At 70.9% G+C, this 222481-nt stretch carries 235 protein-coding genes and 1 pseudogene (2 of these 236 cut by a window edge); 71 read left to right on the top strand and 165 right to left on the bottom strand.

Annotated elements, in window-relative coordinates; genetic code table 11:
• From HQQ88_RS19825 to glmS, 10 genes are all read right to left on the bottom strand, one after another.
• Positions 1-261, bottom strand: the 5' end (the start) of a protein-coding gene (locus HQQ88_RS19825) for a DUF4190 domain-containing protein (protein ID WP_173168922.1). Its footprint begins 510 nt before the window's first position; 261 of the gene's 771 nt are visible here — the first part of the coding sequence; it begins with the start codon at positions 259-261; its stop codon lies beyond the left edge, outside the window.
• A gap of 141 nt (positions 262-402) precedes the next feature.
• Positions 403-1458 carry a tRNA (adenosine(37)-N6)-threonylcarbamoyltransferase complex transferase subunit TsaD gene (gene tsaD, locus HQQ88_RS05860; protein WP_111083431.1) on the bottom strand — a complete coding sequence of 352 codons (1056 nt, stop codon included), beginning with the start codon at positions 1456-1458 and terminating at the stop codon, positions 403-405.
• On the bottom strand, positions 1445-2002 hold the full coding sequence (gene rimI / locus HQQ88_RS05865; RefSeq protein WP_243837089.1) for a ribosomal protein S18-alanine N-acetyltransferase: 558 nt from the start codon (positions 2000-2002) through the stop codon (positions 1445-1447). The genes tsaD and rimI overlap by 14 nt, the downstream gene beginning before the upstream one ends.
• Positions 1999-2634, bottom strand: a complete 636-nt coding sequence (gene tsaB, locus HQQ88_RS05870) for a tRNA (adenosine(37)-N6)-threonylcarbamoyltransferase complex dimerization subunit type 1 TsaB (protein ID WP_111083432.1) — start codon at positions 2632-2634, stop codon at positions 1999-2001. Before tsaB ends, rimI begins: the two co-directional genes overlap by 4 nt.
• A 135-nt stretch (positions 2635-2769) precedes the next feature.
• Positions 2770-3366, bottom strand: a complete 597-nt coding sequence (locus tag HQQ88_RS05875) for an NAD(P)H-dependent oxidoreductase (RefSeq protein ID WP_173168923.1) — start codon at positions 3364-3366, stop codon at positions 2770-2772.
• A gap of 51 nt (positions 3367-3417) precedes the next feature.
• Positions 3418-3930, bottom strand: a complete 513-nt coding sequence (gene tsaE, locus HQQ88_RS05880) for a tRNA (adenosine(37)-N6)-threonylcarbamoyltransferase complex ATPase subunit type 1 TsaE (protein ID WP_367916984.1) — start codon at positions 3928-3930, stop codon at positions 3418-3420.
• Positions 3927-5093, bottom strand: a complete 1167-nt coding sequence (gene alr, locus HQQ88_RS05885) for an alanine racemase (protein ID WP_173168924.1) — start codon at positions 5091-5093, stop codon at positions 3927-3929. Before alr (HQQ88_RS05885) ends, tsaE begins: the two co-directional genes overlap by 4 nt.
• Positions 5090-6193, bottom strand: a complete 1104-nt coding sequence (alr, locus tag HQQ88_RS05890; protein WP_173168925.1) for an alanine racemase — start codon at positions 6191-6193, stop codon at positions 5090-5092. The genes alr (HQQ88_RS05885) and alr (HQQ88_RS05890) overlap by 4 nt, the downstream gene beginning before the upstream one ends.
• Positions 6190-6564: a holo-ACP synthase gene (locus HQQ88_RS05895; RefSeq protein WP_123293157.1), complete on the bottom strand. Its 375-nt coding sequence runs from the start codon at positions 6562-6564 to the stop codon at positions 6190-6192. Before HQQ88_RS05895 ends, alr (HQQ88_RS05890) begins: the two co-directional genes overlap by 4 nt.
• A 7-nt stretch (positions 6565-6571) precedes the next feature.
• Positions 6572-8419 (bottom strand): glutamine--fructose-6-phosphate transaminase (isomerizing), encoded by a 1848-nt coding sequence (gene glmS, locus HQQ88_RS05900; RefSeq protein ID WP_173168926.1) that lies wholly within the window; start codon positions 8417-8419, stop codon positions 6572-6574.
• A 70-nt stretch (positions 8420-8489) separates the two neighbouring features.
• Here glmS and HQQ88_RS05905 point away from each other — a divergent pair, with 70 nt between their 5' ends.
• Positions 8490-8975: a glutathione peroxidase gene (locus tag HQQ88_RS05905; protein WP_111083439.1), complete on the top strand. Its 486-nt coding sequence runs from the start codon at positions 8490-8492 to the stop codon at positions 8973-8975.
• A gap of 27 nt (positions 8976-9002) precedes the next feature.
• Complete coding sequence (coaA, locus tag HQQ88_RS05910; RefSeq protein WP_173168927.1) at positions 9003-9947, top strand: type I pantothenate kinase; 945 nt, start codon at positions 9003-9005, stop codon at positions 9945-9947.
• Between the two features lie 85 nt (positions 9948-10032).
• Here the strand turns inward: coaA and glmM are convergent, their stop codons facing one another.
• The 5 genes from glmM to truA all read right to left on the bottom strand — a co-directional run bounded on the left by glmM (position 10033) and on the right by truA (position 16797).
• Positions 10033-11406: a phosphoglucosamine mutase gene (gene glmM, locus HQQ88_RS05915; protein WP_173168928.1), complete on the bottom strand. Its 1374-nt coding sequence runs from the start codon at positions 11404-11406 to the stop codon at positions 10033-10035.
• A 22-nt stretch (positions 11407-11428) separates the two neighbouring features.
• On the bottom strand, positions 11429-11914 hold the full coding sequence (gene rpsI / locus HQQ88_RS05920) for a 30S ribosomal protein S9 (RefSeq protein ID WP_111083442.1): 486 nt from the start codon (positions 11912-11914) through the stop codon (positions 11429-11431).
• Positions 11915-11951: 37 nt separating this feature from the next.
• Complete coding sequence (gene rplM, locus HQQ88_RS05925) at positions 11952-12398, bottom strand: 50S ribosomal protein L13 (protein ID WP_071259898.1); 447 nt, start codon at positions 12396-12398, stop codon at positions 11952-11954.
• Positions 12399-12729: 331 nt separating this feature from the next.
• Positions 12730-15828, bottom strand: coding sequence for an ExeM/NucH family extracellular endonuclease (locus tag HQQ88_RS05930; RefSeq protein WP_216834248.1), 3099 nt, complete (start codon positions 15826-15828; stop codon positions 12730-12732).
• Between the two features lie 81 nt (positions 15829-15909).
• Entirely contained in the window at positions 15910-16797 is an 888-nt protein-coding gene (gene truA, locus HQQ88_RS05935; RefSeq protein WP_235035853.1) for a tRNA pseudouridine(38-40) synthase TruA, read from the bottom strand.
• A gap of 175 nt (positions 16798-16972) precedes the next feature.
• Here truA and HQQ88_RS05940 point away from each other — a divergent pair, with 175 nt between their 5' ends.
• Together HQQ88_RS05940 and HQQ88_RS05945 are read left to right on the top strand one after the other, a co-directional pair.
• Positions 16973-17986: an ATP-binding cassette domain-containing protein gene (locus tag HQQ88_RS05940; RefSeq protein ID WP_123293153.1), complete on the top strand. Its 1014-nt coding sequence runs from the start codon at positions 16973-16975 to the stop codon at positions 17984-17986.
• A complete protein-coding gene (locus HQQ88_RS05945; RefSeq protein ID WP_173168929.1) occupies positions 17983-18816 on the top strand; it encodes an ABC transporter permease in 834 nt (277 codons plus the stop codon). The genes HQQ88_RS05940 and HQQ88_RS05945 overlap by 4 nt, the downstream gene beginning before the upstream one ends.
• A 10-nt stretch (positions 18817-18826) precedes the next feature.
• Here the strand turns inward: HQQ88_RS05945 and HQQ88_RS05950 are convergent, their stop codons facing one another.
• The 8 genes from HQQ88_RS05950 to infA all read right to left on the bottom strand — a co-directional run bounded on the left by HQQ88_RS05950 (position 18827) and on the right by infA (position 26547).
• Positions 18827-22033, bottom strand: a complete 3207-nt coding sequence (locus tag HQQ88_RS05950) for a BTAD domain-containing putative transcriptional regulator (protein WP_173168930.1) — start codon at positions 22031-22033, stop codon at positions 18827-18829.
• A gap of 41 nt (positions 22034-22074) precedes the next feature.
• Complete coding sequence (locus tag HQQ88_RS05955) at positions 22075-23193, bottom strand: aromatic acid exporter family protein (RefSeq protein WP_173168931.1); 1119 nt, start codon at positions 23191-23193, stop codon at positions 22075-22077.
• Positions 23194-23350: 157 nt separating this feature from the next.
• The gene (gene rplQ / locus HQQ88_RS05960; RefSeq protein WP_123293149.1) at positions 23351-23920 is read right to left on the bottom strand and encodes a 50S ribosomal protein L17; all 570 of its coding nucleotides are present in this window, start codon (positions 23918-23920) and stop codon (positions 23351-23353) included.
• 63 nt (positions 23921-23983) lie between these two features.
• Positions 23984-24979 carry a DNA-directed RNA polymerase subunit alpha gene (locus HQQ88_RS05965; RefSeq protein WP_071259847.1) on the bottom strand — a complete coding sequence of 332 codons (996 nt, stop codon included), beginning with the start codon at positions 24977-24979 and terminating at the stop codon, positions 23984-23986.
• A gap of 190 nt (positions 24980-25169) precedes the next feature.
• A complete protein-coding gene (gene rpsK, locus HQQ88_RS05970; RefSeq protein WP_017885507.1) occupies positions 25170-25568 on the bottom strand; it encodes a 30S ribosomal protein S11 in 399 nt (132 codons plus the stop codon).
• A 9-nt stretch (positions 25569-25577) separates the two neighbouring features.
• On the bottom strand, positions 25578-25952 hold the full coding sequence (gene rpsM / locus HQQ88_RS05975; RefSeq protein WP_058728274.1) for a 30S ribosomal protein S13: 375 nt from the start codon (positions 25950-25952) through the stop codon (positions 25578-25580).
• A 186-nt stretch (positions 25953-26138) separates the two neighbouring features.
• Complete coding sequence (gene rpmJ, locus HQQ88_RS05980) at positions 26139-26255, bottom strand: 50S ribosomal protein L36 (RefSeq protein WP_071276701.1); 117 nt, start codon at positions 26253-26255, stop codon at positions 26139-26141.
• A gap of 70 nt (positions 26256-26325) precedes the next feature.
• Positions 26326-26547 carry a translation initiation factor IF-1 gene (infA, locus tag HQQ88_RS05985; RefSeq protein WP_017885509.1) on the bottom strand — a complete coding sequence of 74 codons (222 nt, stop codon included), beginning with the start codon at positions 26545-26547 and terminating at the stop codon, positions 26326-26328.
• Between the two features lie 294 nt (positions 26548-26841).
• Here infA and HQQ88_RS19830 point away from each other — a divergent pair, with 294 nt between their 5' ends.
• Positions 26842-28128: an LCP family protein gene (locus HQQ88_RS19830; RefSeq protein ID WP_173168932.1), complete on the top strand. Its 1287-nt coding sequence runs from the start codon at positions 26842-26844 to the stop codon at positions 28126-28128.
• 129 nt (positions 28129-28257) lie between these two features.
• On the opposite strand, the gene map is transcribed toward HQQ88_RS19830, so the two are convergent.
• From map to HQQ88_RS06210, 44 genes are all read right to left on the bottom strand, one after another.
• On the bottom strand, positions 28258-29091 hold the full coding sequence (gene map / locus HQQ88_RS05995) for a type I methionyl aminopeptidase (protein ID WP_173168933.1): 834 nt from the start codon (positions 29089-29091) through the stop codon (positions 28258-28260).
• Between the two features lie 6 nt (positions 29092-29097).
• On the bottom strand, positions 29098-29688 hold the full coding sequence (locus HQQ88_RS06000) for an adenylate kinase (protein ID WP_123293144.1): 591 nt from the start codon (positions 29686-29688) through the stop codon (positions 29098-29100).
• Positions 29685-31007 (bottom strand): preprotein translocase subunit SecY, encoded by a 1323-nt coding sequence (secY, locus tag HQQ88_RS06005; protein WP_111083457.1) that lies wholly within the window; start codon positions 31005-31007, stop codon positions 29685-29687. Before secY ends, HQQ88_RS06000 begins: the two co-directional genes overlap by 4 nt.
• A gap of 147 nt (positions 31008-31154) precedes the next feature.
• The gene (gene rplO, locus HQQ88_RS06010) at positions 31155-31619 is read right to left on the bottom strand and encodes a 50S ribosomal protein L15 (protein WP_027466723.1); all 465 of its coding nucleotides are present in this window, start codon (positions 31617-31619) and stop codon (positions 31155-31157) included.
• Entirely contained in the window at positions 31616-31801 is a 186-nt protein-coding gene (gene rpmD, locus HQQ88_RS06015; RefSeq protein WP_173168934.1) for a 50S ribosomal protein L30, read from the bottom strand. Before rpmD ends, rplO begins: the two co-directional genes overlap by 4 nt.
• Positions 31801-32655 carry a 30S ribosomal protein S5 gene (gene rpsE / locus HQQ88_RS19185; RefSeq protein WP_173168935.1) on the bottom strand — a complete coding sequence of 285 codons (855 nt, stop codon included), beginning with the start codon at positions 32653-32655 and terminating at the stop codon, positions 31801-31803. The genes rpmD and rpsE overlap by 1 nt, the downstream gene beginning before the upstream one ends.
• The gene (gene rplR, locus HQQ88_RS06025) at positions 32652-33026 is read right to left on the bottom strand and encodes a 50S ribosomal protein L18 (RefSeq protein WP_031259041.1); all 375 of its coding nucleotides are present in this window, start codon (positions 33024-33026) and stop codon (positions 32652-32654) included. Before rplR ends, rpsE begins: the two co-directional genes overlap by 4 nt.
• A 2-nt stretch (positions 33027-33028) precedes the next feature.
• Positions 33029-33565, bottom strand: coding sequence for a 50S ribosomal protein L6 (gene rplF, locus HQQ88_RS06030; RefSeq protein ID WP_111083459.1), 537 nt, complete (start codon positions 33563-33565; stop codon positions 33029-33031).
• Between the two features lie 6 nt (positions 33566-33571).
• Positions 33572-33970 (bottom strand): 30S ribosomal protein S8, encoded by a 399-nt coding sequence (gene rpsH / locus HQQ88_RS06035; RefSeq protein WP_017885519.1) that lies wholly within the window; start codon positions 33968-33970, stop codon positions 33572-33574.
• 153 nt (positions 33971-34123) lie between these two features.
• Entirely contained in the window at positions 34124-34717 is a 594-nt protein-coding gene (gene rplE, locus HQQ88_RS06040) for a 50S ribosomal protein L5 (RefSeq protein WP_111083460.1), read from the bottom strand.
• Entirely contained in the window at positions 34717-35076 is a 360-nt protein-coding gene (gene rplX, locus HQQ88_RS06045; protein WP_111083461.1) for a 50S ribosomal protein L24, read from the bottom strand. The genes rplE and rplX overlap by 1 nt, the downstream gene beginning before the upstream one ends.
• 3 nt (positions 35077-35079) lie before the next feature.
• Complete coding sequence (gene rplN, locus HQQ88_RS06050; RefSeq protein ID WP_111083462.1) at positions 35080-35448, bottom strand: 50S ribosomal protein L14; 369 nt, start codon at positions 35446-35448, stop codon at positions 35080-35082.
• A 31-nt stretch (positions 35449-35479) separates the two neighbouring features.
• Positions 35480-35764, bottom strand: coding sequence for a 30S ribosomal protein S17 (gene rpsQ, locus HQQ88_RS06055; RefSeq protein WP_111083463.1), 285 nt, complete (start codon positions 35762-35764; stop codon positions 35480-35482).
• Entirely contained in the window at positions 35764-36084 is a 321-nt protein-coding gene (gene rpmC / locus HQQ88_RS19835) for a 50S ribosomal protein L29 (protein ID WP_111083464.1), read from the bottom strand. Before rpmC ends, rpsQ begins: the two co-directional genes overlap by 1 nt.
• Positions 36084-36503: a 50S ribosomal protein L16 gene (gene rplP / locus HQQ88_RS06065; RefSeq protein ID WP_111083465.1), complete on the bottom strand. Its 420-nt coding sequence runs from the start codon at positions 36501-36503 to the stop codon at positions 36084-36086. Before rplP ends, rpmC begins: the two co-directional genes overlap by 1 nt.
• A 2-nt stretch (positions 36504-36505) precedes the next feature.
• The gene (gene rpsC, locus HQQ88_RS06070; protein ID WP_017885527.1) at positions 36506-37318 is read right to left on the bottom strand and encodes a 30S ribosomal protein S3; all 813 of its coding nucleotides are present in this window, start codon (positions 37316-37318) and stop codon (positions 36506-36508) included.
• Entirely contained in the window at positions 37318-37710 is a 393-nt protein-coding gene (gene rplV, locus HQQ88_RS06075; RefSeq protein ID WP_111083466.1) for a 50S ribosomal protein L22, read from the bottom strand. The genes rpsC and rplV overlap by 1 nt, the downstream gene beginning before the upstream one ends.
• Positions 37711-37735: 25 nt before the next feature.
• A complete protein-coding gene (gene rpsS / locus HQQ88_RS06080; protein WP_017885529.1) occupies positions 37736-38017 on the bottom strand; it encodes a 30S ribosomal protein S19 in 282 nt (93 codons plus the stop codon).
• Between the two features lie 11 nt (positions 38018-38028).
• Positions 38029-38868: a 50S ribosomal protein L2 gene (rplB, locus tag HQQ88_RS06085; protein WP_111083467.1), complete on the bottom strand. Its 840-nt coding sequence runs from the start codon at positions 38866-38868 to the stop codon at positions 38029-38031.
• An 18-nt stretch (positions 38869-38886) separates the two neighbouring features.
• Positions 38887-39186 carry a 50S ribosomal protein L23 gene (rplW, locus tag HQQ88_RS06090; protein ID WP_111083468.1) on the bottom strand — a complete coding sequence of 100 codons (300 nt, stop codon included), beginning with the start codon at positions 39184-39186 and terminating at the stop codon, positions 38887-38889.
• Positions 39183-39842: a 50S ribosomal protein L4 gene (rplD, locus tag HQQ88_RS06095; protein WP_111083469.1), complete on the bottom strand. Its 660-nt coding sequence runs from the start codon at positions 39840-39842 to the stop codon at positions 39183-39185. The genes rplW and rplD overlap by 4 nt, the downstream gene beginning before the upstream one ends.
• Before the next feature lie 2 nt (positions 39843-39844).
• The gene (rplC, locus tag HQQ88_RS06100) at positions 39845-40501 is read right to left on the bottom strand and encodes a 50S ribosomal protein L3 (protein ID WP_027466731.1); all 657 of its coding nucleotides are present in this window, start codon (positions 40499-40501) and stop codon (positions 39845-39847) included.
• A 12-nt stretch (positions 40502-40513) separates the two neighbouring features.
• Positions 40514-40822: a 30S ribosomal protein S10 gene (gene rpsJ / locus HQQ88_RS06105; protein WP_017885534.1), complete on the bottom strand. Its 309-nt coding sequence runs from the start codon at positions 40820-40822 to the stop codon at positions 40514-40516.
• Positions 40823-41332: 510 nt separating this feature from the next.
• Entirely contained in the window at positions 41333-42160 is an 828-nt protein-coding gene (locus HQQ88_RS19430) for a DarT ssDNA thymidine ADP-ribosyltransferase family protein (RefSeq protein WP_123293140.1), read from the bottom strand.
• A gap of 79 nt (positions 42161-42239) precedes the next feature.
• Positions 42240-43217: a DNA topoisomerase IB gene (locus HQQ88_RS06115; protein WP_173168936.1), complete on the bottom strand. Its 978-nt coding sequence runs from the start codon at positions 43215-43217 to the stop codon at positions 42240-42242.
• A gap of 205 nt (positions 43218-43422) precedes the next feature.
• Positions 43423-44610, bottom strand: coding sequence for an elongation factor Tu (gene tuf / locus HQQ88_RS06120; RefSeq protein ID WP_123293136.1), 1188 nt, complete (start codon positions 44608-44610; stop codon positions 43423-43425).
• 147 nt (positions 44611-44757) lie between these two features.
• Complete coding sequence (gene fusA, locus HQQ88_RS06125) at positions 44758-46875, bottom strand: elongation factor G (protein ID WP_111083473.1); 2118 nt, start codon at positions 46873-46875, stop codon at positions 44758-44760.
• An 87-nt stretch (positions 46876-46962) separates the two neighbouring features.
• Positions 46963-47433 carry a 30S ribosomal protein S7 gene (gene rpsG, locus HQQ88_RS06130; RefSeq protein ID WP_055950927.1) on the bottom strand — a complete coding sequence of 157 codons (471 nt, stop codon included), beginning with the start codon at positions 47431-47433 and terminating at the stop codon, positions 46963-46965.
• A gap of 5 nt (positions 47434-47438) precedes the next feature.
• Positions 47439-47807 (bottom strand): 30S ribosomal protein S12, encoded by a 369-nt coding sequence (gene rpsL, locus HQQ88_RS06135; protein ID WP_017885540.1) that lies wholly within the window; start codon positions 47805-47807, stop codon positions 47439-47441.
• 229 nt (positions 47808-48036) lie between these two features.
• Positions 48037-49248, bottom strand: coding sequence for a hypothetical protein (locus HQQ88_RS06140; RefSeq protein WP_173168937.1), 1212 nt, complete (start codon positions 49246-49248; stop codon positions 48037-48039).
• A gap of 36 nt (positions 49249-49284) precedes the next feature.
• Complete coding sequence (locus HQQ88_RS06145) at positions 49285-49770, bottom strand: DUF6121 family protein (protein ID WP_123293132.1); 486 nt, start codon at positions 49768-49770, stop codon at positions 49285-49287.
• Positions 49771-49797: 27 nt separating this feature from the next.
• A complete protein-coding gene (locus HQQ88_RS06150; RefSeq protein WP_123293130.1) occupies positions 49798-50331 on the bottom strand; it encodes a hypothetical protein in 534 nt (177 codons plus the stop codon).
• A gap of 209 nt (positions 50332-50540) precedes the next feature.
• Entirely contained in the window at positions 50541-51272 is a 732-nt protein-coding gene (locus HQQ88_RS06155) for a hypothetical protein (protein ID WP_173168938.1), read from the bottom strand.
• Positions 51273-51274: 2 nt separating this feature from the next.
• Positions 51275-52039, bottom strand: a complete 765-nt coding sequence (locus HQQ88_RS06160; RefSeq protein WP_173168939.1) for a hypothetical protein — start codon at positions 52037-52039, stop codon at positions 51275-51277.
• Positions 52036-53088 (bottom strand): type IV pilus assembly protein PilM, encoded by a 1053-nt coding sequence (gene pilM, locus HQQ88_RS06165; protein WP_173168940.1) that lies wholly within the window; start codon positions 53086-53088, stop codon positions 52036-52038. Before pilM ends, HQQ88_RS06160 begins: the two co-directional genes overlap by 4 nt.
• A gap of 51 nt (positions 53089-53139) precedes the next feature.
• Entirely contained in the window at positions 53140-53982 is an 843-nt protein-coding gene (locus HQQ88_RS06170) for an A24 family peptidase (RefSeq protein WP_367916985.1), read from the bottom strand.
• A complete protein-coding gene (locus HQQ88_RS06175) occupies positions 53979-55820 on the bottom strand; it encodes a hypothetical protein (protein ID WP_173168941.1) in 1842 nt (613 codons plus the stop codon). Before HQQ88_RS06175 ends, HQQ88_RS06170 begins: the two co-directional genes overlap by 4 nt.
• Complete coding sequence (locus HQQ88_RS06180; protein ID WP_173168942.1) at positions 55817-56527, bottom strand: type II secretion system protein; 711 nt, start codon at positions 56525-56527, stop codon at positions 55817-55819. The genes HQQ88_RS06175 and HQQ88_RS06180 overlap by 4 nt, the downstream gene beginning before the upstream one ends.
• On the bottom strand, positions 56524-57900 hold the full coding sequence (locus HQQ88_RS06185; RefSeq protein WP_173168943.1) for a prepilin-type N-terminal cleavage/methylation domain-containing protein: 1377 nt from the start codon (positions 57898-57900) through the stop codon (positions 56524-56526). The genes HQQ88_RS06180 and HQQ88_RS06185 overlap by 4 nt, the downstream gene beginning before the upstream one ends.
• 74 nt (positions 57901-57974) lie before the next feature.
• On the bottom strand, positions 57975-58424 hold the full coding sequence (locus tag HQQ88_RS19840; protein ID WP_301952675.1) for a type II secretion system protein: 450 nt from the start codon (positions 58422-58424) through the stop codon (positions 57975-57977).
• A gap of 196 nt (positions 58425-58620) precedes the next feature.
• Positions 58621-59844: a type II secretion system F family protein gene (locus HQQ88_RS06195; protein ID WP_173168944.1), complete on the bottom strand. Its 1224-nt coding sequence runs from the start codon at positions 59842-59844 to the stop codon at positions 58621-58623.
• The gene (locus HQQ88_RS06200) at positions 59844-61367 is read right to left on the bottom strand and encodes a type IV pilus twitching motility protein PilT (RefSeq protein WP_173168945.1); all 1524 of its coding nucleotides are present in this window, start codon (positions 61365-61367) and stop codon (positions 59844-59846) included. Before HQQ88_RS06200 ends, HQQ88_RS06195 begins: the two co-directional genes overlap by 1 nt.
• Positions 61368-61386: 19 nt before the next feature.
• On the bottom strand, positions 61387-63054 hold the full coding sequence (locus tag HQQ88_RS06205; protein WP_111083486.1) for a GspE/PulE family protein: 1668 nt from the start codon (positions 63052-63054) through the stop codon (positions 61387-61389).
• A gap of 178 nt (positions 63055-63232) precedes the next feature.
• The gene (locus HQQ88_RS06210) at positions 63233-64261 is read right to left on the bottom strand and encodes a GNAT family N-acetyltransferase (protein WP_173168946.1); all 1029 of its coding nucleotides are present in this window, start codon (positions 64259-64261) and stop codon (positions 63233-63235) included.
• An 85-nt stretch (positions 64262-64346) separates the two neighbouring features.
• Between HQQ88_RS06210 and HQQ88_RS06215 the strand changes: the two genes are divergently transcribed.
• A complete protein-coding gene (locus tag HQQ88_RS06215; RefSeq protein ID WP_123671416.1) occupies positions 64347-64742 on the top strand; it encodes a VOC family protein in 396 nt (131 codons plus the stop codon).
• Between the two features lie 129 nt (positions 64743-64871).
• Here HQQ88_RS06215 and rpoC read toward each other — a convergent pair whose 3' ends face one another.
• From rpoC to HQQ88_RS06245, 6 genes are all read right to left on the bottom strand, one after another.
• The gene (gene rpoC, locus HQQ88_RS06220) at positions 64872-68753 is read right to left on the bottom strand and encodes a DNA-directed RNA polymerase subunit beta' (protein ID WP_111083489.1); all 3882 of its coding nucleotides are present in this window, start codon (positions 68751-68753) and stop codon (positions 64872-64874) included.
• Between the two features lie 45 nt (positions 68754-68798).
• On the bottom strand, positions 68799-72287 hold the full coding sequence (gene rpoB, locus HQQ88_RS06225) for a DNA-directed RNA polymerase subunit beta (protein ID WP_111083490.1): 3489 nt from the start codon (positions 72285-72287) through the stop codon (positions 68799-68801).
• Between the two features lie 460 nt (positions 72288-72747).
• Complete coding sequence (locus HQQ88_RS06230) at positions 72748-73359, bottom strand: hypothetical protein (protein ID WP_173168947.1); 612 nt, start codon at positions 73357-73359, stop codon at positions 72748-72750.
• Positions 73360-73664: 305 nt separating this feature from the next.
• A complete protein-coding gene (locus HQQ88_RS20095; protein WP_131877677.1) occupies positions 73665-74315 on the bottom strand; it encodes a response regulator transcription factor in 651 nt (216 codons plus the stop codon).
• Positions 74312-75679 carry a histidine kinase gene (locus tag HQQ88_RS06240; RefSeq protein WP_173168948.1) on the bottom strand — a complete coding sequence of 456 codons (1368 nt, stop codon included), beginning with the start codon at positions 75677-75679 and terminating at the stop codon, positions 74312-74314. Before HQQ88_RS06240 ends, HQQ88_RS20095 begins: the two co-directional genes overlap by 4 nt.
• Complete coding sequence (locus HQQ88_RS06245; protein ID WP_123293102.1) at positions 75676-76218, bottom strand: hypothetical protein; 543 nt, start codon at positions 76216-76218, stop codon at positions 75676-75678. The genes HQQ88_RS06240 and HQQ88_RS06245 overlap by 4 nt, the downstream gene beginning before the upstream one ends.
• Before the next feature lie 142 nt (positions 76219-76360).
• On the opposite strand from HQQ88_RS06245, the gene HQQ88_RS06250 reads away from it, so the two are divergent.
• From HQQ88_RS06250 to HQQ88_RS06275, 6 genes are all read left to right on the top strand, one after another.
• Complete coding sequence (locus HQQ88_RS06250) at positions 76361-77203, top strand: spermidine synthase (RefSeq protein WP_173168949.1); 843 nt, start codon at positions 76361-76363, stop codon at positions 77201-77203.
• A gap of 115 nt (positions 77204-77318) precedes the next feature.
• Positions 77319-78005: a hypothetical protein gene (locus tag HQQ88_RS06255; protein WP_173168801.1), complete on the top strand. Its 687-nt coding sequence runs from the start codon at positions 77319-77321 to the stop codon at positions 78003-78005.
• A 125-nt stretch (positions 78006-78130) separates the two neighbouring features.
• The gene (locus tag HQQ88_RS06260; protein ID WP_111083497.1) at positions 78131-78961 is read left to right on the top strand and encodes a hypothetical protein; all 831 of its coding nucleotides are present in this window, start codon (positions 78131-78133) and stop codon (positions 78959-78961) included.
• The gene (locus tag HQQ88_RS06265) at positions 78958-79449 is read left to right on the top strand and encodes a SprT-like domain-containing protein (protein WP_131877685.1); all 492 of its coding nucleotides are present in this window, start codon (positions 78958-78960) and stop codon (positions 79447-79449) included. Before HQQ88_RS06260 ends, HQQ88_RS06265 begins: the two co-directional genes overlap by 4 nt.
• Before the next feature lie 47 nt (positions 79450-79496).
• Positions 79497-80192: a CGNR zinc finger domain-containing protein gene (locus HQQ88_RS06270; RefSeq protein WP_111083499.1), complete on the top strand. Its 696-nt coding sequence runs from the start codon at positions 79497-79499 to the stop codon at positions 80190-80192.
• Positions 80193-80267: 75 nt separating this feature from the next.
• Positions 80268-81527 (top strand): Nramp family divalent metal transporter, encoded by a 1260-nt coding sequence (locus HQQ88_RS06275; RefSeq protein ID WP_173168950.1) that lies wholly within the window; start codon positions 80268-80270, stop codon positions 81525-81527.
• An 18-nt stretch (positions 81528-81545) separates the two neighbouring features.
• Here HQQ88_RS06275 and HQQ88_RS06280 read toward each other — a convergent pair whose 3' ends face one another.
• The gene (locus HQQ88_RS06280) at positions 81546-81848 is read right to left on the bottom strand and encodes a DUF427 domain-containing protein (protein WP_111083501.1); all 303 of its coding nucleotides are present in this window, start codon (positions 81846-81848) and stop codon (positions 81546-81548) included.
• 67 nt (positions 81849-81915) lie between these two features.
• Positions 81916-82521, bottom strand: a complete 606-nt coding sequence (locus HQQ88_RS06285) for a hypothetical protein (protein ID WP_216834250.1) — start codon at positions 82519-82521, stop codon at positions 81916-81918.
• A gap of 97 nt (positions 82522-82618) precedes the next feature.
• Between HQQ88_RS06285 and HQQ88_RS06290 the strand changes: the two genes are divergently transcribed.
• Entirely contained in the window at positions 82619-83251 is a 633-nt protein-coding gene (locus tag HQQ88_RS06290) for a GNAT family N-acetyltransferase (protein WP_123339447.1), read from the top strand.
• A 3-nt stretch (positions 83252-83254) separates the two neighbouring features.
• Here the strand turns inward: HQQ88_RS06290 and HQQ88_RS06295 are convergent, their stop codons facing one another.
• Positions 83255-84022: a carbonic anhydrase family protein gene (locus HQQ88_RS06295; protein WP_173168951.1), complete on the bottom strand. Its 768-nt coding sequence runs from the start codon at positions 84020-84022 to the stop codon at positions 83255-83257.
• A gap of 74 nt (positions 84023-84096) precedes the next feature.
• On the opposite strand from HQQ88_RS06295, the gene HQQ88_RS06300 reads away from it, so the two are divergent.
• The 3 genes from HQQ88_RS06300 (at position 84097) to HQQ88_RS06310 (ending at position 85653) form a co-directional block, all read left to right on the top strand.
• Positions 84097-84579, top strand: coding sequence for a hypothetical protein (locus tag HQQ88_RS06300; protein WP_173168952.1), 483 nt, complete (start codon positions 84097-84099; stop codon positions 84577-84579).
• A 131-nt stretch (positions 84580-84710) separates the two neighbouring features.
• Positions 84711-85283, top strand: a complete 573-nt coding sequence (locus HQQ88_RS06305; RefSeq protein ID WP_123293403.1) for a DUF1684 domain-containing protein — start codon at positions 84711-84713, stop codon at positions 85281-85283.
• A 10-nt stretch (positions 85284-85293) separates the two neighbouring features.
• Entirely contained in the window at positions 85294-85653 is a 360-nt protein-coding gene (locus tag HQQ88_RS06310) for a GntR family transcriptional regulator (protein ID WP_165901018.1), read from the top strand.
• A gap of 111 nt (positions 85654-85764) precedes the next feature.
• Here the strand turns inward: HQQ88_RS06310 and HQQ88_RS06315 are convergent, their stop codons facing one another.
• Entirely contained in the window at positions 85765-86598 is an 834-nt protein-coding gene (locus HQQ88_RS06315; protein ID WP_123293090.1) for an endo alpha-1,4 polygalactosaminidase, read from the bottom strand.
• 288 nt (positions 86599-86886) lie between these two features.
• Between HQQ88_RS06315 and HQQ88_RS06320 the strand changes: the two genes are divergently transcribed.
• Both HQQ88_RS06320 and HQQ88_RS06325 read left to right on the top strand, forming a co-directional pair.
• Positions 86887-88494, top strand: a complete 1608-nt coding sequence (locus tag HQQ88_RS06320; RefSeq protein ID WP_131845925.1) for a DEAD/DEAH box helicase — start codon at positions 86887-86889, stop codon at positions 88492-88494.
• 143 nt (positions 88495-88637) lie between these two features.
• The gene (locus tag HQQ88_RS06325; RefSeq protein ID WP_111083508.1) at positions 88638-88847 is read left to right on the top strand and encodes a CsbD family protein; all 210 of its coding nucleotides are present in this window, start codon (positions 88638-88640) and stop codon (positions 88845-88847) included.
• 106 nt (positions 88848-88953) lie between these two features.
• Here HQQ88_RS06325 and HQQ88_RS06330 read toward each other — a convergent pair whose 3' ends face one another.
• The gene (locus tag HQQ88_RS06330) at positions 88954-89496 is read right to left on the bottom strand and encodes an NUDIX hydrolase family protein (protein WP_111083509.1); all 543 of its coding nucleotides are present in this window, start codon (positions 89494-89496) and stop codon (positions 88954-88956) included.
• Between the two features lie 73 nt (positions 89497-89569).
• Here HQQ88_RS06330 and HQQ88_RS06335 point away from each other — a divergent pair, with 73 nt between their 5' ends.
• Complete coding sequence (locus HQQ88_RS06335; protein ID WP_123293086.1) at positions 89570-90187, top strand: alpha/beta hydrolase; 618 nt, start codon at positions 89570-89572, stop codon at positions 90185-90187.
• Positions 90188-90360: 173 nt separating this feature from the next.
• Here the strand turns inward: HQQ88_RS06335 and HQQ88_RS06340 are convergent, their stop codons facing one another.
• On the bottom strand, positions 90361-91008 hold the full coding sequence (locus HQQ88_RS06340; RefSeq protein ID WP_235035855.1) for a PadR family transcriptional regulator: 648 nt from the start codon (positions 91006-91008) through the stop codon (positions 90361-90363).
• A 170-nt stretch (positions 91009-91178) separates the two neighbouring features.
• Between HQQ88_RS06340 and HQQ88_RS06345 the strand changes: the two genes are divergently transcribed.
• Both HQQ88_RS06345 and HQQ88_RS06350 read left to right on the top strand, forming a co-directional pair.
• A complete protein-coding gene (locus tag HQQ88_RS06345) occupies positions 91179-95963 on the top strand; it encodes a DEAD/DEAH box helicase (protein ID WP_173168953.1) in 4785 nt (1594 codons plus the stop codon).
• A complete protein-coding gene (locus tag HQQ88_RS06350) occupies positions 95956-96735 on the top strand; it encodes an Fpg/Nei family DNA glycosylase (RefSeq protein ID WP_123936990.1) in 780 nt (259 codons plus the stop codon). The genes HQQ88_RS06345 and HQQ88_RS06350 overlap by 8 nt, the downstream gene beginning before the upstream one ends.
• Before the next feature lie 37 nt (positions 96736-96772).
• On the opposite strand, the gene HQQ88_RS06355 is transcribed toward HQQ88_RS06350, so the two are convergent.
• Positions 96773-97699, bottom strand: coding sequence for a LysR family transcriptional regulator ArgP (locus HQQ88_RS06355; protein WP_173168954.1), 927 nt, complete (start codon positions 97697-97699; stop codon positions 96773-96775).
• Between the two features lie 70 nt (positions 97700-97769).
• Here HQQ88_RS06355 and HQQ88_RS06360 point away from each other — a divergent pair, with 70 nt between their 5' ends.
• Positions 97770-98531, top strand: a complete 762-nt coding sequence (locus HQQ88_RS06360) for a LysE/ArgO family amino acid transporter (RefSeq protein ID WP_367916986.1) — start codon at positions 97770-97772, stop codon at positions 98529-98531.
• Positions 98532-98545: 14 nt separating this feature from the next.
• Here HQQ88_RS06360 and HQQ88_RS06365 read toward each other — a convergent pair whose 3' ends face one another.
• From HQQ88_RS06365 to HQQ88_RS06395, 7 genes are all read right to left on the bottom strand, one after another.
• Entirely contained in the window at positions 98546-100021 is a 1476-nt protein-coding gene (locus HQQ88_RS06365) for an amino acid permease (RefSeq protein ID WP_123293079.1), read from the bottom strand.
• A 191-nt stretch (positions 100022-100212) separates the two neighbouring features.
• Positions 100213-101085: a hypothetical protein gene (locus tag HQQ88_RS06370; protein ID WP_131845918.1), complete on the bottom strand. Its 873-nt coding sequence runs from the start codon at positions 101083-101085 to the stop codon at positions 100213-100215.
• Positions 101086-101153: 68 nt separating this feature from the next.
• Complete coding sequence (locus tag HQQ88_RS06375) at positions 101154-101975, bottom strand: alpha/beta fold hydrolase (RefSeq protein ID WP_173168956.1); 822 nt, start codon at positions 101973-101975, stop codon at positions 101154-101156.
• Positions 101976-102127: 152 nt separating this feature from the next.
• The gene (locus HQQ88_RS06380) at positions 102128-102388 is read right to left on the bottom strand and encodes a type II toxin-antitoxin system RelE/ParE family toxin (RefSeq protein WP_123293075.1); all 261 of its coding nucleotides are present in this window, start codon (positions 102386-102388) and stop codon (positions 102128-102130) included.
• A complete protein-coding gene (locus tag HQQ88_RS06385; protein WP_123293073.1) occupies positions 102385-102645 on the bottom strand; it encodes a type II toxin-antitoxin system Phd/YefM family antitoxin in 261 nt (86 codons plus the stop codon). Before HQQ88_RS06385 ends, HQQ88_RS06380 begins: the two co-directional genes overlap by 4 nt.
• 28 nt (positions 102646-102673) lie before the next feature.
• Entirely contained in the window at positions 102674-103186 is a 513-nt protein-coding gene (locus HQQ88_RS06390; RefSeq protein WP_111083519.1) for a methylated-DNA--[protein]-cysteine S-methyltransferase, read from the bottom strand.
• Complete coding sequence (locus tag HQQ88_RS06395; protein ID WP_367916987.1) at positions 103183-104781, bottom strand: AlkA N-terminal domain-containing protein; 1599 nt, start codon at positions 104779-104781, stop codon at positions 103183-103185. Before HQQ88_RS06395 ends, HQQ88_RS06390 begins: the two co-directional genes overlap by 4 nt.
• Positions 104782-105099: 318 nt before the next feature.
• Here HQQ88_RS06395 and HQQ88_RS06400 point away from each other — a divergent pair, with 318 nt between their 5' ends.
• A complete protein-coding gene (locus tag HQQ88_RS06400; RefSeq protein ID WP_173169124.1) occupies positions 105100-105636 on the top strand; it encodes a molybdenum cofactor biosysynthesis protein in 537 nt (178 codons plus the stop codon).
• Positions 105637-105667: 31 nt separating this feature from the next.
• On the opposite strand, the gene HQQ88_RS06405 is transcribed toward HQQ88_RS06400, so the two are convergent.
• The 5 genes from HQQ88_RS06405 to folE form a co-directional block, all read right to left on the bottom strand.
• Positions 105668-106210: a type 1 glutamine amidotransferase domain-containing protein gene (locus tag HQQ88_RS06405; protein WP_111083520.1), complete on the bottom strand. Its 543-nt coding sequence runs from the start codon at positions 106208-106210 to the stop codon at positions 105668-105670.
• Between the two features lie 115 nt (positions 106211-106325).
• Positions 106326-106979 carry an HAD-IA family hydrolase gene (locus HQQ88_RS06410; RefSeq protein WP_173168957.1) on the bottom strand — a complete coding sequence of 218 codons (654 nt, stop codon included), beginning with the start codon at positions 106977-106979 and terminating at the stop codon, positions 106326-106328.
• A gap of 48 nt (positions 106980-107027) precedes the next feature.
• Positions 107028-107798, bottom strand: a complete 771-nt coding sequence (locus tag HQQ88_RS06415; RefSeq protein ID WP_173168958.1) for a pyrimidine reductase family protein — start codon at positions 107796-107798, stop codon at positions 107028-107030.
• Positions 107795-108733, bottom strand: coding sequence for a dihydropteroate synthase (gene folP / locus HQQ88_RS06420; RefSeq protein ID WP_131877710.1), 939 nt, complete (start codon positions 108731-108733; stop codon positions 107795-107797). The genes HQQ88_RS06415 and folP overlap by 4 nt, the downstream gene beginning before the upstream one ends.
• A complete protein-coding gene (gene folE / locus HQQ88_RS06425) occupies positions 108730-109323 on the bottom strand; it encodes a GTP cyclohydrolase I (protein ID WP_123293064.1) in 594 nt (197 codons plus the stop codon). The genes folP and folE overlap by 4 nt, the downstream gene beginning before the upstream one ends.
• Positions 109324-109499: 176 nt before the next feature.
• Between folE and HQQ88_RS06430 the strand changes: the two genes are divergently transcribed.
• Positions 109500-110972, top strand: coding sequence for an NCS2 family permease (locus HQQ88_RS06430; RefSeq protein WP_173168959.1), 1473 nt, complete (start codon positions 109500-109502; stop codon positions 110970-110972).
• A gap of 148 nt (positions 110973-111120) precedes the next feature.
• On the opposite strand, the gene HQQ88_RS06435 is transcribed toward HQQ88_RS06430, so the two are convergent.
• Together HQQ88_RS06435 and HQQ88_RS06440 are read right to left on the bottom strand one after the other, a co-directional pair.
• Positions 111121-111573 (bottom strand): hypothetical protein, encoded by a 453-nt coding sequence (locus HQQ88_RS06435; RefSeq protein WP_173168960.1) that lies wholly within the window; start codon positions 111571-111573, stop codon positions 111121-111123.
• Between the two features lie 388 nt (positions 111574-111961).
• Positions 111962-112537, bottom strand: coding sequence for a prevent-host-death protein (locus HQQ88_RS06440; RefSeq protein WP_173168961.1), 576 nt, complete (start codon positions 112535-112537; stop codon positions 111962-111964).
• Between HQQ88_RS06440 and HQQ88_RS06445 the strand changes: the two genes are divergently transcribed.
• Positions 112527-112790 (top strand): hypothetical protein, encoded by a 264-nt coding sequence (locus HQQ88_RS06445; protein WP_111083527.1) that lies wholly within the window; start codon positions 112527-112529, stop codon positions 112788-112790. The genes HQQ88_RS06440 and HQQ88_RS06445 overlap by 11 nt on opposite strands.
• A gap of 19 nt (positions 112791-112809) precedes the next feature.
• Here the strand turns inward: HQQ88_RS06445 and HQQ88_RS06450 are convergent, their stop codons facing one another.
• Positions 112810-114069: an MFS transporter gene (locus HQQ88_RS06450; protein ID WP_367916988.1), complete on the bottom strand. Its 1260-nt coding sequence runs from the start codon at positions 114067-114069 to the stop codon at positions 112810-112812.
• The gene (locus HQQ88_RS06455) at positions 114066-114638 is read right to left on the bottom strand and encodes a helix-turn-helix domain-containing protein (RefSeq protein ID WP_173168963.1); all 573 of its coding nucleotides are present in this window, start codon (positions 114636-114638) and stop codon (positions 114066-114068) included. The genes HQQ88_RS06450 and HQQ88_RS06455 overlap by 4 nt, the downstream gene beginning before the upstream one ends.
• Before the next feature lie 91 nt (positions 114639-114729).
• Here HQQ88_RS06455 and HQQ88_RS06460 point away from each other — a divergent pair, with 91 nt between their 5' ends.
• Positions 114730-115245, top strand: a complete 516-nt coding sequence (locus HQQ88_RS06460; RefSeq protein ID WP_173168964.1) for a DUF1697 domain-containing protein — start codon at positions 114730-114732, stop codon at positions 115243-115245.
• Positions 115242-115628, top strand: coding sequence for a VOC family protein (locus HQQ88_RS06465; RefSeq protein ID WP_173168965.1), 387 nt, complete (start codon positions 115242-115244; stop codon positions 115626-115628). Before HQQ88_RS06460 ends, HQQ88_RS06465 begins: the two co-directional genes overlap by 4 nt.
• A 40-nt stretch (positions 115629-115668) precedes the next feature.
• On the opposite strand, the gene HQQ88_RS06470 is transcribed toward HQQ88_RS06465, so the two are convergent.
• The 6 genes from HQQ88_RS06470 to hxlB form a co-directional block, all read right to left on the bottom strand.
• Positions 115669-118179 carry a glycoside hydrolase family 65 protein gene (locus HQQ88_RS06470; protein ID WP_123293055.1) on the bottom strand — a complete coding sequence of 837 codons (2511 nt, stop codon included), beginning with the start codon at positions 118177-118179 and terminating at the stop codon, positions 115669-115671.
• 76 nt (positions 118180-118255) lie between these two features.
• Positions 118256-119023, bottom strand: coding sequence for an HAD family phosphatase (locus HQQ88_RS06475; protein ID WP_111083533.1), 768 nt, complete (start codon positions 119021-119023; stop codon positions 118256-118258).
• Between the two features lie 85 nt (positions 119024-119108).
• The gene (locus HQQ88_RS06480; protein ID WP_173168966.1) at positions 119109-119849 is read right to left on the bottom strand and encodes an alpha/beta hydrolase; all 741 of its coding nucleotides are present in this window, start codon (positions 119847-119849) and stop codon (positions 119109-119111) included.
• Positions 119846-120340 (bottom strand): GNAT family N-acetyltransferase, encoded by a 495-nt coding sequence (locus tag HQQ88_RS06485; RefSeq protein ID WP_173168967.1) that lies wholly within the window; start codon positions 120338-120340, stop codon positions 119846-119848. Before HQQ88_RS06485 ends, HQQ88_RS06480 begins: the two co-directional genes overlap by 4 nt.
• Positions 120341-120454: 114 nt before the next feature.
• On the bottom strand, positions 120455-121081 hold the full coding sequence (gene hxlA / locus HQQ88_RS06490; RefSeq protein WP_111083537.1) for a 3-hexulose-6-phosphate synthase: 627 nt from the start codon (positions 121079-121081) through the stop codon (positions 120455-120457).
• An 11-nt stretch (positions 121082-121092) separates the two neighbouring features.
• Entirely contained in the window at positions 121093-121656 is a 564-nt protein-coding gene (gene hxlB, locus HQQ88_RS06495; protein WP_173168968.1) for a 6-phospho-3-hexuloisomerase, read from the bottom strand.
• Between the two features lie 111 nt (positions 121657-121767).
• On the opposite strand from hxlB, the gene HQQ88_RS06500 reads away from it, so the two are divergent.
• Positions 121768-122613 carry a LuxR C-terminal-related transcriptional regulator gene (locus HQQ88_RS06500; protein WP_111083538.1) on the top strand — a complete coding sequence of 282 codons (846 nt, stop codon included), beginning with the start codon at positions 121768-121770 and terminating at the stop codon, positions 122611-122613.
• Here the strand turns inward: HQQ88_RS06500 and HQQ88_RS06505 are convergent.
• The 3 genes from HQQ88_RS06505 to HQQ88_RS06515 form a co-directional block, all read right to left on the bottom strand.
• Positions 122597-123091, bottom strand: coding sequence for a helix-turn-helix transcriptional regulator (locus HQQ88_RS06505; protein ID WP_173168969.1), 495 nt, complete (start codon positions 123089-123091; stop codon positions 122597-122599). The two genes, HQQ88_RS06500 and HQQ88_RS06505, sit on opposite strands and share 17 nt — an antisense overlap.
• A gap of 103 nt (positions 123092-123194) precedes the next feature.
• Positions 123195-123884: a response regulator gene (locus HQQ88_RS06510; protein WP_111083540.1), complete on the bottom strand. Its 690-nt coding sequence runs from the start codon at positions 123882-123884 to the stop codon at positions 123195-123197.
• Positions 123881-126373 (bottom strand): ATP-binding protein, encoded by a 2493-nt coding sequence (locus HQQ88_RS06515; protein ID WP_123293050.1) that lies wholly within the window; start codon positions 126371-126373, stop codon positions 123881-123883. The genes HQQ88_RS06510 and HQQ88_RS06515 overlap by 4 nt, the downstream gene beginning before the upstream one ends.
• A gap of 235 nt (positions 126374-126608) precedes the next feature.
• Here HQQ88_RS06515 and HQQ88_RS06520 point away from each other — a divergent pair, with 235 nt between their 5' ends.
• A complete protein-coding gene (locus HQQ88_RS06520; protein ID WP_173168970.1) occupies positions 126609-127373 on the top strand; it encodes an Abi family protein in 765 nt (254 codons plus the stop codon).
• Between the two features lie 7 nt (positions 127374-127380).
• On the opposite strand, the gene kdpC is transcribed toward HQQ88_RS06520, so the two are convergent.
• From kdpC to HQQ88_RS06550, 6 genes are all read right to left on the bottom strand, one after another.
• A complete protein-coding gene (gene kdpC, locus HQQ88_RS06525; RefSeq protein ID WP_173168971.1) occupies positions 127381-127983 on the bottom strand; it encodes a potassium-transporting ATPase subunit KdpC in 603 nt (200 codons plus the stop codon).
• Positions 127984-127985: 2 nt separating this feature from the next.
• Positions 127986-130079 carry a potassium-transporting ATPase subunit KdpB gene (gene kdpB, locus HQQ88_RS06530; RefSeq protein ID WP_173168972.1) on the bottom strand — a complete coding sequence of 698 codons (2094 nt, stop codon included), beginning with the start codon at positions 130077-130079 and terminating at the stop codon, positions 127986-127988.
• On the bottom strand, positions 130076-131767 hold the full coding sequence (kdpA, locus tag HQQ88_RS06535; protein WP_173168973.1) for a potassium-transporting ATPase subunit KdpA: 1692 nt from the start codon (positions 131765-131767) through the stop codon (positions 130076-130078). The genes kdpB and kdpA overlap by 4 nt, the downstream gene beginning before the upstream one ends.
• 8 nt (positions 131768-131775) lie before the next feature.
• Positions 131776-131865, bottom strand: a complete 90-nt coding sequence (locus HQQ88_RS19855; RefSeq protein ID WP_017887940.1) for a potassium-transporting ATPase subunit F — start codon at positions 131863-131865, stop codon at positions 131776-131778.
• Positions 131862-131999 (bottom strand): hypothetical protein, encoded by a 138-nt coding sequence (locus HQQ88_RS06545; RefSeq protein WP_173168974.1) that lies wholly within the window; start codon positions 131997-131999, stop codon positions 131862-131864. The genes HQQ88_RS19855 and HQQ88_RS06545 overlap by 4 nt, the downstream gene beginning before the upstream one ends.
• Positions 132000-132093: 94 nt before the next feature.
• Entirely contained in the window at positions 132094-133050 is a 957-nt protein-coding gene (locus HQQ88_RS06550) for a WYL domain-containing protein (RefSeq protein WP_173168975.1), read from the bottom strand.
• Between the two features lie 62 nt (positions 133051-133112).
• Here HQQ88_RS06550 and HQQ88_RS06555 point away from each other — a divergent pair, with 62 nt between their 5' ends.
• Positions 133113-133532, top strand: coding sequence for a VOC family protein (locus HQQ88_RS06555; RefSeq protein WP_173168976.1), 420 nt, complete (start codon positions 133113-133115; stop codon positions 133530-133532).
• Positions 133533-133551: 19 nt separating this feature from the next.
• Here the strand turns inward: HQQ88_RS06555 and HQQ88_RS06560 are convergent, their stop codons facing one another.
• Positions 133552-134364: a putative RNA methyltransferase gene (locus HQQ88_RS06560; RefSeq protein ID WP_173168977.1), complete on the bottom strand. Its 813-nt coding sequence runs from the start codon at positions 134362-134364 to the stop codon at positions 133552-133554.
• A gap of 35 nt (positions 134365-134399) precedes the next feature.
• On the opposite strand from HQQ88_RS06560, the gene HQQ88_RS06565 reads away from it, so the two are divergent.
• The 5 genes from HQQ88_RS06565 (at position 134400) to HQQ88_RS06585 (ending at position 138016) form a co-directional block, all read left to right on the top strand.
• Positions 134400-135155, top strand: a complete 756-nt coding sequence (locus HQQ88_RS06565; protein WP_131845898.1) for an SDR family NAD(P)-dependent oxidoreductase — start codon at positions 134400-134402, stop codon at positions 135153-135155.
• 49 nt (positions 135156-135204) lie between these two features.
• Complete coding sequence (locus tag HQQ88_RS06570) at positions 135205-135825, top strand: hypothetical protein (protein WP_173168978.1); 621 nt, start codon at positions 135205-135207, stop codon at positions 135823-135825.
• 51 nt (positions 135826-135876) lie between these two features.
• Positions 135877-136815 carry an aldo/keto reductase gene (locus HQQ88_RS06575; RefSeq protein ID WP_173168979.1) on the top strand — a complete coding sequence of 313 codons (939 nt, stop codon included), beginning with the start codon at positions 135877-135879 and terminating at the stop codon, positions 136813-136815.
• Positions 136816-136837: 22 nt separating this feature from the next.
• Entirely contained in the window at positions 136838-137374 is a 537-nt protein-coding gene (locus tag HQQ88_RS06580) for a GNAT family N-acetyltransferase (protein ID WP_173168980.1), read from the top strand.
• 117 nt (positions 137375-137491) lie between these two features.
• Positions 137492-138016: a hypothetical protein gene (locus HQQ88_RS06585; RefSeq protein ID WP_173168981.1), complete on the top strand. Its 525-nt coding sequence runs from the start codon at positions 137492-137494 to the stop codon at positions 138014-138016.
• A gap of 118 nt (positions 138017-138134) precedes the next feature.
• On the opposite strand, the gene HQQ88_RS06590 is transcribed toward HQQ88_RS06585, so the two are convergent.
• The 13 genes from HQQ88_RS06590 to HQQ88_RS06650 form a co-directional block, all read right to left on the bottom strand.
• Complete coding sequence (locus HQQ88_RS06590) at positions 138135-138353, bottom strand: hypothetical protein (protein ID WP_173168982.1); 219 nt, start codon at positions 138351-138353, stop codon at positions 138135-138137.
• A 60-nt stretch (positions 138354-138413) separates the two neighbouring features.
• Entirely contained in the window at positions 138414-141581 is a 3168-nt protein-coding gene (locus tag HQQ88_RS06595; protein WP_367916989.1) for a GH92 family glycosyl hydrolase, read from the bottom strand.
• 47 nt (positions 141582-141628) lie between these two features.
• Positions 141629-143266 carry a serine/threonine-protein kinase gene (locus HQQ88_RS06600; protein ID WP_173168983.1) on the bottom strand — a complete coding sequence of 546 codons (1638 nt, stop codon included), beginning with the start codon at positions 143264-143266 and terminating at the stop codon, positions 141629-141631.
• A gap of 108 nt (positions 143267-143374) precedes the next feature.
• Positions 143375-144193: a phosphatase PAP2 family protein gene (locus HQQ88_RS06605; RefSeq protein WP_173168984.1), complete on the bottom strand. Its 819-nt coding sequence runs from the start codon at positions 144191-144193 to the stop codon at positions 143375-143377.
• A 44-nt stretch (positions 144194-144237) separates the two neighbouring features.
• Positions 144238-144489 (bottom strand): hypothetical protein, encoded by a 252-nt coding sequence (locus HQQ88_RS06610; RefSeq protein WP_173168985.1) that lies wholly within the window; start codon positions 144487-144489, stop codon positions 144238-144240.
• Between the two features lie 23 nt (positions 144490-144512).
• The gene (locus HQQ88_RS06615) at positions 144513-146198 is read right to left on the bottom strand and encodes a bifunctional 3'-5' exonuclease/DNA polymerase (RefSeq protein ID WP_173168986.1); all 1686 of its coding nucleotides are present in this window, start codon (positions 146196-146198) and stop codon (positions 144513-144515) included.
• A gap of 48 nt (positions 146199-146246) precedes the next feature.
• Positions 146247-146453 carry a hypothetical protein gene (locus HQQ88_RS06620; protein ID WP_111083557.1) on the bottom strand — a complete coding sequence of 69 codons (207 nt, stop codon included), beginning with the start codon at positions 146451-146453 and terminating at the stop codon, positions 146247-146249.
• 34 nt (positions 146454-146487) lie between these two features.
• The gene (locus HQQ88_RS06625) at positions 146488-147261 is read right to left on the bottom strand and encodes a hypothetical protein (RefSeq protein ID WP_173168987.1); all 774 of its coding nucleotides are present in this window, start codon (positions 147259-147261) and stop codon (positions 146488-146490) included.
• Positions 147258-148118, bottom strand: a complete 861-nt coding sequence (locus tag HQQ88_RS06630) for a carbohydrate ABC transporter permease (RefSeq protein ID WP_165901014.1) — start codon at positions 148116-148118, stop codon at positions 147258-147260. The genes HQQ88_RS06625 and HQQ88_RS06630 overlap by 4 nt, the downstream gene beginning before the upstream one ends.
• Entirely contained in the window at positions 148115-149092 is a 978-nt protein-coding gene (locus HQQ88_RS06635) for a carbohydrate ABC transporter permease (RefSeq protein WP_111083559.1), read from the bottom strand. Before HQQ88_RS06635 ends, HQQ88_RS06630 begins: the two co-directional genes overlap by 4 nt.
• Before the next feature lie 11 nt (positions 149093-149103).
• The gene (locus tag HQQ88_RS06640; RefSeq protein WP_123339407.1) at positions 149104-150429 is read right to left on the bottom strand and encodes a sugar ABC transporter substrate-binding protein; all 1326 of its coding nucleotides are present in this window, start codon (positions 150427-150429) and stop codon (positions 149104-149106) included.
• Between the two features lie 23 nt (positions 150430-150452).
• A complete protein-coding gene (locus HQQ88_RS06645; RefSeq protein WP_123293031.1) occupies positions 150453-151703 on the bottom strand; it encodes a Gfo/Idh/MocA family protein in 1251 nt (416 codons plus the stop codon).
• Between the two features lie 148 nt (positions 151704-151851).
• Positions 151852-152640 (bottom strand): DeoR/GlpR family DNA-binding transcription regulator, encoded by a 789-nt coding sequence (locus tag HQQ88_RS06650; protein ID WP_165901013.1) that lies wholly within the window; start codon positions 152638-152640, stop codon positions 151852-151854.
• A gap of 132 nt (positions 152641-152772) precedes the next feature.
• On the opposite strand from HQQ88_RS06650, the gene HQQ88_RS06655 reads away from it, so the two are divergent.
• The 5 genes from HQQ88_RS06655 to HQQ88_RS06675 are packed head-to-tail and all read left to right on the top strand — an operon-like array spanning position 152773 to position 157463.
• The gene (locus HQQ88_RS06655; protein ID WP_123293030.1) at positions 152773-153651 is read left to right on the top strand and encodes an SIS domain-containing protein; all 879 of its coding nucleotides are present in this window, start codon (positions 152773-152775) and stop codon (positions 153649-153651) included.
• Positions 153651-154556 (top strand): ROK family protein, encoded by a 906-nt coding sequence (locus HQQ88_RS06660; RefSeq protein WP_173168988.1) that lies wholly within the window; start codon positions 153651-153653, stop codon positions 154554-154556. The genes HQQ88_RS06655 and HQQ88_RS06660 overlap by 1 nt, the downstream gene beginning before the upstream one ends.
• Positions 154553-155674 (top strand): N-acetylglucosamine-6-phosphate deacetylase, encoded by a 1122-nt coding sequence (nagA, locus tag HQQ88_RS06665; RefSeq protein ID WP_131845886.1) that lies wholly within the window; start codon positions 154553-154555, stop codon positions 155672-155674. The genes HQQ88_RS06660 and nagA overlap by 4 nt, the downstream gene beginning before the upstream one ends.
• On the top strand, positions 155671-156630 hold the full coding sequence (locus HQQ88_RS06670; RefSeq protein WP_131845885.1) for a 1-phosphofructokinase family hexose kinase: 960 nt from the start codon (positions 155671-155673) through the stop codon (positions 156628-156630). Before nagA ends, HQQ88_RS06670 begins: the two co-directional genes overlap by 4 nt.
• A complete protein-coding gene (locus tag HQQ88_RS06675; RefSeq protein WP_173168989.1) occupies positions 156627-157463 on the top strand; it encodes a class II fructose-bisphosphate aldolase in 837 nt (278 codons plus the stop codon). Before HQQ88_RS06670 ends, HQQ88_RS06675 begins: the two co-directional genes overlap by 4 nt.
• Before the next feature lie 28 nt (positions 157464-157491).
• Here the strand turns inward: HQQ88_RS06675 and HQQ88_RS06680 are convergent, their stop codons facing one another.
• From HQQ88_RS06680 to HQQ88_RS06690, 3 genes are all read right to left on the bottom strand, one after another.
• A complete protein-coding gene (locus HQQ88_RS06680) occupies positions 157492-158901 on the bottom strand; it encodes an L-serine ammonia-lyase (RefSeq protein ID WP_173168990.1) in 1410 nt (469 codons plus the stop codon).
• A gap of 153 nt (positions 158902-159054) precedes the next feature.
• Positions 159055-159249, bottom strand: coding sequence for a PspC domain-containing protein (locus tag HQQ88_RS06685; RefSeq protein WP_111083567.1), 195 nt, complete (start codon positions 159247-159249; stop codon positions 159055-159057).
• Positions 159250-159349: 100 nt separating this feature from the next.
• Positions 159350-160288 carry an NADP-dependent oxidoreductase gene (locus HQQ88_RS06690; RefSeq protein WP_254066936.1) on the bottom strand — a complete coding sequence of 313 codons (939 nt, stop codon included), beginning with the start codon at positions 160286-160288 and terminating at the stop codon, positions 159350-159352.
• 78 nt (positions 160289-160366) lie between these two features.
• Here HQQ88_RS06690 and HQQ88_RS06695 point away from each other — a divergent pair, with 78 nt between their 5' ends.
• Positions 160367-161185 carry a shikimate 5-dehydrogenase gene (locus tag HQQ88_RS06695; RefSeq protein WP_173168991.1) on the top strand — a complete coding sequence of 273 codons (819 nt, stop codon included), beginning with the start codon at positions 160367-160369 and terminating at the stop codon, positions 161183-161185.
• A 77-nt stretch (positions 161186-161262) separates the two neighbouring features.
• On the opposite strand, the gene HQQ88_RS06700 is transcribed toward HQQ88_RS06695, so the two are convergent.
• The 4 genes from HQQ88_RS06700 to HQQ88_RS06715 form a co-directional block, all read right to left on the bottom strand.
• On the bottom strand, positions 161263-161706 hold the full coding sequence (locus tag HQQ88_RS06700) for an SRPBCC family protein (protein WP_173168992.1): 444 nt from the start codon (positions 161704-161706) through the stop codon (positions 161263-161265).
• 5 nt (positions 161707-161711) lie between these two features.
• A complete protein-coding gene (locus HQQ88_RS06705) occupies positions 161712-163157 on the bottom strand; it encodes an NAD(P)/FAD-dependent oxidoreductase (protein WP_173168993.1) in 1446 nt (481 codons plus the stop codon).
• Positions 163158-163196: 39 nt separating this feature from the next.
• On the bottom strand, positions 163197-163889 hold the full coding sequence (locus tag HQQ88_RS06710) for a hypothetical protein (protein ID WP_134194457.1): 693 nt from the start codon (positions 163887-163889) through the stop codon (positions 163197-163199).
• Between the two features lie 121 nt (positions 163890-164010).
• On the bottom strand, positions 164011-164679 hold the full coding sequence (locus HQQ88_RS06715) for a hypothetical protein (protein ID WP_111083572.1): 669 nt from the start codon (positions 164677-164679) through the stop codon (positions 164011-164013).
• Between the two features lie 102 nt (positions 164680-164781).
• Between HQQ88_RS06715 and HQQ88_RS06720 the strand changes: the two genes are divergently transcribed.
• A complete protein-coding gene (locus HQQ88_RS06720; RefSeq protein WP_123671362.1) occupies positions 164782-165057 on the top strand; it encodes a hypothetical protein in 276 nt (91 codons plus the stop codon).
• A 44-nt stretch (positions 165058-165101) separates the two neighbouring features.
• Here HQQ88_RS06720 and HQQ88_RS06725 read toward each other — a convergent pair whose 3' ends face one another.
• The 3 genes from HQQ88_RS06725 to HQQ88_RS06735 are packed head-to-tail and all read right to left on the bottom strand — an operon-like array spanning position 165102 to position 167676.
• Positions 165102-165629, bottom strand: a complete 528-nt coding sequence (locus HQQ88_RS06725) for a GNAT family N-acetyltransferase (RefSeq protein WP_123293021.1) — start codon at positions 165627-165629, stop codon at positions 165102-165104.
• Positions 165630-165655: 26 nt separating this feature from the next.
• A complete protein-coding gene (locus HQQ88_RS06730; protein ID WP_173168994.1) occupies positions 165656-166933 on the bottom strand; it encodes an ABC transporter permease in 1278 nt (425 codons plus the stop codon).
• Positions 166930-167676 carry an ABC transporter ATP-binding protein gene (locus HQQ88_RS06735; RefSeq protein WP_111083576.1) on the bottom strand — a complete coding sequence of 249 codons (747 nt, stop codon included), beginning with the start codon at positions 167674-167676 and terminating at the stop codon, positions 166930-166932. The genes HQQ88_RS06730 and HQQ88_RS06735 overlap by 4 nt, the downstream gene beginning before the upstream one ends.
• 80 nt (positions 167677-167756) lie before the next feature.
• On the opposite strand from HQQ88_RS06735, the gene HQQ88_RS06740 reads away from it, so the two are divergent.
• Positions 167757-168386, top strand: coding sequence for a TetR/AcrR family transcriptional regulator (locus HQQ88_RS06740; protein ID WP_173168995.1), 630 nt, complete (start codon positions 167757-167759; stop codon positions 168384-168386).
• Between the two features lie 81 nt (positions 168387-168467).
• On the opposite strand, the gene HQQ88_RS06745 is transcribed toward HQQ88_RS06740, so the two are convergent.
• From HQQ88_RS06745 to HQQ88_RS06780, 8 genes are all read right to left on the bottom strand, one after another.
• Positions 168468-169478 carry a glycine betaine ABC transporter substrate-binding protein gene (locus tag HQQ88_RS06745; RefSeq protein ID WP_173168996.1) on the bottom strand — a complete coding sequence of 337 codons (1011 nt, stop codon included), beginning with the start codon at positions 169476-169478 and terminating at the stop codon, positions 168468-168470.
• Positions 169475-170236, bottom strand: coding sequence for an ABC transporter permease (locus HQQ88_RS06750; protein ID WP_173168997.1), 762 nt, complete (start codon positions 170234-170236; stop codon positions 169475-169477). The genes HQQ88_RS06745 and HQQ88_RS06750 overlap by 4 nt, the downstream gene beginning before the upstream one ends.
• On the bottom strand, positions 170233-171510 hold the full coding sequence (locus HQQ88_RS06755) for an ABC transporter ATP-binding protein (RefSeq protein ID WP_123339391.1): 1278 nt from the start codon (positions 171508-171510) through the stop codon (positions 170233-170235). The genes HQQ88_RS06750 and HQQ88_RS06755 overlap by 4 nt, the downstream gene beginning before the upstream one ends.
• The gene (locus tag HQQ88_RS06760; RefSeq protein ID WP_111083581.1) at positions 171497-172144 is read right to left on the bottom strand and encodes an ABC transporter permease; all 648 of its coding nucleotides are present in this window, start codon (positions 172142-172144) and stop codon (positions 171497-171499) included. Before HQQ88_RS06760 ends, HQQ88_RS06755 begins: the two co-directional genes overlap by 14 nt.
• A 208-nt stretch (positions 172145-172352) precedes the next feature.
• Positions 172353-173057: a DinB family protein gene (locus tag HQQ88_RS06765; protein WP_173168998.1), complete on the bottom strand. Its 705-nt coding sequence runs from the start codon at positions 173055-173057 to the stop codon at positions 172353-172355.
• Complete coding sequence (locus HQQ88_RS06770) at positions 173054-173665, bottom strand: hypothetical protein (RefSeq protein WP_132099178.1); 612 nt, start codon at positions 173663-173665, stop codon at positions 173054-173056. Before HQQ88_RS06770 ends, HQQ88_RS06765 begins: the two co-directional genes overlap by 4 nt.
• 58 nt (positions 173666-173723) lie before the next feature.
• The gene (locus tag HQQ88_RS06775) at positions 173724-174602 is read right to left on the bottom strand and encodes an aminoglycoside phosphotransferase family protein (protein WP_173168999.1); all 879 of its coding nucleotides are present in this window, start codon (positions 174600-174602) and stop codon (positions 173724-173726) included.
• Positions 174603-174719: 117 nt separating this feature from the next.
• A complete protein-coding gene (locus HQQ88_RS06780; protein ID WP_165901374.1) occupies positions 174720-175370 on the bottom strand; it encodes a ScbR family autoregulator-binding transcription factor in 651 nt (216 codons plus the stop codon).
• A 74-nt stretch (positions 175371-175444) separates the two neighbouring features.
• On the opposite strand from HQQ88_RS06780, the gene HQQ88_RS06785 reads away from it, so the two are divergent.
• Positions 175445-175888, top strand: coding sequence for a hypothetical protein (locus HQQ88_RS06785; protein ID WP_173169000.1), 444 nt, complete (start codon positions 175445-175447; stop codon positions 175886-175888).
• A gap of 66 nt (positions 175889-175954) precedes the next feature.
• On the opposite strand, the gene HQQ88_RS06790 is transcribed toward HQQ88_RS06785, so the two are convergent.
• Complete coding sequence (locus HQQ88_RS06790) at positions 175955-177109, bottom strand: GAF domain-containing protein (protein WP_173169001.1); 1155 nt, start codon at positions 177107-177109, stop codon at positions 175955-175957.
• The gene (locus HQQ88_RS06795) at positions 177106-177882 is read right to left on the bottom strand and encodes a ThuA domain-containing protein (protein ID WP_235035887.1); all 777 of its coding nucleotides are present in this window, start codon (positions 177880-177882) and stop codon (positions 177106-177108) included. Before HQQ88_RS06795 ends, HQQ88_RS06790 begins: the two co-directional genes overlap by 4 nt.
• Before the next feature lie 89 nt (positions 177883-177971).
• Here HQQ88_RS06795 and HQQ88_RS06800 point away from each other — a divergent pair, with 89 nt between their 5' ends.
• Positions 177972-178424 (top strand): DUF3817 domain-containing protein, encoded by a 453-nt coding sequence (locus HQQ88_RS06800; protein ID WP_131877800.1) that lies wholly within the window; start codon positions 177972-177974, stop codon positions 178422-178424.
• A gap of 132 nt (positions 178425-178556) precedes the next feature.
• On the opposite strand, the gene HQQ88_RS06805 is transcribed toward HQQ88_RS06800, so the two are convergent.
• Positions 178557-180767, bottom strand: coding sequence for an NADP-dependent isocitrate dehydrogenase (locus HQQ88_RS06805; RefSeq protein ID WP_173169002.1), 2211 nt, complete (start codon positions 180765-180767; stop codon positions 178557-178559).
• A 193-nt stretch (positions 180768-180960) separates the two neighbouring features.
• On the opposite strand from HQQ88_RS06805, the gene HQQ88_RS06810 reads away from it, so the two are divergent.
• Both HQQ88_RS06810 and HQQ88_RS06815 read left to right on the top strand, forming a co-directional pair.
• Positions 180961-181326 (top strand): hypothetical protein, encoded by a 366-nt coding sequence (locus HQQ88_RS06810; protein ID WP_173169003.1) that lies wholly within the window; start codon positions 180961-180963, stop codon positions 181324-181326.
• A 27-nt stretch (positions 181327-181353) separates the two neighbouring features.
• Positions 181354-183045, top strand: a complete 1692-nt coding sequence (locus tag HQQ88_RS06815) for a cation:proton antiporter (protein ID WP_173169004.1) — start codon at positions 181354-181356, stop codon at positions 183043-183045.
• A 15-nt stretch (positions 183046-183060) separates the two neighbouring features.
• Here HQQ88_RS06815 and HQQ88_RS06820 read toward each other — a convergent pair whose 3' ends face one another.
• The gene (locus HQQ88_RS06820) at positions 183061-183555 is read right to left on the bottom strand and encodes a hypothetical protein (protein ID WP_111083592.1); all 495 of its coding nucleotides are present in this window, start codon (positions 183553-183555) and stop codon (positions 183061-183063) included.
• A 161-nt stretch (positions 183556-183716) separates the two neighbouring features.
• Between HQQ88_RS06820 and HQQ88_RS06825 the strand changes: the two genes are divergently transcribed.
• The 7 genes from HQQ88_RS06825 to pucL all read left to right on the top strand — a co-directional run bounded on the left by HQQ88_RS06825 (position 183717) and on the right by pucL (position 190566).
• Complete coding sequence (locus HQQ88_RS06825) at positions 183717-184724, top strand: M23 family metallopeptidase (RefSeq protein WP_173169005.1); 1008 nt, start codon at positions 183717-183719, stop codon at positions 184722-184724.
• A 153-nt stretch (positions 184725-184877) separates the two neighbouring features.
• Positions 184878-186137, top strand: coding sequence for a hemolysin family protein (locus HQQ88_RS06830; protein WP_173169006.1), 1260 nt, complete (start codon positions 184878-184880; stop codon positions 186135-186137).
• A 114-nt stretch (positions 186138-186251) separates the two neighbouring features.
• Positions 186252-187163, top strand: a complete 912-nt coding sequence (locus tag HQQ88_RS06835; protein ID WP_111083595.1) for a helix-turn-helix transcriptional regulator — start codon at positions 186252-186254, stop codon at positions 187161-187163.
• A gap of 40 nt (positions 187164-187203) precedes the next feature.
• Positions 187204-187986 carry a class I SAM-dependent methyltransferase gene (locus HQQ88_RS06840; protein WP_131845157.1) on the top strand — a complete coding sequence of 261 codons (783 nt, stop codon included), beginning with the start codon at positions 187204-187206 and terminating at the stop codon, positions 187984-187986.
• A 182-nt stretch (positions 187987-188168) separates the two neighbouring features.
• Positions 188169-188651: an FBP domain-containing protein gene (locus HQQ88_RS06845; RefSeq protein WP_123339376.1), complete on the top strand. Its 483-nt coding sequence runs from the start codon at positions 188169-188171 to the stop codon at positions 188649-188651.
• Positions 188652-188836: 185 nt separating this feature from the next.
• Complete coding sequence (uraD, locus tag HQQ88_RS20100) at positions 188837-189643, top strand: 2-oxo-4-hydroxy-4-carboxy-5-ureidoimidazoline decarboxylase (protein WP_216834253.1); 807 nt, start codon at positions 188837-188839, stop codon at positions 189641-189643.
• A 5-nt stretch (positions 189644-189648) separates the two neighbouring features.
• A complete protein-coding gene (gene pucL, locus HQQ88_RS06860; RefSeq protein ID WP_173169007.1) occupies positions 189649-190566 on the top strand; it encodes a factor-independent urate hydroxylase in 918 nt (305 codons plus the stop codon).
• On the opposite strand, the gene HQQ88_RS06865 is transcribed toward pucL, so the two are convergent.
• Both HQQ88_RS06865 and HQQ88_RS06870 read right to left on the bottom strand, forming a co-directional pair.
• Positions 190563-191969 carry a nucleobase:cation symporter-2 family protein gene (locus HQQ88_RS06865; RefSeq protein ID WP_254066937.1) on the bottom strand — a complete coding sequence of 469 codons (1407 nt, stop codon included), beginning with the start codon at positions 191967-191969 and terminating at the stop codon, positions 190563-190565. The two genes, pucL and HQQ88_RS06865, sit on opposite strands and share 4 nt — an antisense overlap.
• A gap of 178 nt (positions 191970-192147) precedes the next feature.
• Entirely contained in the window at positions 192148-193134 is a 987-nt protein-coding gene (locus HQQ88_RS06870; RefSeq protein ID WP_173169008.1) for an aldo/keto reductase, read from the bottom strand.
• A 128-nt stretch (positions 193135-193262) separates the two neighbouring features.
• Between HQQ88_RS06870 and HQQ88_RS06875 the strand changes: the two genes are divergently transcribed.
• The 8 genes from HQQ88_RS06875 to HQQ88_RS06910 all read left to right on the top strand — a co-directional run bounded on the left by HQQ88_RS06875 (position 193263) and on the right by HQQ88_RS06910 (position 201598).
• Positions 193263-193802 (top strand): acyl-CoA thioesterase, encoded by a 540-nt coding sequence (locus HQQ88_RS06875; protein ID WP_173169009.1) that lies wholly within the window; start codon positions 193263-193265, stop codon positions 193800-193802.
• A gap of 59 nt (positions 193803-193861) precedes the next feature.
• Positions 193862-194098, top strand: a complete 237-nt coding sequence (locus HQQ88_RS06880) for a hypothetical protein (RefSeq protein WP_173169010.1) — start codon at positions 193862-193864, stop codon at positions 194096-194098.
• Positions 194095-195645 carry an FAD-binding protein gene (locus HQQ88_RS06885; protein WP_173169011.1) on the top strand — a complete coding sequence of 517 codons (1551 nt, stop codon included), beginning with the start codon at positions 194095-194097 and terminating at the stop codon, positions 195643-195645. Before HQQ88_RS06880 ends, HQQ88_RS06885 begins: the two co-directional genes overlap by 4 nt.
• A gap of 139 nt (positions 195646-195784) precedes the next feature.
• Positions 195785-196417: a YdeI/OmpD-associated family protein gene (locus tag HQQ88_RS06890; protein WP_173169012.1), complete on the top strand. Its 633-nt coding sequence runs from the start codon at positions 195785-195787 to the stop codon at positions 196415-196417.
• A 9-nt stretch (positions 196418-196426) separates the two neighbouring features.
• A complete protein-coding gene (locus tag HQQ88_RS06895) occupies positions 196427-197308 on the top strand; it encodes an aldo/keto reductase (protein WP_123292994.1) in 882 nt (293 codons plus the stop codon).
• 164 nt (positions 197309-197472) lie between these two features.
• Positions 197473-198057, top strand: a complete 585-nt coding sequence (locus HQQ88_RS06900; RefSeq protein WP_243692331.1) for a PadR family transcriptional regulator — start codon at positions 197473-197475, stop codon at positions 198055-198057.
• The gene (locus HQQ88_RS06905) at positions 198054-198782 is read left to right on the top strand and encodes an ABC transporter ATP-binding protein (RefSeq protein ID WP_173169013.1); all 729 of its coding nucleotides are present in this window, start codon (positions 198054-198056) and stop codon (positions 198780-198782) included. The genes HQQ88_RS06900 and HQQ88_RS06905 overlap by 4 nt, the downstream gene beginning before the upstream one ends.
• The gene (locus HQQ88_RS06910; RefSeq protein WP_173169014.1) at positions 198779-201598 is read left to right on the top strand and encodes an ABC transporter permease; all 2820 of its coding nucleotides are present in this window, start codon (positions 198779-198781) and stop codon (positions 201596-201598) included. The genes HQQ88_RS06905 and HQQ88_RS06910 overlap by 4 nt, the downstream gene beginning before the upstream one ends.
• A gap of 45 nt (positions 201599-201643) precedes the next feature.
• Here the strand turns inward: HQQ88_RS06910 and HQQ88_RS06915 are convergent, their stop codons facing one another.
• A complete protein-coding gene (locus HQQ88_RS06915) occupies positions 201644-202081 on the bottom strand; it encodes a hypothetical protein (RefSeq protein ID WP_132099194.1) in 438 nt (145 codons plus the stop codon).
• An 86-nt stretch (positions 202082-202167) separates the two neighbouring features.
• On the bottom strand, positions 202168-202491 hold the full coding sequence (locus HQQ88_RS06920; protein WP_132099195.1) for a DUF952 domain-containing protein: 324 nt from the start codon (positions 202489-202491) through the stop codon (positions 202168-202170).
• A 53-nt stretch (positions 202492-202544) separates the two neighbouring features.
• Between HQQ88_RS06920 and HQQ88_RS06925 the strand changes: the two genes are divergently transcribed.
• Complete coding sequence (locus HQQ88_RS06925; RefSeq protein ID WP_132099196.1) at positions 202545-203087, top strand: TetR/AcrR family transcriptional regulator; 543 nt, start codon at positions 202545-202547, stop codon at positions 203085-203087.
• Between the two features lie 157 nt (positions 203088-203244).
• On the opposite strand, the gene HQQ88_RS06930 is transcribed toward HQQ88_RS06925, so the two are convergent.
• Positions 203245-203916 (bottom strand): SDR family oxidoreductase, encoded by a 672-nt coding sequence (locus HQQ88_RS06930; RefSeq protein WP_131877833.1) that lies wholly within the window; start codon positions 203914-203916, stop codon positions 203245-203247.
• Entirely contained in the window at positions 203913-204311 is a 399-nt protein-coding gene (locus HQQ88_RS06935; RefSeq protein WP_131920885.1) for a cupin domain-containing protein, read from the bottom strand. Before HQQ88_RS06935 ends, HQQ88_RS06930 begins: the two co-directional genes overlap by 4 nt.
• A gap of 109 nt (positions 204312-204420) precedes the next feature.
• Here HQQ88_RS06935 and HQQ88_RS06940 point away from each other — a divergent pair, with 109 nt between their 5' ends.
• Both HQQ88_RS06940 and HQQ88_RS06945 read left to right on the top strand, forming a co-directional pair.
• Positions 204421-205596: a sorbosone dehydrogenase family protein gene (locus HQQ88_RS06940; protein ID WP_367916990.1), complete on the top strand. Its 1176-nt coding sequence runs from the start codon at positions 204421-204423 to the stop codon at positions 205594-205596.
• Positions 205597-205669: 73 nt separating this feature from the next.
• Positions 205670-206557, top strand: a complete 888-nt coding sequence (locus tag HQQ88_RS06945; protein WP_123937069.1) for a helix-turn-helix transcriptional regulator — start codon at positions 205670-205672, stop codon at positions 206555-206557.
• A gap of 18 nt (positions 206558-206575) precedes the next feature.
• On the opposite strand, the gene HQQ88_RS06950 is transcribed toward HQQ88_RS06945, so the two are convergent.
• The 4 genes from HQQ88_RS06950 to HQQ88_RS06965 are packed head-to-tail and all read right to left on the bottom strand — an operon-like array spanning position 206576 to position 210570.
• On the bottom strand, positions 206576-207550 hold the full coding sequence (locus tag HQQ88_RS06950; protein WP_131877841.1) for a S1C family serine protease: 975 nt from the start codon (positions 207548-207550) through the stop codon (positions 206576-206578).
• A gap of 16 nt (positions 207551-207566) precedes the next feature.
• Positions 207567-208562: a VWA domain-containing protein gene (locus HQQ88_RS06955; RefSeq protein ID WP_131877843.1), complete on the bottom strand. Its 996-nt coding sequence runs from the start codon at positions 208560-208562 to the stop codon at positions 207567-207569.
• A complete protein-coding gene (locus HQQ88_RS06960; RefSeq protein WP_133938153.1) occupies positions 208559-209473 on the bottom strand; it encodes a DUF58 domain-containing protein in 915 nt (304 codons plus the stop codon). Before HQQ88_RS06960 ends, HQQ88_RS06955 begins: the two co-directional genes overlap by 4 nt.
• On the bottom strand, positions 209470-210570 hold the full coding sequence (locus HQQ88_RS06965; protein WP_123937073.1) for a MoxR family ATPase: 1101 nt from the start codon (positions 210568-210570) through the stop codon (positions 209470-209472). The genes HQQ88_RS06960 and HQQ88_RS06965 overlap by 4 nt, the downstream gene beginning before the upstream one ends.
• A gap of 138 nt (positions 210571-210708) precedes the next feature.
• Here HQQ88_RS06965 and HQQ88_RS06970 point away from each other — a divergent pair.
• Both HQQ88_RS06970 and HQQ88_RS06975 read left to right on the top strand, forming a co-directional pair.
• Positions 210709-211389, top strand: a pseudogene (locus HQQ88_RS06970) (response regulator transcription factor); the annotation flags it as partial.
• 101 nt (positions 211390-211490) lie between these two features.
• On the top strand, positions 211491-212756 hold the full coding sequence (locus tag HQQ88_RS06975) for a cell wall metabolism sensor histidine kinase WalK (RefSeq protein ID WP_208320978.1): 1266 nt from the start codon (positions 211491-211493) through the stop codon (positions 212754-212756).
• Positions 212757-212828: 72 nt separating this feature from the next.
• On the opposite strand, the gene HQQ88_RS06980 is transcribed toward HQQ88_RS06975, so the two are convergent.
• Positions 212829-213713 carry an aldo/keto reductase gene (locus tag HQQ88_RS06980; protein WP_133938147.1) on the bottom strand — a complete coding sequence of 295 codons (885 nt, stop codon included), beginning with the start codon at positions 213711-213713 and terminating at the stop codon, positions 212829-212831.
• A gap of 86 nt (positions 213714-213799) precedes the next feature.
• Here HQQ88_RS06980 and HQQ88_RS06985 point away from each other — a divergent pair, with 86 nt between their 5' ends.
• Together HQQ88_RS06985 and HQQ88_RS06990 are read left to right on the top strand one after the other, a co-directional pair.
• Positions 213800-214672, top strand: coding sequence for a helix-turn-helix transcriptional regulator (locus HQQ88_RS06985; RefSeq protein ID WP_173169016.1), 873 nt, complete (start codon positions 213800-213802; stop codon positions 214670-214672).
• Positions 214669-214872: a hypothetical protein gene (locus HQQ88_RS06990; RefSeq protein WP_123292982.1), complete on the top strand. Its 204-nt coding sequence runs from the start codon at positions 214669-214671 to the stop codon at positions 214870-214872. The genes HQQ88_RS06985 and HQQ88_RS06990 overlap by 4 nt, the downstream gene beginning before the upstream one ends.
• Before the next feature lie 136 nt (positions 214873-215008).
• Here HQQ88_RS06990 and HQQ88_RS06995 read toward each other — a convergent pair whose 3' ends face one another.
• Positions 215009-215758, bottom strand: a complete 750-nt coding sequence (locus HQQ88_RS06995; RefSeq protein ID WP_216834256.1) for an SDR family oxidoreductase — start codon at positions 215756-215758, stop codon at positions 215009-215011.
• Positions 215755-216771: an aldo/keto reductase gene (locus HQQ88_RS07000; protein WP_173169130.1), complete on the bottom strand. Its 1017-nt coding sequence runs from the start codon at positions 216769-216771 to the stop codon at positions 215755-215757. The genes HQQ88_RS06995 and HQQ88_RS07000 overlap by 4 nt, the downstream gene beginning before the upstream one ends.
• A 123-nt stretch (positions 216772-216894) precedes the next feature.
• Between HQQ88_RS07000 and HQQ88_RS07005 the strand changes: the two genes are divergently transcribed.
• The gene (locus HQQ88_RS07005) at positions 216895-217593 is read left to right on the top strand and encodes a carboxymuconolactone decarboxylase family protein (protein WP_173169017.1); all 699 of its coding nucleotides are present in this window, start codon (positions 216895-216897) and stop codon (positions 217591-217593) included.
• Between the two features lie 16 nt (positions 217594-217609).
• Here the strand turns inward: HQQ88_RS07005 and HQQ88_RS07010 are convergent, their stop codons facing one another.
• Together HQQ88_RS07010 and HQQ88_RS07015 are read right to left on the bottom strand one after the other, a co-directional pair.
• Entirely contained in the window at positions 217610-218581 is a 972-nt protein-coding gene (locus tag HQQ88_RS07010) for an NAD(P)-dependent oxidoreductase (protein WP_173169018.1), read from the bottom strand.
• Entirely contained in the window at positions 218581-219069 is a 489-nt protein-coding gene (locus HQQ88_RS07015) for a DUF4126 family protein (RefSeq protein ID WP_123671330.1), read from the bottom strand. The genes HQQ88_RS07010 and HQQ88_RS07015 overlap by 1 nt, the downstream gene beginning before the upstream one ends.
• Before the next feature lie 107 nt (positions 219070-219176).
• Here HQQ88_RS07015 and HQQ88_RS07020 point away from each other — a divergent pair, with 107 nt between their 5' ends.
• Complete coding sequence (locus HQQ88_RS07020) at positions 219177-219827, top strand: SDR family oxidoreductase (RefSeq protein WP_123292977.1); 651 nt, start codon at positions 219177-219179, stop codon at positions 219825-219827.
• 46 nt (positions 219828-219873) lie between these two features.
• On the opposite strand, the gene HQQ88_RS07025 is transcribed toward HQQ88_RS07020, so the two are convergent.
• The 3 genes from HQQ88_RS07025 to HQQ88_RS07035 all read right to left on the bottom strand — a co-directional run.
• Positions 219874-220899, bottom strand: coding sequence for a matrixin family metalloprotease (locus HQQ88_RS07025; protein WP_173169019.1), 1026 nt, complete (start codon positions 220897-220899; stop codon positions 219874-219876).
• Positions 220900-221023: 124 nt separating this feature from the next.
• Positions 221024-222115 carry an acyl-CoA desaturase gene (locus HQQ88_RS07030; RefSeq protein ID WP_123937079.1) on the bottom strand — a complete coding sequence of 364 codons (1092 nt, stop codon included), beginning with the start codon at positions 222113-222115 and terminating at the stop codon, positions 221024-221026.
• A 96-nt stretch (positions 222116-222211) separates the two neighbouring features.
• Positions 222212-222481 carry the final stretch of a GAF and ANTAR domain-containing protein gene (locus HQQ88_RS07035; RefSeq protein ID WP_123339354.1) on the bottom strand. The gene runs 447 nt beyond the window's last position, so 270 of the gene's 717 nt are visible here — the last part of the coding sequence; its start codon lies off the right edge, out of view; its stop codon occupies positions 222212-222214.

A 222481-nucleotide genomic window follows, 5' to 3' on the forward strand; every position in this document is an offset into this window, starting at 1 on the left:
GTTCGACGGCTGCGGCTGGCCGTACGGGTTGGACTGCTGCGGCTGACCGTACGGGTTCGGCTGCTGCGGAGCCGCGTACGGGTTCGACGGCTGCTGCTGCCCGTACGGGTTGGACTGCTGCGGCTGCTCGGGAGCCGACGGGGCCTGGGGTGCGTCGGGGGCCTGCGGTGCATCCGGAGCGGGCGTCCCCTCGGGCTGCCTGCCGGTCGTGCCGCCCGGCGTCGTCTCGCCCGGCTTCGGCCACTCGTTCTGATCGGACACCGTCAACCCCTCTCGGCGCCCGGTCTCTCCGACGCCACGTGAATCCTCCCACAGGCACCCGAGGGCCGACCGGTCGGAGCGCGGACGGTTCAGACCGGGTCGGTGCCCGGACGGTTCAGACCTGGACGGTGCCCGGACGGTTCAGACCTGGACGGTCGTCACCGGCAACGTCGAGTCGGCCGCGATCCCGAGGTCGCTCGGCGCGTGCCCCTCGGCGACCAGCCGTGCGCCGACGGCCGCGATCATGGCGCCGTTGTCCGTGCACAGGTCGAACGGCGGGATCCGCAGCTGCACACCCGCGGCGGCGCACCGCTCCTCGGCGACCTGCCGCAGCCGAGCGTTCGCGACCACACCGCCACCGAGCAGGAGCCGGTCCACGCCGGTGTCGCGGCACGCGTTCAGGGCCTTGGTCAGCAGGACGTCGACGACGGCTTCGCGGAAGCTCGCGGCGACGTCGGCCACGGGCACCTCGCGGCCTTCGTCGCGGCAGCGCTCGACCCAGCGGGCGACGGCGGTCTTCAGCCCGGAGAACGAGAAGTCGTACCGGTGCGCGGCCAGGTCCTTCGGCAACGTCAGGCCGCGGGGGAACCGGATGGCCTTCGGGTCGCCGTCCGCCGCGGCGCGGTCGATCTGCGGCCCGCCGGGGTACGGCAGGCCGAGCAGCCGTGCGACCTTGTCGAACGCTTCACCCGCGGCGTCGTCGATGGTCTCGCCGAGCAGTTCGACGTCGCCGACCAGGTCCTTCACGAGCAGCAGCGAGGTGTGCCCGCCGGACACCAGCAGCGCGATCGTCGGCAGCTCGATGTCGCTGCCGTCCGTGCGCAGGACGTCGGCGCCGACGTGCCCGACCAGGTGGTTCACGCCGTACAGGGGCTTGCCGGTGGCGACGGCGAGCGCCTTCGCGGCACCGACCCCGACCATGAGCGCGCCCGCCAGCCCCGGCCCGGCGGTGACCGCGACGGCATCGAGTTCGTCGAGGGTGACCCCGGCCCGCTCGAGTGCCTCGTGCAGCGTCGGGGTCATCGCCTCGAGGTGGGCCCGCGCGGCGACCTCGGGCACGACGCCGCCGTACCGGGCGTGCTCGTCCATGCTCGACGCGATGACGTTCGCGAGCAGGGTGCTCCCCCGCACGATCCCGACACCCGTCTCGTCGCAGCTCGTCTCGATGCCGAGCACCAGTGGTTCAGCCACGCTCATCGAGCGCCTCCTGTCCGATCGGGCCGACGGTCGACGCCGTCGGCGTCGGCGCCGCGTCTGCTGCGACCGGCAGCTCCGCCCGCATCACCCACGCGTCGACGCCGTCCGGCTGGTAGTACCGCGGCCGCGTCGCGATGTGCTCGAACCCGAACGCCGTGTACATCGACTGCGCGACGGGGTTGTCGGCGCGGACCTCGAGGAACACCTCGCGCACACCGCGGCGACGGGCCTCGTCGAGCAGGTCCGTGAAGAGCACCCGCCCGAGTCCCTTGCCGCGCTGCTCGGCTGCGACCGCGATGGTCTGCACGTCGGCGACCGGGTTGCCCGCCAACGAGGACAGTCCGGCGTACCCGACGACCGACGGCGCGGCCGAGTCGTCGACGGTCTCGATGACGACGTAGTACCCGTGCGGCGAGTACAGCTCGCCCGACATCTGCGACGCCGACCAGGCGTCCGTCGGGAACGAGACGTGCTCGAGCCACATGATGTCGTCGAGGTCCTGCGGGTGCGCCCGCCGCAGGCGGAGCCCGTCCGGCACCGTCACTGCTTCACCCGCTTCGGCGCACCCGGCACCGTGACGTCGGGTTCCCGCAGGTAGAGGGGGGTGTCCTGGTCGAACCCCGCGCCGGACCGCAGGCGGTCCGCGGCGAGTGATCCGAGCCTCCAGGCAGGGATGGACAGGGCCGTCACGCGGTCCCAGCCCACCGCTTCGGGCCGGGAGGCACGGATCGCCTCGTCGAGATCGGCGGGCCTGGCGAGACCCGGACCCGCAACGCGCGTGCCGGTCTGGTCGTACGCGCTCCAGTAGACCTCGCGCCGGCGGGCGTCCGTCAGGACGACGAACGGTCCGTCCCGTCGGCCGTCGCGCTCGTCGGCCGCGACCGCGTCGTGGCTGACGAGCGGCAGGACGGGAACGCCGACCGCGGCGGCGAAGGTGCGGGCGGCGGCGATGCCGACGCGCAGACCGGTGAACGGGCCGGGGCCCATGCCGGCGACGACGCCGGTGACGTCCGCGCCGGTGATGCCCGCTTCGGCCAGCGCCTCGGCCAGGAACGGGCCGATCACCTCGGCGTGCCGGCGGCTGTCCTCGGTGTCGCGGGTCGCGAGGGGCGTGCCGGTGGCCGGGTCGACGACGGCCACGGAGGTTCCGGCGGAGGTGTCGATGGCGAGGAGCACCCGTCCATCGTAGGCGGGGTGCGGCGAGGGGTCAGTCCTCGTCGAGGCTGCCAGCGACCGCGTCTTCTCGGCGCATCCCGTCATCATAAGCAAAACGGGCTTTGAGTTGTAAGTTCCGACGGAACTTGCAGATGGTCACGCGTTGTCCGTCGTGATTGCACGGCGAACGGTGTCGATGGCGCTGGCGACCGCGCGCTCACGGACCTCGGTGTCGTCGTGTTCGGACTCGTGGACGAATGCGGTGACGCCGCGACGGGCACCGCAGTAGTCGACGATGCCGTGCTCGACCTGCGTCCGGAAGGCCTCGCCGTACCCGTGGCGTTCGTAGACGCCTGCGTCGTCCCCGGCGATCGGCACCAGGTGCACCCGCAACCGGCCGAGGTTCCGTCGCATGCCGCCATCTGGGTCGACGTCGAAGGCCCACCCGTTGACGAACACGCGGTCGATCCAGCCCTTGAGCAGCGCGGGCATCGACCACCACCAGACCGGGAACACCAGGACGAGGTCGGTTGCCTGGTCGATGCGACGCTGCTCGGCGACGATGTCGCCCGGGGTGTCGTCACCGGTGCGGTAGGTGTGACGGTCGGCGAGCGTGAAGCGCGGGTCGAAGTCCTCGGCGGCCAGATCGGCGATCTCGACGGAACCCGCGGGCAACGCGTCGCGGAGACGCTGCGCGAGGTGGCTCGTCAGCGAATCGGGGTCCGGGTGGGCGGTGACGATGAGCGTGGGCACGGTCCATCTTCACCGTGGAGGCTGCCCGATGCCTGGATCGTCGGCGCTGGATCAGAGCGAGACGTCGGCCCAGCGCGGCCCGGTCGCGGTGACGACGACGCGGCGGGGTTCGTCGGGGACGTCGTCGGGGTCGTCGGCCTCGGTGGTGCCGGAGACGTCGGCACCGGTGGCACGGGTGATCTCGACGTCGAGCACGCTGTCGCTGATCCCGTCGACCATGCCGCGGCCCCACTCGACCACGACGATCGACGCATCCCAGTCGAGGTCGAGGTCGTCGAGCTCGACGGGGTCGGACAGCCGGTACGCGTCGACGTGCACCAGGTCCGGTCCGGCGCTGGTGGGGTGCGTCCGGGCGAGGACGAAGGTCGGGCTCGACACCTGGCCACGCGCGCCGAGGGCGGCACCGAGGCCACGGGTCAGCGTCGTCTTGCCGGCGCCGAGCGGACCGGTCAGCACGACCAGGTCCCCGGCACGCAGGACCGCGGCCAACCGCGCCCCGAGCTGGCCCATCGCATCGGTGCCGTCGACGGCGGTGTCCAGCAGGACCCGAGCGGCGCCGGTCACGACTGGTCGCCCCGCAGGTACTCCCCGACGCGTCCCTCGATGTCGTGGCCCTCGTAGAACCGTGGCACGCGGGTCCCGATGCGGCAGACGATCTCCTCGCCGATGGTGCCGAGCGAACGGCCCCAGTCGAGGACGGTCATCTCGTCGTGCTCGCCGGTGCCGAACAGGGTCACGGTGTCGCCGGTGCGGACGTCGTCGTCGCCGACGTCGACCAGGAACTGGTCCATGGCCACACGGCCGGCGATCGGGTAGCGCTTGCCGCCGATCGCCACCTCGATGCGGCCCTGCGCCAGTCGGGGAACGCCGTCCGCGTACCCGACGGGCACGAGCGCGAGGGTGGTCTCCGAGGCGGTGCGGTACGTGTAGTCGTACGAGACGCCGGTGTCGACGGGCACCCGCTTGGTCTTCGCGACCGACGCCGTCAAGGTCATCACGGGTTCGAGCCCGAGGTCGGCCGCCGACACACCGTCCGCGCCGGGGATGCCGAACAGGTTGGCGCCCATCCGGACCATGTCCTTGCGGAACTCCTTGCGCTCCAACCCGGCGAGCGAGGCGGCGACGTGCTCCATCGGGAGGTCGAGCCCGAGGTCGTCGGCCTGCTCCACGGCGGCGTCGAAGAGCGCCACGGCGTCGGCGTCGTCCTGGTCCGAGGACTCCGCCAGGTGCGTGTACGCCGCGACGACCTCGATGCGGCCGGCGCGCTGGGCGTCCAGCGCGAGCGACACGAGCGCCGGCCAGGCCGCCGGGGTCGCTCCGTCGCGGTGCAGCCCGGAGTCGAAGCCGAGGTGCACGCGCGCGGGTCGCTGGTCGACGGCGTCGATGACGCGCCGCAGCTCCGGCACGTTCGAGACACCGAGGTCGACGGCGGAGTCGATGGCGTCGCGGAAGTCCAGGGCGGGGTCGTGCTGCCAGGTGAAGAGGTGGACGTCCTCACCGACGCCGATCGACCGCAGACGCAGGGCCGCGGGGACCGTGAGCACCCCGATCCACCGGATGCCGGCGTCCACCGCGGCGAGCGCGATCGGCTCCAGACCGTGGCCGTAGGCGTCGGCCTTCATGATCGCCATGACCGCGACGGGGTCCATCCACTCGCGGACCAGGTCGAGGTTCGCGCGGTAGGCGTCCAGGTCGATCCGTGCCTGGCGCAGGGGTGCGGAGCTCACGTCGTCCTCCGGTGCACGCTGTGGCCGACCCGGGCGACCACCTCGTAGTTGATGGTGCCGATCGCGGCGGCCCAGTCCTCGACCGCGGGGTCGCCGTTCGCCGGGTCACCCCAGAGCACGGCTTCGTCGCCGATGCTGACGTCGGCGTCGCCGATGTCCACGTGCATGGCGTTCATCGCGACCCGGCCGACCACCGGGAACGTGCGGTCGCCGATGCGGACCGAGACCCGGTTGCCGAAGTCGCGGTCGAAGCCGTCGGCGTACCCGAGGCCGATGACAGCGAGGCGGGTGTCGGTCGACGCCCGCCAGGTGTAGCCGTAGGACACGCCCTCGCCGGCGGAGACGTCGACGGTGCGGAGCACGGCAGCGGTCACACGCATCGCGGGGCGGAGGCCGAGGTCGGCCGACGTGCGGTCGGTGAACGGGCTCAGGCCGTACAGGGCAAGCCCGACGCGGGACAGGTCGCGGCGCGTCTCCGGCACGGCGATGCTCGCGGCACTCGCGGCGAGGTGCACCAGGTCGGGCACGATCCCGCTGGCGGCCAGGCCGTCGAGTGCGCGCTGCAGTGCGGCGTCCTGGTCGAGGTCGTCCGTGCGCGACGCGTTCGACAGGTGCGACATCAGCCCCTCGACACGGGTGCGGTTGCCACCGCGGGCGAGGGCCCCGGCGGTCGCGAAGAGTTCGGTCCACTCGGACTCGACCGCACCGTTGCGGCTCAGGCCGGTGTCGACGCAGATGTGCACGGCGCCGACTTCGGAGTCGGCAGCGGCGGACAACTGCTCGACGCTCGACACCGCCGGGGTGATGTCGTACTGCGCTGCCCGGCGGAAGTCCTCGTCGGGGGCGTGCAACCACGCGAGGATCCGGACGTCCTCGTCGATGCCGCCCTGCCGGAGCGCGACGGCTTCGTCGATGTCCGCGACGCCGAGCCACTCGGCACCGGCGTCCACGAAGGCCCGTGCGGCGTCGAGCGCGCCGTGGCCGTAGGCATTCGCCTTGACGACCGCGATGACGCCGGCCGGTGCGACCTGCTCGGCGATCGTCGCGTAGTTCTCGATCAGCGCTTCACGATCGACCGTGATGCCGGTGAACGCACTCACTTCGTTGTTCCCTCCAGGACCACGAACGCGGTCGCGATGCCTCCATCATGCGAGAGCGACAGGTGCACGCTCGTCACGCCACGCGCATCCGCCACCTGTCGCGCCTGTTGGTGCAGCGTCAGCGACGGGTTTCGCTGGTCGTCCGACACGACCTCGAGGTCCTGCCAGCTGAGCCCGGCACTGGAGCCGAACGCCTTGATCAGGGCTTCCTTGGCCGCGAACCGCGCAGCGAGCGACGCGATCGGCCGTTGTTCGCCGTCGCGGACCTGCTCGGCCGGGGTGAACAACCGTGCACGCATCGCCGGCGTGCGCGACAGCACCCGTTCGAACCGCTCCAGGTCCACCACGTCGACCCCGATGCCGATGATCATCGTGCGATTACTCGACGGTGACCGACTTCGCGAGGTTGCGCGGCTGGTCGACGTCGAGGCCCTTGGCCGCGGCGAGCTCCATGCCGAACATGTGCAGCGGCGCCACGGCGAGCAGCGGCTCGAACAGCGGGGTCGCGAGCGGGATGCGCAGGACCTCGTCGGCGAAGGGCAGCACGGCGGCGTCGCCCTCTTCCGCGATGGCGATCACGCGAGCACCACGGGCGCGGATCTCCTGGATGTTCGAAACGACCTTCGGGTGCAGCGACCGCGGGTCACGCGGCGACGGCACGATGACGAAGACGATCTGTCCGGGCTCGATGAGCGCGATCGGGCCGTGCTTGAGTTCACCCGCAGCGAAGCCCTCGGCGTGGATGTACGCGAGCTCCTTGAGCTTGAGCGCGCCCTCGAGCGCGATCGGGTAGCCGACGTGGCGACCGAGGAACAGCACGCTGCGGGTGTCCGCCATCCAGCGCGCCAGGTCCTTGATGCCAGCGGCGTCCTCGATGGTCTGCTGCAGCTTCGGGGCCAGGCCCTCGAGCTCGGCGACCTGCTCGGCGATCTGCTCCGCCGTCATGGTGCCGCGAAGGGTGGCCAGGTGCAGCCCCAGGAGGTACAGCGCAACGCCCTGGGCGATGAAGGCCTTCGTCGACGCGACGGCGACCTCGGGCCCGGCGTGCGTGTAGATCACGGCGTCGGACTCGCGCGGGATCGTCGCGCCCTGGGTGTTGCAGATCGACAGCACCTGCGCGCCCTGCTCGCGGGCGTACTTGACGGCCATGAGCGTGTCCATCGTCTCGCCGGACTGGCTGATCGAGACGACGAGCGTGCGGTCGTTCAGCACCGGGTCGCGGTAGCGGAACTCGTGGGCGAGCTCGACCTCGACCGGGATCCGGGCCCACTGCTCGATGGCGTACTTGCCGAGGATGCCGGCGTACGCAGCGGTGCCGCAGGCGATCACGATGACGCGGTCGACCGTGGCCAGACGCTCGGCGATCGGGTCGAGGTCGGTCAGGGTGACGGCACCGTCGTGCACGCGGCCGAGGATCGTCTTGGCGACGGCCTCGGGCTCCTCGCTGATCTCCTTCGCCATGAACGAGGACCAGCCGCCCTTGTCGGCCGCGGAGGCGTCCCAGTTCACCTCGAACTCGCTCGGGGTGGCCGGGGTGCCGTCGAAGTGGATGACGTCGACGCTGTCGGGGCGGATCGTGGCGATCTCGTCCTGCCCGATCGCGAGCGCGCGCTGTGTGTAGGCGACGAACGCGGCGACGTCCGAGCCCATGAAGTTCTCGCCGTCGCCCAGGCCCACCACGAGCGGGGAGTTGCGACGGGCGCCGACGACGACGCCGGGCTGGTCGGCGTGCACGACGAGGAGCGTGAACGCCCCGTCCAGTCGCTGCACGGCCTGCTGCATGGCGGCGGTCAGGTCACCGGTCTCGCGGAACGCCCGACCGACCAGGTGCGCGGCGACCTCGGAGTCGGTCTCGCTGCGGAACTCGATGCCCTCGGCCTGCAGCTCGGCGCGCAGCTCGGAGAAGTTCTCGATGATGCCGTTGTGGATGAGGGCGAGCTTGTCGCCGTCGGCCAGGTGCGGGTGGGCGTTGCCGTCCGTCGGGCCGCCGTGGGTCGCCCAGCGGGTGTGCCCGATGCCCGTGGTGCCGTCCGGGATCGGCGACGACTCGAGCTCGTCGACGAGAGCCTGGAGCTTGCCCGCCTTCTTGGCGGAGACGAGGTCCCCCGCAGGGTCGACCACGGCGATGCCCGCCGAGTCGTAGCCGCGGTACTCGAGGCGACGGAGGCCACCGAGGAGGACGTCCTGGCTGCTGTTGCTGCCGACGTAGCCGACGATTCCACACATGGAAGCGATCCTACGGTCTGCCTGAGCGCGGACCCTGCGAAGCAGCAGGGCTGGGGATAACGTTTCGGCCATGGGACGCTTCGACGACATCGCCATCACCACGCTGCACGGCGAGGACACCACGTTCGGCTCGTTCGCGGACAAGGCGGTGCTGGTCGTGAACGTGGCGTCGCGGTGCGGTCTCGCTCCGCAGTACGAGCAGCTCGAGGCCCTCCAGAAGCAGTACGGCCCGCGCGGCTTCACGGTCCTCGGGTTCCCGAGCAACCAGTTCCTGCAGGAGCTCGGCTCGTCCGAGGCCATCGACGAGTACTGCTCCACCACGTGGGGCGTCACCTTCCCGATGTCCGAGAAGGTCAAGGTGAACGGCAAGAGCGCGCACCCGCTCTACCAGGCGCTCAAGGAGACCCCGGACGCCGACGGCAAGGCCGGACGGGTCAGCTGGAACTTCGAGAAGTTCCTCGTCGCCCCCGACGGCACCGTCTCGCGCTTCCGTCCGACCACGAAGCCGGACGCCCCCGAGGTGATCGCGGCCATCGAGGCCGCCCTGCCCGCCTGACGGTCACCCGTCTGTACGCTCGTCCCCATGCCGATCCCGGAGACCGCCGTCGCGCACCCGACCCCGTTCGTGGAGATCCCGCGGCACGAGTGGTCGCAGCTCGCACCCAAGGAGCACCTGTCGCTCACCGAGACCGAGATCGTGCAGCTGCGCGGGCTCGGCGACCGGTTGGACATGCGGGAGGTGCAGGAGGTCTACCTCCCGCTGTCACGGCTGCTGACGCTCTACGCGGCCGGCGCCCGCAACCTGCACGCGTCGACATCGGCGTTCCTGGGTGACCGCGCCGGACGCACGCCGTTCGTCATCGGCGTCGCGGGCTCCGTCGCCGTCGGCAAGTCGACCGTCGCCCGACTGCTCCGCGAGCTGACGAAGCGCTGGCCGGACACCCCGCGGGTCGAGCTGGTGACCACCGACGGCTTCCTGTACCCGAACACCGAGCTCGAGCGTCGCGGGATCATGGACCGGAAGGGCTTCCCGGAGTCCTACGACCGTCGCTCCCTGCTGCGGTTCGTCAGCCAGGTGAAGAGCGGCGCGACCGAGGTCCGGGCGCCGTACTACTCGCACCTGGTCTACGACATCGTGCCGGACGCCGAGATCGTCGTCCGCCAGCCGGACATCCTCATCGTCGAGGGCCTGAACGTGCTCGCCCCGCCGGTGCACGGGCGGCTCGCGCTGTCCGATCTGTTCGACTTCACGATCTACGTCGACGCCAAGACCAAGGACATCGAGGCCTGGTACGTCGACCGGTTCCTGGCCCTGCAGGAAGAGGCGTTCTCGAGCCCGGACTCGTTCTTCCACCGGTTCGCCTCGCTGTCGCGCGACGACGCGGTCCGGACGGCGACCGAGGTCTGGCGGGCGATCAACGAACCGAACCTGCTCGAGAACGTCCTACCGACCCGGTCCCGCGCGACCCTGGTGCTCAAGAAGGCCGCCGACCACAAGGTGAACTCGGTCCTGCTCCGCAAGATCTAGTCGGCCGTCGGAAACCAGGTTCCGGACACCACACCACGGAAGAACCCAGTGCTGTGTCCGGAACCTGGTTCCGCGAGGCTCCGGCCTACGCGGCGTCGAGCGCCAGGCGCTCCTGCACGACGGCGGCGAGCTCCTCGGCGATGCGCTGGGCATCGTCCTGCGAGGCGGCCTCGACCATCACGCGCACGACCGGCTCGGTGCCCGACGGACGGAGCAGGACGCGACCGGTGTCACCGAGCGCTGCTGAAGCCGCGGCGACCGCGTCCTGCACGCCCTGGTCGGCGAGACCGTGCCGGTCGACCCCGCGCACGTTGAGCAGCACCTGCGGGAACACCGTCATGCACGAAGCGAGCTCCTGCAGCGACTTCCCGGTGCGCGCCATCTCGGCGACCAGGTGCAGCCCAGTCAGGATGCCGTCACCCGTGGTGGCGTACTCGTTGAAGATGATGTGGCCGGACTGCTCGCCACCGATGGAGTAGTCGCCCTCGTTCATCTTCTCGAGCACGTAGCGGTCGCCGACGCCGGCCTCGATCACGGTGATGCCCGCGTCGGCCATGGCGCGCTTGAGCCCGAGGTTGGACATGACCGTCGCGACGAGGGTGTCGTCCTTCAGCCGGCCGCGCTCCTGCAACGACAGCGCCAGGATCGCCATGATCTGGTCACCGTCGATGGCGTTGCCCGCGGCGTCCACCGCCAGGCAGCGGTCGGCGTCGCCGTCGTGCGCGATGCCGATGTCTGCGCCGGCAGCCAGGACGGCGCGGGACAGGTTGTCGATGTGGGTGGAGCCGACGCCGTCGTTGATGTTCCAGCCGTCGGGCTCGGCGCCGATGAGCGTCACGCGGGCCCCGGCGTTCACGAACACCTCGGGCGAGACGCCGGCGGCAGCACCGTTGGCGCAGTCGAGCACGACGTGGAGCCCAGAGAGCCGGTGCGGCAGCGTGCCGAGCAGGTGGACGACGTAGCGGTCCTCGGCGTCGGCGAACCGGGTGATCCGGCCGACGTCGATGCCGGTGGGGGTCGGCGCGGAGTGGTCGTGCATGGCCGCTTCGATGCGGTCCTCGACCTCGTCCGGCAGCTTGCGACCACCCGTGGCGAAGAACTTGATCCCGTTGTCCGGGGCGGGGTTGTGCGACGCGGAGATCATCACGCCGAAGTCGGCGTCGATGTCCGCGACGAGGAACGCCGCAGCGGGGGTGGGGATGACCCCGGCGTCGAGCACGTCGACGCCGGCGGAAGCGAGCCCGGCCGCGACGGCGGCACCGAGGAACTCGCCGGAGACGCGCGGGTCACGCGCGAGGACCGCGCGCGGGCGCGGTCGACCGGACGCCCGGCGGGCGTCGGCATGGTGTCCGTGTGTGAGGACGGCCGCGCTCGCCTGGGCAAGACCCAGTGCGAGCGCGGCCGTCAGCTCGCCGTTGGCGAGACCACGAACCCCGTCGGTACCGAACAGACGCGGCATTGCGATCTTCAGCCGGTGACGACTAGCGCTTCGAGAACTGCGAAGCCTTGCGGGCCTTCTTGAGACCGGCCTTCTTGCGCTCGATGACGCGGGCGTCACGGGTGAGGAAGCCGGCCTTCTTGAGGGTCGCGCGGTTGTTCTCGCGGTCGATCTCGTTCAGCGTGCGGGCGATGGCGAGGCGGAGTGCGCCGGCCTGACCCGAGGGGCCGCCACCGGTGATGCGGGCGACGACGTCGTACGAGCCGAGGAGCTCGAGGACCTTGAACGGGTCGTTGATGAGCTGCTGGTGCAGCTTGTTCGGGAAGTAGTCCTCGAGCGAGCGACCGTTCACGACGAACGTGCCGGAGCCCGGAACGAGGCGAACGCGCGCGATGGCCTCCTTGCGGCGCCCGACGGCACCGCCGGAGACGTTGAGGATCTGACGGGGAGCAGCCTCGGCAGCGGCGGGTGCGCTCTCCGTGGTGAAGCTCTCCGGGGTCTGGTCGAGGGAATCAGCGATCTGAGCCATGAGTTTCTCTATGTCCTTGAAGTCGTCGTGGCCGGAACTACTGTGCGACCTGGTCGAAGATGTACGCCTTGGGCTGCTGCGCGGAGTGCGGGTGCTCCGCGCCGGCGTAGACCTTCAGCTTCTTGAGCTGCTCGCGACCGAGGGTGTTCTTCGGCAGCATGCCGCGGATCGCCTTCTCGACGGCGCGGGTGGGGTGCTTCTCGAGCATCTCCGGGTAGGAGGTCGCCGTCAGGCCGCCCGGGTACCCGGAGTGGCGGTAGTAGACCTTCTTCGCGAGCTTCGAACCGGTCAGGGCGACCTTGTCGGCGTTCACGATGATGACGTAGTCACCCATGTCCATGTGCTGGGCGAAGGTGGCCTTGTGCTTGCCGCGCAGGAGCGCCGCGGCGTGGGTGGCGAGACGGCCGAGGACGACGTCGGTCGCGTCGATGACGATCCAGTCGTGCTGGACGTCTGCCGGCTTCGGTGAGAACGTGCGAGTCACAGGAGTGCTGCTTTCGTGTCGAGGTGAGGAGTCCGTGAATCCCACTCCGGTCGGGGTTCCCCGCGGCAGAAGCCGGCGGAACGCCCGGATGGAGGGCTCATCTGACTGTCCGGCGCGCGTGGCGCACAGACCAAGGTGAGAGCCTAGCCGACGCGGGTCGCGTCGGTCAAACGCAGCTACTGCCGGACGGGAGGCACGTGGCGGCCTGGCCACGGGCCTCCCGTCCGCACTGGGGTCGCGCCCACCCCCGCATGGTGAGCAGCAATGGTCGGGTCGCGCACGGCGAACCCGACCATTCCTGCTCACGAAGTACCCCAGTGGGGCGCGGGGACTACTCCGCAGCGGCCGCCTTGCGACGGCGGACGATCAGGACGCCCGCACCCGCGGCGAGCAGCAGGAACGCGATGAGCGCACCGACACCGAGGCCCTCGGCACCCGTGAACGCGAGCTGCCCGTCAGCGGTGATCGTGATCGGGGTCCAGCCGATCAGGCTCCCGTCCGCGGCCGTCACCGCGAGGCGGTGTGCACCAGCGGGGGTGTCCGACGGGATCGTGACGCGCACCGTGCCGTCAGCGCCGACCGTCACGGTGCCGAGCAGCGTCGGGGTCGAGTACAGCCACACGTTCACGACGTCACCCGCGTACTGCGAGCCGACCGTCACCGTGATGGTCTCCCCCGCACGAGCCGACGACGGCGCCGAGACGCTCCCGCGGTTCGCGTCGGTCAGACCGGTCTCCGACGGGGCCACCGGCGGCACCGCGCTCGGCGCGGACGGGGTCGGAGCAGGGGTCGGCTTCGACGTGGGCGTCGGGGTCGGGGTCGGGGTCGAGCCGCCGTCACCCGGCGTCGGGGTCGGGGTCGGCACCGGAGTCGGGTCGGTCCCGGGGTCCGTGCCGGCAGCGTCGAGGTCGAACCCGACCAGGATCGGGTCGTGGTCGCTCGCGCGGAACACGTCGTCGGTGTACAGGTCCGACGCGTTGTAGTTGTAGCGGCTGTACTCCAGACCCACCGACTCGACCGAGTTGATGTTCCAGATGTCCACCCCCGTGACCGTCTCGGTGGCGGCCGGGGACGCGAACACGTGGTCGAGCGACCCGCTCAGGCCGGAGAACACGTACGAGTACTCGGTGGCGTCGAGCGCCGGGCCGAGGTCGGTGTAACCGGCGTCGTCGAGGACGACCACCGGGTCCTCCTTGCTGTAGGCGTTGAAGTCGCCGAGCATGAACACCTTGTCGGTGCCGTACTGCGCCTGCATGTCGGTGGAGAAGGTCACGAGGGCCTTGGCCTGCCGCACCCGGTCGGCGTTCGAGGCGCCCTGGCCGTCACCCTGGTCGGCGTTCTCGCCGGTGCCGGAGCCCTTCGACTTGAAGTGGTTCGCGATCACCAGGAAGTCGTCGTCCGCGGTGCCGCCGACGGGGCGGAACGCGTCCGCGACGGGCTGCCGGGCGTTCGTGAAGGCGTCGTCGAGCAGGATCGTCGACTCGCCGACGGGTTCGACGCGGTCCTGCTTGTAGATGAGCGCGAGGCGGATGACGTCCTCGCTCGCCGGGACGGTCGCGGGTGACTTCGCGTAGGCCCAGGTGTCCTCGCCGGTGGCGGCGTTCAGGGCGTCGACGAGCGTGGCGACCGCGGCGTCGCGGTCCTGGCCGAAGCGCGCCGAGTTCTCGATCTCCTCGAGCGAGACGACGTCGGCACCGAGGCCGTTGATCGCCTTGACGATCTTGACCTGCTGGCGCAGGAAGTCCTCTTCCTCGGCAGCACCGCGGGCGTCGCAGCCGGAGTTCACCGTGACGGGGTCGCCCGCACGGTCGGTGTAGTACGAGCACCCGGTGAGCTGGTCGCCCGTGGTCGGGAAGTAGTTCAGCACGTTGAACCCGGCGAGCTTGAGGTCGCCGCCGACGTCCTGCGGCTTCGCCTGCCGCACGTTCGAGAACGACGCGGGCAGGTCCGCCGCCGGGGTCGCACCGGTGATCGGCGCGGTCGGCTGGAACTTCCACCCGCTGTTGCGGTAGTCGAGGACGACCGGACCCTCGAACGTGGCGGTCGCACCGACGGTGACCGGGCCCTGGGTGAGCCACGACACCGGGATGCCCTGGTTCGCCTTCGTCAGGAAGTTGGTGCTGGCACCGTCGTCGAGCGTGACCTTGCGCGCAGCGTTGGACGCCGCGGCAGCCGTCGCCTCGGCGCTGCCGGGGCGACCGACCTCGGTCGGCTGGACGAGCCGGCCGGCGCCGCTGGCGAGCACGACCTCGCCGTACTGGTTCGTCGTGTAGTTGTCGGCGACGGTGTAGGAGCCCTGCGGGGCGATGAGCATGCTCTCGAGCGACTCGCGCTGCGCGTCCGACGACGGGAACGCGACCGCCGCGGGCTGGGGCGCCGCGACGGTGCCGCTGAGCTTCTCGAGGGAGGATGCCCCCGACACCGTCAGTTCGGTCAGGCCGAAGTACTCGGAGACCGCACCGGTGACCCGCACGTGGTCGCCCTCGGCCACGAGCCCGGCGGTCGCGGACGAGTAGACGAACACGGCGTCGGACGCGGTGTGGGTGCCGAAGTCGATCGCGCCGCCGGTCCCCGGGGTCTGGATCGTGTAGCCGTTGAAGCCGCCGGACGCGTAGACCGCGGTGACGACACCGTCGGTGGTGACGTTCTTGCCGGTGTAGGGCGAGGTGTCCGTGGTGCCCTGCAGCTGCGCGATGGTCACGGCCTCGGCGGGGGCGCCGGGGTCCGTCGGCTCCGTCGGGTCCGTGGGCTCGGTCGGGTCGGTCGGCGCAGCCGTCTCACCCGCGGCGTTCCGCGGGGTCAGGGTCGTCGTCACCGAGAAGTCGGCGCCGTTGTCGTCGGTGTCCGTCGTGCCCTGGCGGGCCAGACCGTTCGGCACGGCGTTCGCACCCTCGACGGTGCGCACGGTGCCCTCGAAGGTGTTCGAGGCCCCGTAGCCGAGCAGGTCGACGACGCCCGCGGTGCCGGTCGTCACCGGTCCCGCGGCGAGCGCCACCGGCGTGGCGGCGTCGGACAGCACGAGCGTGCCCGTGGTGCCGGACGGGTTCAGCGAGGCGGTGTCGTCCGCCGTCGGCAGGTCCGCACCCGCTGCGGTTGCCCCGCCGTTGCCGGCCATCGACACCAGGAACGTGCCCTCGGCCGGCACCGTCCCCTCGAGCGCGCTCGTCGAGAAGGCGCCGGTGCTCGTCGCCGAGCGGTACTGCAGTGACCAGCCGTCGAGCGACACCGGGGCGTCGGTCGGGTTGCCGATCTCGATGAACTTCTGGTTGTAGAAGGCGCCGTTGCTGCCCGCCTTCAGGTAGGCCTCCTCGATGACGAGGCCACTCCCCTCGGGGTTCGCGGTCGCTGCGGTGACGGTGACGAGCGGGGCCGCGAGGAGTGTCGCGGCAGCCGTGGCGCACAGCAGAGTGCGGCCGAGGGAGTTGGGCATGCCCGCACGCTACCGACCTGCGGAGTCCCTCAGGTTTCGCGCAGGTGAATGATTGCGTTCGGCAACATCAGCACCGGGCGTTCACTCCCGCCGCGCCCGCGTCTGCTCCGCCCGCCCCGCGAGCTCCTCGTCGGCCGGGTACCCCACCTCGGTCAGCGTCAGCCCCTTCGCCGGAGCGGTCTTGAACGCGCTCGTCCGCGTCTCGGCGACGCGGAGCTCCTCGAGCCGTTCCGGCCCGAACCGTCCCTCGCCGACGGCGATGGTCGCCCCCACCATCGCGCGCACCATGGAGTGGCAGAACGCATCGGCCTGGAGGCGCGCCACCAGCACGCCGTCCGGCTCGCGGTCCCAGCGGAACTCCTGCAACGTCCGGATGGTCGTCGCGCCCTCGCGCGGCTTGCAGAACGTCGCGAAGTCGTGCAGCCCCAACAACGTCAGCGCACCGCGCTCCATCGCTGCCGGGTCGAGGCTCGCCCCGTGCCAGACCGTGTGCCCGCGCCGACGTGGATCGCGCGGGGCGTCGGCGTCCGCGATCCGGTACTCGTACCGTCGCCAGAGCGGCGAGAACCGGGCGTCGAACCCGTCCGGCGCGACCGACGCCCGGGTGACGACGACGTCGCCCTCGGGTGCCGCGATGCCGTTCACGCGTTTGACGAGCCCGTCCAGCGGCGAGCGCCCCGTGCCGCGCTTGGCGCTGAGTGCGTCCCACTGCTCGGCGGACAGGTCGAGGTGGGCGACCTGCCCGGTGGCGTGCACGCCGGCGTCGGTGCGTCCGGCGACGGTGAGCAGTGGCGGCTCGCCCCACCGGGTGAAGACGGTGGCGAGGGCGGCCTCGAGCGCGCCCTGCACGGTCCGCAGCCCGGGCTGCCTGGCCCACCCGGAGAACGCGGCCCCGTCGTACGCGATGTCCAGCCGCAGCCGGATCCCGGCAACCTCGCCGCCGCTCTGCGGGCCCGCCGTCTCGTCCACGCGACCACCGTACCGGGGCTGCGCCGCGCCTCCCGGCAGTCGGCGGACACCCGTCTGCGCAACCGAAGGCCGCTGCGCCGCTGACGCGCGCTGTCCACCGGTGTCAGCGCCACGTCAGTGCCGCGTGAGCGCCCCGCGGCACCATCGTCCTCGACATCGACGAAAGGACATTTCGATGACCACGACACCGCTCGCGGTGGAGGCCTCCGGCCTCGTGAAGACCTTCGGGACGAACCGCGCAGTGGACGGTGTCGACCTCCGTGTGGAGGCCGGCACGGTCTACGGCGTGCTCGGTCCCAACGGCGCCGGCAAGACCACCACCATCTCCATGCTCGCGACCCTGCTCAAGGCGGACGGCGGCGAGGCCCGGATCTTCGGGCACGACGTCCGGCGCGAGGCGCAGACGGTCCGCACCCTGATCGGGGTGACCGGTCAGTACGCCAGCGTCGACGAGACGCTCAGCGCGACCGAGAACCTGGTGATCTTCGCGCGCCTGCTCGGGTTGTCCCGCGCGGACGCGAAGCGGAAGGCCGTCGAGCTGCTCGAACGCTTCGGGCTGACCGAGGCCGCGTCACGCCCGCTCAAGGGCTTCTCCGGTGGCATGCGTCGCCGGCTCGACCTGGCTGCGAGCCTCATCGCGCAGCCGCCGCTGATCTTCCTCGACGAGCCGACCACGGGGCTCGACCCCCGGACCCGTGCGCAGATGTGGGACACCATCCGCGAGCTCGTGGCGACGGGTTCGACGGTGCTGCTGACGACGCAGTACCTGGACGAGGCGGACCAGCTCGCCGACCGCATCGCGGTCATCGACCACGGCAAGGTCGTCGCCGAGGGCACGAGCGACGAGCTGAAGGCCTCGATCGGCAGTTCGTCACTGCAGCTCCGCCTGACCGATGCGCTCCGGCTCGACGCCGCGCGCACGATCGTGCGGAACACCCTCGGTGTAGACGCGGTGGCCAGCCCCGAGGGCTCGCGTCTCACCGCACCGATGTCGGACCCCGACCGCGTGACGGACCTGTTGGTGTCGTTCCGCGAGGCCGGTATCACCCTCGCCGAGATGAGCGTGCAGAAGCCCACCCTCGACGAGGTCTTCCTGACGATCACCGGCGCACCGGCGACCACCGACGACGACGGCACCGACGACGACAACGACAGCACCGACCGCGAACTCGCAGGGAGCATCGCATGACCACCATCACCACCACCACGGGCACCGCGGCGCCCCGGATCACCCCGCGCCCCGGCGTCGGTGCGACCGGCCTCGGCGCCACCGTCCGGCAGTCGCTCACGATGGCGTACCGCGGCCTGATCAAGGTCCGGCGCACCCCCGAGCAGCTGTTCGACGTCACCCTGATGCCGATCATCTTCACCGTGATGTTCACGTACATCTTCGGTGGTGCGATCGCGGGCGACGTCGCGAGCTACCTGCCGATCATCATCCCCGGCATCCTGGTGCAGACGAACATCACGTCGTCGATCGTCACGGGCGTGCAGCTCCGCGAGGACATGGACAAGGGCGTCTTCGACCGCTTCAAGTCCCTGCCCATCGCCCGGATCGCCCCGCTCGCGGGTGCGCTGCTCGCCGACACCGTCCGGTACGCGATCGCCACCACGATCACCTTCACGGTCGGCATCATCATGGGTCTGCGTCCCGCCGGCGGGTTCGGTGCGGTCGTCCTGGCCGGGTTGCTGGTCATCGTCGTCGCGTGGGCGATCAGCTGGATCTTCGCCTACTTCGGCGTCGTCGCGCGGACGGCGTCGAGCGTCTCCGGCATCTCCAACATGGTGCTGTTCCCGCTGACGTTCCTGTCGAACGCGTTCGTGCCGGCGGACACCCTGCCGGACTGGCTGCGCTGGTTCTCCGAGGTGAACCCGATCTCGCACCTCATCACGGCGGTCCGCGAGCTCGTGAACCACGGCACGGTGGGCGCCGACCTCTGGATCAGCCTGCTCGGCGCAGCGGTCGTGGTCGCGGTGTTCGCGCCGCTGACGGTCCGCGCGTACATGCGGAAGGCCTGACGGGCGCGGATCAGCGCGCGCGGAACCGCAGCTCCTCGAGCAGGAGCCGCGCCTCCGAGACGGCCTCGGTCCGGTTCGATCCGGCCGAGGCCGTCTCGGCGTCCGCCAGCACCGCGTCGCCGAGGGCGTCGGCCAGCACCGACCGCATCCGTGGGTGCGCGAGCACGCCGAAGTCCTGCCGCGAACCGAGTCGGGTCGCCAGCCCCCAGCAGCGAGCGGCGTGCTCCGGCTGTCCGTCACGGGCGGCGGCGAGCGCCAGGCCGAGCAGGGCGGTCCCGATCACGGGCAGGTCCAGCCACCACGGGTGGACGCGCAGCATCACGAGCGCACCGACGCGCAGGCGTCTCGCGACCGCCACGTCGTCGACCGGGAGGCCCGGCGCGGCTCCGTCGGACCGGTGCACCGCCGCCTCGTCCCGCGCCGCGATCCGCGCCGAGCCCGCCATGAGCGTCCAGTGCGGCGTCTGCTTCCGCAGGGGCAGCACGGAGTCCCAGGCGCGGGCGTACTCCGCCGCAGCGTCGTCGAGGGCTCCTTCCCAGCGCGAGCACTCCGCACCGATGGCCATCGCGAGCACGCCGATCTGCACCCGGTCCTCGTCGAACCCGCCGCGGGCCTCGACCGGCCGGTGCTGCAGGTCGTCGGCGACCTGCCGGGCACGCACGACGTCGCCGGTACTCGCAGCGCAGAGCCCGACGGTCCAGCCGATCTCGTACAGGTCGTCGTCGGCCCCGAACCGTTCGAGCTGCTCGCGGGCGACCTCGGCGGACCGCAGGGCGTCTGCGTGCCGGCCGGTCTGCGCGAGGAGCTGGGTCATGGTGACGGCGATCGACCCGGTGGTCCAGGCGTCGTCGCTCGACCGCGAGAGCGTCTCGGCGCGGGTCGCGTACCGCAGGGCGACGGCGGACTCCCCGTCGTTCTCGGCGAGCGGCGCGCTGAGCATGTTCGCCAGGCAGGCGACCCCGGGCTCCGGGTCGTCGCGGTAGCGGGCGAGCAGGGCGTACCCGTCGGCCGGTCGCCCCAGGGTGAGGAGCAGCGCTGCCTGGGCGTCGAGCACCGCGAACCCGCTGGTGCCGTCGCGCATCACGCGGCGCAGGGTCGACACGGCCAGGGCTGCGGTGCGCTTGTCGCTGAACGCGGAGGACCCGCCGGTGACGACGAGTCCGAGCACGGTCGCGGCACGGTCCTCGGTCGCCGGTCCGGTACGGCGCAGGACCGGGACGACCTCGGGGCCGAGTGCGACGACCTCACCGTGGGCACCGCGCAGCGACCAGTAGCCGCCGAGGGCCGCGAACAGGTGCGCGACCGCCGCGGTGTCGTCGGCCGCCAGGCTCCAGCGGAGCAGCGTGACGAGGTTGTCGGATTCGCGGGCGACCTCGCGGAACCGCTCGAGCTGGGCGGAACCCGTGATCGTGAGGAGGTTGCGCTCGGCCGCGAACCCACGGCCCCAGCCGATCATGGCCGCACGGACGGCCTCGGTGGCGCCGCGGTCCCCCAGCCGGGCCGCACCGAACTCCCGCACCGTCTCGAGCAGCCGGTACCGCACGGGCTCGCCCTCGTGCTCGACGAGCTGCACGAGCGACTGCTCCACGAGCTCGGCGAGGTCGTCGAGCGCGTCGGCCCGGCGGTCCGGGGCGGCGACGGCCTCGACGGCGTCGACCGCGAGTCCGTCCGGGAAGAGCGCCAGCCGGGTCAACAGGTCCTGGGCCCCGTCGTCGAGCAGGCGCCAGCTCCACTCGATCACGGCGAGCAGGGTGCGGTGCCGCTCCGGGGCGCTCCGGTCGCCGCCGCGCAGCAGCGTGAACCGGTCGTCCAGCCGGCGCTCGATCTCGTCGGCGCTCATCCCCCGGATGCGTGCAGCCGCGAGCTCGATGGCCAGCGGTGACCCGTCGAGCCGCGTGCAGATCCGGCGCACCGCGTCCACCGGCAGCACGGCTCCGGGTCGTGCGGCCCGCGCCCGCTCGGTGAACAGCCGGACGGCCGCCCCGTCGGCCTCGACGGGCAGGGGCGCGAGGGGAGCCACGACCTCGCCGGCGATGGCGAGCGGCGCGCGTGACGTCGTCAGGATCCGCAGCTCGGGCACGGTCGCGAGCAGGTCCGCGGCGAAGGCGGCGACCTCGGCCACCAGGTGTTCGCAGTTGTCCAGGACGAGCACGGTCGGCCCGTCGGCGAGTGCCCGCACGACGCGGGTGCGCAGGTCGGCCGCGACGGCGTCCCGGAGCGACCTGGTGGAGCGGAACTCGGCGATCCCGAGCAGCGCGCCGAGGGCCGGCACGATGTCGTCGGCCGTGGCGAGCGGCGCGAGCTCGAACACGACGACGCCCTGTGTCGGCGGCAGGCCGGCGGCGACCGCCTGCGCGAGGCGGGTCTTCCCCAGCCCACCCGCACCGAGGATCGTGACCAGCCGTCCGGCGGACAGCAGGTCCGAGACGGCGGCGAGGTCGGCCTCCCTCCCGACCAACGTGTTCGGCGCAGCACGCAGGCCGACGCGGCGGACGCTGCCCGTGGCGGGGCCGGACCGACGCAGCAACTCGGCGTTGAGGCGGACGAGGTCGGCCGAGGGGTCGGCGCCGAGTTCGTCGGCGAGGCGGTCACGGTGCGCCGCGAAGGCGGCCAGGGCCTCGCTCGTGCGGCCGGCCGCGGCGAGGGCACGCATCGAACCGGCGACCGCGACCTCGTCGTAGGGGTTGGCGACGGCCTCCGCCGCCCAGAGTGCGGCGGCCTCGTCGGCGTCGCCCTCGTCGAGCAGTGCGCCGCCGAGCGCGCGCCGGAGTGTCCGCCGGAGCGCTGCCGCTCGGTCCGCGAGTGCGGCGCCCAGGTCGCCGTCGACGTCGGCGCCCGGTTCACCACGCCAGAGGTCGAGGGCCGCACGGACCGCTGCCGGCTCCGCCTCGCCCACCGCACGCTCGGCACGGGCGAGGTCGACGTCCTCGGGGCCGCCGCCCAACGCGTACCCGGTGCTCGTCGACACCACGAGGCCGTCCGCCACGCTCCGGCGCAGTCGGGACACGAGCGTCTGCAGCGCTGCACGGGCACCCCGCGGCTGCGCGTCCGGCCAGAGGTCGTCGATCAGGGACTCGGTGGTCAGGGCGTGACCGCGCGCGAGCACCAGCGCCGCCAGGAACGCCCGAGCGAGCGCACCGGGCACCGGCGACTGCCGGCCGTCCGCACCCGTCACCGTGACCGGTCCGAGGACGTTGATTCGGGGCGGGACGGTCACGGTGCGAGTCTACGGAGCGCCGGTGTCACGGGGTCCTCGCGTCAGCCGCGCGGACGGTGGAACGCCGACGGCCCCGTGCGGGTGTCGAGGTTGTCCGTCGCACGGCGCTCGGACTCCACGATGCCGCGGAGCGCCACGAGCGCGGACGCCGTCACCGCGACGTGCGAGGGGTTCTCGCGCGAAGCGTCGAGCGCCTGCTCGAGTCGCTCGATCGCCTTGTCGCCGTCGTCCTCGGGGCACTCCCCGCGGATCACACAGGCGAGTTGCCGGATCGCCTCGGTGAGCGGTTCGGTGAACGCGGGGTCGGGACGGCCGAGGTTCGCGGACACCGGGCCCGACCGAGCGACGAGTTCGGTGAGGTCGGTCGTGTACCAGGCGACCCGTTCGAGCGCCCGGAAGCGCGCCCCGTCCTGCTGGAGCCGGGCCCGTGACCCGCGGAGCGCTCCGCGGGGGTTGATCTTCCGGCTCTCGTGGGCGACGGACACCCGCGCGCGCACGTCGGCGATCGCACGGTCGAGCTTGTCCTGCTGCCGGTTCCAGGCGTCCTCGTCGCGCTTGCCGCTCTCCAGCACGTGTGCGAGCCCCTCGAGGTGATCGGCCAACACGGCGTTCACCTCGTCGATCCGGCGTTCGGCGTCCCAGAAGTGCAGCGGCGGGAACACCAGGAAGTTCACGAGCAGGCCGACGACGACGCCGACGCCCATCTGCACCAGGTACCCGAACGAGTAGCCCTCGGCGTTCGCCCCGCCGACGAGCAGCACGAACAACGCCGCCGTCGAGACCCAGGTGCTGCCCTCGCCGAGCACCCGGAACCCGCCGACGAGCACGCCGATGCCGACCGCCAGGGCCACGGCGAGGATCCCCGGGTCGCCCACGATCATCGTGAAGCCCGCGACGGCGATGCCGAGCAGGATGCCGACGAGCGTCTGGATGCCGTTGCGCAGCCCCGCGTAGACCGTCGTCTGCATCGCGACGATCGCCCCGAGCGGTGCGTAGTACGGGTAGTCGGACGCGACCCCGGGCACGTGCCTGGCGATGAACCAGGCCAGTGCCGCGGCGCCAGCGGCCTTGGCTGCGTGCAGCAGTCGCGGCTGTGTGCCGGACGTACGGCTCCACCGCCACGCGCGGCGACCGACGCCCGCGATGTGTTGGAACTCCATGTGGTGACTCTCCCTGTCGGGCGGACACGCTACGGGGCGCCCACTGGGAAGGCGACGGTCCTGCGTTCTCCGGACGTCGGGGAGCAGGGGTAGCGCTCCCGAACGCGACGAAGCCCCCGCGACCTGGGTCGCGGGGGCTTCGTGGTGACGCGGGGTCCTACTTGGTGTCGTCGCTCTTCTCGGCGGCGTCGGCCTCGACCTCGGCGGCAGCCTCGGTCTCGGTCTCCGACTCGACCGGCGCGGACTCCTCGGTGGTCTCGGTCGCCTCGACCGGGGCCTCCTCGGTGGTCTCGTCGGCAGCCGGCTCCTCGACCGGAGCGGCGGCGGCCGGAGCCGCGGTGCGCTTCACCGGGGCGGGCGTGCCCGACACCGGCTCGAGGACGAGCTCGATCGACGCCAGCGGGGCGTTGTCGCCCTTGCGGAAGCCGAGCTTCGTGATGCGGGTGTAACCGCCCTGACGGTCCTCGACCTGCGGGGCGATCTCCGTGAACAGCGTGTGCACGACGGACTTGTCGCGCAGGGTCGCGATGACCCGACGACGAGCGTGCAGGTCGCCGCGCTTCGCGAACGTGATGAGCCGCTCGGCGACCGGACGGAGGCGCTTGGCCTTCGTCTCGGTGGTCGTGATGCGGCCGTGCGTGAAGAGGGCGTTGGCGAGGTTGCTCAGGAGCAGGCGCTCGTGAGCGGGACCGCCACCGAGGCGGGGGCCCTTGGTGGGCTTCGGCATGTCAGTTCTCCAGTGGTGAAAGTGGTGCGCGCGGTGTCAGCGCGCTTGCGCGTGAGCGCGAGATCAGTTGTTGGACTCGTCCTCGTCGTACCCGCTGTAGAAGTGGGCGCCGTCGAATCCGGGGACGGTGTCCTTGAGGGACAGGCCGAGCTCGGTGAGCTTGTCCTTGACCTCGTCCACCGACTTCTGACCGAAGTTGCGGATGTTCATGAGCTGCGTCTCCGACAGGGCGACGAGCTCGGACACCGTGTTGATGCCCTCGCGCTTCAGGCAGTTGTAGCTGCGGACCGACAGGTCGAGGTCCTCGATCGGGGTCTGCAGCTCGTTCGACAGGACAGCGTCGACCGGCGCGGGGCCGATCTCGATGCCCTCTGCGGCCGTGTTGAGCTCGCGAGCGAGCCCGAACAGCTCGACCAGCGTGCGACCGGCCGACGCGATGGCGTCGCGCGGCGTGATCGCCGGCTTCGACTCGACGTCGACGACCAGGCGGTCGAAGTCCGTGCGCTCACCGGCACGCGTCGCCTCGACGCGGTAGGTGACCTTGAGGACCGGCGAGTAGATCGAGTCGATCGGGATCTGACCGGCCTCGGAGAACTCGGAACGGTTCTGCGTGGCCGAGACGTAGCCGCGGCCGCGCTCGATCGTGAGCTCGAGCTCGAACCGCGCGGTGTCGTTCAGGGTCGCGATGACGAGTTCCGGGTTGTGGATCTCGACGCCGGCCGGAGCGGAGATGTCCGCTGCGGTGACCTGACCGGCACCCTGCTTGCGCAGGTACGCGGTGATCGGCTCGTCGTGCTCGCTGGAGACGACGAGGCTCTTGATGTTGAGGATGATCTCGGTGACGTCTTCCTTCACACCGGGAACGGTGCTGAATTCGTGGAGGACACCGTCGATGCGGATGCTGGTGACAGCCGCGCCGGGGATCGAGGAGAGGAGCGTGCGGCGCAGCGAGTTGCCGAGGGTGTAACCGAAGCCCGGCTCGAGCGGCTCGATGACGAAGCGCGAGCGGTGCTCGGAGATCGACTCCTCGGTCAGGGTGGGGCGCTGTGCAATGAGCACTGTGGGATTCCTTTCGGCGAAGTGTCCGCTATATGACACTTGGCGGTACGACGGGGCCGCGTGGGCCCCGACGGGTCTGTTGAGTTGTGATCACGCGCACCGATGTGCGCGATCGAACGACCAGGAATGGCCGCGGGCCCTGCCCGACCCCGTCAGGGGACGAGCAGGGCGCGGCCGGTTGCTCCTCGCGTCAGACGCGACGACGCTTCGGCGGGCGGCAACCGTTGTGCGCCTGCGGAGTGACGTCGTTGATCGAACCGACCTCGAGGCCAGCGGCCTGGAGCGAACGGATCGCGGTCTCGCGGCCCGAACCCGGACCCTTCACGAAGACGTCGACCTTCTTGACGCCGTGCTCCTGCGCCTGACGCGCAGCGGACTCGGCGGCGAGCTGCGCCGCGAACGGCGTCGACTTGCGCGAACCCTTGAAGCCCACGGCACCCGAGGACGCCCAGCTGAGGACGGCACCCGACGGGTCGGTGATGCTGACGATCGTGTTGTTGAACGTGCTCTTGATGTGGGCCTGGCCCACTGCGACGTTCTTCTTCTCCTTGCGGCGCGGCTTGCGCGCGGCAGTCTTGGGGGTAGCCATCGGGGTCTCCTATCGAGCCTTCTTCTTGCCTGCCACGGTGCGCTTCGGTCCCTTGCGGGTACGCGCGTTGGTCTTGGTGCGCTGACCGCGCACCGGGAGACCACGACGGTGGCGAAGACCCTCGTAGCTACCGATCTCGACCTTGCGACGGATGTCGGCTGCCACCTCGCGGCGGAGGTCACCCTCCACCTTGAAGTTGCCCTCGATGAAGTCACGGAGGGCGACGAGCTGGTCGTCGGTCAGGTCCTTGACGCGGATGTCACCGGAGATACCGGTCTCGGCGAGTGCCTGGACCGCGCGGGTACGGCCGACGCCGTAGATGTACGTGAGTGCGATCTCCACGCGCTTCTCGCGCGGGATGTCGACGCCTGCTAGACGTGCCATGTGATGGCTGCTCCTGTTGTCGATGGAGGTGTGGAGCAGTACCGGTGCCCGGGCCTCCGACCCGAGGTGTCCCCCGGTCGTCGTGCGACCGGGTTCTGGTACTGCGTTGTCGATCTTCAGTTGTGGGTCGTGCTCGAGCAGCCTGCTGTCCGAGGGACAGCGTCGGCGCCGGTCACGCGCCCGGGACTAGCCCTGGCGCTGCTTGTGACGCGGGTTGCTCTTGCAGATCACCATGACGCGGCCCTTGCGGCGGATCACTCGGCAGTGCTCGCACATGGGCTTGACGCTGGGGTTGACCTTCATTGTTCTTTCCTCGTGCTCGCTGGCTTCGTGCGCGGCAGGATTGCCGAGCCGTTCCTTTCCAGCTCGCGGATCACTTGTAGCGGTAGACGATCCGGCCGCGGGTCAGGTCGTACGGGCTCAGCTCCACGATCACGCGGTCCTCGGGGAGGATGCGGATGTAGTGCTGGCGCATCTTCCCGGAGATGTGCGCGAGGACCTTGTGTCCGTTCGTCAGCTCAACGCGGAACATCGCGTTGGGCAGAGCTTCGAGCACCGAGCCTTCGATCTCGATGACGCCGTCTTTCTTGGCCATAGCCTCACTGTCGCTTGGTTGTGGAACAGGTGTGATCCCCGAACCGGTCTGCGGGTCGGTCGCCACACCCGAGAGGGCATGACACACCAAAGATCGATCTTATGTGGTAAACCCGCAATTGCCAAGTGCGGGTGCGGCACGCCCCCTCACCTGGGGCTTCCGGTGGCATGCCTGAGTGTTCCACAGTGGTTTGACGGCGTGCTCCGGGCCGACACTTGCGCCCGGACCGTAGCGTTGCTCCGCAGCCACGTCCGCCGCCTTCGTACCCTGCGCGGACCACCGAACGGAGACCACGTGCCCGACGCCACACGACGCCCCTTCGCCGCACACGGCAAGCAGGCCCGCCGTCGCGGCTGGACCACGCTCGTGACCGTCGTGGCCTCGGCACTCGCCGTCGTGCTCGTGAGCGGGACGAGCGTCGCCGCCATCGCCGGCGCCCAGCTGGCGACCGCACCGCAGACCGTGCAGCTCAGCACCGACGACCAGAGCACCGCGAAGACCGCCGACATCACGGCGATCAAGGGCGGCGCGAACATCCTGCTCATCGGCAGTGACACCCGCGTCGGACAGTTCGACTCCGACGACGACGTCGAAGGCGCCCGCAACGACGTCACGATGCTCATCCACATCTCCGAGGACCACCAGCAGCTCACCGCGGTCAGCTTCCCCCGCGACCTGATGGTCCCGATCCCGGCCTGCACCAACCCCGCGAGCGGGACGACCTACCCGGCCTCGACCTCCGCCATGTTCAACACGGCGCTCGGCAACGGTGGCGTCTCGTGCGTCGTCGACACCGTCGAGAACCTCACCGGCCTGAGCATCCCCTACGCCGGGCTCATCACCTTCGACGGCGTGATCGAGATGTCGAACGCCCTGGGCGGCGTCGACGTCTGCGTCGCGGAGCCCATCGACGACACCTTCACCGGTCTGCACCTCACCGCCGGCTCGCACAACCTCGAGGGCTCCGACGCCCTCGCGTTCCTGCGCACCCGCCACGGCGTCGGCGACGGCAGCGACCTGGCCCGGATCAGCTCGCAACAGGTGTTCCTGTCGGCGCTGCTCCGCAAGGTCACCTCCGACGGCACCCTGTCGAACCCCATCACGCTCTACAAGCTCGCCGGCGCGGCCCTGTCGAACATGACGCTGTCCGACGGCCTGGCCCAGACCCGCACCCTCGTCGGCCTCGCCTCCGCACTGCGCGGCATGAGCACCGCCAACATGCTCTTCGTGCAGTACCCCGTCGCCGACGACCCCGACGACAGCGCGCGGGTGATCGTCGACCAGGAGACCGCCCACACGCTCAACGTGGCGCTGCAGAACGACGTGAAGTCCTCGCTGAGCGACTCGAGCACCGGGCGCGCGTCCGAGGAGTCGCCGACCGCCGGGGGCACCGCGACGACCGCACCGTCGACCGGCACCACGCCGTCCGACACGGCGTCGGCGCCCGCGTCGAGCGGCGCATCGTCGGGGACGTCGTCCGCACCGAGCTCGTCGGCCACGAGCACGGCGACGTCGACACCGCTGCCCTCGTCGATCACCGGCCAGAGCGCCTCCGAGCAGACCTGCTCCGTCGGCAACTGACTGCCGGACAGGGCTGACGGCGCGGCGCCCTCCGGGCACTGGGCAGACGCGTCTGCGCGCGGCGGGCGACGAGGCGGGGACGACCCGCGCCTCCTGGCCGTCGCGACCGAGGCAGCCTGGAGGCCCGTCCTACGGGATCGGGACGGGCGTCACGCCCAGCGGGGCCAGGCCCGCAGCGCCGCCGTCTGCGGCCGTCAGGACCCACACGCCGTCGGCGTGCACCGCGACGCTGTGTTCCCAGTGCGCGGCGTCCCCGCCGTCCATCGTGCGGACGGTCCAGTCGTCGTCGTCCGTCGAGCTGTCGATCGTGCCCGCGGTGACCATCGGCTCGATGGCCACCACCAGGCCGGGCTTCACCGCCGGACCGGCACCGCGGACGCGGTAGTTGAAGACCGGCGGGTCCTCGTGCATGGAGCGACCGATGCCGTGCCCCGTGTAGTCCTCGACGATGCCCCAGGCGCCGGTCTCGTCGATCGCGTCCTCGACCGCGGAACCGACCTCGTGCAGGTTCTTCGCGTGGGCGAGCGCCGCGATGCCGTGCCAGAGCGATCGCTCCGTGGTGTCGCAGAGCGTCTGGCGCGCTGCGGACACCTCGGCGTCACCACCGGGGACGACCGTGGTGAACGCGCTGTCGCCGTTCCAGCCGTCGACCTCGGCACCGGCGTCCACCGACACGATGTCACCGGGCGCGAGCACGCGGTCACCGGGGATGCCGTGCACGATCTCGTCGTTCACGGACACGCACAGCGTGTGCCGGTAGCCCGGCACGAGCTGGAAGTTCGGGATCCCGCCGCCGTCGCGGATCGTCCGCTCGGCGATCGCGTCGAGCTCACCGGTCGTGATGCCGGGACGGATCGCCGCACGCACGGCGTCGAGCGCCTCGGCGGTCAGCAGCCCGGGGCGCACCATGGCGCGGAGCTCGTCCGGCGTCTTGTAGATCGAGGGCTTGCGGAAGCGGACCACGCCGGGTCAGACGCCCGCGGTGAGCCCGCGAGCCGACAGCGCGGCCTGGATGCGGTCGCCGACCTCGTCGATCGCGCCGAGGCCGTCGACGTCGAGCACGAGACCGCGGTCGCCGTAGGCGCCGACGATCGGGGCCGTCTGCTCGGTGTAGACCTGCTGGCGACGACGGATCGTCTCCTCGTTGTCGTCACTGCGGCCCTGCTGCTCGGCACGCTTGAGCAACCGGCCGACGAGCTCGTCCTGGTCGGCGACGAGCTGCACGACCGCGTCGATCCCGGTGCCCTGCTCGGCGAGCAGCGCGTCGAGGTACTCGACCTGCCCGACCGTGCGGGGGTACCCGTCGAGCAGGAACCCCTCGGCTGCGTCGGCCTCGTTCAGGCGCGACTTCACGAGCTCGTTCGTCAAGGAGTCCGGCACGTAGTCGCCGGCGTCCATGATCGCCTTGGCCTGCACACCGAGCGGCGTGCCCTCTGCGACGTTCTTGCGGAAGATGTCGCCCGTCGAGACCGCCGGGATCCCGAAGGACTCGGCGATCCGTCCGGCCTGGGTGCCCTTCCCCGCTCCGGGGGGTCCGACGATGATGAGACGTGCGCTCAACGGAGAAGCCCTTCGTAGTGACGCTGCTGAAGCTGCGAGTCGATCTGCTTCACGGTCTCGAGACCGACACCCACGATGATCAGGATGCTCGCGCCACCGAACGGGAAGTTCTGGTTCGCGCCGAACAGCGCCAGTGCTGCCAGCGGGATGAGCGCGATGAAACCGAGGTAGAGCGAGCCGGGCAGCGTCACCCGGGTGAGGACGTAGTCGAGGTACTCGGCGGTCGGACGACCGGCACGGATGCCGGGGATGAACCCGCCGTACTTCTTCATGTTGTCGGCGACCTCTTCGGGGTTGAAGGTGATCGCCACGTAGAAGTACGTGAACCCGACGATGAGCAGGAAGTACAGCACCATGTAGAACAGGTTGTCGCCGGAGACGAGGTTGTTCTCGATCCAGGTGACCCACGCCGCGGGCTCGGAGCCGTCCGAGGGCTTGTTGAACTGCGCGACCAGGGCCGGCAGGTACAGCAGCGACGACGCGAAGATGACGGGCACGACGCCGGCCATGTTCACCTTGATCGGGATGTACGTGTTGTTGCCGCCGTACGTGCGTCGGCCGACCATGCGCTTGGCGTACTGCACCGGGATCCGCCGCTGCGACTGCTCGACGAACACGACGGCCATCATGATGACCAGTCCGACCAGGATGACGAACAGGAAGAGCTCGAACGACTGCGACTGCTCGATGGCCCACAGCGCCGACGGGAACTGCGCCGCGATCGACGTGAAGATGAGGAGCGACATGCCGTTGCCGATGCCGCGCTCGGTGACGAGCTCGCCCATCCACATGATGAGGCCGGTACCGGCGGTCAGCGTGACGACCATGAGCATGATCGCGTACCAGCTGTCGTTCGAGATGATCGACGAGCAGGAGGACGACGCGTTCGTGCCGAAGAGGGCACCCGAGCGGGCGACCGTGATCAGGGTGGTGGACTGCAGCACGCCCAGCGCGATCGTGAGGTAGCGCGTGTACTGCGTCAGCTTCGCCTGACCGGACTGACCCTCCTTGTAGAGGGAGTCGAAGTGCGGGATGACCACGCGCAGGAGCTGCACGATGATCGACGACGTGATGTACGGCATGATGCCGAGCGCGAAGACCGAGAGCTTCAGCAGCGCGCCGCCGGAGAACAGGTTGATCAGGTCGTAGAGACCGCCGGACGACGAGGCGCTGGCGAGACAGCTCTGCACGGCCGCGTAGTCGACGAACGGTGCCGGGATGTACGACCCGAGGCGGAACAGCGCGATGATCGCGAGGGTGAAGCCGATCTTCTTGCGAAGATCAGGGGTGCGCATGATGCGCGCGACCGCTCTGAACACGAGGACTCCGAACTTCTGGGACCGGGGCCGTCGATCGCGGCCGTTCCGGTGTCGGTCGGCATGGCCGACCAGGCTGGCGGATGCCGGCCACTGTCAAGGAAACCGTAACGGCGGCCCGTGCGCAAACGCACGGGCCGCCGACGGGGGTTACTGGGAGACGGTGCCGCCAGCAGCCACGATCTTCTCGGCGGCGGACGCCGAGACCTTGTCGACCGTGACCGTGATCTTCACGGTGATGTCACCCTGACCGAGAACCTTGACCTTCTCGTTCTTGCGGACGGCGCCCTTGGCGACCAGGCCCGCAACGGTGACGTCGCCACCATCGGGGTAGAGCTCCGAGATCTTGTCCAGGTTCACGACCTGGTACTCGACCCGGAACGGGTTCTTGAACCCGCGGAGCTTCGGGGTGCGCATGTGCAGCGGCATCTGCCCACCCTCGAAGCCGACCCGGACCTGGTAACGGGCCTTCGTGCCCTTGGTACCACGCCCAGCGGTCTTGCCCTTCGAGCCCTCACCGCGACCCACACGGGTGCGGTCCTTCTTGGCGCCCTCTGCGGGGCGGAGGTGGTGCAGCTTCAGCACCTGCACGCGCTCGTTCTTCTCGTCGCTCATGCGTCGACCTCCTCGACCTTCACGAGGTGCGCCACCGTTGCGATGTACCCGCGGTTCTGGGCGTTGTCCTCACGCTCGACCGTACGGCCGATGCGCTTGAGACCCAGGCTGCGGAGCGTGTCGCGCTGGTACTGCTTCTCGCTGATAACGGACTTGATCTGCGTGATCTTCAGCGTCGCCATCACGCACCTGCCTTCTCGGTCGCGGCACGCAGTGCTGCGGCCTCGGCCTGGAGCAGACGAGCCGGGACGACCCGCTCGACGTCGAGGCCACGACGGCTCGCGACGGCGCGGGGCTCCTCGAGCTGCTTCAGAGCCTCGACGGTCGCGTGCACGATGTTGATGGTGTTCGACGAACCGAGCGACTTGCTCAGGACGTCGTGGATGCCGGCGCACTCGAGCACGGCGCGGACGGGACCACCGGCGATGACACCGGTACCCGGGCCGGCCGGACGCAGGAGGACGACGCCAGCAGCGGCTTCACCCTGCACGGGGTGCGGGATGGTGTTGCCGACGCGGGGGACGCGGAAGAAGTTCTTCTTCGCCTCTTCGACACCCTTGGAGATCGCCGTGGGGACCTCCTTGGCCTTGCCGTAGCCGACGCCCACGAGGCCGTTGCCGTCACCCACGACGACGAGCGCCGTGAAGCTGAAGCGACGACCACCCTTGACGACCTTCGACACGCGGTTGATGGTCACCACGCGCTCGAGGAACTGGCTGTCGCCACCGCGGTTGTTGCGGTCGCGGCCCTGCTGACGGTCACGACCGCCACCACGACGGCCACGGTTGTCGGCCGAGTCGCGGTTGTTCGATGCGGAACCCGCAGCGGTCTCGACGGGACGCTCGGCGACGGCAGGTGCCTCCGCCTCCTTGCCCTTCGCGGCGGTGTCGGTGCCCTCAGCGGCTGCCTCGGCGCCCTCAGCGGTCGCTTCGGTGGCCTCGGGGGCCTCCGTGCTCGCCTCGGTGGTCTCGACGACGTCCGTGGCCTCGACGGCCTCGGTCTTGGCGTCTTCGTTGGTGTTCGCGTTGTCGCTCACAGGTTCAGCCCTCCTTCACGGGCACCATCGGCGATCGCGGCGACGCGACCGGCGTACTTGCTGCCACCGCGGTCGAAGACCACGGCCTCGACGCCAGCCGACTTCGCGCGCTCGGCGAGGAGCTCACCGACGCGACGGGCCTTGGCGGTCTTGTCGCCGTCGAACGAGCGGAGGTCTGCCTCCATCGTCGAGGCGCTTGCGAGGGTGTGACCCTTCGCGTCGTCGATGACCTGCACGAACACGTGACGCGACGAGCGGGTGACGGCGAGACGGGGACGAGCCTCGGTGCCGGTGATCTTCTTGCGGAGACGGTTGTGACGACGCGCCTTGGCGGCCGCCTTGCTCTTGCCTCGTGTCTTGAGGAGTCCCATGATCACTTACCTGACTTTCCGGCCTTGCGGCGCACGTTCTCGCCGGCGTAACGGACACCCTTGCCCTTGTACGGCTCGGGCTTCCGGAGCTTCCGGATGTTCGCCGCCACTTCGCCGACTGCCTGCTTGTCGATGCCGGCGACCGTGACCTTGTTGTTGCCCTCGACCGCGAAGCTGATGCCCGCGGGCGGCTCGACCGTGATCGAGTGGGAGTACCCGAGCGCGAACTCGAGGTTCGAGCCCTTCGCCTGCACGCGGTAACCGGTGCCGACGACCTCGAGGCCCTTGGTGTAGCCCTGGGTCACGCCGATGATGTTGTTGGCGATGAGGGTACGGGTCAGGCCGTGGAGCGAACGCGACTCGCGCTCGTCGTCCGGACGGGTGACGAGAACCTGGTTCTCCTCGACCTTGGCCTGGATGGGCTCCGCGATGACGAGCGCGAGCTCGCCCTTCGGGCCCTTGACCGCCACGCTCTGACCGTCAACGGAGACGGTCACGCCGGCGGGGATGTCGATGGGAAGACGTCCGATTCGTGACATTGTCGATCACCACACGTAGGCGAGGACTTCCCCACCCACGCCCTTCTGCTCGGCTTCGCGGTCGGTCAGCAGGCCGGACGAGGTCGAGAGGATCGCCACGCCGAGGCCACCGAGGACCTGGGGGATCTCCGTCGACTTCGCGTAGACCCGGAGGCCCGGCTTCGACACGCGCTTGATGCCGGCGATCGAACGCTCGCGCTCGGGGCCGTACTTCAGGTCGATGGTGAGGGTCTGCCCGACTCGGGCGTCCTCCACCTTCCACTCGCTGATGTAGCCCTCACGCTTGAGGATGTCGGCGATGTTCTTCTTGAGCTTGGAGCTCGGGAGCGCGACGGCGTCGTGGTGCGCGGAGTTCGCGTTCCGCAATCTGGTCAGCATGTCTGCGACCGGATCGGTCATCGTCATGATGTTCGTCCATTTCTCGCCTGGTTTCGACACCCGTTCCACGAATGCCGACCTGAGCGATCGAGTGATCCCGGGGCGGTTCCCCAGGATCGGTGTGTTCGTGCGTGCGGGCCGGAGGACGTGAATCCTCCGGCCCGCACCGCCCGAAGTAGTTTAGACCGTCTGCTCGTTGGAGCGGAACGGGAAGCCGAGCTGACGGAGCAGCGCGCGTCCCTCGTCGTCCGTCTTCGCGGTGGTGACGACAGTGATGTCGAAGCCGCGGACACGGTCGATGCGGTCCTGGTCGATCTCGTGGAACACGGACTGCTCCGAGAGACCGAACGTGTAGTTGCCGTTCCCGTCGAACTGCTTGTCGCTGAGACCGCGGAAGTCGCGGATGCGGGGCAGTGCGAGGGAGATCAGGCGGTCGAGGAACTCCCAGGCGCGGTCACCACGGAGGGTGACGTGCGCACCGATCGCCTGACCCTCGCGCAGCTTGAACTGCGCGATGGACTTGCGAGCGATGTTGACCTGGGGCTTCTGACCCGTGATCGCCGTGAGGTCCTTGATGGCCCCCTCGATGATCTTCGAGTCGCGAGCGGCCTCGCCGACACCGGTGTTCACGACGACCTTGACCAGGCCGGGGACCTGGTTGACGTTCGCGTAGCCGAACTGCTCGGTGAGCGTGGCCTTGATCTCGTCCTTGTACTTCTGCTTGAGGCGCGGCTGGGCCTTGGGGGCCTCAGTCGTTGCAGTCGTGTCAGTCATCAGAGCGTTTCACCTGACTTCTTGGCGTAGCGGACACGGACGGTCTTCTTGACCCCGCCCTTCTCCACCTCTTCGGTACGGAAGCCGACGCGGGTCGGCTTCTTCGTCTTCGGGTCGACGAGCGCGACGTTGGACACGTGGATCGAGGCTTCGTGCTTCTCGATGCCACCCGTCTTCGAGCCGCGCTGCGTCTGGCCGACGCGGACGTGCTTCGTGACGAAGTTCACGCCCTCGACGACGACGCGCTGCTTGTCCTTGAGGACCTCGATGACCTTGCCCTGCTTGCCACGGTCGCCGCCACGCTCCTGCGTCGCGCCCGTGATGACCTGGACGAGGTCACCCTTCTTGATGTTCGCCATGGCTTACAGCACCTCCGGCGCGAGCGAGATGATCTTCATGAACTTCTTGTCACGGAGCTCGCGACCGACCGGACCGAAGATGCGCGTGCCGCGCGGGTCGCCGTCGGCCTTGAGGATCACTGCCGCGTTCTCGTCGAACTTGATGTAGGAGCCGTCCTGACGACGGGTCTCCTTCTTGGTGCGAACGATGACCGCCTTCACGACGTCACCCTTCTTCACGTTGCCGCCGGGGATGGCGTCCTTCACCGTGGCGACGATGACGTCACCGAGACCGGCGTAGCGACGACCCGAACCACCGAGCACGCGGATGGTCAAGATCTCCTTGGCACCCGTGTTGTCGGCGATCTTCAGGCGGGATTCCTGCTGAATCACTGCTGTCTCCTATTCCGAAGCAGGCCGAGGCCTACTTGGCCTTCTCGAGGATCTCGACCAGGCGCCAGCGCTTGGAAGCGCTGAGGGGACGGGTCTCGCTGATCACGACGAGGTCGCCGACACCAGCGGTGCCGAGTTCGTCGTGGGCCTTCACCTTGGACGTGCGACGGATGATCTTGCCGTAGAGCGCGTGCTTCACGCGGTCCTCGACCTCGACCACGATGGTCTTGTCCATCTTGTCGCTGGTCACGTAGCCGCGACGCGTCTTGCGGTAGCCGCGAGTGAGGGCGGCGGAGGTCTTCTCTTCGTTCGCCATTACTTCTCCTCGGCGGTCTCGGCCTCGGTCGACTCAGCCGGCTTGTCAGCCTTCTTCGTCGTCTTCTTGGCCTTGGTGGCGGTCTCGACGGGCGCGGGAGTGGCACGGATGCCGAGCTCGCGCTCGCGGAGGACGGTGTAGATGCGAGCGATGTCGCGCTTGACGGCACGGAGACGACCGTGGCTCTCCAGCTGGCCGGTGGCCGACTGGAAGCGGAGGTTGAAGAGTTCCTCCTTGGCCTTCTTCAGCTCGTCAGCGAGACGCTCGTTCTCGAACGTGTCGAGCTCCGTCGGACGGAGCTCCTTGGAACCGATCGCCATTATGCGTCGCCCTCCTCGCGCTTGATGATGCGTGCCTTGAGGGGCAGCTTGTGGATTGCACGGGTCAGCGCCTCACGGGCGATGTCCTCGGTGACGCCGGAGAGCTCGAAGAGCACACGACCCGGCTTGACGTTGGCGACCCACCACTCGGGCGAGCCCTTACCGGAACCCATGCGGGTCTCAGCCGGCTTCTTCGTGAGCGGGCGGTCCGGGTAGATGTTGATCCAGACCTTGCCGCCACGCTTGATGTGACGCGTCATGGCGATACGAGCGGACTCGATCTGACGGTTGGTCACGTACGCCGGGGTGAGGGCCTGGATGCCGTAGTCGCCGAAGCTGACCTTGGTACCACCGGTTGCCTGACCCGAACGCTTCGGGTGGTGCTGCTTACGGTGCTTGACTCGACGGGGAATAAGCATGGTTACGCCTCAACTCCTGCGCCGGCCGGCGCGTCCTGCGGGGCCTGCTGCGGGCGGCGGTCACCGCGGTCGCCGCCACGACGGTCGCCGCCACGGTCGCCACGCTCACCGCGCGGGCCGCCACGACGCTCGGGGCGCGACGAACGCTGGTTCGCCTGCTCGCGAGCGAGCTCCTTGTTCGTGATGTCGCCCTTGTAGATCCAGACCTTCACGCCGATGCGGCCGAACGTGGTCCGGGCCTCGTAGAAGCCGTAGTCGATGTTCGCGCGGAGGGTGTGCAGCGGCACACGGCCTTCGCGGTAGAACTCCGAACGGGACATCTCGGCGCCGCCGAGACGGCCCGACACCTGGATGCGGACACCCTTGGCGCCGGCGCGCTGTGCACCCTGCAGGCCCTTGCGCATGGCGCGACGGAACGCGACACGAGCGGAGAGCTGCTCGGCGATGCCCTGCGCGACGAGCTGGGCCTCGGTCTCGGGGTTCTTGACCTCGAGGATGTTCAGCTGGATCTGCTTCTTGGTGAGCTTCTCGAGCTCACCGCGAACGCGCTCCGCCTCGGCGCCGCGGCGGCCGATGACGATGCCCGGACGCGCCGTGTGGATGTCCACGCGGACACGGTCACGGGTGCGCTCGAGCTCGATGCGAGCAACACCGGCGCGGTCGAGGGTCTTCTTCAGGTACTCGCGCACCTTGATGTCCTCGGCCACGTAGTCGGCGTAGCGCTGACCGGCCTTCTTGCTGTCGGTGAACCAGTGCGAGACGTGGTCCGTCGTGATCCCGAGACGGAAGCCGTACGGGTTGACCTTCTGGCCCATTAGTTGCTCGCCTTCTTGCTCGTCGCGGCAGCCTCGGCCTCTTCCGGCGTCGCGAGGACGACCGTGATGTGGCTGGTGCGCTTGTTGATGCGGAAGGCCCGGCCCTGGGCGCGCGGCTGGAACCGCTTCAGGGTCGTTCCCTCGTCGACGAAGACGCGGCTCACGTAGAGGTCGCGCTCGTCGAGGAAGCTGTTCGTCGAGTCAGCCTTCACCCGGGCGTTCGCGATCGCCGAGGCGACCAGCTTGTACACGGGCTCCGAAGCGCCCTGGGGGGCGAACTTCAGGATGGCGAGCGCCTCGTGGGCCTGCTTGCCGCGGATCAGCTCGATGACGCGACGGGCCTTCTGAGGCGTGACGCGGATGTGTCGCACGCGTGCGATCGACTCCACCATTTCGTTCCTCCTCTGCGTCCCCGCGTTAGCGGCGACGGCCCTTCTTGTCGTCCTTCACGTGACCACGGAAGGTGCGGGTCGGCGCGAACTCGCCGAGCTTGTGACCGACCATCGACTCGGTGACGAACACCGGGATGTGCTTGCGGCCGTCGTGCACCGCGATGGTGTGACCGAGCATGTTCGGGACGATCATCGACCGTCGCGACCAGGTACGGATCACGTTCTTGGTGTTGGCCTCGTTCTGCGTGACGACCTTGCGGAGCAGGTGCTCGTCGACGAAGGGGCCCTTCTTCAGACTGCGTGGCATCTTCTGAACTCCTACTTGCGCTTCTTGCCGGCGTTACGGCGACGGACGATGAGCTTGTCGCTCGGCTTGTTCGGCTTGCGCGTGCGACCCTCGGCCTGGCCCCAGGGGCTGACCGGGTGACGACCACCGGAGGTCTTGCCCTCGCCACCACCGTGGGGGTGGTCGACCGGGTTCATCGCGACACCACGCACGGTCGGGCGGACGCCCTTCCAGCGCATGCGGCCGGCCTTGCCCCAGTTGATGTTCGACTGCTCGGCGTTGCCAACCTCGCCGATCGTGGCGCGGCAGCGTGCGTCGACGTTGCGGACCTCGCCCGACGGCAGACGGAGCTGCGCGTAGGGGCCGTCCTTGGCGACGAGACGCACCGAGGCGCCGGCCGAGCGGGCCATCTTCGCGCCGCCACCGGGGCGGAGCTCGATGGCGTGCACGACGGTACCCACGGGGATGTTGCGCAGCGGCAGGTTGTTGCCGGGCTTGATGTCGGCGCCGGGGCCCTGCTCGATGACGTCGCCCTGCTTGAGCTTGTTCGGCGCGATGATGTACCGCTTCGTGCCGTCCACGTAGTGCAGGAGCGCGATGCGCGCAGTGCGGTTGGGGTCGTACTCGATGTGAGCGACCTTGGCGTCCACGCCGTCCTTGTCGGAGCGACGGAAGTCGATCACGCGGTACTGGCGCTTGTGGCCACCACCGATGTGACGCGTGGTGATGCGGCCGGAGCTGTTGCGACCACCGGTCTTCGGCAGCGGACGAAGCAGGGACTTCTCCGGAGTCGAACGGGTGATCTCAGCGAAGTCGGCGACCGACGAGCCGCGACGACCGGGGGTCGTCGGCTTGTAGTTACGAATAGCCATGATTTATCCCTCTGGTCCTCAGCCGACAGCCGTGAAGATGTCGATCGAACCGGACTTGAGCGTCACGATGGCGCGCTTGGTGTCCTTGCGCTTGCCGAGACCGAACTTGGTGCGACGGGTCTTGCCCGGGCGGTTCAGCGTGTTGATGCTCGCGACCTTGACCTCGAAGATCTTCTCGATGGCGAGCTTGATCTCGGTCTTGTTCGAACGGGGGTCCACGATGAACGTGTACTTGCCCTGGTCGATGAGCGCGTAGCTCTTCTCCGAGACGACCGGCGAGATGATGACGTCGCGCGGGTCCTTGTTGAAGCCGCTCATGCGGTGATCTCCTTCGCGGTCTTCGACGCGATGAAGGCGTCGAGGGCGCTCTTGCTGAAGACGACGGCGTCCGACTTGAGGACGTCGTAGGCGTTCAGCTGGCCGTACGAGAGCGCGTGGACGTTCGGCAGGTTGCGGATCGACTTGAGCGTCAGCTCGTCGTTCGACTCGAGCACGATCAGCACGTGCTTGACGGGCGCGACCTTCTCGAGGAGCGTGCGAGCGACCTTGGTCGACGGCACGTCGGCCTCGACGAAGCCGTCGACAGCCGAGATGCGGCCACCGCGGGCGCGGTCCGAGAGCGAGCCGAGCAGCGCTGCGGCGATCATCTTCTTGGGGGTGCGCTGCGAGTAGTCGCGGGGGGTCGGTCCGTGGACGACGCCACCACCGGTGTGCTCGGGAGCACGGACGGAACCCTGACGGGCGCGGCCGGTGCCCTTCTGCTTGAACGGCTTGCGACCGGCACCGCGGACTTCGCCGCGGTTCTTGGTCTTGTGGGTGCCCTGACGCGCGGCTGCGAGCTGCGCGGTGACGACCTGGTGGATCAGCGGGACGTTGGTCTCGACGTCGAAGAGAGCTGCGGGCAGCTCGACGGTGCCGGACTTGACACCCGATGCGTCGAGGACGTCGATCGTGGTTGCGGTCGTGGTGGCCATGATCACTTACCCTTCACGGCGGTGCGGACGAAGACGGAGCGGCCACGAGCACCGGGGACGGCGCCCTTGACGAGCAGCAGACCCTTCTCGGCGTCGACGGCGTGCACCGTGAGGTTGAGGACGGTCACGCGGTCGCCACCCATACGACCGGCCATGCGCATGCCCTTGAAGACACGCGACGGGGTCGAGGAAGCACCGATCGAGCCGGGCTTGCGGTGGTTGCGGTGTGCACCGTGCGAGGCGCCGACGCCGTGGAAGCCGTGGCGCTTCATGACACCGGCGAAGCCCTTGCCCTTGGAGGTACCGACGACGTCGACCTTCTGGCCCGCCGTGAACGTGCCGTCCACGGTGAGCTCCTGGCCGAGCGTGTACTCAGCGGAGTCGTTGGTCCGGATCTCGGTGAGGGTGCGACGCGGGGTCACGCCAGCGGCCTCGAAGTGGCCAGCGGCCGGCTTGTTGACCTTGCGCGGGTCGATGGCACCGGCGGCGATCTGGATCGCCTCGTAGCCGTCGCGCTCAGCGTTGCGGATCTGGGTGACCACGTTCGGGCCGACCTCGATCACGGTGACGGGGATGAACTTGTTGTTCTCGTCCCACACCTGGGTCATCCCGAGCTTCTTGCCGAGGAGGCCCTTGACGGTCTTGGTTGAGTTCGCCATTGGTCAGCCCCCTTACAGCTTGATCTCGATGTTGACGTCTGCCGGCAGGTCGAGTCGCATGAGCGAGTCAACGGCCTTCGGCGTCGGGTCGACGATGTCGATGACCCGCTTGTGCGTGCGCTTCTCGAAGTGCTCGCGCGAGTCCTTGTACTTGTGAGGGGAACGGATCACTGCGATCACGTTCTTCTCGGTGGGGAGTGGCACCGGGCCGACCACGGTTGCACCGGCACGGGTCACCGTGTCGACGATCTTCCGGGCCGACGTGTCGATGACCTCGTGGTCATACGACTTGAGCCGGATGCGGATCTTCTGTCCCGCCATGTGTCTCTTGTCCTCTCTCTGCGCCGCGCACCCGCAGGCCGCCTGACGCCGCTCGGCTCCGCATTGCTGCAGACCGTGCTGTTTTCCTGAACCAACCGGCCGCATCCGCTGGGGATGACCGCTGTTCACCTGTCAACCGCGCGGGCGACCTTGGCCGTCCAGCGTGGGCAATCGACTTCCTCGCACTCCGGGCGCAACAGTGTCGCGTCCGTCATGACCTCGGGGAGTCGTGTTCTGCTGCCTGCGGCCCAACCCAGCCCTGCTGAACAGGGGGGTTGTGCACTGCCAGAGCAGTGATCCTGCGGACTCGCACCCGCGGGGAATTCGGAACCGGACAAGTCTCGCATGTCCCGAGCCCACGTGCAACCCGGGCGTGTCGCGATGTGCCGGGCGTGTCGACACCGGCTCGCTTCCCCGGATCCACGCGGATCGGACGGCCTGGAGGCACGGGTCGCCGCCGCAACGCGGAGCGCCCTCCGGACATGGTCCGGAGGGCGCTCGTGGAGACGGTTACTCGGCCGTCACCGGAGGGACGAACCACGGCGGGAAGACCGCCACGCGCGGCGCGTGGCCGCCGTGGTCGGCGAGCACCGCACGGACCGTCTGACGGGCCTTGTCGTTCGGGACACCGATCACCGCAACGGACGAGAACGGCACGCTCGGCCCCGCGAGGAGCTCGAGTCCGAGCATCTCGGGGTCGGAGAAGTCGGTGCGGCGGATCAGGTTCGTCCCGGCGTCGGGGCCGACGGCGAACCGGACGTCGTCGGCGTCGGCGTCCTGGTCGGCGACGACCACCGAGTCACCGAACGCCGAGACCGGGACGACGAGCACGACGTAGTCCACCGCGCGCGTGCGTCGGGCGGCGTCGGACCACCGCTCCCCGACGGCGCCGGTGCGGAGTTCGTCCCACCGGACGGCATCCGGCGACAGGGTGAACGGCACGTGGCTCGCGATGGTGCTGCCGTCGGGCGCTTCGGCCTCGGCGCGTGCGGCCCGGGTCTCGGGGCTGCTGACGTCGACGGCGGGCTCCGCCTGGTCGGCCGCCAGGATGGCGCCGGACCCGACGATGCCGTCGAGGTTGTCGATGTGGGTCACGTGGTGCGCACGCAGCGACGCGAACACCCGAGCCTCGGGCAGGTCGGCCGACGACGACCGGAGCGACGTCGGTGAGCGCAGCGACGTCCCGGGGCCGGAGGCCGGCGGGTCGACGCGCAGGTTGGTGGTGATGCGGGTCCGCCGTGGCGCCGGAGCGGCTGGGATCGCCGACTCCTCACGCTGCCGGGGCGCGCAGATGTCGCAGAGCTCGGTGGGGAAACCGTGGATGCACTCGTCAGTCACGACTGTTGTGGGTCCTTCCGTGCCGTGTGGGGTGGTCCGGCACGTCGACCAACGCTACGTCATCCGGACGCTCCCGGGGTCATTGTCGGTAGAGCAGTGCCCGGACCTCGGACTCGGCGGCGTGGATCCGGGCCGGATCGATGGTCTCGCCGTGCTCGTAGGCGTCGAGCAGCCGCGGGTCGATGTAGCTCTGCCGGCACACCGTCGGGGTGTTGCCGAGCTCGTCGCTCGCGGCCTTCACGGCATGGGACACCGCACGCTTCCGCTTCGCCTGCGACGACAGCGGACCGGTCTGGGCAAGGTCGACGGCCGCAGCCACCGTGCCGTGCAGGGTGCGGAAGTCCTTCGCCGTGAAGTCGTCACCAGCACGCTCCTTGACGTAGGCGTTGATGTCCTCGGCGGACAACGGCTCCCACTCGTCACCGCGGCGTTCGCGGAACGACAGCAGTCGGGCGTTCGACCCACGGCGCTTCATGCCGGCGATCACCGTCGCGAGGTCGGCGTCGTGGATCGACGACGACCACTCCTGCCCGCTCTTGCCGGGGAAGTCGAGCTCGATGTCGTCACCGGAGACGTGGGCGTGCGCGCACAGCAGGGTCGACAGTCCGCGGCTGCCGTGCTCGCTGGCGTACCGCTCCGATCCGACCCGCAGCGAGCCCTGGTCGAGCATCCGGAACGCTGCGGCCAGCGCTCGGCGGCGATCGGGTTCCGGTCGTCGGAGGTCCTGCGTGACCCCGCGCCGTGCGACCGGCAGCGACTCCGCGAGGGCGAGCGCCCGGTCGTACTTGATCCGGTCCATCCGTTCGCGCCACGACGGGTGGTACATGTACTGGCGGCGTCCGGCTCCGTCGATGCCGGTCGCGAGGACGTGCCCGTTCTCGTACGGCGAGATCCAGACGTCGTCCCAGGCCGGCGGAATGACGAGGTCCTCGAGCCGCTGACGCACCGAGGCATCGGTGACGGTCGCACCGTCGGGGTCACGGTACGAGAAGCCGCGGCCGCTCCGGACACGGTGGTAGCCACGACCGGAGGTCGTGGAACGGCGCAGACGAGTCACCCGGCCGAGCCAACTCCCCGCTGCCTGGGACGCCGTACGGGGCGGACGGACGCCGTCGTGGCGGGCGTACCCCGGGCCTCCCGTCCGCCGCCCGCCAGGGCCGTGAGCGGCCGACAGTGGCTCCGAGCGCTGCCACGTCGACCGGGGCAACGACACAGCGGGGCCGAGCCCGAAGGCTCGACCCCGCTGCGGCAGGTAACCGGAGTTACTTGAGGATCTTCTCGACCGTACCGGCGCCGACCGTACGACCACCCTCACGGATGGCGAAACGGAGGCCCTCTTCCATGGCGATCGGCTGGATCAGCTCGACGGTCATGGCGACGGTGTCACCGGGCATGACCATCTCGGTGCCCTCGGGCAGCGTGATGACGCCGGTGACGTCCGTGGTGCGGAAGTAGAACTGCGGACGGTAGTTCGCGTAGAACGGGTTGTGACGCCCGCCCTCTTCCTTGGTCAGGATGTAGGAGTTCGCCTGGAACTCGGTGTGCGGCGTGACCGAACCCGGCTTCACGACGACCTGGCCGCGCTCCACGTCCTCGCGCTTGAGGCCACGGATGAGCAGACCGGTGTTGTCACCGGCGACCGCCTGGTCGAGCAGCTTGCGGAACATCTCGATGCCCGTGACCGTGGTCTTCTGCGTCGCGCGGATGCCGACGATCTCGACCTCGGCGTTCAGGTTGAGCGTTCCACGCTCGACGCGACCGGTGACGACCGTGCCACGACCGGTGATCGTGAAGACGTCCTCGATCGGCATCAGGAACGGCTGGTCGGTGGCGCGCACCGGGTCCGGCACGTGCTCGTCGACCTGGGCCATGAGCTCCTGGACCGACTTGACCCACTTCTCGTCGCCCTCGAGCGCCTTGAGCGCCGAGACCTGCACGACGGGGGCGTCCTCGTCGAACTGCTGCGAGCCGAGGAGCTCGCGGACCTCGAGCTCGACGAGCTCCAGGATCTCCTCGTCGTCCACCATGTCGGACTTGTTCAGCGCGACGACGATGTAGGGGACGCCGACCTGGCGGGCGAGCAGCACGTGCTCACGCGTCTGGGGCATCGGGCCGTCGGTGGCGGCGACCACGAGGATCGCGCCGTCCATCTGCGCCGCACCCGTGATCATGTTCTTCACGTAGTCGGCGTGACCGGGGGCGTCGACGTGCGCGTAGTGACGCTTCTCGGTCTGGTACTCGACGTGCGAGATGTTGATCGTGATGCCGCGCTGGCGCTCCTCGGGAGCGTTGTCGATCTGCGCGAAGTCACGGGCCTCGTTGAGGTCCGGGTACTGGTCGTGCAGAACCTTGGTGATCGCCGCCGTGAGCGTGGTCTTGCCGTGGTCGACGTGACCGATGGTTCCGATGTTGACGTGCGGCTTGGTGCGCTCGAACTTGGCCTTGGCCACTGTGGGTCCTCCTCAGGACTCGGAAGCGTCATCCCCGGCCGGCCCTGGATGGGCTCGCGACCGTTGATGCGCGGTGTGTGTCTGTACTTTACTTGGTGGCGAGGGACCCGTCGCCGGGCACCCCCGCCTGTGGAGAAGCGCTGAGCGCTACTCCCCCGCGTTCTTCGCGATGATCTCCTCGGCGACCTTGGCCGGGACCTGGCTGTAGGTCTCGAAGGTCATCGAGTAGACCGCACGACCAGAGGTCTTCGACCGCAGGTCGCCGACGTAGCCGAACATCTCGGACAGCGGCACGCTCGCGCGGACCACCTTGACGCCCGAGGCGTCCTCCATCGAGGCGATCTGGCCACGACGGGAGTTCAGGTCACCGATGACGTCGCCCATGTACTCCTCAGGAGTACGGACCTCGACGGCCATGATCGGCTCGAGGATCGCGGGACCGGCCTTGCGGGCCGCTTCCTTGTAGGCGATGGAACCGGCGATCTTGAACGCCATCTCGGACGAGTCGACGTCGTGCGCCGCGCCGTCCTTGAGGATGGCCTTCACGCCGACGGTCGGGTAGCCCGCGAGGATGCCGACCTGCATGGCGTCCTGGATACCGGCGTCGACCGAGGGGATGTACTCGCGCGGGACACGGCCACCGGAGGTCGCGTTGACGAACTCGTAGACCTTCTCGCTCGTGACCTCCATCGGCTCGAGCGCGATCTGCACCTTCGCGAACTGACCGGAACCACCGGTCTGCTTCTTGTGGGTGTAGTCGTAGCGCTCGACGATCTTGGTGAGCGTCTCGCGGTAGGCCACCTGGGGCTTGCCGACGCTCGCCTCGACGTGGAACTCGCGCTTCATGCGGTCGACGAGGATGTCGAGGTGGAGCTCGCCCATGCCCTTGATCGTCGTCTGACCGGTCTCGGCGTTGAGCTCGACGCGGAACGTCGGGTCCTCTTCGGCGAGCTTCTGGATGGCCGTGGAGAGCTTCTCCTGGTCAGCCTTCGTGTTCGGCTCGATCGCGACCTCGATGACCGGCTCCGGGAACGTCATCGACTCGAGGACGACCTGGTTGGTCGGGTCGCACAGGGTGTCACCGGTGGTGGTGTCCTTGAGGCCGATGACCGCGTAGATGTGGCCAGCGGTCACGTTGGCGACCGGGTTCTCCTTGTTGGAGTGCATCTGGAAGATCTTCCCGATGCGCTCCTTCTTGCCCTTGGTCGAGTTGATGACCTGTGCGCCGGACTCGATCGAGCCGGAGTACACGCGGACGTAGGTGAGGCGACCGAAGAAGGGGTGCACCGCGACCTTGAACGCGAGAGCCGAGAACGGCTCCGACGCGTCGGGCTTGCGGATGATCTCCTTCTCCTCGTCCTTGACGTCGTGGCCGATCATCGGCGGCACGTCGAGCGGGGACGGGAGGTAGTCGATGACGGCGTCGAGCATCGGCTGGACACCGCGGTTCTTGAACGCGGAACCGCACAGCACCGGGTAGAGCGTGCTGCTCACGGTGAGGGCGCGGATCGCGGCCTTGATCTCGTCGACCGAGAAGTCGGTGTCGCCCTCGAGGTAACGCTCCATGAGGACGTCGTCCGCCTCGGCCACGCGCTCGATGAGCTTCTCGCGGTACTCGGCGGCGCGGTCCTGCAGGTCGGCCGGGATCTCTTCGATCTCGTACTTCGCACCCATCGCGACGTCACCCTTGGCGTCGCCGCGCCAGGTGAGTGCACGCATCTGGACGAGGTCGACGACGCCTTCGAACGAGCTCTCCGAACCGATCGGCAGCTGGAGCACGAGGGGCTCCGCACCGAGGCGGTTGATGATCGTGTCGACGGTGTAGTAGAAGTCCGCGCCGAGCTTGTCCATCTTGTTGACGAAGCAGATGCGCGGGACGTTGTACTTGTCAGCCTGACGCCACACGGTCTCGGACTGGGGCTCGACGCCCTCCTTGCCGTCGAAGACGGCAACCGCACCGTCGAGGACGCGGAGCGAACGCTCCACCTCGACCGTGAAGTCCACGTGACCGGGGGTGTCGATGATGTTGATCTGGTTGTTGTCCCAGAAGCAGGTCGTCGCGGCCGACGTGATCGTGATGCCGCGCTCCTGCTCCTGCGCCATCCAGTCCATCGTGGCAGCGCCGTCGTGGACCTCACCGATCTTGTGCGTGATGCCCGTGTAGAACAGGATGCGCTCGGTCGTCGTGGTCTTGCCGGCATCGATGTGCGCCATGATGCCGATGTTGCGGACCTTGTTCAGGTCGGTGAGCACGTCCTGTGCCACAGGGTTCCTCCGGAAGAGTTGTAGGAGAGGTTGGCGGCCGTCCGGGCGCCGGGGTTCTTGACCACCGGTGCCCGGACGGTGCCGGGACTACCAGCGGTAGTGGGCGAAGGCCTTGTTCGACTCGGCCATCTTGTGCGTGTCCTCGCGGCGCTTGACCGCGGCACCGAGACCGTTCGACGCGTCGAGGATCTCGTTCATGAGACGCTCGGTCATCGTCTTCTCGCGACGGGCCTTGGCGTACGAGGTCAGCCAGCGGAGCGCGAGGGTGTTCGCGCGGTGCGGCTTGACTTCGACCGGGACCTGGTAGGTCGAGCCACCGACGCGGCGGCTGCGGACCTCGAGGGTCGGACGGACGTTGTCGAGTGCCTTCTTGAGCGTGACGACAGCATCCTGCTGGTTCTTGGCAGTGACGCCCTCGAGTGCACCGTAGACGATGCGCTCGGCGAGGCCCTTCTTGCCGTCGAGCAGGATCTTGTTGACGAGCTGGCTGACGATCGGCGCACCGTAGACCGGGTCGGCGACGACGGGGCGCTTGGGGGCGGGACCCTTACGAGGCATCTAACTCAACCCTTCTTCGCGCCGTAGCGGCTACGAGCCTGCTTACGGTTCTTCACGGCCTGGGTGTCCAGGGCGCCACGGATGATCTTGTACCGCACACCGGGGAGGTCCTTCACACGACCGCCACGGACGAGCACCATCGAGTGCTCCTGGAGGTTGTGGCCCTCACCGGGGATGTACGCCGTGACCTCGGTGCCGTTCGAGAGCTTCACACGAGCGACCTTGCGCAGTGCGGAGTTCGGCTTCTTCGGGGTGGTGGTGTAGACGCGGGTGCACACACCACGCTGCTGGGGGTTCGCCTTCAGGGCGGGCGCCTTGGTCTTGGTGACCTTCGGCGTACGACCCTTGCGAACCAGCTGCTGAATAGTAGGCAACTGTTCTCCTGGTTCTTCGCTCGTGCTCTCTGGCCGGCGCGATCCGCCGGCTTCCTCGTCCCACGCTGATGACCGCCTGACGGCGGAGGAACCTGCGGGGGGACGGAGTGGTCCGACTGGGCGATCTCGCTCGCCGGACTTTTCGGGCGCGCCCGAGGGCGCACACCCAGAAGAGACTACCCGCGTAACGGGACGAAATCAATCCGGGCCGGCACCACGCCGGACACCGTCATAAGCCGGTGTCCGAGGACCCGTTGCCGACCGCCGACCGGAACGTCGCACCCGAGCTCGAGAACCCCGTGATGTACCCGCTCGCGTTGACGTTGAGCGGTCCGGCCGTGGCCGTCCCGGTACCGCCCGCGCCGGCGATGTCCGCCGTGAAGGTGGCCCGGCCGAAGGTGGTGGTGGAGACGAGCCAGCCGTTCGTCGTCCAGCTGCCGACGGCGACGGTCGGCCGCGACTCGAGCGTCCACTTCTCGTTCGTGTAGGTGTACGCGGGGTTCTCGCCGTACGCGTAGAAGCTGCACCCGGCCGGCGCTGCGTCGTTCGAGGCGATGCAGCCGTCCACCCAGGCGTCCACGGCCCGCTTCGCCGCCTGGTCGCCCGCGTTCGTGAGCGTCGCGGTCATCTGCACGGGCGTTGAGGTGCTGCCACCGAACCCGCCCACGACGGCGCTGCCTCCAGCGGCCTTGGTCCACTTGCCGCCGTCGTACGTGACCGCGTAGGTGCCGGGGAGGGCGCGGAGACCGACCGTGCCGTCCTTCGGGGTCTTCGTCGACGTGCCCGCGACCTGCACCGAAGCGCCGAACGGGCCCCGGACGCTGACGTCGACGCTGCCGAGCTCCGGCGCCTGCAACTCCCACACGGGGAACACGCCCCAGTCGGTGCCGGTCTTGTCGAGCGTGAAGGTCGCCGCGACGTCACGGCCGGCCTGGCGCAGGTAGGCGCGAACGGTGGCGGTGTCGCCGTCCGTGCGCGTCGCGGCCACCCGGTATCCGGTGACCTTCGCGGTCGCCTTCGCGTACGCGGCGTCGGTGAGGAGCACGTCCGACTTCGTCCGGTCGATGCCCGCTGCATCGAGGGCGTCGGTGACCTTCCCCGCGGTCAGGTCGTCGAGGAACGCCCGCACGGGGCGGTCGGCCGAGTGGGTGGCCGAGCCGACCGAGAACCCGACGACACCGGCGACGAGCAACAGCACGACGGCGGTGCTGCCGGCGATGATCCCGACCAGCTGGCCGCGGCGGAGCTTCCGGCGCGGAGCGCGCGACGCGGTCGGAGCGTACTGCGCGCTCTGCATGGACTGCGTGGCCTGCCCGGCTTGCGCGTTCTGCGCGTTCTGCGCGGCCGCGGGCGTCTCTTGCGTCCCGCGGATCGACGCCACCGACGGCACGGCTCCCCAACCGTCCTGCTGGTCCGGATCCGGCGTGTTCTCGTCGCTCATCGTTCCCCCGTTGCGTGTGCGTCGTGCCCGGGCAGACTACCGCCCGACGGTGTCGTCACCCGCGACGGTCGGCTCCTGCCGCTGCCCTGCCGTGGATGTCGAGCCCGTCGTCCGGGCCTGGTGCCGGGCCATGGAGATCCCGCCGATCACCGACAGGAGCGCCACCACGACGGAGCCGACGACGAACGGCCCGAGTGCGTAGCCGGCCGGGAAGACGAGGAGCTCGGTCACGTCGCGGCGGATCGCCGCGTACCCGACGGCGCCGACGCCGAGCATCACCAGGTAGGCGGTCGCGGCGGCGACCAGGCCGGTGACACCGGGGTTGCCCTCTCGCGCGCCGACCGCGGTCGCGAGGAACACCACCACGGCGGCGCCGATCACCATGGCCGGGCCGAGGTACGGGGTCGCGTCCGGCTGCGCGATCGCCTCGACGTCGGCGAGGAGCGCTTCGAACCCCGCGACGGCGACGACGAGCGCGATGAAGAGGACGGACGTCATCGTCGCGATCAACCACCGGGACATGAGGTGATCGTATCGCCGACGGGACGGTCAGCGGGTGGCTTCGGTCCGCTCCGCGTGGTCGGCACCTTCGGTGGCGCCTGCGCTGTCCGCGCCGTCCGCACGCTCCACGTGCCCCTGGGCTGCGGCGACCAGGGCCAGTGCGATCGTCGCGGTGATGATCGGGACGGTCTCGGTCATCGGAGCGACCTGCGTCGTGCTGGTGGTCGGTGCGGCCTGGAGGCCCGGGGCTGCGTCCGCCCCGGAGGGCTCATCCGGCTCGTGGTCACGCAGGGCCGGGCCGATGATCGGCAGGACGCCGGTGGTGGACGCCGGCTCGGCGTGCAGGACGGTCGCCTCGGAGGCCGCCGGCTCGCCGCGCTTCGCCGCACGACGGGCGCGTCCCATCTTCACCAGGACGACCACGGCCACGATCGCCCAGATGCCGTTGACGATGGTCGACGGCACCGCGTGGTGCGCGGCCACGTTGACGGCGACGGCCAGCCCGCCGACGAGGTTGAAGAGCTGGTAGACCGGCCCGTTCGGGAGCTTCCCCGTGGAGAAGAGAATGTAACCAGCCAGCACGGTTACAGCGCCGAACCAACCAAGGAATTCCACGATTCCGACCAACACGCGCGACTCCGGGCACGACGGGAACGGCCGGTTCGAGCCGACCGTTCGAGAGGGAGATGAGCAGCCGCGATCGCGGCGTCGTGAGCATCGTACGCACAGCGACGGGTGTCGCGGAAGAGGGGTCGGCGTGGCGCGTCACACCCCAGTGGGAGGGGGTCGGATCAGCCCTTCGCGGAGGCCGCGGCTGCGGTGTCAGCACCCGCGTCAGGGGACCGGTCGAGCACGTAGATCGATCCACCGAAGGTCCATGAGCTGCTGCTGCTTGCAGTGCCGTCGTCCCCGCTCTTCTCTGCAGACGAGACGGTCGTGATCAGGAACAGTCGATCGCCACCCTGGACTCCCTTGACGAACTGCAGCGCCTGGTCGAACGAGCCGTCGACCGCGACGGTGACGGGGATCACCGAGAAGTTCTCGCCGGTGACCGCCGCGTCCGTGACGAGGCTCGGCGCCTGCGGGGCGGACGGCGCCGCTCCGGCCGTCGCGGACGGCGATGCCGACGGCGTTGCAGCGCCCTGCCCCGCAGCCGCGGGCTCCGCCGCGACCGCTGGCGAGTACGCCGTCGCGTCGCTCGCCGTGAACGACGACACCTGCATCCCGGAAGCCGCGGCGATGGTGTTGAGCTCGTCGATGAACGCCGACAGCCGAGCGGTGTCCGGCACCGAGGCCGCACGGGTCGACAGCTCGCGCTTCATGGCTGGCAGGTCCGCCGCCTGCTCGCGCAGGCGTGCGAGCTCGCTCCGGCTGGTGTCGTTCGTCTGCTCGACGGACGCCGTCTGGGTGTGCGCCGCAGCCGTCTGGGCGAGCTGCGGCTGGACCGCGAGGAAGAACCCGCCGACGGCGACGACAGCCATCGCGAGGACGGCGAGCAAGAGGCTCAAGCGATTGTGAGACATGATCAGTCCTTCTTCGCGTCGTCGGCGGCGTACCGGCCGTCGAACGACTTCTCGTCGAGGTGGATGGTCATGTTGACCGCGTACCCGCCGCCGTCCTGCGACCGCGCGACCGAGTTGGCGTTCGCATCGACGAACCCGGCGACCCCGCCGACTGCGGTCAGCCAGTCCGGGATCGAGGGCAGGGCGTCGCTGGTGGCGTCGAAGGTGAGTGTCGCGATGCGTTGCCCCTGCAGCGGGTCGTCCGACTGCGCGTAGGCTTCCTCGGCTCCGGCGGAGTCGATCGTCAGTCCGGTGATCTGCACCCCGGCCGGCAGTCTCGAACGCACCGACGCGAGCGTCGTCGCCCAGTCGATCTCCGTCGACCCGCCGACCGTCTGCGCGCTCTGCAGCAACGCGCTCTCGGACTCGGTCGCACGGACGTCCCGGTACTGGCCCTGTTGCTTGGCGAGCGTCGCCGTCTCGCTCTGGGCCGCGGCAAGGTCCTGCTCGGCAGACATGCGGTCCGTCATCGCCCACGCCGTCGCCAGTCCGACCGCGATCGCGACGACCAGCACGCCCGCCCACGCGCGCCGGACCGTTGCGCGCTGCCGCCGCCTGACGTGGACCTCGACGGGGAGCAGGTCCACACGCGGCGGTCCTCCGACCACCAGGACACGCGACTTCGCGCCGGCTCTCGCCGTGTGGGGAGCGGCGTCTGCACTGCGGCCGGGAGTCGCCCGGAAGGGGCGCCGTCGGTCGGTCGAGGTGGTGTCGATCATCTTGGTCATGCTGCTCGGCCTCCGACCGCGAGGCTCCAGGCGACCGAGATGGAAGCCGACCGCTCCCGGAGGAGCTCCGGGGTGATGCCCCGTGCCGTCCGAGCGGACACGAAGGGGTCCCCGACGGCGACCGGCAGGCCGGAGACGTCGCCGAGGCTCTCCCGGAAGCCGGGGAGTGCCGCACCGCCGCCGACGAGCACGATTCCCCGCACGACATCGGCAGGCCGGGTGTTGGCGTAGTAGGTCACCGTGTTCCGCACACTGGCGAGCAGTTCGCCGACGGTCTCACGCGTGACGGCCACGGCACGGGCATCGTCCGGCGTCTGCGCTCGACCGACCAAACCGAAGTGCCGCTTGATCGCCTCGGCTTCGGCGAGGGTGACCTCGAGCCGGGTGGCGATCGTCTTGGTCACGTGGTCGCCACCCGTCGGGATGATGCGCACGAACGTGGGCACCCCGTCGTTGGCGATCACGACCGACGTCGTGTTGCCGCCGCAGTCGACGATCGCGACCGTTCCGGCGCCGTCGACCCGGGGCGCCAGGACCCGTGACAGGGCGAACGGGATCAGGTCGACACCCACCGGGCGCAGTCCGGCCAGCTCCGCAGCGCGGACGTTCGCGAGGACCGCGTCCTTGATCGCGGCGACGAGCAAGCCGTGCACGACCGGTCCGGACTCGCCGACACCCTCGGACACCGGGTAGAAGTCGAGGATCGCGTCGACGACCGGGACGGGGAGCATGTCCTGGACCTGGAATGGGAGCGACTCGCGGATCTGCGCGAGCGGCGCCTTCGGCACGGTGAGGTCACGTGAGAGGACGCGCTGGTTCCCCATGCCCAGGACGACGTCCTTGGTCCGGAAGCGGCCGATCGACCAGAGTTCGCGGAACGCCGCCGCGACCGTGTTCGCCTCGAGGACCTCGCCCTGCTTCGTCGCGTCCTTCGGGACTGGCACCTCGGCGACACGGACGATCGTCGGGTTCGCCTTCGCGGCGTCGGCGACCTCCACCGCGCGGATCGACTCGGCACCGATGTCGATGCCGACGATGTTCTTGGTCATGTCGTGTTCCTTCTGGTCGAGCCGGGCTCGGTGGGGTGTCAGCCCGGCTCGTCAGGCGAGACCGAGGAGTCGGAGGTAGGCGTTCCAGATCGGGGCCCCGAAGAACGCGCCCACCCACGCGCCGAGGAGCATCCACGGGCCGAACGGGATCCCCGTCGAGCGACCCGCACGCCTGGTCAGGAGGAGGACGATCCCGAAGGTACCGCCGAGGAGGAACGCTCCGAAAGCACCCACAGCGAGGGGTCCCCATCCGAGGTACGCCAGCAGGAGCCCCAGGGCACCGGCGAGCTTCACGTCCCCGAATCCCATCCCCCGCGGTGCCGCGATCGCGAGGACCAGGTACACGCCACCGAGGATCACGAGACCGAGCAGCCCGCGGAGCATCGCAGCCCAATCGCCGGTCAGGACGCTCGAAGCGGCGAGCAGCACGACCAGCACCGGGTACATCGGCAGGACGATCCGGTTCGGCAACGTGTGCGTGTCGATGTCGATGAGCGCCAACGCGACGCTCACCGCCATGACGAAGAGCAGGGTGCCGAGCAGGACCGTCTGGCCTGCGATGACCGCACCGGGCGCACCGGCCTGCGGCAGGAATCGGACGACCACCGCGACGAACAGCACCGCCGTCGATGCTTCGACGACCGGGTAGCGGACCGAGATGGGTTCAGCGCAGTCACGGCACCGGCCACGGAGCACCAGCCAGGACACCAGTGGAACGTTGTCGAACCCCCGGATCGAGCGCCCGCACTTCGGGCACGCGGACGCGGGCGCGACGACGGACATGCCGGCCGGGACCCGGTGGACCACGACGTTGAGGAACGAACCGACCGCGAGCCCGAAGACCGCTCCGAACGCAGCGACGAACGCTGCGAGGGCCGGGACTGCGCTGATCACGAGATCGGCGCTCCGTTCGAGTCGTACGCCGTCTTCGACTCGACCTGGGTGGCGACGCGGTACGTCGTCACGGTCGGCTGCGGGAACTTCGGAGGCGTGTAGGTCGCCAGGCTCGAGTCGAACGTGTACGCCTTCGTGTAGCCCTGCCCGCTCGCCAGACCGACCGCGCCGCGGAAGTTCTGCGCGATCGATCCCTTGACCGTGAGGGTCCCCCGGCCGTTCGACGAACCCCGTGTCCAGTTCTGCACGACGAACGTGCCGGTGTTCGAGAGGATCGCTGCGTCGATCTCGCGATCGTTCGACAGGATGGCCGCGTTGTTCGTGTTGACCGGGTTCCACACCCAGACCGCACGCTGGCCGATCAGCCCGAGGACGGTGGAAGCCGACCGGGTCGTCGGATACCGGATGTCACCGGTGACGTAGAGGTAGTTCTCGGCAGCGATGGTGACCGCCTTGTCGACCGTGCCCTGCACGAACGCGTCGCCGCGATCGCAGCCGTACGGCGCCGTCACGGACGTGCCGCCGCCAGCGGTGGGGTCGGTCTCGGAGTTGCTCGCCGACGATCCGACGAACGGGAAACCGACGCCGTTCGGCTTCAGGGTGGTCGCGGTGCTCGCGGCCGAGGTCGCATCACACGCCGTCGCGACGTTCTTGAGGGTGGCGTTGCCCTTCCAGTAGTTCGGGTCAGGCGTGGTCCCGGCCGCACGTGCACTCGGCTCGTTCTGCACGAAGATCAGGTTGTTCTTCGGGATCGTGACCCGAGCCCCGCTGGCGCTCCGGAGGTCGGTGGGAGCACCGCACTTGGCCGCGGCTGCCGACGTGTCATTGTTCACACCGGTGATCTGCGCCCCCGGTGTCGCGGTCGCTCCGGTGACCTGCGTCGCGATCGTCATCGGCGAGCGCACCGTCATGGTGCCGTCACCGTTGAACGTGATCTTCGTCGGCCCGGTGTAGATGCAGCCGGCTCCCTCGACGGTGCTGGTGGTGCTGGCCAGGTCGGAACGCGTGTAGTCGCGCAGGTCACCGATCGTGGCCGGCGGGGTCAAGGTCGACGACGTCGTCGGGTTCGAGGCGTACCGGCCGAGCGTGCACCCGCTGCTGCTCACGCCGTAGACGCTCTGGACCGTGCTCTTGAACTGCGCGCCGCACACCTTGAGCTGGTCGTTCGAGCGCACCGGCCCCTCGAGCACGTCGCCGCCGCCGAACTGGATCTGGTCGCAGGTCGACGACGTCGCAACCGGTCGGTACACCGAGGTGCACGGCAGCGTGCCGACGCCCTTCTCGTTCGTGACGGTCGGGTCGCCGGACTCGAAGTTGGTGAAGTAGAGGTAGTTCGAGAACCCGTCCGGCCGAACGTTGGCGACGACAGTCCTGGTCGTCGTGCCGGAGCGTCCGGTCGACTGCACCCGGATCACACCCTGCGAGGAGAGCTTGCTGTTGTCGACGGCATACCGGAACGACGAGTCGCCGGCGGAGCCGTCTCCGGTGGGAACGGACACCCACTGCTGACCGGACTGGTAGTTGAATGCCGCGTTGCCGCCGGTGCCCTTGCTGAAGGTACTGCTCGACGCGGCGCTGAACGGTGCGCTCGACTGCCCGTAGTTGCCGTACGTGTTGTCGGCGTTGAGCCGCGACTGGTAGTCGGCGACGCCGGCGTACGCGGCTGCGATGGCCCGGTTCCACGACCGGTCCGTCGAGGTGACCCTCGCGCCGGACGTCGCGATCGCGACCATCGTCGCGACCAGGATCATCACGACCATGCCGATCCCCACGACGGCGACGAGGGCGACACCCCGCTCGTCGTCCCGGGAACGGATCACGTGGAGGAGTCGGATCACGAGGAGGCTCCCATCACGATGTTCGGCATGCTGGCCCTGTTGGTCAGGGTCACGGCGTTCGGGTCCGTCGTACTCGACCCGACCGTCAGCGTCACGCTCACCGAACGGATGTTCGGCAGGTCCGTCACCGCGACCGGCGACGCCAGCGTTCCGAGCACGTTGTTCGACGCGTCGGTGAACGAGAAAGCGACGCTGTTCACTGCTGAGGACACCAGCGTGCGTTTCGACGTCGGAGACGACGGCAGTGTCGCTCCGAGGGCGAGGGGGAACGAGAAGTACGAGGAGTTCCCGGACACCGCGGTGCCCTTCCACGTCGTCTCGGTGATCCGCTTCGTCGCCGGGTCGAGCGTCAACTGGACCTGGACTGGCTGGGAGAGCGTCGAGTCGAGGTTCACGTACGCGAAGAACCGGATCGACGTCGCGCTCGCGTACTGGAAGGCGAACTGCGAGTCGTCGCCGGTCGGCACCGGATTGTCGGTCGCAGCGCGGAGCACGCGGCCCATCTCGTTCATCGCCGTCGAGGCCGCTCGGGTGTTCTGACTGATCGAGCTCGCCGTCACGGAGGCCTTCTGGGACGCGACGAGGAACGAGCCCGCGATCGTCAGCACGAGGAGCGAGAGACTCATGCCCACGATGAGCTCGACGAGCGTGATACCCCGTTGGTCGGTGCGGGCGCGGTCGAGGACTCGGCGGATCCTGCCGATCACGAGGTCGGTACCGTTCGCGGGTCGAGCGTCACGACGTTGCCGCTCGAGGAGACCTTGAGGTTCGACACGTTCGGGTTCGAGGCGATGGTCTGCGTGTTGCTGCTCAACACGCCACCGAGCACGGTCGTCCCGCGCAGCGTCCAGGTTCCGAACGGCAGCGCGATCGTCGTCGCGACGGACGGGCTCATACCGGTGAACGTGTACGTCGTCGACGGCGCACACCCAGGATCGCCGTTGGTCACCGCCGCCGTGTTCTTGACCGTCGCGACGAGGACGGTGTCCACGCCGCCCATCTTCACGTCGAACACCCCCATGGGAGCGCGCGCGGTCGCGGTGAGCGCGGTCGTCGGGTTGTACCCGGGCGTAGAGCCGTCGGCCCCGTTGAAGATGTTCGGCGACGTCGTCAGGTTGCTCGCCGTGGGCCACGCCGTCGGGTCGACGTCCTTGCACGTCGAGGTGTAGGCGCCAGCGATCGCGGTCCACTGGTACGGGAAGAGCACGGTGGACGTGGTGGTGAACGTCTTCACCGTGTCGTCGTAGCGGTAGGTCATCGGGAGCGACGTCGGCAGCTTCGCTGTGACGCCGTCCTTGAGGTTCAGCGGCGCACCGGCCGTGACGGTGATCGCCTGGTCGTAGAGGAAGGTCGCGTTGCCGACGCCACCGGCGGTGGTCGCCACCGACGACGACGGAGCGGTGGCGCCGTCCTTGTCGATGTTCCCGGCCTTCGCGATCGTCACCTTGTAGGTTCCCGGAGTGACCCCGACCGCGTAGCTGCACCCGTTCGTATCGGTCACCGCTGGCGGGTTCGACAAGCCGGTCGCACCGCCGGACACGGGCGTGATCGTCACGGCGACGCCGGAGTTCGGTCCGCCCGTCGCGGTCTGGACCCCGACCACGATCGTGGACGCGCTCGCGCTCGACACCGCGGCGGAAGGGGAGATCAGGGTGTCGAGCACGACGTTCTTCTGGCGCGGCGACGTCCCACTCGTCCAGGAGACGGTGATCGACACGCGCTTGTAGGCGAGGACCCCTGAGCCCGCGCCGCACGAGTTGTCGGAGCCGTCCGAGTTGATCCAGTTGGTGGTCTGCTTGATCGTGTAGGCCTGGTTGCCGACCGACTGCAGCGTCGTGTCGTCGTCGAGCGTGAAGACGTCCTTCGTGCTGCGTGCCGCGTCCAGCGCCTGGTTCGCCAGGTTGAGCGCCGCTTCGCGCGAACGGTTGTCCTGAGTGAGGTAGAGCGTGGAGACGATGCCCGCTGCGACACCCGCGGCGATCATCGCGAAGACGGTCATCGCGACCATCACCTCGATGATCGAGAAGCCCTCTTCGGACTCACGAGCCGCCCGGAGGCGGTCGACTATGCGCAGCAACACGTTCTGCCTCTCTGTCGGATCGATGGCTGTGACAACGGGCCGCGACGGTCGTCACGGCCCGTTGTCGGGGAGGGTCAGCAGGCGTCGCCGGTGACGACACCCGAGCTGTCGGAAGCGCAGAACTTGCCGGTGGTGGAGCTGACACCGACCACCTTGAAGGTCGGGGCCGCGGCGGAGCCACCGGTCGTGTAGACAATCGAGGTCGTGTTCCCGCTGAGGCTGGCACCGTTGGACTTCAGAGCATCGGTCAGCGCGGCCGAGGCGCTGTACGTACCAGCGGCAGGAAGGGAACCCGTCGACGACTGGATCGCCACCACAGCGGTCTTGAAGTTCGACACATCCGACTTTGCGCTGGAGTCCTTCGCGTTGTTCTGCACGCCCAGGTACACCGGGATGGCGATCGCAGCGAGGATACCGATGATGATCACGACGACGAGGAGCTCGATGAGCGTGAAGCCCTTCTCGTTCTCTTCGAGGAGACCCTTGCGGCGGGCGTTCAGCTTGCCCATGAGAGCGAAGTACATGGTGTTTCCATTCTTTCGGGAATGTGATGGGGAAAGTGTCCGGCTCTTGCTCGGCCGCCGGTGACGAGCGTATTCACACGAGGTTCGGTGCAGAATCCCGAGAACGGGGGTGATCGGGGGTGCGAAATACCCCCAGTACCGGGGGTGGAACAACACGGGCCACCCCCGTCGGAGGGTGGCCCGTGTTGTTGGATCACTACTTGACGAGCGACGATATCTCGAAGATCGGCAGGTACAGGGCGACGATCATGCCGCCGACCACCACCCCGAGGAACCCGATGAGCAGCGGTTCGATCAACGAGGTCAGCGCTTCGGTCGATGCCTCGACCTCGTTGTCGTAGAAGACCGCGATCCGCTCGAGCATCAATTCCATCGAACCGGCGTCCTCGCCGACGGCGATCATCTGCGTCACCATCGTCGGGAACACTGATTCCCGCTCGAGCGGGGCGGCGATTGATTCCCCTTTCCGAACCGCTTCGGAAACGCGCCCCAACGCCTGCTCGACGACGAAGTTGTTCGACACCTGTCCGGCGATCTGCAATGCCTCGAGAATGGGGACGCCAGCTCCGATCATGTTCGACAAGTTGCGCGCGAACCGGGCCATCACGATCTTGCGGTTGAGTTGCCCGAACACCGGAAGGCGCATCCGGAGCGGATCGATCACCCGACGCACACGGTCGGTGTTCTTGTTCGCGCGCCACCAGAACCAGCCGACGACCACGGCGACCGCGAGGACCGGCCCGACGTACACCATCGCGTGCGACAGGTAGACGAGCATCAGCGTCGGCAACGGGAGCTGCCCGCCGAGCGACTCGAACATGCCCTGGAAGATCGGCACGATGAACACGAGCATGATGACGACCGCGGCCAGCGACATGCACAGCACGACCACCGGGTAGGTCATCGCCGACTTGATGGTCGAGCGGAGCTTGTGCTCCTTCTCGAAGTTCGTGGCGATGGAGTCCATGGCCTGGTCGAGGAACCCGCCGGTCTCCCCCGCACGGATCATGTTGATCATGATCGGCGGGAAGTCGACCGGGAACTTCGCCACCGCGTCGGAGAACGAGACACCGCGTTCGACGTCGTCGCGGACCTTGCCGAGGATGTCCTTGAGCTTCTTGTTCTCGGTCTGGTCGGCGAGGATCGACAGCGCGCGCAGCAGCGAGAGGCCCGAGGTGAGCATCGTCGAGGCCTGCCGCGACATGATCGCGAGGTCCTTGAGCCCGACGCCCTTCTCGAAACCGGGGATCTTGATCTCGGTCTGCAGGCCGGTGCCGGCCTTGGACTCCGTGATCGCGATCGGCGAGACACCCATGCCCCGGAGCCGCTGGACGGCCGCTCCTTCGGACGAGGCGTCGAGACGGCCCTTGACGAGCTTGCCGGCACCGTCGCGCCCGCGGTAGTCGAATGCGAGGGACATCAGTAGCCTCCGGAGAACTTGTCGCCGAAGTCGATCCCGCTGGCGGCGATCGCGGCGGCCGAGGAGTCGGACGGGGACTCGACACGCTGCACCAGCCGGTCGAAGCCCTCTTCGTCGTGCACCTTGTCCATCGCGGCCTTGCGCGAGATCGTGCCGACGTTGACCAGTTCGGCGAGGTCCTGGTCCATGGTGTGCATGCCGAGATCACGCCCGGCCTGCATGGCCGAGGTGATCTGGTAGGTCTTGCCTTCGCGGATCAGGTTGCCGATGGCGGGGGTGATCGTCATGATCTCGGTGGCGACGACCCGGCCGACACCGTTGGCCTTCGGCACCAGGGTCTGACAGACGACGCCCTGCAGGGTCGCCGCGAGCTGCGTGCGGATCTGGCCCTGCTGGTGCGGCGGGAAGACGTCGATGACACGGTCGATCGTGCCGGGGGCGCTCTGCGTGTGCAGGGTGGCGAACACCAGGTGACCGGTCTCCGCCGCCGTGAGCGCGACCGAGATGGTCTCGAGGTCGCGGAGTTCGCCGATCAGGATGACGTCGGGGTCCTGACGCAGCACGTGCTTCAGTGCGGCGGCGAAGGAGTGCGTGTCGGCACCGACCTCGCGCTGGTTGATGATCGCCTTCTTGTGCTCGTGCATGAACTCGATCGGGTCCTCGACCGTCACGATGTGGTCGGCACGGCTCTCGTTCACCAGGTCGATCAGGGCGGCGAGGGTCGTCGACTTGCCGGAACCGGTCGGGCCGGTGACCAGGACGAGTCCGCGGGGCAGGCCGGCGAAGTCGCCGACGTGCTCGGGGATGCCGAGCTGCTTGAGCGTCTTGATCTTGGTGGGGATGATGCGGAAGGCCGCGCCCCAGTTGCCGCGCTGCTGGTAGAAGTTCACGCGGAAGCGGTACTCCGGCGACAGCGAGTACGCGAAGTCGAGTTCCTGCTCCTGGTCGAACTGGCCGGCCTGCTCGACCGACAGCATCGTCTTGAGTGCGGCGATGACCTTGCCGCGCGACCACGCACCCCCGGGGACCGCGGGACGGAGCGAGCCGTCGACGCGGACGGTGGGCGGGGCGTCGGCGGTGACGTGCAGGTCGGACGCGCCTTGGTACACGACCTGGGCGAGCGCGGTGATCAGGTCGGGGTCGGCGACCTCGCGCGCGTGGCGCGAGAACTCGATGTCGCCGCCGATCGTGGCGGTCGGTGCCGGGGCGCCAGCCGTGGGGAGCTGCTGCGTCGGCGCCTCGGCGTAGCCGTAGGTCGCGATCGACGACGGCACCCCGGCGGGCGGCGTCGCCGGAGCGGCGAGCGGCTGCGCGACGGGCACGGCGACGGGCGACCCGGACGGTGCCGGCCATCCGGCGGTGTCGTCCCCGAGGTCGTACACCTGCTCCGGAGGGGCCGACGCTGCGGCGGCAGCCAGACGTGCTGCACGGCGGGAGCCCACCTCGGTGCCGGAGTTGCCCGGGTGCCAGCCGGCGACGGGTTCGTCGCCGGGGTGCGTGATGTCGTACACGGAGTCGGTCATCTGCTGCGCTCTCTCGTGACTACGCGACCACGCGCAGGATCTCGTCGACGCTCGTGAGACCGAGCTTGACCTTCTCGAAGCCGTCCTGGCGGAGCGTCAGCATCCCCTGCGCCTGGGCGACGCGGCTGATCTCGGCGCTCGAGGCGCGCGAGACGGCGAGGCGTTCGATCTCCTCGGTGACGGTCATGACCTCGTGCAGGGCGATGCGGCCGCGGTACCCGGTGTTCGAGCACACCGCGCAGCCGATGGGGGCGAAGAACGCCGGGACCTCGTCGCCGGGGCGCAGGAACCCGAGGGTACGGAGCTGTTCGGCCTCGTACACGGCGGGGGCCTTGCACCGGTCGCACAACCGTCGCGCCAGACGCTGGGCCACGACGGAGTCCAGCGCGGAGCCGACCAGGAAGGGCTCGATGTCCATCTCGGTGAGTCGGGTCACGGCGGAGGGGGCGTCGTTCGTGTGCAGGGTGGACAGCACCAGGTGGCCGGTGAGAGATGCCTCGATGGCGATCTGGGCGGTCTCGTGGTCGCGGATCTCACCGAGCAGGACGACGTCGGGGTCGGAGCGCAGGATCGAGCGCAGCGCCGAGGCGAAGGTCAGCCCGGCCTTCGGGTTGACCTGCACCTGGTTGATGCCGGCCATCCGGTACTCGACCGGGTCCTCGACCGTGATGACGTTGATCTCGGGCTTCGCGACCGCGTTCAGGGTCGTGTACAGCGTCGTGGACTTGCCGGAGCCGGTGGGCCCGGTGACCAGGATCATGCCGTACGGCTTCGAGTACGACCGCTGGTACGCCTGGAAGTTCTGCTCGAGGAGATTGAGGTCCTTGAGGGTCAGCGACGTGTTCGTGTTGTCGAGGATCCGCATGACCACCTTCTCGCCCCACACGGTGGGGAGCGTCGCCACGCGGAGGTCGATCTGGCGGCCACCGTGGCGGACCGACATGCGGCCGTCCTGCGGCTTGCGCCGCTCGGCGATGTCGATGTCGCTCATGATCTTCAGGCGGCTGATGACGCCGTTCTGGATGTTCTTCGGCGCCGGGGCCATCTCGTGCAGCACACCGTCGATGCGGTAGCGGATCCGGACCTCGTGCTCACCGGGCTCGATGTGGATGTCCGAGGCGTGGTCCTGGATCGCCTGCGAGACGAGCAGGTTCACGAAGCGGACGATCGGGACGTCGTCGAGGGCACCGTCGGCCAGGTCCACCTGGGCCGAGGAGCTGACCGAGGCTTCTTCTTCGAGCGACGAGGTCAGGTCGTTGAGCTCGTCGTCGGCACGCAGGTAGCGGTCGAGCGCGGTGAGCAGGTCGCGCTCGTCGACCTGGAGCGGCTTGATCGGCCGGCCGGACGCAGCGCGGGCGTCGTCGATCGCGAGCACGTTGGTCGGGTTGACCATCGCGAGGATGAGCAGCTCGCCCTCGAACCCGACACCGAGGACACCGTGGCGCCGGCAGAGCGCAGCGGGGAGGATCGAGACCGCGGTGCCGTCGACCGGGTAGTCGGTCAACGGGACGGTGCGGGAGTTGTTCGACGCCGCGCGGGCGGTGATGAACTGCGCCTCGCTCACGACGCCCTGGTCGACCAGGCCGCGGATCGCGCGCTCGTCCAGGTCCTCGTCGCCCGTCATCGAGTCGAGGTGCTCGATCGGCAGAGCGCCGTTCAGGATGAGGATCTCGGACAGGGTCGCCATGAGTCCTGTGCCTCCTTGGACTCGCGCGCGGCGAGACGTGGTCGGGATGCGCACCACCAGGGATGTGGCGCTCGACCACGCTACTTCTGCGACAGTCGTCGGCCGCAGTCCCAGAAGGAGGGGGCGGAGGGGGTCTGGATGCACCCAGAACTGGGGTCCAGGAGCCCCGCCACTGCGGTCAGAGCGACGTCGACGCGGTGACGTGGACCTCGCCGGCGACGAAGCCGAGACGTTCGTAGATGCGACCGGCTCCGCTCGGGTTCTCGGCGTCGACGTGGAGCACCGCCGCGGACAGGCCGTCGGCGCGGATCGCCTGCAGGGTCGCGTCGAGGACGATCGGCGCGAGCCCCGTCCCCCGTGCGGCACGGACGACGCCGACCCAGTGCACGTACCCGTACGAGCGGCCCCGCGCGGCGAACCCGTCGGGCTCGACCTCGACGATCGTGAACGCCAGGACGGTGCCGTCAGCGCCCACGACGACCCGCGACAGGTCCAGCCGGCTCTTGTCCGAGGTGAGGAAGCCCCGCCAGTCCGAAGCGACCATCGGCTGGGAACCCCAGTGGTCGCGGAAGGCGTCGTTCTTGGCCGTCCGGAGCGGTTCGATGTCGTCCGCGGTGACGGGCCGCAGGACGAACCCGTCCGCCAGCACGGGCACCCCGTCGGTGTCCGGACCGCGGTCGTCGAACACGACCTGCATGTCGAGCCAGGTGCGCACCGGCGCGAAGCCGTGGTGCGCCGCCAGCCGGAGCGCCGAGGACCCCTGGCGCCCACCGACGTCGAGCGTCGCCGGCAGATCGACGTCGAGCGTCGCCAGGCGTTGCCGTGCCCGGCCGACCTGCCATGCGAGCACCCGCCGTCCGATCCTCTGCCCGCGCAGGGAAGGGTGGACCGCCCCGTCGAGCACGGCGCGCGCAGCGGTGACGCGGGAGGGGACGTCGATGACGATGCCGTAGGCCTGCACATGCCCTCCAGCATCGACGCCCACCACGGTGTCCCTGGTGACGTCCAGCCCCTCGGTGGACAACGACCGTTCGAGGTCGGCTGTGGAGGGACGAGCGAGCGGGTCGTCGACCGCGGCCGACGCGACCGCGACGGCGTGCATCGCCCCGACGTCGTCGTGCGCGCCCGCGCGGAACGTCAGCCCGCCGATCGGCGTGGGGAACGAGAGGTGTGCCGGGGCCGTGATCCGTTCGCGCAGGGTCGCCATCCCTCCAGCCTGCCAGTTCCGCCGCGCGGCGAGACGCCACCGAAAGCCCCTCGACGAGCAGGCCCGACCGGGACCATGATGAGTCATGGACATCACGAGCGTGACCGTGGGGCTGCCCGTCACCGACATCGAGGCGTCCTGCCTCTGGTACGGCGCCGTCTTCGAGCGCACCGAACCGGACCTCGAACCCGAGGACGGTGTCGCCGAGTACGAGGTCGGCGGGATCTGGATCCAGCTCTACGAGGACGACTCCGCCGAGGAGAACCCCGTGAGCGTCCGGTTCGGCGTCGACGACGTCGGAGCCCAGCACGCGCGCATCGGCTCGCTCGGCATCGACATCGGACCGGTCGAGTGCGTCGACGGAGCCGTGAACTGGTTCGACGTCCGCGACCCCGACGGCAACGTCCTCAGCCTGTTCTCGCTCGTGGACGAGACCGGTCGCGGATCGGGACGCGACAACGGCGCGGACCGCGCGCTCTAGACGCACCCGGTCGCAGGCCGGGAGGCCCGTGGCGGCCTGGCACCGGGCCTCCTGTCCGCCACGTGGTGACGACACGACGAAGGCCCCGCCTCCTTGCGGAGACGGGGCCTTCGTGGGATCACATCAGACTCAGTTGTACGTGCCCGGCGTGAAGTCGTCCGACGAGAAGCTGTCGAAGTCGACGAAGCTCAGGTCGGCGTCCGAGAACGACGAGTCGTCCGCGAAGATGCGGTTGGGGTACCGCTCTGCCTTCGCTTCTTCCGTCGCGTTCACGTCCACGTCGCGGTACCGGCTGAGGCCCGTCCCGGCGGGGATGAGCTTACCGATGATGACGTTCTCCTTGAGGCCGACGAGGTGGTCCTGCTTGCCCTCCATGGCCGCCTGCGTGAGCACGCGGGTGGTCTCCTGGAAGGAAGCGGCGGACAGCCACGACTCGGTCGCGAGGGACGCCTTCGTGATGCCCATGACCTCCTGGCGAGCCGAGGCGGTCTTGCGACCCTCCTGCAGCGCCGCACGGTTCAGCATGTTGTAGCGCGACCGGTCGACGAGCTCGCCCGGCAGCAGGTCGGTGTCGCCGTGGTCGACGACGGTGACCTTGCGGAGCATCTGACGGACGATGACCTCGATGTGCTTGTCGTGGATCGGCACACCCTGCGAGCCGTAGACGTCCTGCACACCGTTGACCAGGTGCTTCTGGACCTCTCGGACACCCTTGACCCGGAGGACTTCCTTCGGGTCGACGGTGCCGGCGATGAACTGCTCGCCGAGCTCGACGTGCTGGTTGTCCTCGATGAGGAGCGTCGCACGCTTGAGCACCGGGTAGATGAACGGCTCGTCACCGTTGTCCGGCGTGAGGATGATCCGACGACCCTTGTCCGTGTCCTCGACGACGACGCGGCCGGGGGCCTCGGCGATCGGGGACGCGCCCTTGGGCGTACGGGCCTCGAAGAGCTCCGTGACACGCGGCAGACCCTGGGTGATGTCGTCGGCCGAGGCCGAACCACCCGTGTGGAAGGTACGCATCGTCAGCTGGGTACCGGGCTCACCGATGGACTGCGCGGCGATGATGCCGACTGCCTCACCGATGTCGACCAGGTTGCCGGTGGCGAGCGAACGGCCGTAGCACTTCGCGCAGACACCGACGGCCGACTCGCAGGTCAGGACCGAGCGCACCTTGATGCTCTCGACACCGGCTGCCAGCAGCTTCTCGAGGAGCACGTCACCGACGTCCTCACGAGCCTCAGCGACGACCGTGCCCTTGGCGTCCACGGCCTCAGTGGCCAGGGTGCGCGAGTACACGGTGTTCTCGACGCGCGGGTCGCGGACCAGCTTGCCGTCCGCGTCCACGGTCGCGATCGGCAGCTCGAGGCCACGCGTCGTACCGCAGTCGTCCTCGCGGATGATGACGTCCTGCGAGACGTCCACGAGACGACGGGTGAGGTACCCGGAGTCCGCGGTACGGAGCGCGGTGTCGGCAAGACCCTTACGAGCACCGTGGGTGGCGATGAAGTACTCCGCCACGGTCAGGCCCTCGCGGTACGAGTTGATGATCGGGCGGGCGATGATCTCGCCCTTCGGGTTGTTCACCAGACCACGCATACCCGCGATGTTGCGGACCTGCAGCCAGTTACCACGAGCACCCGACGACACCATGCGGTTGATCGTGTTGTCGACGGGGAAGTTGTCCCGCATCTCCTGCGCGATCTCGTTGGTGGCCTCGGTCCAGATCTTGATCAGGTCGGCGCGACGCTCGGAGTCGGTGATCAGACCCTTGTCGAACTCGCCCTGCACCTTGGCGGCCTGGATCTCGTAGCCCGCGATGATCTCCTTCTTGCGAGGAGGCGTCACGACGTCCGACAGGGCCACGGTCACACCGGAGCGCGTGCCCCAGTAGAAGCCGGCGTCCTTGATCCGGTCCAGCGCAGCGGCCGTCTCGGTCTTGGAGTACCGCTCGGCGAGGTCGTTGACGATCGCGGACAGCACGCCCTTGTCGGTGACCTTCTGGACGAACGGGTAGTTCGCCGGGAGGGTCTCGTTGAAGAGCGCACGGCCCAGGGTCGTCTCGAGGAGGACGGTGTCGCCCTGCTCGTAGCCCTCGGGAGCTTCACCCTCGGCGAAGTGGACACCCGTCATGCGGATCTTCGCCATGGCGTTGAGGTGCAGCGTGTGCTGGTCGTTGGCCAGGATCGCCTCGGCGACCGAGGAGAACGCACGGCCCTCACCGACGGCGCCCTCGCGGACGGTCGTCAGGTGGTGCAGACCGATGATCATGTCCTGTGCGGGCAGGGTCACCGGACGGCCGTCGGACGGCTTCAGGATGTTGTTCGAGGCGAGCATCAGGATGCGGGCCTCGGCCTGGGCCTCCACCGACAGCGGCAGGTGCACGGCCATCTGGTCACCGTCGAAGTCCGCGTTGAACGCAGCACACACGAGCGGGTGGAGCTGGATGGCCTTGCCCTCGACGAGCTGCGGTTCGAACGCCTGGATGCCCAGACGGTGCAGCGTCGGCGCACGGTTCAGCAGCACGGGGCGCTCGCGGATGATCTCCTCGAGCACGTCCCACACCTGCGGACGCGAACGCTCGACCATGCGCTTGGCCGACTTGATGTTCTGCGCGTGCGACAGGTCGATCAGGCGCTTGATCACGAACGGCTTGAAGAGCTCGAGCGCCATCTGCTTGGGCAGACCACACTGGTGCAGCTTCAGCTGCGGGCCGACGATGATGACCGAACGGCCCGAGTAGTCGACGCGCTTGCCGAGCAGGTTCTGGCGGAAACGACCCTGCTTGCCCTTGAGCATGTCGCTCAGGGACTTCAGGGCGCGGTTGCCGGTACCCGTGACCGGACGTCCACGACGACCGTTGTCGAACAGCGCGTCAACGGCTTCCTGCAGCATGCGCTTCTCGTTGTTCACGATGATCTCGGGGGCACCGAGGTCGAGCAGGCGGCGGAGACGGTTGTTGCGGTTGATCACACGACGGTAGAGGTCGTTGAGGTCCGACGTGGCGAAACGGCCACCGTCGAGCTGCACCATCGGGCGCAGCTCCGGCGGGATGACCGGAACGACGCCGAGCACCATCGCTGCCGGCGAGTTGCCGGTGGCGAGGAAGGAGCTGACGACGCGCAGACGCTTGATCGCGCGGATCTTCTTCTGGCCCTTGCCCTCGGCGATCTGCAAGCGCAGCGCCTCGGCCTCGGCGGCCAGGTCGAACGCCTCGAGCCGGAGCTTGATCGCCTCGGCGCCCATGTAGGCGTCGAAGTAGATCCCGAACCGGTCCTGGAGCTCGTGGAAGACGGCGTCCTCGGGCTTGAGGTCGCCCACCTTGAGGTTGCGGAAGTCCTCCCACACACGCTCGAGACGGGTGATGTCCTCGTCGAACGACTTGCGGACCTGGGACATCTCCTTCTCGGCGGTGTCCTTGGTGCGCCGCTTGACGTCGGCCTTCGCACCCTCTTCCTCAAGGGCTGCGAGGTCGTCCTCGAGCTTCTTGAGGCGGTCGGCGATGATCGAGTCGCGCTGGCCCTCGAGGGTCTTGATCTCGAGACGCATCTCGTTCTCGAGACCGGGCATGTCCGCGTGACGGCCCTCTTCATCGATGTCGATGATCATGTACGCCGCGAAGTAGATGACCTTCTCGAGGTCCTTCGGCGCCATGTCGAGCAGGTACCCGAGGCGCGACGGGACGCCCTTGAAGTACCAGATGTGCGTGACGGGGGCAGCGAGCTCGATGTGGCCCATGCGCTCACGACGGACCGAGGACTTGGTGACCTCGACGCCGCAGCGCTCGCAGACGATGCCCTTGAACCGGACACGCTTGTACTTGCCGCAGGCGCACTCCCAGTCGCGGGAAGGACCGAAGATCTGCTCGCCGAACAGACCGTCCTTCTCGGGCTTCAGGGTGCGGTAGTTGATGGTCTCCGGCTTCTTGACCTCGCCGTACGACCACTGACGGATGTCCTCGGCGGTCGCGAGGCCGATCCGAATGGCGTCAAAGGAAGTTGCTTCGAGCAATGTTCTTCTCTCTTGCTTGATTCAGGCTTCGATGTACGGGCGGGATCAGATGTCGTCGACGGACGACGACTCGAACCGCGAGGAGATGTTGATGCCCAGCTCCTCCGCAGCGCGGAAGACCTCGTCATCGTTGTCGCGCAGGCTGACCGCCTGGCCGTCGGCCGAGAGGACCTCGACGTTCAGGCAGAGCGACTGCATCTCCTTCATGAGGACCTTGAAGGACTCGGGGATGCCGGGTTCCTGGATGTTCTCGCCCTTGACGATCGCCTCGTAGACCTTCACGCGGCCGAGGATGTCGTCGGACTTGATCGTCAGGAGCTCCTGGAGGGCGTAGGCGGCGCCGTACGCCTCGAGCGCCCACACCTCCATCTCACCGAATCGCTGGCCACCGAACTGCGCCTTACCACCCAGCGGCTGCTGCGTGATCATCGAGTACGGACCCGTCGAACGAGCGTGGATCTTGTCGTCGACCAGGTGGTGCAGCTTGAGGATGTACATGTAGCCGACCGAGACGGGCTCGGGGAACGGCTCGCCGGAGCGACCGTCGAAGAGCTGCGCCTTGCCGGACGAGCCGATCAGGCGCTCGCCGTCGCGGTTCGGGAGGGTCGAGTCGAGGAGGCCCTCGATCTCGCGCTCGTACGCACCGTCGAACACCGGGGTGGCGACCTTCGTGCCCGGAGCGGCGCTGTGCGCTGCCTCGGGGAGGGCCGATGCCCACTCCTGGATGCCCTCGACGTTCCAGCCCTGCTTGGCGAGCCAACCGAGGTGGATCTCGAGGACCTGGCCGAAGTTCATGCGGCCGGGGACGCCGAGCGGGTTCAGGACGATGTCGACCGGGGTGCCGTCGGCGAGGAAGGGCATGTCCTCGACCGGGAGGATGGTCGAGATGACGCCCTTGTTGCCGTGACGACCGGCGAGCTTGTCACCCGCGGTGATCTTGCGCTTCTGGGCGATGTAGACGACCACGCGCTGGTTGACACCAGAGCCGAGTTCGTCGTCGCCGTCCTGCGAGTCGAACACCTTGACGCCGATGATCGTGCCCTCTTCACCGTGGGGCACCTTCAGCGAGGTGTCGCGCACTTCGCGCGACTTCTCGTTGAAGATGGCGCGGAGGAGGCGCTCTTCAGCGGAGAGCTCGGTCTCGCCCTTCGGCGTGACCTTGCCGACCAGGATGTCGCCGGGGCGGACCTCGGCACCGATGCGGATGATGCCGCGCTCGTCGAGGTCGGCCAGCAGGTCCGGGCTGACGTTGGGGAGGTCACGGGTGATCTCCTCCTTGCCGAGCTTCGTGTCGCGGGCGTCGACCTCGTACTCCTCGATGTGGATCGAGGAGAGCGTGTCGTCCTTGATGAGGTTCTGCGACAGGATCATCGCGTCCTCGTAGTTGTAGCCCTCCCACGGCATGAACGCGACGAGGAGGTTCTTGCCGAGCGCGAGCTCGCCGTTCTCCGTCGCGGGACCGTCGGCGATGACCTCGCCCTGCTCCACACGCTCGCCGGCCGAGACGACCACGCGGTGGTTGTAGCTCGTGCCCTGGTTGGAGCGGTCGAACTTGCGCAGGTAGAAGGTCTGCGTGCCACCCTCGTCGAGCTGCAGGGTCACGGCGTCTGCCGAGACCTCGGAGACGACACCGGCCTTGTCGGCGGTGACGACGTCACCGGCGTCGATCGCGGTGTAGCCCTCCATGCCGGTACCGACGAGCGGCGACTCGGAACGGAGCAGCGGGACGGCCTGACGCTGCATGTTCGCACCCATGAGGGCGCGGTTCGCGTCGTCGTGCTCGAGGAACGGGATGAGCGAGGTCGCGACCGACACCATCTGGCGCGGCGAGACGTCCATGTAGTCGACTTCGCCCTTGGCGACGAGTTCGACCTCGCCACCCTTCTTGCGGACGAGGACCTTGTCGTCGGCGAAGTGGAACGAGTCGGTCAGCGGCGCGTTGGCCTGCGCGACGACGAACTCGTCCTCTTCCGAGGCGGTCAGGTAGTCGATGGTCTTCGTGACCTCGCCGTTGACGACGCGACGGTACGGGGTCTCGATGAAGCCGAACGAGTTGATCCGACCGAACGACGCGAGCGAGCCGATCAGGCCGATGTTCGGGCCTTCCGGGGTCTCGATCGGGCACATGCGGCCGTAGTGCGACGGGTGGACGTCACGGACCTCGACACCGGCTCGCTCACGGGACAGACCACCCGGGCCGAGGGCCGAGAGACGACGCTTGTGCGTCAGGCCTGCGAGCGGGTTGTTCTGGTCCATGAACTGCGACAGCTGGGACGTTCCGAAGAACTCCTTGATCGCGGCGACGACCGGACGCACGTTGATGAGCGTCTGGGGCGTGATCGCCTCGATGTCCTGCGTGGTCATGCGCTCGCGGACGACGCGCTCCATGCGGGACAGACCCGTGCGGACCTGGTTCTGGATGAGCTCGCCGACGGCGCGGATGCGACGGTTGCCGAAGTGGTCGATGTCGTCCACGTCGAGGCGCAGCTGCACCGGCTCGCCGTCACGCACGCCGTTCAGCGTGGTCTTCTCGGCGTGCAGGGACACGAGGTACTTGATCGTCGCGACGATGTCCTTGACGGTCAGCACCGAGTCGGACAGCGGGGCGTCGATCCCGAGCTTGCGGTTGACCTTGTAGCGGCCCACCTTCGCCAGGTCGTAGCGCTTCGAGTTGAAGTAGAAGTTGTCGAGCAGCGCACGCGCGGCCTCGGCAGCGACCTGCTCGCCCGGGCGCAGCTTGCGGTAGATGTCCTTGAGCGCCTCTTCCTTCGTGAGGATGGCGTCCTTCTCGAGGGTCGACTCGATCGAGGCGAAGCCCTGGAACTCCTCCATGATCTCCTCGCTGGTCAGACCCAGCGCCTTGAGGAAGACCGTCACGGACTGCTTGCGCTTGCGGTCGATGCGCACGCCCACCTGGTCGCGCTTGTCGATCTCGAACTCGAGCCACGCACCACGCGAGGGGATGACGCGAGCGGAGTAGATGTCCTTGTCGGACGTCTTCTCCTGCTGGCGCTCGAAGTACACGCCGGGCGAACGGACGAGCTGCGACACGACGACGCGCTCGGTGCCGTTGATGATGAACGTGCCGCGTTCGGTCATGAGCGGGAAGTCGCCCATGAAGACCGTCTGCGTCTTGATCTCACCCGTCATGTGGTTCATGAACTCGGCGTTGACGTACAGCGGAGCGGCGTAGGTCTTGCCGCGCTCCTTGCAGTCGTCGATCGAGTACTTGGGGTCCTCGAGCTCGGGCGCCGTGAACGAGAGCTGCATGGTCTCGCCGAGGTCCTCGATCGGGGAGATCTCCTCGAAGATCTCCTCCAACCCGGAGTGCAGGGCGAGGTCGGTGCGACCCTGCTCCTGTCCTTCTGCGAGACGGGCCTTCCAGACGTCGTTGCCGACGAGCCAGTCGAAGCTCTCCGTCTGGAGTGCGAGCAGATCAGGAACCGTGAGGGTGTCCGTGATCTTGGCGAACGAGAGTCGCGAGTGGTTGCGACCGTTCTTGGGGTTGGTGGATGCGTTGGGCGCAGCAGCCAAGGGTGTGACCTCCGTAGGCCCCGTCGGGCCGATACTGACGAGCAGCATGTAGGTGAGTAGATGATCGCTCGGCGATCCCCGCGAGTTCTTGCCCTGCGACCACGCCGACGCGTGCCTGACGCGGAACGTCGGTGCACGTGTGGGATGATCTCCGTGAGCGGGACCCGCCGCCATATACGGGTCCGGCTGCACCAGGGCGAGTTGAGCTTGTCCAACTCAGAACTCTGCGTCGACCGCAATATGACGACACGGATGCCAGGGAGCGCGAACTGCCATCATAGTTCGCGCCGAGTCGTGCTGTCCAGTCCTGGCTTGACCAGATTCGGCAGTGGCGTGTATAAGCCGCTCCGTGCCCGCGGAATTCCCGGCCCGCGCCCGGCCCGCAACGGCCCGCGTCCGGCCCGCGACGGCCCGCAACGGGCCTGCGCACCCGGCCCGCGCAGTGGACCCGGCCGTGCGCTCAGCCGAGGCGCTCGCGCTCGACGTGCCCCGCGCCTCCCGGCTGGCCCTGCAGTCCGGCCAGCGCACGGAAGGCGTCCTCGGGTCGACGGGTGCGCACGAAGGTGACGCGACCACGGTCGTCGGTGAGCTCGATCCCGAGTCCGGGGGTGAGGATCAGGGCGCGCACACCGCGACCGATCCGCAGGCCGACGCCGCCGTAGGTGCGAGCGTCCGCCTCCACGAGTCGGACGTCGGCGATGCGCCGACGTGCGATGCGCCGTGGCGGCAGCGGCCGGAAGTGCAACGTGACGTGCGAGTCGGTGACAGCGAACCCGGCTCGTGCGAGCAGCAGCAGCACGCCCGCCACGACGGCGACCAGCGCCGGAACGATGAGCGCGGTCTCCGGCGCGTCGCCGGGCCAGGCGGTCACCGCCGCGGTCAGGCCGAGGCCACCGAGGAGCAGGACCGCGCCGACGACACGCATCCAGGTGGGCGCCGCCTCGTGGTCGGCGTGGGCCGGACGGGAGGCGCGGGGCACCCGCGTCGTCCGGCTCGCGGTCGTGCGCATGGTGGCGCGGGTCGTCGGTGCGGCCGGGCGTGCGGTGGGCACGCTCATCGTGTCAGCGGTCATGTCGGGTCTCCTGCGGCTCGGCGGAGTGTTGCATCCCGTATTTTACATGACGGGTGCGATGTGATCACGGCCAGCGCGCGCGGGTGACCGGAAGGAGCACGCGGACGCGCGCCGACGGCGCGCGCGTTCGAGCGTTGGGGCGCTCGACGGCACGTCGTGGTCACGTCGGGAGGGCGGACGCGCGAGGTGTGGGGCACTGCACGCATCGACGCGGTCCCGCGTGACGACCGGATGAACAGTACGGAACGAGTCTTGGCGTCCGCTGGCCGTCCATGTGTACGCATTCACGTACCGGCCAGGACCGGTCAGCGCAGGACGCGCGCGACCGCCTCGGCGCGGGTGGCGACCCCGAGCTTCGCGAACACCTGGTTCACGTACGACTTCACCGTCGGCACGGTCAGGAACAACTCCGCCGCGATCTGCGGGTTCGTCCGGCCGGCCGCGATGCGCTCGAGCACGTCGGCCTCGCGCGGGGTCAGGTCCGGGAACCGGTCACGCAGCGCGGGCACAGCGGGTGCGGATGCCGTCGCCCCGCCGCCGGCGAGCTGCGCCACCAGTCGCGCCCCGACCGTGGCGTCGAACGTCGACTGCCCCGACGCGACCGCCCGGATCGCCGTCGCGATCTCGGTCCGTCCGGCGTCCTTCGTCAGGTACCCGCGCGCACCGGCCCGGAGCGCGGTCACGATCGACTCGTCGTCCGCGTAGGTCGTCAGCACGAGCACCGCCACCTGCGGGTGGTCGGCCACGATGCGCGCGGTCGCCGTCGGCCCGTCGGTACCGGGCATGCGGAGGTCCATCAGCACGACGTCGGGAGCGTCACGGTCCACCGCTGCGATCGCCTCGGCGCCGTCGGCGGCCTCACCCGTCACCTGCAGGTCCGGTACGAGCGACAGCACCGTCACCAGGCCGTCGCGGACGATCGCCTGGTCGTCGACGACGAGGACACGGATGGTCACGAGGCGTCCACCTCGTGCTCGGCCACCCGGTCCACCGGCAGGTGCAGCGCGACGACGAACTCGTCGTCGGACCGCTCCGCTTCGACCGTCGCGCCGCTACCGAGCTCCTCGACGCGCTCGCGCATCCCGAGCAGGCCCTGGCCGCCGCCGGTGAGCGGGTTGGCCACGACGACGTCCACGGCGTCGCCGTCACGGTTGACGGACAGCGACACGGGGCGGCTGGGGGCGTGCCGGCGGGCGTTGCTGAGGGCCTCGCGGACGACCTGGACGACGGCGGCGCGGTGCGCCTCGTCGAGTGCGGCCAGGGTCACGTCGCCCTGCACCACGATGGTGCCGCCGAACGAGCGGTGGGCGGCGACCAGGGCGGTCAGGTCGGTGCGGTCCGGCACGTGGTCGGTGCGGTCGGTGCGGTCGGCGCGGTCCGGCACGTGGTCGGTGGACGGCCGGGAGGCGCGGCTCGCGTCCGGCACGTCGGCTCCGGTGGTCCGCGTGGCCTGGTCCGGGGCCGTGGTCCGGCCCGGGGTGGTGGCGCGGTCCGCGGTCGTGGTCGGGTCGGGGGCGGCCCGGTCCGGGGCGGCGGCCCGGTCCGGGGTGGCACCGGGCTCGGCGTCCGCGTCGTCGCGGAGGGCGTGCACGGCTCGGCGGGCCTCGGCGAGGCCGTCCGCCGCCAGGGTCCTGGCCTCGCCGGCACGCTTCGTCGCGTCGTCGACCCGGCCGGCCTCGAGCAGGGCCTCGACCGCGTCGAGCTGCAGCACGAGTCCGCCCAGCGAGTGCGCGAGGACGTCGTGGATGTCCCGCGAGGCCCGGGACCGGTCGGCGAGGAGCTGCGCCCGCTGCTGGTCCCGCTCGGCCTGCCGCGCACGTTGCGCCGCGACCCGGAACTGCCGGCGGCTGAACCCGATGAGCACGCCGAGCAGCAGCCCGCCGCTCGTGCCGAGGACGAACTGGACCGAGGCGTGCTCGATCGTCGCGCAGACGGCGATGACCACCATCGCCCCCACCGCGGCCACCGCCGCGAGCCAGACCGGCACCCGGAGGTTCGCGCCGAGCAGGACGATCCCGACGATCACGGGGACGATCATGAGCGAGTCGGTCGCCACCACGGTCAGGGAACCGGCGACGACCATCACCACGCCCGCGACGACGAGCAGCTGCGGCGTCCGGCCGAACTCGCGGAGCGCCCACGCGGCGAGCGCCACCGTGCCGAGCACCCACACCCACGCGGGGGGCTGCAGCTCGAGTCCGTTCTTCACGAACCAGAACCCGACGATCACGATGCCGAGGGCGTTGAGTCCCCAGGCGGTTGCCGAACGGGACCGACCTCCGGGGAGGTCGATCGGGTCCTGTCCGCTCAGCAGGGTCACCGGACCATCATGCCGCGGGTGGTGCGGCCACTGGCGGTCCGGTCGCCGCGGTCTCCGCGGTCTCCGCGCGGGATGCGCTGGTCGATGACGACGGCGCGGGCGGCGCGGTTCAGGGCGAGCACGAGCAGGATCGCGCCGGTCGAGGTGAGCAGGTGCGCACCGAGGTGGCCGCCGAGCACGTCGAGGCCGACGCGCACGGCGATGAGCACGATCCAGAGCGACGCTCCGAGCCACCCCGTGCGGGACTGGATCGTCCGACCCTTGCTGTCCGGGGTGGCGACCGTGCGGAACCGGGTGATGGTACCCATCGTCAGGCCCACGCCGATCGTGATCAGGGCCTCGATGCCGAGGAACACGACGTCGGTCGTGGTGATCGTCGCCCCCGACTGCGCCAGGACCACCACGCCGACGATCGCCATGATCATCGGCGTGCGCCAGATGCGCGCCGGGTCGAGGTACTGCCAGGTGGCCTGGCGGTACCCGAGGAAGCCGACGAGGGCGACGCCGATCAGGACGTTGACGAGGAGCTGGACCGACATGGTGTGCCTTTCGAGGTGACCCGGCGGGACGTCCCCGACCGATGGATCCAGCCTCGTTCCGGTGCGTCCGCGGGCACACCAACCAGGGGTGGGGGCCCGGGTGGTGATCGCGGTGCCGGTCGGGTGGTGTTCGATTGACCGCATGGCTGATGCGTTCGACGGGTTCCGGATCGGTGCGGGGTACTCGGTGGTCGAGCCGGACCGGCACCGCCCCGGGTCCTTCACGCTCGTGGTGGACGGCACGCCGCAGTCGCACGTCGACCTCGAGGACCCGACCCACCTGGCGTTCGAGTACATCCGGCGGATCGGACACGCCATCGACCTGCTGCCGTCCGGCCCGGTCACGGCGCTGCACCTCGGCGCCGGCGCCCTGACGCTCCCCCGGTACGTCGCGGTGACCCGGCCGGGCTCCCGCCAGCAGGTCATCGAGCTCGAGCGCGACCTGGTGGACCACGTCCGCGAGGTCCTGCCGTTCCCCCGCGGTGCGTCGATCCGGGTGCGGTACGGCGACGCGCGCGAGGTACTCGGCAAGCTCCCCACCGGGCTCCGCGGCACGGTGGACCTGGCCGTGGTGGACGTCTTCGGCGGCTCGCAGATCCCGGCGCACGTGACGAGCATCGAGTTCTACCGCGAGGTCGCCGCGTTCCTGTCGCCGACCGGCATCGTCGCCGTGAACGTGGCCGACGGCGCGGGTCTCGCGTTCGCGCGGGGGCAGGCGTCGACGCTGCAGGCCGTGCTGCCGTCGGTCGCAGCGGTGGCGGACACCGGCATGCTCAAGGGGCGTCGGTTCGGGAACATCGTGCTGCTCGGCTCGCCGACCGACCTGCCGATCGCCGAGATGCCGCGGCGGTACTCGTCGGACCCGATGCCGGCGAAGGTCGTGCACGGGCCCGAGCTGCGGGCGTTCATCGCCGGGGCGCCGATCGTCACGGACGCGACGGCCGTGGCGTCACCGGAGCCGAACCGGAGCGTGTTCGGCGCCTGACCCCGCGGTGACGACGGGGCGGCGCGCCAGGCCGTTCCCGGGCACTCGGCGGGTGCGGCTGTCAGGATGGTCTGAACGACCGCGCAGGTGCGCGACCGAGCGATGGGATCCCCTGATGACGAACGACGACCGGAGCAACCAGGACCGGACGGGCGACGGCCAGGCGCCGAGCTGGGGCGGAGCCCCGCAGCAGCAGCCCGCCGCCGACGCACCGCGGTACGGCGAGCGGAGCGACCCGACGCCGCAGTACGGGCAGTCCGCTCCGCAGTACGGCGAACAGCAGAACCAGTACGGGCAGCAGCAGCAGTACGGGCAGCAGCAGGACCAGTACGGCCAGCAGCAGCAGTACGGCCAGCAGCCGTACGCCGCGGCGCCCGCGAGCTCCGGTTCGCCCGCATGGCAGAGCTACGAGGAACCGAAGGCCAAGAAGAAGACCGTCGGCGTGATCGCGTTCGTGGTCGGCCTCGCCGCCCTGGTCGTGGGAGCCATCGGTGGGTACCTGTTCGGGCAGTCGTTCGGCGCTTCCGACGCCTTCCGCGACTCGATGCAGAACAGCGGAGCGACGCCGAGCGACGCGCAGATCACCGAGCTGATGACCTCGTCGAACGTCATCACCGGGTCCCTCATGTTCTACCTGGGCACGGCCCTCGGCCTGTGGGCGATCGTGCAGGGCATCATCGCTGCCGTCACCAAGCGTGGCCGCGGTTGGGGCGTCTTCGCGATCGTCCTCGCCGTCGTCGCGCTCATCGTCTTCGTCGTGGCGGTCGGGGTCGCTGCGGTCGCGGCGAGCGGGATGTCCTGATCCGCTGAGCCCGTCCGGAACGGCCCGTCGTGCTCCAGCACGGCGGGCCGTTCTGCGTCCACCGGCGCGAAGCCTGAGCGCGTCGCACCGGCCGCTCCCGGCAGAGCGCGGCTACCCTCGAACCGATGTCCCTCCCGCCCGACGACCGTCAGCAGCCCGACCCGTCCGACCCGTCCCGTGAACCGCGCCACGCGGCTCCCGTGACGGCCGGGGTCAGCCCGGGCAGCACCTTCGCGCCCATCAGCCTGCGGCCGGCGGTCGACGTCGACGCCGTGCACCAGCGTCTGCGCGACCTCGGTCAGAGCCGCAGCACCGAGGCGCTCGCGGAACGCGCCGAACTCCTCCGCCTGCTCGGTCGTCTCGACGAGTCACTCGTCGTCGCGGAGGAGGTCTTCCGCCTCGCGATGTTCACGGGCGAGCGTCAGGACAAGGTCGCCGCCCGGATCCGGCGCGCGCACATCCTGCACGACCTGGGTCGCCACGAGCGTGCCGCGACCGAGGCCGCCCTGGCCCGCGACACCGCCGCGACCGAGGAGTGGCCGGAGCTCGAGGGGGCCGCCGCCGAGATCGAGGGGTGGTCGCTGTTCGAGAACGACCGCTTCGAAGAGGCCCGCGCCGCACTGTCCCGCGCCTACCAGGCGTTCCGCCAGGCCGGTGCCCCGTCCGAGCGCACCGACGCCCTGCGCACCGCGGTCGAGGCGGCGATGCGTGCCTCGATCACGCACCCCGCCGAACCCGCCGACAAGCCGCGGACGGCCCGCGAGGTCGCCGCCCGCCGTGCCGAGGACGACGAACCGACCATGCGCGTCGCCGAGCCGGTCAAGCAGGTCCCGCCGATCCGCCGCCGGGTGCTCGGGGCGCCGGACGCCGCGCGCACCGAGGCCGACGACATCTGGGGACGGATCGCCGCACGGGCAGCCAAGAAGGGCCAGGCCGACCCCCGCGCCGACCAGTGACCGCACTCGAGACGGTCCGTTCCCGAGCCGAGGCACTCATCACCGAACACCTCGGCGCGGGCTCGTGGGCCTTCGGGTTCGACCACGCGAAGACCCGTGCAGGACAGTGCGACTTCGCCCGGAAGCGCATCACCGTCAGCCGGCACCTGGCGACACGGTTCTCGGACGACGACGTCGAGCAGGTCCTGCTGCACGAGGTCGCGCACGCCCTCGCCGGAGCACGTGCGGGCCACGGCCCGAAGTGGAAGCGGACCGCGTCCGCCATCGGGTACACGGGTTCGCGGCTGCACGACGGCCCGATCGCCAGCGAGCTCGCACCGTGGATCGGGACCTGCCCCGCCGGACACGAGCACTTCCGCTACCGGACGCCCACCCGCCAGCTCGCCTGTGCCCGGTGCTCCCGCCGGTTCGATCCCCGCAACGCCATCGTCTGGCGGCGCCGGAGCGAGGCTGACACCCCGTCGACGGTGGCCTCGACTACCGCATGAGTCCGTCCGCGCGCGGAGGCGCGCCGGTAACCCGTTAGCCTGGACGGATGCACACGGGGCAGCACATCCGCACGGACGCCGGATCCACCTGGTTCTTCGACGCCGGTCGGATCGCCCTGGACTTCGCGCACACCGGTGGGTTCGCCGACGACCCGGACGGCCGACGCCCTCGATCGCAGCTCGGTGAGCTGCTCGCGAGCCCGGCGGACCTGGACGAGTGGCTCAGCGACCACACCGAACCGATCGACGTCGGGGCGAGCGCGCGCGAGCTGCAGGACGCACGCGCGCTCCGCGCGGCGATCGCCCGACTCGCCGTCGCCGCGGCCCCCGGCCCGGCGACCACCGCGGCCGAGCGCACCGCCGTCGCGGCGGGCCTGCGTGCCGGGACCGGCCGCACGCGCCCCGCGCCCGACGACATCGACACCGTCAACCTGTTCGCCGCCCTGCCGGACGTGCCCCCGAGCCTCCCGGGTGGCCGACGACGTGCCGGAGCGAACCGCGTCCGCCTGGCCCAGGCACTGTCCAGCGTCGCGCGCGACGCCGTCGCGCTGTTCACCGAGGTCGGCTTCGACGACGTCGAGGCTGACGGCCGTCCGACGCGTCTGAGCCGCTGCTCGGCGGACGACTGCGCGCTGGTCTTCTACGACTCCTCGCGGGGCGGGACACGCCGCTGGTGCTCGATGCAGCGCTGCGGGAACCGCGCCAAGGTCCGTGCGCACCGCGCTCGGCGCGCGGCGGTCTGACCACCCTCCGACCAGCCGTCAAGGCAGCGCGAAGAAAAAGATTCGGCGCACCGAATTCTCTGGCATGCTGGTGCCGTGACCGACACCGCCGCAGCCAGGACCACCGAGGAACCCACGGGTACCCCGAGGCGCCGCGCCGCCGGCCTCACCCTGCTCGGCCCGGCGTTCGTCGCGGCCATCGCCTACGTCGACCCCGGCAACGTGGCGGCCAACCTCACCGCCGGGGCGAAGTACGGCTACCTGCTCCTCTGGGTCCTGGTCGCCGCGAACGCGAGCGCGGTCGTCGTGCAGTACCTTTCCGCCAAGCTCGGCGTCGTCACGGGCAAGTCCCTCCCGGAGCACCTCGGCCTGCGCATGCGTCGCACCCCGAGGCTGCTGTTCTGGGGGCAGGCCGAGATCGTCGCGGCCGCGACCGACATCGCCGAGGTGATCGGCGGCGCGCTCGCCCTGCACCTGCTCTTCGGCCTGCCGCTCGTCGCCGGCGGGCTCATCACGGGTGTGGTCTCGATGCTCCTGCTGACCCTGCACAGCCGCCGCGGGACCCGCACGTTCGAAGCCGTCGTCACGGCGATGCTCGCGATCCTGACCGTCGGCTTCTGCGCCGGACTGCTCTTCGCGCAGGTTTCCCCCGCCGAGCTCGTCAGCGGCCTGGTGCCGCGGTTCGAGGGCTCAGAGTCGGTGATGCTCGCGGCCTCGATGCTCGGCGCGACGGTCATGCCGCACGCGGTCTACCTGCACTCGGCGCTGGCCCGCGACCGGCACGGCGACGTCCCCGCCGGCCCGGAGCGCCGCCGCGTGCTCGTCGCGACCCGGTGGGACGTCGGTCTCGCGCTGGTGGTCGCCGGCGGAGTGAACATCTGCATGCTCGTCCTGGCCGCGGCGACCCTGCCCGGCGTCGCCGGCACCGACTCGATCCCCGGTGCCCAGCGGGCGATCGCCGACCACGTCGGGCCCGTCGTCGGGGTGCTGTTCGCGGTGGGGCTGCTGGCGTCGGGGCTGGCCTCGACCTCGGTCGGCTGCATGGCCGGCGCCGAGATCATGAAGGGGCTGCTGCACGTCCGGATCCCGCTCGTGGCGCGGCGTGTGATCACCCTGGTGCCGGCGATCGTGCTGCTCGCGATCGGTGCCGACGCGACGATGCTGCTGGTGGTGAGCCAGGTGGTGCTGAGCTTCGGGATCGCCTTCGCGATCGTCCCGCTGGTCGTCTACACGTCGCGCCGCAGCATCATGGGCTCGGAAGTGAACGCCGCGACCACCCGCGTGGTGGCGTGGGTGATCGCGGCGGTCATCGTGGCGCTCAACGTCGCGCTGATCGTGCTCACGGTGACGCAGTGAGCGCCGGGACGCTGGTCGTCACTCGACGACCGTGACGTCCTTCCAGAACGCGACGTAGCCCGAGTAGTCCTTGCCGACGCGGTCGAACGACGACGGGATCGGCGTCGGGTAGGACCACGCGCGGTCCTGCAGCGCCTGTCCGTCCACGTTCACCGTGAAGTACTGGGTGTCGCCCTTCCACGGGCAGTGGTACTGGGTGGGGCTCTCGGTGAACAGCTCGGACTTCACGCTCGACGGCGGGAAGTACCAGTTGCCCTCGATCTTGATGAGGTCCTCTTCCGGGGCCTCCGCGATCACCGTGTCGCCGACGACTGCCTTCATGCGTTGCTCCTTCGCTCGCTGGTGCCGGACGGCCTGGACGGCGCTCCGGTCCCTGTCCGACCGAACGCTACGCCCGGCCCCGCGATTCCCGCAGGACGACCAGTTCCGGTCCGACGGCGAGCGCCGCGTGCACCGGCTCGCGACCGAGGACGGCCGCGCTCTCGGAGGCCGTGACCAGGTGCTTCACCGCGCGCCGGAGCCCGGTGTACGCCGCGCAGGCCGCGGCGGCCTCCGGTGAGGTGTGGTCGATCCCGACCGCGGCGAGCGCGTCGACGACGGCGCCGGCGGCGAGCAGGTCCTCGACGGCGAAGTCGGGCGCGTCGGGCACGTCGACGGTCTCGCCCGCGGCCTCGGCCGCGTCGTCCAGCGCTCCGGGATGGTGCAGCCCGGCGGCGACGACCGCGACGACGCACCGGTCGCCACGATCGGCCTGGAGGCCCGTCACCCGTTCCGCGATCGCACTCGCGTTGCCGAGGTGGCCGAGCACGACCTCCGGACCGTCCGGCAGCTGGGCGGTCGCGTTCCGCAACGCGCGGCGCTGCGCCGCCGCGTCCGGCGAGCTCGGCAGGACGTCCACCCAGACGACGAGGTGTGCGCCGTGGGCGATGCGTGCCGCACCACCGGTGCCCCACGCGAACCGGACCTGGTACTGCTCCTGGGTGCGTTCTGCCACGTCCGTCACGATAGCCGTCCGAGCGATGCTGTCCCTCTCCACAGGGTGACCGTCCCGCCAGGCTCCGCCATGGTCGACGACCGTAGGATGCTTTTCCATGGAGATCGCCCCCGCGCCCACCCTGACCGGCGACCGTGTGACGCTCGAGCCCCTCGCGCAGGAGCACGCGGAAGACCTGCGGGCAGCGGTGACGGACGGCGATCTGTGGCGCACCTGGTACACCTCGGTCCCCGCGCCGGCCCAGGTCGAGGACGAGATCGACCGGCGCCTCGCCGAGCACGAGGCCGGCCGCATGGTGCCCTTCGCGGTGCGTGATCGTCCGACCGGCCGCGTGGTGGGTTCGACGACCTTCATGAACATCGACGCGGGCAACCGGCACGTCGAGATCGGCAGCACGTTCCTGGCGAAGTCGGCGCAGCGTTCGGGCATCAACACCGAGGCGAAGCTGCTGATGCTGTCCCACGCGTTCGAGGCCTGGCAGTGCATCGCGGTGGAGTTCCGCACGCACTGGCACAACCACCAGTCCCGCGCCGCGATCGCCGGTCTGGGCGCGAAGCAGGACGGCGTGCTGCGGAACCACTCGATCGGTCGCGACGGCACGCTCCGCGACACCGTGGTGTTCTCGATCATCGCCTCGGAGTGGCCGGCGGTCCGGCTGTCCCTGGCCGAGCGGCTCCGGCGGCACGACCGCGCCGAGGGGTCGCGCCGCCGGTCCGCCCGGCACGCCTGACCGTCAGAGCGTGTGACGGACCGTCCGGTCGCCGAGCGGCTGGACCGGACGCGCGTTCTCGACGTGCGCTGCCTCGAGGTCGGCGAGCTGGTCGACGCCGAGCTCGATCGGGTCCTCGAGCACGATCCACCGCACCCCCTCGGTGCAGGGCGGCGTGGTGAGCGAGCCCTCGTAGGTCGCGAAGGAGCGCGTCGCGGGCAGCATCGCCTCGACGTCCACCGTGCTCTCCCGGCCGGCACCCGCCGTCGCCCCGGCGAGGTAGCTCTCGTAGGCGGGGTTGTGCGCGCCCCGCTCGGCGAGGACCCCGACGACGGTCAGGGCTCCGCGGTCGTCGGCGTGCACGAAGTGGAACTCCGCGTCGGCCGGGTCGCCGTCGACGGTGTGCTCCGACCCCGCGTGGAAGTGCATCTGCACCAGGTCGAGGTCCGCGCCGGCGATGGTCGTCGAGGCACCGTCGCCGGCGGTGAACTGCACGGTGTGCCCGTTGTCCGCCGTCAGACCCCGGACGGCGCCCGTGCCCACGAGGTCGAGGTCGGCGCCACCGCGGGCCGCCGGGAGGTCGATCGGGGACTGCTGGTCGCCGGTGCCGCACGTGCCGTACTCGTCGGTGAGACCACCCCAGTGCTGCGGGGCACCCGCCCCCTCGTACGACCACGACGTGCCGGCGTCGTGCGCGTCGGCCTCGGGAGGCGTTCCGGCCGCGCACCCGGCGAGGACGAGGAGGACGGCGGGGGCGGCGAGCAGGGGGAGGCGGGGATGAGTGGATCGCATGCTGTACACACTCACATACTTGTATTTCACATTTGCCGAGAGCGGTCGTCGGCCGCGAGCGTAGGGTCCTGGGCATGCACGTCGGTATCCGGATCGTCCTCGATGCGCCGGTCGACGCCGTGCGCGATGCCCTGCTGTCCCCGTCCGTGATGGTCGCGGTGACGAAGCCGTTCCTGGTCTACCGCTCGCGCAGCCCCGAGGGGTTCCCGGAGCGGTGGGAACCGGGGCACCCGCACCCGATCACCGCGAGTGCGTTCGGCCTCGTGCCGAGCGGCGACACGCACGTCGACCTCGACCTGTACGAGATCGACGGCGTCCCCGTGCAGCGTGACAACGGCGGCGGCACGAGCGGGCTGTTCGGCCGCATGACGATGCGCCACCGGATGGCGGTCGTGCCGGCTCCCGGCGACCGGACGCTGCTCATCGACCGCCTGACCTACCGGATGCGGCCGTGGGCCCTCGGCGCACTGCTGTGGCCGGGGATGTGGGTCATCTGGCAGTGGCGGGCGTACCGGATGCGTGCGCTCGCGCCCACCTGGCGGACGGATGCTGCCTGACCGAGGCGAGTCGGGCCTCCCGTCCACCGCGGAGCGGGCGTAGCCTCGACCACGTGAGCCAGACGCGCCCCCAGGAGCCGACGACCGACGACCGTGTGCGCAGCACGCTGGCGACCGTGGACTGGCGGCGCATGACGTTCGACCTGTACCGCCGTGTCCGCGCGACGCCCGATCCCCAGACGGCGCACGCGCTGTGGCGGGAGACCCGCGACGCGATGTTCGCCGAGCACCCCGCGTCGCCGCTCCTGGACGAGGACGCCCGCGACTTCGAGTCGCTGCCCGTGCCGGACTACGACCCCGCCTGGCGGTTCCAGGTGCGCATCGAACCGGCCGAGCCCGCCGAGTTCGACTACGAGACCGGCACCGACGGCACCGTGCACTTCGACCGCCTCGGCGTCGTGACGGTCCCGGGCGTCGGCACGCTCGACGTCTGGTCGCACGGCGGCTACGCGGGCGGGCTGTTCGTCCCCGTGAAGGACTCCAGTGCCGGCAAGGCCCGCGGCACGTACGGCGGCGGACGCTACCTGCTCGACACGATCAAGGGCTCGGACCTGGGCGGCGACGACGCCGACTCGCTCGTGCTGGACTTCAACTTCGCGTACAACCCGTCGTGCGCGTACGACCCGGCGTGGGCGTGCCCGCTCGCGCCTCCCGGCAACACCGTGCCGGTGCCGATCCCGGTCGGCGAGCAGTACGACTTCTAGGGTGGAACGCATGGCAGGACTGGTCGCACTCGACGCCGGCGGACGCGTGCCGCCCTTCGAGCAGGTCCGCTCGCAGATCGCGGCACAGATCGGCGCGGGGTACCTCGTCGACGGCGAACGGCTGCCGAGCGTGCGGGGGCTGGCCGACGAGCTCGGGCTGGCGGCCGGCACGGTCGCGAAGGCCTACCAGCTGCTCGAGGAGGCCGGGCTCGTGCACACCGCTCGTGGTGCCGGCACCCGGGTGGTGCGGCCGGCCGAGGTGCCCGACGCCGTGGCTGATGCGGCACGCGCGCTGGCAGCCGCTGCCCGCGCGGCGGGTCTGTCGGCGGACCAGGCGGCAACCGCGCTCAAGGACGCCTGGCCCGCGTAGCGCGGGGCTTCGGGGCGTACCTGGTGCTTCCGGGCGTACCTGGTCGGAAGTTCCGGCCCGGTACGCCCGATTCGACTTCCCATCGCGGGCGTTCTGGGAAGGAACCCGCGCTCAGCAGTGCTCGAAGACGTAGGCGTCGTCGGTCGGCGTGACCAGGTCGCGGTCGCGCAGGATCGTCATCGCCGGGCGGCTCTTCAGCTTGCAGACCGAGCCCCACGAGCGCTCGAGGGTGTCCGCGTACTCGATGTCGATGACCCGCTTGCCGTAGGCCTTCGTGTACGCCGAGCACTCCCGGTACTGCACGCACTCCTCGGCGACGACGAAGTCGAACCCGGTCTGCTTCCGGCCGGAGGCCCCGAGCTGCGGCGTGTTCTTCTGCCCGACGGCCAGGCCGTGGCGGTGCCCGGTGTCGACGAGTGACTTCGCCAGCGCGAGGTTGCCGGCGCGCGTGAGCCGCTTCCCGCTCCGGGTCCACGAGTCGAGGTTGTCGAACTCGACCGCGTCGAACCCGCGGTCGCCGCAACGGGCGATCGACTTCGCGAGCACCTTCGTGATGAGCGCGCGCTTCGCCGCCGTCCGGGTGTCGAGGAGCATCTCGTCCGGCCAACCCGGGTCGGACACCGGCTTGCCGGCCCGGTCGCGCAGGATCGCCGACGGGTACGACCCCGTCCACGTGCGGGCGGACTCAGGCTGCGTCTGGAACCCGTTGACGTAGCAGATGTCGTACTTGCCCTTCGCGGGCTTGGCGGTGCTGTCCCGCTCGACGATCGTCACACCGGACGGCGGCGTGTAGGAGCCGCCGAGCTGGTAGTCCGGGCGCCCCGAGGTCGGCAGGTTGCGGTAGCTCGCCGCAGCGCTGGTCGGAGCAGCCTCGGCGCAACCGGCCGTGCCGAGGACGGCCACCAGGGCCATCGCGGTGGTGATCAGGACGGTTCGCGTACGCACCCGGGAATCCTCGCATGCGCACGGCGAACGGACCGGTCCTGGGTTCTGCGGGGTCCACACGCTATGCTGGTGGTACTCGAGACGCCGATCGTCTCGTGCGTCGTACGGACGCCCCGAACTCCCGACCACGTTCCACTGATCCTCTGGTCGATGATCGAGCACCTCCCGAAGGTGCCCAGGCTTCTCTGCTGCGGCGACTGCGCCAGCCACCTCTGTTGGCGCGCATCCCGCCCGCGCGCTGCCTCAGAGCGCGCCCACAGCCGGTCTCATCCGGCTCGAAAGGTCACCATGACCACCAATGACCTCCGTTTCTCCGACCTGGGCGTCCCCGCGCCGATGGTCGCCGTCCTCGCCGACCAGGGCAAGGAGACCGCGTTCCCGATCCAGGAGGACACGCTCCCCGACTCCCTGCAGGGCAAGGACGTCCTCGGCCGTGGCCGCACCGGCTCCGGCAAGACGATCGCGTTCGCGATCCCGCTCGTCGCCCGCCTCGCCGCCAGTGGCCGCAAGCGCCGTGCCGGCCGCCCCCGTGCCCTGGTGCTCGCCCCGACCCGTGAGCTCGCGACCCAGATCGACGTCGCCCTCGCTCCGCTCGCGAAGGCCATGGGCCTGAACACCACGACCATCTTCGGTGGCGTCGGACAGGGCCGTCAGGTCGACGCCCTGCGCGGCGGCGTGGACGTCGTCGTGGCCTGCCCGGGCCGTCTCGCCGACCTCATGCAGCAGGGCCACGTCAACCTCGGTGACATCGAGGTGACCGTCCTCGACGAGGCCGACCACATGGCCGACATGGGCTTCCTGCCCGGCGTGACCAAGATCATGCAGGCGACGCCCGAGCAGGGGCAGCGTCTGCTGTTCTCCGCCACGCTCGACAACGGCGTGGACAAGCTCGTCAAGAAGTTCCTGCACAACCCGGTGATGCACTCCGTCGACGAGGCGAACAGCCCCGTCGAGGCGATGACCCACCACCTGTTCGAGGTCGCCGACGCCGACGCGAAGAAGCACCTCGTGAGCACCCTCGCCTCGGGCAACGGTCGCCGCATCCTCTTCATGCGCACCAAGCACCACGCCAAGCGCCTCGCCAAGCAGCTCAGCAGCCAGGGGATCCCGGCCGTCGACCTGCAGGGCAACCTGTCGCAGGGCGCCCGTGAGCGGAACCTGGCGAAGTTCTCGTCCGGCGAGGCCCTCGTCCTCGTCGCCACCGACGTCGCCGCCCGTGGTGTGCACGTCGACAACGTCGAGCTCGTCGTGCACGTCGACCCGCCCACCGAGCACAAGGCGTACCTGCACCGCTCGGGCCGTACCGCCCGTGCCGGTTCGTCCGGTGACGTGGTCACGGTGACGATGCCCGCCGAGCGTCGCGACGTCGCGCAGATGATGCGTGCCGCCGCGATCAAGGTCACCCCGCAGCAGGTCACCGCGACCTCCCCGGCGGTCACCACGCTCGTCGGTGAGATCGCCCCGATCCGCCACGTCGCCGAGGACCAGCCCGCGCAGCAGCAGCGTCAGCCGAAGCAGCGCTCCGCCGATTCCGCCGGTGACCGTGGTCGTCGTGGTCGCGGCGGCCGTCCGGGAGGCTCGGGTCAGCCCGCGCGTGCCGGCTCGGCTTCCGAGTCCGCCGGTTCGGCCGGGGGCCGTCAGGGCCGTCCGGCTCGTGGCGCACGTTCCGAGGGCACCGGGCGCTCCGCCGCCGCGGGCGCGGGCTCGACGGGTGGTCGCCGTACCGGCGGCAGCCGTCGTGCCGGCAGCGACACCGTGCGCGGTGGGTCCTCTGCCGTCTGGTCCTCGGACGGTGGCTACGCCGCGGGCCGTGGAGCCGGCCAGGAGTCGGGCGGGGGCCGTCGTGGCTCGTCGCGCCGTGCCTCCCGTCCGGCCGGCGCTGCCGACCGCCACTGACCTGTCGACCCGGCCCGCGCTGACCAGCGGGGGACAACCTTGGGGGCGCCTGCGAAGCGGACACCCCCGAGGCGTAGGTTCTCCTTCACCGGATGCCGCGCAAGCGGCTGACGGGGAAACGTCCGCTGTTGGAAGGAGTGCCTATGGCTGGGATCGAAGACATCAAGAACGCCGCTGAGAAGGCGGCAGGCAAGGTCAAGGAGGCCGTCGGGAACGCGACGGACAACGACCACCTCAAGGCTGAGGGCAAGACCGATCAGGTCAAGGCCGACACCAAGCAGGCGGGTACGAACGTCAAGGACGCCGCTTCCGGCGTCGCCGACAGCCTCAAGAGCGACCGCGACACGAAGTAACAAGCCGGTCAAGCACCGCGCTGCGAAGCCCCCGGATCCGATCGGATCCGGGGGCTTCGTCGTGTTCGGGGGGGGGCTCCGTCGTGTTCGGGAACCGAGCCGGTCGCTACATGAGCGCGCCGACCGACGCGAGGCCCGCGCGCAGCAGGGCGCCGCGGCCACCCTCCATGTCGTCGGCGACGCCGTCGGACGCGGCTTCCATCGGGGTCATCCAGGTGAGCTCGAGGGCGTCCTGCCGGGGCTCGCACGTGCCCGTCACCGGGACGACGTAGGCCAGCGAGATCGCGTGCTGCCGCTCGTCGGTGTACACCGAGGCCCCGGGCAGCGGGAAGTACTCGGCCACCGTGAACGGCGTCGGACTCGACGGCAGCTGCGGGAACGCCATCGGGCCGAGGTCCTTCTCGAGGTGACGGAAGAGCGCCGTGCGGATGGACTCGCCGAACATCACGCGACCGGACACCAGGGTGCGGACGATCGAGCCGCTCGGGGCCACGCGCAGCAGCACTCCGACCTCGGTCACGACGCCGAGGCCGTCGGTGCGGACGGGGATCGCCTCGACGTAGCAGATGGGGAGTCGACGACGCGCGTTGGCGAGTTCCTCGTCGGACAGCCAGCCGGAGTCGGGGTCGGGGGTTTGCAACGAGGCCATGCACCGTGTCTACCAGGGACGGCGTCGAGTTCGGCGGAAGGCGCGGGACTTGGGGATGGTTAGCGTTGTCCACATGATCGATGCAGACCTGGTGCAGTGGACCCGTCCCGCGGAAGAACGCGCAGGGACACCGCTGCTCGTGACCATGCACGGGGTGGGGTCGAACGAACGCGACCTGCTCGGACTCGCCCCCGCGCTGCCGGCGGCCTGGACGATGGCGTCACTGCGGGCGCCGATGGCTTGGGGCCAGGGGTTCAGCTGGTACCCGCTCGGGACGCCGGGCTCCCCCGCACTCGAGCCCGTCGACGCCGCCGTCGCCGAGGTGCTCGCGTGGGTCGACTCCGTCGCCGCCGACCACCCGCGGATCGGACTCCTCGGGTTCTCGCAGGGCGGGTCGATGGCGCTGCAGCTGCTGCGCGCACGGCCCGCGGCGTTCGCGTTCGCGGTGTCGCTGTCCGGGTTCGTCGTGCCGGGGGTGACGGACTCGCGCGACGAGGCCGTCGCCGCCGTCCGGCCGCGGGTGTTCCTCGGGCACGGCGACCTCGACCCGGTGATCCCGGCGGAGGCCACCGCGCGGACGCAGGCGTGGGCGGCGGCGAACACCACCGTGACGGACCGGGCCTACGAGGGGCTGCCGCACGCGGTGTCGGCAGCGGAGCTGTCGGACGTCGCGGCGTTCATCGGGGCGTAGGCGCGGGGCGCGCTTGGTGAGGGCGCGGGACGCGCTTGGTGAGCAGAAATGGTCGGGTCCGACGTGCGGACTCGACCTTTTCTGCTCACGATGCGCGGGGGTCAGCCCCGGCGACGACGGACGGGAGGCACGGTGCCAGCTGGCACCGTGCCTCCCGTTCGTGGGTTCCGACGTCAGTCGGCGAGGATCTGCAGCAGGTCCTTGCGGAGCTGGTCGACCTTGGCGGTGGCGGCCTTGGCCTGGTCCTCCGTCGCGGTCGTCCGGTACATCTGCAGGACGCCCATGGTCTTCCGGAGCGCCTCGAAGAACTCGCGCTGCGCGTCCGGGATCCCGGGGGCCGCGTCGAGTGCCGCTGCGATCTCGTCGGCCTTCGCCTCGGCCTCGGCCTTGCCCGCGTCGGTGAGCTCGAAGAGCGTCTTGCGGCCGTCGCCCGACGAGACCACGAGGTCTTCGTCGACGAGCTGCTGGAGCGTCGGGTAAACCGAGCCGGGACTCGGCTTCCAGGCGCCGCCGGTGCGCTCGGCGATGGTCTTGATCACGGCGTAGCCGTTCTGCGGCCCCTCGGCCAGCAGGCCGAGGATCGCGAGGCGGACGTCACCGCGGCGGCGGCGTTCGCGACCGAAGCCGGGTCCGCCGAAGCCACCGAAGCCGGGGCCGAAGCCCATGCCCGGCCCGAAGCCCGGGCCGAAGCCACGGCCGCCTCGGCCGCCGTGCTCGTGGTCACCGCGGTCGCGGCCGGGGAAGCCGGCGCCGTGGTGCTGCCGCGCGCCGCCGAAACGGGGGCCGCGCGGGTGGTGGTTGCTGTCGTTGTCGTTGTGCATGGGGCGCATGGTGCGTCCTTCCTTGTTGCTGAGTCGGCTCGCGATCGGTCTGACTGGTTTCGTCTTCGTCGTATCGCGATGTGTTTACGATAGATCGCTAACTATCGTCTTGTCAAGGAGTATTCCCCGCTCGGCCTGCTGTCGGTGGTGGCGGGCAGGATGGGCGGACCATGACGGACGTCTTCGAGCGCTTCTCCCCCGCGACCGCGGAGTGGTTCCGTGGTGCGTTCGACGCCCCCACTCCGGCACAGGCGGGCGCGTGGGACGCCATCTCGACGGGGCAGCACGCACTCGTCATCGCGCCGACCGGTTCCGGCAAGACCCTGGCCTCGTTCCTGTGGTCGATCGACCGGCTCATCAGCGCGACCGACCGGCCCCCGGCCAAGCAGCGCACGCGGGTCCTGTACGTCTCGCCGCTCAAGGCCCTCGGCGTCGACGTCGAGCGGAACCTGCGCAGCCCGCTCGTCGGCATCACGCAGACGGCCCGGCGGCTCGGCACCGAACCACCAGAGGTCACCGTCGGGGTGCGCAGTGGCGACACCCCGTCGTCGGACCGGCAGAAGCTGCTCCGCCAGCCGCCCGACATCCTCATCACGACGCCCGAGTCGCTGTACCTCATGCTCACCTCGCAGGCGCGCGAGACCCTGGTCAACGTCGACACCGTCATCGTGGACGAGGTGCACGCGGTCGCCTCGACCAAGCGCGGAGCGCACCTGGCCGTCTCGCTCGAGCGGCTCGACGACCTGCTCGACAAGCCGGTGCAGCGCATCGGGCTGTCCGCGACGGTCCGGCCGCCGGAAGAGGTCGCTCGGTTCCTCGGCGGGCGTGCACCGGTGACGATCATCGCCCCGCCGGCGCAGAAGACCTTCGACCTGCGGGTCGTCGTGCCGGTCGACGACATGGCCGAGCTCGGTGCTCCGCCGGTCGGTGCAGACGCGTCCGACGCGCCCGCGAACGGCTCGATCTGGCCGCACGTCGAAGAGCGTGTGGTCGACCTCATCGAGGAGCACCGGTCGACGATCGTGTTCGCGAACTCGCGGCGACTGGCCGAGCGACTCACCGCGCGGCTGAACGAGATCCACGAAGAGCGCGTCATCGCTGCGGCGGCTCCGGCCGCGGTGGGCGATGCGCTGGTGCCGGCGGGTGTCTCGCCGGCCGACGACGGGCTGCCGGTGGCGCGGGGTCGCGCGCAGTCGCCCGCGCGGACCTCGGCACATGCGGTCGCACCCCAGGGCACGAAGCGGCCGCCGGCGCAGATGATCGGCGCGTCCGGGCAGACCGGTGGCGGCGGCTCCGACACTGCAGTGCCCGTGCTCGCCCGCGCCCACCACGGCTCGGTGTCGAAGGACCAGCGCGCCATCATCGAGGACGACCTGAAGTCCGGTCGGCTGCGGTGCGTCGTCGCGACGAGTTCGCTCGAACTCGGGATCGACATGGGCGAGGTCGACCTCGTCGTCCAGGTCGAGGCGCCCCCCTCGGTCGCGAGCGGCCTGCAGCGCGTCGGGCGTGCCGGGCACCAGGTGGGCGAGATCTCCCGCGGGGTGCTGTTCCCGAAGCACCGCGCCGACCTCGTCAACAGTGCGGTCACGGTCGAACGGATGGTCTCGGGGCAGATCGAGTCGATCTCGGTGCCGGCGAACCCCCTCGACGTGCTGGCGCAGCACACCGTCGCCGCGGGAGCGATCGACACCGTCGACGTCGAGCACTGGTTCGACCTGATCCGGCGCAGCGCTCCGTTCAGCGGCCTGCCCCGTTCGGCGTTCGACGCCACGCTCGACCTGGTGACCGGGCGGTACCCGAGCGACGAGTTCGCCGAGCTCCGCCCGCGCCTCGTGTGGGACCGCGTGCACGGCACCCTGACCGGACGCCCGGGGGCCCAGCGGCTCGCGGTGACGAGCGGCGGCACGATCCCGGACCGCGGCATGTTCGGCGTGTTCATGGTCGGCGAGAAGGCCTCCCGGGTCGGCGAGCTCGACGAGGAGATGGTCTACGAGTCCCGCGTCGGCGACGTCTTCGCCCTCGGAGCCACGAGCTGGCGGATCGAGGAGATCACCCACGACCGGGTCATCGTGAGCCCGGCGTTCGGACAGCCCGGTCGGGTGCCGTTCTGGAAGGGCGACGGCATCGGCCGCCCCGCCGAACTCGGTCGCGCGACGGGGGCGTTCGTGCGCGAGGTCGAGGGCGCCTCGGACGACGACGCCCGCGCCCGGGTCGCCGCCGGCGGCCTCGACGAGCGTGCTGTCACGAACCTGCTGACCTTCCTGCGCGACCAGCGGGCGGCCACCGGCCACGTGCCGAACGACACGACGCTCGTGGTCGAACGCTTCCGCGACGAACTCGGCGACTGGCGGCTCATCCTGCACTCGCCGTACGGCATGCAGGTGCACGCGCCGTGGGCCCTGGCGGTCGCGGCGCGGCTGCGTGAACGCCACGGCATCGACGGCGACGCGATGGCCGCTGACGACGGCATCGTGGTGCGCATCCCCGAGACCGACGCCGAACCGCCGGGTGCCGACCTGTTCGTGTTCGAGCGCGACGACCTCGAGGCGCTCGTCACGGACGAGGTCGGTGGCTCGGCGCTGTTCGCCGCGCGGTTCCGCGAGTGTGCGGCGCGCGCCCTGCTGCTGCCCCGTCGGAACCCCGGGCAGCGTTCGCCCCTGTGGCAGCAGCGGCAACGGGCCTCGCAGCTGCTCGAGGTGGCCCGGAAGTACCCGTCGTTCCCGATCGTGCTCGAGACCGTGCGCGAAGTGCTGCAGGACGTCTACGACGTGCCCGCCCTGCTCGGCATCGCCGACGAGATCGCCGGCCGCCGCATCCGCCTGGTCGAGACCGAGACCGAGACGCCGTCCCCGTTCGCACGGTCGATCCTGTTCGGGTACGTCGCCGCGTTCATGTACGAGGGCGACTCCCCGCTCGCCGAGCGCCGGGCCGCGGCACTGTCGCTCGACTCGACCCTGCTCGGCGAGCTGCTCGGTCGTGCCGAACTGCGGGAGCTGCTCGACCCGGCGGTCATCGCCTCGGTGGAACAGGACCTGCAGCGGCTCTCGCCGGACCGCCGCGCCCGCGACGCCGAGGGGCTCGTCGACGTGCTGCGGTTGGTGGGGGCGCTCGACCTGTCCGAGGCCGTCGACCGGAGCTGGCTCGCAGGGGCCCCGGACCGTGGGGCGGCCGACGCCGAGGTCCAGGCGATCCTCACCGCGCTCGAACGCGATCGCCGCGTCCTGTCGTTCTCGCACGCCGGGTCCACCCGCTGGGCCGTCATCGAGGACGCCTCGCGCCTGCGTGACGCCCTCGGGGTCCCGCTGCCGATCGGCGTGCCGACCGCGTTCGTCGAACCCGTCGCCGACCCGCTCGGTGACCTGGTCGGCCGGTACGCCCGGTCGCACGGGCCGTTCTCGGCGCAGGAGGCCGCGGGTCGCCTCGGCCTCGGGGTCGCCGTCGTGCAGGACACCCTGCGCCGTCTGGTCGCCGACCGGCGTGTGGTCGAAGGCGAGTTCCGCCCGGATCGGCAGGGCGCCGAGTGGTGCGACGCCGAGGTCCTGCGCCGGATCCGCACGAAGTCCCTCGCCGCGCTCCGCCACGAGGTCGAGCCGGTGTCGCCGGACACGCTCGCGCGCTTCCTGCCCGCCTGGCAGCACGTGCAGACCCCCGGCACCCGCGGCGGCCTGCGCGGGGTCGACGGGGTCCTGCAGGTGATCGACCAGCTCGCCGGCGTCGCCCTGCCCGCCAGCGCCTGGGAGACCCTGGTGCTGCCCGCGCGGGTGACCGACTACTCCACGAACATGCTCGACGAGCTCACCGCCACCGGCGAGGTCCTGTGGTCCGGCGGCGGGACCCTGCCCGGCAACGACGGGTGGGTGCGCCTGCACCTCGCCGAGACGGCGTCGACGACGCTCGCCGAGCCCTCCGGCGACGAGACCACCGAGCTGCAGCGCGACGTGCTCGGTGCCCTGGCCGGCGGCGGCGCGTACTTCTTCCGCCAGCTCGGGCAGGCCGTCGGCAGCACCGACGACCCGGCCCTGACGACGGCGCTGTGGGACCTCGTCTGGGCCGGGCAGATCACGAACGACACGTTCGCTCCGCTGCGCTCGATGCTCGGCGGCAAGGCGAAGAGCAGCAGCACCCCGCGGGCTCGTGCGTACCGCGGGCGCCGCCGTCCGACGATGCCGACGCAGTCCGGTCCGCCGACCGTCGGTGGCCGCTGGTCCCTGCTCCCCCTGGCCGAGTCCGACTCGACCGTACGGGCCGCCGCGACCGCCGAGCAGCTGCTCGAGCGCTACGGCGTCGTCACCCGCGGGGCCGTCCAGGTCGAGGGGGTCCGAGGTGGGTTCGCGGGCGTGTACCGGGTGCTCTCGCGGTTCGAGGAGTCCGGGCGGGCGCGCCGCGGCTACTTCATCGAGGGCCTCGGGGCCGCACAGTTCGCCACGGGTCCGACCATCGACCGGCTGCGGACCTACGCCCGCGACCTCGACGACGACGAGCGCGTCGACCCGGACCGGAAGTGCGAGGCACTGACCCTGGCTGCGACCGACCCCGCGAACCCGTACGGCGCATCGCTGCCCTGGCCGTCCGACGACCGCGCGGCGGCCGACACGGACGTCACGGGCGCCGACGTCGCTGCTGTCGCTGCGGCTGCGCAGAAGGCCCCGGCACCGGCCACCACCGGCGCACGCGGCCACCGGCCCGGGCGTAAGGCCGGAGCACTCGTCACCACCGTCGACGGCCGGCTCGCGGTGTACGTCGAGCGCGGCGGCAAGTCGGTGTTGACCTTCACCGACGACCCCGCCGACCTGGCCGTCGCAGCGGCGTCGATCGCGGGCATCGTGCGCACCGGACTGCGGAAGCTCGCGGTCGAGCGCGTCGACGGCGAGTTCGTGCTCGGCACCCCGCTCGGCACCGCGCTGGGCGACGCCGGGTTCACCGCCACCCCGCAGGGACTCCGGCTCCGTGCCTGAGGGCGACACCGTCTACCGGGCAGCCCACCGGCTGCACACGGCGCTCGCGGGCAAGGTCCTGACCCGGAGCGACTTCCGGGTGCCCGCGTTCGCGACCGTCGACCTGGTCGGCCGCACCGTCGACGAGGTCGTGCCCCGTGGCAAGCACCTGCTGCACCGGATCGGGGACCTGACCGTGCACTCGCACCTGAAGATGGAGGGGCGGTGGGACGTCTACGCCCCCGGCGAGCGCTGGCGACGCCCGGCGCACCAGGCACGCGCGATCCTCGACACCGAGGACGTCTCGACCGTCGGGTTCACGCTCGGGGTGCTCGAGGTGGTCCCCCGCGACCAGGAGTCCGAGGTCGTCGGGCACCTCGGCCCGGACCTGCTCGGGCCCGACTGGGACGCCGACCTGGCGCTCGAGAACCTGACGCGGGATCCTGCACGCCCGGTCGGACTGGCGCTCCTCGACCAGCGGGTGCTCGCCGGCCTCGGCAACGTCTACCGCAACGAGCTCTGCTTCCTGCGCGGGGTCCTGCCGACCCGCCCGGTGGCCGAGGTGCACGACGCCGGCCGGACGATCTCCCTGGCGAGCCGGCTCATCCTGGCGAACCGGGACCGCAGCCACCGGGTGACGACGGGGATCGACCGCCCGGGGCGTCGGTTCTGGGTCTACGGACGCGCGGGCAAGCCGTGCCTGCGGTGCGGCACCCGGATCCGGCGAGGGGACCTCGGTGACTCGGAACTCACCCTGCGGGACACCTACTGGTGCCCGCGCTGCCAGACCTGAGCCGCGGGCGCAGCGACGAGCACCGGCACGTGCCTGCTCACCGGGTGACGGGGTGCAGGCGCTCGGCGGCGGTCGACCGCACCGCGTCCGTGACCCGCTCGAGCAAGGGTGACGCCAGGTTCCACCGCTGCCACCACAGGGCGACGTCGGCGCGGCGCGTCGGGGTGAGCTCGAGCAGCTCGCCCCGCGCCAGGGCATCGAGGCACTGCGCTTCGGGCAGCATCCCCCACCCGAAGCCGAGCGAGACCGCCCGTGCGAAGTCGGCCGAGGTCGGGACGAAGTGGCGAGGACCGGAGGGCGCGTGGCCGAGCACCCGGCGGAGGTAGCCCTGCTGCAGGTCGTCGTCACGGTCGTAGTCGACGAGGGGCACCAGGTCGAGGCGGCTCAGCATGCGCCGCTCGGTGTCGGCGTCGGACAGGTAGCGGTCGACGAACGCCGGCGATGCCACCGCCCGGTACCGGTCGATGCCGAGCGGTACCGACGAGCAGCCCTGCACGGGATCCGCCTCGGCCGTCACGGCACCCATCACCGTGCCGGCGCGCAGCAGCTCGGCGGTGCGGTCCTGGTCCTCGCGGTGCAGGTCGAAGACCACCTCGGTGTCGACACGGACGAGTGCGAGCGCGTCGAGGAACCACGTGCCGAGGGAGTCGGCGTTGACGGCGAGCGGGATCGACGGCACCGCGGTCCCCGATCCGTCGGCATCGGTCTCGCCGAGTGCGCGGGCGGTCTCGTCGTCGAGCAGCCGCACCTGGCGTGCATGCCGGAGCACGACCGCACCGTCGGCCGTCGGGGTGACCGGGGTCGTCCGTTGCAGCAGGACCCGGCCGACCTGCTGCTCCATCGACTTGATGCGCTGTGAGACCGCCGACGGGGTGATCGCCAAGGCCCGGGCAGCCGCGTCGAGGGTGCCGTGGTCGACGGCGGCCAACAGGGTCTCGAGGTGCTCGCGCTGGAACCGGACCATGCAGTGCAGCTTACGGCGCTGTAGGAACGTGAGCTGGTCTACAGACGAGGGTGCCCCTAGCGTCGTGGACGTGACCGCACTCCTCCCCCTGCTCGCCGGCCTCGGCACCGGACTCGCCCTGATCGTCGCGATCGGTGTGCAGAACACCTACCTGCTCCGGTTGGCGGTCAGCTCGGGGCTGCGGGTGGTGACGGCGGCGGTCGTCGTGTGCGCGGTGTCGGACGCCGTGCTCATCGTCGCCGGGGTGCTCGGCGTCGGGGCAGTGGTCGAGCGGTTCCCGGTGGCGCTCGTCGTCGTGCGGTTCGTCGGGGCCGCGTTCCTCGTGACCTACGGCGTGCTCGCCGCGCGACGGGCACTGCGGCCGTCGCGCGACGCCATTCGCGTGGCCGACGAGGCGGCGGACGACGTGACCATCGCGACTCGCGTCGCCGACGAGGCGTCGGACGACGGCGTGCCGGAGCCGGCCGCGGGCAGTGGACCCGAGCGCCCGGGGACGGTGGTGGCGGGGCGGACGCGCACCGTGCCTCCCGGCCAGGCGGTGACCATGCGCACGGCGGTGGCGACCATGCTCGTCTTCACGTGGGCGAACCCGCACGTGTACCTGGACACGCTGGTGTTCCTCGGGTCCGTCGCGAACCAGCAGGGCCCGGACGACCGCTGGCTCTGGACCGTCGGCGCGGTTGCGGCGAGCTGCCTGTGGTTCGGCGCGCTCGGGTTCGGCGGGCGACTGCTCCGACCGCTGTTCGAGAAGCCGCTGACGTGGCGGGTGTTCGACGGCCTGGTCGCCGTCGTGATGCTGGGCTTCGGCGTCCTGTTGGTCGTCGGCGCGTAGGAGGCCGGAGCCCGCTACTGCTGGCCCTTGCCGACCCGGCTGTTGCGGCGGCTGTAGCCGAAGTAGATCGCGAAGCCGATGACGAGCCAGACGACGAACCGCAGCCAGGTCTCGACCTCGAGGTTCAGCATCAGCCAGAAGCACAGCACCGCCGACAGGATCGGGATCACCGGCGACCACGGCACCCGGAACGAGCGCGGGGCGTCCGGGCGCGACTTGCGGAGCACGATGATGCCGATCGACACCAGCACGAAGGCCGACAGCGTGCCGATGTTGATCATGCCCTCGAGCTTGTCCACCGCCGTGAAGCCGGCGAGCAGCGCGACGACGACACCCGCGACGACCTGCACGCGCACCGGCGTCTGCGTCTTCGGGTTCGTCTTCGAGAACCAGCGCGGCAGCAGACCGTCACGGCTCATCGCGAAGACGATGCGGGACAGACCGAGCAGCAGCACCATGACGACGGTCGTCAGACCGATCAGGGAGCCGATGGCGATGATGCCGGCCGCCCACGGCAACCCGACGATGTCGAAGGCCGAGGCCAGGGACGGTGCGTCCTCCTGCGCGAGGCGCTGGTACGAGACCATGCCGGTGATGACGATGCTGACGCCGACGTAGAGCAGCGTCACGATGCCCAGGCCGATGAAGATGCCGCGGGGCAGCGTCTTCTGCGGGTTCTCGGTCTCCTCCGCGCTGGTCGCGACGACGTCGAACCCGATGAACGCGAAGAACACGAGCGACGCCGCGGCGAGCAGCCCGAAGACGCCGTACTGCGCGGGCTCGGAACCGGTGAACCACGACACGAGCGACTGGGTCCAGACGCTGCCCTCCGCGCCCTTGGCGGGCTCCGACGGCGGGATGAACGGGGTGAAGTTCGCGGCCTTGACGAAGAACGCGCCGGCGACGATGACGAACACCACGATGGCGACCTTGATGATCGTGATGACCGCCGAGACCCGCGACGACAGGCGGGTGCCGAAGGCGAGCAGCACCGTGAAGATGCCGACGATCAGGACCGGGCCCCAGGTGAACGGGATCGGGCCGAGCTGGATCGTGCTCGGCAGGGTCACACCGAACACGTCGAACGCGGTGCTGAGGTAGATGCCCCAGTACTTCGCGATGACGGCGCTCGCGGTGAGGGTCTCGAGGATGAGGTCCCAGCCGACGATCCAGGCGAGCAGCTCGCCCATCGTGGCGTACGTGAACGTGTACGCGGAGCCGGCGACGGGGATCGTCGAGGCGAACTCGGCGTAGCACATGATCGCCAGGCCACACGTGACCGCGGCGAGCAGGAACGAGATGATGACGCCGGGCCCGGCGAAGTTCGCGGCGGCGTTCGCGCCGACCGAGAAGATGCCGGCGCCGACGGCGACCGCGATGCCCATCGCGGCGATGTCGAACGTCTTCAGGGAGCGTTTCAGGGACCGGCCCTGCTCCTCGGAGTCGGCCAGTGAGGCCTCGATCGACTTGATGCGGAGCTTCGTTGCCATGGGGTGGATCCCGTCATCGACTGGGCGGCGGACCCCGTGACATTACTGGTGTACCACCCCGACACGCAAACAGCGGAGCCACTGGGCGCATGGGAACCAGGTTCCGGACGCGGAACCAGGGAACGGCGCGGTGCAGTGTCCGGAACCAGGTTCCGTGGGCAGGGCGGGTCGACCGGGAGGCCCGGCTCGGCTCAGGCGGATCGGCGCCAGTCCGCCAGGAACCGCGCTCCGGCCTCGTCGTGGATCACCCCGTCGGGTGCGGTGAGCACCGGGTACGGCGTCGCCGGCACGCCGTCCGAGGGACGGACGTCGACGTGCGCGACCTCGTGACCGTTCGCGTGCAGCCAGTCCGCCATCGCGTAGTCGCTGCGCGAGTCACCCATCGTGCGCCAGGCCGTCGGCAGCTCGCCGTCCTGCGCCAGGAGCTCGAGCGACCGCTCGGCGCCCATGTCCTTGCCGCTGCGGTCGGACTCGACGTCGGTCGAGATGATCGTCGGGTCGATCCGCCACTGCACGGCGCCGTCGGCGTCGGGTCGGACGTCGTCGAGACGGCGCACGCCCAGGCCGCGACGCTCGAGGGCCGCCATCGCCTTCGCGTCGAACTCGGGCTGCCGGGCCAGGTACGTGGCGTTCGGCACCTCCACCCGCTGCTCGATCGACACCATGGCGCGCTTCGTCTCGTCGAAGAACACCAGGTCGGCGTACTCGGTGCGGACGAGCTCGCGCATCTCGTCGGCGTAGTCGCGCGGGAGCGCCAGGTCGTCGGCGACGGTGAGCTCGCTCATCCCGCCCTCGTACTGCGGGCCGATCGAGCACCAGACGGCGCCCTTCTCGCAGACGGCGTGCACGCGGCCACCCTCGGCGAGACCACCGGCGAGCAACGGACCGACCACCTCGCTCCGGATGAAGGCGTCGCTCCGGCCGGTGTTGAAGACGACGGGGATGCCCTCGGCGGCGAGGGCGACGAGGTCCTCAATGATGCTCGGGATCGCGATGGTGCGGGAGACGGGGCTGGCGATGGGCCCGTCGACGTCGAGCAGGAGTCCGAGACGAGGTGCGTTCACGGCACCATCTTCGCAGGAGTGCTGAACTCCCCAGCACGAGCTGGGTTCACCACGCCATCCTCTCGCAGTCAGCTGCTCGGTGAGACGACCCGGACCAGGAACCCGTCGAGCACTGCGCCGATCGCGGCCGGTTCGGGCACGTGACCCTGCCCGGGGACCTCGACGTAGCCCGAGCCCGGCACGGCCTCGACGACCGCTCGGGCCGCCTGCCGCATCCACTCGTGGCCGTCGCTGCCCGCGGCGACGAGCACCGGGACACCGACCGCTGCTGCCACCCGCTCCGGGATCGCCAGGCCGTTGAGCACCCGCACGTCGCGGCTGAGCACGTGGGCGTCGACGACGAGCGACCGCCAGAGCGCACCCTTCAGCCGCAGCGCCGAGATCTGCCCCATCGGCACCCCCAGGACGTGCGCGAGGAACGCCCGGACCGCTTGGGCGCGACGGCCGGCGGCGACGTGTTCGTCGAGCAGGTCGGCGAAGACGACGTCGTCGGCGTGCGGGTCGACCGTCGCTCGGTACGGCGGCTCCCACAGCACGGCGGCCCCGAGCGCGACGCCGGCGGCGAGGCCCCGGAGGACCACCCCCGCGCCGACGCAGAGGCCGAGCGCGGCGACGGGTCCGTCCACACTCGCGACGACGGCCGCGAGGTCCTCGACCTCGCGTTCGATCGTCCACGGGGTGGTGTCGCCGCTCGCACCGCGGCCCCGCCGGTCGTACGTGATGACCCGGTAGCGGTCCTGCAGGCCGCCGGTCAGGTGCTCGACGGTGGGGGTGCCGTGGTGGTCGAAGGCGCCACCGACCACGACGAGCGCCGGACCGGTCCCCGCGTCGGACACGGCGATCACCGTGCCGTCGGCGGAGACGACCGTGCGGTCGACGTGCTGGTCCATTGGGGGCCTTCCGAGGGTGGTTCGACGGCGCTGCGTCGGGTCCTCGGGAGGGACCGGGCGGGTCGGTCCTCGAAGCATGGCATCGGAGCGCTCCCACGTCACCACCCGCAACCAGGGGGAGACGACCGATCCGGGTCCGGGTCCGGCTCCGCTCAGCGGTCGCGGTAGATCGCTCGGCGGTGGCCGGCATCGACGACGATCACGATGAGTCGGCCGTCGTCGATCTCGTAGATCAGACGGTAGTCACCTGATCGCACCCGCCAACCGGGTCGGTTCACGAGCTTCCGAGCTGCCGGGGGCCGCGGGTGGTCGGCGAGGATCGCGAGGAGTCCCTCGATCCGCCGACGACCGTCGGGCGGGAGCTTGCGGATGACACGTTGCGCGGACGGGATGACCTCGACCGACCAGGTCATCCGAGTCCGAGTTCGCGCTTGAGATCGTCCCACTGCACGTTCTCGCCGCCGATGCGCTTGTTCTCCGCGATGGCAGCGTCGTACGCGACCAGGTCGTCGAGGTCCTCGGCCGCCTCGAGCAGGCGGTCCAGGACATCCGCGTCCACCACCGCCGCGACGCGCTTGTTGCGCCGAGTCAGGTAGACGGGTTCGTGCCGGGCGTCGTCGATGATCGACGCCAGGCGGCCACGCGCTTCAGAGATCGACACTTCGCTCATTTGTACATTCTAGAGCGTTTTGTACAAGTCAGACGAGCGCCGTGGTGCCGACCGACTCCCGTTCGAGCAACGATCGCTTGACGTCGAGCCCCCACGCGAAGCCCCCGAGCGTGCCGTCGGAACGCAGCACCCGGTGGCACGGCACGAACAGGGCGGGAGCGTTCCGTGCGCACACGCTGGCGGCGGCCCGCACGGCGTCCGGGCGGCCCATCGCCCCCGCGAACTCGGTGTAGGTCAGGGTGCCGCCGGCCGGGATGCGGCGGAGCTGCCGCCACCCCTCGGTGAACAGGTCGGTGCCGAACTGCCGCACCGGCACCTGCATGGCGTGCTCGACCTCGCCCGAGTAGAAGGCGTCCACGGCATCAGCGGCGGCGACCGTGCCGTCGACGATGCGACTGGGCCGGTACCGGTCGGCGAGCCGCCCGAGGATCCGGTCGACGGAGTCGGTCCAGCCCGAGGCGAGGACACGGCCCTCGGCGTCCTCGAGCACGGTGAAGGCCCCGTCCGGGGTGTCCAGGGTCTGGATGGTTGCGTCGGTCATCGTTCGTCCTTCCGAGGGTCGTTGTCTGCGTGCCGCGCACGGCCGGTGCCGTGCACCCGCGCACCGGCGGCCGTCGCGATCGCGCGGTCGATGATCGGTCGCCAGCAGTGCATCGTCAGGTAGCTCCGCCAGGGCGCCACCTGCTCCGACCATAGGGAGAGCTCGCGCGCCGTACCGGGCAGTCCGAGTTCCTGTGCACCGTTGCGCACCGCGAGGTCGCTGTGGAGGAACACGTCGGGGTGGTGCCGGACCCGGAGCGCCACGTAGTCGGCGGTCCACGGCCCGATGCCCTTCACCGCCAGCAGCCGCTCGCGCAGCTCGTCGAGGGACTGTCCGCCGTCGACCACGAGCGACCCGTCGGCGAGCGCCGCGGCGACCCGCAAGATCGTGTCGACGCGGGCGGCCGGACCGCGCAGCACCTCGTGGCCGCGGGCAGCGATGACCTCGGCGGACGGGAACAGCAGGCCGTCCGGCAGGATCGCCGACGGCACGGCGGCACCGAGCGCCGCCACGAGCCGCGTCTGGGCCGTCCGGGCCGCGGCGACGGAGACCTGCTGCCCGATGAGGGTGCGGAACACGATCTCGTGCGCGTCGACGGCACCGGGCAGCCGCAGGCCGGGGACCCGCCGCACGGCCGCGGCCAGCTCGGGCACGGAGCCGAGCACCGCGTCGACGGCGACCGGGTCGGCATCGAGGTCGAAGTACGACCGGACGCGGGCGACGAGCGTCGGCAGGTCGGACAGGTCGGTGACGCGCACCCGCAGGTCGATCCCGGTACCGCGACCGGCGGCCGTGGAACCGGCCGTCCCCGCGACCGCGGCCGACGCGCTGAACCAGCCCGGGCCTCCCGGCAGGTCGAGCAGCCGCCCGTACGAGGTGACCCGACCGGATTCGTCGGTGTCCACCTGCTCCAGGCCCGGCAGGGCGTGCAGCGCGTGCCAGTCGAGGAGCCCCTGCGCGTCGAACGGCGGCCGCGCGGGCAGGTGCACGTGCAGTGCGCCGTCGGACGCGGGCCGGAGCGTCCGCCGGGCGCGCAGCTCGGACGGGGTGACGGCGAAGACCTCGCGGACGGTCTCGTTGAACTGGCGGACGCTCGCGAACCCGGCGGCGAAGGCGACGTCCGCGATGGGCAGGTCTGACGACGTCAGCAGGGTGCGTGCCGTCTGGGCGCGGTGTGCGCGGCTGAGTGCCTTCGGGCCGGCACCGAGCTCGGCCGTCATGATGCGGTTGAGCTGGCGTTCGGAGTAGCCGACCCGTGCGGCGAGCCCCGGGACGCCGTCGCGCTCGACGACGCCGTCGAGGACGAGGCGCATGGCGCGGCCGGCGACGTCCTCGCGCAGGTCCCACTCGGGGCTGCCGGGGGTCGCTTCGGGCAGGCAGCGTTTGCAGGCACGGAAGCCGGCCAGGTGCGCTGCTGCACTCGTGCGGTAGAAGGTGACGCCGGTCTCGCGGGGTGTGCGTGCCGGGCAGCTCGGTCGGCAGTAGATGCCCGTGGAGTGCACGGCGGTGACGAACTGGCCGTCGAAGCGTGCGTCGCGCGAGGCGACGACGCGGTAGCGCTCGGCATGCAGCTGGTCGGTTCCGGGGATGGTCACGGGCCCAGCCTGACACGCACCACCGACCGCGACTGGCGGAAATCGGACGCCGCGGCACGTCGCGTGGTGCGGGTGGCGGGCGGCCCGAGGTTCCGAGGTTCCGAGATCTCGGCATGTCGGCGCTCGATGTGCTCGCCCGTGGAACCTCGGCGCCACACGGACGGCGTGTAGTGGAACCTCGGCGCAGTGCCGACGAGGGCACGGCGTCGACCGGGAGGCCCGGCTAGCGTTGGGCGGGTGACCTCCGGAGACGACGTGGCCGGGTCTGACCACCGGGTCGGCTCCGACGAGCTCGCCGAGCTCGCCGACTCCGTCGACCTGCCGTTCCGGACCGACGTCGAGGTCGCGCTGCTGCTCGTGTCGCGCCGCCACCGCTACGAGGGCAGGCCGGCCGACGGTGCCCTGCCGGTCCGATCGGACGACCCCGACGAGCTGCGCGACCGCATCGAACTGCGCGCGGGACTCGGCATCGTCGGCGACCGCTACTTCGCGGCGCGGGCGCACGTGCACGCCTCGGTGACGGTCATCGGGCTCGAGGGCCTCGAGGAGGTCGGACGATCACTCGGCGTGCCGGTCGATCCCGTGGCGACCCGGCGGAACGTGTTCCTGCGGGGCGCCGACGTCGAGGCGCTCCGGGGAGAGCCGTTCTCGCTGCAGAGCCCCGGCAGCGGTGCCGTGCTGTTCCGCGGGTACCGGCCGGCGAACCCGTGCGCCTGGATGGACCACGAGGTGGCGCCGGGTGCGTTCCGGGCGATGCGTGGACGGGGCGGGGTGCGGTGCGACCCCGAGTCCGACGGCGTGCTCACCCTCGGACCCGCGGTGCTCCGGACGACCCGCCCCGTCGCGCTGGGCTGACGGCGGCGCCGTCAGCGGCAGCGCACTGCGCTCACGCGGTCAGCGCGCTCTCGATCGCGTCGACGAAGGCCGGCAGGTCGTCGGGGTTCCGCGAGGTGATGATGCCGCCGTCGACCTGGACCTCCTGGTCGACCCACTCGGCGCCGGCGTTCCGGACGTCGGTCTGCAGCGACGGGAACGAGGTGATCGTCCGTCCGCGCAGCACACCGGCCTCGATGAGGGTCCACGGGCCGTGGCAGATCGCCGCGACGGGCTTGTTCGCCTCGACGAAGGCCGTCACCAGGGAGACCGCCGAGTTGTCCTGTCGCAGGGTGTCGGCGTTGATGGTGCCACCCGGGACCACGAGCGCGTCGTACCCGGTCACGTTGACACCGGCGATGGTGGTGTCGGGGTCGAGGGACTTGCCGGGGTCCTTGTCGCCGACGAGGGTCGCGATCGAACCGGAGTCCTGCGCCGCCACGGTCACCGTCGCGCCGCGCTCGCGGAGCTGGTCGACGGGCACGACGATCTCGTCCTGCTCCACGCCGTAGTTCGTCGCGATGACGAGGACCTTCTTGCCGTCCAGGGTTGCCATGGTCGCTCCTTCCGCGGCCCGGTGGTTCCGGCCGCACGTGCGGCCCGGTTGTTCCGGCCGCACACCCGAGGGTCGTCGGGGAGCGCTGGGCGTGCCCGCAGGACGCAGCGGGTCCTCAGCCGCGGATGCGGAAAGCGGACCCTTCGGCCTCGACGGTGATGCCGTCGTACCCCGACACCCGGTAGAGCCCGGCCGTGACGTCCGACTCGTGCGGGCCGACGACGACCGTGGTCGCTCCTGAGGCTATGGCCGACTCGAGGCCAGCGGGGGCGTCCTCGAACGCGACGCAGTCGGTGGCCGCGACACCGAGCAGCGCGGCACCCCGCAGGTACCCGTCGGGGTGCGGCTTGCCGTGCTCGACGTCCTCGGACGGCACGAACGCCGTCGGCATGGTCAGGCCCGCTGCAGCCATCCGGCCGGCGGCCAGGTCGCGCGGTGCGCTCGTCACGAGCGCCACCGGGACCCCGGCGTCGAGGAGCCGGTCGACGAAGGCTGCGGCGCCGGGGATCTCGAAGATGCCCTCGCTGCTCGCGCTCTCCTCGGCGACCAGTGCGGCGGCGATGCGGAGCTGTTCGTCGCGGTCCAGTCCGGGCAGGAAGTGCTCGATCGTGCTGATCGCCTGACGGCCGTGCGAGAAGGCGAGGATCTCGGCCGGGTCGATGCCGCGGTCGTGACCGAACCGCGTCCAGGTGGCCTCGACCACCGCGGTCGAGTCGACGAGCGTCCCGTCCATGTCGAAGAGGACCCCGGACGCCACGATGTCGATCACGCGCCCGACCCTAGCCGACGCGGTCGGCCGGCACCGGGACTCGGGCGCTCAGGCCGGGACTCGGGCAGGCGGCTCCGCCCGGACGTACCGGGTCAGCAGCACGTCACCCGCACCGCGGAGCACGTGCGCGGGCCGCATCCGTCGTAGCTCCGGGGAACCGCCGCGGGCGATCCGGGGCCCGGTGCCGCCCTCGAGCGACGGGTCGATCGTCAGGGTCAGCTCGTCGACGGCGTCCGCGGCGATGAGCGACCCGAGGAACGACGGGCCGCCCTCGCAGTGGATCGTGCCGAGCCCCCGCGCCACCAGTGCGTCGCGGACGAGCGACACGTCGACCGAGTCGGGGTCGGTGTCGGTGCTGCAGGGCACGACGTCGGCGACGGACGACAGCACGACCCCGGCGTCCGACGCCGCCGCAGCCGCGGAGGTCAGGACGACTGGCCGGACCGGGGCCTCGGTGAACACCCGGGATCCGGCGTCCAGTGACAGTGACCGCGACACGATCGCGAACACCGGGTGGTCGGGCAGGCCGTGCGCCCGGCGCCAGACCACGTCGGAGTCGTGCAGGACCATCGGCCCGTAGCCCTCGTCACGCACGGTGCCGGCTGCGACGAGCACGACGTCGGCGACCCGGCGGAGCAGGTCGAACACGCGCAGGTCGTCCGGGCCGCCGAGCGACCCCGAGACCCCGGCGGCCGAGGCGGACCCGTCGAGCGTCGCCACGAAGTTCACCCGCAACCACGGGGCTGACGCACCTGCGGTGTACAGGTCGACCAGGTCGTCGTCGGACAGGTCCGCGATCGACGGGGGCAGGAGGTTCACGTGTTGTGCCGCGCTTCCACCGGCGCGCGCCAGCCGAGGGTCGCCTCGACCATGCGCATCGCGTCGACGCTCTCGGCGACGTCGTGCATCCGGACGATCCGTGCCCCGAGCATCGCGCTCACGGTCGCGACGGCGAGCGACCCCGCCAGGCGTTCGCCACGCGGGCGTCCGAGCGACTCCCCCACGAAGTCCTTGTTCGACACCGCCGCGAGCACCGGGTAGCCGAGCGCCACGACCTCGGGCAGGCGCCGGGTGACCTCGAGCGTGTGCACGGTGTTCTTGTTGAGGTCGTGGCCCGGGTCGACGACGATCCGCGACTCCGGGATCCCCGCGGCGAGCGCCCGGTCGACGCGCTCCCGCAGGAACCCGACGACGGACGCGGTGACGTCGTCGTACTGCGGCGGCGCTGCGAGGGGCCGTCGGGGTTCGGCGAGCGAGTGCGTGATGACGATCGTCGCCTCGGAGTCCGCGACGACGGCCGCCATCCGGGGATCGGACAGGCCGGTGGTGTCGTTGACCACGCTCGCGCCAGCTGCGATCGCCGCTGCGGCGACCTCGGGGCGGAACGTGTCGACGCTGATGGTGACGTCGGACTCCTGGGCGAGCTGCTCGACGACGGGCACGACGCGGTCGACCTCGTCCGCAGCGGGCAGTTCCGGCCCCGGAGCGAACTTCACGCCGCCGATGTCGACCCAGTCGGCGCCCTGTTCGGCAGCCCGGACGGCGGCGGCGACGGCGCGGTCGAGCTCGAAGGTGGCGCCGCGGTCGTGGAACGAGTCGGGCGTGCGGTTCACGATCGCCATCACGGCGATGCGGTGGTCGAAGTCGAACGTTCTGCGTCCGATCGTGCGGACCGGCTGCCGCAGGTCCGGCACGACCCAGCCGGGTGCGGTCGATCCTGCCTGGAGGCCCGTGGCGGCCCCCTCAGTCGTCACGCGTCCGCCTCGGGGTCGGGCACACGCCCCGCACCGATGAGCGCGATCGCCTCGGCCCGGCCCGCGGCGTCGGCCAGCGAGCCGTTCGCCGCGACCGTGACGGTCGTCGAGCCGGTCTGGCGCTCCCCACGGGTCGTCACGCACTGGTGCTGCGCGTCGAGGACCACGAGGACCCCCTCGGCACCGAGCCCCTCGGCGATCGTGGCAGCGACCTGCTCGCCCAGCCGTTCCTGCAGCTGCGGACGCGAGGCCACGGCGTCGAGCACACGCGAGAGCGTTCCGAGCCCGATCAGACGGTCACCCGGCGCGTAAGCCAGGTGCGCGACCCCGAGGAACGGCAGCAGGTGGTGCTCGCAGACGGACCGGAACTTCACGTCACGGACGATGACGAGTCGGCCGCGTTCACCGTCCTCGGCGTGCACCGTGCCGTCGCGGGCGATGGCAACGGCGTCCGTGCCGATGCCGGCGAAGAACTCGGCGTACGAGTCGGCGACCCGAGCGGGTGTGCGTTCGAGTTCGGGGCGGTCGGGATCCTCGCCGATGCCGAGCAGGAGTTCGCGCACCGCGGCCTCGACGCGGGCACGGTCCATGCGTGACGTCACCGGTCCATCCAACACCAGCCATGGCCGGAGAACGCGAGCCGGCGCACGGCGTGACGTCCCCCGATCACGCGGGTCGGGCCTCCCGGTCGGACATCGGCGCACCCTGCGCGCCCTGTGAGGATCCTGTGACATGCCGGAAACCCAGCAGGCTTTAAACTTGCTCGGTGAGCGCCACGAAGACCGACACCCCACCCCGGAACCGCTTCGCGACCGGCCTCGATCGATACTTCTCCATCACGAAGCGCGGATCCACGATCCCGCGCGAGGTGCGAGGCGGACTCGTCTCGTTCGTGACGATGGCGTACATCGTCATCCTCAACCCGCTGATCCTCGGTGGGTTCAGCGCCGACCAGGCCGCCAAGGACGTCTCCGGCGGCTGGCTCGAGAACGCGCAGGTCGCCGCCGCGACCGGCCTCGTCGCCGGCCTGATGACCATCGCCATGGGCGTCATCGCGAACCTGCCGTTCGGCATCGCCGCGGGCCTCGGGATCAACTCGTTCCTGGCCGTCAGCGTCGTGCAGCAGGTCACCTGGGCCGAGGCGATGGGACTCGTCGTCATCAACGGCGTGATCATCGTGGTCCTGGCGTTGACGGGGATCCGGACGATGATCTTCACCGCGGTCCCCGCGCAGCTGAAGGCAGCGATCACCGTCGGCATCGGCCTGTTCATCGCCTTCATCGGCCTCGTCGACTCGGGCTTCGTGCGCTCGTCCGGGCTCGCGTCGCCGCCCCTGCAGCTCGGTGAGGACGGCTCCGTCGGCGCCCTGCCGACCATCGTGTTCCTGATCGGCCTGGTCATCATCGGCACGCTCATGGCCCGCAAGGTCAAGGGCGCGCTGCTCATCGGGATCGTCGCCACGACGATCATCGCGATCATCCTGCAGGCGATCTTCCAGGTGCCGACCTCGGTCGACTCGAAGACCGGCTGGAACCTCAACGCCCCCGGTCTGCCGAGTGCGTTCTTCGCGTTCCCCGACCTGTCGCTCGTCGGCCACGCCGACCTGTTCGGCGCGTTCAGCCGCATCGGGCCGTTGGCCGCGTCGATGCTCGTCTTCACGCTCGTGTTCACGAACTTCTTCGACGCGATGGGCACCATGACCGGCCTGGCGAAGGCCGCCGGCGTCGCGAAGCCCGACGGCACGTTCCCCCGTCTGAAGTCGGCGCTCGTCGTCGAGGGCGTCGGCGCGATCGCCGGCGGTGGCGCCTCGGTGTCGTCGAACACCGTCTTCATCGACTCCGCCGCCGGCATCGGCGAGGGCGCACGCACCGGCATGGCGTCGGTCGTCACCGGCCTGCTGTTCCTGGCGTCGATGTTCCTCACCCCGCTCACGCAGGTCGTCCCGCTCGAGGTCGCCGCCGCCGGACTCGTCGTCGTCGGCGCCCTGATGGTGGCGCAGGTGGCTGACATCTCCTGGACGGACTTCGGCTCGGCCCTGCCCGCGTTCCTGACGATCGTCGTCATGCCGCTCACCTACTCGATCGCGAACGGCATCGGCGTGGGCTTCATCAGCTGGGTCCTCATCAAGCTGCTGTCCGGCCGGGGTCGCGAGGTGTCGTGGCTGCTCTACGTCGTCGCCGCGGGCTTCCTGCTGTACTTCGCACGAGGGCCGCTGGAGGCGCTGCTCGGCGTCGGCTGAGGCCGGGGGGGGCTGGGCAGCGGCTGGTCTGCAAGAGCGACAGTTCCTGTGGGGCCGTCCGAGGGTGGTCCACGAAAGCGACAGTTGTCCGCGATACATCCGCGGAGAACTGTCGCTTTCGCGTTCGGGCCGACCGGGAGGCCCGTGCTCAGTCGGGCAGGTCGCCCGGCGTCGCCTCGTGGTGGCGTCGACCGCCGGACCGCCGGTCCTCCTTCATGCCCGCCTCGAACAGGTGGCGACGCCCCTGCACGAGCTCGTCCCGCGCCGTGCGCTCCAGCTCCTTCGCCAGGGCGTAGTACCCGTCGTCGTAGTCCTCGACGACCTGGAACGTCCAGCGGCCGGCGATGACGTTGCGACCCACGAGCTCGGTGTCGATGCGGTCGGCGAGTTCGGTGTGGCCGGCCTTCCGGAGCTGCTCGACGGCTTCGCCGAGGTTCAGGTCGGCGGTGCCCGTCAGGCGGTGGAAGCCGTAGAGCAGGCCGCGGGCGTGCTCGATGACCTCGACCGCTGCCGACAGTGTGCCGAGTGCCTCGACCGTGGCGTCGGAGACCCCCGCGGGGACCTGGTGCTGTGCGTCGGGGCCCTGATCGTCGTTCGTCATGCACCCCGTCTACACGAGGGCATCCGAGGTCAGGCGCAGTCACTTCGTCTGGTTGGGATGGCGCGTGTGGACGTCTGTGATGCAGACGACTCGATCCGCCTCGTCCACCGTGAACCAGATCCGCGCGCCCCGCTTCAGTTCGAGCTGCCGACGTGTCCATTCGCGACCCGAGTGCCGGACGACGCCGAGCGCACCGCGGAGCGCATGGCAGGCCAGGTCTTCGGACAAGGGATCGCTGGTCAACCGCTCCCAGGCCGACCCGACTGCGTTCCGCTGTGTCGCCAGGACGTCTCGCCAGCCGTGTTCTGCCGAGCGCGTACCCAGGACGACCGTGAACTCCGTCGTCCGTACCGGACGGGGGACACCGGTGCCGCGACTGACCACGGCTTCACGGTGCGTCGAGGACGATCGGGTGCTCGAGGAGTTCGGGTTCGCCGGTGCTCCAGCCCGCCGCGATCGCCTCGGCACTGCTGCGCCACGCCTGCATCTCGACGAGCAAGGCACGCGGCTGCCTGAGCGAGAACGATCCACGAGCCACGTCGACGATCTCACGTGCGAATCGCTGCTGGTCGTCTCGACTCAGGAGCTTGATCCACGGGTAGGGGATGGCGAGTCGATCGTGGAGCGGCAGCCCCTCGTTGACGGTCACTGCAGCGATCAGCTGCGCAGCGATCTCGAGGACCGCGTCGTCGTCGTCCGAGCGTTCCTTCGTGGTGAGCACGAGCGCTTTTCCATCGCGCCGCGTGACTTCGAGCGGTTCTTCCTCGGCTGCGGCGAACACGTCTTTCGAATGGCGGGAGAGGTCGGACGACTGGACGGCACGACGCGAGCGAGGAGGGGCGGTCAGGGTCATGGATCCAGCGTATTCAGAACGCGTTCTGAACACAACCCGCGGTTGCTTGCCGCTCGATTGCGATCTAGCATTCGAACACACGTTCGAACGAGGAGACCCGATGATGATCACGGAGACGGCCGCCACCGTGTGGTGGTCCGAGGGCGCACCGAGCCGGCTGGTCTGGGGCGGGCGCCGTTGGCGGGTGAGCGACACCCCGACCCGTCTGACCGTGACGCGGGCCGAGCTGCCGACCGCCATCACCCACGCCCCCGAGCGCACGGTCGGCTGGCGCTTCCAGGCCACTGCCGACGACGGGGACACGCTGGTGGTCGACATCGTGCCCGAGGGCAGCGGCTGGGGCGTCGCGCGGACGTGGACGTGAGCGCCGCCCCGGATGCGGACTACGTCGTCACGCGCTCGACCGGTGCCCGCTCCGGAGCCGGTCGTTCCATGAGACGCCAGGCGCCGCCCGTCAGCGGCGCGAGCGTCACGACGGTGTAGAGCACGACGACGGCCCCGAACGTCGCCTGCACACCAACGCCCTCGGCCGCGAACCCGGCGAGCAGTCCGCCGAGCGGGATGCCCGCCCAGGACCCGGCTCCGAGCAGCCCGAACACTCGGGCGCGCATGTGCGCCGGGATGCGCTCGAGCTCGACGGCTCCGAGGATCGGGTTGAGTGATCCGGCGGCGAGGCCCGACAGCGCCGAGGCAGCGAGCATCCACGGCAGCCCGAGGCCGAGCGCCGGCACCAGGAGCGAGGGCCCACCGGCGAGCACGAAGCACACGACGAACGTGATCCGACGGGGGACGCGGTGTGCGACGTACCCGAAGGCCACCGACCCGAGGAACGCCGCACCGCCGAAGGTCCCGGTCACGAAGCCCAGCGCCTGCGCCCCGCCGAGTGTGTCAGCGGCGTAGAGCGGGAGCAACGTCGTCGACCGGGCCGCGTCCAGCAGGTTCGTGATCAGCACGAGGGCGATCACGAGCCGGAAGAACGGGTCGCGGACGCAGAACCGGAAGCCCTCGGCGATGTCCCGCCAGTACCCGTTGGTCGGTGCCGCATCAGCGGTCGCTGCCGCCGCGTCGCCGTCCGCCGGCCGGACCAGCACCGCAGCGAGCAGGGCGGCGGTGCCGAACGCCACCGCGGTGCAGACGAGTGCGGCCATCGGTCCGGCGGCCGCGACGAGCACCCCGCCGAGCGGCGCGCCGATGAGCACCGAGAGTCGCTGGGACGCCTCGAAGTGACCGACCGCGCGCTCCAGCGGAACGCCGGCGGATCGTGCGAGCCCCGGGAGCAGGACCCGACGTGCGGACTCCCCGGGCAGGTCGAACAGGCCGCTCACGAACACGAGCGCCAGGAGCGCCCAGAACGGCAGACCCACCGTCCAGGCCAGGACGGGCATCGCCAGCAGGGTTGCACCGCTGACGAGGTCCGACGCCACACTCGAACGGACGAACCCGACCCGTTCGACGAGCGCCCCGCCGAACGGGCCGCCGAGGACGATCGGCACCGTCGCGGCGAAGGCGGCGATCCCGACGTCCGTCGCCGAGCCGCCCCGGGCCAGGACGGCGAAGGGCACGGCCACGGTGGTGACGACGTTGCCGGTCCGCGAGACGACCTGGACCGCGAGCAGCGCACGCAACCGTGCCCGGGCGTTCACGATCGACCCATCCGGTAGCTTTGCGTGACGGCGATGACGCGCTCCGACCCGTCGCCCGGTGTGTGCGCGTCGCTGACGGACGTCCATCGCTCGACGACGGCACGCAGTTCAGTGCCGAGGCCGGTGAGTTCCTCGGCGGTCAGCCGCAGCACCTCGTCGGAGCTGGTCGACGCTGCTACCCACTCACGGCCGAGCACCGGCGCCTGGTCGATGAACCGTCCGTACTCGGCCGCGTACGCATCGGCGACGGTGTGGTCCAGTGCCGTCGTGGCGAGCATCCGTTCCGGGTCGTCGAACGCGTCGGCGAGGTCCCACGACGTGTGGTCCGCAGTGGCACGCCACCACCGCTCCCGCCGGTCCGAACCGAGCTCCGGCGCCGGCTCGATGAAGTCCGCGTCGGCCAGACGCTTGCAGTGGTAGCTGATCGTGCCGGGTGCCTCGTCGATCTCGTCGCCGAGCATCGCCGCAGTCTGTGGACCACCGGAGCGCAGGAGCCCGACGATCCGCAGTCGGGTCGGGTGGGCGAGGGCGCGCATGTGGGCGGCGTCGTCGAGTCTGCGCACGGTCATACTCTGACGGTAGATGCACAAGACATCTTGCGCAATGCTTCTTGTGCATTTGGCCCGCCCGGATCGGCCGCCACCGCGCTACGGTTCCGGCATGGCGAAGTGGATCGCGCTGCTGCGCGGAGTGAACGTCAACGGCATCACGATCAAGAACGCCGACCTCGCGGAACTGCTCCGCGGACTCGGCTTCGACGACGTCCGCACGGTGCTCGCGTCCGGCAACGTGGTGTTCGACACGGACGCCGACGCGCCGACCCTGAAGGCCACGATCGAGCAGGCACTCCGTGACCGCTTCGGCTACGACGCGTGGATCGTGCTCGTCCGGCACGACGGCCTCGAAGGCATCGTCGAGGGGTTCCCGTTCGACCGGGCCGACGATCGGCACGACTACGTGGTGTTCGGCTCCGACGACGACGCCCTCGATGCGCTGCTCGCCGACCTCGCGCTCGACACCACGGTCGAGCAGGTCGCCCGGGGTGACGGGGTCGTGTACTGGTCCTGCCCGAAGGGGTCGAGCACGGACACCGTGTTCGCGAAGCGGGCCGGAGCAGCACGCTTCAAGCGCTCGACCACGACGCGCAACACGAACACGCTCCGGAAGCTCCTGTGACCCGGGGAGCCCTGCACCACGTCGAGCTCCGCACCGCCCACCTCGACACGGCGAGCAGGGCGTGGGGCTGGCTGTTCGGCGAGCTCGGGTACACGCCGTTCCAGGAGTGGCCAGCGGGCCGGAGCTGGCGACTCGGTGACGTCTACGTCGTGCTCGAGGCCGCACCGCTCGACGGCGCGCACGACCGCCGACGGCCCGGACTGAGCCACCTCGCGTTCCACGCCGGCGACGCCGGACAGGTCGAGCAGCTGTGGGCGGACGCACCGGCGCACGGCTGGACCCGCCTCTACGAGGACCGGCACCCGTACGCCGGCGGTCCAGACCACCGTGCGGCCTTCCTGGAGGACGCCGAACGCTTCAAGGTCGAGCTCGTCGCGAGCTGACGGGGTCGAGCGGGCCCGCGCCGACAGCCGGCGTGCCGCCCTACGCGGTCGTCTCGTCCACGTCGAAGTCGCGCTGGAGCGAGATCGTCGGGATCGACGCCGTGATCACGGAGCCGTCCGCACGGAGCGTGCCCTGGATGTCGCTCGTGGTCGGTGCGTGCCCGGACATCCGCGGCCCCTGGTGCGGCAGCGGCACCACCGTCGGCTCGCCGGCCTCGATGTCCCACTGCTGGTTGTGCACCCAGGCGGTGAAGCCCGAACCCGTCTCGACCGTGAAGGTCATAGCATCCTGCCCGAGGTCGACCCGGACCCGCGACCCGCGCACGGTCAGACGGTAGGTCAACGAGTCCCAGTGCCGCGGCAGTCGCGGGTTGAACGTCATCCGGCCGCCGTGGTCGCGCATACCGCCGAACCCGTTGACGAGCGCACCCCAGATGCCACCGGTCGACGCGATGTGCACGCCGTCCGAGGTGTTGCCGTGCAGGTCGGCCAGGTCGACGTAGAGCGCCGTCTGGAAGTACTGGTCGGCGAGGTCGTGGTACCCGACCTCGGCCGCCATGATCGACTGCACGACCGCCGACAGCGTCGAGTCGCCCGTGGTGAGCGCGTCGTAGTAGTCGAAGTCGCGGCGCTTCTCGGCCGCGGTGAACTCGTGCCCCTGCAGGAACAGCGCGAGCACGACGTCGGCCTGCTTGAGCACCTGGAACCGGTAGATGACCAGCGGGTGGTAGTGGAGCAGCAGCGGACGCTTGGACTCGGGGGTGTTCTCGAGGTCCCAGAGTTCCTTGTCGAGGAACTGGGCGTCCTGCGGGTGGATGCCACGGTGCGGGTCGAAGGGGATCTCCATCGACTCGGCGGCGTGCTCCCACTCGACGAGCTCGTCGGGGCGCAGACCGGTGCGCCGGACCATCCGGTCGTACTCTTCGACGTCGTCGGCCGCGAGTTCGCGGCACGCGTTCACCGCGAACCACAGGTTCGCCCGCGCCATGACGTTCGTGTAGAGGTTGTCGTCGACGACGGTCGTGTACTCGTCGGGCCCGGTGACGCCGTCGATGTGGAACTTCTTGTCGCCGTTGGAGCGCCAGAAGCCGAGGTCGGCCCACAGCCGAGCGGTCTCGACGAGCACGTCGATCGCCCCGCGCTTCAGGAACTCGGTGTCACCGGAGGCCCGCACGTACTGCATCAGGGCATGGGCGATGTCGGCATCGATGTGGTACTGCGCGGTGCCGGCGGCGTAGTACGCGCTCGACTCCTCGCCGTTGATCGTGCGCCAGGGGAACAGGGCACCCCGCTGGTTCAGCTCGCGTGCCCGCGAGCGTGCGGCGTCGAGCATGTTGTAGCGGAACCGCAGCGCGTTCCGGGCGACGATCGGCGCCGTGTACGACAGGAACGGCAGGACGTAGATCTCCATGTCCCAGAAGTAGTGCCCGCCGTAGCCGGAGCCCGTGACGCCCTTGGCGGCGATGCCGTGCCCGTCGGTGCGGGCCGTGGCCTGCGCGAGCATGAACAGGTTCCACCGGACGGCCTGCTGGATCTCCGGCTGCCCGGCGATCTCGACGTCGCTGCGTGCCCAGTAGTCGTCGAGCCAGACGCGCTGCTTCTCGAACGTCTCGTCGATGTTCTCGGCGTGCGCCCGGTCGAGCGTGCGGTCGCAGCGGTCGGCGAGTTCGCGCACCGGGACACCGCGGGAGGTGTGGTACACCACGTGCTTGACGAGTCGGATCGGCTGCCCGGCACGCGCCTGGACGCGGTAGACGTGCTTCGCCAGGTCGTCGTCGATCGACGACGACTCGTCCCAGCTGTTCTCGGTCTCGAGGTGGTGCTCCACACCGACGCAGATCGTCATGCCGGAGCTCGACGCCTGGTACCCGAGCAGGGAACGGGCGCCGGTGCTGCGCTTGAGCTTCGGCTCGAGCACCCGGTCGGTGAAGGCCTCGGCCTTGCGCGGGTCGAAGGCGTTCGCGGCTGCGCGCATCCCCGCGTGGTACTCGTCCTGCACGTCCTGGCGGTTCAGGATCTGGCTGGACAGCAGGATCGAGGCGTCCGCGTCGAGCACGGTGACCTCGTAGTCGATGACGGCGAGGTGCCGATCGGTGAACGACACCAGGCGGCGGGACCGGATCAGCACGCGCTTGCCGGACGGCGTCGACCACTCGGTCTCGCGGAACAGGTAGCCGCCGCGGAACTCGAGGCGCCGCGTGTGGTGGAGGATGTCCGCCTCGGCCAGCACGAGGGGTTCGTCGTCGACGTAGAGCCGGATCACCTTGGCGTCGGGCGCGTTGATGATCGTCTGGCCGGTCTTGGCGAACCCGAAGGCGTCTTCGGCGTGCCGGATCGGCCAGGTCTCGTGGAACCCGTTGATGTACGTGCCGTACTGCACACCGCCGCGGCCCTCGTCGAGGTTGCCGCGCAGGCCGAGGTACCCGTTACCGACGGCGAAGTTCGTCTCGGCGACGCCCTGCTGGTCGGGGGTGTACTCGGTCTCGACGAGTGCCCACTCGTCGATCGGGTACCGGACGCGGTCGAGCGGGTCCGAGGTGATGGGGTTCATGGTGCTCCGTGGGAAGGGAGGGTGGCGTGGGGACGTCGGTTCGACCGGGAGGCGCGGCTCGCCTCCGGCGCGCTGGCTACGTCGTGCTGGTGGTCGCGTGGGGAAGGTCCGCGACCAGGTCGGCGAGGTCCGTCACGACGACGTCGGCACCGTGTTCGCGCAGCGCGTCGGCGCCCGCTCCGCGGTCGACCCCGACGACGAGCCCGAAGGCCCCGTTCCGGCCGGCTTCCACACCACTGGTGGCGTCCTCGACCACGACGCACTCGGCGGCGGTCAGTCCGAAGCGCCCGGCGGCGTCCAGGTAGGTGTCGGGGGCGGGCTTGCCGGCCAGGCCGTCCTGGCGGGCGACGAGCCCGTCGACCACGACGGTGAACCGGTCGAGGATGCCGGCGGTCCGCAGCACCGAGACGGCGTTCGCGGAGCTCGAGACGACCGCGACGTGGAAGCCGGCGTCGATCGCGGCGGTGAGGAACCGGAGCGAGCCGGGGTACGGCTCGACGCCGTGTTCGTCCAGCTCGGCGGTGAACTCGGCGTTCTTCCGGTTGCCGAGACCGCACACGGTGTCGTCGTCCGGGCCGTCGTCCGGGGTGCCCTGCGGCAGGTCGATCCCCCGCGACTCGAGGAGCGACCGCACGCCGTCGTACCGCGGCTTGCCGTCGATGTACGCGAAGTAGTCGGCCTGTGTGTACGGCGCGACCCCGTGCGCTTCGAGGTACGGCGTGAAGAGCCGGCTCCAGGCGCGCATGTGCACGTCGGCGGTGGGGGTGAGGACACCGTCCAGGTCGAACAGGAGCGCTCGCGTGTCCGCGAGTCGCGCGGGTGTGCGCCGGGTCGGCGTCGTCATCTGCAGCCCTTCAGGGAACGGGGTTCGTGGACGTTGCTCTCGTCGAGTCTAGGACCGCTCCAGGACGGGTGTTCAGACCGCGCCGTCAGCGCAGGCCAGGGGCCGGCGGCAGGTCGCGCGCCCACTCCTCGATCGCCGAGGAGATCTGCTCGCGGGCGGCCTCGCGGCTGATGGTCGCCGTGCGGTCGCCCGGCTGGTCCCCGTAGGCGCCGAAGTCGGCGTGGTTCGAGCCCTGGACCTCGGTCATCGTCGCGGTCGACGGCAACAGGTGCCGGGCCGCGTCGACCTTGTCGGGGGTCGAGAGCCCGTCACGCGAGCCCGAGACGCTCAGCACGTCGATGTACGAGCTGCTGATGTCGTTCGCGCAGTAGCTACCGAGCAGCAGCAGGCCGTCCGCGTCCTGCGCGAGCTGGCAGGCGCGGACCCCGCCCAACGAGTGCCCGCCGACCGCCCAGGTCGCGACGTCCGGCGCGTGCGCCTCGAAGGTGGAGAGCGGTCGGGTGTCGAAGAACGCGAGGTTGAGCGTCGGCTTCGTGATGACGACCGTCGTGCCGTTCGCGACCACCTGCCGGAAGGTCGCCATGTACGCGTACGGATCGACCTTCGCACCCGGGATGAACACGATGCCCTTGCCGTCGGGATGCCCCGTGGGCGTCATCACCACGGAGTCACCGGCGTCCTGGACCGACACACGGTCGTCGCGCCAGACCTGCAGCGCAGCGCTCCGGGTGCCCTGCATGACGATGTGCGCCCAGACGAGGAACACCACCACGACCACCAGCAGCACGGCGACGATCCACGCGGTCCACCGCAGTACTCGGTTCATGCGACCACCGTACGGCGCATCAGCACCTCGTTCCGACCGTCGGGCAGGGGATCGCCCGGTTCGTCGAGTGCGGTGAACCCGGCGCGTTCGTAGGTGCGCCGGGCGACGGTGTTGTCGGGCATCACGGAGAGTTCGAGCACCCCGCCACCGGGGGCCGCTGCCCACTCCGCGATCGCCTCGATCAGGGCACGTGCGACGCCTCGGCCCCGGGCGGCGGGGTCGACCCACATCGAGATGAGTTCGGCTGGCGCACCGGCGTCGGTGCCCGGGACGCCACTCGCCATCCCGACGACGTCGCCCTCGGCGGCGACCGCCAGCAGGTCGAGCGCACCGGGGATCGACAGGCGTGTCCGCCAGCGGTGCTCGGGGGCGTCCGCCCAGTCCTGCAGCGTCGAACCGAACGCGTGCGGGGAGTCGGCGAGCGCCCGCAGCCGGACGGGTCGCCAGACGTGCCAGTCGTCCGCGGTCACGCGGCGCAGCTCGATCGTCACGCCTCGACGGTACCGGCGGAGGTCCCTCGGTGAGCAGAAATGGTCGGGTGCGGGATGCGCACTCGACCATTTCTGCTCACCATCGCGCCGCGGGCGCCGCTGGCGCCGCGGACGCTACGCCGTGATCGCGGCGCGGATCTCGGCTGCTGCTGCGCCGACGTCCGACGCGCTGTAGATCGCGCTGCCGGCGACGGCGATGCGCGCACCGGCCTCCTGCACCGAGGCGACGGAGGACGCGTTCACGCCACCGGCGATCGAGAACGGCACACCCGACTCCTTGCCGGCGTCGAGCAGCGTCGAGAAGGTGAAGCCCTCTTCCGCCTGCTCGTCGAGCCCGGCGTGCACCTCGACGAACTCGGCGCCGAGCGCGACGACCTCGCGGGCACGGGCGGCCTTGTCGGAGACGCCGATCAGGTCGACGACGATGCCCTTGCCGTGCTTCTTCGCGGCCTTGACGGCACCGACGATGGTCGAGTCACCGGCGACACCGAGGACGGTCACCAGGTCCGCGCCCGCCGAGAACGCGATGTCGGCCTCGAGCTCGCCGGCGTCCATCGTCTTGAGGTCGGCGAAGACGATCTTGTCCGGGTGGGCTTCCTTGATCGCGGTGACGGCGGACAGGCCGGCGCTCTTGATCAGGGGCGTGCCGAGCTCGAGGACGTCGACGTGCGGCGCGGCCGCGGCGGCGAGTTCGAGGGCGGCTTCGGTGGTCAGGGTGTCCATGGCGAACTGGAGCTGCATGTGGATGCCTTTCATTCGAGGTTTGCGTGTCGGGGCCAGAGGTCGTCGGCGGACTGCCCGCCGCGGGACCAGAGCGTGTGGAACAGGGCGTCGCCGACCAGGGCGACGGCCTGCTCGAAGAGGCTGCCGGCGTACTGCGCCGAGGCCGTGCCGGAGCGGTCGGTCTTCGTCGCTGCCGGCAGCACGAGGGTGACGTCCGCGACCTGGGACAACGGGGACTCGTCGGTGGTCGACAGGGCGACGACGGACGCGCCGACGTCGTGCGCGGTACGGGCGGCCTGCAGGATGCCGGTGGTCGTGCCGGAACCGCTCGCGACGAGGAGCACGTCCCCGGGCCGGATCGCGGGCGTGGTGACCTCTCCGACGACGTGGACGTCGCGACCGAGGTGCATGAGCCGCATCGCGGTCATCCGCAGTGCGAGTCCGGAACGGCCGGCACCGTGCACGAAGACACGGTGGGAGCGGTCGATCAGGTCGAGGGCGCGCTCGGCCGACGCGTCGTCGACGTTCGCGGCGAGGTCGGTGACCTCGCGCACGATCACGTCGAACGCTGCGGGGACGGTGGGTTCTGCCATGTCCACGAGCATGCCGTCGCGCGGCCCGCCGCACCGCTACCCGCGTCGGCAGGCATCCCACCCGATCGGGTGGCCCCGTCCGCACGGGTGGGACAGGTAGGTTCGGCTCCCATGGACGCCATCGCACCCGACCGGGAGGCCCGTGGCGAGCCCGCCAGTCGGCTCGCCGCCTCGGAGCACGCCCGGACCGTCGCCGAGCAGGCGGACCGTCAGGCGCTCACCCTCGAGTCCGTGCTCGCCGTGCTCCGGTCACCACGGGTGTCGGACGCCGCCGCGCGGGCCGAGGCCGTCGAGATCGCGTCGGCAGCACTCGTCGACCTGCGCACCGAGACCGACCACCAGCGCAGCACCCTGCTCGAGCCGGTCACCGGGGCGTTCTCGCGCCTCCGAGCCGACCTGCGCCCGCTCGTCCGGTTCGGCGACCTCGACGTGCAGTTCGTCGAGCCGCCGACCACCGGCCGCGCACTGCCTGGCGACGTCGCCCACGCGGCCCGCGCCATCGTCCGGACCGCCGTGCTCGCCCTGGTCGACGGCGGTGCGGCCAAGCGGGTCCGCATCCAGTGGGACTGCGACGGCCGGAACCTGCTCATGCAGCTCCGCGACGACGGGTCCGGCACCCTCGACGTGCACGACGACGCCATGCGGCCGATCGCAGAACGGGTCGTCACCCTCGACGGCCGCGTCCAGGTGTCGAGCACGCCGGACTGGGGCTCGGTCCTCGACATCTCGCTGCCCCTCGACCCGTCGCCGACCGAGGTGGACTCGGTCGCGGACGACGACCTCACCCCGCGGGAGCGCGACGTGCTGCGGCTGCTCGCGACGGGCGTCGGCAACCGCGAGATCGCTGAGGGCCTGGGCATCAGCGTCAACACCGTGAAGTACCACGTGGCGAACCTGCTCCGGAAGCACGGGGCCCGCACCCGTGCCGAGCTCGCCGCCTTCAGTTCCCGGGCGTGACCCGCCGCGACCGCGACAGTGGGTACCGGCGGTCGAGTGAGGGTTCGACGACGGTCGCCATCAAGAACTGCGAGAGCAACTTGCCCCCTGCCCAGTAGACGGGGACAACGAAGATCGCGAACCCGGTCCAGATCCCTGCGCCGATGAGGGCGATGGTGCCGAGCGTCACGACGATGCCCACGCCCGAGTACAGGTACTGCCACCCCCGGGTCGCCGAGTCGCGCTGCACCTGCTGCTGCTCCGCACGCTCGTCGAGTCCGCGCACCCCGGGCTCGAGGGACTCCCGCTCGTCGGTGACGAACAGGTCCCGCACGGGCACCTCGAGTGCCGTTGCGACCGACGACAGTGACTCCAGGCTCGCGTCGTTGCCGCTCTCCATCCGCTGCACCGTCCGCACCGCGAGGCCGCTCGCCTCGGCCAGTCGTTCCTGGGTCCACCCGCGCAGTCGCCGCAGCTCCCCGATCCGCATCTCGTTCATGCCCTGAACACTAGGGATCCCCGGAACGACGCACCACGACACGGACCCGACACCTGCACGACAGCGACCCGCCAGTCACCCGACAGCGCTCCGACTGCCGTCGTCACTGCCCTCCGGGCGCGAAGCGGTAGCCCATGCCGGACTCGGTGACCAGGTACCGCGGGGTCGCCGAGTCGGGCTCGAGCTTCCGCCGCAGCTGCGCCATGTACAGCCGCAGGTACCCGGAGTCGTTGCCGTGCGAGGGCCCCCACACCTCGGTCAGGAGCATCTCGCGGGTCATCAGCCGGTCGGGGTTCGTGACGAGCACCTCGAGCAGGCGCCACTCCGTCGGGGTCAGCCGGATCGCGGGACCGCTGGCCGGGGTGACCTGCTTCGCGACGAGGTCCACGACGAGGTCGCCGATCCGGATCGTCGGCGCGCTGTCGACGCCGGCCGGGGCACGGCGTCGTCCGAGGGCCCGCAACCGCGCCAGCAGCTCGTCCATCTGGAACGGCTTCGTCACGTAGTCGTCCGCGCCGGCGTCGAGTGCGTCGACCTTGTCGGACGAGTCGGTCCGTCCGGACAGCACGAGCACCGGCACCTGCGACCACCCCCGGATGCCCTCGAGCACCCCGATGCCGTCGAGCCGGGGCATGCCCAGGTCGAGCAGCACCAGGTCGGGCCGTTCGGTGATGACGGCGTCGATCGCCGCGCGCCCGTCCTTCGCCGTCACGACCTCGTACCCGCGGGCGGCGAGCGTGACGGAGAGCGCTCGGACGAGTTGCGCGTCGTCGTCCGCGATCAGGACCTTCACCGGAGCTCCACTCCCACGTGCCCGGCGATCGGCAGCCGCACCACGACGGTGAGCCCACCACCCGGGGTGTCGTCGACCTCGATCGTGCCGCCCATGCCCTCGGTGAAGCCCCGCGCGAGTGCGAGACCGAGCCCGAGGCCCGTCTCGTTGTCGGTGTCGCCGAGCCGCTGGAACGGCTGGAAGACCTCGTCGACCCGGTCCGACGGGATACCCGGACCGTGGTCGGCGATCCGGAGCTCGACCCCGCCTCCGAAGGCGCTCGCCGCGACGCGCACGCGGGTGCCGTCGGGTGCGTAGCGGACGGCGTTCGCGAGCAGGTTCACGACGACCCGCTGCAGCAGGACCGGGTCGGCGAGCACCGGCGGCAGGTCCGCCGGCAGGTCGAGGTCGACGTCGTCGGGCCCGAGCTCGAGCTCGTCGAGCGCCGGTGCGACCACCGTGTCGAGGGCCAGCGGCCCGGACGCGACCGCGAGCACACCCGCCTGCACACGACTGACGTCCAACAGGTCCGCCAACAGCACCGCCAGCTGACCGAGGCTCTCGTCGGCGGTCGCGAGCAGCGCCTCCCGGTCGGCCCTGGACAGGTCGACGTCCAGCGCACGCAACGACTGGACGGCGGCCGAGGCGGCCGCGATCGGCCGACGCACGTCGTGGCCGACGGCCGCGAGGATCGCGCTGCGGACGCGGTCAGCCGCCGCGATCCGCTCCGCGTCCAGCGCGGTGCGCGTCAACGAGCGGTGTTCGACCGCGGCGTCGAGCTGCTGCTCGACGACGCGCAGCAACCGGCGCTGGGTCGGGTCGTCCGGAGCGCCAGCGAACTCGAGCACGGCACCGGACGGGAGGCTCGTGGACGCGTCCGGCGATTCGCCGAACGTCCCCGACGTGGCCGGTTCCTCGTTCCCCTGCCGGATCCGGACGCCGGCGAACCCGAAGGCCTCGCGGGTGCGGTCGAGCAGGGCCTGCAGGGCGTCGTCGCCGCGGAGGACGCTGCCGGCGATCCCCATCAGCAGACCTGACTCCGCCGCGGCGCGACGGGCAGCACGCGAACGTCTGGCGGACCGGTCGACCACGAAGCTGACGAGCACGGCACTGATGACGTACATGACCAGGGCGAAGAGGTGCCACGGCTGCTGCACCGTGACCATGTGCAGGGGTTGGACGAAGAAGAAGTCGAGGCTCAGTCCGGACAGCACCGCCGTGAACACCGCCGGCCACATCCCGCCGACGAGCGCCACGACGAGCACCAGCAACTGGTACGCCAGGACGTCCACGGTGATGGCGTCGGGGTCGCTGCCGATCGACAGGACCCAGGTGAGCAGGGGCCCGACCAGGACCGAGAGCACGAACGCGGCGAGGACCCGTCCGCGGGACAGACTGCCGCCGAGCTTGGGCAGGGCGAAGCCACCACCGGCGCGCTCGTGCGTGACGACGTGCACGTCGATGTCGCCCGACTCCCGGATCACCGTGTTGCCGATGCCCGGGCCGGTCAGGGCCGCGGCGAGCCGACTGCGACGGCTGACGCCGATGACGATCTGGGTCGCGTCGATCGACCGCGCGAACCGCACGAGGGTCGACGGCACGTCGTCGCCGACCACCTGGTGGTACGTCCCACCGAGCTGTTCGAGCAGGGTCCGTTGGGCACCGAGCGCCCCCGGGTGCCGCTCGCGCAGGCCGTCGTTCGTCGTCACGTGCACGGCCGCGAGTTCGCCGCCGGCGCTGCGGGCGGCGATGCGGGCACCGCGGCGCAGCAGGGTCTCACCCTCGGGGCCGCCGGTCAGGGCGACCAGCACGCGCTCCCGGGTCTCCCACCGGTGCTCGATGCCGTGCTCGGCGCGGTAGGCCTTGAGCGCGTCGTCGACCTCGTCCGCCAGCCAGAGCAGCGCGATCTCGCGCAACGCCGTCAGGTTCCCGAGCCGGAAGTAGTTGGACAGGGCCGCATCGATCCGGGCAGCCGGGTACACGAGTCCGTCGGAGAGCCGCTCGCGCAGGGCAGCCGGTGCCAGGTCGACGACCTCGATCTGGTCGGCCGCTCGCACCACGGCGTCGGGGACGGTCTCGCGCTGCACGGTGCCCGTGATCTCGCGGACCACGTCGCCGAGGGACTGCATGTGCTGCACGTTGACCGTCGAGATGACGTCGATGCCGGCGGCCCGCAGCGCTTCGACATCCTGCCAGCGCTTCTCGTTCGCACTGCCGGGAGCGTTCGTGTGCGCGAGTTCGTCGACGAGGGCGACCTCGGGCGCTCGCCGGAGCACCGCGTCGAGGTCCAGGTCGTCGAGCTCCACGCCGCGGTGGTCCACGGTGCGGCGCGGGACGACCTCGAGGCCGTCGACGAGCGCGGCGGTGGCAGCACGTTCGTGCGTCTCGACCACGGCGACGACGACGTCCCGTCCCTCGTCGAGCAGCCGGCGGCCCTCCTCGAGCATGGTGAACGTCTTGCCGACGCCCGGTGCGGCACCGAGCAGGACCCGTAGCTTGCCGCGCTTCACGTGCTCATCCTCTCGCGTCGGCTGTTGCAGGGCTGCCGGTCGACTGATATACTCCTCGTAACCGTTCCCACCAAGGCTCAAGCCCAGGCTTCCTCAAATCGGGTGGGACTGCACCGCCTCGCGTCGCTCGTCGGCGCGAGGCAACTCTGTTCTTGCTCACGTTCGTTCCCCACGCTGTAGTTGCTGCCGGCTTGCCCGAGATCACTCGTTCCTCTCGGGATCCAGGAGCCGCACTATGGCGCACGCCAGCATCCCCATGTCGCAGTACCGTGCCGACCAGTTCCGCCATGTGCTGGCTGTCCGTGCATTCGATACCTCCGATGCATCTGTCCTGCGGGCGCACGACTTCGACAGCGAGTTCCGATCGATCGCGCTTGCACTGACCGAACGGATCGAGATCGCCTTGCGCGGGCGGGTCGACCGCGCGGCACGGCACCGTTTCGGCAAGCTCTGGCACCTTGACCCGATGGCGTTCCGGGACACGTTCGACCACGACTCGTTGCTGCGGCGCGCAGCAGGAGTACTCGACCGAGCAAACGACCCGGTGACGCAGAAGGTCTGGCGAGAGCGAGCGCTCGATCAGGTTCCCTTCGGGATGCTGGCCGAGGAGCTCAGCTTCGGTGAACTCTCGCGGCTGACGGGCGCCCTGGAACCCCGATTGCACGATGCGGTGGCCCTCGCGTTCCGCCTGCCGGCGGGGACGCTCCGTCCGTGCCTGCACCACCTCACGCACGTCCGGAACTGCTGCGCCCACCACACGCGGCTCTGGGGCCGCAGCTTCCGGATCCCGCCGCCGACCTTCCGCTCCCCCGCCGACCTGATCGCTCGGCTCGAGGGGCTGCCGAAGCGCACACCGGTGCATTCCCTCGAACTGCTCGCACACCTCGCCGAGACCGTCGGCCCGTGCGACCGTCACGCCGATGCCGTTCGACGATTGATCGACGAGCACGACGATCTGATCGACGGCATCGGCGGACGGCCGAGCTGGGCGGCGACGTGACCGCACGTCAGGACAGCTTCGCCAGCGCGAGGTTCAGGGCCAGCACGTTCACGACGGGCTCGCCGAGGAACCCGAGCTGGCGCGACTCGGTGTGCGATGCGACCAGCTGCCGCACCGTGTCCTCGGACACGCCCCGCGCCGCCGCCACCCGCACGACCTGCTGCGACGCGTACGCGGGGCTGATGTCCGGGTCGAGGCCCGAACCCGAGGCGGTGACCGCGTCGGCGGGGACGTCCGCCTCCGAGACCCCGTCGGCCTTCGCCAGTGCCCCCTGCCGCTCCTTGACGGCCTTGAGCAGGTCCGGGTTGTTCGGTCCGAGGTTCGAGCCGGACGAGGCCCCGGCGTCGTAGCCGTCCTCGCCAGCTGCGGAGGGCCGCGACTGGAACCAGCGATCCGCCTGCTTGCCGGAGAACGACTGCCCGATGAGGGAGGACCCCACGACGGCGCCGGACGAATCAGTGACCTCCGAGCCGTTGGCCTGCTCGTGGAACACCCCCTGGCCGACGCCCCAGACGGCGAGCGGGTAGCCGACGCCGAGCACGACGGTGGCGAGCAGGGTGAGGCGGATGGCCACACCAGCGGAACGGACGGTGGAACGTGCAGATGCCATGACTAGAACCCCGGGATGAGACCGACCACGAGGTCGATCAGTTTGATGCCGATGAAGGGGACGACCACGCCGCCGAGCCCGTAGACGAGCAGGTTGCGGCCGAGGATCGACGACGCTGCGGCCGCGCGGTACTTGACGCCGCGCAGGGACAGCGGGATGAGCGCCACGATGACGAGCGCGTTGAAGACGACGGCCGACAGGATCGCGGACGACGGGCTGTGCAGCCCCATGATGTTGAGGGCCGCGAGCCCGGGGAACGCCGCCTGGAACATCGCCGGGATGATCGCGAAGTACTTCGCGACGTCGTTGGCGATGGAGAAGGTGGTCAGGGCCCCGCGGGTGATGAGCAGCTGCTTGCCGATCCGGACGACGTCGATGAGCTTGGTCGGGTCGGAGTCGAGGTCGACCATGTTGCCCGCCTCCTTCGCCGCCGTCGTGCCGGTGTTCATCGCGACGCCGACGTCCGCTTGCGCCAGGGCCGGGGCGTCGTTGGTGCCGTCCCCGGTCATCGCGACGAGGTTGCCGCCCTCCTGCTCGCGCTTGATGTACGCGAGCTTGTCCTCCGGGGTGGCCTCGGCCAGGAAGTCGTCGACGCCGGCCTCGTGCGCGATCGCGGCCGCGGTGCGGGGGTTGTCACCGGTGATCATCACCGTGCGGATGCCCATCGACCGGAGTTCGGCGAACCGTGACGCCATGCCGTCCTTGACGACGTCCTTCAGGTGCACGACGCCGAGCAGGGCGACCGCGCCGTCCGAGGAGCGGCGGCCGACGACCAGTGGGGTGCCGCCCTGGTCGGAGATCTCCGCGACGGTGGAGTCGATCGCGGCAACCAAACCGGCGTCGGGGGTGTCTGCCCAGGCCAGCACGGCCGCAGCGGCACCCTTCCGGATCTGCGAACCGTCCGGCAGGTCCAGACCGGACATGCGCGTCTGCGCCGTGAACGGCACCTCGACGGCGCCGTCCGGCAGTGCCGGCGTGACCCCGGCGTCAGCAGCGAGCGACACGATCGAGCGGCCTTCGGGCGTCGAGTCCGCCGCGCTCGACAGGGCTGCTGCCGCCATCAGCGAGGCCTCGCTCACACCCGGCACCGGCACCACGCGGGACGCCCGACGGTTGCCGTACGTGATCGTGCCGGTCTTGTCGAGCAGCAGGGTGGTGATGTCGCCTGCGGCCTCGACCGCGCGGCCTGACATCGCGAGCACGTTGTGCTGCACGAGCCGGTCCATGCCGGCGATGCCGATCGCGGAGAGCAGGGCCCCGATGGTGGTCGGGATGAGGCAGACGAGCAGGGCGATCAGGACGGGGACGCTGACCGTCGCTCCGACGAGCCCCGCGATGGGCTGCATCGTCAGGCAGACGATCACGAAGACGATCGACAGCGAGGCGAGCAGGATGTTCAGCGCGATCTCGTTCGGCGTCTTCTGCCGGGCCGCCCCCTCGACGAGGCGGATCATCCGGTCGATGAAGGTCTCACCCGGGGTCGAGGTGATGCGCACGATGATCCGGTCGGACAGCACGCGGGTGCCGCCGGTGACGGCACTGCGGTCACCGCCGGACTCGCGGATGACGGGCGCGGACTCCCCCGTGACGGCCGACTCGTCGACGGATGCGATGCCGTCGATGACGTCACCGTCACCCGGGATCACCTCGCCGGCGACGACGACCACCACGTCACCCTTGGCCAGGTCGACCGACGCGACCTCCTCGGTCTCGTTGCCGATCGCCGCTGCGTCGGCCGGGTCGTAGCCGAGCACCCGTCGGGCGCTCGTGGTCGAGCGGGTCTTCCGCAGCGTGTCGGCCTGCGCTTTCCCACGGCCCTCGGCGACCGACTCCGCCAGGTTCGCGAAGACGACGGTGAGCCAGAGCCACACCGCGATGGCGATGGTGAACGCGGACGGCTCGACGCCGGCGGCCGCCGTCGTCAGCGCTGCGCCGACCTCGACGATGAACATGACGGGGTTCCGCCACATCAGTCGCGGATCGAGTTTCCGCAGGGCTCCCGGGAGGCCCGCCACCAGTTGACGGGGTCCGAATGCGGACGAGCGGGTGGCCGGCTCCACTGCGGTGCGCGGTTCCGGCTCGGTGGTCACGGTCATGACAGTCCTTCTGCGAGCGGGCCCAGTGCGAGCACCGGGAAGTAGGTGAGTGCGGTGACGATGACGGCGACGCCGCCGAGCAGCCCGATGAACAGCGGGCGGTGGGTGGGCAGCGTGCCGGCGGTCTCGGGTACGCGGTCCTGGGCGGCGAGGGACCCGGCGAGCGCCAGGACGAACACCATCGGCACGAAGCGCCCGAGCAGCATCACGACGCCGAGCGCGGAGTTCATCCACGTGGTGTTCGCGGTGAGCCCGCCGAAGGCCGAGCCGTTGTTGTTCGCGCCCGAGGTGAAGGCGTAGAGCAGCTCGGACAGTCCGTGGTTGCCGGGGTTGAAGATCGACGTGCCGAGCACCTGTTCCCGGACACCGGGGATCACCAGCGAGAGTCCGGTCGCGAGGAGCACGAGGGTCGGCGTCACCAGGATGTACAGCGCCGCGAAGGTCATCTCCTTGGCGCGGATCTTCTTGCCGAGGTACTCCGGGGTCCGGCCGACGAGCAGCCCGCCGATGAACACCGTGATGACGGCGAGCACGAGCATGCCGTACAGGCCGGAGCCGACACCGCCCGGGGTGACCTCGCCGAGCATCATGTTGAGCATCGCCATCATCCCGCCGATCGGGGTGAAGCTGTCGAACATGCCGTTCACCGCACCGGTCGAGGTCGCGGTCGACGTCGTGCCGAACAGGGTGGTGCCGAGGATCCCGAACCGGGTCTCCTTGCCCTCCATCGCGGCGCCGGCTGCGTGCGTGGCGAGTCCACCGCCACCGAGCTCGGCGATCGACATCACCGACAGCGACACGAGGAAGATCGCGCCCATCACGGCGAGGATCGCGTACCCCTGGCGATCGTCGCCGACCAGCCGCCCGAACGTGCGCGGGAGCGAGAACGGGATGACGAGCATCAGGAAGACCTCGACCAGGTTCGTCCACGCCTGCGGGTTCTCGAACGGGTGCGCCGAGTTCGCGTTGAAGTAGCCACCGCCGTTCGTGCCGAGTTCCTTGATCGCCTCCTGCGATGCCACGAACCCGTCCGGCAGGTGCTGCGTGCCACCGACCAGCGTGGTGACGTCGGTGCCGCTCCCCCACGACTGGACGACGCCGCCGGCGACGAGCACGATCGCGAAGACGAACGCACCGGGCAGCAGCAGCCGACCGACACCGCGGACGACGTCCACCCACACGTTGCCGAGCGTGCCGGACTTACGGCGGGCGAACCCACGGACCAGCGCCACGGCGACGGCGAGCCCGACGGCTGCGGACAGGAAGTTCTGCACCGCGAGGCCGGCCATCTGCACGCTGTACCCGACGGTGACCTCGGGCGAGTAGGACTGCCAGTTCGTGTTCGCGACGAACGACGCCGCGGTGTTGAACGCGAGCGACGGGCCGACGGCAGGGAGCCCGAGGTCGCCGGGCAGCACGACCTGGATGCGCTGCAGCAGGTAGACGAGCAGGAGCCCGACGACGCTGAAGAGCAGCACGCCGCGCAGGTACACGGGCCACGACTGCTCGGCGTCCGGGTCGACCCCGATCAGCCGGTAGACCCCGCGCTCGACCCGGTTGTGCCGGACGGGCGTGAAGACCCGCGCCATCCAGTCGCCGAGCGGCCGGTAGGCGACGACGAGCAGCAGGACGAGCGTGGCGACCTGGACGATCCCCGCCCAGACGTCCGCGGCGCCCGACGCGCCCACGGCGCCCACTAGAACCGCTCCGGACGCACGAGCGCCCAGACGAGGTACACGACAGCGGCGATGCCGAGGACGGCGGCCGCGATGGTGATGCCGATCACAGCCGTTCCACCCCCTTGGCGATCAGTGCCACCACGCCGAACACGGCGAGGACACCGGCGACGACGAACACGTCGAACACGAGGGACTCCAGAAGGTCTGCGGTGTCCGCGTCGGGCGACGCGGACGGCACCACGTGTGGTGCCGAGACCGATGCTGGATCCTGCGCCGGGCCTCCTGGCCGCTCCTAACGGTTTCCTCACGCCGCCCTGGCGGACGCATGCGCCCCGCTAACGCGCGCTCGCCGCCCGGAGCCGCGTGGCCAGCGCACCGACGGCGTCGCGGAGGTCCTCGGGACCCTCGACGACGAAGTCGACCGCGAACCCCGCGAACGCTCCGGCGAGCCCCGGCCAGGACCACGAACCGAGCGTGACGCGACTCCGCTCGTCGGACAGGGGTTCGACGACGGCGCCCTCGGGCAGGTAGGGCGTGATCGTCCGCGCGTCGGCAGTCGTCACGGTGACCGAACCGACGCACGGCCACACGTCGACCTGCGCCGATCCCTTGAACCGCGCCGACACGAAGGCCAGCGGGTCACCACCGGGCACCGGCCGGGGCGTGAACGGCACCCGCGTGCGCATCCGCGGGGTGATCCGGTCGATGCGGTGGGTGCGCCAGTCGTCGCGGTCGAGGTCCCAGTCGAGCAGGTACCAGCGGCCGTTCCGGGCGACGACGGCGTGGGGTTCGACACGGCGGGGTGGGCGGAGGTCGTCGTCGCCCGCGTACGTGAACCGCAGGACCTCGTGCAGATGCACGGCCTCGCTCACCGCGACGAGCACGTCCGGGTCGGTGCGGGTCCGCCCGGACGTCGTGACCGCCTGCACGGCGTCGATGCGCGACCGGAGCCGCGCGGGCATGACCTGCCGGACCGTCGCCAGTGCTCGGGCAGCCGACTCGGCGATGTCCGCGCCCGACGCGGGTGCGACGGCGAGCGCCAGGGCGATCGCCACGGCCTGCTCGTCGTCGAACAGCAGCGGCGGCAGGTCCGAACCCGCTGCGAGCCGGTAGCCGCCGGCCGGTCCACGGAGCGCCTCGACCCGGTACCCGAGCTCGCGGAGCCGGTCGACGTCGCGGCGGACCGTGCGGGGGCTGACCTCGAGGCGTCCGGCGAGCTCGTCGCCTGGCCAGTCGCGGTGCACCTGCAACAGCGACAGCAGCGCGAGCATGCGCGAGGAGGGTCCGGCCATGTCGATCATTCTCGTCGGAGAAGCGGACATGATCTGACCGCATTGCCGGTCATCCTCGTTCCATGAGCATCGAAACGACACCCCACCTCAACTTCGACGGCAACGCCCGCGAGGCCCTCGACTTCTACGCATCGGTCTTCGGCGGCGAGGTCACCGCCGCCACCTACGGCCAGATGGGCGCCCTGGACGACCAGGCCTGGGCCGACCGCATCATCTTCGGCCAGGTCTCCACCGACGCCGGGTTCCGGGTCATGGCCTTCGACGTCTGGCCCGGGCAGCCCTACGACCAGGGATCGAACGCGTTCTACGTGTTCGTGCACGGCGACGACACCGCCGAGATCGAGCGGTACTGGGCCGTGCTGTCCGACGGCGCCGAGATCCGGCAGCCCCTCGCTCCCTCGGCCTGGGCGCCACTCGCCGGGCAGCTCCGCGACCGCTTCGGTGTGGTCTGGCAGCTCGACTCCGCCCCGGCCGACCGCTAGCGCGTTCCGAGGGCCGCGGTCAGCGCGTCGGCGTCCACGTCGACACGGTGACCGCGGCCGTCACCGTCGCCGGGGCGAACACCGCGTCCGGAGCAACGTGGTGGTGGCTCGGCCCCATGTGCACGACGTCGTGGACGTCCTCGGCGGAGAGGTCCATCGTCCAGGTCAGGTCCTCGGAGGACCGCAGGACGAACGACGGCGTGAGCGAGTCGAGCAGCCGCCGCTCCTTCTCCGGGTCGACGGAGATCGTCGCCTCGGCCAGCTCTGCCAGGTGGCCGGTGCGCGGGGTCACGACGACCAGCACGCCGTCGGGGTGCAGGACGCGGGCGTACTCGGTCTGGTTGCGGGGTGCGAAGACGTTGAGGACGACGGCGGCAGCGCCGTCGACGACCGGGAGGCGCTCGGTCACGTCCCCGACGACGGCTCCGGCACGTTCGTGGACGCGGGCAGCCCGTCGGATCGCGATCGCCGACAGGTCCAGCGCAACCCCGAGCCTCCCGTCCGCCGCGCGCAGCGCATGCGCCAGGTAGGTCCCCGGACCGGACCCGACGTCGAGCACGATGCCGGGGGCCGTCGCCTCGGCGACGGCGTCGGCGAGCGCCCGCTCGACGGGCGCGTAGTGGCCCCGTCCCAGGAACCGCAGCCGGGCGTCGACCATCTCCGGGGTGTCCGCGGTGAGCGACCGACGCTTCGCCGGCAGGAGCGTCAGGTGGCCCTGCTTGGCCTCGTCGAACCGGTGCCCGGTCGCACAGCCGACCTGGCCGCCGTCGACCCGACCGAGGGGCTCGGCGCACACGGGGCAGGCGAGCATCGGCAGCAGGTCGTCACGCACCGGCCCAGCGTACGGGGCCTCGCTAGCCTGGACGGATGTCGCTGCAGCAGCTCTTCGGTCTCGACGGACGCACCGCCCTCGTGACAGGAGGCAGTTCCGGCATCGGACGCGCCATCGCCACCGCACTCGCCGACGCGGGTGCGCACGTGCTCGTCGCTGCTCGGACACGGTCAACCATCGACTCGACGGTCGACGACGTCCGCGCCGCTGGAGGATCGGCCGACGGCATCGTCGCGGACCTGTCCTCGCGTGCCGGGGCACACGCCCTCGCCGACGCGGCGGGCGACGTCGACGTCCTCGTGAACTCCGCGGGGATCAACCTCCGGCCGCCGATGGCCGACCTCGACGAGGACACCTGGGACGCCACGATGGCCGTGAACCTCGACGCACCCTTCGTGCTCGGCCAGCGGCTCGCGCCCGGCATGGCAGCGCGTGGCCGCGGCCGGATCATCAGCATCAGCTCGCAGCAGGCGCACCGTCCGTTCGCCGCGAGTGGCGCGTACGGGGTCTCCAAGGCCGGCCTGGAGGCACTGGCCCGGTCCCAAGCGGAGGCCTGGTCCGCGCAGGGGGTCACCTCCAACGTCCTCATCCCCGGTTTCGTGCGCACCCCGCTCAACGAGCGGCTCGGCTCCGACCCGGCCGCGGTGTCAGCGCTCGCGGCGCGGACGCTGGTCGGCCGGAACGGACTCGCGTCGGACTTCGCCGCCGCTGCCGTGTTCCTCGCCGGCCCCGGTTCGGCGTACGTCACGGGGCAGTCGATCGCGGTCGACGGCGGGTTCTCCGTCCACTGACCTCGAGGTGCGCCGACGGCAGGGTGCTGCGCAGCAGTACGGTCGGGACATGGCAGTCATCGAGCAGGCAACGCTCCGCCCCTCCAAGGCCGAAGCGCTCGCCGCTTGGCTGCCCGACCAGGCGTGGAGCGGCGTCGTCGCGGGAGCGCCGCTGCAGGTCGTCGGGCAGTTCCGGTTCGACGATCCCGCCGGCGAGGTCGGCGTCGAAGTGCTGCTCGCCCGCACCGAGGACGGCCGGGTCCTGCAGGCGCCACTGACCTACCGGGATGCACCGCTGCCCGGCGCCGACGCGTTCCTGGTCACCGAGATGGACCACTCCGTGCTCGGGCGCCGCTGGGTGTACGACGCCGTGGGCGATCCGGTCCACGCCGACGTCCTGCGCCGGGCGATCGTCACCGGCGGGCACGAAGCGGAGCTCGAACTGGCGAACGATGCCGGACGGCGGCCGAAGGACGCCTGGGCCCACGGCAGCGGCTCCGAACCCGACTCCCCCGATGTCACCTCGGTGCACGCGACCACGACGGGCGCGGTGACGTCGATCGCGACCGACCACGGCACGATCGTCATCGCACGGGTCATCGGCACGGCCCTGCCCGAGGGGGAGACGCTGACCGGTACGTGGACGGACGGCTCCGGAGTGCTCGCCGTCCTGCTGCCCGAACGCGCCTGAGGTACTGGCAGGGCCTGCCTGCACCGGGGACCGGCTGGCAGGATCGGGGGCGTGAAGACACTGGAGTTGCCACAGACCGACCTCACCGCATCCGACGTCGTCGTCGGCTTGATGCGGATCAACGACATGAGCGACGAGGACATCCGCGCGCTCTACAGCGCCTCGCGGGACGCGGGCGTGAACATGTTCGACCACGCCGCGGTGTACGGCGAGTGGCACGGCTGCGAGGAGCGGTTCGGTGCCGCCGTGACGCTGTCACCGTCGGAGCGTGCCGAGATCGTGCTGCAGACCAAGGTCGGCATCCGTCCGACCCCGAACGGCGCGTACTTCGACTTCTCGTACGAGCACATCCTCGAGTCGGTCGAGGAATCGCTCACCGCGCTGCAGACCGAGTACATCGACATCCTGCTCCTGCACCGCCCCGACGCCTTGGTGGAGCCGGAGGAGGTCGCGAAGGCCTTCGACGAGCTGCACGCCGCCGGCAAGGTGCACCACTTCGGGGTCTCGAACCACACCCCTGGCCAGGTCGACCTGCTCAAGAAGAACGTCCAGCAGCCGCTCGCCTTCAACCAGGTGCAGCTGAGCATCACGCACGCCAACGTCATCTCGCAGGGCCTCACGGCGAACATGGGTGGCCTCGACCAGTCGATCTCCCGCGACAACGACATCCTCAACTACTCGCGGATCAACGACATCACGCTGCAGGCCTGGTCGCCGTTCCAGAAGGGGTTCTTCGACGGCGTCTTCCTCGGCGACCGAGAGCAGTACGCCGACCTCAACGACGCCCTCGAGGAGATCGCAGCTGCCCACGGGGTCACCCCGACCGGCATCGCCGTCGCCTGGATCACCCGGCACCCGGCGCACTTCCAGGTCGTCCTCGGCACGACGAACCCGCAGCGCGTGCGCGACTCGGCGGCCGGCTCGGACGTCGAGCTGTCGCGCGAGGAGTGGTACCGCATCTTCACCGCCGCGGGGCACACCGTCCCGTGAGTCCGTCGGGCAGGGTGGAGTCGTGCTCCACGACCTCACCCTGCCCGTCCGCCTGTCCGCCCGCGCCGGTTCGGTGGTGGTGCGGAACGCGGTCGACGGCGACCTCGACGCCCTGATGGCGCTGTTGTCCGACGACCCGATCAGTGCCGCCCGCGGCGATGTCGCCGCCCCGGAGGACCGCCCGCAGTACGCCGCGGCCCTTCGATCGATCACCGAGGACTCGACGAACTCGCTGCTGGTCGCCGAGGACGAGTCCGGTCGGCTCGTCGGCACGCTGCAGCTCACCCGGATCCCGGGCATGGCCCGCCGCGGTTCGACGCGGCTGCTGGTCGAGGCCGTCCGCGTGAGCAGCGCGCTCCGCTCGGGCGGCATCGGCAGCGCGCTGATGCGCTGGGTGACAGACGTCGCAGCGCCGGACCTCGGGACCCCGCTCGTGCAGCTCACCTCGGACGCCGCCCGCACGGACGCGCACCGGTTCTACGAGCGCCTCGGGTTCACCGGATCGCACGTGGGCTTCAAGTACCGCGTCCCTGGCGTCGGCGCAGACCGGCAAGCGTGAACCGCGCGTCTCCCCAGCAGCGGCGAGGCAGCCCGACCCACTGAAACATCAGTGGCAGACTCGTCTCATGCCGGAGCCCGCCAGTTCTCTCGGTGGCCGGTCCACCGACCCGAGCCGATGACGTCGCTCTTCGTCGACGAGTCGAAGACGAAGGGCTACCTCATGGTCGCCGTCATCGTTGCCCCAGGTGAGGTGACGACGCTCCGGCGCAAGATACGAGCCCTCGTACTGCCCGGTCAGCGACGACTCCACTTCACCAGCGAGAGCGATTCTCGACGGCGTCACGTCCTGTCGACCCTGGAGCAGATCGGAGTGCGCGCACACATCGTCCGCTCCGACCTGAAGCACGAGCCGAGCGACCGTGAAGCATGCCTGCGTGAGCTCGTTGCGCTCGCGGCGAGCGCCGGACACGAGCGGATCGTACTCGAGCGAGACGTGTCGATCGAGCGCGCTGACAAGAAGGTCCTCTACGACGCTGTTCATGCACACGGGGTGCGGGATGCGCTCACGTACGCACACGAGACCGCGCACCACGAGCCGCTTCTTTGGGCGGCCGACGCGATCGCTTGGAGCCAGGCCAAGGGTGGCGATTGGCGCCGGCGCGCTCAGCCCATGATCGTGTCTGCAGCAACCAGACCGTAGAAAGCGCAAAGCTCGGCTCACCGACCGTCCGGAAGGCTGCCGAGCTCACTTCGCGCCGCTACTGCAACGCGCCCTCCGATGGTACAACGATCGGCCCGGCGGCCGATACCCCAGGATTTCAGTCGGAGTACGCCGGGGTCCCCGAGGACGGCACGTTCACGTCGACCGGGGACACCGCGGCGGGGTCGGCGGAGGCGCCACCGACGACGTCGAAGGAGATCCCGAGCATCGCCGGGTCCTCGTCGAGCTCCAGCCCGTCCTCGCGGACCTGGTCCTCCGGGATTGCACGGCCACCAGACGGGTCCCACGAGTTCGCGATCGACATGCCGACGAGCATGCCGGGCGACCTTGAGTGCCGCCTCTGAACCGCCGCAGAAGACCCGATCAGCGGTCGAGGTCAGGCACCGTCCGCCGCGATCAGCTCGAGCTGCGTCAACCCGACGTCGGTACCCGCCGTGAACACGAACGACGAACCGCCGCCGATGATCCGGAACACCCGGGTCTGGCCAGCCCACGAGAACTCGGCGCCGTCGACGGCCGTGACCGTCTCGCCGAGGGACACCTGCCACGAGTACGAACCCGGGGTCGCCACCGTCACGGTGTACAGCGACGCGGCGGGGCAGTCCACGTCGAACGACACCGACTCCCCCGCGGCGACCGCCGTGAGAGTCCGACCGGTGTCGTCGACCAGTGGCGACGAGCCCTCCGACGACGTCCCGACGGGCAGGACGTCCACCGGGGCGTCCCGGTAGCCGTGGACCTCGGAGGCCGACACCGGCCGCGTGTCCGATGCCCAGCCCTGCGGTTCGGACGACAGCGTGAAGACGATGTGCGACGCCGACACCACCACGTGGTGCGGGATGCTGACCGACGTCCAGGGCGAGCCGTCGACCGTCACCGACGCGACGTAGGCACCTGCGGAACCGTCGGCGACCTCGATGACGGTGGGCGTTCCTCCCGGCTGCTGCAGCACCGTCCTGCGGACCGACGGCGGCACGAGCACGTAGGTGCCCGTGGACGGCGCCAGCGGGTACAGGCCGATCGTCGCGAAGACGTACCAGGCGCTCATCTCGCCGTTGTCCTCGTCGCCGGGGTAGCCCTGGCCGAGGTCGGAGCCGACGAACAGCCGCTCGAGCGATTCGCGCACGATCCGGTGCGCGTCGTCGTGCCGACCGGTGAACATCGGGAAGAACGGGATGTGGTGCGCTGGCTGGTTGGACAGGCCGAGCATGCCCATCCGGACGTCGCGGGCCTCGGTCATCTCGTGGATGGGGAAGCCGTACGCGCCGGATCGGACGGTCGCGCCGGTCTCAGGCGTCGCGAAGAAGGCGTCGATCGTGGCGTCGAACCGGGCCGGTCCGCCGTGCAGGTCCACGATGCCGGCACCGTCGTGGGGTGCGGTGAAGGCCGTACCCCACGCGTTCGTCTCGGTGTAGTCGTCGCCCCAGTCGCGCGGGTCGAACTCGGTGCCGACCCGCCACGAGCCGTCGGGGTCGCGGCCGATGAAGAAGCCCCGCTCGGAGTCGAACACGTGCCGGTACTGCAGCGATCGACGGGCGAACCACTCCGCCTCGGCCTCGTACCGGGACAGGTCGGCGGGCGTGCCCGCCCGCGACGCGAGCAAGCCCGCCATCACCGCGAGTCCCCAGTCGTTGATGGCGGCGTCGAGGGTCCAGGACATCCCCTCGGACGTCGCGGTGTCGACGTGGCCGCGGAAGGCGCCCGGGAGGCTCCCCTTGCGTCCGACGCGCTCGTCGCGCGGCGGGACGGTCGCGTTGCGGACCGCGCTCCGGTACGCCTCGGCGAGGTCGAACCCGGTGACGCCCTTCGCCGCGAGGTCGGCGAAGACGGTGTCGCTCGTGGTGCCCGTCATGCAGTCCTCGGCGCCGGGGGCGCTCCAGCGCGGGGTCCACCCGCCGTCGTGGTGGTGCTCGACGAAGCCCTGCGCGAGCTCGCCGGCGGTCTCCGGGGTGAGGAGTCCGAGGAGCGGCCAGGCGGTGCGGTAGGTGTCCCAGAACCCGTTCGTGGTGGTGAACGATCCCTCGACGACCTCCGGCCCGGGCTCGTCGCGGATCGGGTCGGCGAGGACGGCTCCGTACGGGGAACGGTGGTGCGGCGACCCGGTCAGGGCGGCCTCGCCGGCACGGTTCGGGTAGAGGAACAGCCGGTACAGGCCGGAGTACAGGCTCACCAGCTGGTCCGGGGTGGCTCCGTCGAACGACAGGGTCGCGAGCTTCTCCGTCCAGAGCGCCTCGGCGCGGGTGCACATGGCGTCGAAGGAGCCGGCGGCGTCGAGGTTCGCGCGGGCGTCCTCGATCGAGACGGTCGAGATGCCGAGCAGGACGTCGACCGCTCCGTCGCCGTCGACGGCCAGCCAGCCGCGCAGCTCGTGCTCGCCGGTGCTGGTGTGGTCCGCGGTCACGTGCGGGATCCGGACGTGCACGTGGTGCGGCGGGGTGCCGGGGCGGTCGTCGAGCACGGCCTCGACCACGGCGGTGCCGTCGGTCACGGTCACGGAGACGTCGGAGACCCACCCGTGGTGGTCGAGCACGATGCTGCGAGTGCCGGTGAACCGGAAGCCGAGGGCGAACTCCCCCGCGGTCATCTCGGCCGTCACACCCTGGTCGAGGGCGACCCGGTACCGGTGCGGACCGTCGATCTCGTCGTCGTGGTCGAAGCCGAGCGCGCGGGCGGCTCGGTCGACGTCGGGGGTGTCGAGTGGCGACGGCATGACCTGGAACACGCCGCGGTCCCCCATCCACGGCGACGGGATGTGACTCGTCGCGAAGGCCTGGATCGCCGGGCGGACCCGCCCGTCGGCGTCGGTGCGCGCGTGCTCCTGGTACGCGTACGGCCAGCGGTTGCTCGACGCGTCGGTCATCGGCAGGCCGAAGACACCGCCGTGCGGGATGCCGACGAGCGGCGCGTTGTTGCCGCGGGAGAACCGTGACGAAGCCTGCGTGCCGCGGGTCGTGCGGACGTGGTCGAGCGGCGTGACCGGTGCCGGGCGTGCCGGGGCGATCCGGACGTCGTCGAGCCAGCCGCGCAGGGCTGGACGCTCCCCGTCGGCGTCCGACGGCTGCGTGTCGGAGCCGATCCGGGCCTCCAGTCGGTCGACGACCAGCCCCGCGAACGGCGTGAGGTCCACCGCGCGACGGTTCCACTGGTCGACCCACTGCTTGCGGGCTGCGTCCTGCGCCTCGGGCGTGAGCGCGTCGCCGTACTGGTCGCGGGTGTGTCCGCCGTGCGCGGCCGCGTGCTCGCTCAGTCGTGTGCCGTCGGTGAAGACGACGTCCACGGTGAAGGCCGTGGCGTCCCAGAAGTGCGGCAGGTCCGCCTCGGTGGGCTCGGCGGCGCCCTGCGGCAGCGTGCGTTCGGGGAACCAGACCCACGACAGTTCGTCGCCGGGTGCGACCACACGGCCAGCGGCCCCGGGGACGAGCGCCACGACGGCGCCGTCACCCGCGGGTCGTTCGACCAGCCACCCCTCCGATGATCCGAAGCCGACACCGTTCCGCGCCGCGACGGCCGTCGTCGGCCCACCGCTCCGTTGCAGTTCTCGCACGGGTCCAGCGTATTTGGTCCAGCGTCTGGACGAAAACGCTCGGCGTGTCAGCCCTTGTTCTGCCCGGGCGCGTTCTCCGAGTTGCCCGGACCGGCGTCCGCTGACGTGTCCGTCGTCGTGTCGGTCGTCGTGTCGGCTGCGCCGTCGGCCGGGTCGGCGCCGTCCTGCGGCTCCTGCACCGGGTTCGAGACCGGCGCGCTCGGCTCCGGACCGACCGACGGCTCCTGGCTGGGCTCGGCGGGCTCGCTCGGCTGTTCAGCGGGCTCGGACGGCTGCTCGGCCGGCTCGGAGGGCTGCTGCTCGGCCGGCTCGCTCGGCTGCTGCTGCTCCTGGCTCGGCTGCTGCTCCTCGCTCGGCTGCTGCTCCTCGCTGGGCTGCTGCTCCGTCGGCGCTGTCGAGTTCGTGTCCGTCGGAGCCGGTGTGCCGTCGTCGTCGCCGTTCAGTGCGAACACTGCGACCCCGATGCCGACCAGCACCAGGACGACCACGACGATCGCCGTGATGATCGGCCCCTTGCGTCGCTTCTCGCGCTTCGCCGGGTCGTCACCGGAGCCCGGACGGACGGGCGGGGCCGCGGGTGGCACGCCGCCACCGCCGGTCGGACCGCCGGTGCCGCGCTGAGCACCGAGGACGGTGGTCGACACGTCGTCCGCGGCGTTCGGCTGCTGGGCGTCCATGACGCGGGTCGCGTCGTCCGCGCCCGGCTGTCCACCCGGACGGGAGGCACCACTCGCCGGCATCACGCGGGTCGCGTCGTCCGCGTGCGCGGCCATCGGGGCCGTGGCTGCGGCTGCGGCACCGGCTGCTCCGGCCGCCGCACCGGCACCGGCTGCCGTCAGCGTGCCGGGACCGCCGGGCAGGAGCTGCGTAGCGGGCCCGGGCTCGTCGCGGCCCAGGGCGCGGAGTCGTTCGGCTGCCTCGGCCGCGCTCGGGCGCTCGGACGGGTCCTGCGCGGTCATCACGTGCAGGAGCGTGCGCCAGGCCGTCGGCAGGTGCTGGTCGATCTCCGGGCCGCGGGTGAGTCGCGCGGTCGCGGACTCGATGGCGCTGCCCGGGAACGGTGTCCCGCCGGTCAGGCACTCGAGCAGCACCAGCCCGAGCGCGTAGACGTCGGCCTTGCCGGTGATCTCCTGCGCCAGGACCTGCTCCGGCGCGAGGTACGCGGCCGTCCCCATCACGGTGCCCGTCCCCGTCACGCGGGAAGCGTCACGGAGCAGGGCGATGCCGAAGTCGGCGAGCTTGACGTGGCTGCCGTCACGCTCGAGCAGCACGTTGGCGGGCTTCACGTCGCGGTGGACGATGCCCTGGGCGTGCACGGCGCTCAATCCGTCGGCCACCTGTGCGCCGACGCGGGCGGCGGTCGTGGGGTCGAGCGGTCCTTCGCGCAGCCGAGTGGCCAGGTCGCTGCCGGGCACGAGCTCCATGACGAGGTACGAGTCCCCGTCCTCGTCGTCGAGAGCAGCGTCATACAGGGTGACGAGGGCCGGGCTGCGCAGTGTCGCGAGCGTCTGGATCTCCGACTCGGCGCGGGCGCGTTCACCGTGGTCGACCGGTCCGATGCGGAACACCTTGACGGCGACCTCGCGGCCGAGCTGCTCGTCGACCGCCCGGTACACGGACGCCATGCCACCGTGTCCGAGCGTGCCCGTGACGCGGTACCTGCCGCCGAAGACCCGTTCTTCCATGACGGGCAACCTACCGGTAGCGGCTGACGGGGCTCTGCCCTCGGGGTGGTGTGGCCGTCGAGTGAGCAGAAGACGTCGAGTGCGCGAGGCTGACCCGACGTCTTCTGCTCACTGAGCGGGGCGACCCGAGTCCGGGGTGGGCTCGGCACCGTGGCGGAGCGCCGTCAGGTACAGCCGGTGCGCCGTGATCACGAGGGCGAGCCAGGCGAGCCCCAGCGCCCACGCCGCGAGGACATCGGTGAGCCAGTGGTGCCCGAGGAACACCCGCGAGGCCCCGACCGACAGCACGAACAGGGTCCCGACGACGATCGTCCACACCCGCGTGACGACCCGCGACTGCCGCAGGAGCAACAGGTACACGATCGTGCCCACGATCACCGTCGCGTTGAGGGTGTGGCCGGACGGGAACGACGGCGAGTGCTCGTACGGCGGTACCGCGTCGGACAGCGGCGGACGCGCTCGACCGATGAGGTCCTTGCCCGCGATCGTCATGAGCAGCGAGCCGCCACTCGCCGCGACGAGCAGCACCAACGGGGTCCACGCCCGCCGCTGGATGGTGAACCCGACCAGGAACCCGAGGGCGACGATGGGCATGCCGATCGTGCCCGCGATGTCGGTCCACCACGTGACCAGGCGATCCCCCACGGGCGACCGGAGGGTGAGCGCCCAGTCGAGCACCGGACGGTCGAGCACGGCGACGTCGTCGGCTTCGCGGACGGCGTCGTAGACCTCGGAGGCGAGCCAGGTCGCGACGACGGCGATGCCGATCCCGACGGCCAGCGTGAGCAGCAGGAGCGGCATCGCGCCGTACCGGTGGCCGAGGGTGGTCCACCCCTGCGCGGTCGCCCGGCCCGCGCGGGTGCGCCAGCGGGTGAGGTCGACCTCGCCGACGGTGCGGTCGGCGGCGTCCCCGCGTTCGGTGTCCATCCCTCCAGCCTGCCCGAAGCGCCCGGGAACCGCCGAGGCCGCGACTACTGCCTGCTCGCCCGGCGAGACCGCTGGAGGATGACGAGCCCGATCGTCACACCGAGCGCGGTCATGAACGGGGTCATGAACCACGCGATGACGATCGGGACGGCCCGCTCCGCCGGCGCCTCGACGTGGAGCATCAACGACAGGGCGACGATCGGCAACGCGATCGTGGCCACCCAGGAGACCACCACCAGCACCGTGAGCAGTACGGCGGCACCCCGGTGGTCTGACCTTCGGTACGGAGTCGTCACGACACCATGCAACCAGGTACCGGTCAGTCCTTCGCCTCGGAGTACGCCCCCACCACCGCGACGGACAGCGGGAACGTCACCGGGAAGTCCTGGAACAGCAAGCGTCCGGCGTCGACCGCGGCTTCGCGAATCTGCGTCGCCACCCAGTCGGCGTGCTCCTCCGGCGCGTGCACCACGATCTCGTCGTGCACGAAGAACACCAAGTGCGGGCCGTCCGTCACGGCCCCGGGGAACCGCGCGGTGAGCCGGGAGCGCAACGACCCCATCCACGCGAGCGCCCACTCGGCCGCGGTCCCCTGCACCACGAAGTTCCGGGTGAACCGCCCCCAGCTCCGCGCCCGTGACTCGACGGCGCGCTGCATCGCCGGGGTCCCCTCGACCGTGTAGGCCTGGTTCCTGGCCTCGAACCACGTCGACTCCGGCACGGGCGACGTCCGACCGAGCAACGTCGTGACGGCTTCGCCCCGCTCCCCCGCGCGTGCGGCGCGTTCGACCAGGTCGAGCGCGCGCGGGAACGCCCGCACCAGGCGCGGGACGAGCCGTCCGCCCTCGCCCTGGGTGGCGCCGTACATCGCGCCGAGCATGGCCACCTTCGCCTGCTGCCGGGTCTCGACGGCGCCCGAGGCCACGACGCCGTCGTACAGATCGCGTCCGTCGCCGGCGGAGGCCATCGCGCGGTCACCGGCCATCGCGGCGAGCACGCGCGGCTCCAGCTGCGCAGCGTCGGCCACGACGAGCCTCCAGCCGGGGTCGGCGATGACGGCCCCGCGGATGCCCTTCGGCAGCTGCATCGCTCCCCCGCCGTCGGCCGCCCAGCGTCCGGTCACGACGCCGCCGACCACGTACTTCGGGTGGAACCGGCCGTCGCGCACCCAGTCGTCGAGCCACGTCCAGCCGTTCGCCGTCAGGAGCCGCGCGAGTCGCTTGTACTCGAGCAGCGGTTCGATGACGGGGTGCTCGATCTCCTGCAGCTCCCACTTGCGGGTGCTCGTCACCATGAGCCCGGCGCGGCGCAACGACCGCAGGACGTCGGCCGGTGAGTCCGGGTTGAGCGTCGGTTCGTCGAGGCGCTCGCGGACGACGGTGGCGATCTCCTCGAGCCGGCGCGGCCGCACGCCGTACGGGACGCGCGGTCCGAGCGTCTCCTCGAGCAAGCGTTCGTGCACGTCGGCACGCCACGGCAGCCCTGCGTGCAGCATCTCCGCCGCGACGAGGGCTCCGGCAGACTCCGCCGTCGTCAGCAGGCGGAGGGCACCGGGCGACGTCGACGTCGCGACCGCCGCGAGCTGGGCCCGGAACTCGGCGACCGGGTCGACGTCGTCGTCCGGCACCGAAGCGGTGAACAGGGCGTCGTCGAAGAGCTGGGCCTGCGTCGGCCGGACGACCCGGGCCTCCGCCACCGGAGCGTCGAGCGCGTCCGCCGGTGCCGCCGCGAGTGCGGAGCCACGCGCGGCCAGCGCTGCGCGGAGGATCCGTCGGCACAACCGCAGGTCGACGCAGCGCCCCACGCGTCCGCCGGCGGCGAGCACGGCCGGGTACCAGCGCGCGGTGTCGTCCCACACCCAGCGCACGCTCGGTGCGTCGTGCGCCGCGACGAAGGCCGGGAGGCCCGACTCGTCCACGCGCATCGGCTCACCGTCAGCGGTCCCCGAGTCGGTCAGGGGCGTCGCGAGGACGCCACCGTCGACGCGGCGGAGGACGAGGTGCACGGAACGATCATGCCGTGCCCCACCGTCACCGGCTGACGGGGTGACGGTTCAGGCGCGCTTCGGACCGCCGGGGCGCACGGCTGCGGTGTCGGCGACGTCGATGCGGACGTCGCCGTCCTCGGCGCGGGACACCTCGACCCGGGGGTCGGCGTCGTGCGCGTCGGACCCGGACATGCGTCGGAAGGTGTCCTGGCGTCGTTCCTCGAACGTCATGTCCACGCCGTCGTCGAGGTGGTCGTGGTCGGGCTTCGTCATGCGCTGCACGGTACGCGCTGCCTGCTGCGCGCGATCAGACGACGGGTGCGGTGCCGGTCCGTTCGGTCCAGTGCGCGCCCGCCGCCCACCGGTCGAGCACCGCCCGGGGCAGTCGACCGGACGCGTTCGAGGCCCGCGCGGTGGCCAGCGGCACGCCGAACACGAACTTCGCCACGCTCTCGTCACCCTCGGCGGCGTCGTGCGGGCCGGGTGGCGCGAGGCGGAACCGTCGCGCGAAGCGCACCAGGTTCGCGTCGGGACCGAGCACCGTGGCCAGACCGGGATCGAGGATCCACGAGCGGCACTGCCACCGGTCGGCGGCGAGCGCCGGTGCGAGGGCGCGCAGGACCTCCGGCGCGCGGGAGAAGGACCGGTCGCAGGTGTCCGGATCGAGCGGCCCGGTCTCCGGGACGTGGACGCCCCAGGCCGGCTGGCCGTCGGGCAGGTGGTCGCCGAGTTCGTACTGGAGGCGCCCCACGGCCACCACGCGACCGGTCGCCACCGCGACGAGCCAGTCCACCCCCGTGCCACGCAGACCGTACCGGTCGAGTTTCCGGTCGACGTCCGCCACGGACGCCTCGGCCACGCTGCGCGGGAGCCCCCGCGCCTCGAGCGCCGCAGCGTTGCCGGGCACGGCCGCGCGGAACGCGGCGACCAGCAGGGCGTCCCGCTGGGCGGGCTCCGCGTCGACGACAGTGGCGGCCAGTGCGGCCGCCACCGTGGCGGAGTCGTCCGGCGACCCCACGGCGGCGGCGAGGACCGCGACGGACGCGGGACGGGCCTCCTGGCCGGGGGTGTCGGCGGTCACTTCAGACCGGACGAGGCGAGCCCGTCCATCACCCGCCGCTGCAGGACGATGAACATGATGAGCACCGGGGCCATGGCCATCAGGCTCGCGGCCATGAGCACCGGGTAGTCGATCGTCCGGTCGCTCGACAGCGTCGCGAGTCCTGCGGCGAGGGGCATGTCCTCGGCACGAGTCGAGACGACGAGCGGCCAGAGCAGCTCGTTCCACGACCACAGCACCGTCGTGATCGCGAGCACGCTGATCGAGGGACGGGCGAGCGGCAGCATGATCCGCCAGAACGTCTGGAACGGGTTCGCGCCGTCCATGCGCGCAGCCTCTTCGAGCTCGGGCGGCATGTTCAGGAACGCCGTCCGCATCAGGAAGGTGCCGAACGCGCTGAACAGGCCCGGCGCGACGATCCCCATCAGGGTGTCGAGCCATCCGAGCCCCTGCACGATCTGGTACTGCGAGATCAGGTAGACCTGCGACGGCACGAGCAGGATCGACAGCACGATCGCGAGCAGGATCGCCCGGCCGCGGAACCGCATGCGGGCGAAGGCGTAGCCGGCGAGCGTGCAGAGCACGATCTGCGCGAGGGTGCGGATGATCGTGACGTACACGGACGTGCCGAGCTGGCTGAGGAACGGCAGACGCTCGAACACCTGCGCGTAGTTCTGCCACTGCAGCTCTCCCGGCCAGAACGTCGGGGTGACGGACTGCACCTGGGCGTTCGTGGACAGCGACATGATGATCTGCCAGACGAACGGGAACGCCATCGCGAAGCCGCCGACGCCGAGGACGACGTGGATCCACCAGTGACTGCCGCCGCGACGACCGGGCCGGCGTGCTGCCCGTGGCGGTGTGACGGTTGCGGTCATGCCTGCACCCACTTCCGTTGGACACGGAACTGCACGAGCGTGACGATGCCGATGAGCAGGAAGATCACCATGGCGATCGCGGCCGCGAAGCCCTTGTCGTTGTCGATGAACCCGGCGCTGTAGAAGTAGAAGACGAGCGACATCGTCTTCGGGATCACCGGGTTGGTGCTGCCGAGGATGGCGTAGAGCAGGTCGAACAGCTGGAAGCTCGAGATCGTCGTGACGATGACCACGAAGAAGATGCTCGGGCTGAGCAGCGGGACCGTGACGGAGCGGAACTGCCGCCAGCGGCTCGCGCCGTCGAGCTCGGCCGCCTCGTACAGCTCCGGTGGGATGTCCTTGAGGCCTGCGCCGAGGATGATCATCGAGAACCCGAGGGACGACCACAGGCCGACGAAGCTCACCGCGACGAGCGCGAACCCGGGCGTCGAGATCCAGTACGGACCGTCGATGCCGAACAGTCCGATGAACCAGTTCACGATGCCGTAGTCGCCGTTGAACATGATGCGCCAGACGAGGGCGATCGCGGCCGGCATGGCGACGTAGGGCAGGAAGAAGAGTACCCGGTAGAACTGCGCGAACCGCAGGCCCGGGGTGTTCAGCAGGCTGGCGAGCCACACCGCGATCGGGATCCCGGCCAGCACGATGACCGTGTAGACGATCGTGTTGAGCAGCGACTGGTACAGCTGCGGGTCACCGGCGAGCCGGACGTAGTTCGCGACGCCGCTGAACGTCGCACCGCCGAACACGCCCCAGCTGGTGAAGGAGTACCAGAACGTCTGGATGATCGGCCAGATGTAGAACGTGCCGACGCCGATGAGCAGCGGCAGGACGAACAGCCACGGCCACCAGCCGTCGGTCCGTCGGGGTGCGCGCTTGCCGCCGGCCGTCGGGCCGGGGGCGCCCCGCCCGGACGAACGCGTCGTCCGGGCGGGGGTGGAGGCGGCCTGCGGCCGCTCGGTGTTGATCGTCATCGGCTCGGGACTCACTGTTCCTTGGCGAGGGCGGCGTCCATCTTCTGCGCGAGCTGCTTCGCGACGTCGTCGACCGGGGTCGAACCGTCGAAGGCGTTCGGCAGGAGGTTGGTCTCGAGGGTGTTCCACGCGGCGGTGTTCTTCGACACCGGCAGGGGCTTGGCGTAGTCGACGGCGTCGAGGAACACCTGCAGGTCGGCGTCCGGCATCGTCTTCGTGAAGGCGGACTGCGTGCCCTCGTAGGCCGGGATGACGGCGCCCATGTCGCCCTGCTGCTGCTGGGCGGTCTTGCCGGCGAGGTAGACCTGGAGCGCCTGCGCCGCGGCCTTGTTCTTGCTCGCCTCGGACACGACGTTCGAGACACCGTGGATGACGGTCGCCTGCTCCTTGCCCTTCGGCAGGGGGTACACGACGATGTCCTTCTCCATCGCGGTGCCGGTCAGGGCCGAGCGGAACCAGCTGCCGCCCTGGTACATCGCGAGCTTGCCCGACGTGAACCACTGGTCGGCGGTGGTGTCGGTGAGCTGCTTCATCGACGGCGAAGCGCCCGAGTCGATCAGGTCCGTCCAGAACTGCAGACCCGCTTCCGATGCCTTCGAGGCGTACTCGGACTTCGTGCCGTCCGCGTTCACGACCGATCCCCCGGCCTGGAAGATCGTGTCGTAGTAGGTCGTCTGGCCGTCCATGCCGCCGGCCGCGCCGTACGCGCCGTCGGCCTTGAGCTTCTCGCTGAGCTCGGCGCCGGTCTTCTGGAAGTCGTCCCAGGTCCAGTCCTTCGACGGCAGGTCCATGCCGGCCTTCTCGAACAGGGCCTTGTTGACCCAGACGCCGATGGTGTCGAAGTCCTTCGGCACGCCGTACTGGGTGTCGTCGTACGTGTACAGGTCGTTCAGCGCGCTCGAGTACTTCGCGGGGTCGATGTCGCCGGCCTTGACCTCGCCGGTGATCGGCGCGAGCTTGCCGTTGGCCGCGTACAGCTGGAAGTTGGGGCCGTTCATCCAGAACAGGTCGGGCAGCGTGTTGCTCGAGCCCTGGGTCTGCAGCTTCGTCCAGTAGTTGGCGAACGGCGTGACGTCGACGCTGACCTTGATGTCCGGGTACTCCTCGTTGAAGCCCTTGAGGTTGGCCTTGATCGCCTTGACCTGGTTCTCGTCCCAGACGGCGTACGTCAGGTTCGCCTTGGTGTCCTTCGCGGCGGCGGTGTAGTCGCCGCCGGAGCTCGACGCCCCGGAGGACGTGGAGCACCCGGCGAGGAGTGCGGCCGCGCCGAGGGCGGCGACGGCGCCGACGAGGATCCGGCGGACGCCGGTTCCTCGGGCGGGGATGTGTGCGGTCATCGGGAGGTCCTTTCGCACGGCCGTCAGGAACCGACGGTCTGGGCGGGGTGGGTGGGGTGCGGAGCGGGTCGTGTGGAGGGTGTGGCGGGCCGGCTGAAGTGCGCGATCGTCTCGGCCGGCAGCGGCGGGACGTCGATGGGGACGGAACCGGTGCGCAGCGAACGGGTCGCCAGGGCACCGGCGGCGACCGCGGCGCGCGCCGCGATCGGGGACAGCTCCGTCGGTTCGCCGAGGGCGACGGACCGCAGGAACTCGGTCATGGTGATCAGATCGGCATCGGCGTGACCGTCCTCGACGCCGTCGATCGGGTACTCGCGGTCCCCCGCGGTGTCCCAGCCACGACGGTGCGTCCAGACCTTCACGACGCCACCGCCGGTGTCGCCGATGTTCTCGAGGCGACCCTCGGTGCCGATGACCGTGTAGTTCCGCCAGTAGTCCGGGGTGAAGTGGCACTGCTCGTAGCTGGCCTGCACGCCGTTGTCGAGCGTCATCATCACCATCGAGACGTCCTCGACGTCGACGACCGGGTTCAGCCCGGTCTGGGCGAGTGGCGGCCAGTTGTCGTGGGAGAACCAGTCCCCCATCAGCTCGCCGCTGCGGTCCCGTCGGTCGGTGACGTCGCCGTAGACCGACAGTGACCCCATGCCCACGACGCGGCTGGTGTCCCCGCCGCCGAGTGCGTGGATGACGTCCAGGTCGTGACTGGCCTTCTGCAGGAGCAGGGAGTTGACGTTCGCGCGGTCGGCGTGCCAGTCCTTGAAGTAGTAGTCCCCGCCGTTGCCGACGAAGTGGCGGCACCAGACGGCCTTGACCTCGCCGATCTCGCCGCGGTCGACGATCTCGCGCATCAGGCGGACGACGGCCGCGTGGCGGAAGTTGTGGCCGACGTAGAGCGAGGTACCCGTCTCGGCGGCGGTGTTGAGGACCGCGTCGGCGTCCTCGACCGTGATGGCGAGGGGCTTCTCGAGGTAGACGGCGATGCCCGCGCGGAGCAGGTCGATCGCGATCTCGGCGTGTGTCCAGTCCGGGGTGGTCACGATCGCAGCGTCGACCTGGTCGGTGAGGTCCCGGTGGTGCTCGACCACCAGCGCATGGGGGTACTCGACCCGCCCGCGCTCGCGGCCCGCTGCGGTGATGTCCGCCACGGCGACGACCTGCGCCTGCAGTGCCGGGTCCGCGGCGACCGCTTCGGCGACGTGCCGTGCGATGGCGGACCGCTGGCCCATCCCGATCACCGCGACGCGGAGGATCCCGTTGTCAACGCCCATGCTCATCTCGCTCCCTTGCGTGATTGTGACGCCCATGATGCCGAATCGATCATGAATGCACAATAGGCGCTCACGGATCGCTCATGGGTCCACGACGGGAGGGTTTTACACGATCGAAACGTCGCGCCCCGGATCCGGGCGCTCGTCCGTCGGCTCAGTCGGCGACGACGAGCTCCACGCCGGCGCTGGCGAGGTCGGCTGCGAAGGCCGGCGGGACGGGCTGGTCGGTGACCAGGACGTCGATGCGGTCCAACGGGCAGATCCTGGCGAACGTCGACCGCTCGATCTTGGTCGAGTCGGCGACCACGATGACCCGTCGGCCGACCGAGGCGAAGTGCCGGCTGACCTCGGCCTCGCCCTCGTGCATGGTCGTGGCGCCGTACTGCCCGGTGAGCCCGTCCACCCCGAGGACCACGAGATCGAGCGCGAACTCGTCGAGGGTGTCGCGGACGAGCGGGCCGACGAGCTCGTACGACTGCCGCCGCGCCACCCCGCCGGTGACCACGATCTTGACGTTGGCGCGGACGGACAGCTCGTACCCGACGTTGAGCGCGTTCGTCACGATGGTGATCCCGAACTCACCGTCGGCACGGATGAACCGCTCGCTCTTGCCGAGTTCCCGCGCGACCTCGGTCGTGGTGGTCCCACCGTTCAGCCCGACGGTCTCGCCCGGCTGCACCAGTCGCGCGGCGGCACGGGCGATGGCGGTCTTCGCCTCGGCCTGGCGCGCGATCTTGTACTGCAGGGGCAGTTCGTAGCCGGCCCCGAGCGCCGCGGCTCCGCCGTGCGTGCGCGTGACGAGCCGCTGGTCGGCGAGCGTCGTGAGGTCGCGTCGGGCCGTGGCGGCCGAGATCCCCAGCAGCTCGCCGATCTCGGCGATCGACACGTTGCCGCGTTCGCTCACCAGTTCGAGCAGGGCGTTCAGCCGCTGTTGGGGGGTCATGACGGCCATCCTACGGTGCCATCGCGACTGCTCGGTGATCGGAATTGACGCTTTGGTCTTCCATCGCGCACGATCGCTCGCTACGCTTCCTGATCATCGATCACCCGGATCGAACCGGACCGGAAGGCTCCCATGACCGACACCTTCGTGAGCGCCGAACTGGCCTCCCAGCCGGAGACCTGGCGCGCCGCCGCAGCACTCCTGCCGACCTTCTCGGACGCGCTCCCCCAGCCCGGTGAACGCGTCGCCGTGATCGGCTGCGGCACGAGCTGGTTCATCGCGATGAGCTACGCCGTCGCCCGTGAGCAGGCCGGCCTCGGGGTCACCGACGCCTTCGCCGGCTCCGAGTACCCCGCATCGCGCGAGTACGACCGTGTGCTCACCATCAGCCGCTCGGGCACGACGACCGAGATCGTCGACCTGCTGCAGGCCCTGCCGTCGCAGCGCACCGTCCTGATCACGGCCGTCGCGGACAGTCCCGCCGCGGCCGTCGCCGACGACGTGGTCGCACTGCCCTTCGCCGACGAGCGCTCCGTCGTGCAGACGCGGTTCGCCACCACGGCGCTCGCCCTGCTGCGCGCGTCGATCGGCGACGACGTCGAGGCCCTCGCCGCCCAGGCCGAGATCGCGCTGACCCTGCCGATCGACGACCTGCTCGACGCCGAGCAGGTCTCCTTCGTGGGCCGCGGTGCCGCCGTCGGCCTGACGTTCGAGGCCGCACTGAAGACACGGGAGGCCGCGCAGTTCTGGGCAGAGTCCTACCCGGCGATGGACTACCGACACGGGCCGATCGCCATCGCGCAGCCCGGCCGGCTCGTCTGGTCGCTCGGTGCCGCACCGCAGGGGCTGGCCGACGAGGTCGCCGCCACCGGTGCGCGCTTCGTGCAGCACGACCTCGACCCGATCGCCGGCCTCGTCGTCGTGCACCGGTTCGCCGTCGCCCTGGCCGAGGGTCGTGGGCTGGACCCGGACAACCCCCGCTCGCTGACGCGGTCGGTCATCCTCACCTGATGGCGGGCGCAGGCACGGTGCTCGGGGTCGACGTCGGCGGCACGGGCACCAAGGCCCGGCTGACCGACGCCGACGGACTCGTCCTGGACGAGACCCGGGTCCCGACGCCGCGCGACGATCCGTGGGGGCTCCGACTGGCGGTGGCCGTCGCCGACCTGGCAGTGCGGGCACTCGACCACGGTCGGCTCGACGCCGTCGGGCTCGTCACCCCGGGTGTCGTCGACGAAGCCCTCGGCACCGTCGTCCTCGCGGTGAACCTCGGCTGGCGGGACGTGCCGGTCCGCGACCTCGTGCGGGCCGAGCTCGTCCGACGCGGTGTCGACGTCCCGATCGCCTTCGGCCACGACGTCCGTGCCGGCGCCCTCGCCGAGACCCACACCGGTGACCCGGCGCTGTCCCGCGGATCGGTCGCGTTCGTACCCGTCGGCACCGGCCTGGCCAGCGCGCTGGTCGTCGACGGTCGGGTCGTGTCCGGGGGCGGATGGGCGGGGGAGATCGGCCAGGTGCTGATCCCGTCCGGACCGCACGCTGGGCGCCGGGTCGAGGAGATCGCATCGGCCGGGGGAGTCGCACGCCGCTCCGGGTCGGCATCAGCGCACGCAGCCATGCTCCGGGTGCGCGACGGCGACCCCGTGGCGACCGCCGTCTGGGACGACTGCGTCGCCGTGCTCGCGGACGCCCTCGCCTGGACGACCGCGGTCGCCGGCTGCCACACCGTCATCGTCGGCGGGGGACTCGCCGAGTCCGGCCCACTGCTGTTCGGGCCGCTCCGCACGGCGGTTGCCGAGCGGCTCGTCGGGGTCCGCGCACCGGAGATCCTGCCGGCCGCCCACGGCGACGCCGCCGGAGCCATCGGCGCGGGCCTGCTCGCACGGCGGGTACTCGAGAACGGGGTGCTGCTGTGACCACGCTCGTCCGTGCGCCACGCATCGTGACCGCCGCCCACGACCTGCACGACGGGTGGCTCGTCCTCGGCGACGACGCCACCGTGCTCGCGGTCGGTGCCGGCACACCGCCGCGCGCGGACTCCGCGGTCACCGTCGAGGGCACCGTCGTGCCGGGCTTCGTCGACCCGCACGCCCACGGCGCACTCAGCCACGACTTCGCGACGTGTTCCGCCGCGGACGCCCGAGCGGCGGCCGCGCACCACCGGTCACGGGGGACCACGACCCTCGTCGCCTCGATCGCGACCGGGCGTCCCGACGACACCGTCGCAGCCCTCACGCGCCTGCGACCGCTCACCTCGGACGGCACGCTGGCTGGCCTGCACCTCGAAGGGCCGTGGTTGTCCCCGGCCCGCCGCGGAGCCCACCGGGTGGACCTGCTCCACGCCCCGGACCCGCTCGAGGTCGACGCGTACCTGGCGGCCGCCGACGGAGCGCTGCGGGTCGTGACACTCGCCCCTGAGCTCCCCGGTGCCCTCGACACCGTGGCGCGGTTCGTCGCCGCCGGGGTCGTCGTGGCGATCGGGCACACCGACGCCACCGCCGAGCAGACCCGCCGGGCGATCGACGCCGGTGCCACGCTCGTCACGCACCTGTTCAACGGCATGCCACCGCTCCACCACCGCGCACCGGGGCCGGTCGGGGTCGCCCTGACCGACGACCGCGTGCTGCTCGAGTGCATCGTCGACGGACACCACCTCGACCCGACCACGATCGGGCTCGTCCAGCGGAGCGCCCCTGGCCGCCTGGTGCTCGTGTCCGATGCGATGTCGGCGACGGGCTGCCCCGACGGTGACCACACCATCGCCGGGTCCGCGGTCTCGGTCCGCGGCGGTGTCGCGATGCTCGCCGACGGGTCGTCGTTGGCGGGCAGCACGATCACCGTCGCCGACGCGGTCCGTGGGCTGCTGACGAGCGGGGTCGCGGTGCCCGAGGTCGTCGCCGCCTCTGCCACACGTGCGGCTCGGCTGCTCGGTCGGCCGGCGCCGCTCACGGTCGGCGCACCCGCCGATCTCCTCGTGCTCGACCCCGACACCGGTGCGGTGCGGAACCCCCTGCGGACGGCGGTGGTCTCGTGATCGTCGTCGTCACCCCGAACCCGGCCGTCGACGTCACGTACCGGGTCGCCGAACAGCGCATCGGCGAGACCCAGCGGGTCCTCGACGTCGCACGGCACCCGGGTGGCAAGGGCCTGAACGTCGGTCGGGTCCTGGCGGCGACGGGTGTCGCGACGCACGCCGTCCTGCCCCTCGGGGAGACGCCCGGCCGCTGGGTGTCGGACGCGCTCGACGACCTCGGCCTCGGCCACACCGACGTCGTGGTGTCCGGCACGACCCGCACGACCGTCACCGTGGTCGACGACGTCGCCCACCCGACGATGTTCGGTGAGCCCGGCCCGGTGCTCACCGGCACCGAGTGGGACGCCGTCGCCGCAGCGGTCGACGGACTGCTCGGCCGCGCCGACGCCACCGGCCTCGTGGTGTCCGGTTCGCTGCCCGGCGGTGCCGCACCCGACGTCGTCGCGCGCTGGGTCGCCACGGCCCACGAGCACGGCGTCCTGAGCGTCGTGGACTGCTCCGGTGCCGCACTGCTGGCGGCGGCGAGCGCCGGTGCCATCGTCTGCAAGCCCAACCGCGAAGAGCTGCTCGAGGCCACGGGCGCCGCGGACGAACGCACCGCCGCCCTCCGGCTGCTGGAACGCGGTGCGGGCGTCGTCGTGGTCTCCCGCGGTGCGCACGGCATCGCCGCCCACACCACGGACCACGTGCTCGAGGTCCCAGCGGTGCCCGGCGTCTCGGGCAACCCGACCGGGGCGGGCGACGCAGCGACCGCCGGTCTGGTCGGTGCCCTGGTCCGCTCGGGTCACCAGCAGGGCACCGGTGCCCCGTTCACCGACGACACCCTGCTCCGAGCGCTCCGGTCCGCCGCCGCCCACGGCGCCGCCGCCGTCCTGCGCCCGGTCGCCGGCGAGGTCGACCCCGCCGACGTCCACCGCTTCCTGACCCACCCCGACCGAACGAGGACCCCAGCATGATCACCGACCTCGCCCTGACGGGCCTGCTCGACACCGCCCGCACGGCACACCGCGGCGTGGGCGCGTTCAACGTCGTGCTGCTCGAGCACGCCGAGGCCATCGTCACCGGGGCCGAGCGGGCCGGACTGCCCGTCATCCTGCAGATCAGCGAGAACTGCGTCCGGTACCACGGCGGGCTCGCGCCGATCACGACCGCGACCCAGGCGATCGCCCGGGCCGCCGACGTCGACGTCCTGGTCCACCTCGACCACATCGAGGACCCGGACCTCGTCGCAGCCGGCATCGACCTGGGCGTGGACTCCGTCATGTACGACGGCTCGCACCTGGACTTCGCGGCGAACGTCGCCGCCACCCGTGCCCTCGCGGTCCGGTGTCACGCCGCCGGCGTCGCCATCGAGGCCGAGCTCGGCGAGGTGGGCGGCAAGGACGGCGTGCACGCTCCGGGTGTCCGCACCGACCCCACCGATGCCGCCGCGTTCGTGGCCGACACCGGGGTGGACGCCCTGGCCGTCGCCGTCGGGACCTCGCACGCGATGCAGACCCGCGAAGCCTCGGTCGACCGCGACCTGGTGGAACGCCTGCGTGCCGCGGTCCCGGTCCCGCTGGTCCTGCACGGTTCGTCGGGGCTGTCCGACGACGAACTGCGGGGCGCGGTGCAGGCCGGCATGACGAAGATCAACATCTCGACGCACCTGAACGGCCTGTTCACCCGTGCCCTGCGCACCGTGCTCGACGAGCGGCCCGACCTGGTCGACCCCCGGAAGTACGTGTCGGCGGGGCGCGAAGCGATCTCCACCGAGACCGCCCGGCTGCTGACGCTCCTGCACGGCTGAGCGGTGGCGGCCCGGGCAGCCGCCGTGGTCAGCAGAGCGGGACGTTCACCGCGAGCCCGCCCATCGCGGTCTCCTTGTACTTCGTCGACATGTCCGCCCCGGTCTGCCGCATCGTCTCGACGACCTGGTCGAGCGACACGTGGTGCACGCCGTCGCCACGCAGGGCCATCCGTGCGGCGTTGATCGCCTTGTTCGCCGCGATCGCGTTCCGCTCGATGCACGGGATCTGCACCAGGCCACCGATCGGGTCGCAGGTGAGCCCGAGGTTGTGCTCCATCGCGATCTCCGCGGCGTTCTCGACCTGTTCCGGGGTGCCCCCGAGGACCTCGGCGAATCCGGCGGCAGCCATCGACGCGGCCGAGCCGACCTCGCCCTGGCAACCGACCTCGGCACCGGAGATCGATGCGCGCTCCTTGTAGATCGACCCGACGGCGCCGGCTGTGAGCAGGAATCGCACGACGGCGTCGTCCCGGTCGGCAGCGGTGATCGCGGGGACGTAGGTGAGCGCGTAGTACAGCACCGCGGGGATGATGCCGGCGGCGCCGTTGGTGGGTGCGGTGACGACCCGGCCGCCGGTGGCGTTCTCCTCGTTCACCGCCATGGCGACGAGGTTCACCCACTCCATGGCGAACAGCGGGTCGTGGTGGGGGTCCTCGCGGGTGAGCTGCTCGTGCCACGTGGCTGCACGACGCCGGACATCGAGTCCGCCGGGCAGGCATCCGTCACGGCGGACGGAGCGGTCGACGCACGAGTCCATGACGGCGTGGATGTCGAGCAGCCCGGAGCGGACGTCGGCGTCGGTGCGGGTGACCGACTCGTTGGCGAGCGCCACTCCGCTGATCGGCAGACCGGAGGCAGCGCAGGCGGCCAGCAGCTCGGCGCCGCTGGAGAACGGGTACGGGACACGGTCGTCGACCGGGATCGCCGCCCCCGCGACCACGGCACCGTCGTCCACGGCACCGCCGTCCTCGCCGTCGCCGTCGCTGTCGCGAGCGATGAAGCCGCCGCCGATCGAGTAGTACGTCTCGTCGGCCAGGTCGGCACCGGCTCCGTCACGGGCTCGCAGCCGCATGGCGTTCGGGTGCCGGGGCAGCATGGTCAGGGGGTGCAGCACGATGTCGGCGAGCCGGAACGGCACGGTCGCCCCACCCTCGAGCCGGAGCAGGCCGTCGCGTTCGAGGGTGTCGAGCGCCGCGGACATCGCGTCCGGGTCGACGGTCTCGGGGTGGGACCCCATCAGGCCGGCGACCACGGCGCCGAGGGTGCCGTGGCCCTGTCCCGTCGACGCCAGTGAGCCGTACAGGTCGACGGCGACGGAGGCGACGGGCAGCCCGGCGACCAGGGACGCGAACTCGGCGCCGGCCCGCATCGGCCCGACGGTGTGCGAGCTCGAGGGACCGACACCCACGCTGAACAGATCGAAGACGGAGACCGGCACGCCGCCACACTAACCCGTCCGGACGGACCGGGCTCAGCCCCGTCCGGACGGACCGGGTCTCGAGCTGGCCGCGCCGAGTCTCGGGCTGAGCGACAGATCACGGACTCACGAGCGCGAGAACTGTCGCTCACCGCGAAACTCGGGCCCCCGGGATCAGCGGCGGGTGTTGCCCTCCGCCGGCACCACGAACCACAGGACGACGTAGGCGATCCACAGCGGCCCGGGGAACAGGCTCAGGATCACCCAGCCGATGCGGACGAGGGTGCGGGACAGGCCGAAGCGATCGGCGAGGCCGGCGCAGACACCGGCGAGGATGCGGCCGTTGCGGGGACGGGAGAGTGTGCTCATGGGGACGACGCTACGCACCAGCGACGAGCCAGGGCATCCGGGCAGTACCCCGGAGCACGGTGGGGACAACCCCCGAACGACCCCGAAGGCCTGATGCCCGTCAGGGGATCAGCACGATCTTCCCGCGGGTGTGCCGCTGCTCCAGCTGCTCGTAGGCGTCCTGCACCCGGTCGAGCGGGTACGTCGCCGCGATCGGCACCTCGACCTCGCCGTTCGCCACCTGCATCGCGAGGGCGCCGAGGATCTCCGGGTCGGCCGTGTCCGCACTGCCGGAGGCCTTCGCACCGACCTCGGCGGCAGCCTCGAACGCGATGATCGTCTCGATGCGGTCGACCGGCACGCCCAGGGCGATCCCCAGGTGCACGTACTCCGGACCGTGGGTGTCGATGACGGCGTCGATGCCGTTGGTGGCGAGCTCGGTGATGCGCTCCTGCAGGCCATCGCCGTAGGCGACGGGCCGTGCACGCTTCGACCGGAGCCACTCGTGGTTCGCCTCGGACGCGATCGCGATCACGTCGATGCCCTCGTTCGTCAGCAGCTGCGTGACGAACCCGCCGACACCGCCGGCGGCACCGGACACGACGACGGTCTCGCCGGGTCGGGGGTCGACGGCACGGACGGCTGCGGCAGCGGTCGTGGCGACGATGTCGAGCCCGCCAGCGACGGTCCAGTCGAGCAGCCGGGGCTTCTGCACGACCTGTTCGGCCGGCACCGAGACGTACTCGGCCTGGCTCGCGCGGTCCCACGACCACCCGAGGACCTCTTCGCCCTCGTCGACGCCGTCGACGCCCTCGCCGACGGCCACGACGATGCCGGCGAAGTCGGTGCCCTGACCGGACGGCAGCGCGTCGGAGGACCCGCCGTCGAGCAGCCCCTGGCGGATCGCCGACTCGCCCGGGTTGATGCCCGCGGCGCGGACCCGGACGAGCACCCGACCGGCGGTGGCCTCGGGGACGGGGACCTCGGCGACGTGCAGCACAGAGCGGTCACCCCACTCGTCGAAGCGGACGGCGCGCATGGTCTCCGGGATCTCAGTCATCGCGTCCGACGGTACCCCGAGCATGACGAACGGTCCGCGTGGACCGCTCCATCGGCACGACGGTGGGAGACTGGCCCCATGCCCATCCTCAACAAGGACATGCAGGTCTGCATGTCGCTCGCGGCCCGGCCGAGCAACATCGGCACCCGGTTCCACAACTTCCTGTACGACGAGCTCGGGCTCAACTTCCTGTACAAGGCGTTCACCACGACCGACCTGCCCGGCGCCGTGGCCGGCATCCGAGCGCTCGGCATCCGCGGCTGCTCGGTGTCGATGCCCTTCAAGGAGGCGATCATCCCGCTCGTCGACCACGTCGAGGAGTCCGCCGCCGCCATCCAGTCGGTGAACACGGTCGTGAACGACGACGGCGTGCTCACCGCGTCGAACACCGACTACGAGGCGATCGCCGCGCTGCTCGGGTCGTACGACGTCGACACCGCGTCCCGGGTGCTGGTCCGCGGCTCCGGCGGCATGGCGAAGGCCGTGACCGCGGCGTTCCGCGGCGCCGGCTTCGACCGCCTGACGGTCGTCGCCCGCAACGAGCAGACCGGTTCGGCGCTCGCGTCGCAGTACGGCTACGAGTGGGTCGCCGAGGAGCGCGAGGCCGGGGCGTCCGACCTGGTGGTCAACGTCACGCCGCTCGGCATGCGGGGCGACCAGCAGGACGCGCTCGCCTTCGCGCAGGACCGGATCGAGGCGGCCCACACGGTCTTCGACGTGGTCGCGTTCCCGTCGGAGACCCCGCTGGTCCGTGCGGGACGGGACGCCGGCAAGCACGTCATCACCGGAGCCGAGGTCATCGCGCTGCAGGCGGCCCGCCAGTTCGAGCGGTACACGGGTGTCGCCCTGACGGACGACCAGGTGGCGCGCGCCAGCGAGTTCTCGCGCGCCGAGTAGTCGACGCGCCCAGAAGACGGACGGGAGGCGCGGTGCCAGCCGGCACCGCGCCTCCCGTCCGCCCTCGTGGGAACGTCTCAGGCGTTCGTCGCGCGTCCGACGGCCACCCACCCGAGCCGGCGCAGGCTCTCGTGGTTGCGGACCCAGATGAGCGGCTGCATGAGGAAGTCGGGGACGTAGGCCCCCGGACCGGCGACGGCGTTCTCGACGATCGTCACCTTGCAGCCCTTGCGGTGCGGCTCCACGGTCAGCTCCACGCGGGCCTCGCCGATCGGCCACCCCTTCGGCTGGATCACCATGCGGTGCGGCGGATCCCACACCAACGAGGTCGTGACGTCGTCGATGACGAGCGGCCAGGCACCGAACGAGTGGTGCAGGTGCGTGCCGACCTGCGGCCAACCGGCCTCCTGCTTCCGCATGCGCGAGGCGCCGACCACCCAGGTCGTGTAGAGCCAGCCGTCGCCGAGCACGTCGAAGACGTCCTCGGGAGCGCAGTGCAGGATGCGGACGTTCTTCGCCATGGTGATCAGCCTTCCGGGGTGAGGTCGACGTCGTCGGGCAGCCCGAAGGTGTGCCGGAGTGCGCTCTTCGCGGCACGCCAACCGGCCATGCCGTGCACGCCGGGGCCGGGCGCGGACGACTCGGAGCACAGGTACATGCCGCCGCCCATCCGCCACGGGTCACTGGACAGCACCGGGCGCTTCACGAGCTGCCAGAAGCTCGCGGCACCGGCGGCGATGTCACCGCCGACGTAGTTCGGGTTGTGGTCCGACATGTGCGCGGCCGTCCGGCTCGACGTGTGCAGGATCGTGTCGCGGAACCCCGGCGCGAATCGTTCGACCTGGCGCGTGATCGCCTCGGTCTGGTCGACGTCGGACCCCGCCGGCACGTGCGCGTAGGCCCAGAAGACGTGCTTGCCCTTCGGCGCCCGGGTCGGGTCGACGACGGTCGGCTCCGAGCCGAGCACGTACGGACGTTCGGCGTGCTGGCCGTGCGCGACCGAGCCCTCCGCCGCGGCGATCTCGGCTCGTGTCCCGCCGATGTGCACCGTGCCGGCCCGGCGCAGCGCCTCGTTCGTCCACGGCACCGGATCGGACAGCGCGAAGTCGACCTTCGCGGCCGCGTTGCCGAACCGGAACCGGCGGAGCGCACCGCGCTTCGGCGTGGGGATCTGCGAGCCGGCGATCCGCAGCATGCCGGGGACACTCGTGTCGAAGAGCACCGCCTTCGCCGGGGTGAGGTCACCGAGCGACCGGACCTCGTGCCCGGTGACGATCCGTCCGCCGTGCGCGACGAGGTCGTCGGCGAGCGCGTCGACGATCGCCTGACTGCCGCCGATCGGCACGGGCCAGCCGCGGGCGTGCGCGTAGGCGCCGAGCGACAGCGCCGCGGCGGCCGTCGACAGCGAGGGCATGTGCTGGATGGAGTGCGCCGCGACCCCCGAGACCATCGCCGGGGCGGCGTCCTGCCGGAAGCGGGCGTTCCAGGCGCTGCTGCCCTGCTCGAGTGCGCGCAGGCCGAACCGCAGCACCGTGAGCGGGTGCCGCGGCACGTGCAGGAGGGCGTCGGTGGCGAAGTCGGCGACCTGGTCGGCAGCGCGGGCGAGCGGGCCCATCAGGTTCCGGAAGGCCGGGCCGTCCACACCGAGCTCGGCGGCCGTCCGCTCGAGGTCCTGGTACGCGATGCCCGCGCGCCCCCCGTCGAGCGGGTGCCCGTACTGCACCTCGGGCAGACGGAGCTCGATGCGCTCCTCCATCCGGAACAGCCGGAAGAACTCGGACTGCAGCGCCATCGGGTGCACCGCCGAGCAGACGTCGTGGAGGAACCCCGGCAGGGTGAGCTCGGCGGTGCGGGCACCACCGCCGATCGTGTCGTTCCGTTCGACCACCTCGACGGACAAGCCCGCACGGGCGAGCGTCACCGCCGCCGCGAGTCCGTTCGGTCCGGCCCCGACGACCACCGCATCAACCATGGTCCGAGCCTAGGGACTCGTGTCTGCGCGTGGTCCCGGTCAGATGACCGAGGCTCCGGATGAGACAGCGATCCGCTTCCGGGCGATGACGGCGTCGATCCGTTGCGCTCCGGCGATGAAGGCCGCAGCATCGTGGTCGACGTACCCCGCGATCGCGACGATGTCATCGCGGATCCGTTCGAGCGGAGCCGCGTGGACGGGCTCGTGGTGCGCGAGACGGTTGCGGAACCGGCGGACGTCATCGAGGCGACGATGCAGTTGCTTTCGGCGCACCTGCCCCAGCCGGGGGAAGGCGTGCACGAGCCGCGGTTGCCACAGCGTCGTCTCGTAGCTCCACAACGGATCTCGCGGGACCCCAGCGTCCGTGAGCCCCACCCAGAACCCGAAGCTCGTGGCCGCGACGATCTGATCCGGTTCGGGGTCGCTCACGCCACGGCGGACGAGTGTCCGGGTGGCATCGGTCACCGCCCGGCGCTCTCGCTCCAGGAGCCGTACCGTTGGGTCGTTCCACCAGTCGTCCCGGCGGGATCGTCGGAGTTGGTCGTGGAGCGCGTTCCGGACGAACACTTCGAGGCACCCGACCGGCCCCCAGAACGCCGCCGCGATCTCACAGTTCCAGGCGTACAGCCGAGATCCGAGGTCGGCACGGCCGCCGTACCGAGCCGCGTACCGGTCGAACCGCGGCGCGCTGAGCAGACGCGGCAACTCCGGCAACGTGGCTGGATCGATCATCGCGCTCCCCCCGAACCGCCCTCTGGAACAGCAATCGCCCCAGGAGTCCGGCGGTGCCGAATGGTCCTGGGGCGTTACCCGATCAGCCTAGCGATGCCCGGGTGATATCTCAAGTACCGCTTCAGGGGCGAGCGACGTCGGGGTCAGCAGGGTCGGAGCCGTCCTCGTCGCCGTCGGCGTCGTCGGGTTCGTCGGCGTCGACCGGGGTCGAGCCCACGGGGTGCTCGGCCAGCAACGTCGCGAAGTCCTCGTCGAGCATCTGCTGCAGACGGTCGTCGCGGCCGATCTCGTAGTCGTCGGCCGGACGCTGGGCCCATCCGAGACGCCCGACCACCGTGGTGCCGATGTCGTCCCAGGCTCGGGCGCGGGCGGCGAGCACGATGCCGTCGACGAAGTGCTGGTCGTCACGGCGCTTGTCGAGCATCGTCGCGAGTTGCTCGTACGTCGCCTCGCGCGTGCGCAGCTTGAGGTCGTCACCCCGGCGGTAGTCGTGCTGGTGCCGTGAACGGCCCTTCGACTTGCTCGACGTCGACCGGATCTCCCGCATGCGCGCGGCGTCGCCCCGCTGCTCCTCGGCCATGCGGTGGAGCTCCTCGCGCGCGGCCTCGGCGATCAGTGCGTGGTCGAAGTACCCCTGGTCGCGCAGCGCGTTCGTGATGATCCGGTTGCCGACCGCGATCGTGACCGCGGCCTTCGCGATGAGGAACCCCTCGTCGACGGCCCGCTTCAGTTCGACCTGGCTGATGGGTCGATCGCGCACGTCGTGGTTGCGTCGTCCGAACAAGGCCATGCTCCGACGATACCGGCGTCCGGTGACCATCCGTCGGCAGGTGGACCCGGATCACGCCCTGGAGGGACGACACGCCACGAGTGGTTCCGTAGCGTCGGGTGCATGGTCACGTACACGGAGTCCCCCCGCACCGGTCTCGGCACCGCGAGCCTCGTCCTCGGGATCTGCTCGCTGCTCGCCGGTTGGACGTTCGTCGCGCCGATAGTCGGGCTGTGCCTGGGCGTCGCGTCGCGCAGCCGGGAACCGCTCGCCCGTGGTCGCGCGGGCTGGGGGATCTTCCTGAACCTCATCGCGCTCGCCGTCTGGATCCTGCTGCTCGTGCTGGCGGTCGTCGGCGGTGTGTTCGCGGTCTGGCAGGGCGCGACTCACAGCTCCTGACGCACAGTTCCCGAAGCGCGCGCACGTCGGCGGGGGAGACGCGCCTAGAGCAGCAGGCCGTAGACGGCGACGTCGGCGCGGACGGGCCCGAGCGGCAGCGCGCCCCGCAGGGTCCCCTCGAGGGCGAACCCGAGCCGTTCGGCGAGCGCGCGGCTGCGGACGTTGTCGACGCCGGTCCGGATCTCGAGCCGTGCGGTGCCGCGCGCCCGCGCGACCTCGACCAGGACCCCAGCGGCTCGCCCCGCGACACCGCGGCCCTCGTGTCCGGCGTCCACCCAGTAGCCGAGTGACGCCTGGCCCAGGTACGGGTCGAAGGTCAGCGACGCGACCCCGACGATGCGGTCGTCGGAACGGATGACGCAGGGGAGCGCGCGGTCCATCGCGAACTGGCCGAGCAGCCGTTCGGTGTGCAGTCCGATGGTCTCGCGGTCCTGCGGATCCCACGCCCACGGTTCGGCCGCCCGGAGCCGGTCGAGGTTCGCGCGCACGAGTTCCAGCACCGGGTCGACCGTCGTCAGGTCGCGCAGCGTGAGCGTGTACCCGTCCCCGAGGTCCCGCCCGAATGCCGCCACCCGTCAGAGACTATGCACGCCGGGCCCTACTCGTACCGGAGCGCCTCGATCGGGTTCTGCCGTGCGGCGCGGCGCGCGGGGAGCGTGCCGGCGAGGAACGCGATGAACATCACGACGAGGATGATCGTCGCCACCGAACTCGGCGCGAACTGCATGATCTGCAGGCCCGGCAGGTCCTTGAGCACCGTGCCCGCGAGCACGTTCGAGATGCCCGTCCCCAGCAGGATCGCGACACCGGCTCCGATCGCGCTGCCGAGGAACCCGATGAAGACCGCCTCGAGCGAGAACAGCGTGTAGACCTTGCCGCCGCCCATGCCCATCGCCTTCATCAGGCCGATCTCGCGGGTGCGCTCCTGCACGCTCATCAGCAGCGTGTTGATGATGCCGAAGCCCGCAGCCACCAGGGCGATGACGGCGAAGGCGTTCAAGACCCCGACGATGCCGCTGATGACGGTCTGGAACTGGCCGAGCTGGTCCTGGGTGGTCTGCCCGAGGAACCCGTCGTCCGACAGCGCCTTCTTGACCGTGGTCGCGGAGGTCCCGGAGTCGAGCGTCGCGGTGGCGCTGGCGTACGAGGTCGCGATCGAGTCCGGCTTGCCGATCTCCTGCGCGGCCTGCATCGCGTCGGTGAGCGCGGCGTTCGCACCGGCTCCGCCCCCGAACAGCGACTCGTTCTGCACACCGACCACCGTCGCGGTGAGGGTGTGCTCCTTGCCCTGGTAGTCGTCCACCGCGAAGGTGAGCTCCTTGCCGACGGCGGCCTTCGCGCTGCCGAGTCCGAGGTTCTCCAGGTAGTTCGTCGGCAGGATCACCTGGTTCGCGTCGGTGTCGTCGTCGAGCTGATTCCCGCTCGCCAGGTCGGCGTCGAGTTCCCCCGCGTTGGCGGTCAGGGAGACGACGTACTTGCCGTCGTCGCCGTGCTCGGCGTACTTCGGCGCCAGGGCGACCGCCGGACGGATGCTCTTGATGCCGTCGATCGCGCGGATGTCGTCGACGTCGGACTGCGACAGGTACGAGAACGACGCCGGACCGCGGTCGACGCTCTGGCCGGACTCGTCGGGGTCGTACTCCGCCGGCCCGCTGTCGGTCGACGTGGTGTCGACGGCCTTCGTGATGGTCAGGGAACCGGTGTCACCGATCGACGAGACCTGGGTGTCGATGTAGTTGCTGACCCCCGTACCGATCGCCGAGGTCAGCGTGATCGTGAAGGCGCCGATGAAGATCGCGATGACGGTCAGGGTCGTGCGCAGCTTCGACCGGAAGGTGTTCGAGACCGCGGTGCGGAGCAGGTCGAGGAAGTTCATGCGGAGTGCCTTCCGTGCGTGGCCTGCTGGTCGACCGCGGCACCGGCGGTGGGGGTGCCGTCCGATCCACCGACGATGAGTCCGTCGCGGACGTTCACGCTGCGGTCGCAGCGGGCGGCGAGTTCTTCGTCGTGGGTGACCACGACGAGCGTGATCCCGCGTTCGCGCTGCAGGCCGAAGAGCATGTCCTCGACCACCTGCCCGGTGTTCGTGTCGAGGTTGCCGGTCGGCTCGTCGGCGAAGATGACGCTCGGCTCACCGACCAGCGCGCGTGCGATGACCACGCGCTGCTTCTGCCCGCCGGACAGGTCGTTGGCGTCGTTCTTCGCCTTGTCGGCCAGACCGAGGGAGTCGAGCGCCGCCATGCCGCGTCGCTTCCGCTCGGCTCCGGAGACGCCCGCGATCTTGAGCGGCAGCACGACGTTGTCGAGGACCGAGGTCTTGGGGGTCAGGAAGAACTGCTGGAACACGAACCCGAAGGTGCTGTTGCGCGTGCGGTTCACCTGCCGCGCGCCGAGGGTCGCCGCATCGGTCCCGTCGAGCAGGACCTGCCCGGTCGACGGCTTGTCGAGCAGTGCGAGCAGGTGCATGAGCGTCGACTTGCCCGAACCGGACTTGCCGACGATCGCCAGGCTCTCGCCCTGGTGCACCTGGAGTGACACCCCCTTGAGCGCGTCGAACCGCGTCGGGCCTCGGCCGTAGGTCCTGGCGAGGTCACGGGCCTCGAGCACGGGAGTGGTCATGGCCCCACCGTAGTGTCCGCTGCACGACTGCAAGTTTGCGTTTGCTGTAGATCATGTGACGTTCCGGTTACAGTCGGGCCATGCCCGACACCGCGCCCGCCACCGAGATGGGTCTGCGCGACCGCAAGCGCATCGAGACACGCCACCGCATCGCGGACGCGGCTCGGTCCCTCGCGCTCGAGCAGGACATCGACCACACGACGATCGAACAGATCGCCGCACGCGCCGAGGTGTCACCGCGCACGTTCTTCAACTACTTCGAGAGCAAGGAGGACGCGGTCCTCGGGCACACCGAACTCGACCTGGACGCCGAGACCCTGGCAGCGCACCTCGAGACCGTCGCGGGGGAGCCGGCTGCGCAGGCCGTGGTCGACCTGGCGTTCCTGGTGTTCGGCTCGTCGTTCGGCGACGAGCACGAGCGGCTCGCCCGGAAGGAGGTCATCGTGCGCTTCCCGCAGCTCATGCGCCGTCAGGTCAGCCGGATGACGACCGTGGCCGAGGCGATGACGGGTGCGGTGCGCACGATCCTCGAGCGTGATCCGGCCTGGGGGCCGGACGCCGCGACCCCGCAGGCCGCCGAGATGCTGCTCGGCATGTGCATGACCGGGCTGCGGAGTTCGGCGCGGCACGAGGGTTCCGACCCGGAAGAGGTCCGCGCCCGCGTCGTCGCGTCGATCCGCGACACGGCTGCGCGCATCGCTGCGGCCTGAGACGCGACCGCGGACGGACGGGAGGCCGGGTGCCAGCTGGCACCGGGCCTCCCGTCCGTGACGTGGATGCGTCGAGAGCCGTCACGGCTTCGTGATGAAGCCCTCCTTCACCATCCAGTCGAACGCGACGTCGGCCGGCTCGCGCCCCTCGACGTCGACCTGACGGTTCAGCTCCTGCAGCACCGCATCGGTGAGCTTCGGCGAGATCTGGTCGTAGACGTCGGCGAGCTGCGGGTACTCCTTGAGCGTGGCCGAGTCGAGCACCGGCGCGACGTTGTACGCCGGGAAGAAGCCCTTGTCGTCCTCGAGCACGGTCAGGCCGAGTGACTTGATGCGGCCGTCGGTGGTGAAGACCTCGCCGAAGTTGCACTTGCCTCGGTCGGTGGCCGTGTAGACCGTGCCGGTGTCGAGGATGCTGACGTTGTCGCTCGGGATCCCGTTCTCCCCCGAGCCGCCGAGCTCCAAGCCGTACTTCTTGAGCATCGGCTTGAACCCGTCGGCGCGCGAGTTGAACTCCGACTCCACGCAGAAGGTGCGCTCGTCGACGGGCAGCTTCGCGATGTCGGACAGGGTCTTGACGTCGTCGAGTTCCTTGACCGCTTCATCCCGGACCGCGAACGCGTAGGTGTTGTTCATCGGCGCCGGGTTCAGCCACGTGAGCCCGTTGCCGGCGTCTTCCTTCTTGACCGCTTCCCACTGCTCGGTCTTGTCCGGGATCCCCTCGGCGTGGCCCATGAAGGTCAGCCAGGCGGTGCCGGTGTACTCGTACGTGAAGTCCGCACCGTGCGACGTCATCAACTCGCGGACGGCGACGCTCCCCGGCACGTTGGTCTCGTCGGTGACGTCGAACCCGGCGGCCTTCGCGGCGAGCACGGCGATCTTGCCGAGCACGAGCTGCTCGGTGAAGTTCTTCGACGTCACGGTGATGTGGGCGCCGTCCGGCAGGTCGTCGATGCGCTCGATGGTGCCGGGGCCGGCCTCGGGGACGAAGGACGTCGCGGGCTGCAGGCCGCAGCCGGCCAGGACGAGCGCGGTGGTGCCGGCGAGGGCGACGGCGGCCCCGCGGCGGAGGCGGCGGGTACGGCGGTTCATCGGAGTCCCTTCGGACGTGCGACGGTCTCGACCACGCGGCCGAGCCAGTCGATGGAGAGGGCGAGGAGCGCCACGAGCAGCGCACCGGCGACGAGCACCTTCGGCAGGAAGAGCGTCACGCCGGTCGTGATGAGGAGCCCGAGGCCACCAGCGCCGACGAAGGTCGCCAGGCTCGCGGTGCCGACGAGCAGCACGAGCGCCGTCCGGATGCCGGACAGCATGACCGGCACCGCGAGGGGCAGCTCGACGCGCATCAGCACGCTGAACGCGCTCATGCCCATGCCACGGCCGGCCTCGACGAGCCGCGAGTCGACGCTCTGCACGCCGATCATGGTGTTCCGGAGAACCGGCAGGATCGCGTAGAGCACGAGCGCGACCACGGCGGACCAGCTGTTCAGGCCGAGCCACGCGGCGAGCAGCACGATCAGGCCGACAGCGGGGGCCGCCTGCCCGAAGTTCGCGACGGCGAGCACGTACGGGCTCGCCCGACGCAGCGGTCCGCGCGTGAGCACGATGCCGAGCGGGATGCCGATCACGAGCACCAGCACCGTCGACTGCAGCGTGAGCACCAGGTGCTGGCCGGTGAGCGCCAGGATGTCCGCCGGGTTGAGCGTCGTGCGCTCGGTCGGGGTCAGGTCCGCCATGGCGAGCCAGATCGCGAACCCGGCGAGCACGACGAGGATCGCGATCGGCTGGAACAGCAGGCCCTTCCAGGACGTGCTGGCGCCGGTGGCGGGTCCGGCGGTGACAGCACTCACAGGTCTTCCCCCGAGGGCGCGATCACGGGCGCGGCCGGCGAGGACGGCAGCGTCTCGATCTGGTTGGTGTTCGTGCCGACCGGCGTGTACGCGCGGTCGTCGGCGGCCGCTGCACGCGACCGGGTGATGGCCTCCATGACGACCTCGACCGTGATGACACCGCGGAACGCCTCGCCACGGCCGGTGACCAGTGCGGCCCCGGCGCTCGAGACGAGCATGGTGTCGAGGGCGTCGTTGAGCGTCGAGGCCTCGCCCACGATGGGCAGCTCCGGGTCGACGCCGTCCGGGATCCGGTCCAGGCGCTCGAGCTGTCGGCGGGACGGCCAGCCGATCGGCCGCTGCCGACGGTCGACCACGACGGCGTGCCCGTGGCCTCCGGCCTCCTGCATGCGCTGCAGGACGGCCTTCGCCTCTTCGCCGGGGGAGCAGGTCACCGCGGAGACGACCTCGACGTCGCGGACGCGGTTCAGGGTGAGCTGCTTCAGCCCGGCGCCCGAGCCGATGAAGTTCTCGACGAACTCGTTCGCCGGCTCCGCCAGGATCCGCTCCGGGGTGTCGTACTGCACGATGTGGGCGCCCTCGGTGAAGATGACGATCCAGTCGCCGAGCTTCACGGCCTCGTCGAAGTCGTGGCTGACGATGACGATCGTCTTGTGCAGCTCTTCCTGGATCCGCAGGAGCTCGTCCTGCAGGCGCTGCCGGGTGATCGGGTCGACCGCACCGAACGGCTCGTCCATCAGCAGGACGGGCGGGTCCGCGGCGAGCGCCCGGGCGACGCCGACGCGCTGCTGCTGCCCGCCGGAGAGTTCGCGGGGGTAGCGGTCGCGGTAGGTGGCGGGGTCGAGCGAGACGAGGTCGAGCAGCTCGTCGACGCGCGCCGCGATCTTCTCCTTCGACCAGCCGAGCATCTTCGGCACGATCGCGATGTTCGCCGCGACGGTCATGTGCGGGAAGAGCCCGCCGGCCTGGATCACGTAGCCCATCCGGCGGCGGAGCTCGTCGGCGTCGATGCCGGTCACGTCGTCGTCACCGACGACGATGCGGCCCTCGGTGGGCTCGATCAGGCGGTTGATCATCTTGAGGGTCGTCGTCTTGCCGCAGCCGGACGGGCCGACGAGCATGACGATCTTGCCGGCCGGGATCTCGAGGGTGATGCCGTCGACGGCGGGCTTCGACTGTCCGGGGTACCGCTTGGTGACCTCGTCGAGCAGGATGCTGCGGCCGGTGACGTCCCCGTCGGGCGCGGTGGTGGTGGCGGAGTCAGTGCTGGACACGGATACCTCTCGAGATGGTCAGGCGGCCGAGGCCGAGGAGGAGCAGGTCGAGGACGAGGGCGAGCAGGACGACGCCGACCACCCCGACGACCACGGAGTACAGGGCGTTCGCGCCGCCGAGGCGCGAGAGTCCGGAGAAGATGAAGCCGCCGAGCCCGGGGCCGAGGGCGTACGCGGCGATGGCTGCGATGCCCATCACCATCTGGGCGGACACGCGGACGCCGCTCAGGATGATCGGCCAGGCCATCGGCAGTTCGACCTGCACGAGGGTCCGGAACCGGCTCATGCCGATGCCGCGCGCGGACTCGACCACGCTCGGCGGGATCTCGGCGAGGCCGACGACCGCGTTGCGCAGGATGGGCAGGGCGGCGAAGAAGACGACCGTCACGACGGACGGCAGCACGCCGAAGCCGAGCGGGACGATGAGCAGGCCGATGACCGCGAAGGACGGCAGGGTGAGGCCGATGGCGGACACCCCGTTCGCGACGGAGGTCAGGCGGGGACTGCGGTAGACGAGTGTGGCGAGCACCACGGCGATGACCGTGGCGAGCACCGTGCACTGGACCACCAGTGAGAAGTGTTGCCACGACGAGAACCAGATCTGGCTCCATCGCTCCACGACGTACTGGAACACGGGTGGGCGCTCCCCTTCCGGTCGGCCGAACTGCCCACGGGTCGGGGCACAAGCTGCGCCAAAGCTACGCAGGGCACGGACCGGTCGTACGACGCAGCGCAGCGGAAGTGATCGATTCCTGTGCAGACAGCCGAGCGAGAACCCCTGGTCAGCGACCAGTTCGACTGTCGAGCCTGAGAGAACGGTAACGATCGTGAGGGGCCATCGGCTACATGGCCAGGCCCCGCAGGCCGGACCGCTCGGCGATGTCGACGAGCTGCTCGCGCCAGAGGACCCACTCTTCCGGGCTCCTGTCGGCCAGGTTGCCGTCCCCGTCGCCCGCCAGTCCGTCGAGCATCTCGCGCACGATGTCGGCGTGCCCCGCGTGCCGGGCCGTCTCGTACGCCATGTGCACCAGGATGCGGTGGAGCGTGACCTCGCGGTGCTCCTCCGGCCACCAGGGGACGGTGCCGCGGGCGTCGAGGTCGAGCGCTTCGATGGTCGCGTCGGCGTGCGCAGCACTGCGGTGGTGGAAGGCCACGACGTCGTCCAGGGTCTCGTCGAGCGTCGCGTACATGTCCTCGCCGTCCTCCGACTCGAGCCAGGCGGGCGCGTCGGGCAGCGGCCGGCCGAAGACCTCGCCGAAGTACCCGGCCTGCACACCGGCGACGTGCTTCACCAGTCCGAGCACGTTCGTACCGGTCGGGGTCACCGGCCAGCGGGCCTGCCGTTCGGCCAGGCCGTCGAGCTTGCCGAGCAGCGCGGCGCGGTGCTTCTGCAGGTACCGGTGCAGCGTCCGCTTCACCGCAGCGGCCGAGGCCAGGGGATCGGTGTCCGACGACGCGCCCTCGTCCGACAGGACCGAGTTCCCGCTGGACGCGAGACCGGTGGTCGTCGCGGGGTGGACCTCGGGGACGGCGTCGGTGCTGCTCATGCCCTCGATCGTGCCACCACGACGTCCTGCAGGCGTGCCGATTCCTGCACGGCCACACGCTCCGCGGTGAGCAGCAGTCCGGCCACCTCGGCCGAGGTGCGCGCGGGGGCGTCGTTCCAGCTCGTCAGGTCACGTACGCGGCCCATCCGGACGTCGGGTGCCGGACACCAGAGCACCGGCGCACCTTCGTCCACGGCGAGCGCGTGCCAGACCAGGTCGAGCGAGTGCTGGACCCGCGGCGAGTGCACGGCGTGCGGCCCACCGGCGGCCGAGACGACCGCGCCGACCAGGCAGGCGGCGACGAGGGGCCGCCCCTGCACGTCCATCGCGGCGGCACTCGTGGCCTTCCGCATCCGGCCGTGCTCGTCGAGGTACGCGAACCAGGCGTGCTGGATCCAGCCGCGTTCGACGACGCCACGCGCGTCGGACAGCAGGTGCTCGAGCTCGCCGAGTTCCTGCAGCCGGGCTTCGACCCGTCGGACGCGTGCGGCGGCGCGGCGATCGGCGAGGCGGTCGAGGAACCCGCGGAGGCCGGTTCGCTCGGATCGGGTGGGGGCGGGAGAGGCGTCGGTGGCGACGTCGTGCTGGACGCGGAACTCGAGGGTCATGAGGGCCCCTCCGATCGGCTGTGCACGGATGGTGCGGTCACGATAGCCCCGCGGGGTCTCAGCCGTCCAGCACCGCGTCGATGCTGCGCCGCGCGACGCTCCGGAAGGCGCGTTCGTCGGACGTCGCGAGCGCGGAGGCGAGCGCGATCGCCCACCCGCGCGCGCGTCCCCAGGTGACGTCCGGAGCGGCGACCAGCGTCCGGAACGCGTGGCGGGCCTCCCGGTCGAGCGTCAGCCAGGCGGTGGCGAGGTCGACGGCGGGGTCCCCCGAGGTCACGTCGCCGAAGTCGACGACCGCCGACAGGCGTTCGTCGCCGTCCGGCATGCGGTCCACGAGCAGGTTGAACGGGTGCAGGTCGCCGTGCACCCAGACGGGAGGCCCGGTGTGCGTCGGCAGCGCCGCCGCGGTCCGCCAGACCGCTGCCAGCTCCACGGCCCGGGGCACGTCCTGCGTGGCGAGTCGCGTCAGGACGGCGTCGCTGCGCGTCGCCAGCGGCACCGCACGGAACGGGTTCGCCGGAGCATCCGCCGGAGCCGGCACGTGCAGCAGTCGCACGAACTCCGCGAGGGCCTCGGCGACCCGGACACCGGCAGCACGCTCACCGACGGGTGCTCCCGGGAGCCACGGGACGACGCTCCACGACCAGGGGTACCCGAGCGCAGGACGGCCCACGCGCACCGGAGCCGGCACCGGGACCACCGGTGCGACGCGGGCGGCGATCTCCGGCAGCCACCGCTGCTCGTGCTCGACCAGGCGTGCTGCGAGCTCCCGCCGCGGCAGGCGCACGGCGTACTCGTCGCCGAGCCGCACGATGACGTTGTCCCAGCCGTTGGCGACCACCACGAGCGGCAGGTCCGCCAGGTCGGGGTGCTGGTCGTGGAGCAGCGCCCGGACGAGCGGGACGTCGACGTCGACCTCGGCCGGTGGTGTGGGCACCGGCCCAGGCTAGTGGGCCGGTGGACACATGCCCGCGAACGGGGGCGGGTGCGGAAACCGACCGCTGGGTATCCTCGAGGGGACGGTGACGTGGGTGTTTCCCTGGGGGGACCCGCGTCACTCCGGGGCGATGATCGCGACGAGTCGGGGGACCTCTGGTCGCAGGCGCTCCGTGACCAGCGCGGCGAGCAGCACCGTCCAGAGCTCCCGCAGGCGCTCGTACAGGTCGGTGCGGTCGGCGAGCACGTCCGACACCGTCTGCACGCCCGTGTACGCGGGGATGACGACGCGTCCGACCATGTCCGGGTCCCACCGCGGGTCCACCTCGCCGGCGTCGATCGCCTGGCGCACGGTCTGTGCGATGAGCGCCATCCAGTCGGTGTACGGGTCCTGACGGGGGACGTCGTGCGTCGCGACCTCGGTCGACAGACGGATGCCGGCGCTCACGACCACCTCGGTGACCATCTGGGTCGCCAGTCCCTGTGACATCCACATGAGGGCTTCGAGCGGCGTCCGGCTCCGGGCGATCGCGGCCTCGCCGTAGCGCCGCGAGACCTCGTGCTGCTGCGCGATCACCGCGCCGGCGAGGTCGGCCTTCGACGCGAAGTGGAAGTACAGCGCGCCCTTGGTCAGCCCGATCCGTTCGGCGACGCCGTCCATCGACGCGCCGAGGTACCCGCGCTCGTCGAACTCGGCGGCCGCGGCCCCGATGATCGCCGCGCGGGTCTCGAGCGCCCGCTGCTGCCGAGTGCGTCCGTCCTGCGCCATCACCTCCCGATCGTAGTCCCGCTCCGGGGCTGCGCACGGCCCGCGTTCGGGCGGGTGCCCTACGGTTGGCGGCCATGGACGGATGGCGGAACCCCGCGCGGTGGGCGCGGACCGGACGGTGGCTGCTGCTGCCGATCGCGGTGCTCGACTGGGTAGCCCTCGCGCCGCAGACCATCGTCGTGCTCGCGTTCCTGATCGCCGTCGTGGGGCTCGCCGGGATGGCAGCCGCGCTCGTCGTGCACATGCTCGGGCGCTCCCGCGGGGTGATGGCGCTGCTCGGTGTCGTCCTGCTGCTCGGCGGGCTCGTGGTGTTCGGCCTCGACCCGTTCCCCAGCTCGTTCCCGCTCATCGACGCGTGGTGGCCCGAGTCGATCTCGCAGCCGCAGGTGGTCGGCAGTGCCTACTGGCAGCTCGCCGGCCTCGGCATCGAGCTCGCGGGCTTCGGACTGCTGGCCACGCTGCTCGTCGTCGCGCTCACCGGCGCACCGCGATCACGGCAGGACCGCTTCCGCTCCTGACCGCGGCGCACGACTGCGGCAGCGACGTCGTCGTCGTCGGCGTCGGACGGTGGCGTCGGACGGTGTTCAGCGCCGCCCGAGCACGACCAGCGTCACGTCGTGGGCTGCAGCGGCCGGCACCAGCGCGCGGACCCGTTCGACGACCGCGGCACCGGTCGGCTCGGCAGCGACCAGGGCGGCCAGGTCGTCGAGGTGGCTGATCCCCTCGAGCGCCAGGACGCCCTCGGTGCACACCACCAGCCGGTCGCCCGCCGCCAGGTCGAGCGTGGCGGGGGACCGCGGCACGGACTCCGGCTGCAGGCCGAGCGGCAGGTCGAGCGAGTGCAGCGCCCGGCTGGTGCCGTCGGCGCGGACGAGCACCGCGAGGCCGTGGCCGGCGTCCCCGAAGACGACGTTCCCCGACGTCGGGTCGAGCCGCAGGTGGAAGAGCGAGCCGACGGCGTCCGCAGCGGACAGGTCGGCGGTGATCTGGGCCTCCAGGCCGCCGATCGCGTCCTGCATGGCGGTCTCGGTACGCGCGACGACGGCACCGCGGACCGCGGAGGCCAGCAGGCCGGACGCGCGTCCGGCCGCCGCGACGCTGCCCATGGTGACGTGCAGCGCACCGTCGGTGGCGAGTCGCCAGTCGGCGACGTCCCCGCCGCCGTCCTCGGTCCGGAGCACCAGGGTGTCGAGGTCGTGTCCGGGGACCTCGACGGGTCCGGGGACCAGGCCCTCGAGCACGCGGGTCACCCGATCGCGGTCGATCGCGTGGCCGAGTTCGCGCTCCGCCCACCGTGCGAGGTCACGCAGCAGGTCGAGGTCGGCCGCCGACAGCTCGCGCGGGGTCGCGTCCATGATGCAGAGCGTGCCGACACGGGTGCCGTCGAGCATCGACAACGGTGCTCCGGCGTAGAACCGGATGCCCTGCTCGGTGACCGCTGCCAGGTCGCGGAACCGGGGGTCCAGCAGCGCGTCCGGCACCACCATCGGCTCGTTCGTGAGCACCGTCGTCGAGCAGAAGACCTGCTCCGCCGGGGCGCTCCCGCCCTGCCGCCAGCCCTGCGTCGACTGCGCCGTCACGACGTTGCCGTGCACCAGGTTCAGGAACGTCAGCGGGACCCCGAACGCCTCTTGGGTCATGCGGGTGATGCGGTCGAACCGCTCCTCCGGGCCACTGCCGAGGACACCGAGTGCCTCGACGACGGCGGTCCGGTGCGCGGCGGGGTCCAGCTGGGTCATGCGCCCTGTCTACCCGCACCCTCCGTCAGGAACCAGTCCCGCGGGTGCTGGTCGGCCGTCAACTCGCGTCGCTCGGACACCGGAGCGGCCCACGCCGCCGCGTTCGACAGCACGCGCTGGATGTCCGGGTGGTGGTAGACGGGGTACTCCTGGTCGCCGGGGGAGAAGTAGAAGACCTTCCCCAGACCGCGGCGGTAGGCGACCCCGGACCGGAAGACCTCGCCGCCGGCGAAGGTCGACAGGAAGACCTCTTCGTCGGGGCGCGGGATGTCGAAGAACTCGCCGTACATCTCCTGCCGGTCGATCACGATCGGGTGCGGCACCCCGGCGGCGATCGGGTGCTCCGGCGCGATCGTCCAGACGAGTTCGCGCTCGCCGTCGTTGCGCCACTTCAGCGAGCAGGTGGTGCCCATCAGGCGCTTGAACGGCTTCGAGTAGTGCCCGGAGTGCAGCACCACCAAGCCCATGCCGGCGTGCACGGCGTCGACGACCAGGTCGACCACGGCGTCGCTGACCTCGTCGTGGGCGGCGTGGCCCCACCAGAACAGGACGTCGGTCGTGGCCAGGCGCTCGGCGGTGATGCCGTGGTCGGGCTCCTGCAGCGTGGCGGTGCTCACGGTGGCGTCGGGGTGGTGCTCGCGGAGCGCTGCCGCGATCACGGTGTGCATGCCGTCGGGGTAGTGCCCGATGACCGTCGCGTCACCGCGGGTCTCGTGCACGTTCTCGTTCCAGACGACGATGTTCAGGGGACGGTTCTCGGTCGGCACTGACATGGCTCCAACGCTAGCCTCCCCGGGCGTCGAATCGATACGACCACCGGAGTGTCGGGGGTTTCCCGGGACACGTCCGCGACGATGTGGGCATGACTCCCCGCTCCCTGTTCCGTGCCGCCGCGGTCGCCGAACTCGTGACCTGGACCATGCTCATCGCCGGGATGGTGCTCAAGTACGGCCTGGACGCCGGCGACTGGGGCGTCCGGATCGGCGGCGGGGTGCACGGCTTCGTGTTCCTGGCCTACCTCGTCGTGACGACCGTCGTCGCGGTCAACCAGCGCTGGACCCTCGGGGCACTCGTGCTCGGCTGGGCGAGTGCCGTCGTGCCGTACGCCACGGTGCCGTTCGAGGTCGCGGTCGCCCGACGCGGCATGCTCGAGGGCCCGTGGCGCCGCTCACCCGACGCGCGCTCGGGCTTCTGGGACCGTCTGCTGTTCTTCGTGGTGCGTCGCCCCGCGGTCGCGGTCGTCATCGGGGTCGTGGCGGTCGCCCTGGTCTTCGTGGTGCTGCTGGCGGCGGGCCCGCCCCGCGTGACTTCGTGAGCAGAAATGGTCGGGTTCGTGATGCGGACCCGACCATTTCTGCTCACGATGCGCGGCCCTGGTCGCCGCCGCGACGGACGGGAGGCCCGGTGCCAGCTGGCACCGGGCCTCCCGTCCGTCAGGTGCGTGCGTCTAGAGCGCGGCGAGCGTCGCGTTCAACGTGGCGGACGGGCGCATGACCGCGCTCGTCTTGGCGTCGTCCGGGCGGTAGTAGCCGCCGATGTCGGCCGGGTGGCCCTGCACGCCGTTCAGCTCCTCGACGATCTGCTGCTCCTGCGCGTCGAGCTTGCCCGCGATCTCGGCGAACGACGCGGCGAGCTCGGTGTCCGTCGTCTGCGCTGCGAGCTCTTCCGCCCAGTACTTGGCCAGGTAGAAGTGGCTGCCGCGGTTGTCGATCGAGCCGAGCTTGCGGCCCGGGGACTTGTCCTGCTCGAGGAAGGTCCCGGTGGCACGGTCGAGCGTCTCACCGAGGACCTTCGCCCGCTCGTTGCCCGTCACACCGGCGAGGTGCTCGAGGCTGACCGCCAGGGCCAGGAACTCGCCGAGGCTGTCCCAGCGCAGGTAGTTCTGCTGCACGAGCTGCTGGACGTGCTTCGGGGCGGAGCCGCCGGCACCGGTCTCGAACAGGCCACCGCCACCGAGCAGCGGGACGACGGAGAGCATCTTCGCCGAGGTGCCGAGCTCCATGATCGGGAACAGGTCCGTCAGGTAGTCGCGCAGCACGTTGCCCGTGACGGAGATGGTGTCCTCGCCGCGGCGGATGCGCTCGAGCGAGAAACGCATGGCGTCCTCCGGCGAGAGGATCTCGATCTGCAGGCCCTCGGTGTCGAGCTCGCCCAGGTACTGGCGGACCAGACCGATCAGGTTCGCGTCGTGCGCCCGGGTCTCGTCGAGCCAGAACACGGCCGGGGTCTCCGAGGCGCGGGCACGGGTGACCGCGAGCTTGACCCAGTCGCGGATGGCGATGTCCTTGGTCTGGCAGGCGCGCCAGATGTCACCGGGCTCGACGTCGTGCTCGATGACGACGTCACCGGCGGCGTTCGTCACGCGGACGGCGCCGGCGCCGGGGACCTCGAAGGTCTTGTCGTGCGAGCCGTACTCCTCGGCCTTCAGCGCCATGAGCCCGACGTTGGGCACGGAGCCCATCGTCGCCGGGTCGAAGGCACCGTTGACGCGGCAGTCGTCGATCACGGTCTGGTAGATGCCGGCGTAGCTCGAGTCCGGGATCACGGCGAGGGTGTCGTGCTCGTCGCCGTCCGGACCCCACATGTGGCCGGAGGTGCGGATCATCGCGGGCATCGAGGCGTCCACGATGACGTCGCTCGGGACGTGCAGGTTCGTGATGCCCTTGTCCGAGTCGACCATCGCGAGCTCGGGACCCGCGGCGATGCCGTCGGTGAAGGCCTGCTTGATCTCCGCGCCGTTCGGCAGGGCGTCGAGCCCCGCGAGGATCGAACCGAGGCCGTCGTTCGGGGTGAGTCCGGCGGCGGCCAGGTCGGCACCGAAGCGCTCGAACACCGACGGGAAGAACGCCTTGATGACGTGGCCGAAGATGATCGGGTCGGAGACCTTCATCATCGTCGCCTTGAGGTGCACGGAGAACAGGATGTCCTCGGCTGCGGCGCGCTGGATCTGGTCCTGCAGGAAGGCCTCGAGTGCGGCGACGTGCAGCACGGTGCCGTCGACGACCTCGCCCTGCACGACGGGGATCGACTGCTTGAGGACCTGGGTCTCGCCGCCCTCGGCGACGAACGTGATCGTCAGGACGTCGTCGGCGGGGGCGATCCAGGACTTCTCGTTCGAGCGGAAGTCGTCGACGCCCATCGTGACGACGTTCGTCTTCGAGTCGCTGCTCCACGCACCCATGCGGTGCGGGTGCTTCCGGGCGTAGTTCTTGACGGACAGGGGCGCGCGGCGGTCGGAGTTGCCCTCGCGCAGCACGGGGTTGACAGCGCTGCCCTGGACGCGGCCGTAGCGGGCGCGGGCGTCGCGCTGCTCGTCCGTCGTGGGCTCGTCCGGGTAGTCCGGCAGGTCGTAGCCCTGCGACTGCAGTTCCTTGATCGCGACCTTGAGCTGCGGGATCGACGCCGAGATGTTCGGCAGCTTGATGATGTTCGCCTCGGGGGTCTTCGCGAGCTCGCCGAGCTCGGCCAGGGCATCGTCCACGCGCTGCTCGTCGGTGAGCCGCTCTGGGAACTGGGCGATGATCCGGCCGGAGAGCGAGATGTCGCGGGTCTCGACGTCGACACCAGCGGTGCCGGCGAAGGCCTGGATGACCGGGAGGAAGGAGTGGGTGGCGAGGAACGGCGCCTCGTCCGTGAGGGTGTAGATGATCTTGGCCATGCTGGCGGGTACTCCCTTGTTCGACCGTCGGTACGTCCACGCTACTCGTGGTGCGGGATGTCTCGACATCAAGATACATGGTCCGGCCTGCGTCCGGCAGGTACTCGGCAGACGTCCTGGAGGCGCACTGTCGGCTCATAGGAACGCTCGGTGGACTGGTCTTCCGCAGTTCCAGAGCCGCAGGAGGGCGATCATGGCGACGACACGTGTGACACCAGAGGACTTCGGGTGGACCGCGGAGGACCTCCGCTCGGCCTACGCGTCGGACGGCAGCGGCCCGTACCGGTACGCGCCGGACGGCTCCGGGCCGTTCTCGTACGACGACGACGGGTCCGGTCCGTGGCTCGTCGGGCCGGAGCCCCGCCGCGGACTGGCCCGGTTCGCCCCGCGTGACCGCGGTGGACGCTCCCGACTCCGCCGCATCGGCACAGCGGTGAGCGCCGGGGCGCTGGCGCTCGTGCTCGCCGTCGGCAGCGTCGCGGTCGTCGCCCACACCGCTCCTCCACACCCTTCGGTCCAGGCGGGTGTTCTCCACAGCGGTGAGCCCGACAGGACCTGATCGCGCGGACGGTGCCACGCTGGACCGGTGACCGAACTCCTCGTCGTGGGCGTGATCGCCCTGATCGCCATCGCCGGTGCCGCCGTGCTCGGGCCCCGAATCGGGGTCGCGGCACCGCTCGTGCTCGTCGTCGTCGGGATCATCGCGAGCCTGCTGCCGTTCATCCCGGACGCGGAGATCGAGCCCGAGTGGATCCTCGCCGGAGTCCTGCCGCCGCTGTTGTACTCGTCGGCGGTGTCGATGCCGTCGATGAACTTCCGGCGCGAGTTCGGTGCCATCAGTGGGCTGTCGGTGCTGCTCGTCGTCGCGAGCAGCCTCGTGCTCGGGCTCTTCTTCGCCTGGGTGGTCCCGGGCCTCGGCTTCTGGTGGGGGATCGCCCTCGGTGCGATCGTGAGTCCCACCGATGCCGTCGCGACGTCGATCGTCAAGCAGACCTCGGTGTCGCGCCGGGCGATCTCGATCCTCGACGGTGAATCGCTGCTCAACGACGCCACCGCGCTGGTGCTCCTGCGGACGGCCATCGTGGCCGCTGCCGCGTCGTTCTCGTTCTGGGGAGCGCTCGGCGACTTCGCGGGCGCCGTGGCCATCGCGGTGGTCATCGGCTGGTTCGTCGGCTGGCTGAACGTGTTCGTGCGCTCCCGGGTGCCGAGCGCAGCGGTGAACACGGCGCTGTCCTTCGCGGTGCCGTTCGTCGCCGCGGTACCGACCGAGCACTTCGGCGGGTCAGGGCTCGTCGCGGCTGTCGTCGCGGGGCTGTTCACCGGGATCGTCGGACCGCGCAAGCTCCCGCCGGGGCACCGACTGTCCGACGCGCAGAACTGGCAGACCATCGAGCTCGTGCTCGAGGGCGCGGTGTTCCTGACGATGGGGCTCGAACTCGCGACGATCCTCCGCGACGTGCAGGAGGACCACTCCGGCATCGGCCCGGCGCTGCTCATCGCCGTCGGCGCCCTCGTGCTCACCGTGCTCGTCCGGACCGCGTACGTCGTGCCGCTCCTGTTCGCGCTGTCGGCGGCCGCCAAGCGCGGTGAGCGGATGCAGGACCGCTTCGCCGAGATGCACGCCGGCGACCGCGACGCGATGAGCGAGGTGATCCGCGAGCACCGACCGGGCAACCGGGCGCCGTCGGAGCGCGAACTCGACCGGTTCACGACACGCGTCCGCCGCACCCTGGCGGACATCGCGTACTACACGAAGGCACCGCTGGGCTGGCGCGAGGGCACCGCCGTGGTCTGGGCCGGCATGCGCGGGGCGGTGACGGTCGCCGCCGCGCAGACCCTGCCCGAGGAAACGCCGCAACGATCGCTCCTGGTGTTCATCGCGTTCGCGGTGGCCCTGCTCTCGCTCGTGGTCCAGGGCGGCACGATCGGCCCGTTGCTCCGACGGATCGCCGCTCCCTCACCCGACACGTCGGCGCGGGACACCGAGGAGCGCAAGCGGCTGCTCGAGCTCATGCGGACGGCGGCCGAGGACGTCCCCGGCACTCGCGAGGCCGGCCCTCGAGCGCGCGAAGAACTCGAGGCAGCCGACCCGGCCGAGCTCCGGGCGTGGATGGGACGCGAGAAGGCCCGACGACTCGCGGTGCTCGAGGCGCAGCGTGCGGCGATCCTCGACGCCCGCGACGACGGTTCCTTCGACGCCGAGGTGCTCGAGTCGATGCTGCAGAACCTCGACGCCGAGCAGATCGCCCTCGAGCTCCGCGGGGCACCTGCCCGCTGACGGCAGTCCCGCCGGTCAGGTGCCGATCGAGACGCGGAACACCCGGACGCCGGCCGCCCGGAGTGCTGCGAGCCCGAGCCGCATCCGCATGCTGCGGAACGGCCGCTCGAACCCCGACGGCGCGGATGCGGCGTCGATCTGGTGGAGCACCTCGGACGTCAGGGTGCGCTCGACCTTCGGCGCGAGCCGTGTCAGTCCCGAGACCGTCACCACGATCCGGACGGCGTGCGGCACGAGCAGCGGGTCGATGAGCTCAGCGGCCGCCTGGGCACGGTGGAACGCGGGGTCGTCACCGGGGCGCCGGATCGCGATGACCGCCAGTTCGGCGTCCCAGGTCTCCTCCGGGTCCGGCAGGTCGTCGACCCCGATGACCCGCATGCGTGCGGCATCGATGCCCGCGCGCACCGCGGCGGCGCGGAGCACGGGCAGGAGTTCCTGGGTGCCGGCGAGCACGACGTCGGCGGTGCCGAGGTCGACCTGCGCGGGCCGCTCTCGCGGCGATCGGGCCATGGTGCGGGTCCTTCCGTCGCTTTCCCACGACGCTACCGATGTCGGACGGTCGGGGGACGTCGGGGCCCGCGGTGATCAGGTGCCTCCCAGCCCCGCGGTAACGAAAAGATCACGGTGGGGCCTGTACAAAGCGACAGAGTCGTGCAGAATGGTGGGCGGCCATGACGACTGCACCCGAACTCGACCAGCACCCGGAGACCCCGGTGGTGCACCTGTCCCGTCGCGCTGCCCTCGAGGCCGAGCGTGCCGCAGCCCGGAAGCCCCAGCGCCGAGCGGAGAAGCCCGCCAAGGCAGTGAAGGTCGCGAAGCCGGCCAAGGTCGCGAAGCCCGTCGGCCGCCGCGCCACCGCAGCCCGCGCGACGACCGAGCACGTCGACACCCGCATCACGCGCGTGGTCCGCCGCCCCGCTGCCACCGTGACGAGCGTCACGAAGGCCCCACGGGCCTCCCGGTCCGGTCGTGCCGGACGGATCACCCTGACCAGCGCTGCTGCGGCGATCGCGATGTTCGCCGCCTCGGCGATGCCCGCCCACGCCAGCGCCGGCACCTCGATGGCGACCTCGACCATCGCGCCGATCGTGCGCACCCAGGACTACGCGGTCACCCAGGCGGTCACCGCGACCGGGTTCGACCGCGACGGGTTCACCGTCGGCGGCGGTACGACGCGCCGGATCGTCACCACCGGCGGCACGGCCGACACGAGTGGCATCGCAGGCGAGGCCGTCTCGTACGGCGGCGCGGTCCGCTCCCCGTTCCCGGGCCCGGTGCAGATGAGCTCGGGCTTCGGCTACCGCTCGGCACCGTGCGGCGCGTGCTCCTCGCTGCACCAGGGCCTCGACTTCACGCCCGGCATGGGCACGGCCATCGGTGCCGTCGCCGCGGGCACCGTCCGAATCTCGGGCACGTACTTCTCGTACGGCAACGCCGTGATCATCGACCACGAGATCGACGGCCGCCAGGTGTCGACGCTCTACGGGCACATGATCCCGGGGTCGTCGCCGCTCAAGGTCGGCGACCAGGTCGAGGCCGGCGAGTTCATCGGGCTCGTGGGTTCCTCCGGTGTCTCGACCGGCGCGCACCTGCACCTCGAGGTCCTGATGGACGGTGTGACCCCGATCGACCCCGAGGCGTGGCTCGAAGCCCGCATCGGCCGCTCGCTGACGACGTAGCCCCCGACGCCACCCACCCCGCACGCACCCCGGACGCACAGCAGACGTCGAGCGCTGGTGGGGTGACGTCCCAGCTGCCCTGTGCAGACTCACAGGCATGGACGATCACCACAGACCGCCCGCCCGTCGTCGATCCGCGGAAGCTGCCCGCTGATGGGCGCCGACACCTGGATCGCCTTCGGGCTCGTCATCCTCTTCGTGCTCGTCGGCGGGGTGTTCGCCGCCGCCGAGATCGCACTCGTCTCGCTCCGTGAGTCGCAACTGCAGCAACTCGAACGCCGGGGCTCCCGTGGCCTGCGGGTCGCCGAACTCGGGCGTGACCCGAACCGGTTCCTCGCGGCCGTGCAGATCGGCGTGACCGTCGCCGGGTTCTTCTCCGCCGCGTACGGCGCCTCGTCGATCGCGCCCGACGTCGCACCCGTGTTCACCGGGCTCGGACTCGGCCAGGGAGCCGCCGAGACGGTCGCTCTCGTGCTGATGACCCTCGTCATCGCCTACCTGTCGCTCGTGTTCGGTGAACTGGTGCCGAAGCGACTCGCCCTGCAGCGCGCCGAGGGCTTCTCGATGCTCGTCGCACCGACCCTCGACCGCTTCGCGACCCTGATGCGCCCGGTGATCTGGGTGCTGTCGGCCTCGACGAACCTGGTCGTCCGCGCACTCGGTGGCGACCCGAACGCCCGGAGCGAGTCGATGAGCACCGAGGAGCTCCGCGGCCTCGTCGACGAGCACACCGGCGTCGACGAGCAGGGCCGCCGGATCGCCCGGAGTGCGCTGGACGCCGGTGACCGGATCCTGCGCGAGTCGATGCGCCCCTGGTACGACGTGTCCACGATCGACGCCGCGCTGACCATCGCCGAGGCCACCGACCACGCGATCGAGGTCGGGCACACCCGGTACCTCGTGACCTCCGGCGGACGCGACGAGGTCGACGGCTTCGTGCACCTCCGCGACCTGCTCCGGCCGAGCGACCCGGACGCACCGGTGTCGACCCTGGTACGCCCGGTGCTGGCACTGCCGGAGACGAAGTCGCTGTCGAGCGCGATCGCGGACATGCGGACCGACGGGCACCAGATCGCCCTGGTGGTGGACGAGTACGGCGGCAGTGCGGGCATGGTCACGCTCGAGGCGCTGCTCGAGGACCTCGTCGGCCGTATTCGCGACGAGTACGACGAACCCACGGCCGAGCACGACGGCGTGGACGGGTCCACGGTGCTCGAGGACCTCGTCGCCGACGGCGGTCCGGCGCTGCCCGACGGTGACTACGAGACCGTCGGCGGCCTCGTCCAGGTCCACCTGGACCGCGTGCCGGAAGTCGGCGACGTCGTCGCCGCCGGCGGACACCGCCTCGAGGTGACCGCCATGGACGGTCACCGCGTGGCGCGCGTCCGGATCACGGCCGACGTCACGCTCTGAACTCCGCGCAGCTGACCTGGAGGCCCGTGGCGGCGCCGCCACGGGCCTCCCGTCCGCCCGGCGGGTACCGCCAGTGCCTGCCGGACGGACAGCGCCGCCACGTACGCTCTCCCCATGGGTATCGACGTGCGCAACGAGATCCGCGACTTCCTGTCCTCCCGGCGAGCGCGGCTCACCCCCGAGCAGGTCGGCATGCCGTCGTTCGGCGGCGGGGTCCGACGCGTCCCCGGGCTGCGACGGCACGAGGTCGCGATGCTCGCCGGCGTGAGCGTCGACTACTACACACGGCTCGAGCGTGGATCGCTCAAGGGGGTCTCGGACAGCGTGCTCGAGGGCCTCGCGAGCGCCCTGCAGCTCGACGAGGACGAGCGCGTCCACCTGTGGGACCTCACCCGACTGGCGAACTCCGGCGTCAAGACGATGCACCGCACCGTCCCCACGCGGGTCCGCCCCGGCGTCCAGCGCCTGCTCGACGCCATCACCGGCGCGCCTGCCTGGGTGCGGAACGAACGCGGTGACGTCGTCGCGACGAACGAGCTCGGTCGCGCGCTGTACTCGCCCATGTTCGCCGGCCCGGGGCGCCCCGTGAACACCGCACGCTTCACGTTCCTCGACCCCGCGGCCCGAGACTTCTTCCCGGACTGGGCGCAGACCGCGAAGGACGCCGTCGCCGTGCTCCGGGCAGCCGCGGTGTCGAACCCGTGCGAGCCCGGACTCATCACCCTGGTCGGGGAGCTCTCCACGCGCAGCGAGGAGTTCCGCGGCTGGTGGGCCGCGCACGACGTCCGGCTGCAGCGCGCCGGCGGGAAGCGCATCGACCACCCGATCGTCGGCGAGCTGCGCCTGGCGTACGAGGCGCTCGACCTGGTCGCCGACCCCGGCCTGACGTTGTTCACGTACTCGGCCGAGCCGGGCAGCGAGTCCGAGCGGTCACTGGCCCTGCTCGGCACCTGGGCCGCGACGGAACGGGCCGAGCAGTACGCGGCCCTGCGCGCGGCGGAGTCCGAGTCCGAGTCGGTCGACTGAACCGCTGGTCGGCCCGGCGCACGGTTCGTAGGCTGGGGACGTGACCAGGACGACGGACGGATCAGCGGGGGACGCCGACTACGCCCGCATCGGCCAGGACTACCGGCAGTACCGGCGACCCGAACCGACGTTCGCCCGGGCGATCGCGAAGGCCCTCGGCGACGCCCGCACCGTCCTCAACGTGGGTGCCGGTGCCGGGTCCTACGAGCCGACCGACCGACAGGTCACCGCGGTCGAACCCTCGGCGTCGATGCGCGCCCAACGACCGGACACCCTGTCGACGGCGATCGACGCCACCGCCGAGGACCTGCCCTTCGACGACGACACGTTCGACGCCGCGATGACGACGTTCTCGGTGCACCAGTGGGGCGACCTCGAGCGCGGGCTGGCCGAGCTGCGCCGGGTGACCCGGGGTCCGATCGTGATCCTGACGTGCGACCCGGCCCGCGTCGAGGACTTCTGGCTCGCCGAGTACGCACCAGAGGTGATGGCGACCGAGGCCCGGCGCTACCCCGCGCTCGACCGCCTCGCCGCCGCACTGGGCGACGACACCGTCACGAACACCCCGCTGCCGATCCCGTTCACGTGCGTCGACGGCTTCTCCGAGGCGTACTACGCCCGGCCGGAGCGCCTGCTCGACCCGGGCGCCCGGAAGGCGAACTCGGCGTGGAGCTTCGTCGACGAGCTCACCGCACGGCGATCGGTGGCCGCCCTCCGTACCGCGCTCGACTCCGGCGAGTGGGACCGGCGGCACGGGGCGCTGCGGATCCGGCCGACCTACGAGGGCGCCCTCGTCCTGGTGACGGCCGTCCCCACCGCTTGACACGTCGACGTAGGCTGGGCGCGTGAGCTTCCAGGAGGTGGTCGGCGCCCGTAGCGCCGGCATCAGGGCGTGAGGCCCCCGGTCGTGCCCGCAGGCACGGCCGCCCTCGTCGAACCCTGACCTCCTTCCGCCCGGTGCGGTGTGCGTCCGCACGCCCCGGGCCCGCTCGAAAGCGATGCACCATGCTCCCCATCACGGAGAAGACCCTCCGCACGTCCTTCGTCAACGCCTCCCGCAAGGAGACGACCGACATCACGCTGCCCGCCGACTTCGAGGCGATCGACTGGGACGCGCTCGACTTCCTGGGCTGGCGCGACCCGAAGATCGGTCGGCGTGCGTACGCCGTCGTGCCGACGCTCGAGGGAACGCTCGTCGGCATCGTGTTCCGGCAGGCCGAGGCCTCGTCGCGCTCGCGCGCCCAGTGCTCGTGGTGCCAGGACGTGAAGCTGCCGAACGACGTCGTGTTCTACAGCGCGAAGCGGTCCGGCAAGGCGGGGCGGAACGGCGACACCGTCGGCACGCTCGTCTGCCAGGACTTCCAGTGCTCGCGGAACGTCCGGAAGCTGCCGCCGCCCGCCTACGAGGGCTACGACGTCGAGGCCGCACGCCTGCGGCGCATCGAGGACCTGCAGCTGCGCGCAGCGTCCTTCGCCACGGAGGTCTGAGCCGCCGAGGTCTGAGCCGCCGGCGTCTCGCGTCCGCAACGCGACGGACGGCGGACGGGAGGCGCGGGGCGGGGCCGCCACGGGCCTCCCGTCCGGCAGACGCGACCGTTTCAGGGCCGCGGGTCGCGTTGCGGGGGAAACCGCCCGGTAACGCGGGTGAAACGGTCGTTCCGTAGCCTCGGCACATGGACCTCGGCGACCTCGGCGACCTCGACGACGCGACCGCCCCCGACGCTGCCGCGGTGATCCGGGGATGGGCCGACGTGCCCGCGTGGGTCGACGCCCTGGTGGCCGCGCGCCCGTTCGGCACGGTGTCGGCGCTGCTCGACCGGGCACGAGTCGAGTCGGCGTCGTGGGGTGCGCCGGAACTCGACCACGCCCTCGCGCAGCACCCGCGGATCGGTGAGCGGACGACCGATGCCTCGTCGGCCCGCGAACAGTCGTCGATGCGCACCGCCGGCGACGAGGTGGCCGGCTGGATCGCCGACGGCAACGCCGCGTACGAACAGCGGTTCGGGCGGGTGTTCCTGGTGCGGGCCGCCGGTCGGACCCCCGAGGAGCTGCTGGCCGAGCTCGACCGGCGCCTCGGGGCCGACCCGGCGGTCGAGGCGCACGAGGCCGCCGCTGCCCTGGCCGACATCGCCCTGCACCGCATCCGTGCGACCTTCGCCGTGCCGCACCTGACCACGCACGTGCTCGACGCCACCACCGGCACCCCGGCGGTCGGCGTCGGCCTGACGCTCAGCACCGTGGACGGTGACGTCGTCGCGACCGGCTCGACCGATGCCGACGGCCGTGCGGCACTCGGCCCCGACGTGCTCGCGCGCACCGACCACGTGCTGCGCTTCGACACCGGCCCGTACTTCGCCGCTGCCGGGGTGCCGACCTTCCACCCGTTCGTGACCGTGGCGTTCAGCGTCACGGGAACCGAGCACCTGCACGTCCCGCTGCTGCTGAGCCCCTTCGCCTACAGCACCTACCGAGGGAGTTGACCGCCATGTCGGAGACCACCGTCCACCTGGGACCGAACAAGTACGGCAAGGCCGAGAACCGCCTGGTCCGCGTGACCCGGCACGGCGACCGGCACGAGATCGCCGACCTGACCGTGACGTCGCAGCTCATCGGCGAGGCGTTCGCCGGGTCGTTCACCAGCGGCGACAACTCCCGGATCGTCGCGACGGACACCCAGAAGAACACCGTGTTCGCCCTGGCGAAGGAGCACGGCGTCGGCGCCCCGGAGGACTTCCTCGCACTGCTCGCCGACCAGTTCACGAGCGAGTTCGACTGGGTCGAGGGCGGGCTCTGGCAGGCGGAGGTGCACCCGTGGGAACGCATCACGGTCGACGGGCAGCCGCACGACCACTCGTTCCGCCGCACCGGCACGGGCACCCGCCTGGCGACGGTGCACGTCGAGGGCGGCGAGCGCCACGTCACCGGCGGGGTCAAGGACCTGGTCGTCCTGAAGTCGACCGGCTCCGAGTTCCACGGGTTCCCGCGGTCGCGGTTCACGACCCTGCCGGAGACGACGGACCGGATCATGGCGACCGAGGTCACGGCGCGGTGGCGGTACCTGCCGTCCGCCGTCGAGGCCGGGATCGACTACGACGCCCTGTACGAGGAGGTCGTCGCCGTGATGCTCGAGCAGTTCGCCACGGTGCACTCGCTCGCCCTGCAGCAGACGCTGTGGGAGATGGGGCGGGCGGCGATCGAACTGCGGCCCGAACTCGCCGAGGTGCGGTTCGCGATGCCGAACAAGCACCACTTCGTCGTGGACCTGTCGCCGTTCGACCTGACGAACGAGAACGAGGTGTTCATCGCGGCCGACCGTCCCTACGGGCTGATCGAGGGGACGGTCGTCCGCGACGGCGTGGCCGAGGCGCCCCGTGCGTGGGAGAACCTGCCCGCCTTCGTCTAGGCCGAGGGCTCCTCGCGCGGCAGCGCGATCGGCGCCGTCGACCGCACCCCGTCGTACGAACCGACCGCCGGGTCCTCGCCGTACCGCTCGGCGACCGAGCGGGACCCGAGCAGCAGGTTGAGCAGGATCGCCGCGACGGCGCCGGCCGAGATCCCCGAGTCGAACACCAGCGTGAACCAGGTCGGGAACTGCCCGTAGATGTCCGGGGCGACGGTCGGCAGCAGCGCGATGCCGAGCGGCAGCGCCACCACGAGGACGTTCCGGTTGTCGAACCGCACCTTCGACAGCGTCCTGATGCCCGACGCCGCGACCATGCCGAACAGCGCGACACCGGCACCGCCGAGCACCGCGTGCGGGATCGCCTCGACCACCGCGGCCACCTTCGGCACCAGGCCGAGCACGACGAGGATGCCGCCGGCCGCCGTCGCCACGTACCGGGAGCGAACGCCGGTCAGTGCGACGAGCCCGACGTTCTGCGCGAACGCCGTGTACGGGAACGTGTTGAACACCCCGCCGACGACGGTGCCGAGTCCGTCCGCGCGCAGACCGTCGGCGAGCGTGCGCTTCGACACCGGGCGGCCGGTGACCTCGCCGACCGCGATCATGTCGCCGGTGGTCTCGGTCATGATCACCAGCCCGACGACGAGCATCGACACGATCGAGGCGAGGTCGAACGTCGGCAGCCCGAAGTGGAACGGCGTGACGAAGGCGAACCAGCCCGCGTCGCCGATGCCCGACCCGTCGACCATGCCGGGGACGAACAGCGCCACGACCGTGCCGAGCAGCAGTCCGAACAGCACCGAGACCCGGGCGAGACCGCGCGGCGCGAACCGTTCGACCAGGACGATCGCGAGCAGGACCCCGGCGGCGAACGCGACGTCGAGCGGGTCGGCAGCGCCGTCCTTCCCGCCGTCGGTGACCCAGCCGGCGGCGACGCTCATGAGCGACAGACCGATGATCAGGATGACCGTGCCGGTGACGATCGGTGGGAACAGCCGGACGAGCTGCGCGAACCACGGTGCGACGACCACCATGAAGACACCGCAGGCGATCGTCGCCCCGTAGACGGCGGTGATGCCGTGCTCCGATCCGATCGCGATCATCGGGCCGACCGCGGCGAAGGTGACACCCTGCACGAGCGGCAGCCGGACCCCGAACCGCCAGAAGCCGACGGACTGCACGATCGTGGCGAGGCCCGCGACGAACAGGTCGGCGCTGATGAGGAAGGCCAGGTCGGCGCTGTCGAAGCCGAGGGCCCCACCGACGATGAGCGGCACGGCGATCGCGCCCGCGTACATCGCGAGCACGTGCTGCAGGCCGAGCGGCAGGAGCCTGGCGAGCGGTGGGACGGAGTCGACGCCGTCCTCGGTCGGTGTCGCGCGCGGTGTCTTCGTGGTCGTCATGGCGTCCCCTTCGAGCGGTGGTTTCCCTGTGCTCCGGACGCTATGCACCCCGTGTTTCCCCGGGATGACGGGCGTGGGTCGCGTCGGCCACCGGACCAGCGCCCGAAACACACGCAGAGACGGACGGGAGGCCCGTGGCGGATCCGCCACGGGCCTCCAGGCCGACAACCGGTCGCGTCTACCGACCGATGGTCGACATGTCGGGGTAACGGTCGCCGGTCGGGACCGGGAGCGCCGACAGGCGCGTGACCTGGTCCGCGGTGAGGGTCAGGTCGGCGGCACCGACGTTCTCCTCGAGGCGCGACACACGCTTCGTGCCCGGGATCGGCACGACGTCGTCGCCCTGGGCGAGCAGCCAGGCGAGGGACACCTGCGCCGGGGTGGCACCAGCCTCGGTCGCGATCTCCTTGACGGCGTCGACGATGCGCATGTTCTGCGCGAAGGCCTCCTCCTGGAACCGGGGGTTCGCCAGCCGGAAGTCGTCGGAGTCCAGGTCGGACGGCTTCGTGATCGCACCGGTCAGGAACCCGCGGCCGAGCGGCGAGTACGGCACCAGCCCGATGCCGAGCTCGCGCAGGGTGTCGAGCACCGCACCCTCGGGGTCGCGCGTCCACAGCGAGTACTCGCTCTGCAGGGCGGTGATCGGGTGGACCGCGTGGGCCTTCCGGATCGTCTCGGGTCCGGCCTCGGACAGGCCGATGTGCCGGATCTTGCCCTCCTGCACGAAGCCGGCGAGCTGCCCGATGACGTCCTCGATCGGGACGGCCGGGTCGACGCGGTGCTGGTAGTACAGGTCGATGTGGTCGGTGCCGAGGCGCCGCAGGGACCCCTCGAGGGCCTCGCGCACGGACTCCGGTGCGGAGCTGATGCCGCGGCCGGTGGCGGGCGTCTCCTCACCGGCGGTGTGGGTGATGAGACCGAACTTCGTCGCGATCACGACGTCGTCGCGGCGGTCGGCGAGGGCCCGGCGGAGCAGGTCCTCGTTCGTGTAGGGGCCGTACGCCTCGGCCGTGTCGAACAGGGTGACGCCGAGGTCGATCGCGCGGTGGATCGTGCGGATCGACTCCGCGTCGTCGGTGCCGGCGCCCGTGTAGAAGGCGCTCATGCCCATGGTGCCGAGGCCGACGGGTCCGACCTCGAGGTCTGCGAGCTTGCGTGTCTGCATGGTGCAGGTCTACTCCGGGAGCACCGCTCGGAGGAAGGCACTGCCTGTGCCGGTCAGACACGGGCACCGTTCGTGTGGATCCTCCAAGGTCCACGCGGGGCAGCGCGGCCTTCTGGTGTGATCGGGGCGTGAACCTGTACTTCCGGCTGTTCCTGTTGCGCCTGCGTGTCCGGCTCCGCCCGACGACCGGCGGACGGCGGCCATCGCTCTGGGACGAGGCACGCACACCGTTCCGCGTGACCCTGACCGACCTGGACCCGCTGCGGCACGTCAACAACGGGAAGTACCTGTCGATGCTCGACCTCGGGCGGCTCGACCTGATGCTGCGCTCGGGGTTCTGGGGGGCGATCGCGGAGCGCGGCTGGTACCCGGTCGTCTCGGCGCAGACCATCACGTACAAGCGGTCCCTGACACTCGGGCAGCGGTTCGAGCTCGTGACCCGGGTGCTCGGCGTCGACGACCGGGCCGTGTACCTGGAGCAGACCTTCGTCCGTCGCGGAGCCGTCGTCGCCCGTGCCGTCGTGCAGGCGCGGTTCCTGCGACGCTCCGGCGGGACCGTCCCCATGGCGGACCTGCTCGACGCCGTGGGCGGAGCACCGGCTGACCGCGAACTGCCCGCGTGGGTGCACGGGTGGGCTGGTGCCGTTCGGATCAGCAGCGCGGCGTAGACACGGCGGCGGTACGCTCGGGGGACGGGGTGGATACCCCGGGACGGAAGGGGAACGTCATGGTCGTCATGTGGATCGTCATCGGAGTGGTCGTGGCCATCGCCGCGCTGCTCACCGTGCTCGAGGTGCAGAACCGCCGTCGTGCGAAGCGCCTCGCCCACCTCGAACCCGTCGACCCGACCCTCGGCGCCCGCTCCCTCGCCGACGCCGAGGCAGCGCACTCGATGACCGAGGGCCTCGCGAAGTCCGCACACCCAGGCATCACCGGTGCCGGCGGGGGACTCGCCGGCTCGTGAGCCGCACGTCGACTCGGCGCACCCTGCTCGCCGGGGGCGTGGGACTCGGGCTCGCCGGGGTCCTGGCAGCGTGCACCCGGCCGAGCCCCGCTCCCTCGGGCTCGCCGCGACCGACTTCCAGCGGCTCCGCACAGCCGACGAGGACGCCTTCGAGCACGCCGACACCCGGTGGCCCCGACTCGTGGGACGCCCTCGCCGCCGCGGCCTCCGGCACGGTGCTCCGATCCGGGTCGAACGACTGGGACAGCGCGCGCGTGCTCGAGAACCCGCGGTACGACGACGCCGACCCGCAGGGCATCCTGCGCGTCGCCGGGGTCGCGGACGTGCAGGCCGGTCTCGCCTTCGCGCGGAACACCCGCACACCCGTCGCACTGCGAGCGGGCGGGCACTCGTACACCGGCTGGTCGGCCGGCGGCGCACCCGGGACCGACGTCCCGCGATCGCTCGTGATCAGCACGCAGGACCTCGACGGCATCGAACTGCACGACGACGACACCGTCACGATCGGCCCGGGTGCGCAGCTCGGGGACGTCTACGCCGCGCTGGCGAAGGCCGGACGGGCGATCGGCGCCGGCTCCTGTCCGACCGTCGGCATCGGTGGGCTCACCCTCGGCGGCGGGGTCGGCGTGCTCGTCCGCTCGTTCGGGCTGACCTGCGACCAGCTCACCGGCGTCACGCTCGTCACTCCGGACGGCGCCGTGCACGAGGTCTCGACGTCCAGCGAACCGGACCTGTTCTGGGCCTGCCGCGGTGGGGGCGGTGGAACCGTCGGCGTCGTGACCGCACTGACGTACCGGACGCAGGCCGCGCCTCCCGTCCTGCTCTTCAGCATCACGTTCGCGTGGTCGGCCGCCGCTGCCGTGGTGCGCGCCTGGCAGGACTGGGCGCCCACCGCCGACCCGAAGCTGTGGTCGACGCTCAAGCTGCTGAACGGCAGTCGGCACACCGCCCCGACGGTCACCGTGACCGGCGTGTGGACCGGATCGAAGACCGGCGCCGACACCTCCGTCGACGGTTTCATCGCCGCGACCGGTGCGAAGCCCCTCGCCCACACCGGGCAGGTGCTCACCTACGGCGCCGCGATGTCCGCGCTGGCGGGGAAGCCGCAGCGGGTGTCCGAGGCAGCGACGTCGTCGATCGGATCGGCGAAGCTCACCGATGCGCAGATCGACGTGCTCGTCGCCCAGGCGGCCGCGGCGGGCGACGTCGACGGCAACCTCGAGGGCGGGGTCGCGCTCGACGCCCTCGGCGGCGTCGTGGCGGACGTCGGCCGGACCGACTCGGCGTTCCCGTGGCGGTCCGCGCTCATGACCGTGCAGTACACGGCGGTCTTCGCCGACGGCGCGGACCCTGCACCGTTCGACGCGTACGTGCGGGGGTTCCGACGGGCCATGCGACCGGCGTGGGGCGACGCGGCGTACGCGAACTACTGCGACGCAGCCATCACGGACCCGTCGGCGTACTTCGGGGACAACACCTCGCGGCTGCACCGCATCGCGGAACAGGCGGACCCGACGGGCGTGCTCGACCAGCCGAACTGGGTCTGACGCACGCACGAGTCTCGGCCCGACGCACGCGAGTCTCGGTGTGAGCGACGGTTCTCGTGGCGCGCACCGCGAGGACTGTCGCCCACGCCGAGACTCGGGCAGGAGCCGGGGCCGGCCGGCCGCGTCCTACGATGACCGCATGGACATCGTCGACCTGGTGCTGCCGGACGTCGCTGCCTGGCGCGCCTGGCTCGACGCGCACGAGGGCGACGCCGACGGGGTGTGGCTCGTGCTCGCGAAGAAGGGCGTCACCGAGCCGACGACCCTGACCTACGACACCGCCCTCGACGAGGCACTGTGCTCCGGGTGGATCGACGGGCAGAAGCGCGGCCGCGACGAGGCGACCTTCCGCCAGCGCTTCACCCCGCGGCGGAAGGCGTCGCTCTGGTCGCAGCGGAACATCGGACTCGTCGCGACGCTCATCGCCGACGGCCGGATGCGCGACCGCGGTCAGGCCGAGATCGACCGGGCCAAGGGCGACGGCAGGTGGGACCGCGCTTACGCCGGCGCCGCGACCGCCACCGTCCCCGACGACCTGCAGGCGGCACTCGACGCCTCGCCCGCGGCCGCCGCCCTGTTCGCCGAGCTCGACGGCACGAACCGGTACGCCGTGCTGCACCGGATCACGACCGCGCCGAGTGCGACGGCCCGGACGAACCGGCTGACGAAGCTCGTCTCCGGGTTGGCGCGTGGCGAGACGCCGTACCCGCGTCCGGACCGGTCGGAGCGCCGGGGGACACCGACTCAGGGACCGGCAACGCCTCCGGCGTAGACCGGGGACATGACCACTGACACCGACACCACGAACCGCCCGGCCGCGGCCTCCGGCACCTTCCGCATCGGTGGCGACCTCGAGGTCCACCGCCTCGGCTACGGCACCATGCAGCTCACCGGCCCCGGCGTCTGGGGACCCCCGAAGGACCACGACGAGGCCGTCCGCGTTCTGCGGCGCGCCGTCGAGCTCGGCGTGGACTTCTTCGACACCGCCGACTCGTACGGCCCCTACGTCGCCGAGGAGCTCCTGCACGAGGCGCTCCACCCCTACGGCGACGACGTCGTCATCGCCACGAAGGCCGGACTCACCCGGACCGGCCCGAACGAGTGGCCGCCGGTCGGCCGTCCGGAGTACCTGCGTCAGGAGGCCGAGATGAGCCTCCGCCGCCTGGGGCTCGAGCGCATCGACCTGTTCCAGCTGCACCGCATCGACCCGAAGGTCCCGCTCGAGGACCAGGTCGGCGAGCTCAAGAAGCTGCAGGACGAGGGCAAGATCCGGCACATCGGCCTGTCCGAGGTGTCGGTCGACGACGTCAAGGCGGCCCAGGAGATCGCGACGATCGTCTCCGTGCAGAACCTGTACAACCTGCAGAAGCGCGACGCCGAGGAGCTCCTCGACTGGTCGACCGAGCAGGGCATCGCGTTCATCCCGTGGTTCCCGCTCGCGACCGGCGGGCTGACCGGCGAGGACTCCCCGCTCACCGAGATCGCGTCGCGGAAGGGTGCGTCCCCGGCGCAGCTCGCCCTCGCGTGGCTGCTCAAGCGCTCGCCCGTCGTGCTCCCGATCCCCGGCACCTCGAGCGTCTCGCACCTGGAGGACAACCTGCAGGGCGCGACCATCGAGCTGACCGACGACGAGTTCGAGGAGCTGTCGAAGCTGGGTTCCTGACCCGGGGTGGCGGACGCGACCGAACGGCGGACGGGAGGCACGGTGCCAGCTGGCACCGTGCCTCCCGTCCGTCTCCCGCGCTTTCCAACCCTGCGCTTGCGTGTGCATACGCGGTATGGGCATACTCGGTATGTCCATGGTGGACGAGAGACGGGGGAAGTGTCATGAGCGTACGGATGGGCGTACTCGCGCTGCTGGTGGGGGGACCCGGGTACGGGTACCAGCTCCGGGGGGAGTTCGAGCACCGCACCGGCGGGAGCTGGCCGCTGAACATCGGCCAGGTCTACACGACGCTCGACCGCCTGGAACGCGACGGCCTCGTGGCCCGCGGCGACACCGACGACGACGGCCACGTCGTCTACACGGTGACCGACGCGGGTCGCGGGGAAGTGGCGCGCTGGTTCAGCGAGCCGGTGCCCGCCAAGCGCGGGCGTGACGAGCTCGCGATCAAGTTCGCTCTGGCCGTGACGGTGCCCGGCGTCGACGTCGCGCGCCTGGTGCAGGTGCAGCGCGGTGCCGCGATCCGGAACCTGCAGGACCTGACCCGGCTCAAGCGCACGACCGATCCCGCGACGGACCTGGCGTGGTCGCTCGTGCTCGAGTCGATGGTGTTCCAGGCCGAGGCCGAGGTGCGGTGGCTCGACCACGTGGAGTCGACCGTGGCGCGGTACCGGCCGGAGGAGCATCCGGCGGCGGACGCTGGCTCCTCGTCCGCGACCGCTGCCGACACCGCGCGGAGTGCACGGTGAGCGCCGCACCGCTCCTGCAGCTCGACGCCGTCAGCGTGCACTATGGCTCCGGCGCGAAGGCCGTCACGGCGCTGGCCGGCATCGACCTGGCCGTCCAGCGCGGCGAGATGGTCGCCGTCATGGGGACCTCGGGTTCCGGCAAGTCGACGCTGCTCGCCTGCGCCGGCACCCTGCTGCCGCCGACGAGCGGCGAAGTGCTGATCGACGGCGAGTTCGTGTCCGACCGGCCGGCCAAGGAACTCGCGGCCCTCCGCCGTCGCCTCATCGGGTTCGTGTTCCAGGACTTCAACCTGATCCCGTCGCTCACCGCGGTCGAGAACGTGGCGCTGCCGCTCGAGCTCGACGGCTGGAAGGCCTCGCAGGCCCGCCGCGCCGCGGAACTGGCACTCGACAACGTCGAACTCGCACACCGCGGCGACGCCTACCCGGACGACCTGTCCGGCGGGCAGCAGCAGCGCGTGGCGATCGCCCGGGGCGTGGTCGGCGAACGTCGGCTCGTGCTGGCGGACGAACCGACCGGCGCCCTCGACTCGCAGACCGGCGAGGTGGTGCTGCGCATGCTCCGACGGCACGTGGACGCCGGAGCCGGCGCACTGCTCGTCACTCACGACGCCCGGCACGCTGCCTGGGCGGACCGGATCGTCTTCCTGCGCGACGGTCGCGTGGTCGACGAGACCGTGTACTCGGGCGTGGAGCTCGCCCTGGCGGACCGGACCGCGTCGTGAGCCGGCGTCGGCGTCCCGGCACCGCCCGGACGCCGTTCGCCCTCCGACCGGCGCTCCGTCTGGGGCGTCGACTGGCCTTCGCGAAGGCCGGTCGGGCGGCGCTGATCATCGCGCTCATCGGCATCCCCACCGCCGGGTTCGCCGCGGTGGCGGTCGTCGTGCAGTCGACGCAGCCCACGACCGCGGAGTCGCTGGACTACGACCTCGGCAAGGCAGCCGCGCAGATGCGGGTCTCCGGCCCGGACCTGCCCGGCATGCGGCAGGACCCGGTGCAGTGGCAGTTCACCGATGCGAAGCGGAACAGCCCGGTCACGGAGGCCGACGAGGACCCGCCGTTCGCGAACGTGCTCGCCCACGTGCCGGACGGTGCGCTGTCCATCCCGGTCGGCGGCACGCCCGTCGTGGTGCAGGGACCCAAGGGACCTGTCGGCCTGGCCGCGGTGGAGGGCAGCGTCTGGGACCCGTCGCTCGAGGGCCACTGGCGTGTCCTCGACGGTTCGGCGCCGACCGCGCGCAACCAACTCATGGTCACGCCGGCGACGCTCGACCGGCTCGACGCCCACATCGGTGACACCGTCGACATCACCGATCCCGTCACGAAGCGGTTCACGATCACCGGGACGATGCGCGACCTCGGCTCGGCGCCCAGCGAGCAGGGCGTGTTCCTGCCGTGGGGGACGACCCTGTCGACGACCGAGACCACTGACGACGCGGGTCTGACCGACGTCACCGTCTACCTGCCGTCGGACGCGCCGACCTGGTCGGAGATCCGGCAGCTCAACGCGCACGGCATCGTCGTGCAGTCCCGCCCGGTCGTGCTCGATCCGCCGGATGCCCGCCTGCCCGGCGGCCAGATGAGCTCGTCACTCGGCTGGTACCTCGGCGCGATGGCACTGCTCGGGGTCTTCGCGATGTTCGAGGTCGCGCTGCTCGCCGGGGCCGCGTTCCTGGTCGGCACCCGGGCGGACACCCGTTCGTACGCGATCGTCACGAGCGTCGGCGGGGACAAGCGGTTCGTCCGGACGATCGTCGCCGGGTCCGGCCTCGTGCTCGGGTCCATCGGCGCCGTCCTCGGCGTCGCGGTGGGCACCGGGATCGGCGTCGCGGTGTTCCGCCTGATCGACAACGGCGACGTCGTGTCGTTCCCCGGCTTGCACGTGCCACCGCTCCTGCTGCTCGTGGTCGCGGCCGCCGGCGTCCTGGCCGGGCTGGTCTCCGCACTCGTCGCCGCTCGGGCCGCCACCCGCATCAACGTGCTCGCGGCGCTGCGGGGTTCACTCCGACCCGCGCCCGTCGACCGTCCTGCTCGTCGTCGGCGACGCATCTGGGGGCCGGTGCTCATCATCGCGGGTGCCGTGATGACGCTGGCCTGCGGCGCCGGGGTGCTCATGCTCAACGACCGCCGGGTACAGGACGACCACTGGGCGTGGGTGGCCGGTGCCGGGGTCGCGCTCGGGCCGTGCCTGATGCAGCTCGGCATCGCGATCTGCTCGCCGTGGCTCCTGGCCCTGGTGTCCCGGATGTCCGCACGCCTGGGCCTGTCGGCTCGGTTGGCCGCCCGCGATGCCCGGCGCAACCCGGTCCGGACGGTGCCGGTGCTCGCCAGTGTGATGAGCGTCGTGTTCGTCGCGTCGGTCGTGATCACGTGGAGCGCGTCGAGCCACGCGCAGTACGTCCGCGGGTACGAGTACACGACGGCGGTCGGGGTCGCGACGTCCGAGGTGCAGCTGTCCAGCGAGGACGGTGCCGCCAGCGGGCACGACGCGGCGTTGACGGCGCACGCGGCGAAGGTCGTGGCGCGGGTGCTCGACCACGACCGGATCCGGGTGCTCGGCGTGGCCGAGGGCTGGGCGGGCGACACCCCGTCGTCCGTGACGATGCCGCACCGGTGGACGGACTTCGACTGCGACGGCTACGACTCCACGTCGTGCTCGTACTACCTCGACACCGCTGACGCGACCGTCCCGCACATCTGGACGGGCACCGTCGACGACTACGCGGTGCTCACCGGACACCGACCGTCTGCTGCCGTGCGGGATGCACTCGAGGGCGGCAAGGCGGTGTCACTGTGGCCGGAGTACGCCCACGACGGTGCCGTCCGCATCGACACGTTCCACGACCGCACGTGGGAGAGCCCGACGATCACGACGACGACGAAACCGGACGCCAGCGTGTCGATCCCGGCCGTGCTCGACGTGCAGTCGCCGCGGATCCAGGTCGGCGTCTTCATGACGAAGGCGACCGCTGCGCACTACGGGGTGCGCGCCGTCGACGGCATGCTCGTGACGACGCTGCCCGGGGACATCGCGCCCGAGCAGTGGGACGAGCTGAGTTCCGCCTGGCAGAGCTTCGGTGGCGCGGACCGCGCTCGGTGGGACGGCCCGCAGTTCGCCTACGAGGCCGGGCCGGTCGACAACGGCGCGCTCATCCGGGCGATCGTGCTCGCGCTGGCCGCGGCGGTGACGATCGGTGCGACGGCGGTGGCCATCGGGCTCGCGCGGTCCGACGGGCGCCGAGACGACGAGGTGCTCGACGCGATCGGTGCCGCACCACGACTGCGACGGCGGGTGTCGACCTGGCAGGCAGCGATCCTGGCCTCGGTGGGCGCGGTGATCGGCACCCTGCTGGGGCTGCTGCCGATGCGGGCACTCACCCTGCGGTTCACGGAGCCAGCGGTCGGGTCGAACCACATGCCGTTCGTGCCGGACTGGTCGATGCTGGCCCTGCTCGCGATCGGTCTGCCGCTCCTGGTGACGGCCGGGGCATGGCTCACCGCGCACGGCCGACGCCGCGTGGCGGTGCGGCGGGCGCACTGAGGTGTGGGGCGGCGCTGCACGTGGCGCCGTCCCGGTGCAGCCTGGTCAGGCGCCGGGCTGCACCACCATGAGCACGGCGACGACGACCCACACCAGGTTGAACAGGCCGACCAGGGCAGCGAGCTTCCGCGGCGAGCGCTCGGTCCCGTTCCCGCGCAGGACCTCGTGCTGCTCCGGCAGGACCCCGAGCGCGAGGATCCCCGCAGCCACCGCGGTCAGACCGATCGAGACGAGCAGCCACGCCTCGTCGAGTGCCCCGACCTCGAACGCCAGGGCCATGCCGAACGTCGGGACGGCGAGCGAGATGATCGAGTACACGTGGCAGATCCGGTGCAGGACCCTGGCGACCGCTCGGGCCCCCTGGTCGCCCGGATCGGCGACGAGCGCGCGAGCCGGCTTCGGGAACATGCTCCCGGCGACCGCGACGGGTCCGAGGGTGAGCAGCGCCGCCACGACGTGCACGGTGAGGAGGACGCTGGACATCGCTTCCAGCCTAGGGCGCGGTACTTCGTGAGCAGAAATGGTCGGGTGGCCGTCGGCGGACTCGACCATTTCTGCTCACGAAGTGGTCACACGTTCGGGATGGACACCTCGGCCAGCACGACCTCGTCGTCCATCGGGATCGGACCGCGCACCCGGGGGACCCCGTCGACCCATTCGACCGGCACTCCCGCAGCCGCGAGCCCCTCGACGCTCAGGTCGATCCGGAGCAACGGCAGCGCGAGGTCGCCGTACCGCTCGGCGACGACCTCGGACACCCGGTCCGGTGTGGTGGCACGGACGTACCCGCCCGGCTCGAGCGGCACCCCGCGAGTGGACACCTCATACTCGCCGAACCCGCGGCTCATCTCCCAGTCGTCGGCGATCGCCACGTGACAGACCACATCGGTCATGGACCCTCCTCGGTAATGAAACGGGAGCGTATCATTACCGCTAGGATGGGTCTGTGAACAAGCGTGGACGTCCGACCGCCGACGAGCGGATCGCCCGTGACGAGCGGATCCTCGACGTCGCGACCGACCTGTTCCTGGAGCACGGGTTCGCGGGCGTCGCACTCGACCGCGTCGCCGCCGAGGCCGGGGTCACGAAGCGCACGCTCTACACGGCGTTCGGCGACAAGCCCGCGATCCTCCGAGCGGTCGTCCGGCGGCAGCACCCGTACGCCGACCAGCCCACGGCGGACCTCGTGTCCACGGCTACAGCGATCGGCAGCGCGTTGTTCTCGGACCGTGCGGTCGCCCTGCACCGGCTCGTCATCGCCGAGTCGACGCGGTCACCCGAGCTCGCGCGCGAGTTCCACGAGGCCGGGCCGCTCGCCGCGCAGCAGGCCCTGGTCCGCGCCGGAACCACTCCGGAGACCGCCGCCGAGCTCTTCACCCTGCTGCTCGGGGAGCTCCACCGCGAGCGCCTGCTCGGCTTGGCTCCGGCACCGACGGCCGCGGTGGTCGCCGCACGCGCCGTGCGTGCGGTCGCGGTGCTCTCGACCTGACCCCAGGACGGACGGGAGGCCCGGTGCCAGCTGGCACCGGGCCTCCCGTCCGCCACTCCGGACATCCGCCACATGGTGAGCAGAAATGGTCGGGTGGCCGTCGCGAACCCGACCATTCCTGCTCGCGAAGCGGCGAGCGGCGCGGCGCGAACCGCGCTCAAGCGGGGTCGGGCAGCGCCTCCGCGTACGTGCGGAACTCGCCGCGCTCCGAGTGGATCGCCCACAGACGATCCGCGATGGACTCGCCGGAGTGCTCCGGCTGCCCGTCGTCGATGCCGAACGGGATGATGAGCTGACCGACGTGGACCTGCTCGTCGCGCACGGCGTCGTGCAGGAGCTGGGCGTAGGCGCTCTCGGCAGCGAAGGCGACCGAGGTGCCGGTGACCCGGGCGCCGGGACGCACCGCACTGCCGCCGTTCACGAACAGGATCGTGCCGTGGCCGATCGCGCGCATGCCGGGCAGCACCTGGCGGACCGCGTTGACCGAGCCGTAGACCGAGAACTCGATCGGGCCGACCAGGTCCTCCGCGGTGGTCTCGAGCACCGGACGCATGTACTCCTTGGCGGGGAGCGGGCTGTACTGCAGCACCTCGATGGGGCCGAGCTGCTCGGTCGCACGCTCGAGGGCGCTGCGGAGCGAATCGCCGTCACGGACGTTCGCGGCGAACCCGGCCGCCGTGATGCCCTGCTCGCGCAGCGACGCGGCGAGGCCGTCCAGGCGGTCCTGGTTGCGGGAGACGAGGGCGATCGAGAAGCCCTCGCGGCCGAAGCGCTCGGCGACGGCGAGACCGAGGCCCTTGCCGGCCCCGATGATGGCGATGGTGGTCATGCGGAGTACTCCTCGTCGGTGACGTGCTCGAGCCAGGTGGTGGTGGTCGCCGGGTCGTCGGCGAGGTCGAGCATCGCGAGGTGCTCCATGTAGTCCGTCGGGGTCGCACCGTGCCAGTGCTCCTCACCCGCAGGCGTGTAGACGGTCTGGCCCGGCTGGACCTCGAACACGCCGCCGTCACGGGTACCCATGCGCGCGACGCCCTCGGTGACGTGCAGGGTCTGGCCGATGGCGTGCGAGTGCCAGGCGGTGCGGGCGCCGGGCAGGAACCGGACCTTCGCGACGGTCATCGACTGGCCGGCTTCCTTCGGGCTGGCGATGGCGTCGAGGTACACGTCGCCGGTGAACTGCGCGGCCGGGTTCTTGACGGTCGGCTGCTTCGGTTGGATCTCCATGGCCCCGACGGTAGGCCGATGTGCGCACCGGAGGGAGGTGCCGGCCGTACCCCTCAGCCGTTTCCCGAACACGACGTGTGTGATCGACGCACGATCCGGGAGGACCACCGTGGACAGCAGCGAACACCCGAACCCGCACCCGAGCCCGAACCCCACCCGAGCCCGACGCGGCTGGTCCGCTGCGGGCATCGCCGCGGTGGCCGCCCTCGCCCTGGGCGGCTGCGCCGATGCCGCACCGGACGACGACCGCGGCTCGTCGGCGAGCGCCCGCGCCACCGCCCCCGCCGACCTGCCCACCGGGCAGATCGCGCTCGACGGCGACACCAGCGACGTGGTCACCGGACTCGAAGCACCGTGGTCGGTCGTCCGCACCGGCGACGACGGCGACGCCCTGGTCAGCGAACGCGACTCCGCGAAGGTCCTCGAGCTGCAGGACGACGGCACGACGCGCGAGGTCGGCACCGTCGACGGCGTCAGCCACGGCGGCGAGGGCGGGCTGCTCGGGCTGGCCCTGCACGACGACGACCTGTTCGTGTACTCGACGGCCGACGACGGCAACCGGATCCAGCGGTTCGAACTGACGGGCAGCGCCGGGTCGTGGGCGCTCGGCGACGCCACGACGATCATCGACGGACTGCCGTCGAACACGTTCCACGACGGCGGCCGCATCGCGTTCGGCCCCGACGACATGCTCTACGCCAGCGTCGGGGACGCCGGCACGAGCAGTGACGCGCAGGACGAGGACTCGCTCGCGGGCAAGATCCTGCGGCTCACCCCGGACGGCGACGTGCCGGACGACAACCCGTTCGACGGGTCACCCGTCTGGAGCCTCGGGCACCGCAACGTGCAGGGCCTGGGGTGGTCCTCCGACGGCACGATGTTCGCGTCGGAGTTCGGCGAGAACACCCTCGACGAGCTGAACGTGATCGAGGCGGGCGAGAACTACGGCTGGCCCGAGGTCGAGGGTGAGGGCGGCGAGGACCAGGGCTTCGTCGACCCGGTGCAGCAGTGGTCGACGGACGAGGCGTCCCCGAGCGGCCTGACGGTCGTCGACGACACCGTGTTCGTGGCCAACCTGCGCGGCGAGGTGCTCCGGGCGATCCCGGCGGACGACCCGGGGACGTCGACCGAGTACTTCCAGGGCGACTTCGGCCGGATCCGGACCGTGCTCGAGGGGCCGTCGGACACGCTGTGGTTCGTCACGAACAACACCGACGGCCGTGGTGACCCTGCGGAGGGCGACGACCGCATCGTGTCCGTGCCGCTGACCCGCGCCGAGGGGTGAGCCGACGGAGCGCTGCCACAGGGGTTCCGGCAGCCCCTCGCTCGCACGCTGCCCAGCCGGTTACCGTGACGGCATGAACCACCGCGACGAAGCCCGCGACTTCCTGTCCAGCCGTCGCGCCCGCATCACCCCCGAGCAAGCCGGGGTCGAGACGTTCGGCACCCGCCGTCGGGTCACCGGGCTCCGGCGCGAAGAGGTCGCACGGCTGGCGGGCGTCAGCATCGACTACTACACGCGGCTGGAGCGGGGGAACCTGCAGGGCGTCTCGGACAGCGTGCTCGAGGCCGTCGCCGGCGCACTGCAGCTCGACGCCGCCGAGCTCGAGCACCTGCGCGACCTGTCCCGGCACCAGAACGCGACACCGCGGCGCGCGGGCAAGGTCGTGCCGGTGGCGGCCGTCCGCCCGGAGCTGCAGTACCTGCTCGACGTCATCACCGATGCGCCGGCGATGATCATCAACAACCGGCAGGACATCGTCGCCGCCAACGCGCTCGGCTACGCGATGCACTCCGACCTGGTGGCTGCACCGGCCCGGCCGATGAACTTCTCGCGCTTCATCTTCCTCGACCCGCAGGCCCGGAACTTCTACCAGGACTGGCAGCGGGCGGCGCACACGAACGTCGCGATCCTGCGGCGCGAGGCCGGCCGCACGCCGAACGACCGCGACCTCGCAGCCCTCATCGGCGAGCTGTCGATGCGGAGCGACGACTTCCGCGCCCTGTGGGCCGCGCACGACGTCCGCCGCCACTACGCCGGCGTGAAGTCCTTCCGGCACGCCGTCGTCGGTCCGCTCGAGCTGCACTTCCAGACGCTCGAACTCGCCGAGGACCCCGGGCTCGCGCTCACGATCTACCCGGCGACCCCGGGTAGCCCGACCGCCGACGCACTCCGCCTGCTCGCCTCGTGGGCGGCGACGGAGCAGATCGCGGAACGTGCGCGCAGCGCGGTCAGCCCCGGATGAGCGGTGCCCCGCGGAGCGTCAGCCCCGGATGATGTCGTCCGCGATCCGTGCGGCATCGTCGATGGGCACCGCGAAGCCGATGCCGATGTTGCCGGAGGAGTAGCCGAGCGTCGCGATCGACGTGTTCACCCCCACGACGCGGCCGTCGAGCCCGACGAGCGGCCCGCCGGAGTTGCCGGGGTTGATCGACGCGTCGGTCTGCACGAGCGGCTGCGCCGATCGCTGCGAGGTCCGTTCGAGGGCGCTGATGATGCCCGAGGTGACGGTGCCGTTCAGGCCGAGCGGAGACCCGACCGCGATGACGGACTCGCCGATCCGCAGGTCGGCGCTGCGTCCGAGGTCGGCTGCGGGCACGGTCAGGCCGGTCGCCTCGATGACCGCGATGTCGCTGTCCTCGTCGCTGCCGACGACCCGGCCATCGGTGCTGGTGCCGTCGGGCAGTACGAGCCGGACGGCCGACGATCCGTCGACGACGTGGTGGTTCGTCATGACGTGTCCGGCGTCGTCGATGACGAAGCCGGAGCCGCTCCCGCCGGTCGTGCGGACCTGCACGACGCTCTGCAGCATCCGCTGGGCGGCGTCCTCGGCGTCGGTCGCAGTACCGCCGGACGAGCCGGACGTCCCCGACGAGCCGGACGTACCGGACTGCTGCCGACCGGCCACCGGGGCGCTGACCGGGGAGTCCGGGGTGACGAGCAGGGCGCCGGTGACCCCCGCGGTGCCGCCGAGGACGAGCGCGGCGACGAGGACGGTCGCGGTCCGGCCGCCGCCCCGCCGCTCGCGGCGCGGTGCCGGCTCGTCGAACTCGGACCGGCGGGTGGCCGGGTCCGGTGGGGGGCCCTGGACGGGCGTGGGGACGGACGGGAGGCCCGTTGCGAGCTGGTCCCGGGCCTCCCGTCCGCCGTCTGGTCGCGCAGATCGCTCGGGCGGTGCGCCGGTGGACCAGTGCTGTGGACCTGCGGGCCGGCCGATGCCGGGAGGGGTGTCACTCATGGTCGTGTCCTCGTGTTCAGACGATGCGGGCGAACCAGCGGAGGGAGAGCGCGCCGGCGGTGAGGGCGAGGAGCATGCCGAGCAGGGCGAGCCATGGTGTGATCTCGACGGGTTCCTCGTGCCAACCGATCGACGAGCCGATGTCCTGGTAGACCTCGCGGAGTTCGTCGGTGCTGGACGCCCGGTAGAACCGTCCGTCGGTCTCGTCCGCGAGCTGGCGGAGGGAGGTCTCGTCGACGGGGACGGCCTGCTGCGTCCCCCACAGGTTCGCGACCCCGGAATCGGTGCCGTAGGCGATGGTGGAGACGGGCATGCCGGCTTCGCGAGCTGCTTCGGCGGCCGCGGCGGGTTCGCGCCCGGTGGTGTTCGCGCCGTCGGAGAGCAGCACGAGTCGCGCCGGGATGCGCTCCGGTTCCCCGGACCCGCCGGGGGTCGGGGACGGCGACGCCGAGCCGGTGGCACCCTCGTCACTGAGGCGGTCGACCTCGCCGACCGCCTCGAAGACGGCCTCGCCGATCGCCGTCCCACCGCCGCCGTCGTCCATCCCGGCGATGGCCTCCCGGACCGCTTCGTGGTCGCGGGTGGCCGGAGCCAGGACGTCCGCGCCGCCGGCGAAGGCGATCGCCCCGACGTTGAACGTCTCCGGCATCTCGGCGACGAAGGACTCGGCGGCGGACTTGGCGGCCTCGAGCCGGTTCGGGTCGACGTCGTCGGCCTGCATCGAGCCGGACGTGTCGATCGCGACGATCACCGTGGCACGCTCGTAGGGCACCCGGACGTCGATCTCGGGGCGCGCACCGGCGAAGCCGAGGGCGGTCAGGCCGACCAGGACGAGCGCCGCGGGCAGGTGCCGACGCCACCGGGGCTGCTTCGGGACGAGCTTGTCGAGCATCGGCAGGGTCGCGAAGCGCACGGCGTACCGCCGGCGTCGGCGCTGGACGAGCAGGTGCGCGACGGCGAGCGCCGCCACCGGCACCAGGGCGAGCAGGAACCAGGGTGTGAGGAAGGTCATCGGGTCCTCCGTGCCGATCGGGCGGGCGTGCGGTGCCGGCGGTGGATGAAGCGGGTGAGTTCGCGGCCGAGGTCATCGTCGGTGCGCAGGACCAGGTGGTCGGCCCCGGCGGCGCGGACGGCGGTGGCGGTGGCCGCGCGGTGGGCGGCTGCTCCGGCGGCGTAAGCGGTGCGGAGTGCCCGGTCCGAGGTGGCGACGACGCGCTGGGCGCCGGACTCCGGGTCGACGAAGACGACGTCGCCGACGTCGGGCAGGTCGAGTTCGCGGGGGTCGAGCACCTCGACGACGATGACCTCGTGGCGTGCCGACAGCCGACGCAGGGCGGGCTCCCACGGCAGCCGCGCGCTGTCGGTCGCCGGCTGGTCGAGCAGGTCACTGATGACGACCCGCAGACCGCGGCGGGGCGCCTGGGCGGCGAACACGCGGAGCGCTGCGGACAGGTCGGTCGTCGGGACGCCGTCGCGGGGGCCTGGATCGGCACGGAGCACGCGGCGGGCGGTGGTGCGACCGGCGCGCGGAGGGGTCCAGCGGATCCCCTCGGTGCCGACGACGCCGAGTCCCACCCGGTCACCCGCGCCGGTGGTGAGCAGGCCGATCGCCGCCGCCGTCCAGGTGGCGACGTCGGCCTTCTCACGGTCGGTGGTGCCGAAGGCCATGCTCGGCGAACGGTCGACCAGCACCCACGTCTCGAGGGCGTGCTCAGCGCGGGTGAGCCAGACGTACGGTTCGCCGGCGCGAGCCGTGGCGTTCCAGTCGATCCGGCGGACGTCGTGCCCGGGCTGGTAGCGCACGAGTTCCTCGGGGTCGCTGCCCGTGCCGAGGGACAGGCCCTGGTGGTCGCCGTGCACCGTGCCGTCGACACGGCGCCGGACGGTGAGCTCGAGGCGGCGGAGCCGTGCGTCGTCGCTCACGGCGTCGCCTCGTACGGGGTGGAAGCGGCCGCGGCGGGGGTCGGTGCGGCTGGGGGGTACCGCACGTCACCGCCCGCCGCGACCGCGCTCGGGTCCTCGGACGCCGCGATCCGAGGCTGCGGGACGGCCGCGAGCACGGCCTCCACAGCGGTCCTGGGGTCGACCCCGTCGGCGACGGCGTCGAAGGTGAGCACGAGGCGGTGCGCGAGCACGTCGGAGGCGACGTCCGCGATGTCACCGGGCAGCACGTAGTCGCGGCCCCGGAGGAGCGCGAGCGCACGGGCCGCGGCGACCAGGCCGAGCGACCCGCGAGCACTGACGCCGTACTCGAGTACTCCGTCGAGGGTGTGCACGCCGTACCGGTGCGGGTGGCGGGTCGCCATCACGAGCTGCACGGCGTACATGGCGACCGCGTGGTGCACGAAGACCTGCTCGGCTTCGGCCTGCAGCCGGACGATGTCCGGCACCGTCAGGATCTGCTGCGCGCGTGGCCGGTCGGCGCTCATCCGCTGCACGATGGTCAGCTCCCCGAGCTCGTCGGCATGGTCGACGTCGACCTTGAGCAGGAAGCGGTCGCGCTGCGCTTCGGGGAGCGCGTACACGCCGTCGTTCTCGATCGGGTTCTGGGTGGCGAGCACGATGAAGGGGTCGGGGAGCCGGTGGGTCTGCCCACCGATCGAGACCTGCTGCTCGGCCATCGCCTCGAGCAGCGCCGACTGCACCTTCGCGGGAGCGCGGTTGATCTCGTCCGCGAGCACGAGGTTGGCGAACACCGGTCCGGGTTCGATGTCGAAGGTCTCGGTGGACGGCCGCCAGACCCGCGTCCCGACGATGTCGGACGGCATCAGGTCGGGGGTGAACTGCAGGCGGACGAAGTCCCCGCCGACGACGGTGGCCAGGGTGCGCACCGCGAGGGTCTTCGCGACGCCGGGGACGCCCTCGAGCAGCACGTGGCCCCGGGCGAGCAGCCCGATCATCATCCGTTCGACCATGGCGTCCTGGCCGACGACCACGTGCTTGACCTCGAACAGTGCGCGTTCGAGGACGGCTGACGCGGACGGCGTCGTGTACGGGTCGGCGTGGGCGGCTTCGGTCATGGTGTCCTCCTGTCGTTCGGGTGCGTCCCACTCCAGTCGCCAGGGGCGAAAACGACGGGAAGCCGGATCGAAACCGGACCGAAAAGGGGGAACGGACAGTACCTGTCAGTCGCCCAGCCGCCCTGGTTACCGTGAGGCATGCGCGTGCTGATGGTGGAGGACGAAGCCGGTCTGGTGACCGCGTTGCGCGTCGCCCTGCAGCGTGAGGGGTACGCGGTCGACGCCGCCGGCACGCTCGGGGACGCCCGCGGGAAGCTCGCCGTCACGGACTACGACATCGTCCTGCTCGACGTGAACCTGCCGGACGGGGACGGCTTCGAGCTCGCCGGCGAACTCCGGTCGACCGGCGAACCCGGTGGGTCCGGTGGCCCCGGCCCACGGATCCTCATGCTCACCGCCCGCGGCCAGCTGCGCGATCGGGTCCGCGGGCTCGACCTCGGTGCCGACGACTACCTGGTGAAACCGTTCGCGCTCGTCGAGCTCACCGCCCGGATGCGCGCACTCACCCGGCGCTCGGGCGAGGCCGCGTCCTCCGTGCTCGTCGACGGCCCGATCGTCGTCGACACCGCGCGGCAGCTCGCGCGCCGTGGCGACCGCGAACTCGCGCTGACCCTGAAGGAGTTCGGGGTGCTCCGGTACCTGCTCGGCCGTGTCGGCTACGTGGTGTCGGCAGAGGAACTGCTCGAGCACGTGTGGGACGAGAACGCCGACCCGTTCACGCAGACCGTCCGGGTCACGGTGGGCACGCTCCGCCGGAAGCTCAGCGTCGCGGACGAAGAGCCGGCGATCGAGACCGTCGTCGGCCGCGGGTACCGGCTCCGGGAACTCACCGAGGACGGCACCGGGGACTCGTCGACGCTCGGAGCGCCAGCCGCGCCGGTACGGGCGGTCGGCGCGGCCGGCGCTGCCGGCGCTGCGTCGTGAGCGCGCTCGACCGCGCCAGGCGCGAGGTCGGCCACCGCCGGTTCCTCCGCCTGCCGGCCTGGGCACGCACGATCCGGATGCGCCTGACCCTGACGTACAGCGCCGTCCTGTTCGGGATCACCGCACTCGCCCTCGCCGCCGTCTACGTCGCCCTGTCGAGCACGGTCAGCGCCGAGCCCCTCAACCCCGTCACGGTGAAGAAGTTCTACAAGGCCGCCGACGGCACGATCGTCTACAAGCCCGGCGAGCAGTTCCAGGTCGCCGACCTCGAGACGGTGCAGCGCGCCGTCAACTACACGTCCCTGCAGTCGCTGCAGCAGTACTCGATCATCGCCCTCGTCGTGATGTTCGTCCTGAGCCTGGCGATCGGCTGGTGGGTCGCCGGCCGCGCGCTCCGCCCCGTCGGTGCGATCACCCGGGCGACGCAGGAGATCACCGCGACCGACCTGTCACGCCGCATCGACGCGTCAGGACCTCCCGACGAGCTGCACACCCTCGCCGACACCATCGACGGGATGCTCGACCGGCTTGACCGCGCGTTCCGGGCCGAACGGATGCTCGTCGAGGACGTCTCCCACGAACTGCGGAACCCCGTCGCCGTCGTGCAGTCGAACGTCGAGGCCGTCCTCGCGGACGACGCCGCCACCCCGGCCGAACGGCAGGCGTCAGCCGACGTCGTGCTGCAGTCCACCCGGCGGATGAGCCGCCTGCTCGAGGACCTGCTCGCGACCGCCCGCACCCGGTCCGAGGCCTTCACCGACCGCGACGTCGACGTCGCGCGGCTGGCCGCGTCCGCTGCTGCGGAGTACGGGATCCTGGCGAGCCGCCGCGACCTCACGATCCGCGAGCGGATCCACGGCGGCCCGGTGGTGTTCGCCGATCCCGACGCCCTGTCGCGCGCACTCGGCAACCTGCTCTCGAACGCCGTCCGGCTCGCACCCGTCGGCTCCACCGTGACGATCGGCGTCGGGAGCGTCCGCGGGTGGGCGTGGCTCGCGGTGCGTGACGAGGGCCCCGGCATCGGCGACGATGCCCGGCCACGGGTGTTCGACCGCTTCTACCGGGAGTCCTCGGACGCCTCCACCGGCAGCGGCCTCGGGCTGTCGATCGCGCGCCAGATCGTGGAGAGCCACGAGGGCCGCCTCCGCCTCGAGAGTCGCGGCTCCGACGGGTCGACCTTCGTCATCTGGTTGCCGGAGCGCGCCGTGCCGGGCGCGCCGACGAGGACGGACGAGCCGCCGGACGGCGACCCGCTCGCCTGAGTGCCGACCCCGTGACGGCCAGGAGGCCCGTGGCGGCGCCGCCACGGGCCTCCTGGCCGTCTCCTGGTCGCGTCAGGCCTCCGGGATCACCCGCTCGAAGCGGCTCGTGTCCGCACCGTCGGGGTCCGGGCCGTTCCGGCGGCCCGTGTCGAGCTCGTCCAGGGCCCTGAGGTCGTCGTCGGACAGTACGAAGTCGAAGACGTCGAAGTTCTCCGCGATCCGTCCGGGGTTCGTCGACTTCGGGATCGCGTTCCGCCCCTGCTGCACGTGCCAGCGGAGCATCACCTGCGCCGGCGTCTTGCCGTGCGTCTGGGCGATGGTCCGGATCGTCGGGTCGTCCATCACGCTGACCCGCTCGTCACCCCAGCCCGGGTAGAAGGTGATCCCGCCGATGGGGGACCACGCCTGGTCGAGGACCCCGTGCTCCGCGTCGGCGCGCTGCACGTCCGGCTGCGTGAAGTACGGGTGCAGCTCGACCTGGTTGAGCGCCGGGATGACGTCGGTCGCGTCGAGCAGCGACTGCAGGTGGTGCGGCATGAAGTTGCTCACGCCGATCGCTCCGACCCGACCGTCGGCGTACAGCGTCTCGAGCGCCTTGTACGCCTGCACCGTCCGTTCGAAGCGGTCCGGCGCGGGCTGGTGCAGGATCAGCACGTCGACGCGGTCGAACCCGAGCTTGCCGGTGGCCTTCTCGAACGCGTGCAGGGTCTCGTCGTAGCCGTAGTCGGAGACCCAGATCTTCGTCTCGACCACGATCTCGTCGCGGTCGACGCCGGAGGCGCGGATGCCCTCGCCGACCTCGCGTTCGTTGCCGTACGCGGCGGCGGTGTCGATGTGGCGGTACCCCGTCTCCAGTGCCGTGCGGACCGCGTCCACGGTCTCGTCGGGTGCGCTCTGGAACACGCCGAAGCCGATCGCGGGGATCTCGAGTCCGTTGTTGAGGGTGAGTGTGTCCATGCCCACGACGCTAGGCCGGTGCCCCTGACCCTGACGGGTACCAGCAGCCCCTTCTTCCCCGCCCGGCACCGTCCTACCGTGGACGCATGGACACCAAGAGCGAAGTGCGCGACTTCCTCCGCACCCGCCGCGAGCGCGTCACGCCGCAGCAGGTCGGGCTGCCCGACTTCGGTGGCGCCCGACGGGTCAAGGGTCTCCGCCGCGAGGAGCTCGCGCTCGTCGCCGGCATGAGCGTCGACTACTACATCCGCCTCGAGCGCGGGAACCTCACCGGCGTCTCGGAGAGCGTGCTCGAGTCGCTGTCGCGCGCGTTGCGCCTCGACGACGCCGAGCACGCGCACCTGTTCGACCTGGCCCGCGTGCAGAACGCCTCGGCGACCACGCGGCGGAAGACCCCGACGTCGAAGGTCCGACCGAACGTGCAGCGCATGCTGGACGGCATGACGATGCCCGCGTGGGTGCGCAACGGCCGCTCGGACTTCCTGGCCGGCAACGCCCTGGCACGTGCGCTCTACTCGCCGCTCTTCCTCGACCCCGCCGGCACCCCGAACACCGCCCGCTTCGCGTTCCTCGACCCACGCGGTCAGGAGTTCTGGCGCGACTGGGACGTCGTCGCGAGCGACATGGTGGCCGTGCTCCGTGCCGAGGCTGCCCGGTCGCCGTACGACAAGGGACTGACCGACCTGATCGGCGAGCTCTCGACCCGCAGTGAGGAGTTCCGGCAGCGCTGGGCCGCGCACGGCGTCATGCGGCACCTGAACGGCTCGAAGCGGGTGCACCACCCCGAGGTCGGCGACCTCGACCTGACGTACGAGACGATGGAGCTCGCGACCGACACCGGTCTGACGCTCATCGCGTACGGCACCGAGCCGGGCTCACCGTCCGAGGAACGCCTGCAGCTGCTCGCGAACCTCGTCGCCACGACGGCCGCAGCCGTCCCGGAACCGGAGGACGCATGAGCGAGACCGAGTCCGTCCCGACGACCGCAGCCGCCGCGCCGCTCGGGCTCCTGGGCCGGTTGCGGTTCCGCTGGCGCGCGGAGCAGGAGATCCACGACCTGACCCGCGACCGTGCGCTCGAGGAGCGCGTGCGTGCCGAGGCCGCCGTGCGGCTCGCGCCCGGCCCGTGGCACCTCGGCGAGCTGTTCCGACGCCGTTGACGCATCGACAAGGCGGACGGGAGGTGGGCCCCACCCGCCGGTTCCGGCGTGACGCGCCAGCGGCGCGCCGGCCGTGACGGGAGGGACGTGGCGATGCCGCCACGGGCCTCCCGTCCGTCACTCGGTCGCGTCTCGGTCAGCCGCGTGCGTCCGCAAGGTCCTGACGGACCACCGCGGGTTCCGCGTCGAGCGGCTGGTTCTCCTGGTCGCGGATGCCGTCGACACCCGTGTCCGGGTCGAGCGCCGCGAACACCGGCCCGAGGTCGGCCTGCTCCCGACCGCGCTCGGCGACGAGTTCGAGCGTCCGGCCGACAGTGGTCTCCGTGGTCAGGGCGTCGACCAGGACCCGCGCGATCTGCCGCCGGGCGGTCACCCCGTCCGCAGGGCTGCCCGCGTGACGGGTGTCGCCCTGCAGGAACGTGACCTCGAGCTGGTCGGGGCCGTTCATGTCGAACCACGACGGCCGGACGATCGTGTACGCGTTGCCGGAGGCGCGCACGAGTCGTTCGCCGCGGCGCTTCCAGTCGTGCGTCGTACCGCGTCGCGTGACGCCGATGCTCGTCATCAGCGCGATGCGCACCGGGCGACCGTCGAGCGCGGTCAGGACGTTCCGGACCGCGCCGTAGTCGACCGCCTCGGCGTCGTCGCTGCCGTAGGCCGCACCGTGGGTGAACACCACGGCGTCGATGCCGGCCACCGCGTCGCGGAGCGAGTCCGCGCGGGTGAGGTCGCCGACGACGACCTCGGCGGCCGGGTCGAGCCGATCGGCCCGCGACCCATCACGCACGAGGGCACGGGTGGTGTGCCCCTGGCGCACCGATTCCGCGACGACGAGGCGACCGACGCTGCCGGTCGCCCCGACGACGAGGACCGTCAGGCCGCTCACCGGCGACGTGCGGCGGGCACCAGGGTGTGCTGCCCGTAGCTGTTGTCGTCGGGGTTGATCGTGACGCCCGGTGCGACGAGCTGGTCGATGCGGTCCAGGACCTCGTCGCTGAGCACGCGGTCGGCGGCGGGGAGCTGCGACTCGAGCTGCTCCATGGTGCGCGGGCCGATGATCGCGCTCGTGACGCCGGGGTGCCGGATCACCCACGCCAGCGACATCTCGATGAGGGACATGTCCTGCGACTCGGCCAGGAGTGCGAGTTCCTCGACGACGTCGAGCTTCCGCTGGTTCGCGGGCGTCGACATGTCGAACCGGGCCGCGGGACGGTGCTTCGCCGTCGGGGTCCCGGGAGCGTCCTTGCGCCAGCGACCGCTGAGCCAGCCGCCGGCGAGCGGGCTGTAGACGAGGGTGCCCATGCCGTAGCGCTGCGTGGTCGGCAGGACGTCCTCCTCGATGCCGCGCACCAGGATCGAGTACGGCGGCTGCTCGGTGCGGAAGCGCTCCAGGCCACGGCGCTCCGAGGTCCACTGGGCCTCGACGATCTCGGCGCCCGAGTACGACGACGATCCGATGTTCCGGACCTTGCCCTGGCGGACCAGGTCGGTCAGGGCGCCCAGGGTCTCCTCGACGTCCGTCGTCGGGGACGGACGGTGCACCTGGTACAGGTCGATGTGGTCCGTGCCGAGGCGGCGCAGGGAGTTCTCGACCTCCTGCATGATCCAGCGGCGCGAGCCCCCGGAGCGGTTCGGGCCCTCACCCATCGGCATGAAGAACTTGGTGGCGAGCACGACGTCGTCACGGCGGTCCTTGATGGCCTTGCCGACGATCTCCTCGGAGACGCCGTCCGAGTAAGCGTCGGCGGTGTCGACGAAGTTGATGCCCGCGTCGAGGGCGCGGTGGATGATCCGGATCGAGTCGTCGACGTCGGCGTTCGCCCACGGGCCGAACATCATGGTGCCCAGAGCGAGCGGGCTCACCTCGACGCCGGTGCGTCCGAGCTGGCGGTACTCCATGGTTTCCTCTCCGTGCCCGCGGGTCTCGCCGGGCACGGCTGCCACGCTAGGCCGGTCACCCACGGTGAAAGGGGGGAGGCCCTTACCTCCCTCGGTCGGCGGGGCGGTCGTAGCGTCGGGGGCATGACGTTCGTCGAGACCGACCCCGAGTTCGCCCAGTACCACGCCGACTTCGTGGACGAGACGCTGCAGTACGCGTCGCTCAGCAGCCACGACCGCGCGGTCGTGCAGCTCGGTGCGATGATCGCCGCCGGCGCGCAGACCGCCTTCCGACAGCTGCTCGACACCGCGCTCGACGAGTCACTGACCCCGGTCGAGGCGAAGGAGATCGGCTACCAGGCCGTCGCCTACGTCGGGTCCGCGCGCGCCTCGGACTTCCTCACGATCACCAACGACCTGCTGATCGCGCGCGGTGTCGAGCTGCCGCTCCCGGGCCAGTCGACGACCACCCCCGACGACCGACTCGAACGGGGCCGTGCGGTCCAGAGCGCCGTCGTCGGCGCCGGACGTGTCGACGCGATGTACGAGAACGCGGCCGACGACACCGTGCACTTCCAGCGGTTCCTGTCCGGCAACTGCTTCGGCGACACCGTCGGACGGGACGGGCTCGACCTGCCGACGCGTGAGCTGCTGACGTTCGCGGTCCTCGTCGCGCTCGGCGGTGCGGACGCGCAGGTCACGGGACACGTCGCGGGCAACCTGCACGTCGGGAACACCCGGCAGCAGCTGCTCGACGTGCTCACCGTCCTGGTGCCCGTGATCGGCTACCCGCGGACGCTCAACGGGCTCGCCGCCGTGAACGAGGGTGCGCCCGCCGCTTGAGGTCGCGGCCGGTCACTCAGACGACGAGGGGACCGGCGACCTCGAGCTGGTCGTGGTCGACCTGCCAGCGGATGGCGTCGAGCACCGTCTGTTCGGCGGTGAACCCGGGCGCGTAACCGAGCAGGCGGCGGGCCTTCTCGACGCTGAACACCTGACTGCGTGACAGGTGCTCCCAGCTGGCGCCAGCGTGCTCTGGAGTCGTGGTCTCGCGGAACCGGTCCCAGCTGACGGGCTCGAGCCGGGCCTCCTGGCCGAACCACGACGCTGCCAGGTGGGCGTACCCACGCGCGGTGAGCGCCGTCGGGGCCGTGATGAAGAAGTCCTCGCCGACCGCCGCCTCGCGGCGTTCGACGGCGAGCTGGAAGGCTTGCGCGACGTCGTCCGCGTGCACGTGGGCCATGGTCTCGGCGCCGAGACCGGGGACCTCGATCGCCTCGCCGGCGGACAGCCTCGTCAGCACCGACGGGTCGAGGTTGCCGAGCGGACCGATCGGCATCCAGCCCGGACCGCTGATGTGACCCGGGTGCAGCGTCGTCGTCGCCAAACCCCCTGACACGGTTTCTTCCTTGAGCATCCGAGCAATCGCGTCCTTCTGCACGCCGTAGTCGCCGAAGGGCGGCGTGAAGTCGTCCTCGGTGATCGGCACCACACGGGACGCACCCGCGCGCCAGATCGAGCCGCAGTGCACGAGGTGCGTCCCCGTGCCGCGGAGCGCTTCGACGAGGGCGGCGGCGGACGACTCGGTGAAGCAGACCAGGTCGACGACGGCATCGGCGCCGAGCGCAGCGATCCGCGCTCCGAACGTGCCGTCGCGGTCCTCCTGCTCACGGTCCGCGGTAACGCGTTCGACCCGCTGCCACTCGGGGGAGTCGGCGTAGGGGGTGCTGGTGCCGCGACTGATGGCGACGACCTCGTGACCGGCGCGGACGAGGCGGGGGACGAGGAACGTGCCGATGTGGCCGGTGGCTCCGATGACGACGATGCGCATCAGTCGGCGGTGATGACCTTCACGGAGCCGGCGATGGTCGCGGCGTCCTCGGCGAGCGCCACGACCGGGTCGGGCAGGCGGGTGGTGGCACCGACGAGCTTGCGGGCACCCCACCCGACGAACGACCCGACGATCGCACCGACGCCGCCGAGGATCGCGCCCTCGATGCGCAGGTCGCGCTTGCCGGTCGTGCCGAGTGCCGCGCCGACGAGCGCACCGGACCCGATGCGGCCGATCAGGCCGGCGGGGGAGATGCGGTTCGGGGTCATCGGCAGCTTGTCGCCGATGAGTTCACCGACGGCCGAGGCGACGAGCAGCCCGCGGCCGAGCGGGGTGCTGAAGACCTTCCAGTCCTGCCACGACCCCTTCAGCGAGGACCGGTCGTGGTTCAGCGCCAGCACCGCGAGCGGGGTGGCGCTGCGGCCACCGCTCAGGATGCCGAGCACCAGGGTGCGGACCAGGGTGTGCTGCTCGTGCTGCGTGCTCATCGTGTCTCCAGTCGTGATCAGGTCCGACCGTACGCACGCGGGCCGCGAGCGCTCCGAGGGTCCTCACGGACTGCGGGTACTGAGCCGGCCCGAGTAGCGTCCGCCGCATGAGCAACGTCATCGTCTTCGGCGGCCACGGCAAGGTCGCACTCCTCACCACCCGCATCCTCAGCGACCGCGGCCACTCGGTCACCTCGGTCATCCGCGACGCGGACCAGTCCGACGAGATCCGTGCCCACGGCGGCGAACCCCGTGTCGCGGACATCCAGCAGCAGTCCCTGACCGACTTCGCGGAGCTCGTCCACGGGCACGACGCCGTCGTGTGGTCGGCCGGTGCCGGCGGCGGGTCCGTCGACCGCACCTGGGCGATCGACCGCGACGCCGCGATCCTGTCGGTGCAGGGCGCGAAGCAGGCCGGCGTCGACCGCTACGTCATGGTGTCGTGGTCCGGGTCGCAGCTCGACCACGGGGTACCGCAGGACAACGACTTCTTCGCCTACGCGCAGTCGAAGGCGATCGCCGACGCCGTGGTGCGCGACTCCGGTCTGCAGTGGACCATCGTGGCGCCGAGCACCCTGACGGACGACGACGCCACCGGTTCGGTCGACTGGGCGGGCTCGTCGAGCGACGTGCCGCGCGGCGACGTCGCACACGTGATCGCCGATGTGCTCGAGACCCCCGGCACGGCGGGCAACACCATCCGGTTCAACTCGGGATCGACCCCGATCGCGGACTTCCTCCGCGCCGACGCTGTCTGAGGACCCCGACGGGGTCTGACGACGGCCCGCGGCCCGCAGCCGCGCTTCAGTAGATCGCTGCGATGCCGGTCATGTCGCCGAGCCCGAGCGTGCGTGAGCCGGTGTCGCAGTACCCGCCGGACGGCTCCATGACCTGACCGGTTCCGGTCTTGACGTGGCCGAGTCCGTACAGGTGTCCCCACTCGTGGGTGGCGACGGCCTGGGTGTCGAACCGTGCGCCCGAGCAGGCGGTCGTCGAGCTCCACTTGTAGCTGGTGGCGTACCGCTGATCGGACTCCTTCGCGATGCCGTTGCCGTCGTACCAGACGCACGTCACGCCGAGGGTGCCGGAAGGGAGCTTGCCCCATCCGACGACGCTGTAGCCGTTGCTCTTCGAGCAGCCGCCCTTGTCGGTGAGGCCGGGCACCTGGGTCGCCAGGCGCACGTAGGAGTTCCGGGCCGACGAGGTCACGGTTCGGTCGCACGACGCGATCGTGCCGGTCCACGCGTTCGCCGCCTTGCGCAGGGCGTCCTTGGCGTACGACGACTTCTGGCCGGACTCGTTGTAGTACCACTGCACCGTGCTCGACCAGCGGTACGGGTTCCGTTCGTTGGCCGTGCTGGTGCACTTGGTGGTGGCCGCGGTCGTGGCGGCCGGCGCTGCGGGTGCGCTGGCGGCGGCGCTGGCGGCGGCGCTGGCTGCCGCGCTCCTCGCCTGTTCGCGGCGCACGGCGGGCGCCGAACCGCTCCAGGTCTCGTCGATGCGGACCGCGACACCGCCGGTGCCGGTGTTCGCGATGACGACCTCCGCCAGTTCTGGAGCACCCGGCGCCGCCGAGCTGCTCGCCATCACGCTCTCACCGGGCGCCGGCACGGCGAACGTGCGGCCGTCCGGCAGCGCGATCGTGCCGGACGAGACCGTGCACCCCGACCGGAGCGTCTGCACCGAGAGCGTCCCCGTGGCGCAGCGGGTACCGGCGGCCGGCGTCGATGCCCCCGGCGTCGCCGCCTGCGCGGGTGCCGCCGTCGCGGTGAGGCCGACGACGAGTGCGATGACCGCCCCGGTGGTGAGCGTGTTCCTGACAGGACGCATGGTTGCCCTTCCCGCGGTGGGCCCCTGTGCCCGCCGTCCCTGATCGGGTCCATGCTCGCCGATGAGCCCCGTCAGGTCCAGGGCTGCGCCGACAGGACAGGAAGCGCCCAGCCGTCGCGGTCGGTCAGCGCAGCCGCTCGACCATCGGACACGCGAACGGGTCGCGAGCCGCCAGACCGACCTCGTTGAGGTAGCGGACCACGATGACGTAGGAGTGCACCAGCGTCGTCTCGGTGTACGGCACGTCCTGGTCCGCGCAGTACTTCCGGACCATGTCCCGGGCGGCCCGCAGGTTCGGCCGGGCCATGCTCGGGAACAGGTGGTGCTCGACCTGGTGGTTCAGGCCGCCCATGAAGTACTCGACCCAGGCGCCACCACCGATGTCGCGCGAGGTCAGGACCTGGCGCGAGAAGAAGTCCACGCGGCGGCCGGGTTCGATGACGGGCATGCCCTTGTGGTTCGGCGCGAACGCGATCCCCATGAGGAACCCGAACACGGCGAGCTGCACACCGAGGAACGCGAAGGCCAGGCCGACCGGCAGGAACCAGAACACGACTCCCAGGTAGAGCACGAACCGGCCGACGAAGACCGATCCCTCGGCCCACCGTCGCTTCACCGGCCCACGGCTCGTGTACGTGCGGATCGACTGCCAGTGCAGGTTCACACCCTCGACCAGGAGCATCGGGAAGAACGCGTACCCCTGCACGCGGACGAGCACACGCAGGAACCCGGTCCGGCTGGCAGCGTCCTCGGGTCGGAACGAGATCGCGTCGAACGAGATGTCGGGGTCCTTGCCGACGGTGTTCGGGTTGGCGTGGTGCCGGGTGTGCTTGTTCATCCACCACGCGTAGCTGATGCCGGTCAGGAACGTGCCGGCGTACCGGGCCGCCCGGTCGTTCCAGTGGTGCGACGCGAACACCTGTCGGTGGGCAGCCTCGTGCGACAGGAACGCGAACTGCGTGAACAGTGCGCCCAGCACCCCGGCGACGATCAACTGGTACCAGGAGCCGCCGAGCACGGCGAACGCCCCGCCGGTGATGCCGAGCAGCGCGGCGAGCACTGCGATGAGGCCCCAGTACCAGCCCGTGCGGCGACCGAGGAGCCCAGCGGTGCGGACCTGCGCGAGCAGCGCGGTGTACGTGGAGGTGGTGTCGGTCCGAGGCGACCGTCGTTCGGTCTTCCGGTAGCCCGTCGGTACGACCAGTTCGTCGCCCATGGTTTCCTCCTGGATCCAGTGCTGCGCCTGCAACCGGGGTCCGGGGCTACGACTTGCTCGTGATCGTACGCCGGCCCGGACCGGGGACACACGGGATCAGGCGGGGAGGACCAGGCGGCGTTCGACGATGGCCCGAGCGACGTCGGCGAGGCGCTCCTGGTTCGACCGCGCGTACTGCCGCAGCAGTTCGAACGCCGCCTCGGTGTCGACCGAGTGCGTGTACGCGACGAACCCCTTGGCCTGTTCGATCACGACCCGGCTGTCGAGGGCTCGCTGCAACTGCGCCTGCGTCAGCGCCGCGTGTTGCAGGGTCCGCTGCTGCAGGATGCTGATGGTCGCGACGTCGGTCAGGGCCTGAGCAGCCAA

The sequence above is a fragment of the Curtobacterium sp. VKM Ac-2861 genome (genome assembly GCF_013204965.1).
Taxonomy (GTDB): Bacteria; Actinomycetota; Actinomycetes; order Actinomycetales; family Microbacteriaceae; genus Curtobacterium.

Excerpts from the sequence above, each read along its gene's own strand:
- tsaD (WP_111083431.1), bottom strand. The coding sequence starts at position 1,458 with ATGAGCGTGGCTGAACCACTGGTGCTCGGCATCGAGACGAGCTGCGAC.
- HQQ88_RS05895 (WP_123293157.1), bottom strand. The coding sequence starts at position 6,564 with ATGATCATCGGCATCGGGGTCGACGTGGTGGACCTGGAGCGGTTCGAA.
- glmS (WP_173168926.1), bottom strand. The coding sequence starts at position 8,419 with ATGTGTGGAATCGTCGGCTACGTCGGCAGCAACAGCAGCCAGGACGTC.
- HQQ88_RS05905 (WP_111083439.1), top strand. The coding sequence starts at position 8,490 with ATGGGACGCTTCGACGACATCGCCATCACCACGCTGCACGGCGAGGAC.
- coaA (WP_173168927.1), top strand. The coding sequence starts at position 9,003 with ATGCCGATCCCGGAGACCGCCGTCGCGCACCCGACCCCGTTCGTGGAG.
- glmM (WP_173168928.1), bottom strand. The coding sequence starts at position 11,406 with ATGCCGCGTCTGTTCGGTACCGACGGGGTTCGTGGTCTCGCCAACGGC.
- rpsI (WP_111083442.1), bottom strand. The coding sequence starts at position 11,914 with ATGGCTCAGATCGCTGATTCCCTCGACCAGACCCCGGAGAGCTTCACC.
- HQQ88_RS05930 (WP_216834248.1), bottom strand. The coding sequence starts at position 15,828 with ATGCCCAACTCCCTCGGCCGCACTCTGCTGTGCGCCACGGCTGCCGCG.
- HQQ88_RS05940 (WP_123293153.1), top strand. The coding sequence starts at position 16,973 with ATGACCACGACACCGCTCGCGGTGGAGGCCTCCGGCCTCGTGAAGACC.
- HQQ88_RS05945 (WP_173168929.1), top strand. The coding sequence starts at position 17,983 with ATGACCACCATCACCACCACCACGGGCACCGCGGCGCCCCGGATCACC.
- HQQ88_RS05955 (WP_173168931.1), bottom strand. The coding sequence starts at position 23,193 with ATGGAGTTCCAACACATCGCGGGCGTCGGTCGCCGCGCGTGGCGGTGG.
- rplQ (WP_123293149.1), bottom strand. The coding sequence starts at position 23,920 with ATGCCGAAGCCCACCAAGGGCCCCCGCCTCGGTGGCGGTCCCGCTCAC.
- rpsK (WP_017885507.1), bottom strand. The coding sequence starts at position 25,568 with ATGGCTACCCCCAAGACTGCCGCGCGCAAGCCGCGCCGCAAGGAGAAG.
- rpsM (WP_058728274.1), bottom strand. The coding sequence starts at position 25,952 with ATGGCACGTCTAGCAGGCGTCGACATCCCGCGCGAGAAGCGCGTGGAG.
- rpmJ (WP_071276701.1), bottom strand. The coding sequence starts at position 26,255 with ATGAAGGTCAACCCCAGCGTCAAGCCCATGTGCGAGCACTGCCGAGTG.
- infA (WP_017885509.1), bottom strand. The coding sequence starts at position 26,547 with ATGGCCAAGAAAGACGGCGTCATCGAGATCGAAGGCTCGGTGCTCGAA.
- rplO (WP_027466723.1), bottom strand. The coding sequence starts at position 31,619 with ATGAGCGACGAGAAGAACGAGCGCGTGCAGGTGCTGAAGCTGCACCAC.
- rpmD (WP_173168934.1), bottom strand. The coding sequence starts at position 31,801 with ATGGCGACGCTGAAGATCACGCAGATCAAGTCCGTTATCAGCGAGAAG.
- rplR (WP_031259041.1), bottom strand. The coding sequence starts at position 33,026 with ATGGGACTCCTCAAGACACGAGGCAAGAGCAAGGCGGCCGCCAAGGCG.
- rplF (WP_111083459.1), bottom strand. The coding sequence starts at position 33,565 with ATGTCACGAATCGGACGTCTTCCCATCGACATCCCCGCCGGCGTGACC.
- rpsH (WP_017885519.1), bottom strand. The coding sequence starts at position 33,970 with ATGACGATGACCGATCCGGTCGCAGACATGCTGACCAGATTGCGGAAC.
- rplE (WP_111083460.1), bottom strand. The coding sequence starts at position 34,717 with ATGACTGACACGACTGCAACGACTGAGGCCCCCAAGGCCCAGCCGCGC.
- rplX (WP_111083461.1), bottom strand. The coding sequence starts at position 35,076 with ATGGCGAACATCAAGAAGGGTGACCTCGTCCAGGTCATCACGGGCGCG.
- rpsQ (WP_111083463.1), bottom strand. The coding sequence starts at position 35,764 with ATGGCGAACGAAGAGAAGACCTCCGCCGCCCTCACTCGCGGCTACCGC.
- rpmC (WP_111083464.1), bottom strand. The coding sequence starts at position 36,084 with ATGGCGATCGGTTCCAAGGAGCTCCGTCCGACGGAGCTCGACACGTTC.
- rplP (WP_111083465.1), bottom strand. The coding sequence starts at position 36,503 with ATGCTTATTCCCCGTCGAGTCAAGCACCGTAAGCAGCACCACCCGAAG.
- rpsC (WP_017885527.1), bottom strand. The coding sequence starts at position 37,318 with ATGGGCCAGAAGGTCAACCCGTACGGCTTCCGTCTCGGGATCACGACG.
- rplV (WP_111083466.1), bottom strand. The coding sequence starts at position 37,710 with ATGGTGGAGTCGATCGCACGCGTGCGACACATCCGCGTCACGCCTCAG.
- rpsS (WP_017885529.1), bottom strand. The coding sequence starts at position 38,017 with ATGCCACGCAGTCTGAAGAAGGGCCCCTTCGTCGACGAGCACCTGCTC.
- rplB (WP_111083467.1), bottom strand. The coding sequence starts at position 38,868 with ATGGCTATTCGTAACTACAAGCCGACGACCCCCGGTCGTCGCGGCTCG.
- rplW (WP_111083468.1), bottom strand. The coding sequence starts at position 39,186 with ATGAGCGGCTTCAACAAGGACCCGCGCGACGTCATCATCTCGCCGGTC.
- rplD (WP_111083469.1), bottom strand. The coding sequence starts at position 39,842 with ATGGCCACCACGACCGCAACCACGATCGACGTCCTCGACGCATCGGGT.
- rplC (WP_027466731.1), bottom strand. The coding sequence starts at position 40,501 with ATGGCGAACTCAACCAAGACCGTCAAGGGCCTCCTCGGCAAGAAGCTC.
- rpsJ (WP_017885534.1), bottom strand. The coding sequence starts at position 40,822 with ATGGCGGGACAGAAGATCCGCATCCGGCTCAAGTCGTATGACCACGAG.
- rpsG (WP_055950927.1), bottom strand. The coding sequence starts at position 47,433 with ATGCCTCGTAAGGGTCCCGCCCCCAAGCGCCCCGTCGTCGCCGACCCG.
- HQQ88_RS06140 (WP_173168937.1), bottom strand. The coding sequence starts at position 49,248 with ATGAGCGACGAGAACACGCCGGATCCGGACCAGCAGGACGGTTGGGGA.
- HQQ88_RS06145 (WP_123293132.1), bottom strand. The coding sequence starts at position 49,770 with ATGTCCCGGTGGTTGATCGCGACGATGACGTCCGTCCTCTTCATCGCG.
- HQQ88_RS06155 (WP_173168938.1), bottom strand. The coding sequence starts at position 51,272 with ATGTCTCACAATCGCTTGAGCCTCTTGCTCGCCGTCCTCGCGATGGCT.
- HQQ88_RS06160 (WP_173168939.1), bottom strand. The coding sequence starts at position 52,039 with ATGACCAAGATGATCGACACCACCTCGACCGACCGACGGCGCCCCTTC.
- pilM (WP_173168940.1), bottom strand. The coding sequence starts at position 53,088 with ATGACCAAGAACATCGTCGGCATCGACATCGGTGCCGAGTCGATCCGC.
- HQQ88_RS19840 (WP_301952675.1), bottom strand. The coding sequence starts at position 58,424 with ATGTACTTCGCTCTCATGGGCAAGCTGAACGCCCGCCGCAAGGGTCTC.
- HQQ88_RS06195 (WP_173168944.1), bottom strand. The coding sequence starts at position 59,844 with ATGTCCCTCGCATTCGACTACCGCGGGCGCGACGGTGCCGGCAAGCTC.
- HQQ88_RS06200 (WP_173168945.1), bottom strand. The coding sequence starts at position 61,367 with ATGACCGACTCCGTGTACGACATCACGCACCCCGGCGACGAACCCGTC.
- HQQ88_RS06205 (WP_111083486.1), bottom strand. The coding sequence starts at position 63,054 with ATGGCGACCCTGTCCGAGATCCTCATCCTGAACGGCGCTCTGCCGATC.
- HQQ88_RS06210 (WP_173168946.1), bottom strand. The coding sequence starts at position 64,261 with ATGGCGACCCTGCGCGAACGGATCACGGCCCCGGCACACCTCTCGTTC.
- HQQ88_RS06215 (WP_123671416.1), top strand. The coding sequence starts at position 64,347 with ATGGACATCACGAGCGTGACCGTGGGGCTGCCCGTCACCGACATCGAG.
- HQQ88_RS06230 (WP_173168947.1), bottom strand. The coding sequence starts at position 73,359 with ATGACCGCTGACACGATGAGCGTGCCCACCGCACGCCCGGCCGCACCG.
- HQQ88_RS06245 (WP_123293102.1), bottom strand. The coding sequence starts at position 76,218 with ATGTCGGTCCAGCTCCTCGTCAACGTCCTGATCGGCGTCGCCCTCGTC.
- HQQ88_RS06250 (WP_173168949.1), top strand. The coding sequence starts at position 76,361 with ATGGCTGATGCGTTCGACGGGTTCCGGATCGGTGCGGGGTACTCGGTG.
- HQQ88_RS06255 (WP_173168801.1), top strand. The coding sequence starts at position 77,319 with ATGACGAACGACGACCGGAGCAACCAGGACCGGACGGGCGACGGCCAG.
- HQQ88_RS06260 (WP_111083497.1), top strand. The coding sequence starts at position 78,131 with ATGTCCCTCCCGCCCGACGACCGTCAGCAGCCCGACCCGTCCGACCCG.
- HQQ88_RS06270 (WP_111083499.1), top strand. The coding sequence starts at position 79,497 with ATGCACACGGGGCAGCACATCCGCACGGACGCCGGATCCACCTGGTTC.
- HQQ88_RS06280 (WP_111083501.1), bottom strand. The coding sequence starts at position 81,848 with ATGAAGGCAGTCGTCGGCGACACGGTGATCGCGGAGGCCCCGGAAGAG.
- HQQ88_RS06290 (WP_123339447.1), top strand. The coding sequence starts at position 82,619 with ATGGAGATCGCCCCCGCGCCCACCCTGACCGGCGACCGTGTGACGCTC.
- HQQ88_RS06295 (WP_173168951.1), bottom strand. The coding sequence starts at position 84,022 with ATGCGATCCACTCATCCCCGCCTCCCCCTGCTCGCCGCCCCCGCCGTC.
- HQQ88_RS06300 (WP_173168952.1), top strand. The coding sequence starts at position 84,097 with ATGCACGTCGGTATCCGGATCGTCCTCGATGCGCCGGTCGACGCCGTG.
- HQQ88_RS06305 (WP_123293403.1), top strand. The coding sequence starts at position 84,711 with ATGACGTTCGACCTGTACCGCCGTGTCCGCGCGACGCCCGATCCCCAG.
- HQQ88_RS06310 (WP_165901018.1), top strand. The coding sequence starts at position 85,294 with ATGGCAGGACTGGTCGCACTCGACGCCGGCGGACGCGTGCCGCCCTTC.
- HQQ88_RS06320 (WP_131845925.1), top strand. The coding sequence starts at position 86,887 with ATGACCACCAATGACCTCCGTTTCTCCGACCTGGGCGTCCCCGCGCCG.
- HQQ88_RS06325 (WP_111083508.1), top strand. The coding sequence starts at position 88,638 with ATGGCTGGGATCGAAGACATCAAGAACGCCGCTGAGAAGGCGGCAGGC.
- HQQ88_RS06330 (WP_111083509.1), bottom strand. The coding sequence starts at position 89,496 with ATGGCCTCGTTGCAAACCCCCGACCCCGACTCCGGCTGGCTGTCCGAC.
- HQQ88_RS06335 (WP_123293086.1), top strand. The coding sequence starts at position 89,570 with ATGATCGATGCAGACCTGGTGCAGTGGACCCGTCCCGCGGAAGAACGC.
- HQQ88_RS06340 (WP_235035855.1), bottom strand. The coding sequence starts at position 91,008 with ATGCACAACGACAACGACAGCAACCACCACCCGCGCGGCCCCCGTTTC.
- HQQ88_RS06345 (WP_173168953.1), top strand. The coding sequence starts at position 91,179 with ATGACGGACGTCTTCGAGCGCTTCTCCCCCGCGACCGCGGAGTGGTTC.
- HQQ88_RS06355 (WP_173168954.1), bottom strand. The coding sequence starts at position 97,699 with ATGGTCCGGTTCCAGCGCGAGCACCTCGAGACCCTGTTGGCCGCCGTC.
- HQQ88_RS06365 (WP_123293079.1), bottom strand. The coding sequence starts at position 100,021 with ATGGCAACGAAGCTCCGCATCAAGTCGATCGAGGCCTCACTGGCCGAC.
- HQQ88_RS06375 (WP_173168956.1), bottom strand. The coding sequence starts at position 101,975 with ATGGACCAGCACGTCGACCGCACGGTCGTCTCCGCCGACGGCACGGTG.
- HQQ88_RS06380 (WP_123293075.1), bottom strand. The coding sequence starts at position 102,388 with ATGACCTGGTCGGTCGAGGTCATCCCGTCCGCGCAACGTGTCATCCGC.
- HQQ88_RS06385 (WP_123293073.1), bottom strand. The coding sequence starts at position 102,645 with ATGAGCGAAGTGTCGATCTCTGAAGCGCGTGGCCGCCTGGCGTCGATC.
- HQQ88_RS06390 (WP_111083519.1), bottom strand. The coding sequence starts at position 103,186 with ATGACCGACGCAACCATCCAGACCCTGGACACCCCGGACGGGGCCTTC.
- HQQ88_RS06405 (WP_111083520.1), bottom strand. The coding sequence starts at position 106,210 with ATGGCAACCCTGGACGGCAAGAAGGTCCTCGTCATCGCGACGAACTAC.
- folE (WP_123293064.1), bottom strand. The coding sequence starts at position 109,323 with ATGGACCGTGCCCGCGTCGAGGCCGCGGTGCGCGAACTCCTGCTCGGC.
- HQQ88_RS06435 (WP_173168960.1), bottom strand. The coding sequence starts at position 111,573 with ATGACGAACGACGATCAGGGCCCCGACGCACAGCACCAGGTCCCCGCG.
- HQQ88_RS06445 (WP_111083527.1), top strand. The coding sequence starts at position 112,527 with ATGATGATCACGGAGACGGCCGCCACCGTGTGGTGGTCCGAGGGCGCA.
- HQQ88_RS06455 (WP_173168963.1), bottom strand. The coding sequence starts at position 114,638 with ATGACCGTGCGCAGACTCGACGACGCCGCCCACATGCGCGCCCTCGCC.
- HQQ88_RS06460 (WP_173168964.1), top strand. The coding sequence starts at position 114,730 with ATGGCGAAGTGGATCGCGCTGCTGCGCGGAGTGAACGTCAACGGCATC.
- HQQ88_RS06470 (WP_123293055.1), bottom strand. The coding sequence starts at position 118,179 with ATGAACCCCATCACCTCGGACCCGCTCGACCGCGTCCGGTACCCGATC.
- HQQ88_RS06475 (WP_111083533.1), bottom strand. The coding sequence starts at position 119,023 with ATGACGACGCCGACCCGGCGCACACCCGCGCGACTCGCGGACACGCGA.
- HQQ88_RS06480 (WP_173168966.1), bottom strand. The coding sequence starts at position 119,849 with ATGAACCGAGTACTGCGGTGGACCGCGTGGATCGTCGCCGTGCTGCTG.
- hxlA (WP_111083537.1), bottom strand. The coding sequence starts at position 121,081 with ATGCAGCTCCAGTTCGCCATGGACACCCTGACCACCGAAGCCGCCCTC.
- hxlB (WP_173168968.1), bottom strand. The coding sequence starts at position 121,656 with ATGGCAGAACCCACCGTCCCCGCAGCGTTCGACGTGATCGTGCGCGAG.
- HQQ88_RS06500 (WP_111083538.1), top strand. The coding sequence starts at position 121,768 with ATGGACGCCATCGCACCCGACCGGGAGGCCCGTGGCGAGCCCGCCAGT.
- HQQ88_RS06505 (WP_173168969.1), bottom strand. The coding sequence starts at position 123,091 with ATGAACGAGATGCGGATCGGGGAGCTGCGGCGACTGCGCGGGTGGACC.
- HQQ88_RS06520 (WP_173168970.1), top strand. The coding sequence starts at position 126,609 with ATGGCGCACGCCAGCATCCCCATGTCGCAGTACCGTGCCGACCAGTTC.
- kdpC (WP_173168971.1), bottom strand. The coding sequence starts at position 127,983 with ATGGCATCTGCACGTTCCACCGTCCGTTCCGCTGGTGTGGCCATCCGC.
- kdpB (WP_173168972.1), bottom strand. The coding sequence starts at position 130,079 with ATGACCGTGACCACCGAGCCGGAACCGCGCACCGCAGTGGAGCCGGCC.
- HQQ88_RS06550 (WP_173168975.1), bottom strand. The coding sequence starts at position 133,050 with ATGGCCGGACCCTCCTCGCGCATGCTCGCGCTGCTGTCGCTGTTGCAG.
- HQQ88_RS06555 (WP_173168976.1), top strand. The coding sequence starts at position 133,113 with ATGAGCATCGAAACGACACCCCACCTCAACTTCGACGGCAACGCCCGC.
- HQQ88_RS06565 (WP_131845898.1), top strand. The coding sequence starts at position 134,400 with ATGTCGCTGCAGCAGCTCTTCGGTCTCGACGGACGCACCGCCCTCGTG.
- HQQ88_RS06570 (WP_173168978.1), top strand. The coding sequence starts at position 135,205 with ATGGCAGTCATCGAGCAGGCAACGCTCCGCCCCTCCAAGGCCGAAGCG.
- HQQ88_RS06585 (WP_173168981.1), top strand. The coding sequence starts at position 137,492 with ATGACGTCGCTCTTCGTCGACGAGTCGAAGACGAAGGGCTACCTCATG.
- HQQ88_RS06590 (WP_173168982.1), bottom strand. The coding sequence starts at position 138,353 with ATGCTCGTCGGCATGTCGATCGCGAACTCGTGGGACCCGTCTGGTGGC.
- HQQ88_RS06600 (WP_173168983.1), bottom strand. The coding sequence starts at position 143,266 with ATGGAAGAACGGGTCTTCGGCGGCAGGTACCGCGTCACGGGCACGCTC.
- HQQ88_RS06605 (WP_173168984.1), bottom strand. The coding sequence starts at position 144,193 with ATGGACACCGAACGCGGGGACGCCGCCGACCGCACCGTCGGCGAGGTC.
- HQQ88_RS06620 (WP_111083557.1), bottom strand. The coding sequence starts at position 146,453 with ATGACGAAGCCCGACCACGACCACCTCGACGACGGCGTGGACATGACG.
- HQQ88_RS06630 (WP_165901014.1), bottom strand. The coding sequence starts at position 148,118 with ATGACCGCAACCGTCACACCGCCACGGGCAGCACGCCGGCCCGGTCGT.
- HQQ88_RS06635 (WP_111083559.1), bottom strand. The coding sequence starts at position 149,092 with ATGACGATCAACACCGAGCGGCCGCAGGCCGCCTCCACCCCCGCCCGG.
- HQQ88_RS06640 (WP_123339407.1), bottom strand. The coding sequence starts at position 150,429 with ATGACCGCACACATCCCCGCCCGAGGAACCGGCGTCCGCCGGATCCTC.
- HQQ88_RS06645 (WP_123293031.1), bottom strand. The coding sequence starts at position 151,703 with ATGAGCATGGGCGTTGACAACGGGATCCTCCGCGTCGCGGTGATCGGG.
- HQQ88_RS06650 (WP_165901013.1), bottom strand. The coding sequence starts at position 152,640 with ATGACCCCCCAACAGCGGCTGAACGCCCTGCTCGAACTGGTGAGCGAA.
- HQQ88_RS06655 (WP_123293030.1), top strand. The coding sequence starts at position 152,773 with ATGACCGACACCTTCGTGAGCGCCGAACTGGCCTCCCAGCCGGAGACC.
- HQQ88_RS06660 (WP_173168988.1), top strand. The coding sequence starts at position 153,651 with ATGGCGGGCGCAGGCACGGTGCTCGGGGTCGACGTCGGCGGCACGGGC.
- HQQ88_RS06675 (WP_173168989.1), top strand. The coding sequence starts at position 156,627 with ATGATCACCGACCTCGCCCTGACGGGCCTGCTCGACACCGCCCGCACG.
- HQQ88_RS06685 (WP_111083567.1), bottom strand. The coding sequence starts at position 159,249 with ATGAGCACACTCTCCCGTCCCCGCAACGGCCGCATCCTCGCCGGTGTC.
- HQQ88_RS06690 (WP_254066936.1), bottom strand. The coding sequence starts at position 160,288 with ATGACTGAGATCCCGGAGACCATGCGCGCCGTCCGCTTCGACGAGTGG.
- HQQ88_RS06695 (WP_173168991.1), top strand. The coding sequence starts at position 160,367 with ATGCCCATCCTCAACAAGGACATGCAGGTCTGCATGTCGCTCGCGGCC.
- HQQ88_RS06700 (WP_173168992.1), bottom strand. The coding sequence starts at position 161,706 with ATGGCGAAGAACGTCCGCATCCTGCACTGCGCTCCCGAGGACGTCTTC.
- HQQ88_RS06705 (WP_173168993.1), bottom strand. The coding sequence starts at position 163,157 with ATGGTTGATGCGGTGGTCGTCGGGGCCGGACCGAACGGACTCGCGGCG.
- HQQ88_RS06710 (WP_134194457.1), bottom strand. The coding sequence starts at position 163,889 with ATGATCGATCCAGCCACGTTGCCGGAGTTGCCGCGTCTGCTCAGCGCG.
- HQQ88_RS06715 (WP_111083572.1), bottom strand. The coding sequence starts at position 164,679 with ATGGCCTTGTTCGGACGACGCAACCACGACGTGCGCGATCGACCCATC.
- HQQ88_RS06720 (WP_123671362.1), top strand. The coding sequence starts at position 164,782 with ATGGTCACGTACACGGAGTCCCCCCGCACCGGTCTCGGCACCGCGAGC.
- HQQ88_RS06730 (WP_173168994.1), bottom strand. The coding sequence starts at position 166,933 with ATGAACTTCCTCGACCTGCTCCGCACCGCGGTCTCGAACACCTTCCGG.
- HQQ88_RS06735 (WP_111083576.1), bottom strand. The coding sequence starts at position 167,676 with ATGACCACTCCCGTGCTCGAGGCCCGTGACCTCGCCAGGACCTACGGC.
- HQQ88_RS06740 (WP_173168995.1), top strand. The coding sequence starts at position 167,757 with ATGCCCGACACCGCGCCCGCCACCGAGATGGGTCTGCGCGACCGCAAG.
- HQQ88_RS06745 (WP_173168996.1), bottom strand. The coding sequence starts at position 169,478 with ATGAACCGCCGTACCCGCCGCCTCCGCCGCGGGGCCGCCGTCGCCCTC.
- HQQ88_RS06765 (WP_173168998.1), bottom strand. The coding sequence starts at position 173,057 with ATGAGCAGCACCGACGCCGTCCCCGAGGTCCACCCCGCGACGACCACC.
- HQQ88_RS06770 (WP_132099178.1), bottom strand. The coding sequence starts at position 173,665 with ATGACCCTCGAGTTCCGCGTCCAGCACGACGTCGCCACCGACGCCTCT.
- HQQ88_RS06780 (WP_165901374.1), bottom strand. The coding sequence starts at position 175,370 with ATGGCGCAGGACGGACGCACTCGGCAGCAGCGGGCGCTCGAGACCCGC.
- HQQ88_RS06785 (WP_173169000.1), top strand. The coding sequence starts at position 175,445 with ATGGACGGATGGCGGAACCCCGCGCGGTGGGCGCGGACCGGACGGTGG.
- HQQ88_RS06790 (WP_173169001.1), bottom strand. The coding sequence starts at position 177,109 with ATGACCCAGCTGGACCCCGCCGCGCACCGGACCGCCGTCGTCGAGGCA.
- HQQ88_RS06795 (WP_235035887.1), bottom strand. The coding sequence starts at position 177,882 with ATGTCAGTGCCGACCGAGAACCGTCCCCTGAACATCGTCGTCTGGAAC.
- HQQ88_RS06800 (WP_131877800.1), top strand. The coding sequence starts at position 177,972 with ATGACTCCCCGCTCCCTGTTCCGTGCCGCCGCGGTCGCCGAACTCGTG.
- HQQ88_RS06805 (WP_173169002.1), bottom strand. The coding sequence starts at position 180,767 with ATGGCCAAGATCATCTACACCCTCACGGACGAGGCGCCGTTCCTCGCC.
- HQQ88_RS06810 (WP_173169003.1), top strand. The coding sequence starts at position 180,961 with ATGGCGACGACACGTGTGACACCAGAGGACTTCGGGTGGACCGCGGAG.
- HQQ88_RS06820 (WP_111083592.1), bottom strand. The coding sequence starts at position 183,555 with ATGGCCCGATCGCCGCGAGAGCGGCCCGCGCAGGTCGACCTCGGCACC.
- HQQ88_RS06825 (WP_173169005.1), top strand. The coding sequence starts at position 183,717 with ATGACGACTGCACCCGAACTCGACCAGCACCCGGAGACCCCGGTGGTG.
- HQQ88_RS06830 (WP_173169006.1), top strand. The coding sequence starts at position 184,878 with ATGGGCGCCGACACCTGGATCGCCTTCGGGCTCGTCATCCTCTTCGTG.
- HQQ88_RS06835 (WP_111083595.1), top strand. The coding sequence starts at position 186,252 with ATGGGTATCGACGTGCGCAACGAGATCCGCGACTTCCTGTCCTCCCGG.
- HQQ88_RS06845 (WP_123339376.1), top strand. The coding sequence starts at position 188,169 with ATGCTCCCCATCACGGAGAAGACCCTCCGCACGTCCTTCGTCAACGCC.
- uraD (WP_216834253.1), top strand. The coding sequence starts at position 188,837 with ATGGACCTCGGCGACCTCGGCGACCTCGACGACGCGACCGCCCCCGAC.
- pucL (WP_173169007.1), top strand. The coding sequence starts at position 189,649 with ATGTCGGAGACCACCGTCCACCTGGGACCGAACAAGTACGGCAAGGCC.
- HQQ88_RS06865 (WP_254066937.1), bottom strand. The coding sequence starts at position 191,969 with ATGACGACCACGAAGACACCGCGCGCGACACCGACCGAGGACGGCGTC.
- HQQ88_RS06870 (WP_173169008.1), bottom strand. The coding sequence starts at position 193,134 with ATGCAGACACGCAAGCTCGCAGACCTCGAGGTCGGACCCGTCGGCCTC.
- HQQ88_RS06880 (WP_173169010.1), top strand. The coding sequence starts at position 193,862 with ATGGTCGTCATGTGGATCGTCATCGGAGTGGTCGTGGCCATCGCCGCG.
- HQQ88_RS06890 (WP_173169012.1), top strand. The coding sequence starts at position 195,785 with ATGGACATCGTCGACCTGGTGCTGCCGGACGTCGCTGCCTGGCGCGCC.
- HQQ88_RS06895 (WP_123292994.1), top strand. The coding sequence starts at position 196,427 with ATGACCACTGACACCGACACCACGAACCGCCCGGCCGCGGCCTCCGGC.
- HQQ88_RS06900 (WP_243692331.1), top strand. The coding sequence starts at position 197,473 with ATGAGCGTACGGATGGGCGTACTCGCGCTGCTGGTGGGGGGACCCGGG.
- HQQ88_RS06915 (WP_132099194.1), bottom strand. The coding sequence starts at position 202,081 with ATGTCCAGCGTCCTCCTCACCGTGCACGTCGTGGCGGCGCTGCTCACC.
- HQQ88_RS06920 (WP_132099195.1), bottom strand. The coding sequence starts at position 202,491 with ATGACCGATGTGGTCTGTCACGTGGCGATCGCCGACGACTGGGAGATG.
- HQQ88_RS06930 (WP_131877833.1), bottom strand. The coding sequence starts at position 203,916 with ATGACCACCATCGCCATCATCGGGGCCGGCAAGGGCCTCGGTCTCGCC.
- HQQ88_RS06935 (WP_131920885.1), bottom strand. The coding sequence starts at position 204,311 with ATGGAGATCCAACCGAAGCAGCCGACCGTCAAGAACCCGGCCGCGCAG.
- HQQ88_RS06945 (WP_123937069.1), top strand. The coding sequence starts at position 205,670 with ATGAACCACCGCGACGAAGCCCGCGACTTCCTGTCCAGCCGTCGCGCC.
- HQQ88_RS06950 (WP_131877841.1), bottom strand. The coding sequence starts at position 207,550 with ATGAGTGACACCCCTCCCGGCATCGGCCGGCCCGCAGGTCCACAGCAC.
- HQQ88_RS06955 (WP_131877843.1), bottom strand. The coding sequence starts at position 208,562 with ATGACCTTCCTCACACCCTGGTTCCTGCTCGCCCTGGTGCCGGTGGCG.
- HQQ88_RS06965 (WP_123937073.1), bottom strand. The coding sequence starts at position 210,570 with ATGACCGAAGCCGCCCACGCCGACCCGTACACGACGCCGTCCGCGTCA.
- HQQ88_RS06980 (WP_133938147.1), bottom strand. The coding sequence starts at position 213,713 with ATGGACACACTCACCCTCAACAACGGACTCGAGATCCCCGCGATCGGC.
- HQQ88_RS06985 (WP_173169016.1), top strand. The coding sequence starts at position 213,800 with ATGGACACCAAGAGCGAAGTGCGCGACTTCCTCCGCACCCGCCGCGAG.
- HQQ88_RS06990 (WP_123292982.1), top strand. The coding sequence starts at position 214,669 with ATGAGCGAGACCGAGTCCGTCCCGACGACCGCAGCCGCCGCGCCGCTC.
- HQQ88_RS07000 (WP_173169130.1), bottom strand. The coding sequence starts at position 216,771 with ATGGAGTACCGCCAGCTCGGACGCACCGGCGTCGAGGTGAGCCCGCTC.
- HQQ88_RS07005 (WP_173169017.1), top strand. The coding sequence starts at position 216,895 with ATGACGTTCGTCGAGACCGACCCCGAGTTCGCCCAGTACCACGCCGAC.
- HQQ88_RS07010 (WP_173169018.1), bottom strand. The coding sequence starts at position 218,581 with ATGCGCATCGTCGTCATCGGAGCCACCGGCCACATCGGCACGTTCCTC.
- HQQ88_RS07015 (WP_123671330.1), bottom strand. The coding sequence starts at position 219,069 with ATGAGCACGCAGCACGAGCAGCACACCCTGGTCCGCACCCTGGTGCTC.
- HQQ88_RS07020 (WP_123292977.1), top strand. The coding sequence starts at position 219,177 with ATGAGCAACGTCATCGTCTTCGGCGGCCACGGCAAGGTCGCACTCCTC.
- HQQ88_RS07025 (WP_173169019.1), bottom strand. The coding sequence starts at position 220,899 with ATGCGTCCTGTCAGGAACACGCTCACCACCGGGGCGGTCATCGCACTC.
- HQQ88_RS07030 (WP_123937079.1), bottom strand. The coding sequence starts at position 222,115 with ATGGGCGACGAACTGGTCGTACCGACGGGCTACCGGAAGACCGAACGA.